This is a genomic window from Streptomyces sp. NPDC101118, from assembly GCF_044759445.1.
In the GTDB taxonomy this organism is placed as follows: Bacteria; Actinomycetota; Actinomycetes; order Streptomycetales; family Streptomycetaceae; genus Streptomyces.
Map to the genome: position 1 here is coordinate 97,023 of NZ_JBIVZG010000001.1, position 226,925 is coordinate 323,947.

At 72.6% G+C, this 226,925-nt stretch carries 205 protein-coding genes, 1 tRNA gene, 1 pseudogene and 1 riboswitch (2 of these 208 cut by a window edge); of the genes and pseudogenes, 127 read left to right on the forward strand and 80 right to left on the reverse strand.

Annotated features, from left to right (window positions below; translation table 11 throughout):
- Positions 1-267, reverse strand: the 5' portion of a protein-coding gene (locus tag ACIQUQ_RS00420; protein WP_399945206.1) for a Fur family transcriptional regulator. Its footprint begins 150 nt before the window's first position; only the first 267 of its 417 coding nucleotides appear in the window; its start codon is at positions 265-267; its stop codon lies beyond the left edge, outside the window.
- Between the two features lie 126 nt (positions 268-393).
- Between ACIQUQ_RS00420 and ACIQUQ_RS00425 the strand changes: the two genes are divergently transcribed.
- Positions 394-1,863, forward strand: a complete 1,470-nt coding sequence (locus ACIQUQ_RS00425) for a catalase (RefSeq protein WP_403969397.1) — start codon at positions 394-396, stop codon at positions 1,861-1,863.
- Between the two features lie 72 nt (positions 1,864-1,935).
- Here the strand turns inward: ACIQUQ_RS00425 and ACIQUQ_RS00430 are convergent, their stop codons facing one another.
- Both ACIQUQ_RS00430 and hisN read right to left on the reverse strand, forming a co-directional pair.
- The gene (locus ACIQUQ_RS00430) at positions 1,936-2,328 is read right to left on the reverse strand and encodes a cyclic nucleotide-binding/CBS domain-containing protein (protein ID WP_403662573.1); all 393 of its coding nucleotides are present in this window, start codon (positions 2,326-2,328) and stop codon (positions 1,936-1,938) included.
- Between the two features lie 159 nt (positions 2,329-2,487).
- On the reverse strand, positions 2,488-3,291 hold the full coding sequence (hisN, locus tag ACIQUQ_RS00435) for a histidinol-phosphatase (protein WP_403969400.1): 804 nt from the start codon (positions 3,289-3,291) through the stop codon (positions 2,488-2,490).
- Positions 3,292-3,434: 143 nt separating this feature from the next.
- Between hisN and ACIQUQ_RS00440 the strand changes: the two genes are divergently transcribed.
- The gene (locus ACIQUQ_RS00440; protein ID WP_403969403.1) at positions 3,435-4,097 is read left to right on the forward strand and encodes a TetR/AcrR family transcriptional regulator; all 663 of its coding nucleotides are present in this window, start codon (positions 3,435-3,437) and stop codon (positions 4,095-4,097) included.
- Here ACIQUQ_RS00440 and ACIQUQ_RS00445 read toward each other — a convergent pair.
- From ACIQUQ_RS00445 to ACIQUQ_RS00460, 4 genes are all read right to left on the reverse strand, one after another.
- Positions 4,063-4,386 carry a DMT family transporter gene (locus ACIQUQ_RS00445; RefSeq protein ID WP_399945219.1) on the reverse strand — a complete coding sequence of 108 codons (324 nt, stop codon included), beginning with the start codon at positions 4,384-4,386 and terminating at the stop codon, positions 4,063-4,065. The genes ACIQUQ_RS00440 and ACIQUQ_RS00445 overlap by 35 nt on opposite strands.
- 155 nt (positions 4,387-4,541) lie before the next feature.
- On the reverse strand, positions 4,542-5,552 hold the full coding sequence (gene rsgA, locus ACIQUQ_RS00450; protein ID WP_403969406.1) for a ribosome small subunit-dependent GTPase A: 1,011 nt from the start codon (positions 5,550-5,552) through the stop codon (positions 4,542-4,544).
- Positions 5,553-5,556: 4 nt separating this feature from the next.
- Positions 5,557-6,897 carry a 3-phosphoshikimate 1-carboxyvinyltransferase gene (gene aroA, locus ACIQUQ_RS00455; RefSeq protein WP_399945225.1) on the reverse strand — a complete coding sequence of 447 codons (1,341 nt, stop codon included), beginning with the start codon at positions 6,895-6,897 and terminating at the stop codon, positions 5,557-5,559.
- Between the two features lie 67 nt (positions 6,898-6,964).
- On the reverse strand, positions 6,965-7,678 hold the full coding sequence (locus ACIQUQ_RS00460; RefSeq protein WP_403969409.1) for a M50 family metallopeptidase: 714 nt from the start codon (positions 7,676-7,678) through the stop codon (positions 6,965-6,967).
- A 53-nt stretch (positions 7,679-7,731) separates the two neighbouring features.
- On the opposite strand from ACIQUQ_RS00460, the gene ACIQUQ_RS00465 reads away from it, so the two are divergent.
- The 8 genes from ACIQUQ_RS00465 (at position 7,732) to def (ending at position 15,390) form a co-directional block, all read left to right on the forward strand.
- Complete coding sequence (locus ACIQUQ_RS00465; RefSeq protein ID WP_403969412.1) at positions 7,732-8,547, forward strand: SOS response-associated peptidase; 816 nt, start codon at positions 7,732-7,734, stop codon at positions 8,545-8,547.
- Positions 8,548-8,563: 16 nt separating this feature from the next.
- Positions 8,564-9,223: an alpha/beta family hydrolase gene (locus ACIQUQ_RS00470; protein WP_403969415.1), complete on the forward strand. Its 660-nt coding sequence runs from the start codon at positions 8,564-8,566 to the stop codon at positions 9,221-9,223.
- Positions 9,224-9,623: 400 nt separating this feature from the next.
- Positions 9,624-10,268: a sigma-70 family RNA polymerase sigma factor gene (locus tag ACIQUQ_RS00475; protein ID WP_403969418.1), complete on the forward strand. Its 645-nt coding sequence runs from the start codon at positions 9,624-9,626 to the stop codon at positions 10,266-10,268.
- A complete protein-coding gene (gene rsrA / locus ACIQUQ_RS00480) occupies positions 10,265-10,582 on the forward strand; it encodes a mycothiol system anti-sigma-R factor (protein WP_399945236.1) in 318 nt (105 codons plus the stop codon). Before ACIQUQ_RS00475 ends, rsrA begins: the two co-directional genes overlap by 4 nt.
- Positions 10,583-10,792: 210 nt before the next feature.
- Positions 10,793-12,211: an HD-GYP domain-containing protein gene (locus tag ACIQUQ_RS00485; RefSeq protein ID WP_403969420.1), complete on the forward strand. Its 1,419-nt coding sequence runs from the start codon at positions 10,793-10,795 to the stop codon at positions 12,209-12,211.
- A complete protein-coding gene (locus ACIQUQ_RS00490) occupies positions 12,208-13,527 on the forward strand; it encodes an HD-GYP domain-containing protein (protein ID WP_403969423.1) in 1,320 nt (439 codons plus the stop codon). Before ACIQUQ_RS00485 ends, ACIQUQ_RS00490 begins: the two co-directional genes overlap by 4 nt.
- 118 nt (positions 13,528-13,645) lie before the next feature.
- Complete coding sequence (locus tag ACIQUQ_RS00495) at positions 13,646-14,641, forward strand: tetratricopeptide repeat protein (protein WP_403662539.1); 996 nt, start codon at positions 13,646-13,648, stop codon at positions 14,639-14,641.
- 110 nt (positions 14,642-14,751) lie between these two features.
- Entirely contained in the window at positions 14,752-15,390 is a 639-nt protein-coding gene (gene def, locus ACIQUQ_RS00500) for a peptide deformylase (protein ID WP_403969426.1), read from the forward strand.
- A gap of 16 nt (positions 15,391-15,406) precedes the next feature.
- Here the strand turns inward: def and ACIQUQ_RS00505 are convergent, their stop codons facing one another.
- Positions 15,407-16,390 (reverse strand): helix-turn-helix domain-containing protein, encoded by a 984-nt coding sequence (locus ACIQUQ_RS00505; RefSeq protein ID WP_403969429.1) that lies wholly within the window; start codon positions 16,388-16,390, stop codon positions 15,407-15,409.
- An 81-nt stretch (positions 16,391-16,471) separates the two neighbouring features.
- On the opposite strand from ACIQUQ_RS00505, the gene ACIQUQ_RS00510 reads away from it, so the two are divergent.
- Positions 16,472-16,675 carry a hypothetical protein gene (locus ACIQUQ_RS00510; protein ID WP_403969432.1) on the forward strand — a complete coding sequence of 68 codons (204 nt, stop codon included), beginning with the start codon at positions 16,472-16,474 and terminating at the stop codon, positions 16,673-16,675.
- Here the strand turns inward: ACIQUQ_RS00510 and ACIQUQ_RS00515 are convergent.
- Together ACIQUQ_RS00515 and ACIQUQ_RS00520 are read right to left on the reverse strand one after the other, a co-directional pair.
- Positions 16,627-17,583 (reverse strand): ribonucleotide-diphosphate reductase subunit beta, encoded by a 957-nt coding sequence (locus tag ACIQUQ_RS00515; protein ID WP_403970510.1) that lies wholly within the window; start codon positions 17,581-17,583, stop codon positions 16,627-16,629. The genes ACIQUQ_RS00510 and ACIQUQ_RS00515 overlap by 49 nt on opposite strands.
- Before the next feature lie 56 nt (positions 17,584-17,639).
- The gene (locus ACIQUQ_RS00520) at positions 17,640-20,030 is read right to left on the reverse strand and encodes a ribonucleoside-diphosphate reductase subunit alpha (RefSeq protein ID WP_403969435.1); all 2,391 of its coding nucleotides are present in this window, start codon (positions 20,028-20,030) and stop codon (positions 17,640-17,642) included.
- 164 nt (positions 20,031-20,194) lie between these two features.
- Positions 20,195-20,271, reverse strand: a riboswitch (cobalamin riboswitch).
- 146 nt (positions 20,272-20,417) lie between these two features.
- On the opposite strand from ACIQUQ_RS00520, the gene ACIQUQ_RS00525 reads away from it, so the two are divergent.
- Positions 20,418-21,002 (forward strand): Uma2 family endonuclease, encoded by a 585-nt coding sequence (locus ACIQUQ_RS00525; RefSeq protein WP_403969438.1) that lies wholly within the window; start codon positions 20,418-20,420, stop codon positions 21,000-21,002.
- A 10-nt stretch (positions 21,003-21,012) separates the two neighbouring features.
- On the opposite strand, the gene ACIQUQ_RS00530 is transcribed toward ACIQUQ_RS00525, so the two are convergent.
- The 4 genes from ACIQUQ_RS00530 to ACIQUQ_RS00545 all read right to left on the reverse strand — a co-directional run bounded on the left by ACIQUQ_RS00530 (position 21,013) and on the right by ACIQUQ_RS00545 (position 25,006).
- Complete coding sequence (locus ACIQUQ_RS00530) at positions 21,013-21,510, reverse strand: GNAT family N-acetyltransferase (RefSeq protein ID WP_403969441.1); 498 nt, start codon at positions 21,508-21,510, stop codon at positions 21,013-21,015.
- A 92-nt stretch (positions 21,511-21,602) separates the two neighbouring features.
- The gene (locus ACIQUQ_RS00535) at positions 21,603-21,797 is read right to left on the reverse strand and encodes a YbdD/YjiX family protein (RefSeq protein WP_399945264.1); all 195 of its coding nucleotides are present in this window, start codon (positions 21,795-21,797) and stop codon (positions 21,603-21,605) included.
- Complete coding sequence (locus ACIQUQ_RS00540; protein WP_403969445.1) at positions 21,794-24,052, reverse strand: carbon starvation CstA family protein; 2,259 nt, start codon at positions 24,050-24,052, stop codon at positions 21,794-21,796. The genes ACIQUQ_RS00535 and ACIQUQ_RS00540 overlap by 4 nt, the downstream gene beginning before the upstream one ends.
- A gap of 180 nt (positions 24,053-24,232) precedes the next feature.
- Entirely contained in the window at positions 24,233-25,006 is a 774-nt protein-coding gene (locus ACIQUQ_RS00545) for a GntR family transcriptional regulator (protein WP_403662515.1), read from the reverse strand.
- 288 nt (positions 25,007-25,294) lie between these two features.
- On the opposite strand from ACIQUQ_RS00545, the gene ACIQUQ_RS00550 reads away from it, so the two are divergent.
- The 4 genes from ACIQUQ_RS00550 to ACIQUQ_RS00565 all read left to right on the forward strand — a co-directional run bounded on the left by ACIQUQ_RS00550 (position 25,295) and on the right by ACIQUQ_RS00565 (position 30,031).
- Positions 25,295-26,581: an extracellular solute-binding protein gene (locus tag ACIQUQ_RS00550; RefSeq protein WP_403969448.1), complete on the forward strand. Its 1,287-nt coding sequence runs from the start codon at positions 25,295-25,297 to the stop codon at positions 26,579-26,581.
- Between the two features lie 77 nt (positions 26,582-26,658).
- Positions 26,659-27,654 carry a carbohydrate ABC transporter permease gene (locus tag ACIQUQ_RS00555; protein WP_403969450.1) on the forward strand — a complete coding sequence of 332 codons (996 nt, stop codon included), beginning with the start codon at positions 26,659-26,661 and terminating at the stop codon, positions 27,652-27,654.
- Positions 27,651-28,514: a carbohydrate ABC transporter permease gene (locus ACIQUQ_RS00560; RefSeq protein ID WP_403662510.1), complete on the forward strand. Its 864-nt coding sequence runs from the start codon at positions 27,651-27,653 to the stop codon at positions 28,512-28,514. The genes ACIQUQ_RS00555 and ACIQUQ_RS00560 overlap by 4 nt, the downstream gene beginning before the upstream one ends.
- An 8-nt stretch (positions 28,515-28,522) precedes the next feature.
- Complete coding sequence (locus tag ACIQUQ_RS00565) at positions 28,523-30,031, forward strand: glycoside hydrolase family 3 protein (RefSeq protein ID WP_403969453.1); 1,509 nt, start codon at positions 28,523-28,525, stop codon at positions 30,029-30,031.
- A gap of 207 nt (positions 30,032-30,238) precedes the next feature.
- Here the strand turns inward: ACIQUQ_RS00565 and nagB are convergent, their stop codons facing one another.
- Positions 30,239-31,024 carry a glucosamine-6-phosphate deaminase gene (gene nagB / locus ACIQUQ_RS00570; RefSeq protein WP_403970513.1) on the reverse strand — a complete coding sequence of 262 codons (786 nt, stop codon included), beginning with the start codon at positions 31,022-31,024 and terminating at the stop codon, positions 30,239-30,241.
- Between the two features lie 197 nt (positions 31,025-31,221).
- Between nagB and ACIQUQ_RS00575 the strand changes: the two genes are divergently transcribed.
- Positions 31,222-32,250, forward strand: a complete 1,029-nt coding sequence (locus tag ACIQUQ_RS00575) for an SIS domain-containing protein (RefSeq protein ID WP_403970516.1) — start codon at positions 31,222-31,224, stop codon at positions 32,248-32,250.
- A 67-nt stretch (positions 32,251-32,317) separates the two neighbouring features.
- Here the strand turns inward: ACIQUQ_RS00575 and ACIQUQ_RS00580 are convergent, their stop codons facing one another.
- Positions 32,318-33,079 (reverse strand): SDR family oxidoreductase, encoded by a 762-nt coding sequence (locus ACIQUQ_RS00580; RefSeq protein WP_403969456.1) that lies wholly within the window; start codon positions 33,077-33,079, stop codon positions 32,318-32,320.
- A gap of 80 nt (positions 33,080-33,159) precedes the next feature.
- Here ACIQUQ_RS00580 and ACIQUQ_RS00585 point away from each other — a divergent pair, with 80 nt between their 5' ends.
- Together ACIQUQ_RS00585 and ACIQUQ_RS00590 are read left to right on the forward strand one after the other, a co-directional pair.
- The gene (locus ACIQUQ_RS00585) at positions 33,160-33,750 is read left to right on the forward strand and encodes a TetR/AcrR family transcriptional regulator (protein WP_403969459.1); all 591 of its coding nucleotides are present in this window, start codon (positions 33,160-33,162) and stop codon (positions 33,748-33,750) included.
- Between the two features lie 410 nt (positions 33,751-34,160).
- On the forward strand, positions 34,161-35,630 hold the full coding sequence (locus ACIQUQ_RS00590; protein ID WP_399945578.1) for a sensor histidine kinase: 1,470 nt from the start codon (positions 34,161-34,163) through the stop codon (positions 35,628-35,630).
- A 220-nt stretch (positions 35,631-35,850) separates the two neighbouring features.
- Here the strand turns inward: ACIQUQ_RS00590 and ACIQUQ_RS00595 are convergent, their stop codons facing one another.
- Entirely contained in the window at positions 35,851-36,108 is a 258-nt protein-coding gene (locus tag ACIQUQ_RS00595; protein WP_003953983.1) for a WhiB family transcriptional regulator, read from the reverse strand.
- Positions 36,109-36,424: 316 nt separating this feature from the next.
- On the reverse strand, positions 36,425-37,393 hold the full coding sequence (locus tag ACIQUQ_RS00600) for a diacylglycerol/lipid kinase family protein (RefSeq protein ID WP_403969462.1): 969 nt from the start codon (positions 37,391-37,393) through the stop codon (positions 36,425-36,427).
- Positions 37,394-37,468: 75 nt separating this feature from the next.
- On the opposite strand from ACIQUQ_RS00600, the gene ACIQUQ_RS00605 reads away from it, so the two are divergent.
- Positions 37,469-37,912 (forward strand): hypothetical protein, encoded by a 444-nt coding sequence (locus tag ACIQUQ_RS00605; RefSeq protein WP_399945291.1) that lies wholly within the window; start codon positions 37,469-37,471, stop codon positions 37,910-37,912.
- Positions 37,913-37,974: 62 nt separating this feature from the next.
- Here the strand turns inward: ACIQUQ_RS00605 and ACIQUQ_RS00610 are convergent, their stop codons facing one another.
- From ACIQUQ_RS00610 to ACIQUQ_RS00620, 3 genes are all read right to left on the reverse strand, one after another.
- Positions 37,975-38,913, reverse strand: a complete 939-nt coding sequence (locus tag ACIQUQ_RS00610; RefSeq protein WP_403969465.1) for an RNA polymerase sigma factor SigF — start codon at positions 38,911-38,913, stop codon at positions 37,975-37,977.
- Between the two features lie 26 nt (positions 38,914-38,939).
- Positions 38,940-39,353 carry an anti-sigma regulatory factor gene (locus tag ACIQUQ_RS00615; protein ID WP_399945296.1) on the reverse strand — a complete coding sequence of 138 codons (414 nt, stop codon included), beginning with the start codon at positions 39,351-39,353 and terminating at the stop codon, positions 38,940-38,942.
- A gap of 189 nt (positions 39,354-39,542) precedes the next feature.
- Positions 39,543-39,803: a UBP-type zinc finger domain-containing protein gene (locus tag ACIQUQ_RS00620; RefSeq protein ID WP_399945298.1), complete on the reverse strand. Its 261-nt coding sequence runs from the start codon at positions 39,801-39,803 to the stop codon at positions 39,543-39,545.
- A gap of 62 nt (positions 39,804-39,865) precedes the next feature.
- Between ACIQUQ_RS00620 and ACIQUQ_RS00625 the strand changes: the two genes are divergently transcribed.
- The gene (locus ACIQUQ_RS00625) at positions 39,866-41,470 is read left to right on the forward strand and encodes a Na+/H+ antiporter (RefSeq protein ID WP_403969468.1); all 1,605 of its coding nucleotides are present in this window, start codon (positions 39,866-39,868) and stop codon (positions 41,468-41,470) included.
- A gap of 292 nt (positions 41,471-41,762) precedes the next feature.
- Here ACIQUQ_RS00625 and ACIQUQ_RS00630 read toward each other — a convergent pair whose 3' ends face one another.
- From ACIQUQ_RS00630 to ACIQUQ_RS00645, 4 genes are all read right to left on the reverse strand, one after another.
- Positions 41,763-42,677 (reverse strand): 1-aminocyclopropane-1-carboxylate deaminase/D-cysteine desulfhydrase, encoded by a 915-nt coding sequence (locus tag ACIQUQ_RS00630; protein ID WP_403969471.1) that lies wholly within the window; start codon positions 42,675-42,677, stop codon positions 41,763-41,765.
- Positions 42,678-42,699: 22 nt separating this feature from the next.
- Positions 42,700-43,290: an N-acetylmuramoyl-L-alanine amidase gene (locus ACIQUQ_RS00635; protein WP_403969474.1), complete on the reverse strand. Its 591-nt coding sequence runs from the start codon at positions 43,288-43,290 to the stop codon at positions 42,700-42,702.
- A gap of 169 nt (positions 43,291-43,459) precedes the next feature.
- Positions 43,460-44,659 (reverse strand): globin domain-containing protein, encoded by a 1,200-nt coding sequence (locus ACIQUQ_RS00640; protein WP_403969477.1) that lies wholly within the window; start codon positions 44,657-44,659, stop codon positions 43,460-43,462.
- A 144-nt stretch (positions 44,660-44,803) separates the two neighbouring features.
- On the reverse strand, positions 44,804-45,265 hold the full coding sequence (locus tag ACIQUQ_RS00645) for an RrF2 family transcriptional regulator (RefSeq protein ID WP_403969480.1): 462 nt from the start codon (positions 45,263-45,265) through the stop codon (positions 44,804-44,806).
- Positions 45,266-45,570: 305 nt separating this feature from the next.
- Between ACIQUQ_RS00645 and ACIQUQ_RS00650 the strand changes: the two genes are divergently transcribed.
- The 5 genes from ACIQUQ_RS00650 to ACIQUQ_RS00670 all read left to right on the forward strand — a co-directional run bounded on the left by ACIQUQ_RS00650 (position 45,571) and on the right by ACIQUQ_RS00670 (position 49,974).
- On the forward strand, positions 45,571-46,983 hold the full coding sequence (locus ACIQUQ_RS00650; RefSeq protein ID WP_403969483.1) for a family 2B encapsulin nanocompartment shell protein: 1,413 nt from the start codon (positions 45,571-45,573) through the stop codon (positions 46,981-46,983).
- Positions 46,980-48,044 (forward strand): family 2 encapsulin nanocompartment cargo protein polyprenyl transferase, encoded by a 1,065-nt coding sequence (locus ACIQUQ_RS00655; protein ID WP_403970521.1) that lies wholly within the window; start codon positions 46,980-46,982, stop codon positions 48,042-48,044. The genes ACIQUQ_RS00650 and ACIQUQ_RS00655 overlap by 4 nt, the downstream gene beginning before the upstream one ends.
- 304 nt (positions 48,045-48,348) lie before the next feature.
- The gene (locus ACIQUQ_RS00660) at positions 48,349-48,942 is read left to right on the forward strand and encodes a GNAT family N-acetyltransferase (protein ID WP_403969486.1); all 594 of its coding nucleotides are present in this window, start codon (positions 48,349-48,351) and stop codon (positions 48,940-48,942) included.
- Between the two features lie 200 nt (positions 48,943-49,142).
- Positions 49,143-49,727 carry a dihydrofolate reductase family protein gene (locus tag ACIQUQ_RS00665; RefSeq protein WP_403969489.1) on the forward strand — a complete coding sequence of 195 codons (585 nt, stop codon included), beginning with the start codon at positions 49,143-49,145 and terminating at the stop codon, positions 49,725-49,727.
- A gap of 40 nt (positions 49,728-49,767) precedes the next feature.
- Positions 49,768-49,974, forward strand: coding sequence for a hypothetical protein (locus ACIQUQ_RS00670; RefSeq protein WP_403969492.1), 207 nt, complete (start codon positions 49,768-49,770; stop codon positions 49,972-49,974).
- A 9-nt stretch (positions 49,975-49,983) separates the two neighbouring features.
- Here ACIQUQ_RS00670 and snpA read toward each other — a convergent pair whose 3' ends face one another.
- Positions 49,984-50,685 (reverse strand): snapalysin, encoded by a 702-nt coding sequence (snpA, locus tag ACIQUQ_RS00675; protein WP_403969495.1) that lies wholly within the window; start codon positions 50,683-50,685, stop codon positions 49,984-49,986.
- A gap of 250 nt (positions 50,686-50,935) precedes the next feature.
- Here snpA and ACIQUQ_RS00680 point away from each other — a divergent pair, with 250 nt between their 5' ends.
- From ACIQUQ_RS00680 to ACIQUQ_RS00690, 3 genes are all read left to right on the forward strand, one after another.
- Positions 50,936-51,871, forward strand: coding sequence for a LysR family transcriptional regulator (locus ACIQUQ_RS00680; RefSeq protein ID WP_403969498.1), 936 nt, complete (start codon positions 50,936-50,938; stop codon positions 51,869-51,871).
- A gap of 566 nt (positions 51,872-52,437) precedes the next feature.
- Positions 52,438-53,325, forward strand: coding sequence for a DUF4097 family beta strand repeat-containing protein (locus ACIQUQ_RS00685; protein ID WP_403969501.1), 888 nt, complete (start codon positions 52,438-52,440; stop codon positions 53,323-53,325).
- A gap of 1 nt (position 53,326) precedes the next feature.
- Positions 53,327-54,289 carry a helix-turn-helix transcriptional regulator gene (locus tag ACIQUQ_RS00690; protein WP_403969504.1) on the forward strand — a complete coding sequence of 321 codons (963 nt, stop codon included), beginning with the start codon at positions 53,327-53,329 and terminating at the stop codon, positions 54,287-54,289.
- 68 nt (positions 54,290-54,357) lie between these two features.
- Here the strand turns inward: ACIQUQ_RS00690 and ACIQUQ_RS00695 are convergent, their stop codons facing one another.
- The 4 genes from ACIQUQ_RS00695 to ACIQUQ_RS00710 all read right to left on the reverse strand — a co-directional run bounded on the left by ACIQUQ_RS00695 (position 54,358) and on the right by ACIQUQ_RS00710 (position 57,501).
- A complete protein-coding gene (locus ACIQUQ_RS00695) occupies positions 54,358-54,888 on the reverse strand; it encodes a Clp protease N-terminal domain-containing protein (RefSeq protein ID WP_403969507.1) in 531 nt (176 codons plus the stop codon).
- On the reverse strand, positions 54,888-55,097 hold the full coding sequence (locus ACIQUQ_RS00700; RefSeq protein WP_037851906.1) for a helix-turn-helix domain-containing protein: 210 nt from the start codon (positions 55,095-55,097) through the stop codon (positions 54,888-54,890). Before ACIQUQ_RS00700 ends, ACIQUQ_RS00695 begins: the two co-directional genes overlap by 1 nt.
- A 68-nt stretch (positions 55,098-55,165) precedes the next feature.
- Positions 55,166-56,128, reverse strand: a complete 963-nt coding sequence (locus tag ACIQUQ_RS00705; RefSeq protein WP_399945338.1) for a zinc-binding dehydrogenase — start codon at positions 56,126-56,128, stop codon at positions 55,166-55,168.
- A gap of 173 nt (positions 56,129-56,301) precedes the next feature.
- A complete protein-coding gene (locus ACIQUQ_RS00710) occupies positions 56,302-57,501 on the reverse strand; it encodes an NADP-dependent malic enzyme (protein ID WP_403969511.1) in 1,200 nt (399 codons plus the stop codon).
- A gap of 528 nt (positions 57,502-58,029) precedes the next feature.
- Between ACIQUQ_RS00710 and ACIQUQ_RS00715 the strand changes: the two genes are divergently transcribed.
- The 3 genes from ACIQUQ_RS00715 to ACIQUQ_RS00725 are packed head-to-tail and all read left to right on the forward strand — an operon-like array spanning position 58,030 to position 60,724.
- Positions 58,030-58,983, forward strand: coding sequence for an ABC transporter substrate-binding protein (locus ACIQUQ_RS00715; RefSeq protein ID WP_403969514.1), 954 nt, complete (start codon positions 58,030-58,032; stop codon positions 58,981-58,983).
- A gap of 29 nt (positions 58,984-59,012) precedes the next feature.
- Positions 59,013-59,960 (forward strand): amino acid ABC transporter permease, encoded by a 948-nt coding sequence (locus ACIQUQ_RS00720; protein WP_403969517.1) that lies wholly within the window; start codon positions 59,013-59,015, stop codon positions 59,958-59,960.
- Entirely contained in the window at positions 59,957-60,724 is a 768-nt protein-coding gene (locus ACIQUQ_RS00725) for an amino acid ABC transporter ATP-binding protein (protein ID WP_403662428.1), read from the forward strand. The genes ACIQUQ_RS00720 and ACIQUQ_RS00725 overlap by 4 nt, the downstream gene beginning before the upstream one ends.
- Positions 60,725-60,920: 196 nt before the next feature.
- Here ACIQUQ_RS00725 and ACIQUQ_RS00730 read toward each other — a convergent pair whose 3' ends face one another.
- Entirely contained in the window at positions 60,921-61,682 is a 762-nt protein-coding gene (locus ACIQUQ_RS00730; RefSeq protein ID WP_403969520.1) for a class I SAM-dependent methyltransferase, read from the reverse strand.
- A gap of 80 nt (positions 61,683-61,762) precedes the next feature.
- On the opposite strand from ACIQUQ_RS00730, the gene ACIQUQ_RS00735 reads away from it, so the two are divergent.
- Positions 61,763-62,392, forward strand: coding sequence for a CGNR zinc finger domain-containing protein (locus ACIQUQ_RS00735; RefSeq protein WP_403969523.1), 630 nt, complete (start codon positions 61,763-61,765; stop codon positions 62,390-62,392).
- On the opposite strand, the gene sodX is transcribed toward ACIQUQ_RS00735, so the two are convergent.
- Entirely contained in the window at positions 62,296-62,700 is a 405-nt protein-coding gene (gene sodX, locus ACIQUQ_RS00740) for a nickel-type superoxide dismutase maturation protease (RefSeq protein ID WP_403970524.1), read from the reverse strand. The two genes, ACIQUQ_RS00735 and sodX, sit on opposite strands and share 97 nt — an antisense overlap.
- A 221-nt stretch (positions 62,701-62,921) precedes the next feature.
- On the opposite strand from sodX, the gene sodN reads away from it, so the two are divergent.
- Positions 62,922-63,317 (forward strand): superoxide dismutase, Ni, encoded by a 396-nt coding sequence (gene sodN / locus ACIQUQ_RS00745; protein WP_030209807.1) that lies wholly within the window; start codon positions 62,922-62,924, stop codon positions 63,315-63,317.
- 118 nt (positions 63,318-63,435) lie between these two features.
- Here sodN and ACIQUQ_RS00750 read toward each other — a convergent pair whose 3' ends face one another.
- A complete protein-coding gene (locus ACIQUQ_RS00750; protein WP_014176503.1) occupies positions 63,436-63,618 on the reverse strand; it encodes a DUF6104 family protein in 183 nt (60 codons plus the stop codon).
- A 150-nt stretch (positions 63,619-63,768) separates the two neighbouring features.
- On the opposite strand from ACIQUQ_RS00750, the gene ACIQUQ_RS00755 reads away from it, so the two are divergent.
- The 8 genes from ACIQUQ_RS00755 (at position 63,769) to fxsT (ending at position 77,769) form a co-directional block, all read left to right on the forward strand.
- On the forward strand, positions 63,769-64,308 hold the full coding sequence (locus ACIQUQ_RS00755; RefSeq protein ID WP_403969526.1) for a CU044_2847 family protein: 540 nt from the start codon (positions 63,769-63,771) through the stop codon (positions 64,306-64,308).
- Entirely contained in the window at positions 64,305-66,575 is a 2,271-nt protein-coding gene (locus ACIQUQ_RS00760) for a trypsin-like peptidase domain-containing protein (RefSeq protein WP_403969529.1), read from the forward strand. The genes ACIQUQ_RS00755 and ACIQUQ_RS00760 overlap by 4 nt, the downstream gene beginning before the upstream one ends.
- A 567-nt stretch (positions 66,576-67,142) precedes the next feature.
- Positions 67,143-68,132 carry an AAA family ATPase gene (locus ACIQUQ_RS00765; RefSeq protein WP_403969532.1) on the forward strand — a complete coding sequence of 330 codons (990 nt, stop codon included), beginning with the start codon at positions 67,143-67,145 and terminating at the stop codon, positions 68,130-68,132.
- A gap of 6 nt (positions 68,133-68,138) precedes the next feature.
- Positions 68,139-71,444: an SAV_2336 N-terminal domain-related protein gene (locus tag ACIQUQ_RS00770; RefSeq protein WP_403969535.1), complete on the forward strand. Its 3,306-nt coding sequence runs from the start codon at positions 68,139-68,141 to the stop codon at positions 71,442-71,444.
- An 83-nt stretch (positions 71,445-71,527) separates the two neighbouring features.
- The gene (gene fxsA, locus ACIQUQ_RS00775) at positions 71,528-71,716 is read left to right on the forward strand and encodes an FxSxx-COOH cyclophane-containing RiPP peptide (protein WP_399945367.1); all 189 of its coding nucleotides are present in this window, start codon (positions 71,528-71,530) and stop codon (positions 71,714-71,716) included.
- Positions 71,717-72,227: 511 nt separating this feature from the next.
- On the forward strand, positions 72,228-73,439 hold the full coding sequence (locus ACIQUQ_RS00780; RefSeq protein WP_403970527.1) for an FxsB family cyclophane-forming radical SAM/SPASM peptide maturase: 1,212 nt from the start codon (positions 72,228-72,230) through the stop codon (positions 73,437-73,439).
- Positions 73,436-74,689, forward strand: a complete 1,254-nt coding sequence (locus ACIQUQ_RS00785) for an HEXXH motif domain-containing protein (protein ID WP_403969539.1) — start codon at positions 73,436-73,438, stop codon at positions 74,687-74,689. Before ACIQUQ_RS00780 ends, ACIQUQ_RS00785 begins: the two co-directional genes overlap by 4 nt.
- Positions 74,690-74,775: 86 nt before the next feature.
- Positions 74,776-77,769 carry an FxSxx-COOH system tetratricopeptide repeat protein gene (fxsT, locus tag ACIQUQ_RS00790; protein ID WP_403969542.1) on the forward strand — a complete coding sequence of 998 codons (2,994 nt, stop codon included), beginning with the start codon at positions 74,776-74,778 and terminating at the stop codon, positions 77,767-77,769.
- A gap of 78 nt (positions 77,770-77,847) precedes the next feature.
- Here the strand turns inward: fxsT and ACIQUQ_RS00795 are convergent, their stop codons facing one another.
- The 5 genes from ACIQUQ_RS00795 to surE all read right to left on the reverse strand — a co-directional run bounded on the left by ACIQUQ_RS00795 (position 77,848) and on the right by surE (position 85,780).
- Positions 77,848-81,693, reverse strand: a complete 3,846-nt coding sequence (locus ACIQUQ_RS00795; protein ID WP_403969545.1) for a multifunctional oxoglutarate decarboxylase/oxoglutarate dehydrogenase thiamine pyrophosphate-binding subunit/dihydrolipoyllysine-residue succinyltransferase subunit — start codon at positions 81,691-81,693, stop codon at positions 77,848-77,850.
- 260 nt (positions 81,694-81,953) lie between these two features.
- On the reverse strand, positions 81,954-83,018 hold the full coding sequence (locus tag ACIQUQ_RS00800; protein WP_403969548.1) for an ATP-binding protein: 1,065 nt from the start codon (positions 83,016-83,018) through the stop codon (positions 81,954-81,956).
- Positions 83,015-83,752: a response regulator transcription factor gene (locus ACIQUQ_RS00805; RefSeq protein ID WP_403969551.1), complete on the reverse strand. Its 738-nt coding sequence runs from the start codon at positions 83,750-83,752 to the stop codon at positions 83,015-83,017. Before ACIQUQ_RS00805 ends, ACIQUQ_RS00800 begins: the two co-directional genes overlap by 4 nt.
- A 76-nt stretch (positions 83,753-83,828) precedes the next feature.
- Positions 83,829-84,497: a spermidine synthase gene (locus tag ACIQUQ_RS00810; protein WP_403969554.1), complete on the reverse strand. Its 669-nt coding sequence runs from the start codon at positions 84,495-84,497 to the stop codon at positions 83,829-83,831.
- A 224-nt stretch (positions 84,498-84,721) separates the two neighbouring features.
- On the reverse strand, positions 84,722-85,780 hold the full coding sequence (gene surE / locus ACIQUQ_RS00815; RefSeq protein WP_403969557.1) for a 5'/3'-nucleotidase SurE: 1,059 nt from the start codon (positions 85,778-85,780) through the stop codon (positions 84,722-84,724).
- A gap of 383 nt (positions 85,781-86,163) precedes the next feature.
- Here surE and ACIQUQ_RS00820 point away from each other — a divergent pair, with 383 nt between their 5' ends.
- Positions 86,164-86,640, forward strand: coding sequence for a hypothetical protein (locus ACIQUQ_RS00820; RefSeq protein ID WP_403969560.1), 477 nt, complete (start codon positions 86,164-86,166; stop codon positions 86,638-86,640).
- A 400-nt stretch (positions 86,641-87,040) separates the two neighbouring features.
- Here the strand turns inward: ACIQUQ_RS00820 and ACIQUQ_RS00825 are convergent, their stop codons facing one another.
- Positions 87,041-88,795 carry a glycoside hydrolase family 3 protein gene (locus ACIQUQ_RS00825; RefSeq protein ID WP_403969563.1) on the reverse strand — a complete coding sequence of 585 codons (1,755 nt, stop codon included), beginning with the start codon at positions 88,793-88,795 and terminating at the stop codon, positions 87,041-87,043.
- 249 nt (positions 88,796-89,044) lie between these two features.
- Between ACIQUQ_RS00825 and ACIQUQ_RS00830 the strand changes: the two genes are divergently transcribed.
- Positions 89,045-89,704 (forward strand): TetR/AcrR family transcriptional regulator, encoded by a 660-nt coding sequence (locus ACIQUQ_RS00830; RefSeq protein ID WP_403969566.1) that lies wholly within the window; start codon positions 89,045-89,047, stop codon positions 89,702-89,704.
- Positions 89,705-90,108: 404 nt separating this feature from the next.
- Here the strand turns inward: ACIQUQ_RS00830 and ACIQUQ_RS00835 are convergent, their stop codons facing one another.
- Positions 90,109-90,681 carry a hypothetical protein gene (locus ACIQUQ_RS00835; RefSeq protein WP_403969569.1) on the reverse strand — a complete coding sequence of 191 codons (573 nt, stop codon included), beginning with the start codon at positions 90,679-90,681 and terminating at the stop codon, positions 90,109-90,111.
- Between the two features lie 40 nt (positions 90,682-90,721).
- On the opposite strand from ACIQUQ_RS00835, the gene ACIQUQ_RS00840 reads away from it, so the two are divergent.
- The 3 genes from ACIQUQ_RS00840 (at position 90,722) to ACIQUQ_RS00850 (ending at position 95,488) form a co-directional block, all read left to right on the forward strand.
- Entirely contained in the window at positions 90,722-92,191 is a 1,470-nt protein-coding gene (locus ACIQUQ_RS00840) for a hypothetical protein (protein ID WP_403969572.1), read from the forward strand.
- 118 nt (positions 92,192-92,309) lie between these two features.
- A complete protein-coding gene (gene lon, locus ACIQUQ_RS00845; protein WP_403969575.1) occupies positions 92,310-94,706 on the forward strand; it encodes an endopeptidase La in 2,397 nt (798 codons plus the stop codon).
- Positions 94,707-95,044: 338 nt separating this feature from the next.
- On the forward strand, positions 95,045-95,488 hold the full coding sequence (locus ACIQUQ_RS00850; RefSeq protein WP_403969578.1) for a MarR family winged helix-turn-helix transcriptional regulator: 444 nt from the start codon (positions 95,045-95,047) through the stop codon (positions 95,486-95,488).
- Between the two features lie 353 nt (positions 95,489-95,841).
- On the opposite strand, the gene ACIQUQ_RS00855 is transcribed toward ACIQUQ_RS00850, so the two are convergent.
- Positions 95,842-96,615: a hypothetical protein gene (locus ACIQUQ_RS00855; RefSeq protein WP_403969581.1), complete on the reverse strand. Its 774-nt coding sequence runs from the start codon at positions 96,613-96,615 to the stop codon at positions 95,842-95,844.
- A gap of 416 nt (positions 96,616-97,031) precedes the next feature.
- Here ACIQUQ_RS00855 and ACIQUQ_RS00860 point away from each other — a divergent pair, with 416 nt between their 5' ends.
- From ACIQUQ_RS00860 to ACIQUQ_RS00880, 5 genes are all read left to right on the forward strand, one after another.
- Positions 97,032-100,898, forward strand: coding sequence for a nitrate- and nitrite sensing domain-containing protein (locus ACIQUQ_RS00860; protein ID WP_403969584.1), 3,867 nt, complete (start codon positions 97,032-97,034; stop codon positions 100,896-100,898).
- Complete coding sequence (locus ACIQUQ_RS00865; protein ID WP_403969586.1) at positions 100,895-101,371, forward strand: roadblock/LC7 domain-containing protein; 477 nt, start codon at positions 100,895-100,897, stop codon at positions 101,369-101,371. The genes ACIQUQ_RS00860 and ACIQUQ_RS00865 overlap by 4 nt, the downstream gene beginning before the upstream one ends.
- A complete protein-coding gene (locus ACIQUQ_RS00870; RefSeq protein ID WP_399945413.1) occupies positions 101,368-101,739 on the forward strand; it encodes a DUF742 domain-containing protein in 372 nt (123 codons plus the stop codon). The genes ACIQUQ_RS00865 and ACIQUQ_RS00870 overlap by 4 nt, the downstream gene beginning before the upstream one ends.
- A complete protein-coding gene (locus ACIQUQ_RS00875; protein WP_403969589.1) occupies positions 101,720-102,352 on the forward strand; it encodes a GTP-binding protein in 633 nt (210 codons plus the stop codon). The genes ACIQUQ_RS00870 and ACIQUQ_RS00875 overlap by 20 nt, the downstream gene beginning before the upstream one ends.
- A gap of 120 nt (positions 102,353-102,472) precedes the next feature.
- Positions 102,473-103,807, forward strand: a complete 1,335-nt coding sequence (locus tag ACIQUQ_RS00880; RefSeq protein WP_403969592.1) for a styrene monooxygenase/indole monooxygenase family protein — start codon at positions 102,473-102,475, stop codon at positions 103,805-103,807.
- On the opposite strand, the pseudogene ACIQUQ_RS00885 reads toward ACIQUQ_RS00880, so the two are convergent.
- From ACIQUQ_RS00885 to ACIQUQ_RS00900, 4 genes and pseudogenes are all read right to left on the reverse strand, one after another.
- A pseudogene (locus ACIQUQ_RS00885) lies at positions 103,786-105,174 on the reverse strand (NlpC/P60 family protein); the annotation flags it as partial. The gene ACIQUQ_RS00880 and the pseudogene ACIQUQ_RS00885 overlap by 22 nt on opposite strands.
- Positions 105,175-105,259: 85 nt before the next feature.
- Entirely contained in the window at positions 105,260-105,541 is a 282-nt protein-coding gene (locus ACIQUQ_RS00890) for a hypothetical protein (RefSeq protein WP_403969595.1), read from the reverse strand.
- 215 nt (positions 105,542-105,756) lie between these two features.
- Positions 105,757-106,473 (reverse strand): TetR/AcrR family transcriptional regulator, encoded by a 717-nt coding sequence (locus ACIQUQ_RS00895; protein WP_403969600.1) that lies wholly within the window; start codon positions 106,471-106,473, stop codon positions 105,757-105,759.
- 49 nt (positions 106,474-106,522) lie between these two features.
- On the reverse strand, positions 106,523-107,452 hold the full coding sequence (locus ACIQUQ_RS00900) for a diiron oxygenase (RefSeq protein WP_403969603.1): 930 nt from the start codon (positions 107,450-107,452) through the stop codon (positions 106,523-106,525).
- A 180-nt stretch (positions 107,453-107,632) separates the two neighbouring features.
- Between ACIQUQ_RS00900 and ACIQUQ_RS00905 the strand changes: the two genes are divergently transcribed.
- Positions 107,633-108,739 carry a ferritin-like domain-containing protein gene (locus ACIQUQ_RS00905; protein WP_403969606.1) on the forward strand — a complete coding sequence of 369 codons (1,107 nt, stop codon included), beginning with the start codon at positions 107,633-107,635 and terminating at the stop codon, positions 108,737-108,739.
- 95 nt (positions 108,740-108,834) lie between these two features.
- Here the strand turns inward: ACIQUQ_RS00905 and ACIQUQ_RS00910 are convergent, their stop codons facing one another.
- From ACIQUQ_RS00910 to ACIQUQ_RS00920, 3 genes are all read right to left on the reverse strand, one after another.
- Positions 108,835-109,293, reverse strand: coding sequence for a DUF3291 domain-containing protein (locus ACIQUQ_RS00910; RefSeq protein WP_403969609.1), 459 nt, complete (start codon positions 109,291-109,293; stop codon positions 108,835-108,837).
- A gap of 149 nt (positions 109,294-109,442) precedes the next feature.
- Positions 109,443-110,921: a penicillin-binding transpeptidase domain-containing protein gene (locus ACIQUQ_RS00915; protein ID WP_403969612.1), complete on the reverse strand. Its 1,479-nt coding sequence runs from the start codon at positions 110,919-110,921 to the stop codon at positions 109,443-109,445.
- A gap of 59 nt (positions 110,922-110,980) precedes the next feature.
- Entirely contained in the window at positions 110,981-112,354 is a 1,374-nt protein-coding gene (locus ACIQUQ_RS00920; protein ID WP_403969615.1) for an FtsW/RodA/SpoVE family cell cycle protein, read from the reverse strand.
- Positions 112,355-112,450: 96 nt separating this feature from the next.
- Here ACIQUQ_RS00920 and ACIQUQ_RS00925 point away from each other — a divergent pair, with 96 nt between their 5' ends.
- Both ACIQUQ_RS00925 and ACIQUQ_RS00930 read left to right on the forward strand, forming a co-directional pair.
- Positions 112,451-112,876, forward strand: a complete 426-nt coding sequence (locus ACIQUQ_RS00925; protein ID WP_403969618.1) for a DUF6325 family protein — start codon at positions 112,451-112,453, stop codon at positions 112,874-112,876.
- Between the two features lie 293 nt (positions 112,877-113,169).
- Entirely contained in the window at positions 113,170-113,400 is a 231-nt protein-coding gene (locus ACIQUQ_RS00930; RefSeq protein ID WP_403969621.1) for a hypothetical protein, read from the forward strand.
- A gap of 168 nt (positions 113,401-113,568) precedes the next feature.
- Here ACIQUQ_RS00930 and ACIQUQ_RS00935 read toward each other — a convergent pair whose 3' ends face one another.
- From ACIQUQ_RS00935 to ACIQUQ_RS00945, 3 genes are all read right to left on the reverse strand, one after another.
- Positions 113,569-114,768, reverse strand: coding sequence for an ATP-binding protein (locus tag ACIQUQ_RS00935; RefSeq protein WP_403969623.1), 1,200 nt, complete (start codon positions 114,766-114,768; stop codon positions 113,569-113,571).
- Between the two features lie 278 nt (positions 114,769-115,046).
- Positions 115,047-115,904 carry a hypothetical protein gene (locus tag ACIQUQ_RS00940; protein ID WP_403969626.1) on the reverse strand — a complete coding sequence of 286 codons (858 nt, stop codon included), beginning with the start codon at positions 115,902-115,904 and terminating at the stop codon, positions 115,047-115,049.
- A gap of 947 nt (positions 115,905-116,851) precedes the next feature.
- Positions 116,852-117,202 (reverse strand): hypothetical protein, encoded by a 351-nt coding sequence (locus ACIQUQ_RS00945; protein ID WP_403969629.1) that lies wholly within the window; start codon positions 117,200-117,202, stop codon positions 116,852-116,854.
- A 997-nt stretch (positions 117,203-118,199) separates the two neighbouring features.
- On the opposite strand from ACIQUQ_RS00945, the gene ACIQUQ_RS00950 reads away from it, so the two are divergent.
- Positions 118,200-118,991, forward strand: coding sequence for a nuclease-related domain-containing protein (locus ACIQUQ_RS00950; RefSeq protein WP_403969632.1), 792 nt, complete (start codon positions 118,200-118,202; stop codon positions 118,989-118,991).
- Between the two features lie 93 nt (positions 118,992-119,084).
- Here ACIQUQ_RS00950 and ACIQUQ_RS00955 read toward each other — a convergent pair whose 3' ends face one another.
- Both ACIQUQ_RS00955 and ligD read right to left on the reverse strand, forming a co-directional pair.
- Positions 119,085-119,966: an ATP-dependent DNA ligase gene (locus tag ACIQUQ_RS00955; RefSeq protein ID WP_403970530.1), complete on the reverse strand. Its 882-nt coding sequence runs from the start codon at positions 119,964-119,966 to the stop codon at positions 119,085-119,087.
- Complete coding sequence (ligD, locus tag ACIQUQ_RS00960; RefSeq protein WP_403969635.1) at positions 119,966-120,871, reverse strand: non-homologous end-joining DNA ligase; 906 nt, start codon at positions 120,869-120,871, stop codon at positions 119,966-119,968. Before ligD ends, ACIQUQ_RS00955 begins: the two co-directional genes overlap by 1 nt.
- A gap of 49 nt (positions 120,872-120,920) precedes the next feature.
- On the opposite strand from ligD, the gene ACIQUQ_RS00965 reads away from it, so the two are divergent.
- Positions 120,921-122,072 carry a Ku protein gene (locus ACIQUQ_RS00965; RefSeq protein WP_403969638.1) on the forward strand — a complete coding sequence of 384 codons (1,152 nt, stop codon included), beginning with the start codon at positions 120,921-120,923 and terminating at the stop codon, positions 122,070-122,072.
- 24 nt (positions 122,073-122,096) lie between these two features.
- Here ACIQUQ_RS00965 and ACIQUQ_RS00970 read toward each other — a convergent pair whose 3' ends face one another.
- The gene (locus tag ACIQUQ_RS00970; RefSeq protein WP_403969641.1) at positions 122,097-122,444 is read right to left on the reverse strand and encodes a DUF6479 family protein; all 348 of its coding nucleotides are present in this window, start codon (positions 122,442-122,444) and stop codon (positions 122,097-122,099) included.
- A 121-nt stretch (positions 122,445-122,565) separates the two neighbouring features.
- Here ACIQUQ_RS00970 and ACIQUQ_RS00975 point away from each other — a divergent pair, with 121 nt between their 5' ends.
- Positions 122,566-122,640, forward strand: a complete 75-nt coding sequence (locus ACIQUQ_RS00975; protein ID WP_373297613.1) for a 50S ribosomal protein bL37 — start codon at positions 122,566-122,568, stop codon at positions 122,638-122,640.
- A 115-nt stretch (positions 122,641-122,755) separates the two neighbouring features.
- Here ACIQUQ_RS00975 and ACIQUQ_RS00980 read toward each other — a convergent pair whose 3' ends face one another.
- The 4 genes from ACIQUQ_RS00980 to ACIQUQ_RS00995 all read right to left on the reverse strand — a co-directional run bounded on the left by ACIQUQ_RS00980 (position 122,756) and on the right by ACIQUQ_RS00995 (position 127,241).
- Positions 122,756-123,742, reverse strand: a complete 987-nt coding sequence (locus tag ACIQUQ_RS00980; RefSeq protein WP_403969644.1) for an aldo/keto reductase — start codon at positions 123,740-123,742, stop codon at positions 122,756-122,758.
- A 17-nt stretch (positions 123,743-123,759) separates the two neighbouring features.
- Positions 123,760-124,575: a thioesterase II family protein gene (locus ACIQUQ_RS00985; protein ID WP_403969647.1), complete on the reverse strand. Its 816-nt coding sequence runs from the start codon at positions 124,573-124,575 to the stop codon at positions 123,760-123,762.
- The gene (locus ACIQUQ_RS00990; protein ID WP_403969650.1) at positions 124,572-125,825 is read right to left on the reverse strand and encodes a cytochrome P450; all 1,254 of its coding nucleotides are present in this window, start codon (positions 125,823-125,825) and stop codon (positions 124,572-124,574) included. Before ACIQUQ_RS00990 ends, ACIQUQ_RS00985 begins: the two co-directional genes overlap by 4 nt.
- Positions 125,826-126,260: 435 nt before the next feature.
- On the reverse strand, positions 126,261-127,241 hold the full coding sequence (locus ACIQUQ_RS00995; protein WP_403969653.1) for a LuxR C-terminal-related transcriptional regulator: 981 nt from the start codon (positions 127,239-127,241) through the stop codon (positions 126,261-126,263).
- A gap of 169 nt (positions 127,242-127,410) precedes the next feature.
- Between ACIQUQ_RS00995 and ACIQUQ_RS01000 the strand changes: the two genes are divergently transcribed.
- The 17 genes from ACIQUQ_RS01000 to ACIQUQ_RS01080 all read left to right on the forward strand — a co-directional run bounded on the left by ACIQUQ_RS01000 (position 127,411) and on the right by ACIQUQ_RS01080 (position 151,608).
- Complete coding sequence (locus ACIQUQ_RS01000; RefSeq protein ID WP_403969656.1) at positions 127,411-127,647, forward strand: hypothetical protein; 237 nt, start codon at positions 127,411-127,413, stop codon at positions 127,645-127,647.
- A gap of 177 nt (positions 127,648-127,824) precedes the next feature.
- Positions 127,825-129,516: a condensation domain-containing protein gene (locus tag ACIQUQ_RS01005; protein ID WP_403969659.1), complete on the forward strand. Its 1,692-nt coding sequence runs from the start codon at positions 127,825-127,827 to the stop codon at positions 129,514-129,516.
- Positions 129,513-132,977 (forward strand): amino acid adenylation domain-containing protein, encoded by a 3,465-nt coding sequence (locus ACIQUQ_RS01010; protein ID WP_403969662.1) that lies wholly within the window; start codon positions 129,513-129,515, stop codon positions 132,975-132,977. The genes ACIQUQ_RS01005 and ACIQUQ_RS01010 overlap by 4 nt, the downstream gene beginning before the upstream one ends.
- Positions 132,977-134,176: a cytochrome P450 gene (locus tag ACIQUQ_RS01015; RefSeq protein WP_403969665.1), complete on the forward strand. Its 1,200-nt coding sequence runs from the start codon at positions 132,977-132,979 to the stop codon at positions 134,174-134,176. Before ACIQUQ_RS01010 ends, ACIQUQ_RS01015 begins: the two co-directional genes overlap by 1 nt.
- Position 134,177: 1 nt before the next feature.
- On the forward strand, positions 134,178-138,137 hold the full coding sequence (locus ACIQUQ_RS01020; protein ID WP_403969668.1) for a type I polyketide synthase: 3,960 nt from the start codon (positions 134,178-134,180) through the stop codon (positions 138,135-138,137).
- On the forward strand, positions 138,134-139,645 hold the full coding sequence (locus ACIQUQ_RS01025) for an MFS transporter (protein WP_403969671.1): 1,512 nt from the start codon (positions 138,134-138,136) through the stop codon (positions 139,643-139,645). Before ACIQUQ_RS01020 ends, ACIQUQ_RS01025 begins: the two co-directional genes overlap by 4 nt.
- Complete coding sequence (locus ACIQUQ_RS01030) at positions 139,642-140,922, forward strand: cytochrome P450 (RefSeq protein ID WP_403969674.1); 1,281 nt, start codon at positions 139,642-139,644, stop codon at positions 140,920-140,922. The genes ACIQUQ_RS01025 and ACIQUQ_RS01030 overlap by 4 nt, the downstream gene beginning before the upstream one ends.
- A gap of 1 nt (position 140,923) precedes the next feature.
- The gene (locus tag ACIQUQ_RS01035; protein ID WP_403969677.1) at positions 140,924-141,661 is read left to right on the forward strand and encodes a thioesterase II family protein; all 738 of its coding nucleotides are present in this window, start codon (positions 140,924-140,926) and stop codon (positions 141,659-141,661) included.
- Positions 141,652-142,476: a mycofactocin-coupled SDR family oxidoreductase gene (locus ACIQUQ_RS01040; protein WP_403969679.1), complete on the forward strand. Its 825-nt coding sequence runs from the start codon at positions 141,652-141,654 to the stop codon at positions 142,474-142,476. The genes ACIQUQ_RS01035 and ACIQUQ_RS01040 overlap by 10 nt, the downstream gene beginning before the upstream one ends.
- Positions 142,477-143,646: 1,170 nt before the next feature.
- Positions 143,647-146,004, forward strand: coding sequence for an amino acid adenylation domain-containing protein (locus ACIQUQ_RS01045; protein WP_403970532.1), 2,358 nt, complete (start codon positions 143,647-143,649; stop codon positions 146,002-146,004).
- A complete protein-coding gene (locus ACIQUQ_RS01050) occupies positions 145,997-146,698 on the forward strand; it encodes a 4'-phosphopantetheinyl transferase family protein (RefSeq protein WP_403969682.1) in 702 nt (233 codons plus the stop codon). Before ACIQUQ_RS01045 ends, ACIQUQ_RS01050 begins: the two co-directional genes overlap by 8 nt.
- Before the next feature lie 218 nt (positions 146,699-146,916).
- The gene (locus tag ACIQUQ_RS01055; RefSeq protein ID WP_403969685.1) at positions 146,917-147,357 is read left to right on the forward strand and encodes a hypothetical protein; all 441 of its coding nucleotides are present in this window, start codon (positions 146,917-146,919) and stop codon (positions 147,355-147,357) included.
- A 15-nt stretch (positions 147,358-147,372) separates the two neighbouring features.
- Positions 147,373-148,146 (forward strand): ATP-binding cassette domain-containing protein, encoded by a 774-nt coding sequence (locus ACIQUQ_RS01060; RefSeq protein WP_403969688.1) that lies wholly within the window; start codon positions 147,373-147,375, stop codon positions 148,144-148,146.
- Positions 148,143-149,429: a hypothetical protein gene (locus ACIQUQ_RS01065; RefSeq protein ID WP_403969691.1), complete on the forward strand. Its 1,287-nt coding sequence runs from the start codon at positions 148,143-148,145 to the stop codon at positions 149,427-149,429. The genes ACIQUQ_RS01060 and ACIQUQ_RS01065 overlap by 4 nt, the downstream gene beginning before the upstream one ends.
- A complete protein-coding gene (locus tag ACIQUQ_RS01070; RefSeq protein WP_403969694.1) occupies positions 149,419-150,009 on the forward strand; it encodes a hypothetical protein in 591 nt (196 codons plus the stop codon). Before ACIQUQ_RS01065 ends, ACIQUQ_RS01070 begins: the two co-directional genes overlap by 11 nt.
- 197 nt (positions 150,010-150,206) lie before the next feature.
- A complete protein-coding gene (locus ACIQUQ_RS01075) occupies positions 150,207-150,422 on the forward strand; it encodes a DUF6243 family protein (RefSeq protein WP_403969697.1) in 216 nt (71 codons plus the stop codon).
- Between the two features lie 571 nt (positions 150,423-150,993).
- Positions 150,994-151,608, forward strand: a complete 615-nt coding sequence (locus tag ACIQUQ_RS01080; RefSeq protein ID WP_403969700.1) for a nuclease-related domain-containing protein — start codon at positions 150,994-150,996, stop codon at positions 151,606-151,608.
- Between the two features lie 370 nt (positions 151,609-151,978).
- Here the strand turns inward: ACIQUQ_RS01080 and ACIQUQ_RS01085 are convergent, their stop codons facing one another.
- The gene (locus tag ACIQUQ_RS01085; RefSeq protein WP_403969704.1) at positions 151,979-152,269 is read right to left on the reverse strand and encodes a hypothetical protein; all 291 of its coding nucleotides are present in this window, start codon (positions 152,267-152,269) and stop codon (positions 151,979-151,981) included.
- Positions 152,270-152,474: 205 nt separating this feature from the next.
- Between ACIQUQ_RS01085 and ACIQUQ_RS01090 the strand changes: the two genes are divergently transcribed.
- Both ACIQUQ_RS01090 and ACIQUQ_RS01095 read left to right on the forward strand, forming a co-directional pair.
- Positions 152,475-154,199 (forward strand): DUF262 domain-containing protein, encoded by a 1,725-nt coding sequence (locus tag ACIQUQ_RS01090; protein WP_403969707.1) that lies wholly within the window; start codon positions 152,475-152,477, stop codon positions 154,197-154,199.
- A 947-nt stretch (positions 154,200-155,146) separates the two neighbouring features.
- Positions 155,147-155,686 carry a nuclease-related domain-containing protein gene (locus ACIQUQ_RS01095; RefSeq protein WP_403969710.1) on the forward strand — a complete coding sequence of 180 codons (540 nt, stop codon included), beginning with the start codon at positions 155,147-155,149 and terminating at the stop codon, positions 155,684-155,686.
- On the opposite strand, the gene ACIQUQ_RS01100 is transcribed toward ACIQUQ_RS01095, so the two are convergent.
- Complete coding sequence (locus ACIQUQ_RS01100; RefSeq protein ID WP_403969713.1) at positions 155,683-156,342, reverse strand: YdcF family protein; 660 nt, start codon at positions 156,340-156,342, stop codon at positions 155,683-155,685. The genes ACIQUQ_RS01095 and ACIQUQ_RS01100 overlap by 4 nt on opposite strands.
- Positions 156,339-157,133, reverse strand: a complete 795-nt coding sequence (locus tag ACIQUQ_RS01105) for a GntR family transcriptional regulator (protein WP_403969716.1) — start codon at positions 157,131-157,133, stop codon at positions 156,339-156,341. The genes ACIQUQ_RS01100 and ACIQUQ_RS01105 overlap by 4 nt, the downstream gene beginning before the upstream one ends.
- Before the next feature lie 155 nt (positions 157,134-157,288).
- On the opposite strand from ACIQUQ_RS01105, the gene ACIQUQ_RS01110 reads away from it, so the two are divergent.
- The 12 genes from ACIQUQ_RS01110 to ACIQUQ_RS01165 all read left to right on the forward strand — a co-directional run bounded on the left by ACIQUQ_RS01110 (position 157,289) and on the right by ACIQUQ_RS01165 (position 164,650).
- Positions 157,289-157,618 (forward strand): hypothetical protein, encoded by a 330-nt coding sequence (locus ACIQUQ_RS01110; RefSeq protein ID WP_385000222.1) that lies wholly within the window; start codon positions 157,289-157,291, stop codon positions 157,616-157,618.
- A 2-nt stretch (positions 157,619-157,620) separates the two neighbouring features.
- Positions 157,621-158,970 carry an FtsK/SpoIIIE domain-containing protein gene (locus ACIQUQ_RS01115; RefSeq protein ID WP_403969719.1) on the forward strand — a complete coding sequence of 450 codons (1,350 nt, stop codon included), beginning with the start codon at positions 157,621-157,623 and terminating at the stop codon, positions 158,968-158,970.
- Positions 158,971-159,266: 296 nt separating this feature from the next.
- A complete protein-coding gene (locus ACIQUQ_RS01120; protein ID WP_403969722.1) occupies positions 159,267-159,944 on the forward strand; it encodes a DUF2637 domain-containing protein in 678 nt (225 codons plus the stop codon).
- Between the two features lie 19 nt (positions 159,945-159,963).
- Entirely contained in the window at positions 159,964-160,152 is a 189-nt protein-coding gene (locus tag ACIQUQ_RS01125) for a mobile element transfer protein (RefSeq protein WP_403969725.1), read from the forward strand.
- 19 nt (positions 160,153-160,171) lie between these two features.
- Positions 160,172-160,327 (forward strand): hypothetical protein, encoded by a 156-nt coding sequence (locus ACIQUQ_RS01130; RefSeq protein WP_403969727.1) that lies wholly within the window; start codon positions 160,172-160,174, stop codon positions 160,325-160,327.
- A gap of 12 nt (positions 160,328-160,339) precedes the next feature.
- On the forward strand, positions 160,340-160,633 hold the full coding sequence (locus ACIQUQ_RS01135) for a SpdD-like protein (RefSeq protein WP_403969730.1): 294 nt from the start codon (positions 160,340-160,342) through the stop codon (positions 160,631-160,633).
- Between the two features lie 5 nt (positions 160,634-160,638).
- Entirely contained in the window at positions 160,639-161,184 is a 546-nt protein-coding gene (locus tag ACIQUQ_RS01140; protein WP_403970534.1) for a GGDEF domain-containing protein, read from the forward strand.
- A 49-nt stretch (positions 161,185-161,233) separates the two neighbouring features.
- Positions 161,234-161,416, forward strand: coding sequence for a hypothetical protein (locus tag ACIQUQ_RS01145; RefSeq protein ID WP_403969733.1), 183 nt, complete (start codon positions 161,234-161,236; stop codon positions 161,414-161,416).
- A 90-nt stretch (positions 161,417-161,506) separates the two neighbouring features.
- Positions 161,507-161,689, forward strand: coding sequence for a hypothetical protein (locus ACIQUQ_RS01150; protein WP_403969736.1), 183 nt, complete (start codon positions 161,507-161,509; stop codon positions 161,687-161,689).
- 5 nt (positions 161,690-161,694) lie between these two features.
- A complete protein-coding gene (repSA, locus tag ACIQUQ_RS01155; protein ID WP_403969738.1) occupies positions 161,695-163,095 on the forward strand; it encodes a replication initiator protein RepSA in 1,401 nt (466 codons plus the stop codon).
- Between the two features lie 11 nt (positions 163,096-163,106).
- On the forward strand, positions 163,107-163,280 hold the full coding sequence (locus tag ACIQUQ_RS01160; protein ID WP_403970537.1) for a helix-turn-helix transcriptional regulator: 174 nt from the start codon (positions 163,107-163,109) through the stop codon (positions 163,278-163,280).
- Positions 163,277-164,650, forward strand: a complete 1,374-nt coding sequence (locus ACIQUQ_RS01165; RefSeq protein WP_403969741.1) for a tyrosine-type recombinase/integrase — start codon at positions 163,277-163,279, stop codon at positions 164,648-164,650. Before ACIQUQ_RS01160 ends, ACIQUQ_RS01165 begins: the two co-directional genes overlap by 4 nt.
- A gap of 239 nt (positions 164,651-164,889) precedes the next feature.
- Here ACIQUQ_RS01165 and ACIQUQ_RS01170 read toward each other — a convergent pair.
- Positions 164,890-164,961, reverse strand: a tRNA-Arg gene (locus tag ACIQUQ_RS01170).
- A gap of 105 nt (positions 164,962-165,066) precedes the next feature.
- Between ACIQUQ_RS01170 and ACIQUQ_RS01175 the strand changes: the two genes are divergently transcribed.
- The 26 genes from ACIQUQ_RS01175 (at position 165,067) to ACIQUQ_RS01300 (ending at position 193,045) form a co-directional block, all read left to right on the forward strand.
- Positions 165,067-165,567 carry a response regulator gene (locus ACIQUQ_RS01175; protein ID WP_403969744.1) on the forward strand — a complete coding sequence of 167 codons (501 nt, stop codon included), beginning with the start codon at positions 165,067-165,069 and terminating at the stop codon, positions 165,565-165,567.
- A 162-nt stretch (positions 165,568-165,729) separates the two neighbouring features.
- The gene (gene nrtL / locus ACIQUQ_RS01180) at positions 165,730-166,701 is read left to right on the forward strand and encodes an ArgS-related anticodon-binding protein NrtL (RefSeq protein WP_403969747.1); all 972 of its coding nucleotides are present in this window, start codon (positions 165,730-165,732) and stop codon (positions 166,699-166,701) included.
- 30 nt (positions 166,702-166,731) lie between these two features.
- Entirely contained in the window at positions 166,732-168,123 is a 1,392-nt protein-coding gene (gene lysA, locus ACIQUQ_RS01185; protein WP_403969750.1) for a diaminopimelate decarboxylase, read from the forward strand.
- 117 nt (positions 168,124-168,240) lie between these two features.
- Positions 168,241-169,533, forward strand: coding sequence for a homoserine dehydrogenase (locus ACIQUQ_RS01190; RefSeq protein ID WP_403969753.1), 1,293 nt, complete (start codon positions 168,241-168,243; stop codon positions 169,531-169,533).
- A 7-nt stretch (positions 169,534-169,540) separates the two neighbouring features.
- Positions 169,541-170,611, forward strand: a complete 1,071-nt coding sequence (gene thrC, locus ACIQUQ_RS01195) for a threonine synthase (protein ID WP_403662225.1) — start codon at positions 169,541-169,543, stop codon at positions 170,609-170,611.
- Positions 170,612-170,950: 339 nt separating this feature from the next.
- Positions 170,951-171,868, forward strand: a complete 918-nt coding sequence (gene thrB / locus ACIQUQ_RS01200) for a homoserine kinase (RefSeq protein ID WP_403969756.1) — start codon at positions 170,951-170,953, stop codon at positions 171,866-171,868.
- 395 nt (positions 171,869-172,263) lie between these two features.
- Positions 172,264-174,294: a transcription termination factor Rho gene (rho, locus tag ACIQUQ_RS01205; protein WP_403969759.1), complete on the forward strand. Its 2,031-nt coding sequence runs from the start codon at positions 172,264-172,266 to the stop codon at positions 174,292-174,294.
- Positions 174,295-174,616: 322 nt separating this feature from the next.
- On the forward strand, positions 174,617-176,428 hold the full coding sequence (locus ACIQUQ_RS01210) for a trypsin-like serine protease (RefSeq protein WP_403969762.1): 1,812 nt from the start codon (positions 174,617-174,619) through the stop codon (positions 176,426-176,428).
- 184 nt (positions 176,429-176,612) lie between these two features.
- On the forward strand, positions 176,613-177,704 hold the full coding sequence (locus ACIQUQ_RS01215; protein ID WP_403969765.1) for an LCP family protein: 1,092 nt from the start codon (positions 176,613-176,615) through the stop codon (positions 177,702-177,704).
- A 166-nt stretch (positions 177,705-177,870) separates the two neighbouring features.
- Positions 177,871-178,092 carry a 50S ribosomal protein L31 gene (rpmE, locus tag ACIQUQ_RS01220; RefSeq protein ID WP_030492616.1) on the forward strand — a complete coding sequence of 74 codons (222 nt, stop codon included), beginning with the start codon at positions 177,871-177,873 and terminating at the stop codon, positions 178,090-178,092.
- A 158-nt stretch (positions 178,093-178,250) separates the two neighbouring features.
- On the forward strand, positions 178,251-179,330 hold the full coding sequence (gene prfA, locus ACIQUQ_RS01225) for a peptide chain release factor 1 (RefSeq protein WP_403969768.1): 1,080 nt from the start codon (positions 178,251-178,253) through the stop codon (positions 179,328-179,330).
- 60 nt (positions 179,331-179,390) lie between these two features.
- Complete coding sequence (prmC, locus tag ACIQUQ_RS01230; RefSeq protein ID WP_399948604.1) at positions 179,391-180,236, forward strand: peptide chain release factor N(5)-glutamine methyltransferase; 846 nt, start codon at positions 179,391-179,393, stop codon at positions 180,234-180,236.
- Between the two features lie 46 nt (positions 180,237-180,282).
- Entirely contained in the window at positions 180,283-180,930 is a 648-nt protein-coding gene (locus ACIQUQ_RS01235) for an L-threonylcarbamoyladenylate synthase (protein ID WP_403969771.1), read from the forward strand.
- On the forward strand, positions 180,927-181,589 hold the full coding sequence (locus ACIQUQ_RS01240; RefSeq protein ID WP_399948609.1) for a protein-tyrosine-phosphatase: 663 nt from the start codon (positions 180,927-180,929) through the stop codon (positions 181,587-181,589). The genes ACIQUQ_RS01235 and ACIQUQ_RS01240 overlap by 4 nt, the downstream gene beginning before the upstream one ends.
- Before the next feature lie 110 nt (positions 181,590-181,699).
- Complete coding sequence (gene glyA, locus ACIQUQ_RS01245) at positions 181,700-182,956, forward strand: serine hydroxymethyltransferase (protein ID WP_403969774.1); 1,257 nt, start codon at positions 181,700-181,702, stop codon at positions 182,954-182,956.
- 90 nt (positions 182,957-183,046) lie between these two features.
- Positions 183,047-184,390 carry an MraY family glycosyltransferase gene (locus tag ACIQUQ_RS01250; RefSeq protein ID WP_399948980.1) on the forward strand — a complete coding sequence of 448 codons (1,344 nt, stop codon included), beginning with the start codon at positions 183,047-183,049 and terminating at the stop codon, positions 184,388-184,390.
- 272 nt (positions 184,391-184,662) lie between these two features.
- On the forward strand, positions 184,663-185,097 hold the full coding sequence (locus tag ACIQUQ_RS01255) for a hypothetical protein (RefSeq protein WP_403969777.1): 435 nt from the start codon (positions 184,663-184,665) through the stop codon (positions 185,095-185,097).
- Positions 185,098-185,307: 210 nt separating this feature from the next.
- Positions 185,308-186,147 (forward strand): F0F1 ATP synthase subunit A, encoded by an 840-nt coding sequence (atpB, locus tag ACIQUQ_RS01260; protein WP_403970540.1) that lies wholly within the window; start codon positions 185,308-185,310, stop codon positions 186,145-186,147.
- Between the two features lie 80 nt (positions 186,148-186,227).
- Positions 186,228-186,455 (forward strand): ATP synthase F0 subunit C, encoded by a 228-nt coding sequence (gene atpE / locus ACIQUQ_RS01265; RefSeq protein WP_030386954.1) that lies wholly within the window; start codon positions 186,228-186,230, stop codon positions 186,453-186,455.
- A 41-nt stretch (positions 186,456-186,496) separates the two neighbouring features.
- On the forward strand, positions 186,497-187,039 hold the full coding sequence (locus ACIQUQ_RS01270; RefSeq protein ID WP_399948619.1) for a F0F1 ATP synthase subunit B: 543 nt from the start codon (positions 186,497-186,499) through the stop codon (positions 187,037-187,039).
- The gene (locus tag ACIQUQ_RS01275) at positions 187,036-187,851 is read left to right on the forward strand and encodes a F0F1 ATP synthase subunit delta (RefSeq protein WP_403969780.1); all 816 of its coding nucleotides are present in this window, start codon (positions 187,036-187,038) and stop codon (positions 187,849-187,851) included. Before ACIQUQ_RS01270 ends, ACIQUQ_RS01275 begins: the two co-directional genes overlap by 4 nt.
- Before the next feature lie 129 nt (positions 187,852-187,980).
- Entirely contained in the window at positions 187,981-189,579 is a 1,599-nt protein-coding gene (gene atpA, locus ACIQUQ_RS01280) for a F0F1 ATP synthase subunit alpha (RefSeq protein WP_403969783.1), read from the forward strand.
- A 20-nt stretch (positions 189,580-189,599) separates the two neighbouring features.
- Positions 189,600-190,517, forward strand: coding sequence for a F0F1 ATP synthase subunit gamma (locus ACIQUQ_RS01285; RefSeq protein WP_399948625.1), 918 nt, complete (start codon positions 189,600-189,602; stop codon positions 190,515-190,517).
- On the forward strand, positions 190,517-191,959 hold the full coding sequence (gene atpD, locus ACIQUQ_RS01290; protein WP_403969786.1) for a F0F1 ATP synthase subunit beta: 1,443 nt from the start codon (positions 190,517-190,519) through the stop codon (positions 191,957-191,959). Before ACIQUQ_RS01285 ends, atpD begins: the two co-directional genes overlap by 1 nt.
- Positions 191,960-192,088: 129 nt before the next feature.
- On the forward strand, positions 192,089-192,463 hold the full coding sequence (locus ACIQUQ_RS01295; RefSeq protein ID WP_399948629.1) for a F0F1 ATP synthase subunit epsilon: 375 nt from the start codon (positions 192,089-192,091) through the stop codon (positions 192,461-192,463).
- 135 nt (positions 192,464-192,598) lie between these two features.
- Positions 192,599-193,045, forward strand: coding sequence for a DUF2550 domain-containing protein (locus ACIQUQ_RS01300; RefSeq protein ID WP_403969789.1), 447 nt, complete (start codon positions 192,599-192,601; stop codon positions 193,043-193,045).
- Between the two features lie 87 nt (positions 193,046-193,132).
- Here ACIQUQ_RS01300 and ACIQUQ_RS01305 read toward each other — a convergent pair whose 3' ends face one another.
- From ACIQUQ_RS01305 to ACIQUQ_RS01315, 3 genes are all read right to left on the reverse strand, one after another.
- On the reverse strand, positions 193,133-194,941 hold the full coding sequence (locus ACIQUQ_RS01305; protein ID WP_403970543.1) for a glycosyl hydrolase family 18 protein: 1,809 nt from the start codon (positions 194,939-194,941) through the stop codon (positions 193,133-193,135).
- A 199-nt stretch (positions 194,942-195,140) separates the two neighbouring features.
- Positions 195,141-195,794, reverse strand: coding sequence for a response regulator (locus tag ACIQUQ_RS01310; protein ID WP_403969792.1), 654 nt, complete (start codon positions 195,792-195,794; stop codon positions 195,141-195,143).
- Entirely contained in the window at positions 195,791-196,999 is a 1,209-nt protein-coding gene (locus ACIQUQ_RS01315; protein WP_403969795.1) for a sensor histidine kinase, read from the reverse strand. The genes ACIQUQ_RS01310 and ACIQUQ_RS01315 overlap by 4 nt, the downstream gene beginning before the upstream one ends.
- Positions 197,000-197,149: 150 nt before the next feature.
- Between ACIQUQ_RS01315 and ACIQUQ_RS01320 the strand changes: the two genes are divergently transcribed.
- Positions 197,150-197,791: a hypothetical protein gene (locus ACIQUQ_RS01320; RefSeq protein ID WP_403969798.1), complete on the forward strand. Its 642-nt coding sequence runs from the start codon at positions 197,150-197,152 to the stop codon at positions 197,789-197,791.
- A 30-nt stretch (positions 197,792-197,821) separates the two neighbouring features.
- On the opposite strand, the gene ACIQUQ_RS01325 is transcribed toward ACIQUQ_RS01320, so the two are convergent.
- A complete protein-coding gene (locus ACIQUQ_RS01325) occupies positions 197,822-198,394 on the reverse strand; it encodes a cob(I)yrinic acid a,c-diamide adenosyltransferase (protein ID WP_399948639.1) in 573 nt (190 codons plus the stop codon).
- Between the two features lie 213 nt (positions 198,395-198,607).
- Between ACIQUQ_RS01325 and ACIQUQ_RS01330 the strand changes: the two genes are divergently transcribed.
- From ACIQUQ_RS01330 to ACIQUQ_RS01340, 3 genes are all read left to right on the forward strand, one after another.
- Positions 198,608-199,456: a 3-hydroxyacyl-CoA dehydrogenase family protein gene (locus ACIQUQ_RS01330; RefSeq protein ID WP_399948641.1), complete on the forward strand. Its 849-nt coding sequence runs from the start codon at positions 198,608-198,610 to the stop codon at positions 199,454-199,456.
- A 202-nt stretch (positions 199,457-199,658) separates the two neighbouring features.
- Positions 199,659-199,982, forward strand: a complete 324-nt coding sequence (locus ACIQUQ_RS01335; protein ID WP_399948643.1) for an STAS domain-containing protein — start codon at positions 199,659-199,661, stop codon at positions 199,980-199,982.
- Between the two features lie 285 nt (positions 199,983-200,267).
- Entirely contained in the window at positions 200,268-202,772 is a 2,505-nt protein-coding gene (locus tag ACIQUQ_RS01340; protein ID WP_403969800.1) for an ATP-binding protein, read from the forward strand.
- A 103-nt stretch (positions 202,773-202,875) separates the two neighbouring features.
- On the opposite strand, the gene nucS is transcribed toward ACIQUQ_RS01340, so the two are convergent.
- Positions 202,876-203,547, reverse strand: a complete 672-nt coding sequence (nucS, locus tag ACIQUQ_RS01345; RefSeq protein WP_403969803.1) for an endonuclease NucS — start codon at positions 203,545-203,547, stop codon at positions 202,876-202,878.
- Positions 203,548-203,758: 211 nt separating this feature from the next.
- On the opposite strand from nucS, the gene ACIQUQ_RS01350 reads away from it, so the two are divergent.
- Positions 203,759-204,151 (forward strand): SCO5389 family protein, encoded by a 393-nt coding sequence (locus ACIQUQ_RS01350; RefSeq protein WP_114038192.1) that lies wholly within the window; start codon positions 203,759-203,761, stop codon positions 204,149-204,151.
- Between the two features lie 87 nt (positions 204,152-204,238).
- Here ACIQUQ_RS01350 and ACIQUQ_RS01355 read toward each other — a convergent pair whose 3' ends face one another.
- Positions 204,239-205,270, reverse strand: a complete 1,032-nt coding sequence (locus ACIQUQ_RS01355; protein WP_403969806.1) for an LLM class flavin-dependent oxidoreductase — start codon at positions 205,268-205,270, stop codon at positions 204,239-204,241.
- A gap of 223 nt (positions 205,271-205,493) precedes the next feature.
- Between ACIQUQ_RS01355 and ACIQUQ_RS01360 the strand changes: the two genes are divergently transcribed.
- Complete coding sequence (locus ACIQUQ_RS01360) at positions 205,494-205,820, forward strand: ATP/GTP-binding protein (RefSeq protein WP_403969809.1); 327 nt, start codon at positions 205,494-205,496, stop codon at positions 205,818-205,820.
- A gap of 59 nt (positions 205,821-205,879) precedes the next feature.
- Here the strand turns inward: ACIQUQ_RS01360 and ACIQUQ_RS01365 are convergent, their stop codons facing one another.
- The 7 genes from ACIQUQ_RS01365 to mce all read right to left on the reverse strand — a co-directional run bounded on the left by ACIQUQ_RS01365 (position 205,880) and on the right by mce (position 215,955).
- The gene (locus ACIQUQ_RS01365; protein ID WP_403969812.1) at positions 205,880-206,698 is read right to left on the reverse strand and encodes an ABC transporter permease; all 819 of its coding nucleotides are present in this window, start codon (positions 206,696-206,698) and stop codon (positions 205,880-205,882) included.
- Positions 206,695-207,846: an ABC transporter ATP-binding protein gene (locus ACIQUQ_RS01370; RefSeq protein WP_403969815.1), complete on the reverse strand. Its 1,152-nt coding sequence runs from the start codon at positions 207,844-207,846 to the stop codon at positions 206,695-206,697. The genes ACIQUQ_RS01365 and ACIQUQ_RS01370 overlap by 4 nt, the downstream gene beginning before the upstream one ends.
- Before the next feature lie 185 nt (positions 207,847-208,031).
- A complete protein-coding gene (locus tag ACIQUQ_RS01375) occupies positions 208,032-208,811 on the reverse strand; it encodes an ABC transporter permease (RefSeq protein WP_403969818.1) in 780 nt (259 codons plus the stop codon).
- A 3-nt stretch (positions 208,812-208,814) separates the two neighbouring features.
- The gene (locus ACIQUQ_RS01380) at positions 208,815-209,843 is read right to left on the reverse strand and encodes an ABC transporter ATP-binding protein (RefSeq protein ID WP_403969821.1); all 1,029 of its coding nucleotides are present in this window, start codon (positions 209,841-209,843) and stop codon (positions 208,815-208,817) included.
- Between the two features lie 137 nt (positions 209,844-209,980).
- Positions 209,981-210,919 carry a cellulose-binding protein gene (locus ACIQUQ_RS01385; RefSeq protein WP_399948661.1) on the reverse strand — a complete coding sequence of 313 codons (939 nt, stop codon included), beginning with the start codon at positions 210,917-210,919 and terminating at the stop codon, positions 209,981-209,983.
- 182 nt (positions 210,920-211,101) lie between these two features.
- Positions 211,102-215,331, reverse strand: coding sequence for a polarized growth protein Scy (gene scy, locus ACIQUQ_RS01390; RefSeq protein ID WP_403970546.1), 4,230 nt, complete (start codon positions 215,329-215,331; stop codon positions 211,102-211,104).
- 183 nt (positions 215,332-215,514) lie between these two features.
- Positions 215,515-215,955, reverse strand: a complete 441-nt coding sequence (gene mce / locus ACIQUQ_RS01395; protein ID WP_403969824.1) for a methylmalonyl-CoA epimerase — start codon at positions 215,953-215,955, stop codon at positions 215,515-215,517.
- A 136-nt stretch (positions 215,956-216,091) separates the two neighbouring features.
- On the opposite strand from mce, the gene ACIQUQ_RS01400 reads away from it, so the two are divergent.
- Entirely contained in the window at positions 216,092-217,294 is a 1,203-nt protein-coding gene (locus ACIQUQ_RS01400) for an acetyl-CoA C-acetyltransferase (RefSeq protein WP_403969827.1), read from the forward strand.
- A gap of 69 nt (positions 217,295-217,363) precedes the next feature.
- Positions 217,364-218,323: a methylmalonyl Co-A mutase-associated GTPase MeaB gene (gene meaB, locus ACIQUQ_RS01405; RefSeq protein WP_403969830.1), complete on the forward strand. Its 960-nt coding sequence runs from the start codon at positions 217,364-217,366 to the stop codon at positions 218,321-218,323.
- Positions 218,324-218,455: 132 nt separating this feature from the next.
- On the opposite strand, the gene ACIQUQ_RS01410 is transcribed toward meaB, so the two are convergent.
- From ACIQUQ_RS01410 to ACIQUQ_RS01425, 4 genes are all read right to left on the reverse strand, one after another.
- Complete coding sequence (locus ACIQUQ_RS01410; protein WP_399948669.1) at positions 218,456-218,932, reverse strand: MarR family winged helix-turn-helix transcriptional regulator; 477 nt, start codon at positions 218,930-218,932, stop codon at positions 218,456-218,458.
- Between the two features lie 83 nt (positions 218,933-219,015).
- Positions 219,016-219,798 carry an AIM24 family protein gene (locus ACIQUQ_RS01415; protein WP_403969833.1) on the reverse strand — a complete coding sequence of 261 codons (783 nt, stop codon included), beginning with the start codon at positions 219,796-219,798 and terminating at the stop codon, positions 219,016-219,018.
- Complete coding sequence (locus tag ACIQUQ_RS01420) at positions 219,798-220,448, reverse strand: AIM24 family protein (RefSeq protein WP_399948673.1); 651 nt, start codon at positions 220,446-220,448, stop codon at positions 219,798-219,800. Before ACIQUQ_RS01420 ends, ACIQUQ_RS01415 begins: the two co-directional genes overlap by 1 nt.
- Entirely contained in the window at positions 220,448-221,086 is a 639-nt protein-coding gene (locus tag ACIQUQ_RS01425) for an AIM24 family protein (RefSeq protein ID WP_399948675.1), read from the reverse strand. The genes ACIQUQ_RS01420 and ACIQUQ_RS01425 overlap by 1 nt, the downstream gene beginning before the upstream one ends.
- A gap of 198 nt (positions 221,087-221,284) precedes the next feature.
- Between ACIQUQ_RS01425 and ACIQUQ_RS01430 the strand changes: the two genes are divergently transcribed.
- From ACIQUQ_RS01430 to ACIQUQ_RS01445, 4 genes are all read left to right on the forward strand, one after another.
- Positions 221,285-221,629: a DUF3817 domain-containing protein gene (locus tag ACIQUQ_RS01430; RefSeq protein ID WP_403969837.1), complete on the forward strand. Its 345-nt coding sequence runs from the start codon at positions 221,285-221,287 to the stop codon at positions 221,627-221,629.
- Complete coding sequence (locus tag ACIQUQ_RS01435) at positions 221,626-221,919, forward strand: MTH1187 family thiamine-binding protein (protein WP_403662120.1); 294 nt, start codon at positions 221,626-221,628, stop codon at positions 221,917-221,919. The genes ACIQUQ_RS01430 and ACIQUQ_RS01435 overlap by 4 nt, the downstream gene beginning before the upstream one ends.
- Positions 221,920-222,145: 226 nt before the next feature.
- Positions 222,146-223,912 carry a glycosyltransferase family 2 protein gene (locus ACIQUQ_RS01440; protein ID WP_403969840.1) on the forward strand — a complete coding sequence of 589 codons (1,767 nt, stop codon included), beginning with the start codon at positions 222,146-222,148 and terminating at the stop codon, positions 223,910-223,912.
- Positions 223,913-223,915: 3 nt separating this feature from the next.
- The gene (locus tag ACIQUQ_RS01445) at positions 223,916-225,904 is read left to right on the forward strand and encodes a galactose oxidase-like domain-containing protein (protein ID WP_403969843.1); all 1,989 of its coding nucleotides are present in this window, start codon (positions 223,916-223,918) and stop codon (positions 225,902-225,904) included.
- 48 nt (positions 225,905-225,952) lie between these two features.
- Here ACIQUQ_RS01445 and ACIQUQ_RS01450 read toward each other — a convergent pair whose 3' ends face one another.
- A protein-coding gene (locus tag ACIQUQ_RS01450; RefSeq protein ID WP_403969846.1) for a glycoside hydrolase family 6 protein crosses the window boundary here: on the reverse strand, positions 225,953-226,925 show its 3' portion. It continues 59 nt past the right edge of the window; 973 of the gene's 1,032 nt are visible here — the last part of the coding sequence; the start codon falls outside the window, past its right edge — the gene reads right to left on this strand; it ends in the stop codon at positions 225,953-225,955.

Genomic DNA, 226,925 nt, shown 5'->3' on the forward strand with positions numbered 1-226,925 from the left:
GTGCTGGTGCGGCCGGTGGGCGTTGGGGTCGTACCGCTTGGCGCGCCGGTCGGTCGAGACCTCCAGCACCTCACCGAGCGAAACGAGCTCGCCCAGCGTGTTGTACACGGTCGCGCGGGAGATTTCAGGCAGTTTGACCACTGCGCGCGCGTGGACCTCGTCGGCCGTGAGGTGGACGTGGTCGCCGTCCAGGACCTCGGCCACGACGCGCCGCTGGGCCGTCATGCGCCAGCCGCGTCCGCGAAGTCGTTCGAGCAGGTCACTCATGAGCGCCAGCGTAACAGCGAGCGGACCTTGATCCCGAATCAGTGCGGACTTGGACCCTTGCTTGACTTGGACAATGTCTATCGTAGGATCAATTCCGACGTAGTCGAGGACAGGACAAGTCAGGACATGACGCAGGAGGCGCACGTGACGCAGGGACCGCTCACCACGGAGGCCGGTGCCCCGGTCGCCGACAACCAGAACAGCGAGACGGCCGGCGTCGGTGGTCCGGTGCTGGTCCAGGACCAGCTGCTGCTGGAGAAGCTCGCCCACTTCAACCGCGAGCGGATCCCGGAGCGCGTCGTGCACGCCCGCGGCGCCGGCGCGTACGGCACCTTCACCGTGACGGCCGACGTCACGCGCTACACCCGGGCGAAGTTCCTGTCCGAGGTCGGCAAGCAGACGGAGACGTTCCTGCGCTTCTCGACGGTGGCGGACAGCCTCGGCGGCGCCGACGCGCGCCGCGACCCGCGTGGCTGGGCGCTGAAGTTCTACACCGAGGAGGGCAACTACGACCTCGTCGGCAACAACACGCCGGTCTTCTTCATCCGGGACGCCATCAAGTTCCCCGACTTCATCCACACCCAGAAGCGCGACCCGTACACCGGCTCCCAGGAGGCGGACAACGTCTGGGACTTCTGGGGCCTCTCGCCCGAGTCCACCCACCAGGTGACCTGGCTGTTCGGCGACCGGGGCATCCCCGCCTCGTACCGCCACATGAACGGCTACGGCTCGCACACCTTCCAGTGGAACAACGAGGCGGGCGAGGTCTTCTGGGTCAAGTACCACTTCAAGACCGACCAGGGGATCAAGAACCTCACCCAGGCCGAGGCCAACCGGCTCGCCGGCGAGGACCCCGACTCGCACCAGCGCGACCTGCGCGAGTCCATCGAGCGCGGCGACTTCCCGACCTGGACCGTGCAGGTCCAGATCATGCCCGCGGCGGACGCGGCGACGTACCGCTTCAACCCGTTCGACCTGACCAAGGTCTGGCCGCACGAGGACTACCCGCCGATCGAGATCGGCAGGCTGGAGCTCAACCGCAACCCGGAGAACATCTTCGCGGAGGTCGAGCAGTCGATCTTCAGCCCGGCGCACTTCGTGCCCGGCATCGGCCCCTCGCCGGACAAGATGCTCCAGGGCCGGCTCTTCGCGTACGGCGACGCGCACCGCTACCGGGTCGGCATCAACGCCGACCACCTGCCGGTGAACCGCCCGCACGCCACCGAGGCGCGCACCCACTCCCGCGACGGCTTCCTCTACGACGGCCGCCACGGGGGCGCGAAGAACTACGAGCCGAACTCCTTCGGCGGCCCGCACCAGACCGACCGGGCGCTGTGGGCCGGCACGCCGGTCACCGGCGTCACCGGTGACCACGCCGCCCCGCTGCACGCCGAGGACGACGACTTCGTGCAGGCCGGCAACCTCTACCGGCTGATGTCCGAGGACGAGAAGGGCCGGCTCGTCGAGAACCTGTCCGGCTTCATCGCCAAGGTCTCCCGCGACGACATCGCCGAGCGGGCGGTCGAGAACTTCCGCAAGGCGGACGGCGACTTCGGCAAGCGGCTGCAGGCCGCCGTCCAGGCCCTGCGCGGCTGACGCGGCCGCACGCCGGTGCGAACGGCGGGCCGGCACCCTCCAGGGGGTGCCGGCCCGCCGTCGTGCTCGCCCCTACGCGGGGACCGTACGCCGGGCCGGGACCCAGCAGCGGATGATGTCGCGGACGGACACGATGCCCACCGCGCCGCCGTCCTCCAGGACGATCAGGTGCCGGAAGCCCCCGTGCGCCATGGCCTCGGCAGCCTCCTGGAGGGTGGCGTCCGGGGTGCAGAAGACGACGTTGTTGGTGGTGTGGGCGGAGACGGTCTCGCGGTCGGGGTCGTGCCCCGCGCCCACGGAGTTGAGGATGTCGCGCTCGGTCAGGATGCCGATGCCGCTGGTCTCGGGGTCGAGGACGACGGCCGCCCCGACCCTGCGGCCGGACATCAGGCAGGCCGCCTGCCTGAGGGTGTGGGCGGGGCCGAGGGTCAGGATCAGTGTGCTCATGGCGTCGCGGACGAGCATGAAGAGAGCCACCTCCTAGGGTGAGACCCCCGCTCGGGCGGAGCGCCGGATCCGCCGTTCCTAGAGAACGGATTCACAAGCGCACAAGCGGAGGATTCTCAGATTCCCACGGCGGCCCGGGGCCATCAAGGGGGCACGCTCGGTGAGCGGGGGCGGCCGTCAGTCGCGGGGGCGCAGGTGCCGGAGCATCTCGTCGTGCAGCAGACCGTTCGACGCGGCGGCGTTGCCGCCGTCCACCCCGTCCACGCCGTCGATGCTGGTGAACCTGCCGCCGGCCTCCTGGACGACCACCGCGATGGCGGCCATGTCCCACAGGTTCAGCTCCGGCTCCGCGCACAGGTCCAGCGAGCCCTCGGCCACCATCATGTACGGCCAGAAGTCCCCGTAGCCGCGGGTCCGCCAGCAGGCCCTGGTCAGGTCCAGGAAGCCCGGCAGCCGGCCCTGCTCCTCCCAGCCGGTGAGCGAGGAGTACGCGAAGGACGCGTCGCCCAGCGAGGCCACCTTGGAGACGCCGATCGGGCCCTCCGCCGCCAGGCTCCCGCCGCCGAACGCGCCCGCGCCCTCGGCGGCCCACCAGCGGCGGCCCAGCGCCGGCGCGGAGACCACACCGACCACCGGCCGGAACCGGCCGTTCTCGTCCGCCGCCATCAGGGAGATCAGGGTCGCCCAGACCGGCACCCCGCGGACGTAGTTCTTCGTGCCGTCGATGGGGTCGATGACCCAGCGCCGGGGACCGTCGCCGACCAGGCCGTACTCCTCGCCGAGGATCGCGTCCGAGGGCCGGGCCTCCTCGATCAGCCGGCGCACCACGCCCTCCGTGGCCGTGTCCGCCTCGCTCACCGGAGTCATGTCCGGCTTGGTCTCCACCTTCAGGTCCAGGGCCTTGAAGCGGGCCATCGTGACCTGGTCGGCGGCGTCCGCCAGGGCATGGGCAAGGCGCAGATCATCGTCATACTCGGGCATGGCCGAACAGTATCGGCCCCGAAGGGGGCCGACCACACGGCCCCGCGCTCACCCACGCGGCACTCCTTGACAGCTTCACCGGGCCCGTCAACGCTGGCGAGGACGTGAGGTACCCCGGCCTTGCCGGGGAGGGAGGCGCGGGGATGCCGACAGCGCGGGAAGCCTTGCTGGAAGCCGCACGGGCGGCGCTCACGGCCCGGCCCTGGCCGGTCGTGCGGATGGTGGACGTGGCGGCTGCCGCCGGTGTGTCGCGGCAGACCCTCTACAACGAGTTCGGCGGCAAGGACGGCCTCGCCCGCGCCCTGCTGCGGCGCGAGACCGACTGGTACCTCGACGGGGTGGACCGCGCCCTGGGCTCGCACGCGGCCGGCCGCGAACGCCTGCTGGCCGTGGCGGAGTGGACCGTACGCGCAGCCCGCGCCCACCCGCTCGTACGGGCCCTGCTCACCGGCTGCTGGGACGAGCGGCTCCCGGCGCCGCGCCCGGGCCCCGCGCGGGCCCCCTCGGCCGTGCCGGCCCAGCGGCGGGCCGACGCCGGGGTGCCCGGGCCGGCCGAACTGGCCAGAGCGGTGCGGGACCGGGCCGCCGCCGCCCTGGAGCCGGGGGAGGGCACCAGACGCCGCTGCGAACTGGCCGTACGCGTGGCCCTGTCCTGTGTGGTCGCGCCGCCCGAGGAGCCCGGCGAGGTGGCCCTGCGCGAACTCCTCGGCATCGCCGAACGGCCGGGCGAGCCCCGTGCGGCCGAGCTCAGACCGGGCCCGCCCGGCGGGTTCAGTGCGAGGAGCCGGAGAGCTGGAGGCCGATGACCCCGACGATCACCAGCGTGATCGAGACGATCTTGAGGGTGGACACCAGGTCCCCCAGGAAGACCATTCCGTAGATGGCGGTGCCGGCCGCCCCGATGCCCGTCCACACCGCGTACGCCGGGCCCACGTCCAGCTTCCTCAGGGCCAGCGTCAGCAGTCCGAAGCTCCCCAGCGCGAAGCACGCGAAGGCGATCGTCGGCCACAGGCGGGTGAAGCCGTGCGAGAGCTTGAGGCAGACCGCGAAACCGGTTTCCAGGATCCCCGCGACCACGACCAGCAGCCACGCCATGATGCATGCCTCCCCGCATTCGGTGACCGCTTCGCGTCACTTGGTGCGATTATGCATTTACCAGACCCCCCGCCCGGCAAACGTCGGCCTGCCACGCGCCGGGCCCGGGGCCGGGCGGATCCGGGAGATCCGAGAGAACCGGGAGATCCGGGGGATCAGTCGCCCTCGCGCCGCTCGCGCGTCGCCAGCAGCCGCCGCAGCGAGTACAGCCGCGCCGGGTCCGCGTGCCCCTCGGCCACCCACTCGTCCAGCGCGCAGTCCTGCTCGTCGTGGCTGCACGCACGCGGGCAGCCCTCCGTCCCCTCCACCAGGTCGGGGAAGGCCAGGATCACGCGCGACGGGTCGACGTGGTGCAGGCCGAAGGACCGGACGCCGGGCGTGTCGATGACCCAGCCGTCACCCGAGGGCAGCGGCAGCGCCAGCGCGGAGGTGGTGGTGTGCCGGCCGCGGCCCGTCACCGCGTTCACGTGGCCGGTCGCGCGCCGCCGGTCCTCCGTGACCAGCGAGTTGACCAGGGTGGTCTTGCCGACGCCGGAGTGGCCGACGAAGGCCGTGATCCGGCCCGTCAGGTGCTCGCGCACCCGGTCCGCCGCGTCCCCGTTGTGCAGCTCGTCGCGGTTGACCACCACGTGCGCCAGGCCCAGCGTCGCGTAGGTCTCCAGGATCTTCTCCGCGGGCGCCAGGTCCGACTTGGTCAGCACCAGCAGCGGCTCCAGGCCCGCGTCGTACGCCGCGACCAGGCAGCGGTCGATGAGCCGGGGCCGCGGCTCCGGGTCCGCCAGCGCCGTCACGATCGCGAGCTGGTCGGCGTTGGCGACGACCACCCGCTCGAACGGGTCGTCGTCGTCCGCGGTGCGGCGCAGCACCGACTTGCGCGTCTCGATGCGCACGATCCGCGCCAGCGTGTCCTTCTTGCCGGACAGGTCACCGACGAGCCCCACCCGGTCGCCCACCACCGCGGCCTTCCGGCCCAGTTCGCGGGCCTTCATCGCGGTGACGGTGCGGTCCTCGACCAGGCAGGTCAGCCTGCCGCGGTCGACCGTCAGGACGAACCCCTCGGACGCGTCCTCGTGCTTGGGCCGGATGTTCGTCCGGGGCCGGTTGCCCTTCGGGTTGGGGCGGGCCCGGATGTCGTCCTCGTCGGTGTGCTTGCCGTACCGGCGCATCGCGTCAGGCTCCCGAACCCTTGAGCATGCCCGTCCACATGGCCGGGAAGTCGGGGAGGGTCTTGGCGGTCGTCGCCACGTTCTCGATCTCCACGCCCTCGACGGCCAGGCCGATGATCGCGCCGGCGGTGGCCATCCGGTGGTCGTCGTACGTGTGGAAGATCCCGCCGTGCAGGCGGCGCGGGCGGATGTGCAGGCCGTCGGCCGTCTCCGTGACGTCGCCGCCCAGCTCGTTGATCTCCTTGGTCAGGGCGGCCAGCCGGTCCGTCTCGTGCAGCCGCAGGTGCGCCACGCCGCGGAGGGTCGACGGGGAGTCCGCCAGGGCCGCCACCGCCGCGATGCCGGGGGTCAGCTCGCCGACCTCGCCGAGGTCCACGTCGATGCCGTGGATCCGGCCCGAGCCGGTGAAGACCAGGCCGTCGTCGGTCAGCTCGCAGGAGCCGCCCATCTCCGTGAAGATGCGGCGCAGCTCGTCACCCGGCTGGGTGGTGCGGCGCGGCCAGTCGGGAACGGTCACCGTGCCGCCGGTGATCAGCGCGGCGGCCAGGAACGGCTGCGCGTTCGACAGGTCCGGCTCCACGACCAGGTCCCGGCCGAGCAGGGCGCTGGGGGAGACCCGCCAGACGTTCTTCTCGCCGCCCGCCTCGGGGGTGTCGACCTGGGCGCCGGCCGCGCGCAGCATCTCCACCGTCATCCGGATGTGCGGCAGCGACGGCAGGGTCTCGCCCACGTGCCGCACCTCGACGCCCTGGTTGAAGCGGGGGGCGGAGAGCAGCAGCGCCGAGACGAACTGGGACGAGGAGGAGGCGTCGATCTCGACGGTGCCGCCGTCCAGGGCCCCGCCGCCGTGCACGGTCATCGGGAGGGCGCCGCGGCCCTCGTCGTCGATCCGGGCGCCCAGCGCGCGCAGCGCGGAGATGACCTGGCCGAGGGGGCGCTCGTACGAACGGGGGTCGCCGTCGAAGCGGATGGGGCCGTCGGCGAGGGCCGCGACCGGCGGGAGGAAGCGCATGACCGTACCCGCGTTGCCCACGTCCACCGTCGCCGGGCCGTGCAGTCCGGCCGGGATGACCCGCCAGGCCTCGCCGCTCTCGCCGGCCCCCGCGGAGCTGGAGGAGACGGTCTCCTCGATGCCCACGCCCATGGCGCGCAGCGCGTCGGACATCAGCTGGGAGTCCCGGGAGCGCAGCGGGCGCCGGACCCAGCCCGGCTCCGAGGCCAGCGCGGCCAGCACCAGGGCGCGGTTCGTGACCGATTTGGACCCCGGCACGGTCACGGTGGCACGGACGGGCCCGTCCGCGAGCGGGGCGGGCCAGAGGGCGGGAAGCGCGGGGGTCTGGGTCATGCCCCTCACTTTAGTTGCTCGGCACCGCGCCCCCTTGCCCGGAAGCGGGTCGTCTCACGCCCTGAACTCACAGGCCGAGCAGCCAGCGCCCGCCCCCGGTCAGCGAACAGAGGGAAACGGCGTGGAAGAAGAGGAGCCACACCACCGGGTGCACGTGGGTGAGCCGGCCCAGCTGGTCGGCGTCCGAGTCGGGCGCGCCCCCGTGCCGCCGCTGGGCGCCCAGCTCGAAGACCGGGCGCACGCCGCCGAGCAGCAGGAACCACACCACCCCGTACGCGAACAGCGCCTGGACGTCCGTCGGCGCGAGCCACGACACCAGCAGGAAGGCGCCTCCGGTCAGGACGACCGTCAGCACCCCGTACGCGTTCCTGATCATCACCAGCATCGCGGCGAGCAGGGCCGTCGCCGCCCACAGGAGCAGCGTGATCCGGTGCCCGGACAACAGCCAGGCGCCGCCGAGACCCAGCAGCGGGGGAGCGGTGTACCCGGCGGCGGCCGTGAGGATCATGCCGGGACCGGTCGGGCGGCCGCGGCTGACGGTCAGGCCGCTGGTGTCCGAGTGCAGCCGGATCCCGGACAGCCGGCGGTTGGTGAGCACGGCGACCAGGCCGTGGCCGCCCTCGTGGGCGATGGTGATCGCGTTGCGCGACAGGCGCCACACGGGCCGCGGCGCGACGACGGCCAGGGCGGCCAGGGCGGTGGCCACGACCAGCCACGTGTCGGGTGCGGGCTGGAGCCCGGTGAGCCGGTCCCAGAGGCTGCCTATCGCGTTGCTGTCCATCTGGTGGCTGACTCCTTGCGTTCGGGGTCCGGGGACATGGCAGTGTGACAGGCATGTGCGGACGCTATGCAGCCAGTCGCGGACCGGAGGACCTGGCCGAGGTCTTCGGGATCGAGAAGTGGGAGCCCACGGAGGCCCTGGAGCCCGACTACAACGTGGCGCCCACCAAGGAGGTGTACGTCGTCCTCGACCGTCCTCTGAAGGACGCGCAGGACCCGCGCCCGGTTCGCCAGCTCCGCACGCTCAAGTGGGGACTGGTCCCCTCCTGGGCCAGGAACCCCGACGGCGCCGCCCGGATGATCAACGCACGGGCCGAGTCCCTGCACGAGAAGCCCTCCTTCCGGCGCCCCTTCGCCCAGCGCCGCTGCATCGTCCCGGCCGACGGCTACTACGAGTGGGTCACCGGCACGGACGAGCGGCAGCTGGAGGTCGAGGGGAAGCGGAAGCGCCCGCGCAAGCAGCCGTACTTCGTGCTGCCGGCCGACGGGTCGGTCTTCGCGATGGCGGGGATATACGAGTTCTGGCGCGACCGGACCCTGCCCGACGACCACCCGGCGGCCTGGTGGGTCACCTGCTCGGTGATCACCACGGAGGCGGAGACCGCCCCGCTGGGCGTCGCCCCGGCCGACGGCCCCGCGTCCCTGGCCGAGATACACCCGCGGATGCCCCTGATGCTCACCCCGGACCGCTGGGACGCCTGGCTCGACCCCCGGCAGGCCGACCTGGACCGGCTGCGCGGCCTGCTGGCCCCGCCCGCCGAGGGCCTGATGCGGGCCTACCCGGTCGCCACGGCCGTGAGCAACGTCCGCAACAACGGCCCCGAACTGCTGCACGAGCTCGCCGCGCCTGAGCTGGGCACCCTCTGGTGACGGGCAGGATGGGCCCGTGACGCCCTCCGCACCCCGCACCGCACCCCGCACCGAAACCGTCGACACCCCCGCGGGCGAGGCCAGGATCACCTGGCACCCGGCCCGCTCCGCCCGCCTCGTCCTGGCCCTCGGCCACGGCGCCGGCGGCGGCATCGAGGCCCGCGACCTCCAGGCCCTGGCGGCGGCCCTGCCCGCCCGCGGGATCACCGTGGCCCTGGTCGAACAGCCCTGGAGGGTGGCCGGCAAGAAGGTGGCCGCCGCGCCGAAGGTCCTCGACGAGGGCTGGCGGTCGCTCTGGCCCGCGCTCGCGGATCCCGGCCCGCCCGTCGTCGCAGGCGGCCGCAGCGCCGGCGCCCGGGTGGCCTGCCGCACCGGGGCGGAACTGGGCGCGCACGCCGTCCTGGCGCTGAGCTTCCCGCTGCACCCGCCCGGCAAGCCGGAGAAGTCCCGGGCCGACGAGCTCACCGGCGCGGGCCAGCCCACCCTGGTGGTCCAGGGCGCCCGGGACCCCTTCGGACGGCCGGAGGAGTTCCCGGAGGGCACGTACGAGCTGGTCGAGGTGCCCTTCGGCGACCACGGCTTCGCGGTGCCGAAGAAGGCGGAGCCGGGCCAGGAAGCGGCCCTGGGACTGATCGCCGGGGCGGTCGGGGACTGGCTGGAGCGGCTGGCGCCCTGACCCGGGCGCGTACGGCCCGTACGCACCGCGGTGGCGTCCCGTCGCGGTCCCGGCGGGCCGGGAGTGTTCCGGAAGGAGCCGGTCCATTCCCGGCCGGCGTGTGGTGACCGACACCTGACACACCCATGGGCCCGGGGGAATGTGCCGAAGGACCCCTCTGTTGTCCCAGACGTCGGTACGTACACGAAGTTCGCCAGAGGAGAGGGACCGCATGGGTTCGACCATCTGCCCCGACCGCCCGCAGGCCGCTGACCTGGGGGCATCCTCCAGCGATGGCTGGGCTCGCACGGTACTCCCGGCGCCCAGGCAGGCCCCTGTCCGGGCGGCGGACGGCCGGGAGGGTCGACTATTCTCCGATTCGAGCGGGTCCGCATACGGCCCCGCCACGGCGTTGGAGGAGGTGGGTCCTGTCACTGGCACCGACGACGGCCACGTGGAGGAGACGACCGCCGAGCGCAATGCGCGCTTCGAGCGGGACGCCCTCGGTTACCTCGACCAGATGTACTCGGCCGCGCTGCGCATGACGCGCAACCCCGCCGACGCGGAAGACCTCGTACAGGAGACGTACGCGAAGGCGTACGCGTCCTTCCACCAGTTCCGCGAGGGCACCAACCTCAAGGCGTGGCTGTACCGCATCCTGACGAACACCTTCATCAACTCCTACCGCAAGAAGCAGCGCGAGCCGCAGCGCAGTGCGGCGGAGGAGATCGAGGACTGGCAGCTGGCGCGCGCCGAGTCGCACATGTCGACCGGTCTGCGCTCCGCCGAATCGCAGGCACTCGACCACCTGCCCGATTCGGACGTGAAGGAAGCCCTCCAGGCCATTCCCGAGGAGTTCCGCATCGCCGTCTATCTCGCCGACGTAGAGGGCTTTGCGTACAAGGAGATCGCGGACATCATGGGTACACCCATCGGTACGGTCATGTCGCGACTGCACCGTGGCCGCCGCCAACTCCGCGGAATGCTCGAGGACTACGCCCGTGACCGCGGGCTGGTCCCGGCCGGCGCGGGAGAGTCGAACGATCGGAAAGGCTCGGGCTCATGAGCTGCGGAGAGCCGCACGAGACGGACTGCTCTGAGGTCCTGGACCACCTCTACGAGTTCCTTGACCACGAGATGCCGGACAGCGACTGCACGAAGTTCGAAACGCACTTCGGCGAATGCTCGCCCTGCCTGGAGAAGTACGGCCTCGAACAGGCCGTGAAGAAGCTGGTGAAGCGCTGCTGCGGGTCGGACGACGTCCCCAGTGACCTGCGCTCCAAGGTGATGGGCCGGATCGAGCTGATCCGCTCCGGCCAGGTCGTTCCCGACCAGGACATCACCGCGGGACCCGCCGCCGCGGGCCCCGCCACGACCTGAGCGCCCACTCGGGTTCCACCCGGGTGTTCACCCCGACGGACCCTCCTGGAACGTAACTTCGTTCACCCGAAGGTGCTAATCAGGGGGCACCCGGACGGCGCAATGTGAAAATGCGGCCCGACAGGTGGTCGGGCCCCATATTCTCCCCATTCGGTACTGCTGTTTCGATTCGGTACCGGGCTTGCCCAGGCACACGGGGAGGAGAGCGCCATGCGGGCACTTCCGCCGGGGGCGCGCGTCTATATCCTGTGCGCCGTTCTCGGCGCATTCGGCTGTTCCGCCCCCGCACTGTTCGATGCCGGCACCCCGTGGGTGACCGTCGGACTGCTCGCCGCGCTCTACCTCGCGGTGGAGCTGGTGCGGGTCTGCCCGGTCCTCGGGAGCCGGGTACCGGAGGGCATGGGCGCTTTCTTCCCCGTCGTCCTGGCCGCCGTCTTCCTCCTGCCGCCCGCCGCCGCGGCCCTCGTCGCCGCGCCGGGAGCCTTCGCCGGGAAGGTCGAGCAGCGGCCCGCGAAGGTCCGCCGGGTCTGGCACGCCGCCCAGCAGGCCGTCGCCGCCTGGGCCGCCGGACAGGCGTACGGACTCCTGCGCGGGCCCGCGGCCCTCGGCGCCGAAGGTCCGGCGCGCGTCCCCGACTTCCCGTACCTGCTGTTGCCGGCCGCGGCCGCCGCGGCCGGCTTCTGCCTCGTGCTCACCGCCCTGGACGGCGGCGTCCTGGCCCTGGCCGAGCGCCGGCCGGTCCGCGCAGCCCGGCACGGGCTGCTCCTGCGCTCCCTCGCCCCGTTCTGCGTACACGGCCTCGCCGGGCTGATGATGGCCGTCCTCTGGCACAGCCCCTACGGGGCGCCCGCGGCGCTGCTCGTGCTGCTGCCGATGTACATCTCCTGCTGGGTCTTCGCCCAGTACCACCGCGAGCGCGCCGCCCACCAGGCCACCATCCGAGCCCTCGTCCAGGCCGTCGACATCAAGGACCGCTACACCCGGGGACACAGCGAACGGGTCGGCCAGGCCTCCGCGATGATCGCCCGCGAGCTGGGCATGCCGGAGGACCGGCTGGAGGTCGTGCGCTTCGCCGGCATCCTGCACGACGTCGGAAAGCTCGGCGTCCCCACCCGGCTGCTGCGCAAGGACGGCCCCCTGACCCCGGAGGAGCGCCGCGTCATCGAGCTCCACCCCGAGTACGGGCACGAGATGGTGCGCGGCATCGGCTTCCTCGGCGAGGCCCGCGCCGCGATCCTGCACCACCACGAGCGGGTCGACGGCTCCGGCTACCCCTACGGGCTGACCGGGGAACAGATCCCCGAGCTGGCCCGCGTGGTGGCCGTGGCCGACGCCTTCGACGCGATGACCTCCACCCGGTCCTACAGCAGGGCCCGGCCCGTGGAGACCGCGCTCGCCGAACTGCTGCGGTGCGCGGGCGCCCAGTTCGACCCCGCGATGGTGGGCGCGCTGCTGCGGGCCGTCGAGCGGGAGGGCTGGCACCCCGCGGTCACCTCGGACGAGGACACCGTGGCCGTGGCCGCCCCGCGCGGGCACGTGCCGGTGCCCCGCCCCGGCGGGCCCGCGGTGCCGCCCGCGGGCCGGGGGGCCGGGCGCGGAGCCGGGAGCCCCGGGGGAGGGGGCCGGTGAGGGCCCGGGGCGCGCGTACCGTCCGGTCCCGCGGGGCCACCGTGGCCCTGGTGCGGGGCGCGGCCGGCGCGCTGACCGTGGCCGGACTCGGGTGGACGCTCTGGCACGGCGTCGTGGAACCGGGCACCGCCCTCGCCTTCGGCGTCCTGATCACCATCGGCGAGCTGGCCCGCCGCGACTCCGCCGACGGCGCCGGGCACGCCCTGGCCGGCGGCCGCCAGCCCGCGCCGCTCGGCTCCGCCGGGGCCCTCGCGTACGCCCTGCTCGGCCAGAACGCCGGGCAGCCCACCCACCACGGGGTGCTCCAGATCGTCGCCGTGGTCGTGGCCGCCGCGCTGGTCGGGGTGGTCCCGCACGTGGCCCTGGGGCGCGGACCCGCCCTCGACCACGTGGCCCGCCGGGTGCTGACCGTCGCCTTCGCCGCCGTCTGCTTCCAGCCCCTCTACAACTCCGGCCGGCTGGAGGACCTGGTCGGCCAGGGCCCGTCGCTCGCGGTGTACCTGGTCCTGCTGCTCGGGCTGACCGCCCTGTGCGACGCGGTGCTGGCCGCCGCGCTGGCCGGGGCGCGCACGGGCTGGCCGTACGGGCCGCTGCTCCGCGACGAGCTGCGGGCCCTGCTGGGCATCGGCTCGGCGATCTGCGCCAGCGGAGTGGTGATGGCCCTCGGCGTGGCGGTGGCGGGCCTGTGGGCGCTGCCCGTGTTCAGCGTGCCGCTGCTGCTCACCCAGCTGTCCTTCCGGCGGATCTCCGCCATCCGCACGACGTACCGCCAGACCATCACCTCCCTGGCCCGCGCCACCGAGATCGCCGGCTACACGCGGCCGGGCCACTCCCGCCGGGTCGCCGCCCTCAGCTGCGCCGTCGGCCGCGAACTGGGTCTGTCGGAGCGCGAGCTGACGGTGCTGGAGTACGCGGCGCTGATGCACGACATCGGCCAGCTCTCCCTGGTCGACCCGGTGCCGAGCGGCGCCACCGCCGTGCTGCCCGCCGTCGAGCGGGAGCGGATCGCCCGGCTCGGCGGCGAGGTCGCCCGCCAGACCGGGGTGCCCGCGGAGGTGGCCGTCGTCGTGGAGCGGCAGGCCGAGCCGTACCGCGAGCAGCCGGTCGCGGCCAGGATCGTCCGGGCGGTCAACGCGTACGACGACCTCGTGGGCCCGGGCCGCCACCCGGGCGGCTCGCTGGCCGCCCTGGAGCACCTCAGACTGGGCACCGCCCACGACTACCAGCCGGAGGTCGTCGAGTGCCTGGCGCGGGTGCTGCAGCGCGGCGGGGGCCCGTCCGGGAGGGCCGGAGTCAGCGCCTTCCCGTACGGGTAACCCATGGGTAATGAGCGGCCGTCCGAGTGGGCATGGTTGGATGCGAAGTGAGAGAGTCCGCAAGGCTGCACCGTAGGTCCCCCAGGTAGCACTGGGGGTGCCCCCATAGGCGGGAATTGTGAGGATCTTCGGGAAGGTACGGCATCGGCCCTCCGCCTCGTGGCGGCAGGCGACCGACCGCGCGTTCACGCTGATCGGCGACGGCCGGTACGACGACGCCGGGGCGCTGCTGACGCGTGCCGCGGACCTCGAGCCCTGGCTCTCCGAGTCCTGGTTCAACCTGGCCCTGCTGCACAAGTTCCGGCACGACTGGGAACAGGCCAGGGCCGCAGGGCTGCGGGCCGTGGCTCTGCTCGACCGCGAGACCGGCGCCCCCGACTGGTGGAACGTGGGGATCGCGGCCACCGCGCTCCAGGACTGGCCGCTGGCGCGGCGCGCCTGGCAGGCGTACGGCCTGAAGGTGCCCGGCGACCCCCGAGGCGGGGCGTCCACGGGCGAGCCCGTGGGCATGGAGCTGGGCAGCGCGGCGGTGCGCCTGTCGCCCGAAGGCGAGGCGGAGGTCGTGTGGGGCCGGAGGCTCGATCCGGCCCGGATGGAGGTCCTCTCGATCCCGCTGCCGTCCTCCGGGCGCCGCTGGGGCGAGGTGGTCCTGCACGACGGCGTCCCGCACGGCGAGCGCGTGACGGCGGCCGGGCCCTCGTACCCGGTCTTCGACGAGATCGAGCTCTGGGCGCCCTCGCCGGTGCCCACCTGGGTGGTGCTGCTGGAGGCGGCCACCGAGGCGGACCGCGACGCCCTGGAGCAGCTGGCCTCGGACGCCGGCTTCGCCGCGGAGGACTGGTCCTCGTCCGTGCGGCTGCTCTGCCGGACCTGCTCGGAGAGCGCCATGCCCAGCGGCGAGGGCGACGGCGAGCACGTGGACCCGCACGACCACAGCGAACCGGGCCATCCCGGCCCCCTGGGGCACCGTACGGCCGGTTCCGGCTCCCTGTGGGTGCCGGAGCGCGAATGCGGCATCGCGGCCCCCGCGGGGCTGGTACGCGGCCTCCTGGACGGCTGGGTGGCCGACAGCCCCGACACCCGGGAGTGGCGGGACCTCGAAGAGGTCTGCTGACCTCGCAGGACCCCGTCCCGGAGGGGTTCCCGGCAGGTGCCCCGGCGCGGGCGCCTGCCCGTAGGCTGTACGGGTACAGACGGTGACTTGAGGGAAGGCGTAGCGCGGACATGGCCCAGCAGGAGACGGAGCAGCAGGTCGACGAGGTCAACGACGGATACGTCGTGGACACCGAGGACTGCGAGGCGCGCGAGCTCGCCCACCGCGAGCGCGGCACCGCCCGCCCGATCACCGTGGTCGGCAACCCCGTCCTGCACCGCGAGTGCAAGGACGTCACCGAGTTCGGCGACGAGCTCGCCTCGCTGATCGACGACATGTTCGCCAGCCAGAAGGCCGCCGAGGGCGTGGGCCTGGCCGCCAACCAGATCGGCGTGGACCTGAAGGTCTTCGTGTACGACTGCCCGGACGACGAGGGCGTGCGGCACACCGGCGTGGTGGTCAACCCGAAGCTCGTCGAGCTGCCGGCCTCGGCGCGGGTCCTGGACGACTCGAACGAGGGCTGCCTCTCCGTCCCCACCGCCTACGCCTCGCTGGCCCGCCCGGACTACGCCGAGGTGACCGGCCAGGACGCCCAGGGCAACCCGATCAAGGTCCGCGGCACCGGCTACTTCGCCCGCTGCCTCCAGCACGAGACGGACCACCTGTACGGCTACCTCTACATCGACCGCCTGTCGAAGCGCGACCGCAAGGACGCCCTGCGCCAGATGGAAGAGGGCACGCCGCGCTACGAGACCGTCCCGAACGCGTAGTCGCCGCCGCGCGGTCTCAGGCGGCCCGCGGGCCGCGGAACGTCCTGCGGAAGGCGTTGGGCGTGGTGCCCAGCGCCCGCAGGAAGTGGTGGCGCAGTGCCGCCGCGCTCCCGAAGCCGCAGCGGCCGGCGATGGCGTCGACCGTGTCGTCCGTCGACTCCAGCAACTCCTGCGCCAGCAGCACCCGCTGGCGCAGGACCCACTGGTACGGCGTGGTCCCGGTCTCCTGGAGGAAGCGCCGGGCGAAGGTGCGCGGGGACATGTGCGCGCGCTCGGCGAGCTGCTCGACGGTGATCTCCTCGTCGAGGTGCCGGACCATCCAGTCCAGGGTGTCCCCGACCATGTCGCAGGCGGTGCGGGGCAGCGGCCGCTGGATGTACTGGGCCTGGCCGCCGTCCCGGTGCGGCGGTACGACCATGCGCCGCGCGATGGTGTTGGCGACCTCCGCCCCGTGGGCCTGCCGCACCAGGTGCAGGCAGGCGTCGATGCCCGAGGCCGTGCCGGCCGCCGTGACGACCGGGCCCTCGTCGACGTACAGCACGTCCGGGTCCACCCGGGCCAGCGGGTACTTCTCCCGGAGCGCGGCGGCGTGCATCCAGTGCGTGGTGCACCGGCGCCCGTCGAGCAGCCCGGCGGCCCCCAGTACGAACGCCCCGCTGCACACGCTGAGTACGCGCGCCCCGCGGTCCACGGCGGCGCGCAGCGCGGCCAGCAGGGGCTCGGGGTAGTCCCGTGCGGGAGCCTGCCGGTCGGCGGGCAGGCAGATCAGGTCGGCCTCGGCGAGCCGATCCGTCCCGTACCGGGTGCCGATGGTGAACAGCTGGTCGCCGCCGACCACCTGGGGCTCCTCGACCCCGCAGACGGCGAAGTCGTAGACGGGCAGCCCCATCTCGCTGCGGTCGATCCCGAAGACCTCGCAGAAGATGCCGAGTTCGAAGGGGGCGACTCCGTTGACCAGGGCGACGGCGACGTTCTTGAGTTCGGGAGCAGCCTTCAGCATGCGCCCAGTGTGGCAGTAATTCGATGTCTTGCGACAGTCCTGCCACTGTCCGGATCTTCGCCGGCGCCGGAGAGTGGGCACATGAACACGTTCCTGGACTACCTCACCGTGCTGACCGTCCTCACCCTCCTGTCGGCCCCCGCCCTCCACGGCCTGCTCCGTGAACGCCGGACCGACCGGCAGCTGCGCGGGGCAGCCGCCGGCCGGTCCGGGGCGGATACGGTCCGGGCTCGGACTCAGAAGTCCTCGTCCAGGTCGACCGTGCCCTCCACGGCGACCTGGTAGGCCGACGGGCGGCGCTCGAAGAAGTTGGTCAGCTCCTGGACGCCCTGGAGCTCCATGAAGGAGAAGGGGTTCTCGGAGCCGTAGACCGGGGCGAAGCCCAGGCGGACCAGGCGCTGGTCGGCCACGCACTGGAGGTACTCGCGCATGGACTCGGTGTTCATGCCCGGCAGGCCGTCGCCGCACAGGTCACGGCCGAACTGCAGCTCGGCCTCGACGGCCTCCTTGAGCATGTCGGTGACCTGCTGTCGCAGCGTGTCGTCGAAGAGCTCCGGCTCCTCCTTGCGGACGGTGTCGATGACCGCGAAGGCGAAGTCCATGTGGCAGCTCTCGTCCCGGAACACCCAGTTGGTGCCGGTGGCCAGGCCGTGCAGCAGGCCGCGGCTGCGGAACCAGTACACGTAGGCGAAGGCGCCGTAGAAGAACAGGCCCTCGATGCACGCCGCGAAGCAGATCAGGTTCAGCAGGAAGCGGCGGCGGTCGGCGGCCGTCTCCAGCTGGTCGATCTTCTCGACGGAGTCCATCCACTTGAAGCAGAACTGCGCCTTCTCGCGGATCGAGGGGATGTTCTCGACCGCCGCGAAGGCCGCCGAGCGGTCCTCCGGGTCGGGCAGGTAGGTGTCCAGCAGCGTCAGGTAGAACTGGACGTGCACGGCCTCCTCGAAGAGCTGGCGCGACAGGTACAGGCGCGCCTCCGGGGAGTTGATGTGCTTGTACAGCGTCAGGACCAGGTTGTTCGCCACGATCGAGTCGCCGGTCGCGAAGAACGCGACCAGGCGGCCGATCATGTGCTGCTCGGCCGGGGTGAGCTTGGCCAGGTCCGCCACGTCGGAGTGGAGGTCGACCTCCTCCACCGTCCAGGTGTTCTTGATCGCGTCCCGGTAGCGCTCGTAGAAGTCCGGGTAGCGCATCGGGCGCAGCGTCAGCTCGAAGCCCGGGTCGAGGAGGTTCTGGGATCGGGTGGTGCTCACTGGCAGGCCTCGCAGGACTCGGGGTTCTCAAGGGAGCAGGCCAGCGCGTCGGCGTCGACGGCCTGCGGGAGGGGAGTGGCGGCGGCGGGGACGGCCGTGCCGGAGGCCGCGCGGGCGATCTTCGTCGCCGGGCGCGAGCGCAGGTAGTACGTGGTCTTCAGGCCCTGCTTCCAGGCGTACGCGTACATCGAGCTGAGCTTGCCGATGGTGGGCGTCTCCAGGAACAGGTTCAGCGACTGGCTCTGGTCGAGGAACGGCGTACGGGCCGCCGCCATGTCGATCAGGCCGCGCTGCGGGATCTCCCAGGCGGTGCGGTACAGCTCGCGCACCTCGGCCGGGATCCAGTTGAAGCCCTGCACCGAGCCGGAGGCGTCGCGCAGCGCCTCGCGGGTCTGCGCGTCCCACACGCCGAGCTTCTTCAGCTCCTCCACCAGGTAGCCGTTGACCTGGAGGAACTCGCCGCTGAGGGTCTCGCGCTTGAAGAGGTTGGAGACCTGCGGCTCGATGCACTCGTAGACGCCGGCGATGGACGCGATGGTCGCGGTCGGGGCGATGGCGAGGAGCAGCGAGTTGCGCATGCCGGTCTTCGCCACGCGGGCGCGCAGAGCGTCCCAGCGCTCGGGCCAGTTCAGCTCGACGCCGTAGTGGTCGGGGTGCAGCACGCCCTGGGCGGTACGGGTCTCGGCCCAGGCAGGCAGCGGGCCGCTGCGCTCGGCCAGGTCGCAGGAGGCCTCGTACGCGGCGAGCATGATCCGCTCGGCGATCTTCGTGGAGAGCGCCTTGGCCTCGGGGGAGTCGAAGGGCAGCCGCAGCTTGAAGAAGACGTCCTGGAGGCCCATCGCGCCCAGGCCGACCGGGCGCCACTTGGAGTTGGAGCGGCCGGCCTGCTCGGTCGGGTAGAAGTTGATGTCCACGACCCGGTCGAGGAAGGTCACCGCGGTGCGGACGGTCTCGTCCAGGCGGGCCCAGTCGATGTCCTGGATCTCCGGGTGGACGAAGGCGCCCAGGTTGACCGAGCCGAGGTTGCAGACCGCGGTCTCGTCGTCGTTGGTGACCTCGATGATCTCGGTGCAGAGGTTCGAGGAGTGCACGACGCGGCCGGGCAGCGCGGTCTGGTTCGCGGTGCGGTTGGAGGCGTCCTTGAAGGTCATCCAGCCGTTGCCGGTCTGCGCGAGGGTGCGCATCATCCGGCCGTACAGGTCGCGGGCCGGCATGGTCTTGCGGGCCAGGCCGGCCGCCTCGGCCTTGCGGTAGGCGGCGTCGAACTCGTCGCCGTACAGGTCGACCAGCTCGGGGACGTCGGCCGGGGAGAACAGCGACCACTCGGCGTCGGCGTTCACGCGGCGCATGAACTCGTCCGGGATCCAGTGGGCCAGGTTGAGGTTGTGGGTGCGGCGCGCGTCCTCGCCGGTGTTGTCGCGGAGCTCCAGGAACTCCTCGATGTCCGCGTGCCAGGTCTCCAGGTAGACCGCGGCGGCGCCCTTGCGGCGGCCGCCCTGGTTCACGGCGGCGACGGAGGCGTCGAGGGTCTTCAGGAACGGGACGATGCCGTTGGAGTGCCCGTTGGTGCCGCGGATCAGCGAACCGCGGGCGCGGATGCGGGAGTACGAGAGACCGATGCCGCCCGCGTGCTTCGAGAGGCGCGCGACCTGGTGGTAGCGGCCGTAGATCGAGTCCAGCTCGTCCAGCGGGGAGTCCAGCAGGTAGCAGGAGGACATCTGCGGGTGGCGGGTGCCGGAGTTGAAGAGCGTCGGGGAGGACGGGAGGTAGTCCAGGCGGCTCATCAGGCGGTACAGCGAGGCGACTTCCTCGACGGCCTCGATGCTGTCGTCCGCGGCGAGGCCGCAGGCCACGCGCAGCATGAAGTGCTGGGGGGTCTCGACGACCTGGCGGGTGATCGGGTGACGCAGCAGGTAGCGGCTGTGCAGGGTGCGCAGGCCGAAGAAGCCGAAGCGGTCGTCGGCGCCCTCGGCGGTGGCGGCCTCGACGAGGTGGTCGAGGCGGGCCGCGTGGAGGCTGACGAACTCGGCGGTGCGGTCGGCGATCAGGCCCTCGCGGTGGCCCACGGCGACGGAGGCGGAGAAGGACGTCGCGCCCTGGCCGGTGGCTTCGTCGGCGATGGCGAGCGTCAGGAGCCGGGCGGCGAGCCGGGAGTAGGCCGGGTCCTCGGAGATGAGCCCCGCGGCCGCCTCGGTGGCGAGCCCCCGCAGTTCGGCCTCGTCCGCGTCGGCGCTCCGGCCGCGGAGCGCGGCGGCGGCGACCCGGCCGGGGTCCGTGTCGGGGAGGTCGGCGGTGAGGTCGGTGAGGGTGCGCAGCAGCGCGGTGCCGGGGCCTTCGGCCTCGGACGGGTCGGACTCGGCGCGCGGTGCGGCAGGCGCGATGGTCACGGTGGGGGGCTCTCCCTCGCTCGGCTCCGGCCTTCGGGGCGGGGCGTGCGGGGGCGCATGCGGGCGTGGCAGGTGCGCGTGCTCCGCATGGCGTCCACCGGCCCAACCGCGAGGCCCGGACGTGGTCGGCGCCCGGTTCGGTCGACCCGGGCGCGCCGTCGGCAGGTCTTCGGACTGGGAGTGCGCGTATACGTGCACTTCATACCGTTGCGGGACAGTTCCGGATTCGCACCGGATTCCCCTGCGGCGACAGCGAGGATGAGCATACATGTGGGGGCGGTGGTCTGTGTGACCCCCTAGATGTTGTGTCGGCCGCGACGGGGAGTCCCTGTGTCGTGCCTCTCCGCTATCGTCGGAGACAGCACCGTCGAGGAAGGCGAGCGAGGCATGACCGCCATGACTGACCGTCCCCACATGCTGACCGAAGAGTTCGAGCACCTGGCGCGCGTAGCGGAGCGCGAGACGGAGGGGCTGCGACTGGAATTCATCGGTGGGGTACTGAGGAGCAAGGCCATGCCGGACGGGGACCACGGACGGATCATCCAGTGGCTCACGCGCATCTGCATTCAGCATCACCCCGAGCTCTGGCTGCACGTGGGGCAGGGGATCAAGGCGGAGCAGTACCGCGAGGGCCGGGCCATCCCGGACGGGGTTCTGGCGCACCAGGATGCGTTCGTGGGGCAAGGGGACTGGGCGGACCCCGGCCCGATCCTCATGGCCGTGGAAGTGACCTCCTGGGACTCGGACACCGAGCGGCGTGACCGGATCGAGAAGCCGCGCGCCTATGCGGAGACCGGCATCCCTGTCTACCTGCTGATCGATCGCCTCAAGTGTCAGGTGCTCGTCCACAGCGACCCGGATGGCGAGGGCTACGAGACGGTGCGCACCGTTCCCTTCGGCAAGGACGTCATGCTCCCCGACCCCGTCAACATCACCCTCCAGACCGAACCCCTCAAGGACTGGGTGCGCTGACCGGCGGGGCCTACAGGTCCAGTCCGTACGTCAGCAGTTCCAGCTGAGGGATCGGCGACCAGTCGCGTTCCGGGGTGCGGGTGAAGCCCAGGCGTTCGTAGAGGCGCTGGGCGCCCCGCATCGCCGGCTGGGTGGACATCACGATGCGGGTGACGCCCTCGGTGGCGCGGGCGCGGTCGATGCAGGCGCGTACGAGGGCCTCGCCGGCGCCCCGGCCGCGGCCCTCGCGGGCCACGGCCAGCATCCGGAACTCCGCCTCGCCGGCGCCGGCGATGTCGCACAGCTCGCTGCCCGGGGGCGCGTAGGCGACGCCGCCCAGCAGGCGGTCGTCCGCGACGGCGACCAGGATCTCGCCGTGGGAGGCCCGGCCGGCCACGTCCCGCAGGGTGTTCGCGTAGTCGTCCGTCTCGTTCTGGTCGAGCAGGCCGTCCTTCAGGTAGGCCTGGGCGGTGATCTCGCCCAGTTCCGCGTACTCGTCCGGCCGGGCTTCCCTGATCACGATGTCCATGGCGTCCAGTGTGCAGCAGCCGTACGGCGGAGGGCCGCCACCGCGTGGTGCGGTGACGGCCCTCCGGTGGCACCCCGGGCCCGGGGTGCGGCTCAGCAGCAGCGGAAGCCCTCGCGCGGGTCGCCCTCGCGGGCGTCCGTGCGGGCCCGCTCGAACTCCCGGCGGGTCGGGACGGGAGCGTCCGGGTCGTGGCCGCGGGCGTGGGCGACGTGGCGCTCGTACGCCGCCTCGCCGGTGAACTCGCGGACGTAGAACCGGATCCGGCCCAGCAGGCCTGCCGCGGTCATGAGGAGACCGGCTCCTTCACGCGGCCGCCGCCCGAGTCGAGGCCCGCGGCGGCGAGCTCGGCCTTCTCCTCGGCCGTGGCGATCAGACCGGCGGGGGCGATGATCTTCGACTCGACGTACGGCGTCTCGTGCAGCACCACCGACTCCGGCTTGCGGACGGCCTTCAGGCACACCCACAGTGCGTCGAACAGCACCACCAGGATCAGGATCGCGAACAATGCGCACAGCACGCCGTCGACCGTGGAGTTGGTGACCACCGTGTGCATGTCGTCCATGGACTTGGCGGGCGGCAGCACCTTGTCCGCGTCGATGCCGGCCAGGTACTTGTCGCGCTGGGCGAAGAAGCCGACCCGCGGGTCCTCGGAGAAGACCTTCTGGTAGCTCGCGGTGAGCGTCACGGCCGTGTCCCAGGCCAGCGGGACGCCCGTCACCCAGGCCCACTTCAGGCGGCCGGACTTCACCAGCAGCGTGGTGCAGACGGCCAGGGCGACGGCGGCCAGCAGCTGGTTGGCGATGCCGAAGAGCGGGAAGAGCTGGTTGATGCCGCCCAGGGGGTCGTTCACGCCGACCCACAGGAAGTAGCCCCATGCGCCGCAGACGAGCGCGCTCGCGATCCAGACGCCGGGCTTCCAGCTGACCTGCCGGAACGGCTTGTAGACGTTGCCGAGGGTGTCCTGGAGCATGAACCGGCCCACGCGGGTGCCCGCGTCCAGGGTGGTGAGGATGAACAGCGCCTCGAACATGATCGCGAAGTGGTACCAGAAGGCCTTCATCCCGGCACCGCCGACCACGGCCGAGAAGATCTCGGACATGCCCAGGGCGAAGGTCGGCGCACCACCCGTGCGCGAGAGCAGGGTGGCCTCCTCCACGTCCTTGGCGGCCTGCGCCAGGGCCTCGGGGGAGATGGTGAAGCCCAGGCCCGCGATGGCCTCCGAGGCGGACTGCACGGTGGTGCCGACCACGCCCGCGGGGGAGTTGACCGCGAAGAAGAGGCCGGGCTCGATGATGCAGGCGGCGATCATGGCCATCACGGCCACGAAGGACTCGGTCAGCATCGCGCCGTAGCCGATCATCCGGACCTGGGTCTCCTTCTGGACCATCTTCGGGGTGGTGCCCGAGGAGACCAGGGAGTGGAAGCCGGAGAGGGCGCCGCACGCGATGGTGATGAAGACGAACGGGAACATCGACCCGGCGAAGACCGGCCCGTCGCCGCGCGACGCGAACGACGTGACGGCGTCCATCTTCAGCGTCGGCATCGCGATGACCACGCCCAGCGCCAGCAGCGCGATGGTGCCGACCTTCATGAAGGTGGACAGGTAGTCGCGCGGGGCGAGCAGCAGCCACACCGGCAGCACCGAGGCCAGGAAGCCGTACCCGACCATCCAGAGCACCAGCGTGGTCGGCTTCAGGGTGAAGAACTCGGCCCAGGAGGACTCCGCGACCCAGCCGCCGGCGACGAGCGCGAGCAGCAGCAGGGCGACGCCGATGAGCGAGACCTCGGTGACCCGGCCCGGCCGCAGCACGCGCAGGTAGACGCCCATGAAGAGGGCGATCGGGATGGTCATGCCGATGGAGAAGACGCCCCACGGGGAGTGCGAGAGCGCGTTGACGATGACCAGCGCCAGCACGGCCAGCAGGATGATCATGATGGCGAAGACCGCGATCAGGGCGGCGGCTCCGCCCACCGGGCCGATCTCCTCGCGCGCCATCTGGCCGAGCGAGCGGCCGTCGCGGCGGGTGGAGAAGAACAGGGTCACCATGTCCTGCACGGCGCCGGCGAAGATCACGCCGACGACGATCCAGATGGTGCCTGGCAGGTAGCCCATCTGGGCCGCCAGCACCGGGCCGACCAGCGGGCCGGCGCCCGCGACGGCGGCGAAGTGGTGGCCGAAGAGCACCCGGCGGTCCGTCGGGTGGAAGTCGACACCGTTGTCAAGGCGTTCGGCGGGGGTGGCCCGCGTCTTGTCGACGCCGAGTACGCGGTGGGCGATGAAGCGGGAGTAGAAGCGGTACCCGATGGCGTACGAGCCCAGGGCCGCGGCGAGCATCCACGCGGCCGAGACCTCCTCGCCCCGGGAGAGCGCGAGTACGGTCCAGCCCACCGCGCCGACCAGCGCCACCAGCGCCCAGACGGCGACGGACTTCGGCGTCAGGCGGCCGGACGGACCCGGCCGCGGAGACGGAGAAGGCGAGCCCGCCGTACCGGCCGAGCCCGCCGTGTTCCCTTGTGTACCTGTTGATTCCGGTTCCGGCATGACCCTCGTCCCCTCGTGATCATCTGCGCAATCGCAGGGAATCTACGGGGAGCGGACCGCCGGGCGTAAGACCCCGTCCGCAATCCGGTACGGGGTCCCCGGTGTCCGGGCAGGTCAGGCCGCCGGAGGCGGCGGGCCGCCCGGAGCGGCGCCGGCGGATGTGTCAGGTCGCCGGAGGCGTCAGGCCGACGGGGGCGCCGGCCGCTTCAGCCGCGCGACGAACTTGTACCGGTCGCCGCGGTAGACCGACCGCACCCACTCCACCGGCTCGCCGTCGGCGTCGAGGGAGTGCCGGGACAGCATCAGCATGGGCAGGCCGACGTCGGTGCCGAGCAGGCCGGCCTCGCGCGGGGTGGCCAGGGAGGTCTCGATCGTCTCCTCGGCCTCCGCCAGGTGGACGTCGTACACCTCGGCGAGGGCGGTGTAGAGCGACGTGTACTTGACGAGCGAGCGGCGCAGGGCCGGGAAGCGCTTGGCCGAGAGGTGCGTGGTCTCGATGGCCATGGGCTCGCCGCTGGCCAGGCGCAGGCGCTCGATGCGCAGGACCCGGCCGCCGGGGGCGATCTTGAGCAGCCCGGCGAGGGTGTCGTCCGCGGTCACGTAGCCGATGTCGAGCAGCTGGGACGTCGGCTCCAGGCCCTGGGCGCGCATGTCCTCGGTGTAGGAGGTCAGTTGGAGCGCCTGGGAGACCTTGGGCTTGGCGACGAACGTGCCCTTGCCCTGGATCCGCTCCAGGCGCCCCTCGACCACCAGCTCCTGGAGCGCCTGCCGGACGGTGGTCCGGGAGGTGTCGAATTCGGCCGCGAGGGTGCGCTCCGGGGGCACCGGGGTGCCCGGAGGGAGCGTTTCGGTCATATCGAGCAAATGCCGCTTGAGTCGGTAGTACTTGGGCACGCGGGCGGTACGTGTGGCCGCCCCGCCCTCGGGCTCGGTAAGCGCCCCTTCGGTGGCCATCGCCGCCGTCCTTCCCGACTCCAGTTTCACAGCCGTCACCGGCTCCTCCGTCTCTTGCGGTCACATCGTGACACGGGCCGGAGCACGGACGTCGCCCCTCCCTGAGGTGTCGGTCCGGTAACGGACTGGCACCTCGTTTATTAGACCCTTGACACCCCCAAAGGTCTAGGCCAAGCTCCAGGCTACTGGTCTAAACCAATATGGATCAGATCCCGGCCCCACGGCAGTACTTGGCGTATTTCACGTACGGCGGGCAGGGGGAGTGCAGGCATCCCTGAGGAGGGTGGCGTGAAGCGCAAGCTCATCGCGGCGGTTGGTGTCGCGGGCATGGTCATCGGTCTGGCGGCGTGCGGTGGCACCGACGGCAAGAAGGAGGGCGGCGACAAGGCCTCCGGCGCCAAGGAGCTGACTGTCTGGCTGACCGTCGACGCGCAGAACAACTGGCCGGACCTGGTCAAGGCCGCCGACGACGCGATCATCGCGAAGCACCCGGGCCTGAAGGTCAAGCACGAGTACTACGGCTGGCCGGACAAGAACGCCAAGCTCGATGCCGTGCTCGCCACGGACAAGGCTCCGGACGTTGTCGAGATGGGCAACTCCGAGATGATCGGCTACATGTCGACCGGTGCCTTCGCCGAGGTCGACCCGTCCAAGTTCGACAACTCCGCGCAGTGGCTCGACGCCCTGAAGGAGTCCGTCACGTACGACGGCAAGACCTACGGCGTCCCCTACTACGCCGGTGGCCGCGTCGGCACCTGGCGCAAGGACATAGCCGCCGAGGCGGGCGTCAAGGCCGCCCCGAAGACCTGGGCCGAGCTGTCCGCCGCGCTCGACGCGATCCAGAAGAAGAAGGGCGCCAAGTTCAGCGCCTGGTACCAGCCCTCGCCGGACTGGTACGCGGCCATGTCCTTCGTCTACGACGCGGGCGGCGCCATCGCCAAGAACGAGGGCGGCCAGTGGAAGTCCTCCCTGTCCTCCCCCGAGTCGCTCAAGGGTCTCAAGCAGTACAAGGAGATCCTCGACAAGTACATGCACGCCGACAAGACCAAGGACGAGGCCGACCGCCCGGTCGTCTTCGGCCAGGGCAACTCCGCCGCGATCTTCGCCGCGGCGTGGGAGGGCGGCACCGCGGCCACCCCGGAGAACGACAAGGTCGGCAAGCTCGCCGACAAGCTCGAGAACTTCGTGATGCCCGGCCCGAACGGCAAGAACCTCCCCGTCTTCCTCGGCGGCTCCGACCTGGCGATCCCGTCCAAGTCCGACGCCCAGGACATCGCGGCCGAGTGGATCAACGCCTTCACCGGCGCCAAGGGCCAGGCCGGCCTCATCGCCAAGGGCAACCTGCCGAACAACAAGACGGACCTCGGCCCGCTGAAGGCCGACCCGAAGACCCAGGTCGCCGCCACCGCGGCCGAGTCCTCCTGGTTCGTCCCCACCGCTCCGGGCTGGGGCCAGGTCGAGAAGGCCAAGGTCCTGCAGACCATGCTCCAGGAGATCGGCACCGGCAAGAAGTCGGTCGAGGACGCGGCCAAGGCCGCCGACGCCGCGATCGACAAGGTCATCAACACCAAGTGACCTGACCGGGCAGGGCCCCGCCGCTCCGGCGGGGCCCTGCTGCCCGTACCAAGAGAGGGACCCCTGAGGAGCGCGCGATGAGTGCCGCACAGACCACCACCGCCGATCTGCCACCGGCGAAGGAAACGCCTTCATCCAAAGCCGCGACCGGGAGTACGGGCACGCCGCGCAGCGGGGACCGCCGCGGGGGCTCCGTGACCCCCTGGCTGCTGCTGGCCCCCTGCCTGCTGGTCATCGTGCTGGTCATGGGATACCCGCTGCTGCGCCTGGTCTCCCTCTCCTTCCAGAGCTTCGGCAAGTCCGAGCTGTGGGGCTTCAAGGACGCCGAGTGGGTCGGCTTCCAGAACTTCACCGCCATCCTCGGCGACGGAGAGTTCTGGGCCGTGGTCCTGCGCACCGCCCTCTTCGCCGGCGGCGCGGTCGTCCTGACCATGGTCCTCGGCATGCTGATCGCCCTGCTGCTCCAGCGGGTCTCCGGCTGGGTCAAGGCCCTCATCAGCATCGCCCTCGTGGCGAGCTGGGGCATGCCCATCATCGTGGCCACCGCCGTCTTCAAGTGGCTCTTCGACGCCGACTACGGGGTGCTCAACTACCTGCTGAGCAAGCTGCCGGGCGTCGAGATGATCGGCCACAACTGGTTCGCCAGCGGCCCCCAGGGCCTCGCGGTGATCATGCTCCTGGTGGTCTGGGGCGCGGTCCCGTTCGTGGTCATCACCCTCAGCGCCGGCCTCACCCAGGTGCCCAAGGAGCTGGAGGAGGCCGCGCGCCTCGACGGCGCCGGTGCGTGGGGCGTGTTCCGCCACGTCACCCTCCCGATCCTCAAGCCGATCATCGTCATGCTGACGACCCTCTCGGTGATCTGGGACATGGGTGTCTTCCCGCAGGTCTTCGTCATGCGCAACGGCAATCCCGAGGCCGAGTTCCAGCTGCTGACGACGTACTCGTACCAGAAGGCCTTCGTCGTCAACGACTACTCCGGCGGCTCCGCGATCGCCCTCGTGACCGTCCTGCTCCTGCTGGGCGTCGTCGCCGTCTACATGCGCCAGATGCTCAAGATCGGAGAGGTGGAGTGACCTCGACCGCCGCGACCCCGCGCCTCGCCCGCCGCAAGGGCTTCAGGAAGTCCAAGCTCGGCTGGAACCTCCTCGGCCTCCTGGTCTTCGTCACCGCCGGCTTCCCCGTCTACTGGATGCTCAACACGGCGTTCAAGCCCGCCAAGGACGCCATCGACCCGGACCCGCACTTCTTCCCCCACACCTGGACCCTGGACAACTTCCGGCGCGCGCTCGACATCGCCGACTTCTGGGGCCCGGTCGGGCGCTCCATGCTGGTCTCGTCCGTCGTGGTCGTCATCGGCATCCTGGTCGGCATGCTGGCCGCCCTCGCCATCTCCCGGTTCGCCTTCCGCGGCCGGAAGATCGTGATCGTCGGCATCCTCGCCGTCCAGATGGTCCCGCTCGTCGCGATGATCATCCCAGTCTTCCTGCTCCTGAACGACCTCGGTCAGTACGACAAGCTGACCGGCCTGATCATCACGTACCTGACCTTCATCCTCCCGTTCACGGTGTGGACCCTCCGCGGCTTCATCGTCAACATCCCCAAGGAGCTGGAGGAGGCCGCGATGGTCGACGGCTGCACGCCGACCGGCGCCTTCCTCCGCGTGGTCTTCCCGCTGCTCGCCCCCGGCATGGTCGCCACCTCCGTCTACGGCTTCATCCAGGCGTGGAACGAGTACCTGTACGCCCTGATGCTGATGAGCCAGCAGAACCAGACGGCCACCGTCTGGCTCGGCAACTTCACCACGAAGAACGGCACCGAGTTCGCCCCGATGATGGCCGGCTCCACCATGATGGCCGTGCCGATCGTCGTGCTGTTCCTCATCGTCCAGCGCAAGATGGCCGCGGGCCTCACCGCGGGCGCAGTGAAGGGATGACCCTCCCGATGACGATCACCGCCCACCACACGGACACCGTGACCCGCGACGCCCTGGCCGTGCTCCAGCCCGGCTTCCTGGGCACCACCGCCCCCGACTGGCTGCTCCGCCGGGTCGGCGAAGGGCTCACCGCGGTCGGCCTGTTCGGCCGCAACATCACCTCGCCGGGCCAGCTGGCCGCGCTCACCGCGCAGCTGCGGGCCGAGCGGGACGACGTACTGGTCGCCATCGACGAGGAGGGGGGCGACGTCACGCGCCTGGAGGTGCGCGACGGTTCCTCCTTCCCCGGCAACCTCGCCCTCGGCGCGGTCGACGACACCGGCCTGACCCACGAGGTGGCCCGCGAGCTCGGCCGCCGCCTCGCGGCCTGCGGGGTCAACCTCAACTGGGCCCCCTCCGCGGACGTCAACTCCAACCCGGACAACCCGGTCATCGGCGTACGGTCCTTCGGCGCCGACACCCGCCTCGCCGCCCGGCACACCGCCGCCTACGTCGAGGGCCTCCAGGCCGCCGGCGTCGCCGCGTGCACCAAGCACTTCCCGGGCCACGGCGACACCAGCGTGGACTCCCACCACGCCCTGCCGCGCATCGACGCGGACCTGGACACCCTGTACGCCCGCGAACTCGTGCCCTTCAAGGCCGCGATGGCCGCCGGCACCAAGGCCGTCATGAGCGCGCACATCCTGCTGCCCGCGCTCGACCCCACCCGCCCGGCGACCCTCAGCCCGCAGATCCTCACCGGCCTGCTCCGCGAGGAGCTGGGCTACCAGGGCCTGATCGTCACCGACGGCATGGAGATGAACGCCATCGCCGGCACGTACGGCATCGAGCGGGGCTCCGTCCTCGCCATCGCCGCCGGCGCCGACGCGATCTGCGTCGGCGGCGGGCTCGCCGACGAGGAGACCGTGCTGCGACTGCGCGACGCGCTGGTCGCGGCCGTGCGCGAGGGAAGCCTGCCCGAGGAGCGGCTCGCCGATGCCGCTGCGCGGGTGCGCGCCCTCGCGGACTGGACCCGGCGGGCCCGGGTGGCCGACGGGCCGGGCGCGTCCGGCAAGGAGGGGAACGCGCCCGGCACGGCGGACATCGGCCTCGTCGCCGCCCGCCGCGCGGTACGGGTCACCCGCACCGCCGAGGTGACGGTGAAGGCCCCGTACGTCGCCACGCTCAGCCCGGTCGCGAACATCGCGGTCGGCGACGAGACCCCCTGGGGCCTCGCCGGACCGCTGGCCGCCCTGCTGCCGGACACCACCGCGGGGACGTACGCCGAGGGCCCGGACGTGGCCGGCGCGATCCTGGCCGCCTCGGGCGACCGTACGGTCGTGCTCGTCGTGCGCGACGCGCACCGGCACCCATGGATGACCGCCGCCCTCGACGCCGTGCTCGCCGCCCGGCCCGGGACGGTCGTGGTCGAGATGGGTCTGCCGCGTGCCGAGCCCCGCGGGGCGGTGCACATCGCCACGCACGGCGCCGCCCGCGTCTGCGGCACGGCCGCGGCCGAGGTGATCGCGGGGCTCTGACCCCGCCCGTACCCCGGCGGGGGCCGGGCGCCCGAGGAGGGGCGCCCCGTCCCCGCCGTTCCAGGCACGTACGGCGACCAGGCGCCGTACGGAAGGGCACCGGGACCGCCCCCGGGCAGCGGCGCGTCCCGGACACGCGGAAGGGCCCGGCTCCCCCAGGAGCCGGGCCCTTCCGTCGTGCGGAGCGGGGCCGTGGGGCCCTCGCGCCTACAGGCCCTGCCAGGCGGGCTTGTTGGCGAAGGTGTGCCGGAAGTAGTCCGCCAGCTTCAGCTTCGAGGCGGCCGCCTCGTCGACCACGACGGTGGCGTGCCGGTGCAGCTGCAGCGCGGAGGCCGGGACGAGCGAGGACACCGGGCCCTCGACCGTCTGGGCCACGGCCTCGGCCTTGCCCTCGCCGGTGGCCAGCAGCACCAGGTGGCGCGCGTCGAGGATGGTGCCTATGCCCTGGGTGATGACGTGGTGGGGCACCTGGTCGATGTCGTCGTCGAAGAAGCGCGCGTTGTCCACGCGGGTCTGCTCGGTGAGCGTCTTGATGCGGGTGCGCGAGGCGAGCGAGGAGCAGGGCTCGTTGAAGCCGATGTGTCCGTCGGTGCCGATGCCGAGCAGCTGGAGGTCGACGCCGCCGGCCTCGGCCAGCGCCGCGTCGTACGCCTCGCAGGCGCCCACGATGTCCTCGGCGGTGCCGTCGGGGCCCATGAAGGAGGCCTCGGACAGGCCCAGGGGCTCGACGACCTCGCGCAGGACCACGGAACGGTAGGACTCCGGGTGCCCGGCCGGCAGGCCGACGTACTCGTCGAGCTGGCAGATGCGGGCACGGGTGACGTCGACCTCGCCGCCGCGGACCTTGGCGGCGAGGGCCTCGTAGATGGGCAGCGGGGTCGAGCCGGTCGCCACGCCGAGCAGGGCGTCGGGCTTGCGGCGTACCAGGGAGGCCATGGCCTCCGCGATGAGCTCTCCGCCCGCCTTCGCGTCCGGGACGATGACAACTTCCACGCTGGGCCTGCCGATCTGGGAGAAGGAAGTCTTGGTGGTATAGACCAATCTAGCAGAGCTTGGCCCTTCGCACCCGGGTCTGCGCAGCTTCCATCGTCGGCCGGATCGGGCGCTCCCGCGCGCCCGCCGGGGGTGCCGCCGGGCCGCCGCCGCGACAGACTGGACGGGTGAGCGCCGTGGAGCGTCCCGGGCGGCTGATGTCCGCCGAGATGGACGAGCAGCCCGCCGTACTGCGCCGCCTGCTGACCGAGGGCGCGGAGGCGATCCGCGCCACCGCCGAAGCCATCTCCCAGAAGCGCCCGCGCTTCGTGCTGCTCGCCGCCCGCGGCAGCTCCGACCACGCCGCCCTTTACGCCAAGTACCTGCTGGAGGTGCGGCTGGGCATGCCCTGCGGCCTCAGCTCCATGTCCACCACGACGGCCTACGGGGCCACCCCCCGGCTCCAGGACGTGCTGGTGATCACCGTGAGCCAGTCCGGCGGCTCCCCGGACCTGGTGGCCTCCACCCAGGCCGCCCGCGCCGCCGGGGCCGTCACCCTGGCCGTGACCAACAACCCCGACTCCGCCCTGGCGGCCGTCTCCGAGCACCACGTCGACGTGCTGGCCGGCCCGGAGCGGGCCCTGCCCGCCACCAAGACGTACACCGCCTCGCTGCTGGCCCTGTACCTCCTCGCCGAGGGGCTGCGGGGCGGCGACGGGGCCGCGGAGACCGCCGCGCCCGTGCCGGAGCTGGCGGAGCGGATCCTGGCCCGGCGCGAGGAGGTCCGTACGCTCGCCGCCAGGTACCGGTTCGCCGGGCGGATGGTGATCACCTCGCGGGGGTTCGGCTACCCCACCGCCCGCGAGGCCGCGCTCAAGCTCATGGAGACCAGCTACATCCCCGCCCTCGCCTACTCGGGCGCGGACCTGCTGCACGGCCCGCTGGCGATGGTCGACAACGTCTCCCCGGTGATCGCCGTGGTCACCGAGGGCCGGGGCGGCGAGGCGCTGCGGCCCGTCCTCGACCGGCTGCGGGGGAGGGGCGCCGACCTCGTCGTGGTGGGCCCCCGGCCCCAGGTCGAGGCCGCCTCGGCCGGGTTCGTGCTGCCCGTGGACGGGCTGCCCGAGGAGCTCCAGCCGGTCCTGGAGATCCTGCCGCTGCAGCTCCTGGCGTACGAGGTGACCCTCGCCCGGGGCCAGGACCCGGACGCCCCGCGCGCCCTGGCGAAGGTCACCGAGACGCACTGACCCGCACGCCCGGGCCGCCCTGCGCCCCCGGGGCGGCCCCTGGTGCGGGCCGCCCCGGGCGCGCGGGTCAGAGCAGGCTCATCTGGAGCCCGCCCGTGGCGTCGAGGTGCTGGCCGGTGACCCAGCGGGAGTCGGGCGAGGCCAGGAAGGCGGCCACGTCCGCCACCTCCTGGACCGTGCCGATCCGGTGGAAGACCGAGCGGGACGCGGCGTGCGCACGGGCGGCCGGATCGGCCAGCCAGGCGGCGTTGAGGTCGGTCTCGGTGATGCCGGGGCCCACCGAGTTCACCGTGATGCCGCGCGGCGCCAGCTCCGCCGCGAGCGAGCGGGTCAGCGCGTTCACCGCGCCCTTGGCCATGACCGTGGCGAGGATCGCGGGCAGGGCGATGTCCGGCGTGCCGGTGACGTTCACGATCCGGCCGTCGTCGCGCAGTCGCGGCAGCGCGGCCCGGGTGACCAGGAAGTGCGCCTTCGCGTTCACCGCGTGGACCCGGTCGTACGTCTCCTCGTCGGTGTCCGCGAGCGTCGCGAAGGTCGCCGAGCCCGCGTTGTTCACCAGGACGTCCACGCCCTCGGTGGCCTCGGGGTGGGCGTCGTACGCGGCCCAGAGGGCCTCCGCCGCTCCGGGCGTGCCGAACTCGGCGCGCACGGCGAAGGCCCGCCCGCCGGCCCCCCTGATCGCGGCCACCGTCTCCTCGGCCGCCTCCTTGTTGCTGCCGTAGTGGACGGCCACCAGCGCCCCGTCCCGCGCCAGCCGCTCGGAGACGGCCCGCCCGATGCCCCGGCTGCCGCCCGTCACCACTGCAGTCTTGCCGCTGAGCACGCCCATGACGCGCCCCCCTTTTCTCTAGTGGTCGCTACAGAAAGGGACCGTACCAGATTCACTAGTGCCCGCTATAGAATTCGCGCATGGCGACCGGACAGCGCGGCAGACCCCGCTCCTTCGACCGCGGCGCGGCCCTGAACGAGGCCATGCGCGCCTTCTGGATCCACGGGTACGAAGCCACCTCGATCGCGGACCTGACCCGGGCCATGGGGATCGGCGCGCCCAGCCTGTACGCGGCCTTCGGCGACAAGCGGAAGCTGTTCGACGAGGTGGTCGAGGCGTACGCGGGCACGTACGGGGCCTTCGGCGCCCGCGCCCTCACCGAGGAGCCCACGGCCCGCGCGGGGATGGAGCGCACGCTGCGGGAGGCCGCCGTCTCGTACACGAGCCCCGACCACCCGCCCGGCTGCCTGGTCATCAGTGCGGCGACCAACTGCGCCACGCCCGAGGTGGAGGAGGCGCTGCGGGACCGGCGCAACGCCAACATCGCGCTCTTCGAGAGCCGGATCCGGGCCGACGTGGCGGCGGGACTGCTGCCGGCCGGCACGGACGCGGCCGCGCTGGCCCGCTTCGGCGGGGCGGTGCTGCAGGGCATGTCCCAGCAGGCGCGGGACGGTGCGACGCGGGAGGAGCTGGAGGCGGTGGCGGAGCGGGCGCTGCTGGCCTGGCCGTAGGGGGCGGCGTCGGGGGCATCGGGGGAAACCCCCGGACGGCCCCCGAGAACCACCCGGAAGGCCCCGGAAAAACCCCAGGGCCACGGTGTCGGACGGGACCCTCAACCCGTCCGGCACCATGGCCCGGAGTTGCTTCGGCCGAAGGGTGTGCGGTCCCTGCGGCCGGTGGGGAGGTGCCTGCGCGGTCAGGGCAGAACGCGCGGCTTACCTCGCTCCGTCCTCCTGTGCGGGGAGGGCGGAAGTCTCTTCTTACCTCAGCATTGTGGACTAGACCATTCTGTTCTGTCCATCCAATGACAGGGCCCAAAGACCCGTCACTTCCTCCAAGATACGCGGCCCGGCGGCCGTCTGGGTATTCCCGCTGCGAAACTCCTGCCCAGAGCCCGGGTACCCTCGGCTGCGTGCCCTCCATGAACGACCTCGTACGCCAGCACACCGCGCTCAGTGAGACGGAGCTGGAGTGGCTCCACATGCTGGTCTCGGAGTGGCAGCTGCTCTCCGACCTGTCCTTCGCGGACCTGGTCCTGTGGGTCCCCACCCTCGACGGCACGCGCTACGTCTCGGTCGCCCAGATGCGCCCGAACACCGGCCCGACCTCCTACCAGGACGACATGGTCGGTCACCTGGTGCCGCGCGGCCGGCGCCCGCTGCTCGACGCGGCCCTGGACGAGGGCCGGATCGTGCGCGAGGGCGACCCGGAGTGGCGCGAGGAGGTGCCCGTACGGGTCGAGTCGATCCCCGTGCGGCGCGAGGGCCGGGTCTTGGGCGTCATCGCCCGCAACACCAACCTGCTCACGGTGCGCACCCCGAGCCGGCTGGAGCTCACCTACCTCCAGTCGGCCTCCGACCTGGCCCAGATGATCGCCGCCGGAACGTTCCCGTTCCCCGGCCAGCAGGTCGACATGGACGCCTCTCCGCGCGTCGGCGACGGGCTGATCCGCCTCGACGCGGAGGGCGTCGTCACGTACGCCTCGCCGAACGCGCTCTCGGCGTACCACCGCCTGGGACTCGCCTCGGACCTGGTCGGCCAGCACCTCGGCAGCATCACCGCCGAGCTGGCGCCCTCGCGCGGGCCGGTGGACGAGGCCCTGGTCAAACTGGCCAGCGGGTGGGCCCCGCGGGAGACCGAGATCGAGGCCAACGGCGGGGTGATCCAGCTCCGGGCGATTCCGCTCAAGCCCAAGGGGACCCGGATCGGTTCTCTGGTGCTGTGCCGCGACGTCACCGAACTCCGGCGCCGTGAACGCGAGTTGATCACCAAGGACGCCACCATCCGGGAGATCCACCACCGGGTGAAGAACAACCTCCAGACGGTCGCGGCCCTGCTGCGCCTGCAGGCCCGGCGGATGGACTCCGATCAGGGCCGGGAGGCGCTCAACGAGGCGGTGCGGCGGGTCGGTTCGATCGCCATCGTCCATGAGACGCTGTCCCAGAACCTGGACGAGCGGGTGGAGTTCGACGAGATCGCCGACCGCGTGATCGCGATGGTCGCCGAGATCTCGCCGGGGAAGGTCGACTGCCGGCGCACCGGACGCTTCGGCATCCTCGACGCCGAGGTCGCCACCCCGCTGTCGATGGTGCTGACCGAGGTGCTGCAGAACGCGCTGGAGCACGCCTTCGCACCGGGGGAGCGGGGCACGGTCGAGGTCGGCGCGGTGCGCAGCGGCACGGGCCGGGACGACGCACGGCTGCTGATCACGGTGCTGGACGACGGCCGGGGCCTGCCCGAGGGCTTCGACCCGCAGCGCGCCGGGAACCTCGGCCTGCAGATCGTGCGGACCCTCGTCGAGGGCGAACTCGGCGGCAGCTTCGACATGCGGCCGCGCCCCGAGGGCGGCACGAAGGTCGTGCTCGACGTCCCCGCGGTCTCCCAGAAGTAGCCCGTCGGAAACCGAGCAAATGCCCCGTCACGCAGAGTGATCATGCTGAGGGGCGGCTCCGTTCGCCGGAAGTCCGGCGGAAGTCCGGCGGAAGTCCGGCGGCACGTTCCGGAAAAGCACTGAGCCCCGGACCGATTTCCCGGTCCGGGGCTCAAGAGCACGTTGCTGAGCGCTATATGGGTGGTGCTACGCGCTGCGGCTCGAGGCTCGAAAGTCGATGTCAGGCGCTGGCGTTGCGCGCCCGGTTGCGAGCGGCGCGGCGCTTCATCGCGCGGCGCTCGTCCTCGCTGAGGCCGCCCCAGACGCCGGAGTCCTGGCCGGACTCGAGCGCCCACTGCAGGCACTGCTCCATCACGGGGCAGCGGCGGCAGACGGCCTTGGCTTCCTCGATCTGCAGCAGCGCAGGACCGGTGTTGCCGATGGGGAAGAACAGCTCGGGGTCTTCCTCACGACAAACGGCGTTGTGACGCCAGTCCATGGCTGCTACCTCTCTTGTGTGACTTGCACGTTGCTTGTGAATGTGAACGCTTTCACGAATCCCTTCGCGAGGGAAGGGCCGACGCCCAGGGGTTTTCCTGGTGCGGTCCGATTCGTGGAGGGGTTCTGGCGGTCATGGGAGCCGGTTCTGCGGGCTGTCCCGATCGCCATGTAGAGATTCGCAAACCTCGGACGGGGATACAACCCCTTCCGGAAAGTTTTTTTTGATTCGTCGGTGTCGACTAGGTCACAGCCGTACTTCTATGGGGTGGACCCGCGCCTAAACGTTCGAGTGCAAGGACTTTGGGGTCTTCTACTCACACAATCACACGCAGTGCACGGCGTACGCCTGTGAACCGCACGCTCGTACGCAGTCCGAGGTGGTCGCCGTCCATCTGGAAGGGAAGCGGCACCTTCGAATGCAAGGTGAAGTCGGTCAGATCGTGCAGAGTGACCGCATGCTTGCCCTGCGGGCCGCGCTCAGGAGTCGAGGTCAGGAGCTGTGTCGCGTAGCGCGCGATCGCCGGAGTTGACAAACGGTCCAGGCCCAGCACGTCAAGCGCGGTGTCGAAGGAGGCCTCGGGGGAGGCGTAGAGCGGCCGGTTGCCCAGGAACGTCCACGGTGACGTGTTGCACACTATCGACAGCACCAGGTCACGGACCGGCTCCGCGTCCGGCCGCTCCAGCGTGATCGTCCCGCTCCGGCGGTTCGGCTCCTCCAGGAACTGGCGTACGAGCTGGCGGACGTAGAGGGCGTGCGTCGAACGCTTGCCCCGTTCCCGCTGCTGTTCGACCCGCCCCACGACGCCCGCGTCGAAGCCGAAGCCCGCGCAGAACGTGAACCAGCGGGACGGCACCGCCTCGTCCTCCGTGCCCGGCGTACCCGAGGCCAGGCCCAGGCCCACGGTCCGCTCCCGGCGCTCGCGCAGCGCGTCGAGGATCGCGCCGGTCGCCTCCACGGGGTCGTTCGGCAGGCCCAGGGCCCGGGCGAACACGTTGGTCGAGCCGCCGGGCACCACGGCCAGGCCGGGCAGCCGATCCGGGTCGGGCCCGTCGTGCAGCAGACCGTTGACCACCTCGTTGACGGTGCCGTCGCCACCCAGGGCGACCACCAGGTCGATGTCGTCGCTGCCCGCCGCCTTGCGGCCGAGGTCCCGCGCGTGCCCCCGGTACTCGGTGGTCACCGCCTCCAGCTTCATCTCGCTGGCCAGGGCGTGGATCAGCACGTCGCGCACGCGTGCACTGGTGGTGGTAGCCGCCGGATTGACCACGAGGAGTGCACGCATGAGCGCCAGATTACCCACCCGTTCCGGGGCCGCCCATACGGGTCACCCCGGAAGGGCCGCGGCTACCCTGCTGGGGTGAGTACGAAGCAGACCCCCGCCCCCGCCGGACCGGCCGCCTCCGGTCCCGTGCCCGCCCGGCTGACCGCCGCCGCCGCGCTCACCGCGCTGGAGGGCCTGGCCCTGGCCGGCCTCGGCGTCTACATGCTGCTGGTGGGCGTCCTGGGCGACCCGGACTCCCCGCAGCAGGCCGAGACCGGCGGCATCACGCTGCTCGCGCTCGCCGCCCTGCCGCTGGTCGCCGCCCGCGGGCTGCGGCTGCGCCGCCGCTGGAGCCGGGGCCCCGCCCTGATGACCCAGCTGATGGCGATGCCGGTCGCCTGGACCCTGTACAACACGGGCGGCGCCATGATCGCCGCCGCGGCGGCGCTGGCCCTGGCCGCCGTCGCCGTCGTCGTCCTCGTGGTGAACCCCACGGCGACCGAGGCCCTGGGCGCGGGCCCCCGAACCGCCGGCGAATAGCCCCGGCAACGGCGGAGGGGCGCGGTGTCCGTACGGACCACCGCGCCCCTCCGCTTACCGTCCTACTCCTCCACGAGGAGCTTCTCCCGCAGCTGCGCCAGGGTCCTGGCCAGCAGCCGGGACACGTGCATCTGCGAGATGCCGACCTCCTGCGCGATCTGCGACTGGGTCATGTTCCCGAAGAACCGCAGCAGCAGGATCCGCTTCTCCCGCGGCGGCAGTCCCTCCAGCAGCGGCTTGAGGGACTCGCGGTACTCGACGCCCTCCAGCGCCTCGTCCTCCGCGCCCAGGGTGTCCGCGACGGCCGGGGACTCGTCGTCCGTGTCCGGCACGTCCAGGGAGAGCGTGCTGTAGGCATTGGCCGATTCCAGCCCCTCCAGCACCTCCTCCTCGGAGATCCCCAGCCGCTCGGCCAGCTCGTGCACCGTGGGGGAGCGGCCGTGCTGCTGCGACAGCTCGGCCGTCGCCGTGGTCAGCGCCAGGCGCAGCTCCTGGAGGCGCCGGGGGACGCGTACCGCCCACCCCTTGTCACGGAAGTGGCGCTTGATCTCGCCGACCACCGTGGGGGTCGCGTACGTCGAGAACTCGACGCCCCGGTCCGGATCGAACCGGTCCACCGACTTGATCAGGCCGATGGTCGCGACCTGCGTGAGGTCGTCCAGCGGCTCGCCGCGGTTGCGGAACCGGCGGGCCAGGTGCTCGACGAGGGGCAGGTGCATGCGCACCAGCCGGTTGCGCAGTTCCGCCCGCTCCGGGGAGCCCTCGGGGAGCCCCCGCAGCTGGACGAAGAGGGCCCGCGCGCCGCTGCGGTCGCGGGGGTCCTGCTCTTCCGCCGTGTGGTTGTCCTGCCGCTCGTTCTCGCTCATAGGGCCCGCCCGTCGCTCCGCCGAGTCCAGAAAGCCGTCTTCCGCCGGGTGTGGCCGGGCGTGCTGCTCCGGGATGCCACCGCCGGCGTGCGCCGCCCCGGACACCCCCCGGACCTCCTCCGGGGGGACACCCATGCCCCGCACCGGGACGTCCTCGCCGCTCACGCCGGACCGGGTCCCGCGCCGCGTTGTTTGTAGAGGCTGATGCTGACCGTACGGTCCTCCGCGACCGTGGACTCGACCTTGCCCGCCAGCGCGGACAGCACCGTCCACGCGAACGTGTCGCGCTCCGGCGCCCGCCCGTCCGTGGTCGGGGCCGACACGGTCACCTCAAGCGAATCGTCCACCAGCCGGAACACACAGCTGAGGACGGAGCCTGGGACGGCCTGCTGCAGCAGGATCGCGCACGCCTCGTCGACCGCGATGCGCAGGTCCTCGATCTCGTCGAGGGTGAAGTCCAAACGTGCCGCGAGGCCGGCCGTGGCCGTGCGCAGCACCGACAGGTAGGCACCCGCGGCCGGCAGCCGGACTTCCACGAAGTCCTGCGTCCCGGGCTCGCCTGCGATCTGGGACACCCTCACCTCCAAGGTGGTACGAGCTCTGTTCGCCGGTGACGCTATCGCGATCCGAGCGGTCGTGTCGCGGCGCCCCCATCCCGCGGCCGTGACTGATGGTAAGCCCACGGGTACGCACAGTGGCTAGGGGTCTGCGGGCCCAATTCAGGGGAACCGGCGGAGGGTTGACCTACCCTGCCGCACGGGACCTCACACGATCGAGGAGTCGACGAAACACCACCGCCACGTCTCGCCCGGTTCGTAGCTGCGCATCACCGGATGGCCCGTCTCCTGGTAGTGCGCGGTGGCGTGCCGGTGGGGGGAGGAGTCGCAGCACGCGACGTGGCCGCACCAGAGGCACATGCGGAGCTGCACCGGGTGGCTGCCCAGCGACAGACAATCCGGGCAGGTCATCCCACGCGGTACCGGCTCGGGGCGCGGCAGTTCTGGAACGTGCGTGCACTCGCTCATGATTGCCAGGTTACGTCGGCGCCGGCCCGGTCACGGCCGGTGAAGAGCGAGGGAAGGCCACGATGGAGGTAGTGCCGCTGGTGGCACTGGTGGCGGTGAGCGCCGCCGTCGCGGGGATCGCACGCAGGACGCCGGTGCCGGCACCGCTGCTGCTGGTCGCGGCCGGGCTGGCCGCCGCGTACCTGCCCGGCGTCCCCGAGTACGCGCTGGACCCGCACATCGTGCTCCCGCTGGTGCTGCCGCCGCTGCTGTACACCGCCGCCGTCGACAGCTCGTACCTGGACCTGCGGGCCAACATCCGGCCGGTGGCCCTGCTGTCGGTCGGGTACGTGCTCTTCGCGACGCTCGCGGTGGGGTACGCGGCGTACCTGGTGGTGCCGGGGCTGCCGCTGACCGCGGCCCTGGTGCTGGGGGCGGTGATCGCGCCGCCGGACGCGGTGGCGGCCACCGCGATCGCCCGGCGGCTCGGGCTGCCGCCCCGCATCACCACCATCCTCCAGGGCGAGTCGCTGGTGAACGACGCCACCGCGATCACCGCCTACAAGGTGGCGCTGGCCGCCGTGGTCGGCGCGGGCGCGGGCTGGGCGGGCGGCATCGCGGAGTTCCTGCTGGCCTCGGTGGGAGGGGTGGGCGTCGGCCTGCTGCTGATGGTGCCGATCCACTGGCTGCGCACGCACCTGCGGGAGCCGCTGCTGCAGAACACGCTCTCGCTGCTGATCCCCTTCGTGGCGTACGCGGCGGCGGAGCGGGTGCACGCCTCGGGCGTGCTGGCCGTGGTGGTGGTGGCGCTGTACCTCGGGCACCGGAACTGGCAGGTCGACTTCGCCACCCGGCTCCAGGAGGAGGCGGTCTGGAAGATGATCGCCTTCGTGCTGGAGTCGGTGGTCTTCATGCTGATCGGCCTGCAGCTGCCGGTGGTCCTGGAGGGGCTGGGCGAGTACGAGGGGATGCACGCCGCCTGGTACGCGGTGGCGGTGTTCCTCGCGGTGGTGGCGGCGCGCTTCGTCTGGGTCTTCCCGGCGACGTTCCTGCCGCGGATCTCGGCGCGGGTGCGGGAGCGGGAGCCGGAGACCAACTGGAAGGCGCCGGTGATCGTCGGCTGGGCCGGCATGCGGGGCGTGGTCTCGCTGGCCATCGCCTTCTCGATTCCGATGACGGTGGACGAGGGGGGAGGCGGAGAGGGCTTCCCGGCGCGGAACCTGATCCTGTTCCTCACCTTCACCACGGTGATCGGCACGCTGGTGGTCCAGGGGCTGACGCTGCCCCCGCTGATCCGGCTGCTCAGGCTGCCGCCGCGGGACGTGCAGGCGGAGACGCTGGCGGAGGCGCAGGCCCAGAACGCCGCCTCGGCGGCGGCGGAGGCCCGGCTGGAGGAACTGCTGGAGGACCGGCGCAACGCGCTGCCGGCGCCGCTGGCCGACCGGCTGCGGACCGTGATGGAGCGGCGGCGGAACTCGGTGTGGGAGCGGCTGGGGGCGGTCAACGAGGAGACCGGCGAGTCGGCGGACGACACGTACCGGAGGCTGTCGCGGGAGATGATCTCGGCGGAGCGGGAGGTCTTCGTCGCCCTGCGGGACGAGCGGCGGATCGACGACGAGATGCTGCGGACGCTGTTGCGGCGGCTGGACCTGGAGGAAGCGGCCGCGTTTCGCGAGTCCGCGGACTGAGTCCTCCCCTGGTGCCGGTCCCGTGCCGGGTGCGGCGCGTTGCCGGGGGTGCGGGTCCGTGCCGGGTGCGGCGTGGTGGGGGTGCGGGCCGTTGCCGCTGCGCGGAGCCTGTTCCCCACCCCGCCCTTTCCCGGACCGGGGGCTCCGCCCCCGGACCCCCGCGCCTCAAACGCCGGCGAGGCTGGACATGCGGCACGATCCAGCCCCTCCGGCGTTTGAGGAGCGGGGTCCCGGGCGGAGCCCCTGGGGGCACCTCCCAGCGGTAGCTGGGGGAGGGACCGGCCCCGCCGGGTTACGGGGCGCCCGTCACGACGGCGGCCAGGACCGTGCCCCGGGGGAACGCGCCGGATTCCGTCAGGGCCAGCGCCGCGTACAGCAGTTTCGCCACGTACACCCGCTCCACGGCGAGGCCGTGCCGCCTCTCGAAGTCCGCCGCGAACGCCTCCAGGTGCGGGGGGACGCGCGCGTAGCCGCCGCCGTCGAAGCCCTCCGCCAGGGTCCACGTACCCCGCGGCCCCCCGAACGCGGCCGTCTGGAGCGCCCGGACCTCCTCCCCCAGGAAGCCCCCCTTCAGCACCGGCACCCCCACCGCCCGCTGCCCCGGTGCCAGCCCCGCCGCCAGGCCGGCCAGCGTGCCGCCCGTCCCGCACGCCACCGCCACCACGTCCGCCGCGCCCCGCAGCTCGCGGCCCAGCTCCACGCAGCCGTGCACCGCGAGCGCGTTGCTGCCGCCCTCCGGGACGACGTACGCGTCCTCCGCGCCCGCCCCGGCCAGCAGCCGGGCCAGACCCTCCGGGGAGCCCTTCTCCCGGTACGGCCCGCGGCCCACGAAGTGCAGCCGCATGCCGTCGGCCGCGCAGCGGGCCAGCGAGGGGTTGAGGGGGCGGCCGGCCAGCTCGTCGCCCCGTACGATCCCGACCGTCCGGAAGCCGAGCAGCCGGCCCGCGGCGGCGGTGGCCCGGAGGTGGTTGGAGTACGCGCCCCCGAAGGTCACCAGCGTCCCGTACCCCTGCTCGCGCGCGGCCGCCAGGTTCAGCGAAAGCTTTCGCCACTTGTTGCCCGGCAGCTCCGGGTGGATCAGGTCGTCCCGCTTGAGCAGCAGCGTGACCCCGTGGCGGGCGAAGCGCTCGTCCTCGGTCGGGAGCGCGGACAGCGGCGAGGGGAGCCGCGGCCGCAGGGCCGTCAGGTCGAGCGCTTGCCTGGTCATGCCCCCATTGTCGGGGCGGCGCTCACTTCAGCCGCTCGTGCACCCGGTCGCGCAGCGAGGCCATGGTGAAGCCCACCGGGTCGACCTTGCCGGGCTGCCACTCGCGGTGGCCGATCACCGAGCGCGCCGTCCAGCCGTGGTGCCGGCAGACGGCCGCGGCGGCGCGCACGATCGCGTCCAGCTGGACGGGCGGCCAGGGGTCCTTGCCGTCGCCGAGGTTCTCGCACTCGAAGCCGTAGAAGTGGCGGTTGCCGTCGGTGCCCCGCTCGTTGTCCGGCGGCAGGGCCTTCTCCGCGATCACCGCGGCGAGTACGTCGGGGTCGCCGGAGCCCGCGTGGTTGGTGCGCCCGTACCCGACGAGGTGGACGTGGCCGTCCTTGGCGATCACGCCGTGGCAGAGCGGGCCGGGGAGGTCGCTGTGGCCGTCGCGGCAGATACGGACGGTGGCCGCGGTGCCGCGGGTGACGGTGTGGTGGATCATGACGCCGTGCACGGGCCCCCAGGGCCCCCGGTGGTTCCGGTTGTGGGTACGCCAGTTGCCGACCCCGACTACGGTCAGGCCCTCGCCGACCAGGGCGGTCCTGAACTCTTCCGCGGACATCGGACGGGCCATCGCGGCCTCCTTCGACGACGCGACGGGCGCCGGTCGCGCTCCGCCTCGTACCCGGGATGTACCGGAACACCCTCTTCCGGCAAACCCCGTTCGGTCCGTGTGCGAGCCGATTCGGACACGGACCGTGACGGGGTCGACGAGGGGCGCGGGGCCCGCGGACCCTGGTGCGTCAGGCCGAGGCGAGCCAGAGGTCGGGGCCGAACACCTCGTAGTGGATGTCGGAGGCCGGGACCCCGCGAGCGAGCAGCTGCTCGCGCACGGCCCGCATGAACGGGAGCGGGCCGCAGAGGTACGCGTGGGTGCCCGGGGCCGGGTCCGGCAGCGCGGTCAGGTCGACGAGCCCGGTGCGGTCGCCCTCGGACTCCTCGGCGTCGTCCTCGTACCAGAAGTGCGCGGCGGCGTCGGCAAGTTTGCCGGTGAGCCGGCGGTGGTCGGCGCGCAGGGCGTGGTCGGCGGGGGAGCGGTCGGCGTGCACGACGGTGACCGGTGCGGTGTGACCGGTCTCGGCGAGGTGCTCCAGCATCGCGACCATCGGGGTGCAGCCGATGCCCGCGGAGGCGAGCAGCACGGGGGCGGCCGCGTCGTGGAGGACCAGGTCGCCGTACGGGGCGGAGACGCGGAGGGTGTCGCCGGCGCGCACGTGGGCGTGCAGGTGGTTCGAGACCTCCCCGTCGGGGGTGGGGCCGCCGTGGATCCGCTTGACGGTGATGGCGCGCACGGCCGAGCCGGGGGCGGTGGAGAGGCTGTACTGGCGGATCTGGCGGGCGCCGTCGGCCAGGGTGACCTGCACCGACACGTACTGGCCGGGCAGGTGGGCCGGGGCGGGGGAGTCGTCGGCGGGGACCAGCTGGAAGGTGGTGCAGTCGGCGGTCTCCTCGATGCGGGCGGACACGGTCCAGTCCCGCCAGACGTCGCCGGCGGCGATCCGGTGCCCCGCGTAGAGGCGCTCCTCGATGGCGGTCAGGGCGTTGGCCATCAGCCAGTAGACCTCGTCCCAGGCCTCGGCGACCTCGGGGGTGACCGCGTCGCCGAGCACCTCGGCGATGGCCGCGAACAGGTGCCGGTGCACGATCGGGTACTGCTCGCGGGTGACGCCGAGGGACGCGTGCTTGTGCGCGATGCGCTCCAGCATCACGTCGGGGCGGGTGTCGGGGTGCTCGACGAGGTACGTGGCGAAGGCGGCGATGGAGCCGGCGAGGGCCTGCTTCTGGAGCCCGGCCGCCTGGTTGCCGCGGTTGAACAGGTCGCGCAGCAGCTCCGGGTGGGCCTCGAAGAGCTTGCTGTAGAAGAGCTCCGTGATGTCGCCGATGGCCGCCCCGACGGCGGGGAGGGTGGCTCGTACGGTCGCGGTCGACTTCTCGGAAAGCATGGCGGGCTCCTCGCGATAATTGGAATTTCAGATGCGGATTTAACGGCGGACGCCGGTGCGCCGCGGTGCGCACATGTGTCCGAGCAGGTGGGTCAGTGGATGGTAGGCAGGGCGTCCGGCGGATCGATATCGGCCATTGGGCCCTCAGGGGCCGGGCCGTTCGGGCACCCCTCCCGACGTGCCCGTGATCCCCAGGAGCAGCGGTCCCGTGGGGGCGCCCACCAGGTCGTCGACGGTGAGCGGGTCCAGGGTGGTGAAGAAGGCCTCCTGGGCCCGGCGGAGCGCCCCGCGCAGCAGGCAGGCGGAGCGCAGCGGGCAGGGCTCGGTGCCCTCGCACTCGACGACGTCGCCCGCGCCCTCCAGCTCGCGGACCACCCTGCCGACCGAGGCGGCCCGGCCGGCGGCGGTGAGGGTGAGTCCTCCGCCGCGCCCGCGCCGCGCCTCGACCAGGCCGAGGTGCTGCAGCCTGGCGACGACCTTGGCCGTGTGCGTGTACGGGACCCGCATGGTCGCCGCCACGTCCCGGGTGGTGGGGAGCTCGTCCCCCTCGACCGCCAGGCGCATCAGTACGCGCAGGGCGAGGTCGGTGAATCGGGTCAGCCGCATGGCGTCACCCTAGTGAAACTTGCATCTTGGAATCAAATTAAGTGCGCGCCCGGTGGTGGGGCCGGGATGGCGGGGCGGGCGTGGGCGCGCGGGGCGGGCAGAGGCGGGTTTGGGCGGGCGGGCCTGGGCGGGCGGGGTCGTCAACGGTGGCCGAAACGGATGGGGTCCTTGTGGGTGACTCCCGAACTCCACAGGTTGCCCACGCCCTGACGGAGTAGTCCCACCCTTTTGTGTAATGGTCGCATCACGCAGCGCGCTGAAAGGCTTCTGCTCGCAGGCCGTTTGCGTGATCGAAAGGGAATGAGATGTCGGTCCAGGCAGGTTCCGAAAACCGTGACGCCCAGGCTCAGCCGCAGCGCAGCCTCGGCACCGCGGCAGCGCGGAACTTGGCAACCACCACCAAGTCCGCTCCGCAGATGCAGGAGATCACCTCACGGTGGCTGCTGAAGAAACTGCCGTGGGTCTCGGTACAGGGCGGCACGTACCGGGTGAACCGCAGGCTGAGCTACTCGGTCGGCGACGGACGCGTGACGTTCATCAAGACCGGTGACCGGGTCCAAGTGATCCCCGCCGAGCTCGGCGAACTCCCGCTGCTGCGCGACTACGAGGACCTCGACGTCCTCGGGGAGCTCGCCCAGCGCTGCCGCCAGCTCGACTTCGCCGCCGGCGACGAGCTCACCTCCTTCGGCAGCCGTGCCGAGGAGGTCTACCTCCTGGCCCACGGCCGCATCGAGCAGATCGGCCCCGGCCCGTACGGCGAGGACGCCGTCCTCGAAACGGTCGCCGACGGCGCCTACTTCGGCGAGCAGAGCCTGCTCGACGACGAGGCCATCTGGGAGTACACCGCCCGCGCCGCCACCTCGGGCACCGCCCTGGTCCTCACCCGTCAGGACTTCCTGCTCCTCGCAGACCGCGTGGACTCCCTGCGCGAGCACGTGGCGCACGTGCGCAGCCTGCCGGCCCAGCGCACCAACAAGTACGGCGAGGCCGCGATCGACCTCTCCGCGGGCCACGTCGGCGAGGCCGTCCTGCCGGGCACCTTCGTCGACTACGACGCACACCCCCGCGAGTACGAGCTGAGCATCGCCCAGACGGTGCTGCGCGTGCACACCCGCGTCGCGGACCTCTACAACCAGCCCATGAACCAGACCGAGCAGCAGCTGCGGCTCACGGTCGAGGCGCTCCGCGAGCGCCAGGAGCACGAGATGCTCAACAACCGCAGCTTCGGCCTGCTGCACAACGCCGACTACGACCAGCGGATCCAGCCGCACGACGGCGCGCCCAGCCCCGACGACATGGACCAGCTGCTCAGCATGCGGCGCGGCTCCAAGTTCTTCCTCGCCCACCCCAAGGCCATCGCCGCCTTCGGCCGCGAGTGCAACAAGCGCGGCATCTACCCCACGCCCGTGGAGATCGACGGCCACCACGTGCCGGCCTGGCGGGGCGTGCCCATCTTCCCGTCCAGCAAGATCCCGGTCAGCGACGCGCGCACCACCTCCATCCTGTGCATGCGCACCGGCGAGGACGAGCAGGGTGTCATCGGCCTCCACCAGCCGGGCATCCCGGACGAGATCGAGCCCAGCCTCTCGGTCCGCTTCATGGGCATCAGCGAGCAGGCGATCATCTCCTACCTGGTCACCGCGTACTTCTCCGCCGCGGTCCTGGTACCGGACGCGCTCGGCATCCTGGAGAACGTCGAGATCGGCCGGTGGCGCTGAGCGCGGCGGCGGGCGGGCGTCCCGTGGCGACGGCCGGGACCGGCACCGTGGACGGGCAGGAGGCCGCACTCCTCCTGGACCGGACCAGGGAGGCGGTTGACCCCGAACTGCGCAGGACCGTCGAGCAGCTGCCGGGCTCGATGCGGCGGGTGGCGATGTACCACTTCGGCTGGGAGCGCGCGGACGGCACGCCGTCCGCCGGCCCGGCGGGCAAGGCCATCAGGCCCGCCCTGGTCCTGGCCGCCGCCCAGGCGGTGGGCGGCCACGCCGGCGACGCGGTACGGGCCGCCGCGGCCGTGGAGCTGGCGCACAACTTCACCCTGCTCCACGACGACATCATCGACGAGGACGCGCGGCGCCGCGGCAGGCCCACGGCCTGGACGGTGTTCGGGATCCCGGACGCCCTGCTGACCGGGGACGCCATGCTCTCCCTCGCGCTGAAACGGCTGGCCGAGGACCCGCACCCGGCGGCGCCCGCGGCCGCGGCGCGGCTCACCGCCTGCGTGGTCGAGCTGTGTGCCGGCCAGCAGGCGGACTGTGCCTTCGAGGAGCGGGCGGAGGTGTCCCTCGACGAGTGCCTGGCCATGGCCATGGCCAAGACGGGGGCGCTGCTCGGGTGCTCCTGCGCGCTCGGGGCGCTGTACGCGGGGGCCGGCCCCGAGGAGGTCGAGGCCATGGACGCCTTCGGGCGCGAAGCGGGCCTCGCCTTCCAGCTGATCGACGACCTGATCGGCATCTGGGGCGACCCGGAGCACACGGGCAAACCGGCCGGTGCCGACCTGGTCGCGCGGAAGAAGTCCCTGCCCGTGGTGGCGGCGCTCACCTCGGGCACCACGGCGGGCGAGGAGCTGGCCGCCCTGTACGCGGGACCGCTCGCCCCGGACGACGTGGGCAGGGCCGCGCTGGCCGTGGAACGTGCGGGCGGCCGGGACTGGGCCCAGGTCCACGCGGCGGACCGGATGGCCCGGGCGGTGCAGCAGCTCTCGCGGGCCGTGCCGGACCTCGGGGCGGCCGGGGGACTCCTGGCGCTGGCCGAGTTCGTGACGCGGCGGACGCGGTGACGGGGGTGCGGTGATTCGGGTTCGGGTCCGGGTCCGGGTTCGGTGATTCGGGTCGGGGGTTCGGGTCGGGGGTCCGGGTTCGGGTTCGGTGGTTCGGGTCCGGGTTCGGGGTCGGGTTCGGGTTCGGGTTCGGTGATTCGGGTCGGTGGTTCGGGTCTGGTGAAGCGGGTCCGGTGACGTCCGAGGACGCGGAGGCCCGTGCGTGCGACCGTTTTCGGTCACGCGTGCGGGCCTTCTTCGCTTCCCCAACTCTAGGATCGGCGGGCGATGTTGACCGTGATCGTGGAGTGAAGGGGCAAGTGCTGTGGGAGTTGAGATACGCCAGGCGGGGCCGGCGGACCGGGACGCGGTGGCGAAGCTGCTCGACGAGGCGTTCCAGAACGACCCGGTGAGCAGCTGGGTCTTCCCGGACCCCGTGCACCGCCGGGCCGTGCACGGCAGGTTCCTGGGCGTGTTCGTCGACGTCACGCTGGAGGGCGGGCGGATCGACATGCTGGCGGACGGCTCCGCCGCCGCCCTGTGGCTGCGGGTCCCCGCGGGCGTGCACGAGGAGGAGGTCGACGTACCCGCCCTGATGCGGGAGACGGCCGACCCGGACAACGAGCGCTGCGAGCTCGTGGGCCGTCTGATGGGCGAGATCCACCCCACCCACGAGGAGCACGAGTACCTGCTGATGATCGCCGTCGACCCGGCCCGGCAGGGCGAGGGGCTGGGCACGGCCCTGATCCAGCCGGTGCTCGACCGCTGCGACCGGGAGGGCGTAGCGGCGTACCTGGAGGCGAGCAGCGAGCGCAGCCGGCCGCTGTACGAGCGCCTCGGGTTCGAGTTCACCGGCACGCCCGTGCAGCTGCCGGACGGGCCGCTGATGTGGCCGATGTGGCGGAGGGTGCGGGACTGACGGGGTGGTGGGGCGGGGGCGTGGCGCGGGTCGTGGCGCGGTGCGTTGCGCGGGGGCGTCGCGCGGGTCGTGGCGCGGTGCGTCGTGCGGGGTCGCGCGCGACGCGCCGGTGATCAATCCCCTTGCGTAACCACTGCACCCATACTACTTTGAACGCAGTGGTCGCCAGGGGGGCGGTCGCCGAACTGCAAAGGATCCGTATGCGCACGCTGACCTACTACATCGGCACGACGATCGACGGGTTCATCGCGGACCCGGACGGCGGCGTCGAGTTCTTCGACCCGTACGTGCTCCCCGAGCTGGTGGAGCACTTCAAGGCCGAGCACCCCGAGGTGCTCCCGACCCACCTGCACGAGCCGCTGGGGCTGGGCGAGTTCGAGCCCAAGCGCTTCGACACGATCATCCAGGGCCGCACCACGTACGACGCCGCGTACCGGTTCGGCATCACCAGCCCCTTCGCCCACCTGCGGCAGTACGTGGTCACCCGCTCCCTGGAGGCCTCGCCCGACCCCGCGGTCGAGCTGGTCGCCGGCGACGTCGTCGCCAAGGTCAGGGAGCTGAAGGCCGAGGAGGGCGGCCTGGGGATCTACCTCGCGGGCGGCGCCGACCTGGCCGGGCAGCTCGCGGACGAGATCGACGAGTTCGTCGTGAAGACCTACCCGATCTTCGCGGGCGACGGCGTCCCCATGTCGCGGGCCGGGTTCGCGCCCCGCGGGCTGGAGCTGACGGGAGTCAAGGTGCTCGACATGGGTGCCGTGATCAGCTCGTACGCCCGGAAGCGGTGACGGAGGGGCCGCCCGGCCTCCGCGGGCCTACCGTGGAGGTATGCGCGGCGAAGAACACAGGGCGGCCGAACCGCGGACCGCGCCGGGGCAGGAGCGCCACTGCCCGGTCTGCGGCCGGCCCGTCGAGGAGATCGTCCACCGGCGGAAGGTGCTGGGCGCCTTCGTGCCGGAGTGGGGCCCGGGCCCCTGCCGGAACCCGGACTGCCCCGCGTACGCACCGGGGGGCGAGGCCGGGCACCGGCGTTGAGGGGCCTGGTCAGCCCTTGGTGGCCGTGGCGGCGAGGCCGTTCCGCCACAGGTAGTCGACGCGCGAGCGCTCGGCCGAGTTCGGGTACGCGTTCGTGCAGGACGTGCCCGGCCCGCCGCCCGACATCAGCTCGCTGCACGGACCCGAGTAGTGGTCCGGCAGCCCGAGCACGTGGCCCGTCTCGTGGGCGGTCACGCGGGTGGAGTTGTACTGCTGGTTCTGGCGGTAGTCCAGGAAGATGTAGCCCCTGCCGTGCCCGTCGGTGCTCGCGTACGAGCCGCGGGAGTCGTTGCCCTCGTAGTACGCGAAGTCGTAGCCGCTGCTCGACTCGGCGAGCTTCACGTTCGCGACCGAGCCGTTCCAGATCTGGGTGCTGCGGGCTATCTGGGTGCGGAAGGACGGGGCGTTGCGGGTGCTGTAGTACACGGTGACCGAGGCGGCCGTGGGGTTGGCGGCTCGCTTGGCGGCGACGGACTTCATCACGGCCTTGAAGAACGCCTGGTTGGCGGTCGCGTTCTCCTGGGAGCGTTCGTAGGCGGTGTACGAGGCCGTGTTCGAGGCCGCGGCGGCCGTGCTGGTGGCGGTGGTGCTGCTGGTGCTGCTGCTGCTGGTGGTCGTGCTGGTGGCGGCGGTGGCCGGGACGGCGCCGAGGGTGAGTGCCAGGCCGAGGCCTAACGCGGAGGCGAGTGCGGTCCTTCGGGGGTGGCGCATGGGGGGCTCCTACTCGTTCCGGTGCGGGGGGTGGTCGTTCCGGTACCGGAGTGTGGGGGAGTCCCGGGCGCGCGCGGATGATGCCGGCTGCCGATAGTGCGGGGTTATCGCCGTGGCGCGGGTGGTCGGTGGGCCGCTGCCGGTGTGCTTTTCGCGCCGTATGCCTGGTCGTCAACTTCCGTGAATTTGGCGGAAAGTGACGGTTCACCGGTGGCTGGTGCGGCTCAGGGGGCAGCCTTACGCTCGGTGCATGGAGCTCGAGGTGAGGCATCTGCGCGCCCTGTGCGCCATCGCGGAGACGGGCAGCCTGCACAAGGCGGCCCGTCAGCTCGGCGTGACACAGCCCTCCCTGACGGCGCAACTCCGGCGCATCGAACGCGCCTTGGACGGCGAGCTGTTCCTGCGTGACCGGACCGGATGTCGCCCGACGCCTTTCGGCCGCGAGGTGCTGGGCCGCGCGCGGCCGCTGCTGGACGGCATGGCCTCACTGCTCGCCGAGGCGCGGGCGGCCGCCGGTGGGCCCCGGCTGCGGGTCGGCTCCACCGCGAGCCGCGCCCTGCCGGGGTGGCTGCGCAGGCTGCGCCGGCGGCTGCCGGACACCGAGACCTCGCTGCTGGTGGACGTCTCGGCCAACGCCCTGCTGCGGATGGTCGCGGCGGGCCGCCTGGACGTGGCCTTCGTGCACGAGGTGGAGGGTTCCCCGCTGCGGATCCCGCCGGGGCTGGACGTACGGGTGCTGGTCGAGCGGGAGCCGCAGTTCGTGTCCCTGGCCCGTGACCATCCCGCCGCGCGGCACGAGGTGGTGGACCTGGCCGACCTCGCGGGGGACCGGTGGATGGTCGACCCGTCCGTGGACGGCGAGTGGGCGGGGCTGCGCCGGGTGCTGGCCGCTGCCGGGATCGATCCGCGGTACCTGCACGCGGATTACCACACCGCGGCCGCGCTCATCGTGACGGGCGACGCGGTGGCGCCGTGCCAGCCGACGTCCGGGCCGCGGGAGGACATGGCCATCCGGCCGCTGCGGGGCGACCCCCTGGCCGTACGGCTGCTGCTGGCCCAGCCGCCCGGTGCCGACCCCGCGGTCTACGCCGACCTGCTGGCCGCTTACCGCGAGGCGGCCCTCACGTCTGCGGGGTACCGGTCGTGGTTGCTGCGGGTGGGGAGTCCGTTGTTGGGGGTGGCCTGAGGCGGGCCGCCGGGGCCTGCTTGGGGGTGGGGGCGGGCGCGGTGTGAGCCGGTGCTGCCGGTTGTTCTGGCTCGCCGGGCCGCCGGAGCTCGCTTCGGGGGTGGGTCGTGTGGTGTGTGGGTCCCCTCGGTGCTTGACCCATCGTGGCCTGCAGGCCCTGCGGCAGGCCCACCCCTGGGGCAAGGGGCTTCGCCCTGGCCTTCGGCCACCCCAGGCCCGGGCCTGCCTCCGGACCAGCCTGCCACGACGCGTCAAGCACCTTCCCCACACACCACACGACCCACCAGGGCGGCCAAGGAAGCGGAGGCGGTGGGGGTTGAACTGAGGGCGCGGGGTCGGGGGTCGCGGACCCGGGGGGCGTGCTCCAGCGGGTCCAGCCGGACAGCACGTCGTCCAGTGGCTCGTCGGTGGCCCGCCACGGCTTTCCCTCCGGTGCCGGCCGCGGTCCAGTCCTGGGCCGCGCAGGAGGTCGGTTCGGGCTTGCTTGACTTCTGTCGGGCGCGATATATCGTGTTTGGCGAGAGACGCGATATGTTGCGTCGACCCGACGGAGGAGGATCAGCACGATGACACAGTCGACGTGGACGGTCGCCGAAGCCCAGAAGCTCACCTTCGACGTGCCCGTGACCCAGGTCCGCGTGCGCGTCGTCAACGGCGCGGTGAACGTCGTCGGCACCGACGACGGCACCCCCGCCCGGCTGGAGATCGCCGGGGTCGAGGGCCCGCCGCTGCTGGTCACGCAGGACGGCGGCACCCTGACCGTCGGGTACGAGGACCTCACCCGCCAGGGCCTGCGCAAGTGGCTCGACCCCAAGGAATGGCGCAACGCGCGCACGGAGCTGCGCCGCAGCGCCGTCGTCACGCTCACCGTGCCGGCCGGTGCCCGGGTCGAGCTGGCCGCCGTCGGCGCGGCGACCGTGGTCTCCGGCATCCGCGGCGGCACCGTCCTGCACGGCGTCAGTGGCGACAGCACGCTGGTCGGCCTGGCCGGCGAGGTGCGTGCGGACACCGTCTCGGGCGACGTCGAGGCCCAGTCCCTCGCCGGCGAGCTGCGCTTCCATTCGGTCTCCGGCGACCTCACCGTGGTGGACGGCACCGGCTCCTCCGTACGCGGCGAGTCGGTCAGCGGCGACATGGTGCTCGACCTCCCCTCCGGAGGCCCCGCCGACATCGCGCTGACCTCCGTCTCCGGTCAGGTCGCCATCCGCCTGCCGCACCCCGCCGACACCCGCGTGGAGGCGAACACCGCCACCGGCAGCGTCTCCACCTCCTTCGACGACCTGCGCGTCTCCGGCCAGTGGGGTGCCAAGCGCATCACGGGTACCCTCGGCGCGGGCACCGGCACCCTCAAGGCCTCCACCGTCTCGGGCTCCATCGCGCTGCTGCGCCGCCCGCGCTCCCCCGAGGAGGGCCCCGACGCCACGCCCCTCGCTCTCGACAAGAAGGTGCTCTGACATGCCGCCCGTCTTCGCCCACGGCCGTCTGCGCCTGTACCTCCTCAAGCTGCTCGACGAGGCCCCCCGGCACGGGTACGAGGTGATCCGCCTCCTGGAGGAGCGCTTCCAGGGCCTGTACGCCCCGTCCGCGGGCACCGTCTACCCCCGGCTGGCCAAGCTGGAGGCCGAGGGACTCGTCACGCACGCCACCGAGGGCGGCCGGAAGGTCTACTCGATCACCGATGCCGGCCGCGAGGAGCTGGCCGGCCGCGGCGGCGAGCTGGCCGACCTGGAGGTGGAGATCCGCGAGTCGGTCTCCGAGCTGGCCGCGGAGATCCGCGACGACGTCCGCGGTGCCGCGGGTGACCTGCGCCGCGAGATGAAGGCGGCGGCCGCGGCTTCGGAGCACCGCCGCGAGGAGGGCTTCGCCGAGAGCGAGGCCTGGCTGAAGGCGAAGGACGAGCTGCGCCGCGCCAAGCAGGAGTGGAAGGAGCAGGCCCGCCGCGCCAAGGACGAGAGCCGCCGGGCCCGCGAGGAGGCGCAGACGGCGCGCCGCCAGGCCAGGGAGGCCCAGGAGAAGGCCCGCGAGGACGTCCAGCGGATCGCCCGCCAGTTGCAGGAGCAGTTCGCGCGCTCCGGGGTCCGTGGCGGCTTCTCCGAGTTCACCACCCAGCTCGGCGACCTGGCCCGGGAGGCGACCAGCGCCTTCCTGAAGACGGACCCGGCGGACGGGTCCGCCAAGGGCGCACCGGGCTGGACCGTCGACGTCGAGCGGGCTCCCCAGGGCTCCCCCGACTGGGCCGCCGACCTGGCGCCGAGCGGCGACCAGGCCCGCGACCTCGACCGCCTGCTGGACCGCTTCCGCGACGACGTGCGGGATGCGGCCCGGGACCACGGGGTCACCGACGAGCAGCTCCGCGAGGCCCGGGCGCACCTCTCCACCGCGGCCGCCCGGCTCGGGGCGCTCCTCCGCGAGCGTTGAGCTCAGAGCACAGGGCCCGGCCCCCGTCACCATCGGTGACGGGGGCCGGGCCCTGTGCGGTCGTGTCCTCAGCCGGCCTCCGGCGCGGCCAGCACGTGCTCCACGCGCTCGTACGTCACCCCGTGGTCGGCCAGTACGTCGCCCACGGCGCCCGGCCGGGCGATCAGGGCCAGCAGCAGGTGCTCGGTGCCGATGCGCCGGTCGCGCCGGCCCAGCGCGACCAGCAGCGACTGCTCCAGCACCGACTTGGCCCCGGCCGTGAACCTGCGGTGGTTCGACCAGCGCCGGGTCCGGGGCGCGGTGCCGGCCAGCGCCCCGGCGCCGTGCGTCGCCTCGACGCGGGAGACGATCTCGGTGAGGTCGATGCCGAGGCCCGCGAGGGCCTCCTCGTCGGCCTTGCTGAGCCCTCCGCGCCGCCGGTTCTCGGCGAGGGCGGCGGCGAGCGCCCCGGCGTCCACCCCCAGGGAGGTGAAGGGCGCCCGCTCGGCCAGGGCCAGCAGCACGTGCTCCTCGGAGACCACCGCCGAGCCGGTGCGCTCGGCGTGCCCGACCGCCCCCTCGACGGCTTCCCTGGCCTCCCGCGTGAACCTCTCGAACATCACTGCCTCCCGTACTTCTTGTGCACGGCCTGCCTGCTGACGCCCAGCTCCGCCGCGATCTCCTGCCAGGACCAGCCCTGGTTCCTGGCGCTGCGGACCTGTACGGCCTCCAGCTGCTCCAGCAGTCGCCGCAGCGCGGCCACCGCCCGGAGCCCGACACGCGGGTCACGGTCACCGGCCCGCTCGGCGAGATCGGTCGCATCCGTCATGGTGTCAACTTTGGTTGACGCCATGACGGATGTCAACCCTGGTTGACGGCCGGGTGTGGGAGGGGAGGTCAGACGGTGAGCACGACCTTGCCGAACAGGTCGCCGGAAGCCATCCGCTCGAAGCCCTCGCGGGCCCGGTCCAGCGGCAGCACCTGGTCGATGACCGGCCGGACCCCGGTGGCGGCGCAGAAGGAGAGCAGGTCCTCCAGCTCGTCCTTGGAGCCCATCGTGGAGCCGACCACCTTCAGCTCCAGGAAGAAGATCCGGGTCAGCTCGGCGTGGGAGGGGCGGTCGCCGCTGGTCGCGCCGGAGATCACGATCGTCCCGCCGGGCCGCAGGGACTTCACCGAGTGCGACCAGGTGGCCGCGCCGACCGTCTCGATCACGGCGTCCACGCGCTGGGGCAGCCGCGCGCCGGGCTCGTACGCCTCCAGCGCGCCCAGCTCCACGGCGCGCTTGCGCTTGGCCTCGTCCCGGCTGGTCGCGAAGACGCGCAGCCCCGCGGCCTTCGCCAGGACGATGGCCGCGGTTGCGACGCCGCCGCCGGCGCCCTGGACGAGCACGGAGTCGCCGGGACGCACCCCTGCGTTGGTGAACAGCATCCGGTAGGCGGTCAGCCAGGCCGTCGGGAGGCAGGCGGCCTCCTCGAAGGACAGCTCGGCGGGCTTGGGGAGGACGTTCCAGGCGGGGACGGTGACCTGCTCGGCGAAGGTGCCCTGGTAGCGCTCGGTCAGGATGGAGCGGGGCTCGTCCGGGCCGACGCCGTGGCCGCTCTGGCCGATCACGGAGTGCAGGACGACCTCGTTGCCGTCCTGGTCGATCCCGGCGGCGTCGCAGCCGAGGATCATGGGGAGCTTGTCCTCGCCGAGGCCCACCCCGCGCAGCGACCACAGGTCGTGGTGGTTCAGCGAGGCGGCCTTGACGTTCACGGTCACCCAGCCGGGACGGGCCTCGGGGGCCGGGCGCTCGCCCAGCTCAAGGCCGCTCAGCGGCTGGTCACGGTCGATGCGGGCGGCATAGGCGGCGAACATGCCCCGGACGCTACCGCCCGGTAGTCGCCCGCTTCCAGACCTTCCGGCGGACGGAGGGTGAGTTGTTCGTCGCACTGCGGCGGGTCGCGCGGCACGCCCCCGGCATGCGAAAAGGGCCGCGTCCGGTCCCCTGGGGGACCCGGCGCGGCCCTTTCGCGAGCGGTGTCCGCGGATCAGATCCGGGCCACGCCCTCCTCGCGGGCGGCGGCGGCCACGGCGGCGGTGACCGCCTCGGCGACGCGCTCGTCGAAGGGCGAGGGGATCACGTAGTCGGCGGCGAGCTCGTCACCCACGACGCCGGCGATGGCGTCGGCGGCGGCGATCTTCATGCCCTCGGTGATCCGGGAGGCGCGGACCTTGAGCGCACCGGCGAAGATGCCGGGGAAGGCCAGCACGTTGTTGATCTGGTTCGGGAAGTCGCTGCGGCCCGTGGCCACGACGGCCGCGTACTTGTGCGCGACGTCCGGGTGGACCTCCGGGTTCGGGTTGGCCATGGCGAAGACGAAGGCGTCCTTGGCCATGGTGGCCACCGCCTCCTCCGCCACGGTGCCGCCCGACACGCCGATGAAGACGTCGGCGCCGGCGAGGGCCGACTCCAGCGAGCCGGTGAGGCCGGTCTTGTTGGTCAGCCCGGCGATCTCGGCCTTGACGTCCGTCAGGTCGGCACGGTCGGCGGAGACCACGCCCTTGCGGTCGGTGACGCACACGTCGCCGATGCCCGCGTCGACGAGGATCTTGGCGATGGCGATGCCCGCGGCGCCGGCGCCGGAGATGACCGCGCGCAGGTCGCCCAGGGTGCGGCCGGTCAGCTTGGCCGCGTTCCGCAGGGCGGCCAGCGTCACGATGGCCGTGCCGTGCTGGTCGTCGTGGAAGATCGGGATGTCCAGCTGCTCCTGGAGGCGGCGCTCGATCTCGAAGCACCGCGGCGCCGAGATGTCCTCCAGGTTCACGCCGCCGAAGGAGGGCGCGAGGCGGACCACGGTCTCGATGATCTCTTCGGTGTCCTTGGTCGCGAGCGCGATCGGAACCGCGTCGACGCCGCCGAACTGCTTGAAGAGGATGGCCTTGCCCTCCATCACGGGGAGGGAGGCCTCGGGCCCGATGTCACCGAGTCCGAGCACCGCGGTGCCGTCGGTCACCACGGCGACCACGTTGGACTTCCAGGTGTACTCGTGAACGAGTTCGGGCTGCTCGGCGATGGCGGTGCACACCTTGGCCACGCCGGGCGTGTAAGCGAGGGACAGGTCGTCCTTGTCACGGACCGGCACGGTGGCCTGCACGGCCATCTTCCCGCCGCGGTGCAGCGCGAAGGCCGCATCCGGATTGTTGTCCGTAACGCTGTCGCTGCGAGGATTGACGATCTCCGCTGCCACTTGTTGACCCCTTAAGTCTTTATCGGTTGAGGGTGGCCACTCCTGGTTGCGGAGTGGGCGGGCACCGCGTTCGAGCTCCGGTTCCGCCGACGGGTGAGCCGGCTTCCCACGGAGGGGAGGTTCGTACGCGCGGGCGCGCCGCACACGCGCCCTGAGCCCCCGGATGAGGGGTGTAAGGATCTGTTCTACCCGAAGAAGGCTCGCCCAGACGAGTCGATTCCGCCTTGATCCTACGGGCATTGTCCGGTTTACCCGGAAAGTTCGGCAGACCCGGTCCAGCACCCGAGACGAACCGCAAAAACCGCGGTGTCCCGGGGGTTACGCGCCAGAAACTTCTGTGGCGATCACCCTTGTCCGCAGTCCTGTTGCCTCTACCCCGCCTCTCGTTATCCGATTTTGACCTGGCTGGCCGTCTGATTCCCGCAGTCCGAATGGCAAGATGCGGAATCACACGAGGTCGCGACACTCGAAGGTGCGTGCCCGACTCTCATTTCGGCCGCTTTCCATCCCTGCCGGAGGAACAAGCTCATGACCGCAAGCACCACCCGTCGTACGACCGCCGCCCGGTCCCGGATCGCCGCGGTCGGCGCCATCGCGGTCGCAGGCAGCCTCCTGCTGACCGCCTGTGGCGACCAGACCGACAGCGGCTCCGGCAGCACCAAGGAGTCCCCGAACTCCAGCAGCGCGCCGCTGTTCGCCAAGCTCCCCAAGAAGATCCAGGACGCGGGCGTCATCAAGGTCGGCACCGACGCCGCGTACGCCCCGATGGAGTTCGTCGAGAACGGCAAGATCGTCGGCGTCGACCCCGACCTCGGCGAGGCCCTGGCCAAGCAGCTCGGCGTCAAGTTCGAGTTCGTGTCCGGCACCTTCGACGGCCTGATCACCTCGATCTACACCGGTCGCCAGGACCTGATCATGTCCTCGATGACGGACAACAAGAAGCGTCAGGAGGGCCTGGACGACGCCGGCAAGAAGATCGGCAAGGGCATCGACTTCGTCGACTACTTCAGCTCCGGCGTCTCGCTCCTCGTGAAGAAGGGCAACCCGCAGAACATCAAGTCCCTGGACGACCTCTGCGGCAAGACCGTCGCCGTCCAGCGCGGCACGATCTACGAGGACACCTTCAAGGCCCAGGCCGCCAAATGCGGTGACAAGAAGCTCACCATCCAGGCCTTCGACACCGACGCCGAGGCGCAGACCCGCGTCAAGGCCGGCGGCGCCGTGGCCGACCTGAACGACTACCCGGTCGCCGCGTACATCGCGAAGACCTCCGGCGGCGGCAACGACTTCGAGGTCGCCGGCAGCCAGAGCGACGTCGGCCTCTTCGGCATCGGCGTCTCCAAGGACAACCCCCAGCTCCGTGACGCCGTCAAGGAAGCCCTCGACGCCATCATCAAGGACGGCTCCTACGCCAAGGTCCTGGAGAAGTGGGACGTCAAGGACAGCGCCGTCCAGTCGGCCACCATCAACGCCGGCAAGTGATCTCAGCGCTCCACTGAAGGGCAGTCATTGTGACTGACAAGATCGACAAGGGTCCGGCCGCCGCACCGGCCGGGCCCGGCGCCTCGGGTACTCCGTACGAGGCGATCAAGGCCATCCCCGTGAGGCACTACGGGCGCTGGATCAGCGCCGTCGTGGTCGTCGTCCTGCTCGGCTGGCTCGTCTACGCCTTCTCCCAGGGCAACATCATCTGGGACACGGTGTGGGACAAGCTGTTCGACCCCGCGGTCCTGAACGGACTGTGGAACACCGTGCTGATCAGCGTCGCCGCCATGGCCCTCGGCCTGGCGCTCGGCATCCTCTTCGCGGTGATGCGCCTCTCGAAGAACCCGGTCACCGGAGCCGTCGCCTGGCTCTACATCTGGTTCTTCCGCGGCACCCCGGTGTACGTGCAGCTGCTCGTCTGGTTCAACCTCTCGCTGATCTTCGAGTACCTCAACCTCGGGCCGATCTACAAGAACGAGATGGTCGAGGTCATGACCCCGTTCATGGTCGCGCTCCTGGGCCTCGGCCTGAACGAGGGCGCGTACATGGCGGAGATCGTCCGCGCGGGCATCCAGTCCGTCGACGAGGGCCAGACCGAGGCGGCGCACGCGCTCGGCATGTCGCAGACCAAGACCATGCGGCGGATCATCCTGCCGCAGGCCATGCGCGTGATCGTGCCCCCGACGGGCAACGAGTTCATCAACATGCTCAAGACCTCGTCGCTGGTCTCGGCCGTCCAGTACACCGAACTGCTGCGCGCCTCGTCCAACATCGGCAACACGGCCGGCGCCGTCATGGAGATGCTCTTCGTGGCCTCCATCTGGTACCTCGCCCTCACGAGCGTGTTCAGCGTCGGCCAGTACTACCTGGAGCGCCGGTTCGCCCGCGGCTCGACGCGCAACCTGCCGCCCACCCCGTGGCAGCGCATCAAGGCCAACCTGAACATGTTCCGCCGTACGGAGGTGGCCCGATGACCGGCGAGCCCATGGTCAAGGCCGAAGGCGTCCACAAGTCCTACGGCGCCGCCCACATCCTGCGCGGCATCGATCTGGAAGTCGCCCCGCGCGAGGTCTTCTGCCTGGTCGGCCCTTCCGGCTCGGGCAAGTCCACCTTCCTGCGCTGCATCAACCACCTGGAGCGGATCAACGGCGGCCGCCTGTCGGTCGACGGCCAGCTGGTGGGCTACAAGCAGAAGGGCGACAAGATCTACGAGCTGAAGGACAGCGAGGTCGCGGCCCAGCGCCGGGACATCGGCATGGTCTTCCAGCGCTTCAACCTCTTCCCGCACATGACGGCGATCGAGAACGTCATGGAAGCCCCGGTCATGGTCAAGGGCGAGAGCAAGGCCACGGCGCGTGAGCGCGCCGTGCGCCTCCTCGACCGCGTCGGCCTGGGCGACAAGGGCGGGAACTACCCCTCGCAGCTCTCCGGCGGCCAGCAGCAGCGCGTGGCCATCGCCCGCGCGCTGGCCATGGAGCCGAAGCTGATGCTCTTCGACGAGCCCACCTCGGCGCTCGACCCGGAGCTGGTGGGCGACGTCCTCGACGTCATGCGGGACCTCGCCGAGTCGGGCATGACCATGATCGTGGTCACCCACGAGATGGGCTTCGCCCGCGAGGTCGGCGACTCCCTCGTCTTCATGGACGGCGGCGTCGTGGTCGAGTCCGGCCACCCGCGCGACGTGCTGGGCAACCCGCAGCACGACCGCACCAAGGCCTTCCTGTCCAAGGTGCTGTAAGCAGGATCGTTTGCGCCGCAGGGGCGGTACGGGGCCTCCGTACCGCCCCTGCGGCGTTCCCGCGGGCGGTACGGGCCTCCGTGCCTGCGGGGGCACGGGCCTCCGGGCGGTACGGGCCTCCGGGCGGTACGGGCCTCCGGGCGGTACGGGCCTCCGTGCCTCCTGCGGCGTTCCCGCGGAACCTTTTTCCGGTCTCCTACTTCAGACCGAGGACCAGCGCGTCCGACGGCGAGCGCCAGACCGTACGGGCCTCCGCGAAGCCGGCCTCGCGGAGCGTCCGCACGTGCCATTCCGCGGACGGGGTGTCGCCGTCCGCGTGCTCGCCGTAGATCTCGAACCGGCGCGCGGTCGGCCCGGCCAGCACTGGGTCCTTAGCGGCCAGCGCCCACCAGTCCGCCCAGTCCAGCGCCCCCGCCGCCCGGGCCCGCTCCATGCCGGCGTGCCGGTGCGCCCGCTCGGCGGCGTTGATCCGCGGGGTGCCCTCGTCCTTCATGTGGTCGGCGTTCATGAAGACGCCGCCCTCGCGTACGAGCGGGGCCAGCTGCCGGTACAGCACCGCGAGGGGCTCGCTGTGCAGCCAGTGCAGGGCGGTGGCGGTCAGCACCGCGTCGTAGGAGTCGTACGGAAGCCGCGCCGCCCACTCGGGGTCCTTGAGGTCCGCGGTGACGACGGTGACCCGGGGGTCCCCCGCGAAGTGCCCCTCGGCGATGGCCAGCAGGGCCGGGTCCAGATCCACTCCGGTGCTCACGGCATCCGGGAACCGCTTGAGGGCCCGATCCGTGATACTTCCCGTACCGCACGCCAGATCGAGGATGCGCGGTGCGGGGCCCACCAGGGCCTCGACCATGTCCAGCATGACCCGGAAGCGCTCCTCGCGGTCCGGCATGTACCACTCCTGCTGGCGGTCCCAGCTCTCCTGCCAGGCCTGCCAGTCGGTACCGGTCGTCGTCTCGGCCATTCCGAACCCCTCTGAACGTAATACCCTCGAAGCACTGTCAGTCGTTACTGAACCTAGACTGCCGCCGTTAAGGACTACAAGTGGAACTGGCCTATTACTCGGACTACGCCGTGCGCCTGGTCAACAGCGAGGAGCCGGCCCGCAACAAGGACACGCTCACCTCCGTGGAGGCGGTCCGCGCCCTCTTCGGTGACAGCTCCCCGGCGGCCCGGCGGGCCACCGACGCCGACGTCACCCGCTTCCGGTCGGTCCGCGCCCGGCTCCGCGCGATCTTCGAGGCCGCCGACACCGGCGACCAGACCCTCGCGGTCGACCTGCTCAACTCGCTGCTGCTGGAGTTCCCCGTCAGCCCGCAGATCTCCGGGCACGACTACCTGGACGAGGAGGGCCGGCCCCGCTGGCACATGCACCTCGCCGACCACCCCTCCAACGCCACCGCGGGGTACGCCGCCATCGCCTCGATGGGGCTGGCCTTCCACCTCACCGAGTACGGCGCCGACCGCCTCGGCCTCTGCCAGGCCGCGCCCTGCCGCAACGCCTACCTCGACACCTCGACCAACCGGTCGCGCCGCTACTGCTCAGACCGCTGCGCCACCCGCGCGAACGTCGCCGCCTACCGCGCCCGCAAGCGCCTGGAGGCCGAGCGGTCGGAGAGCACCGGCCGCAGCGCCGACAGCGCCCAGGAGATCCGCGCCGAGAGCGAGGTCTGATCGGGCCGCCGCGGGCGGAAGCGCAGCCGCACGGTCGCCAGGACCAGCTCCTCGGGGACCGTGCCGTAGTCCGTGCTGTCACCGCCCGCGAACGCGTTGTCGCCCAGCACCCACCAGCCGCCGTCCCGCCGCTCGGCCGCCCGCTTGACCACCAGCAGGTCCTGCTGGAAGGGGTGGCGCAGGATCACGACCTGGCCGGGGCGCACGGCCGCCCCGTACCGCACGAGCAGCCAGTCCCCGTCGTACAGGGTCGGCACCATCGAGGGCCCCGTCACCTCCACGGTCTGGAACGGCACCCGCAGGGGCATCCGCAACGGCACCCTCGACACCCACTCCCTCGGCCACCCCTTCGGCCACTCCATCGGCACGTGACACCTCCCGGCACGCCCACGGCGAATACGTACGTTCGCTCACCGGTCCCATCCTGACCCTGGACTTTTGTCCTAAGCCCATGGGGGCGGCCGCGAAATCGGCTTTCTCACGGAGTAATCTCCCACCTGAGAAGACGATCACGAGGAGGACAAGCTCAATGCTTTCCCGCCTGTTTGCCCCCAAGGTGAAGGTCAGCGCCCACTGCGACCTGCCCTGCGGTGTCTACGACCCGGCCCAGGCCCGCATCGAGGCCGAGTCGGTCAAGGCCGTCCAGGAGAAGTACCAGGCCAACGAGGACGCCGACTTCCGCGCCCGCGCCATTGTCATCAAGGAGCAGCGCGCGGAGCTCGCGAAGCACCACGTCTCGGTGCTGTGGAGCGACTACTTCAAGCCCCCGCACTTCGAGAAGTACCCGCAGCTGCACACGCTGGTCAACGACACCCTGAAGGCCCTCTCGGCCGCCAAGGCGTCGAACGACCCGAAGACCGGTGAGAAGGCGCTCGAGCTCATCGCCGAGATCGACCGCATCTTCTGGGAGACCAAGCAGGCCTGACCAGGCCCGCGGCTGCCCAGCCACGCGAAGGCCCGGCCGGAGTACGCTCCGGCCGGGCCTCTCGTGTGTCTGCGGGGGGAGGGGGGAGGGGCGGGGGGCTGTTCGGGTCGGGGGTGCGCTACTCGTCCTCGTCCTCGTCGTCCAGGCGGGCCAGCCAGGTCGCCAGGCGCTCCACCGGCACCTCGAAGTCCGGGTTGAGGTCGACGAAGGTGCGGAGCTGTTCGGCGAGCCACTCGAAGGTGATCTCCTCCTCGCCGCGCCGCTTCTCCAGCTCCTCGATGCCGCGATCGGTGAAGTACACAACAGGCTCCGTGTCGAGTGGGGGTCATTCCCGGCCAGGATAATCCGCATTTCCCGGGAGCCTCGCGCGCGCCCCCGGGCAGCGCTAGCCTGAACTGCTTCAACACGCTTGGGCCGGAGGCAGGTTGGCCCACGGGGGGCGGGGGCGGGAATGGGAACGTCCGACGGGCTGACCAGCATCGAACTGGACGGCCGGACCGTGTTCGTGCGCGTCGACGGCGCCGACGGGCTGCCCGCGGTGCCGGGCCAGGGCAAGTACACCGACACCGGCAGGCTCTCCGAGCGGGTGGCCCTCCAGGTCGCCGGGCTTGACGACCTCATCCGCGGCGTCGCCGGCAGTGTGCGCAGCGCCACCGACGGCCTCGAACCCCAGGAAGTCAGCGTCGCCTTCGGCATCGAGCTGACCGTCAAGAGCGGGAAGGTCGTCTCCCTGCTGGCCGACGGCGAGGGCAAGGCCGCCCTCACGATCACCCTCACCTGGCGCCCCGACGAGCCTGCGGACGGGCGTGCGGGGCGTGCGGTGGAGGGGCGTGCTGTGGACGGGCGCGCGGTGGATGGGCGTGCGGTGGACGGGCGTGCGGCGGATGGGCGCGCGGCGGAGGGGCGCGCTGTGGACGGGCGTGCGGCGGACGGGCGTGCGGCGGAGGGGCGTGGGACGGGCGGGGAGCGGGGCGAGGGGGCACGCGCGTGACGTACGGGCGCACGGGCGACTCCGGGCGCGCCGCCTTCGAGATCCTCGATCCCCTGGTCCTGGCCGCGACCGTACGCGTCCACGCCCCGCCCGACGGGTATGGGGAACCCAGGACCGACGACACCTGGGGGAGCGGCTTCTTCATCGCCCCCGGCTGGGTTCTGACGTGCGCGCACGTCGTCGGGGAGGGAGGGGGTGGCGCGGTGCGGATCGTCGGCCGGGAGATCGGCATCACCTTCTCCTCCGGCGACGGCGGGGCCACCGGCACCGTGGCCGGCCGCGTCGAGTGCGTCCTGCCCGAGACGGCCGGCGAGCGGCGGCCGGCCGGGATGTGGCCCGCGCCCGACCTCGCGCTCGTCCGCGTCCTCGACCCCGTCGACCACGCCTGCGTCTGGCTCACCGACCGGCCCCGGGTCAACCGCTTCGCCGAGGTCGCCTACTTCGGATGCACGGACGACACCGGCGTCCCCGACATCACCGGCCGCCCCACCCGGCTGCGCGGCGAGGCCGGGCGCGGGACCCTGCTCCGGCTCGGCGCCGAGGACGAGATCGAACCGGGGATGTCCGGCGGCCCGGTGGTCGACCTGGAGCGCGGCGAGGTCATCGGCGTGGTCAAGGCCCGCCGCAACGACCTCGGCGGCGGGCTGGCCGTCGCCGTCACCCAGCTCCGTACCCTCCCGATGTCCGCCAAGAGCCAGGTGGGCCTCTACCGCCGGGTCATGCGGGCCCACGACCGGCACCACTCCGACCAGCACCAGAGCGACCAGAACACCCGCCCCACGTGGACCGATGCCCAGCTCAGGCTCCAGATGGAGGGCGGCGGGGCGGGAGGCGGCGGGTTGGGCGGAGGCGGCATGGGCGGTGGGGCGGGCGGTGGCGGGATGGGTGGTGGAGGGCTGGGCGGAGGCACGGGCGGAGGCCTCCGGCTGACCGCCGCCGAACGCGTCACGCTGACCGGCCTGCTGGCCGAACTCCCGCCGCCCGCTTCCTCCGAGGCCGTCCAGAGCCTGGTGGACACCGTGCGCGGCGAGGAGTGGACCGGCCTCACCCCGGCCCCGCTGAGCTGGCGGGACGGCCTGGGGATGCTCTACGACCCGCCCGGCGCGGACGGCGAGGCCGTGGCCATGCTCCGCTACGCCACCGAGGTGTCCCTCGCCGAGCACCGCGAGCCGGTCGCGCCCGGCGCCGACGAGGACCTGTGGGACTGGGTGTACGAGACCGCCGGCGGCCGCTTCTGGCGTGGGCTGCGCAAGGAGCTCGGCGACCGCCACGAGGCCGGGCTGCGCACCCGGCCGGCCCGCGGCCACGTCCTGGCCGTCGGTGCCGCCCCGCCGTCCCCGTACGGCACCGGCCTGCCCGCCGGCCCCAGTGTGCTGCTGGAGGCCTGGGCGCACGGCTGGGAGGACGTGTACGACTGGCGGGTCTCGGTGCTGCTGGGGCCGGAGCACGTGGCGCCGGTCGACTCGGGCGTACGGGCCACCCTGCGCGGTCTGCCGGACGTGCTGCGGGCGCCGCTGGCCGAGGGGTTCCGGCGGTGCGACACCGCCGACGCGGCCGCGCTCCTGGAAGTGGCCGTGGCGCCTGAGCTGTTCACCCTCGACGTCGACGAGTGGGCGGGGGCCGGCGGGGTGCCGCTCGGCGTGCAGCGGCCGGTGGTCTTCCGGTACCCGGGTGGGGGTGGGGGTGGGGTGGGCGTTGGAGTGGGTGGTGGGCTGGGAACTGGGGTGGGTGGTGGGCTGGGGGTTGGAGTAGGGGTTGGGGTGGGGGCTGGAGTGGGGGGTGCGTCGGGGGCTGGAGTGGGGGGTGCGTCGGGGGCTGGGATGGGTGAGGCCGGCGACGAGTTCCGGCGGCGGGCGGAGCGGTGGGCACGGGTGATGGCCGGCCCGGTGCAGGAGGGCCGCGCGGACTGCCGGGGCGGGCGGCCCCGTACGCCGCCGCTCGGCTGGCTGACCGCCCTGCCCGAGCACACGGTGGCCGTGCACTGCCGGATGGGCTCCCTCCACGCCGTGCAGCGCGCCGGGTACGGGGTGCTGCTGTGCCGGCGCCCGCCGCTCGGCGGAGCCTCGTGCGCGCCCTTTCACCGCGGGGTGCGCGAGGAGCTGGCCGAGGCGGTGCGCGGCGACACGCTGCCGCTGCGGATGCAGGCGCTGCGGATACGGGCGCACGGGCGGGACCCGGATGCGTACTGGGCCGCGGGGATGGGACTGGTCTGGGACGACCCGGCCCGCCCGCTGCCGGATGACGAACCGCTGCAGGGGGACTTGTGAGCGGCCGGGCTGAGCGGCCGGGCTGGTTTTGGGTTCGGGGCGGCGTGGGTTCCGTAGGCTCCGTGGCGGGATCAGCTGATGTGCCGGGGGCGGCGCCTGCCGGAGCTTCGGTGGTGGGTCGTGTGGTGTGTGGGTCCCCTCGGTGCTTGACCCGTCGTGGCCTGCAGGCCCTGCGGCAGGCCCACCCCGGGGGCAAGGGGGCTTCGCCCCTGGCCTTCGGCCACCCCCGGCCCGGGCCTGCCTCCGGTCCAGCCTGCCACGACGCGTCAAGCACCTTCCCCACACACCACACGACCCACCAGGGCAGCCAAGGGGGAGTGGCCGGTGGTGTGGGTGGACCGGTTTGTGGCTGCGGTGCGGGTGCGGGTGTCAGGGGACCGGCCGGTGGGTGCGTGGGTGTTCAGGGGCCCGGCGGGGGCAGATGCGCGTCAGGTCGCGTGGGCCGGTTGGGTGCGGGCGGTGCGGGGGCAGGCGGGGCCGGGGCGCGGGCAGGTGCGGGCTTACCGGCCCGGTACGGGGTCGGCGGTGGGACGGGGGCGACGATGGCGACGGCGTCAGGAGGCGCACGTGAGTGAGGAATGGCTCATCTACCGCGGAGTCGGCGAGCCGCACGACCGGATTGACGAGTTGCCGCCCCCGCCGCCCTGGCGGGACTTCGACGGGGGGCCGCCCGTCGAGGCGGGGCCCGGTGCCGAGGAGTCCGCGACGGCCGCCACGCGGCGGCTCGGGGCGCACCGGCACGCCGCCGAGTTGCACCGGCCCGAGCCGGAGGAGCTGGAGGCCATCAACGCCGCCCTCTACCTGCGGCGGCCGTTGCTCGTCACCGGGCACCCCGGCACCGGCAAGTCGACCCTCGCCCACGCGGTCGCCCACGAGTTGAAGCTCGGCCGGGTGCTGCGCTGGCCCGTGGTGTCTCGGACGGTGCTCCAGGAGGGGCTCTACCGGTACGACGCCATCGCGCGGCTCCAGGACGTGCAGCTCGGCGGCGCGCCGGGGATCGGCAGGTACATCCGGCTCGGGCCCCTCGGGACCGCCCTGCTGCCCACCGAGCGGCCGCGCGTGCTGCTCATCGACGAGCTGGACAAGAGCGACATCGACCTGCCGAACGACCTCCTCAACGTCCTGGAGGAAGGGGAGTTCGCGATACCCGAGCTGGAGCGGGTGGCCGACATCGAGCCCGAGGTGCAGGTGCTGACCGACGACGGTGCCAAGGTCACCGTGCGGGACGGCCGGATCCGCTGCCGGGCCTTCCCGTTCATCATCCTGACCAGCAACGGCGAGCGGGAGTTCCCCGCCGCCCTGCTCCGCCGCTGCATCCAGCTCAAGCTGGGCCCGCCCGGCGAGAAGCGGCTGGCCACCATGGTCACGGCCCACCTCGGTGAGGAGGCCGCCCGGCTCGGCGCCGACCTGATCCGGGAGTTCCTCGGCCGGGCCCAGACCGAACTGGTCGCCGCCGACCAGCTGTTGAACGCGATCTACCTCACCCACCACGCCGCCCCGCCCACCCGGGAGGACCTCGCCGACCTGCTCATCCAGCGCCTCGACCGTTCGAGGTGACCCCCCGTGACCGCGTCCGCCGACCCGGCGCCCGAACTGCGCAGGCTCGCCCGGCTGCTGCGTGCCGCCGGGCTCGACCCGTCGGCCGAGGAACTCGCCGACGCCCTCTGGCTGGCGGCCCGGCGGACCGGCCGGCCCGCCGGGGACGCCCCGCCGGCCGGTGAGGGCGGCCCCGGAGCCGAGCCGGGGGAGCCCGGGCGGGAGGACGCCGTCCCGGTGCCCGGCAGGCCGCCCGTACCGCCGCCGGTGCCCGAGGCGGACGGCGTCGTCACCCTGTATCCGGAGGACCGCTCCGTCCCCGTCCCGGTCCCGTCCGCGGCACCCGTCGTGCCGCGGACGGCCGTGCCCGTACGGGTTCCCGCGGCCGGCGCCCTGCCCCGTATCCAGGACATCCAGCGGGCCCTGCGCGCCCTGCAGCGCCGCAGGCCCCCCGCCCCGCCCGTCCGCCTGGTGCTCGACGAGGAGGCCACCGCCGAGGCCAGCGCACGCGCCCTGGGCCTGGCCATTCCCGTGATGCGGCCCGAGACCCGCCGGGAGACCACGCTCCGGCTGGTGATGGACGCCTCCCCGTCCATGGCCGTCTGGCGGGACATGTTCGACGACCTGCGGGCGGTCTGCGAGCGGCTGGGCGCCTTCCGCGACGTACAGGTCCACTACCTCCACCGGCTGCCGGAGGGCACCGCGGCCGTCGGCCGCGCACCCGGCCCCGGTACCCGGGTCTGGTCCGGGGACCGGCTGCGCGACCCCACCGGGCGCGGCCTCACCATGCTGGTCAGCGACTGCGCGGGGCCCGTGTGGCGGGAGGGGGAGGCGCAGCGCCTGCTGCACCGGTGGACCGAGTGCACGCCGTCCGTCATCGTCCAGCCGCTGCCCCAGCGCCTGTGGAGCCGCACCTGGCTGCCGACCGAGCGGGGCCGGCTCGCCCGTACCGAGGACCCGGCCGGCCCGCTGTCCTTCGTGCCCGACCGGCCCACCCCGCACGGCCGGCCCACGGGCGGCCTCGCCGTGCCGGTGCTGCCGCCCAGCGCGCCCGCGCTCGGCGCCTGGGCGCGGCTCGTCGCGGGGCTCGGCGGGGGCGAGGTGCCGGCCGAGGTGGGGCGCGTCCTGGCCGACCACCCCGGCGTGCCGCTGCCGCCGCCCCGGGCCGCCCGGCCGCCCCGCGAACTGGTCCGCCGGTTCCGCTCCTCGGCCGCGCCCCGGGCCGTGCAGCTCGCCGTCTACCTGTCCGCCGCGCCCCTGAACCTGCCGGTCATGCGGCTGGTCCAGCGCACGATGCTGCCGGACTCCGAGCCCTCCGACCTGGCCGAGGTGCTGCTCAGCGGACTGCTGCGGCGCAGCGGTCCGGTGCCGGGGGAGTGGTACGAGTTCGTCGAGGGCGTCCAGGACGTGCTGCTGGGCCCGCTGGGCCGGGACGAGGCCGCCCTCGTCCTCAAGCACTGCTCCGAGTACGTGCTCCAGCACTTCGGCCGGGGCGTCCGCAACTTCCCCGCGCTGGCCGTCGCCGAGCTGACCGGGGTGCCGGTGCCCGCCGGAGGTCCGGACGGCGGGACCGACGCGCCCCGGCCCCCCGCCGCCCGGCTCCCGCAGGCCTTCGCCCAGGTGTCCGCGAAGGTGGTGCGCCGGTACGTGCCGCAGCCGCCTCCCGTGGCCGACGGAGCCGAGGAGCGGCACACGCCGGCCCCGACCCGCGAGGAGGCGCTGGCCATCGCCCGGGACCGGCTTGCCGTGTTCCACCGGGACGGCAGCCGCAACGCCCTGCACCAGGCCGTCACGGTGCTGCGGCGGGCCACCGCCGTGCCGCCCGGGCCCGGGAACACCGCGGGGGAGGCCGAGACCGAGCTGGCCGGCGCGCTGCTGACCCTCTGGGGCGCCCAGCGCGACCCCGAACTCCTCGCCGAGGCCGAGCGGGTCACCCGCACCGTGGCCCACCTGCCGGGCATGGTCCGGGCACGGGCGGTGCTGGGCCGGGTGCTGTACGAGTGGGCCACCGACCCCGCCGTCGGGGCGGCCGGGGACCCCGGGGCCGCGGCGGAGCTGCTGGCCGCCGCCGACCGGGAGTTCGCCGCCGTCGGTGCGGTGCCGGGCGTCGAGCGGGAGCTGCGGCGGGACTGCGTGCTGCGGCGGGCCGAGGCGCTGGGCCGGCTGGGCGGGCTGCGGGACGACCCGGAGGCGCTGCGGGAGGCGCAGGCCGCGCTGGAGGAGTTCGAGCGGGCGGAGCGGGCCCTGGGCGGTGCGCCCGACGCGGGGCTCGACCTGGTGCTGGGGCGGGTCCTGCTCGGGCTCGCGGACCGTGCCGGGGACGACGCGGAGCGGGTGGAGCTGGCCGGCCGGGCCGCGGTGCGGCTGGAGGCGGGGCTCGCCGGGCTGCCCGGAGCCGGTCCCGGTGGTGACCTCGGGGGCGGCCGCGACGCGGGTCAGGGGGTCGCGGAGCGGCTGGAGCGGGCGCGGGCCCGGCTCGACCTGGCCACCGCCCTGAGGCACCTGCCCGGGCGGCTCGACGAAGCCCCGGGCCTGCTGGCCGACGCGCTGGACGAGGCGGAGGGCGACCCGGAGCTGCGGCTGGCCGGCCTGGTCTGCCTGGCGCGGGTGCACCGGGCCCGGTACGCGCGGGACGGGGTGCCCGGGGCGCTGGAGGAGGCGGCCGACGCGTACGCCAGGGCCCGCAGGCTGATCCCGCGGGACGCCGAGGCGTACGGCGAGCTGCTGCCCGAATGGGGCGACGTGCTGCTGGAACGGGCCCGGGCCGCGGACGGGCGCCGGTTCGTCTCCGCCGCCGTCCGCGTGCTGCGCGAGAGCCGCGCCGCCGTGCCCCGGTCCGACGCCCGCGCCGCCCGGCGGCTGTCGCGGCTGGCCGCGGGACTGCGGCTGCGCCACGCGTACGAGGGGGACCTGGTGGACCTGCGGGAGGCCGAGTACCTGCTGGAGCTGGCCGTACGGCAGAGCCGGAGCCCCCTGGAGGAGGCGGGGGCCTGGCGCGAGCACGGCGACCTCCAGCAGGAGATCCACGCCCACACCCGGTCCGCGGACCGCCTGGAGCGGGCCGCCGACTCGTACCGCCGGGCCTGGCGCGCCGCCCTGGAGACCGGTCAGGGCGAGCGCCGCGGCACCGCCCAGGCCCTCGCGGCGCGCGTCCAGGAGCTGCGCGGCGAGGTGCTGGAGCGGCTCGGCCGCCCCCGGGCCGCACTCGACGCGTACCGCGCGGCGCTGGAGCTCTGGCAGCGGCTCGACCCCGGGGGCACCGCGACGGGTCCGGACGCGGAGCGCCGCGCGGCCGTCCGTGCGCGGGTCCGTGCGCTGGGAACCGCCTCCTGAGCGCCGCTGTTTCCGGGGGCCGGAGCTTGGGAAAGTGGACTGGACCGTACAGGCGGTCGATTCAACAGGGGGAGAAGGAGCTGATGGTGACAACCCGTCATGAACCGGCCGGGCGAGCGTGCCGCGGGCTGCTGCCCGATCTCTCCGGGCTGGATCTGGCCACGCTGCGCGGCATCGACCACGCGGTCCTGGCGGAGGTGATCGAGGGCATGGTGGAGCGGGTCAGCCACCCCGCCGAGGTGCTCTGCGACTACGACCAGAAGGCCTCCTGACCCGAGGGCAGTTGACCGCTTTCCGCCGTTAGGGGGCCGGGGGCGCAGGGCAGGGATGGAACGTCCGCGGGGGGAGGGACAGCCGATGAGGACCAGCGCGGGAGCGGGCTGCGGCGCGCGGGCGGGCGCCGGGGCGGCGACGCCCGCGGCCGACGGGCCCACCGGCAGGTCCCTGGACGCCCCCTCGCAAGCAGGCCCGGACGAGGACGCCCGGACTGGGTCCCCTCCCGCCGGCCCGTCCGTGGGCGCGCAGGCGCACGCCCGCACAGCGGGCGAGCCGGGCGGCACTTCCGGGCGGGTCGGCGTCGGGGCGGGTGGGCGCGCGCCTGTGGAACCGGCCGCCGAAGACCTCGACGCCTCTCTACGGTCCGGCACCGGCGTGGTGACGCGGTCGCCGGCGGGGGCGGAACCTGGCGGTGGGGTGCCCGGCGCGGTCCCGGAGGGCGCGGCAGCGCCCGAGCAGGCGGTAGCCGCGGCGGGCCCCGTCACCCGTCCGCCCGGGGTCGACGCCGTGCACCGGCGGCAGGCGGCGTGGCCCTACGCCCGGCTCGACGTCTCCGCCCTCCGCGCGGCCGGCCACCGGCCACACCCGCTGCGCCAGTTCGTCCTCAAGACCCACAGCCGGTGCAACCTCGCCTGCACCTACTGCTACGTCTACACGATGGCCGACCAGTCCTGGCGCGCCCGGCCCGCCGTGATGACCCACGCCACCCAGGACCTCGCCGCCCGCCGGATCGCCGAGCACGCCCGCGCCCACCGCCTGACCCGCGTGGACCTCGTCCTGCACGGGGGCGAACCCCTGCTCGCCCCCGCCGCCGAACTCACCGGGCCCGTCGACCGGGTCCGCGCGGCCCTGGACCCCGGCACCCGGCTCACCGCCACCGTGCAGACCAACGCCACCCTCCTCACCCCCCGCCGGCTCGACGCCCTCGCCGCCGCCGGGATCCGGGTCGGCGTCAGCGTCGACGGCGGCCTGCCCGGCCACAACGCCCGCCGCGTCGACCACTCCGGCCGGCCCGCCTTCGCCGCCATCGGCCGGGGCCTGCGCCTGCTGGCCCGGCACCCCGAGAGCTACGCCGGGCTGCTCTGCGTCGTCGACCTGCGCCAGGACCCCGTGGAGACGTACCGCTCCCTGCTCGCCTTCGGCCCGCCCACCATCGGCCTGCTGCTGCCCCTGGCCAACTGGAGCACCCCGCCCCCGGGCGCAGCCCCCGGCCGGACCCCCTACGGCGACTGGCTCACGGCCGTCTTCGACCAGTGGTGGCAGGGCGAGGTACGGCGCACCCGCGTCCGGCTCTTCGAGGAGGTCATCGCCCTGCTGCTCGGCCTGCCCAGCGCCAGCGAGGCCCTCGGTCTCGCACCCGCCGCCACCGCGGTCATCGAGACCGACGGCAGCCTCGAACAGGCAGACACCCTCAAATCGGCCTACGAGGGCGCCGCCGACACCGGCATGCGGCTCGACACCCACAGCTTCGACGACCTCCTCGACCACCCCGGCCTCGCCGCCCGCCAGCTCGGCAGCGCCGCACTCGCCCCCGAATGCCACGGCTGCGAACTCCTCGCCGTCTGCGGCGGCGGCCTCTACCCGCACCGCTACCGCGCCCGCTCCGGCTTCCGGCACCCCTCGGTGTACTGCGCCGACCTCCAGGTCCTCATCCGGCACATCGCCGCCGCCCTCCACGCGGCCGCCACCGCGGAACCCGCCCAGGAGCTCGCCTCGTGACCGGCACGTCCCTGCCCGCACCGCTCAGCGCCGACGGCCCCGTCCTGCGCGAGCTGGCCAGCACCGAACCCTCCGCCGAGGGCGCCCGGCTGCTGCGCCACGCCCGCCACAGCAAGCGCCTCCTGCTGCTGCGCGCCGTGCTCGACGCCGCTCCCGGACCCGAGGCGGCCGACCACTGGGCCCTCCTGGAAGAGGCCGAACGCCACGACCCCACGGCCGTCCACGACGTCCTGCACTACCCCTCCACCGGCGTCTGGGCCGAGGAGACCCTGCGCCGCCTGCACGCCCCCGACGGCGACGCGCTCCCGCCCGACCTCGGCCACCTCGGCGCCCTCGCCGTGGCCGCCGCCCTGCGCGCCGGCGTCTCCTTCAAGACCGCCCTGCGCCCCGTCCAGGGCCGCCTCGCCCTGCCCACCCTCGGCCTCCTGCGCCCGCCCCGCCCCGGCGCCTTCGCCCTCACCGAACGCTCCTGGGACCCGCAGGACCCCGCCGCCCTGCCCCTGCACGCACTGCCGGGCGGCCGGACCGTCCTGGACGACCTCGACCCGTACCGCGCGCCCGCCGGGCACCACGCCACCCAGCCCGCCCGCCGGCTCACCCCCCGCGGCCACCGCCGCTGGGACACGCAGTGGTCCGCCGCCCTCACCCTCCTCGACCGCTACGACCCCGCCCGCGCCGCCGAGGCCGCCGGACTGCTCCGCTCGATCGTGCCGCTCGCCGGCGCCTCCCGCTCCAGCGGCGCCACCCTGCCCGCCGCGCCCGGCACCGTCCTCGTCCGGGTCCAGTCGCCGCCCGCCCTCGCCGCCACCCTGGTCCACGAGCTCCAGCACGGGAAGCTCGCCGCCCTCGGCGACCTGGTCACCCTGCACACCGCCGACCGCACGCCCCGCCACTGGGCCCCCTGGCGCAGCGACCCCCGCCCGTTCGAGGGACTTCTCCACGGCACGTACGCCCACCTGGCCCTGGCCCGCTACTGGCAGCGCGCCGCCCTCTACGGCGCCCGCGGCGCCTGGGCCGCCCACGCCCGCCACCGCGCCCAGGTGGCCGCCGTCCTCCCCGGACTCCAGCGCTCCCCGCAACTCACCACCGCCGGACGCGAGTTCACCCGCGCCATGGCCGAGGCCGAGACCGCCATGGACGAGCTGCCGCCCCCCGGCGACCAGTACGCCACCGCCCGCGCCGCCCTCGCCCGCGAGCGACGGGGCTGGGCCGACGCCCACCCCAAACTCGCCGCCGTCACACCGGGTTGACCTCCCGTGACCTGCGGTATCTTTCCCCCCGTCCAGGCCCCTCCCCCGCACCACCGTCCGGGGGAACCCCACTTGGAGACGGTCGCATGACTGGTAGTCGGCAGGACCGCGAAGGCGCACCCCAGCACTTCGTCATCAGCTTCGCGGGCTTCAACCGCCCCTGGGCCGCGTGGATCGCCCACCGGCTGGAGGAACACGGCCACCGCGCGACCCTCCAGCGCTGGGACCCGCAGCGCAGCCCCGGACTCACCGAGGCCCTCGAAGACCTGGCCCGGGCCAGCGGCCGCGTCCTGATCGTGCTCAGCGAGCGCTACTTCTCCGTCGGCACCCACACCGTGGAGGAGTGGAACGCCGCCCTGCGCACCGTCACCGGCAACCACCCCGACCGCTTCGCCGCCGTCAGCCTCACCGACGCCCAGCTCCCCGCCGCCACCGCCGCCCTCGAACACGTCGAACTCTGGGGCATCGACGCCTACGAGGCCGAGTACCGCGTCCTGCGCCGCCTCGACCTGCCGACCGACCGCATCGGCACCGAGTCCGGCCGCCGCGGCCCCCGCTTCCCCAACGACCCGCCCGAGGTCTGGGGCCGCGTCCCGCGCCGCAACCCCCGCTTCACCGGCCGCAACGACGTCATCGGCAACCTCCGCAACGCCCTCGTCCAGGCCCCGTCCGGCGCCGCAGCCGTCACCCTCCTCGGCCTCTCCGGCGTCGGCAAGACCCAAGTCGCCACCGAGTACGCCTACCGCTTCGCCTCCGAGTACGACATCGTCTGGTGGGTCCCCGCCGAGGACCGCCCCACCCTCCGCGAACGCCTCGCCGACCTCGCCCCCGCCCTCGACCTGCCCCTCGGCACCGGCAGCTACGGCGAGCAGATCCGCGCCACCCTCGAAGCACTCCGCCGCGGCAGCCCGTACGGCCGCTGGCTCATCGTCTTCGACGGCTGCGACAACCCCGACGACCTCACCGACCTGCTGCCCAGCGGCCCCGGCCACGTCATCATCACCTCGCGCAACCGCGACTGGGCCGCCCGCCACACCAACCTCGTCGAGGTCCCCCTCTACGCCCGGCCCGAGTCCATCACCTTCATCCGCCGCCGCGCCCAGCGCCTCAGCCCCGACGAGGCCGACCAGCTCGCCGAGGCCCTGGAGGACTACCCCCTCGCCCTCGACCAGACCGCAGGCTGGCTCGCCGCCTCACCGCTCACCGTCGGCGACTACCTCACCCTCCTCCAGCGGCGCCTGGACTCGCCCGAGGCCGTCACCCTCTCCGAGGACTACCCGCTGCCGTTCCCCACGGCGCTGGCCATACTCCTCAACAACGTCCGCGAGAACTACCCGGACGCCCTCGCCCTGCTCCGGCTCTTCGTCTTCTTCGCCCCCGGCCCGGTACCCCTGCGCCTGCTGCGCGAGTTCACCGCCGACGAGGTCCCCGAAGAGCTCTCCGGCCTCATCAACGACCAGATCCGCTGGAACGCCGCGCTCAACAAGCTCGTGCAGTTCTCCGTGGTCCGCCTCGAATACTCCGACCTCGCCGTCGACGAGGGCGGCGGCGGCCTGGAGAGCGTCCAGCTGCACCGCATGGTCCACACGATCGTCCGCGAGAACCTCGGCGAGGAGGAGGCCGTACCCCTCGCCCGCGCCGTGCGCCAGGTGCTGGCCGCCGCCGACCCCGGCCGCCCCTCCGACTCCCGCCGCTGGCCCCGGTACGCCGAACTCATCCCGCACCTCGAACCCTCCGGCGTCATCAGCAGCACCAACCCGCGGATCCAGACCTTCTTCCTGCACTGCCTGCGCTACCTGCTCCTCGCCGGCGAGTACCGCACCTGCCTGCGGCTGTCCGAACTGGCCGACGGCGTCTGGCGCGCGATGCTCGGCGACGAGCACGACCAGGTACGCGAACTCAGCTACCACTACGGCGGCGCCCTGCGCATGCTCGGCCACGTCAAGCGGGCCGAGGCCCTCAGCCGCGCCCGCGTCGAGCACCTCACCGCCGAACGCGGCGACCGCGACCTGGAGACCCTGCGCGCCCTCAGCTCCCACGGCGCCGTCATGCTCCGCATGGCCCGGTACGAGAAGGCCCGCGAGCTCTTCGCCGGCATTCTCGACACCTACCGCGAACTCCTCGGCGAGGACGACTCCACCACCCTCAACGAACAGAGCAACCTGGCCTCCGCCCTGCGCCTCCTCGGCCGCTACCAGGAGGCCTACGACCTCGACCTGGACACCCTGCGCCGCCGCGAACGCGTCCTGAAGCCACGGCACATCGCCACCCTCAGCTCCGGCATCGCCTGCGCCATGAACCTGCGCCTCACCGGGCGCTACCGCGAGGCCCTCAGCCGCCTCGAACAAGGCCTGCGCCTCAACGTCCAGGTCCTCGGCACCAACCACCCGCAGACCCTGCGCGCCGAGCACAACCTCGGCCTGTGCCTGCGCCGTTCCGGCGACATCGCCGGGGCCGGGGCCCGCCTCAGGAGCGTCCTCGAACGCTCCACCCGGGTGTTCGGCTCCGACTACCCGTGGACCCTCATGGTCGCCTCCGACTACGCCACCTACCTGCGCGAGTACGGGGACATCGAGGAGGCCCGGCGGATCTCCGAGGACGTCGTACGCGGCTACCAGACCCAGCTCGGCCTCGCCCACCCGTTCAGCATCGGCACCGTCGGCAACCTCGGGCTCGTCCTGCGCGCCCAGGGCGAACGCGAAGAGGCCCTCAGCCTCAGCGAACAGGCCCTCGTCGGCATGCGGGGCGCCCTCGGCGACCGCCACCCGTGGACCCTGGGCTGCGCCATCAACGCCGCCGGCTGCCGCAACATCACCGGCCGCCTGGAGGACGCCCTCGACCTCAGCCGCGACACCCTGCGCACCGCCGAGTCCGTACTCGGCGGCGAACACCCCATGGTGCTCAGCGCCCAGATCGCCCTCGCTGCCGACCTGCGCCTGCTCGGCCGCATGGAGGAGGCCGGCAAGCACGAGGACGACGCGCTGCGGATGCTGACGCGGACGCTGGGCACCCAGCACGTCCACACCGTGTCCGCCCGCCAGCGGGTGCGGCCGTACTGGGACTTCGAGCCGCAGCCGTAGGCCGGCCCCCTCCGGCCCGGTCCGGAAACGCCGGAAGGCCCGGCCCCCTCGGGGGACCGGGCCTTCCGCACGTACTGCCTAGGCCTCGAAGACCTCGGCGACCAGCTGCGCCTGCTCCGCCTGGTGACGCTTGGCGGAACCGACGGCCGGGGACGAGGAGTGCGGACGCGACACGCGCCGCAGCCGCTCGCCGGCCGGGATGTCCGCGCCGACCGCCAGGTCGAGGTGGTCGATCAGGTTCAGCGCGATGAACGGCCACGCACCCTGGTTCGCCGGCTCCTCCTGCGCCCAGATGTACTTCTCGGCGTTCGGGTACTTCGCGATCTCGGCCTGGAGCTCCGCACCCGGCAGCGGGTACAGGCGCTCGAGGCGGATGATCGCGGTGTCCGTGACGCCGCGCTTCTGCCGCTCGGCCTCCAGGTCGTAGTAGACCTTGCCGGAGGTGAAGACGACCTTGCGGACCGCGTTCGGGTCCACCGAGGAGTCGCCGATGACCGGACGGAACGAGCCCGAGGTGAACTCCTCCGCCTTCGACGCCGCGGCCTTCAGGCGCAGCATCGACTTCGGGGTGAAGACGATGAGCGGCTTGTGGTGCGGGTTGTGGACCTGCCAGCGCAGCAGGTGGAAGTAGTTCGACGGCAGCGTCGGCATGGCGACCGTCATGTTGTCCTGCGCGCACATCTGGAGGAAGCGCTCCGGGCGGGCGGACGAGTGGTCCGGGCCCTGGCCCTCGTAGCCGTGCGGCAGCAGCAGCGTGACGCCGGAGGTCTGGCCCCACTTCTGCTCGGCCGAGGAGATGAACTCGTCGACGACGGTCTGCGCGCCGTTGACGAAGTCACCGAACTGCGCCTCCCAGAGCACCAGCGCGTCCGGGCGGGCCAGCGAGTAGCCGTACTCGAAGCCCATGGCCGCGTACTCGGAGAGCAGCGAGTCGTAGACGTTGTAGCGCGCCTGGTCCTCGGAGAGGTAGAGCAGCGGGGTGTAGTCCTCGCCGGTCTCGCGGTCCACCAGCACCGCGTGGCGCTGGCCGAAGGTGCCGCGGCGCGAGTCCTGGCCGGACAGGCGCACCGGCGTGCCCTCGAGCAGCAGCGAGCCGAACGCGAGGGTCTCGCCCATCGCCCAGTCGATCGTGCCCTCGTCGATCATCGCGGCGCGGCGCTCGATCTGCGGGCGCAGGCGCGGGTGGACGGTGATCCGCTCGGGGACGTTGACCTGGGACTCGGCGATCCGCTTGACGACCTCCTGGGAGATCGCCGTCGGCACCGACACCGGGAACTGCGGCTGGACGGCCGGCGCCGGGGCGGCGACCGCCGGGTTGGCCGCGGCCTCGCGGACCTCCGCGAACACCTTCTCCAGCTGGCCCTGGAAGTCCTGCAGCGCCTGCTCGGCCTCTTCCAGCGTGATGTCGCCGCGACCGATGAGGGACTCGGTGTAGAGCTTGCGCACCGAGCGCTTCTTGTCGATCAGGTCGTACATCAGCGGCTGCGTGAAGGACGGGTTGTCGGCCTCGTTGTGACCGCGGCGGCGGTAGCAGATGAGGTCGATGACGACGTCCTTGTTGAACGCCTGGCGGAACTCGAAGGCGAGCCGCGCGACGCGGACCACGGCCTCCGGGTCGTCGCCGTTGACGTGGAAGATCGGCGCCTCGATCATGCGGGCCACGTCGGTGGCGTACATGGAGGAGCGCGAGGACGTCGGGGCGGCGGTGAAGCCGACCTGGTTGTTGATGACGATGTGGACCGTGCCGCCGGTGCGGTAGCCGCGCAGCTGCGACATGTTCAGCGTCTCGGCGACCACGCCCTGGCCCGCGAACGCGGCGTCGCCGTGCAGGGCGACGGGCAGGACGGTGAAGTCCGTGCCGGCCTTGCCGATGACGTCCTGCTTGGCGCGGACGACACCCTCCAGGACCGGGTCGACCGCCTCCAGGTGGGAGGGGTTGGCGACCAGCGAGACCTTGATCTGCTCGCCGTCGAGGCCCGTGAAGGTGCCCTCGGCGCCCAGGTGGTACTTCACGTCGCCGGAGCCGTGCATCGACTTCGGGTCGAGGTTGCCCTCGAACTCGCGGAAGATCTGCGCGTACGACTTGCCGACGATGTTCGCCAGCACGTTCAGGCGGCCGCGGTGGGCCATGCCGATGGCGACCTCGTCGAGGCGGGCCTCGGCCGCGGAGTCGATGACCGCGTCCAGCAGCGGGATGACGGACTCGCCGCCCTCCAGGGAGAAGCGCTTCTGGCCGACGTACTTCGTCTGCAGGAAGGTCTCGAACGCCTCGGCGGCGTTCAGGCGGCGCAGGATGCGCAGCTGCTCCTCGCGCTCAGGCTTGCTGTGCGCGCGCTCGATGCGGTCCTGGATCCACTTGCGCTGCTTGGGGTCCTGGATGTGCATGAACTCGACGCCGGTGGTGCGGCAGTACGAGTCGCGCAGCACGCCGAGGATGTCGCGCAGCTTCATCATCGACTTGCCGGCGAAGCCGCCGACCGCGAACTCGCGCTCCAGGTCCCACAGGGTGAGGCCGTGCTCGGTGATGTCCAGGTCGGGGTGCTTGCGCTGCTTGTACTCCAGCGGGTCGGTGTCGGCCATGACGTGGCCGCGGACCCGGTAGGAGTGGATCAGCTCGAAGACGCGGGCGGCCTTCGTGACGTCGTCGTCGTGCGAGGCGTCGATGTCCCGGAGCCAGCGGACCGGCTCGTACGGGATGCGCAGCGACTCGAAGACGTCGTCGTAGAAGCCGTTCTCGCCGAGCAGCAGGTTGGCGACGATGCGGAGGAACTCGCCGGAGGCCGCGCCCTGGATGACCCGGTGGTCGTAGGTCGAGGTCAGGGTCATGACCTTGGAGATGCCCAGCTTGTTCAGGGTGTCCTGGGAGGTGCCCTGGAACTCGGCGGGGTAGTCCATGGAGCCGACGCCCATGATGACCGACTGACCGGGCATCAGGCGGGGCACGGAGTGGACGGTGCCGAGGCCGCCGGGGTTGGTCAGGGAGACCGTCACGCCGGTGAAGTCGTCCATCGTCAGCTTGCCGACGCGGGCGCGGCGGACGATGTCCTCGTAGGCCTGCCAGAACTCGAAGAAGTTCAGCGTCTCGGCCTTCTTGATGCCGGCGACGACGAGCTGGCGGTCGCCGTTCGGCTTCACCAGGTCGATCGCGAGGCCGAAGTTCACGTGCTCCGGCTTGACCAGGGTCGGCTTGCCGTCCTTCTCCGCGAAGGAGTAGTTCATCGACGGCATGGCCTTGATCGCCTGCACCATCGCGTAGCCGATCAGGTGCGTGAAGGAGATCTTCCCGCCCCGGGCGCGCTTGAGGTGGTTGTTGATGACGATCCGGTTGTCGAACAGCAGCTTCACCGGGACGGCGCGGACGGACGTGGCCGTCGGGACGTCGAGGGAGGCGTTCATGTTCTTCGCCACGGCCGCGGCCGGGCCGCGGAGCGTCACCAGTTCGGGGCCGGCAGGGGCCTCGGTGGCGGGCGCGGCCTTCGGGGCGGCGGCGGGGGCAGGGGTGGCCTGAGCAGGCGCGGCCGGTGCGGCGGCCGGGGCCTGAGACGTGACAGTCACAGCGGGAGCACCAGAGGGGGTGGCAGGAGCAGAGGCAGGAGCTGAAACAGAAGCAGGGGCCGGCGCGGGCGCGGGCTCCGGGGAGGTCACCGTCGTGGTCACGGCGCCGGCCGCCCCCGTGGCGGTGGCGTCGGCGTCGGCGGCGGCGGGTGCAGCCTGCGCGGGAGCGGCCTGTGCGGAGGCGCCCCCACCGGGCTTGTAATCGGCGAAGAAGTCCCACCAGGCACGGTCGACCGAATTCGGGTCCTGGAGGTACTGCTGGTAGATCTCGTCGACGAGCCACTCATTCGCGCCGAAGCCCGAGGCGGGGTTCTTCCCGCCCTCTGGTTCGGACGTGGTGCTCGGGTTACTCGGGGACTGTGGCGACACGGCGGCAACCGCCCTCTTCCGCTTCACAAGGTGGTGGACAGCGGGAATAAAGGCTACGCCTCCCCCGCGGGGTGATGCAGGCCGGGCGGGACTTACGTCGTGCAAGTCACATCGAACGGCGGGTTTCACCGCTGGAAATGGCGGGAAACAAGCCTGGTTTGCGTACGCGCGATCGAGGTTGCGGCCATCTGGCCGCACCCTTGACCTGATCCCCGGCACGGTGTGGCCGAGATCATGAGCTTCCCTGTTCGAACCCTACGTCAACCTGCTGCTTTGGGTACTCCCGGAAGGGTGACCCGGATCCGGCAACCGCGCGAGCTTTCGGCCACGCCTATGTCACCACCGTGCAGCCCGACCGCCCAGCGGGCGATCGCCAGACCCAGCCCGGTGCCCCCGTCGCCGCCCGTGGCGCTGCCCCGGTTGAACCTCTCGAAGACCCGGTACCGCTCGGACTCGGGGATGCCGGGGCCCTCGTCCAGGACCTCCAGCGTCAGGCTGCCGGGCCGCTCGCCCCGCCGGGCCCGGACCGTGACCCGGCCGTGCGGGGGGCTGTGCTTGATCGCGTTGTCGACCAGGTTGGCCACCACCTGGTGCAGCCGCTCGGCGTCCGCGTGCGCGGTCAGCTCGGGCGGGAACACGTCCAGGTGCAGGTGTACGTCGGCCCGCGCGTGGTTCCCCGAGCCCGAGGCCAGCCCGCGCCGCCCGGCGGCCAGGCCGGCCTCCTTCAGCACGCCGGACAGGTAGGGCCACACCTCGAAGCGGCGGGCCCGCAGCGGGACGACCCCGTTGTCCAGCCGGGACAGGTCCAGCAGGGTCTCGACCAGGCCGCCCAGCCGCTCGGTCTGCTTCAGTGCCGTCCGCATGGTCTCGGGATCGGCCGCCGAGACGCCGTCCACCACGTTCTCCAGCACCGCCCGCAGGGCGGCGATCGGGGTGCGCAGCTCGTGGGAGACGTTGGCGACCAGCTCCTTGCGGTGCCGGTCCACCGCCTCCAGGTCGTCGGCCATGCTGTTGATCGTCACGGCCAGGTCGCCCAGCTCGTCGCGGCGGCCCGCACCGCTGACCCGGCGCGTGTAGTCGCCGTGGGAGATGGCCCGGGCGACGGTGTTCATCTCGTCCAGGGGCGCGGTGAGGCCGTGCGCCACGAACTGGGTGATCAGCATCGAGGCGATCACCGAGAACACGGTGATGAACCGCAGCTCGGTCTCCGTGCGCAGGGCCACCATCAGCAGGCCCGTGGTGATGAAGACCGAGACGACCACGAGGGTGCCGAGCTTGGTCTTGATCGAGAAGGGGCGGAGCCCCGCCCCGGGCCGGGGCGTCATGACGCCGGGGTCTCCAGCGCGTAGCCCACGCCGTGCACCGTGCGGATCCGCTCGGCGCCGATCTTCCGGCGCAGGGCCTTGATGTGGCTGTCCACGGTCCGGGTGCCGGAGGCGTCGGCCCAGTCCCACACCTCGGCGAGCAGCTGCTCGCGCGACAGGACCGCCCGCGGGGTGCCGGCCAGGCAGACCAGCAGGTCGAACTCGGTCGGGGTGAGGTGGACGTCCTCGGCGGAGACCCGCACCCGGCGCTGGGCGTGGTCGATCTCCAGGTCGCCCAGGCGGAGCGTGCCGCCTCTCGGCGTGTGGGCGGCCAGCGCCGCCCGCTCGACGCGGCGCAGCAGGACGTGCACCCGGGCGGCCAGCTCGCGCATGGAGAACGGCTTGGTCATGTAGTCGTCGGCGCCGACGCCGAGGCCCACCAGCATGTCGGTCTCGTCGTCGCGCGCAGTGAGCATGAGGACCGGCAGCGGGCGCTGGGCCTGCACGCGGCGGCAGACCTCCAGCCCGTCGAAGCCGGGCAGCATCACGTCGAGGACCAGCAGGTCGGGCTGCCAGCTCTCGGCGGCCGCCACGGCCGCCGGGCCGTCACCGGCCGTCTGCACCTGGAAGCCCTCGGCCCGCAGCCGGGCCGCGATCGCGTCGGCGATCGTCTGGTCGTCCTCGACGACCAGGACGCGCCGCTGGGCGCCGGGAGTCGCCGCAACGCCGTTCTGGGTGGTCTGTGTGTGTTCCATCGCCCCGCCCCTGGGAGTTGCCTAGCAATGATCCGGCGTGTTCGGTGAGCAGCGTAGAGGACCCGTCGGCCTGCGGCTATGCGGGGTTGCGACCGAGATGCACCACGTCCGGGACGCCTCGGGCAACCGGCACCTCTTCGGTCCGTACCTGCTGGAATCCGGCATTCCGCAGGGCCTCCTCGAATGCGGCGGACGGCTGGGCCGACCACACGGCCAGTACCCCCCCGGGGTTCAGCCGGGCCCGGCAGTCCGCCAGTCCCGCCGGGCCGTAGAGCCCCTGGTTGTCGTCGGTGACCGTCCAGTCCGGGCCGTTGTCGATGTCCAGGCAGAGGGCGTCGTACCGGTCGGCCGAGGTGTGCAGGTGGGCCACCAGGTCCGTGTGCAGGATCACGACGCGGGGGTCGGCGAGCGCCCCGGCCGTCAGCTCGGCGAGGGGGCCCGCGCGGTGCCAGTCGATGATCGCGCCCTCACGCTCGGCGACGGCGATCCGCCCCCAGCGCCCCTGGCCGGCGGCGTGGACCAGGGAGAAGCCGACGCCCAGCCCCCCGATCAGCACCGCCGGGTCGGTCACGGACGGGTCGAGGCCGGCCAGGGCGGCGTCCACCAGCAGGCGCTCGGAGCGGCCGTCGGAGGTGTCCATGAGGAAGCAGCCGTTCGCGATGATCTCGTACCGGCCGTCGTGCCTGCGCAGGACGACCTCTCCGTACGGGCCCTCGCGCCGGTCCAGCGTCACCGCCGTCGTCATGCCTGCTCCTCCCTGTGGCCCGGGTCGCGCCGGGCCGGCCCAGTCGGCCCCGTCGGCCCCGTCGGCCCAGTCGGCCTGGGCCGGCACCAGGCACAACGCGGCCCCGGCGCCGGGGGTTCCGGCGGCGGGGGTGCCGGTGCGGGGCCGGGGTTGAGGGTGCGCGGCCGGGTTGCGGGTTGACGGGCGCCGGCGCCGGCGGCGGCCGGCGCCCGTGCCGGCCGGGGTCAGGAGCGCGGGGCGTCCCGTTCGACGTACCGCTCCAGCTGCTTCAGTTCCCTGCGGCCCTCGACGGAGGTGCCGTAGGTGCGGTCCCAGGTGAGCGGAGCGACGGTGATGTGGCCGCGCTGCACCCAGGTGGAGTCCGCGTCGGGCCGGGTCTCGGCACACTCGCCGGTGCCGTCGCACAGCCCGAGCACGATCCGGAAGGCGTCGCCGGTGCCCTGCCGCTCGTACGCGTGGAAGGCGACCGCACCGTCGCCGACGCGGGTCCACACCGGGGGCTTGGCCCGCTGTCCCTCGCTGACGTCGGGGTAGTCGACCTTGACCGCGAACTCGTCGGTGAGCAGGCCCTCCTCCTTCAGGCCCGCCACGAAGCGGGCGCCGAACTCGGCGTGCGCGCGGTAGTTGACCAGCGGGAAGGAGGTGAAGTCCCGGTCGCCCGAGGAGCTGAAGGCCACGGCGGGGACGCCCGCGTCGATGGCGGCCACGGCTGCTCCGACGGTGCCGGAGTCGTTGACCGACGCGCTGACGTTCCAGCCCGAGTTGATGCCCGTCAGGACCAGGTCCGGGCCGTCGGCCCAGCCGGCCCTGGCCGCCAGGCCACCGCGCAGCGCCAGCTTGACGGTGTCGGCGGGCGTGGCGCTCGGGGTGTCCGGCCCGCAGGGGCCGTCGGCCAGACAGACGCCGAAGACCTTGCCGCCCGACGGAGCGCCCGAGCAGTCGCCACGGTAGGCGGCGGGCAGCTCGGTGCGCTGCTGGACGTTGAGCACGCCGCCGTTGGTGACGGCGGTGCCGCGGCCGCTCTGCACCTGCCAGGGCGCCATCACGACCACGTCTGCGCCTGCGGCGCAGACGGCGCGGCGGAGCTCGTACAGGCCGAGGCCGTCGGAGTTCGAGGCCTTGGCTGCCTGCATGGAGTCGTCGTTCGAGATCAGGATCCGCATGCCGGCGAGGGGGCGGGCGGGGGGCGTCGTCGTGGGGGTGGGCGGGGTGGCGTAGGCGGTGGTGCCGAGGCCTGCGATCAGTGCGGTGGCGGCGGTGAGGGCGGTGGTTCTGGTGCGCATGGGATCCCTTTCGGGGGTGCGGGTGGGTGGGGTGGGGTGGGTGCGGGGCGCCCGGTGCCGGGTGCCGCGTGCGGGGTTCCGGGTGTGGGTGCGGGGTGCCGGGTGCGGCGCCCTGTGGGGGGTCGTGCGGTGCGGCGTTGTGCGGTGCGGTGCCGTGCCGTGCGGTGCGTGCGGTGCCGTGTCGTGCGGTGCGCTGCCGTGCCGTGCGCTGCCGTGCGGTTCGGGGCGGCGTCGTGCCGGGTGCGGTGCGGTTGGGGTGCGGGTGGTTGCCCTGCGGGGCTGGTCCCCTACCCGCCCTTTCTCCGTTTCCCGGGCTGCGCCCGGACCCCTTTCGGGGGCTCCGCCCCCGGACCCCCGCTCCTCAAACGCCGGAGGGGCTGGGTATGCCTGCGGAGCGGGAAGCGCCCGACGCGCGAGACGCGCCCGCGGCGCTGGGCCGGCCGAGGCCCGCGGATGTGCTCGCGGTGCTCGGTTTGCTGGTGTTTGTGGATGTGCTGGTGGTGCTGGGCTGGCCGAGGCCCGCGGATGTGCTCGCGGTGCTCGGTTTGCTGGTGTTTGTGGATGTGCTGGTGGTGCTGGGCTGGCCGAGGCCCGCGGATGTGCTCGCGGTGCTCGGTTTGCCGGTGCTTGCGGATGTGCTGGTGGTGCTGGGCCGGCCGGTGCCCCTCGGATATGCCCGGGATGCTGGGCTGGCCGGTGCCCGTGGGTGCGCTCGTGGTGCAGGGCGTGCCGGCGGCCCGGGATGTCGCCGGACACGGGAGGCGCCGGCGGGGCCGGGTTCGCGTAGCGAGTTCCAGCCTCGCCGCCGTTCCGTGAGCGGCTTGGGTCGTGCAGCGCATGTCAGCCTCGCCGGCGTTTGAGGCGCGGGGTCCGGGGCGGAGCCCCGCGGCCTCAGCCGGCCCGGCGCTTGAGGGCGGAGGGGGTCCGGGGCATGCCCCGGTGAACGGGAGAAGGGCGGGGTGGGGCTGCCCGCGCAGCGGCCGGCGTCCGCGCGGGTGGTGCGCGGGTGCCCGTCGGCGTGGACGGGCACCCGCGCGGCGAGGCCGTCAGGTGCCTCGCGGTCTGGGGCGGGCCGGCCGGTACACGGCGAGCGGTGCCGTGCGTCCGGCCGGCCCGCGGCGGGGTGCGGCGGATGGTGCCGTGCGTCCGGCCGGCTTCCGGTGGGGGCCGGGCGGGATGCGGTGGCCGGGCGGCAGGTCGGGGCCGGGCGGTGCCGGGCGGCAGGTCGGTGCGGGGCGGGAGCCCGGCGGCTCGCGCCGGTCAGAGGAGGAGGCCGTGGCCGTGGGGGAAGACCGGGTCCGCCGTGTCGTTCGGGACGTCCGGCCGGGAGGCCTCCACGGCGGCCATCGAGCGCGGCAGCTCGAACGGGAGGCGGCCCTCGGCCCGCGCCCGCCCGAAGGCCACGTCGAACAGGGCCTCGTCCGCGGCCCCGTAGTCGGCGACCAGGGCGGCCGCGCGCTCGGCGATCTCCGGGATGACCGCGGCCCGTTCCAGGTTGATGCAGACCAGCGTCGGCACGGTGTCGAGCAGCCGCAGGATCCCCGCCAGCTCCTCCTCGGGGAAGTCCAGCCGGCCCGAGTGGAAGAAGGACTCGAAGAGGTTCTCCCGCGGCTCGTACGGCGTGCGCAGCCTCAGCACCGCCAGGTCCGCTTCCTCGGGCCGGTCCACGACCTCGCCGTACCGGCCCGCGACCGCAGGGTCGACGTTCTCGGTGTACAGGCGCGGCCGCCCGGCCACCGGCAGGGTGCCCCCGCGGTTGGTCAGCACGGTCAGCGAGCGGCGCTGGGCGGTGGCGCCGAGCGCCGCGAAGTCGGCGCGGCCCACCGTCTCCTCGGCCAGGTCCGGGTCGACGTACGGGTCCTCGAAGAGCCCGAGCGTGAACTTCTCGCGCAGCAGGCGGCGTACGGACGTGTCGATCCGGGACCCGGCGATCCGGCCCGAGCGCACCAGCTCGACGATCACCTCGGGGCACTGCTCGCCGCCGAACTGGTCGGCACCGGCGTCCAGCGCCCGGGCCGCCCGCTCGGCGACCGGGAGGTGCTCCAGGCCCCAGGCGCGGGCCTCGTGCACCTCGCCGAAGATGGTGGAGTCGGTCAGCAGGCCCCAGTCGGTGCAGACGATCCCCCCGAAGCCCAGCTCCTCGCGGAGCAGCCCGGTGATCACGCCCTTGCTGAAGCCGAAGCCGACCTCCTCCCAGTCGGTGCCGACGGGCTGGCCGTAGTACGGCATCATCTGCGAGCACCCGGCGGCCACGGCCTCCCGGAACGGCGCCAGGTGGTGGTCGCGCAGCCCGCCCGGGTAGACCTGCTCCTTGCCGTGCGGGAAGTGCGGGTCCTCGCCGTCCTTCTGCGGGCCACCGCCCGGGAAGTGCTTGACCATCGCCGCCACGGAGCGGGTGCCGAGCTCCTCGCCCTGCAGGCCGCGGACGTACGCCCGTACCAGCTCGCCGGTCAGCTTCGCGTCGGAGCCGAAGGTGCCGGTCTGGCGGGCCCAGCGCGGCTCGGTGGCCAGGTCGATCTGCGGGTGGAGAGCCACCCGGAACCCGACGGACAGGTACTCGCGGCGCACCGTGTCCGCGAACCGGAAGACCAGCTCGGGGTCGCCGATCGCGGCCAGCCCCAGTGCCTCGGGCCAGGCAGAGAAGGCGCCGGAGTTGAAGGACGCGCCGACGTTGTCGGTGAAGGCGTGGCGCGGGTCCGTGGACAGGGTGACGGGGATGCCCAGACGGGTCTGGGCGGCCATCTCCTGCACGGCGTTCTGCCAGCGGGCCATCTCACGGGCGCCGTAGGTGCCGAGCAGGTTGAAGTGGGTGAGCAGCCGCTCGCCGACCAGCTCCGGGGTGCTGTACGGGAGCAGCGAGCCGTCGGTCTCGGTGACCGGGGTGCCGTCCGGGTTCATCGTCAGCATGGAGTGGAAGAGCTGGCCGGCCTTCTCCTCCAGCGTCATGCGGGAGAGCAGGTCCTCGACGCGCCGGTCGACGGGGAGGGCGGCGTCCCGGTAGGCGGGGGTGGTCATGGGCGTACTCCTGGGCTGGCGGGGCGGCGGGCGCTGCAGGGGCGGGAGGGGTAGGAGGGGCGGGAGGGGCGGTGAGGGGGCCGCTGGGGCCGGGGCGGCGGGGCGGCGGGGCGGACCGGGCCGGGGCCACAGGCTAAGTGTGAAAACCGAGTGGGTGCTAGGTTTTGGAAAAGTGATCCAGGTCACGCCCGGAAGGGGGCGAACCAGTGTGCTCAGGGGTCATTTCCGGCACCGCTTAAGGTGTCGCGCATGGCACAGGACAAGGGGCGGACGGCCCGGACGGGCGCGGGCCGGGGGACCTACGCGGTGGGCGACGCCCGTCGGCAGAAGATCCTCGACACCGCGGTGGAGCACTTCGCGCGCTTCGGGTTCCACGCCTCGTCGCTGGCGCGCATCGCGACCGACTGCGGGATCACCCAGGGCGGCCTGCTGCACCACTTCCGCAGCAAGGAGGACCTGCTGCTGTCCGTGCTGGAGCTGAGCGAACAGCACGACATCGAGCGGCTGTTCACGGAGCCGCCGGCCTCCGTCGCCGAGCACTTCCTCCGGGTGGTCGAGCTGGCCGGGGACAACACCCGGCGCCCCGGCATCGTCCGGATGTTCAACAACCTCGTGGGGGAGTCCGGCGACCCCGGCCACCCCGCCCACGACTACTTCAGGGAGCGGTACGCGCGGGTGCTCGGCGACACCGTCGAGCTGCTGGAATCCGGGATCGCGAGCGGTGAGCTGCGCCCCGGCACGGACTGCGAGGGCGTCGGCCGCGAGCTGCTCGCGATGATGGACGGGCTCCAGATCCAGTGGATCCTGGACCCGGCCGCGCTGCCGGACATGCCGCAGCGCCTGCGTGCGTACCTCGACCTCCGGCTGCGGTCGGTCTCCGCGGACGGCACGGGGCTCCCGGCGGCCTGAGGCGCCCCTCCGCGGCGGGAGGCTGGGCCGTGGCGTGGGGCCGCGGTGGTGCGGGGCGGCGGTGGTGCGGGGCCGCGGCGCGGGAGGCCGGGCAGGGGCCGGGTCTGCCGCGAGCCGCGTGTGCGGCGGGCAGGCGGCGGGGCCTCCTCCCGGAAGCCCGCCTGGGCGACCGCGTCCGGGGTGCCCCGTCCGGGAGTCCTCGCCCGGGGGCGTCGCCGGGCCCCGCCGCGCCGACGCCGGGCAACCGCGTTCGGGAGGCCCCGTCGGGCGGCTGCGGCCGGGCCGCCTCGCCCGGGGGCGCCTCCGGGGCGACCGCGTCCGGGCGACCCGTCGGGCGACCGCGTTCGGGAGGCTCCGTTCGCGCGGCGCCGCCGGGCCCCGGCGCGCCCGGTGCCTCCGGACCGTCAGGAGAACGGGGGCAGGGCGTCGATCACCCGGGCCAGGGACGGCGACAGCGGGTCGGCCGCTCCGATCTCGTACCCGCCGTGCACGATCTGGTACGTGAACCCGTCCCGCACCGGCTCCTCCGGGAACTGGACGCGCTCCTGGCGCGGGAAGTCGGCCGCCGCGAGGGCGGCCCGCAGCCGGGCGAGCCCGGCGGGCGTCATCCGGCCGCCGTCGGTGGGCCTGGCGCTCGCGAGCCGCTGGTAGGACCCGTCCTCCTTGACGAGGACGCTCTCGTGCACGCCCGCGAAACCCCCGGTACGGGTGACGGACACCAGCCGCTCGGCGGCCTTGGAGGGGGAGGCGGACGGGGCACCGGACGGTTCGGTGGACGGCACGGCGGACGGTGCCGCGGACGACGGCCGGGAGCCGTCCGGGGAGGGCGAACCGTCCGAAGTGGCCGACGGGGAAGGGGACATGGCGGCGTCCCGGTCCCCGGGCCCGCACCCGCCCATCCCCGCGACCGCCGCGGCGACGACGGCCGCGACCGCCAGCGAACGCCGAACGAGGGACACCGACCGGAACGCGCTCACGCCCCACCTCCGCACCGTGGATCCTGGCCGACCACCGAGTATGGAGCCACCGCCCGCGTACGGAAACCTCCCGGAGGCCGTCATCAGCCGGACAGCAGACGCCCCAGCCCCGCGGCGGGAGTTCGGGGGGCGGGCCGCCGCGTGGCGCGGCACCGTGCGCCGCGGCATGGTGTGGCGCGGCACCGTCTGGCGGCGCACCCGGCCCCTGCTGCCCGGGCTCGTCGCGCTCTGCCTCGGCCTCTGGGGCCTTGAGCGGGGGCCCGCCATGTGGCGGGACGAGTCCGTCACCCACCAGGTGGCCCACCGCACCGCCGGGGAGCTGTGGGCGCTGCTCGGCCACGTCGACGCCGTGCACGGCCTCTACTACTTCCTCATGCACGCTGTCTTCGGCGTCTGGGACGGCGGCCTGTGGGCGCTGCGCCTGCCCTCCGTGCTGGCCACGGCCGCGGCCGCGTACGCGGTGGCGGCGATCGCGGGGACCCGCGCCGGACCGAGGGCGGCCGCGGCGGCGGGGACCGCGTACGCGGTGCTGCCGCCGGTGCAGCAGTACGCGCAGGAGGGGCGTTCGTACGCGCTGGTCGCCGCGGCCGTGGTGTGGGCGACGTACGCGCTGCTGCGCGGCCGGTGGGTCGCTTACGCCGGCCTGCTCCTCCTCGCCTGCTGGCTGCACCAGTTCGCGCTGCTCGCCCTGGCCGCGCACGCCGTGGTGGCGTGGCGGACGCGGGCCTGGCGGTGGTGCGCGCTCGCCGTCGCGGCCGGCGTGCTGCCGCTCGCCCTGGTGGCCGCGGGCCAGGCCGGGGCGCAGCTGGGGTGGCTGGGGCGGCCGGCCTGGCAGGACTGGCTCGCGTACGCCGTGGCGGCCGGCGCGGGCCTGCTCCTGGCGCGGGGCGCGGAGCGGGAACGCGTGCGCGTGGCACTGCCGTTGCTGCTGCTGCCGCCCGGTGTGCTGCTGGCGGTCTCGCTGGTCCACCCCTGGTACGTCGACCGGTACGTCCTCTACGCCCTCGCGGGCCTCGCCCTGCTGGTGTCGCGGTGGCGGGTGGTGCTGCTGGTGGCGGTGCTCGGCCTGCCGTGGTCGCTGTGGCTCCGGACGCCGGAGAGCCGCAAGGACGACGCCGTGGCGGTGGCCGCCGCCGTCCGCGAGCTGTCCCGGCCGGGAGACGGGGTCCTCTTCCTGCCGGCCCGACGCCGCGAGTGGCTGCTCTCCTCGCCCGAGGTGTACGGAGGCCTGCGCGACCTGGCGCTGGCCCGCTCCCCGGCCGCGTCGGGCACCCTCCAGGGCACCGAACTGCCCTCGACGGAGCTGCGCGCGGCCCTGCTGGACAGCCCCCGCGTGATCGCCCTCTCGGACCCGCCGGACCAGCCGCGCGACCGCCTCCCGAGGGAGGCCGTCAAACGCCAGATCCTGGTCGCCCACTTCGACCTCTGCACCCACCGCCACGCCCACGGCGCCGCCGTCGCGCTGTACGCCCGCCCGGGCGAATGCCCCCACCCGCCCCGGGGCCGCTGACCGGCAAGGACGGCACCCTCACGCTGTGTTCGCCGACGGCGAACGGGGGGTGGGGAACATACGGGGGCTCACGTGCATTGAGTCGGCATAGCTCAACTTCACTGCCGGAGGGAAGATCATGGCTTCGACGTCCGCAACGCTCACGCTGCCCGTTCTGCCGCTCGACGACGAGGTCGTGCTGCCCGGCATGGTCGTGCCGCTCGATCTGACGGACGGTGAGGTGCGGGCCGCGGTCGAGGCGGCACAGGCCGCCTCCGGGAGCGGGAAACCCCGGGTGCTGCTCGTGCCGCGGGTCGACGGGACGTACGCCGGGACCGGAGTGCTCGGCACCGTCGAGCAGGTGGGCCGGCTCTCCGACGGCGACCCCGGCGCCCTGATCCGCGGCCGCGGCCGCGTCCGCATCGGCGCCGGCACCACCGGGCCCGGAGCCGCGCTCTGGGTGGAGGGCGAGACCGTCGCCGAGCACGTGCCCGATCCGCTGCCCGGCTCGGTCGCCGAGCTGGTCAAGGAGTACAAGGCCCTCGCCACCAGCTGGCTGAAGAAGCGCGGCGCCTGGCAGGTCGTCGACCGGGTGCAGCAGATCGAAGGCGTCGGCGCGCTCGCCGACAACTCCGGCTACTCGCCCTTCCTGACGGTCGCCCAGAAGGTCGAGCTGCTGGAGACCGCCGACCCGGTCGCCCGCCTCCGGCTCGCCATCACCTGGCTGCGCGAGCACCTCGCCGAGCAGGACGTGGCGGAGTCCATCGCCAAGGACGTGCAGGAAGGCGTGGAGAAGCAGCAGCGCGAGTTCCTGCTCCGCCGTCAGCTGGAGGCGGTGCGCAAGGAGCTGCGCGAGCTGAACGACGACGCCGAGGGCGAGGAGTCCGACGACTACCGTGCCCGCGTGGAGGCCGCCGACCTGCCCGAGAAGGTCCGCGAGGCCGCCCTCAAGGAGGTCGACAAGCTGGAGCGGTCCAGCGACCAGTCGCCCGAGGGCTCCTGGATCAGGACCTGGCTCGACACCGTCCTCGAACTGCCGTGGAACGAGCGGACCGAGGACGCGTACGACATCCAGGGCGCCCGCGCCGTCCTCGACGCCGAGCACGCCGGCCTGGACGACGTGAAGGAGCGCATCACCGAGTACCTCGCCGTGCGCAAGCGGCGCGGCGACCGCGGCATGGGCCTGGTCGGCGGCCGCCGCGGCGGCGCCGTGCTGGCGCTCGTCGGTCCGCCCGGGGTGGGCAAGACCTCCCTCGGCGAATCCGTGGCGCACGCCATGGGGCGCAAGTTCGTACGGGTCGCGCTGGGCGGCGTACGCGACGAGGCCGAGGTCCGCGGCCACCGGCGCACCTACGTCGGCGCGCTCCCCGGCCGGATCGTCCGCGCGATCAAGGAGGCCGGGTCGATGAACCCGGTGGTGCTCCTGGACGAGATCGACAAGGTGGGCTCCGACTTCCGGGGCGACCCGGCCGCCGCCCTGCTGGAGGTCCTGGACCCCGCGCAGAACCACACCTTCCGGGACCACTACCTGGAGGTGGAGCTGGACCTCAGCGACGTCGTGTTCCTGGCGACGGCGAACGTACTGGAGGCCATCCCCGAGGCCCTCGCCGACCGCATGGAGCTGGTCAGGCTCGACGGCTACACCGAGGACGAGAAGGTCGTCATCGCCCGCGACCACCTGCTCCCGCGCCAGCTGGAGCGGGCCGGGCTCGGTGCCGACGAGGTGACCCTGGGCGAGGACGCGCTGCGCAGGCTCGCCGGCGAGTACACCCGCGAGGCGGGCGTCCGCACCCTGGAGCGGTCCGTCGCCCGGCTGCTCCGCAAGGTGGCCGCGCAGCACGAACTGGGCGAGCGGGAGCTGCCGTTCCACATCGGCGCCGGCGACCTGCGTGAGCTGATCGGGCGGCCGCACCACGTGCCGGAGTCCGCGCAGGACCCCGCCGAGCGGCGCACGGCGGTGCCGGGCGTGGCGACCGGACTGGCCGTCACCGGCGCGGGCGGTGACGTGCTGTTCGTCGAGGCCTCGCTCGCCGACCCGGAGACCGGGGCGGCCGGGCTGACCCTCACCGGCCAGCTGGGCGACGTCATGAAGGAGTCGGCGCAGATCGCGCTGAGCTTCCTGCGCTCGCACGGCGCCGAGCTGGAGCTGCCGGTGGCCGACCTCAAGGACCGGGGCGTGCACATCCACTTCCCGGCGGGCGCGGTCCCCAAGGACGGGCCGAGCGCGGGCATCACGATGACCACGGCACTGGCCTCGCTGCTCTCCGGGCGGCAGGTCCGCACGGACGTGGCGATGACCGGCGAGGTCTCGCTGACCGGCCGGGTGCTGCCGATCGGCGGGGTCAAGCAGAAGCTGCTGGCCGCGCACCGGGCCGGGCTGACCACGGTGATCATCCCGAAGCGGAACGAGCCGGACCTGGACGACGTGCCGGCGGAGGTACTGGACACCCTCGACGTGCACCCGGTCACCGACGTGCGGCAGGTGCTGGAGCTGGCGCTGGCGGAGGCGGAGGTGGTGGTCGCGGCGGCGGCCTGAGGGCCTGGCGGCCTGGCGCAGCCGGGCCGTCCGGCGGGGTGGCCGGGCGTCGGCCCGGCCTCGGCCCGGCCTGACGCGGGTGCCCCGGCCGACGGGGCGGGCCTGACGGCCTCGCGGCGGCAGCCTGACCGTCGCCGGGTGGGCCGGCCTTGACGCGGTCGGCGTGGCGGGGGCTGGTCCTGGCCGGTCCGGTCGGCCGGGGCAGCGTACGCCGTCCGTTCTGGGCCGTGCGGCCGATGACGGTCCCAGGGGGGCGCGGGTGTACGGACCCCCGCGCCCCCCTGACTGATACTGGTGTTCCCCCGCGGCGGGGGGACACCACGTGAGGGGAGCGGGACGTGCAGGGCAGCGGAGACCAGGAGTTCCTCGCGCTGGAGCGGGAGCTTTCCGTCTTCCTCCGGCGCGCCCGCGCGTCGTCGGGCGAGATGGCCCGGGAGCTGCATCCCGAGCTGGAGCCCGCCGCGTACGGACTGCTCGTCCGCCTGGAGGACGCGGGCCGGCAGCGCGCCACCGACCTGGCGGCGTACTTCGGGGTCGGCAAGGCCACCATGAGCCGGCAGCTGAGGGCCTTGGAAGACCTGGGGCTGGTGGCCCGCGAGCCGGACCCGGCCGACGGCCGCGCCTTCCTGGTGGGGCTGACCCCGTCCGGCCGGGAGCGCTTCCTGCGGGTGCGGGACGCTCGCCGCGAGCAGTACCGCCGGAAGCTGGCCGGCTGGGACCGGGGCGAGGTCGCGGAGCTGGCCCGCCTGCTGAACCAGCTGAACGAGGGCAGCGACACCTGACGCTCCGGTTCCCGGCCCGTACCGCTCCCGTGCCGGTCCCGTGCCGGGTGCGGCGCCGTGGTGGTGCGGGTCGTTGCCGCTGCGCGGAGCCGGTTCCCCACCCCGCCCCTTCCCGAAACCGGGGCTCCGCCCCAGACCCCGCGCCTCAAACGCCGGCGAGGCTTGATTTCAGCCCCTCCGGCGTTTGAGGAGCGGGTCCGGGCAGAGCCCGGGGAACGGAGGAAGGGCGGGGCGGGGAGAAGCCCCGCAGGGCAACCACCCGCACCCCGGCACGGGATCCGGAACCGGAGCAATCTGGACCCGGCAGGGGAGCGCCCCCGGAACGGGACCGGTGTCGGGCCCGGCCCGCAGGGTCAGAGTTCGGCGTAGGCCACCGACGCGTCGTCGTGGCGTTTGCCGCGGGCCGCGCCTGCGGGACCGCGCTCCAGGGCACGGACCCGGTCGATCACCGCGGCGGCCCCCTCCTTCTGCAGGAGGCGGAGAAGGTCCGCCCAGTCCCCCGAACCAAAGACGTCCACCCACCGCGTCGCCCCGTCCGTCAGGGCGGCCAGCGCCGACACGGCCTCCCGCGGCGTCGTGCCGGTGACCGCCCGCGCCGCCACCGACGGGTCCGCCGCGGCGGTGAAGAAGCCGCCCTCCGCGTTGCGCAGCGCATCGGTGGCCGCCACCGAGCGCAGCACCTCCCGCGGCACCCGGTCCAGCCGGTCGTCCCGCACCGCGGTGACCTCCCCGAGCGGATCCCGCAGCAGCAGCACCGAGTCCGACAGCACCAGGTGCTCCACGGACCGCTCGTCCCAGCGCGCCATGACCACCGTCGCCTGCGGCGTGCGGACGTGAGAAAGGTCACAGGTTTCACGGTGGGCGTCGGCCGTGGCCGCGATCGCCTCCGCCAGAACCTGCGAAAGCGTCATGTCCCGCCTCGATCCGGACAGTTCGGTCAGCCGTCCGCCCAGCCGCGCCGTGAACCACGGGACCCCGTGCACGCACCCGTCGTCCCCGCGCGGCGGGGTGACCCCGTCCAGCGCCACCATGACCCCGCCCTGCCCCGACGCGGGCAGGACGGCCGACAGCCAGTCCTCGTTGGGGTGTTGCGGATCCCCGGGGGTGGAGGCGAGGTCGATGCGCATATGGACAGTCTGCCCGGGATGTCCCCACCGGGTCGGAGTTTCGCACCAGGGCCGCGAACTGGTCCGTACCAGGGCCGGGTGCGCCTTCACGGACCCTCCCCTCACGGAGGCGCCGGGTCCGGTGTGATGTGGGCGGGCATACTGCCAAAGCCCCCATGCGGTTTCAACCACCCGCCCGACACCACCCCCCGGCGGCGGGCCCCCCGAGTTGATCGCCAACTCTTCCCTGATGTTCACTCGTTCGAGTGGCCGGGCAGGCGATGCGTGCCCCTCTCCCAAACACACTTGGAATGGTCTGAAGCGGTACGAGGGGGCGGAGGCGTTTACTTGTTGACCGGCCGTCACCTCGGCCACGGGTCCCCCCGGACGAAGCCGGGGGCGAGTAGACGAGCACACGTACAGGATTGCGAGCACCGGTGCAGAAGAAGCGGTCTCGGAAGAACGGCAGCGCCCCAGCGGGAGCGGAGCGCACCGGAGACGCGACGGGCACCGGCGGCAGCGCCGGCCGCCCCGTGCGCGTACGCAGCCGGCTGGTCCTCGGCGTCGCCGTAGTCGCCCTCGCGGTCGCCGGCGCGGGAACCCCCGCTCTGATCGCCGCCTCGGCCGAACTCAACGACTCCCAGCGGCTGGTCACCCTCGCCGAGCACACCCGCGCCACGGTCACCCTGGCGCACGCCCTCGCCGACGAGCGCGACGCGGTGGTCGCGTACGTCGCCGCCGGCCGCGCGGGCAAGGCCCAGGCGCAGGTCAAGCAGCGCGCCGAGCGCGTCGACGGACAGATCGAGGAGGCCCGCGACGGCGCGGACGCCGACCTCGCCCGCACCCTCGACCGCGTCGCCGCCGTCCGCAAGGCCGCCGTCTCCGGCAAGGGCTCCGCCACCGCCGCCGGGACCGCGTACTCCGAACTCCTCGGGGAGCTCCTCGCCCCCGCCGGCGCACTCGCCGAGCGCACCCCGCCGCGCGCCTCGGCCGCCCTCGCCACCAGCCGCGCCCTCGACCCGCTCAGCCGGGCCGTCGAGCAGGCCTCCGCCACGCGCGGCCTGCTCCTCGCCGCCCTCGCCGTGCCGGAGGGCGAGGAGCCGGGCACCGTCTACAACCCGGTCACCGGCCGGTACGAGGACGCGCCGCCCAGCGGCGAGGAGAAGACCCGCGACGAGCTGACCGCAGCCGCCCAGCGCGCCCGCGTCCGGGAGCAGGCGGCCCTGGAGGACTTCGACCGCGCCGCCCGGCCCGACGTGCGCGAGACCCTCGCCGCCACCGTCAGCGGCCCCGAGGTCAAGGCCGCCGAGGCCTTCCTCGCCAAGCTCACCGACGGGCCGCGGCTGTCCGCCGCCGAGCGCAAGCTGGACGCGGAGGCGGTCTCCGCCGCGCTGAGCGCCCGTATCGACCGCATGCGCTCGGTCGAGTCGACCCTCACCGCCGAGCGCGCCACCGCCCTCGCCGCCCTCCGCGACGACGACGTGACCTCCGGAGAGGTGCTGCTCGGCCTGGTCGGCCTGCTGGTACTGGTCTCCGTCGGCGTCTCCACCGCGGTGGCCCGCACCCTCACCCAGCCCCTGTCCGTGCTCAGGCGCGGTGCGGAGCGGCTGGCGTCGCCGGACCACGAGGGCGGCTCCGACCCGGTCCGCTTCACCGGCCGCAACGACGAGTTCGCCGCCGTGGTCCGGTCCCTCAACGAGATCCACGCGCGGGCCGAGGCACAGTCCACCGCGCTGCACACCCGGATCGCGGGCCTCGACGCCGACCGCCGCCGCCTGATCGGCCGCAACGACGCGCTCAGCGCCGCCAAGACGGCCCTCGACAAGGAGCTCGCCGAACTCAAGGCGAACCTGGAGGAGCACCGCAAGATCCTGCTCACCACCTCGGTGTCGCTGTCCCTGCGCACCCTCGGCCTGGTCGAGCGGCAGCTGACGGTCATCGAGCAGCTGGAGGCCAAGGAGCAGGACCCGGACCGGCTCGCCACCCTCTTCAAGCTCGACCACCTGGCGACGGTGATGCGCCGCCACAACGAGAACCTGCTGGTCCTCGCCGGCCAGGAGCACGGCCCCGGCCAGTCGGGCCCGGTGCCGCTGGTGGACGTGATGCGGGCCGCGATCAGCGAGATCGAGCGGTACGACCGGGTGGACCTCCAGGCCCTTCCCGCCTACACGCAGGTCGCCGGGCACGCCGCCGACGACGTCTCGCACGTGGTCGCGGAGCTGCTGGAGAACGCCACGACCTTCTCGCCGCCGGACGCCAAGGTGAAGGTGTCGGGCTGGACGACGGACGCCGGCTCTGTCGTCGTGTCCGTGCAGGACGGCGGCATCGGCGTCACCGAGGACCGGCTGGCGCTGCTGAACGCCCGGCTGGCCGACCCCGAGGCCTTCGAGCAGGAGGACGAGGCGGAGCACGGCCTGGGTCTGGGCCTGTACGTCGCCGGCCGGCTGGCCGCGCGGCACGGCGTCACCGCCGAGCTGCGGGCGCAGCGGGGCGGTGGCACCGAGGCGCTGGTCGTCGTACCGGAGGCCCTGCTGCCTACCGCGCCGCCGGCCCAGCCGGAGTACCGCCTGGGCGTGCCGGGGGCCCCGGAGCTCCAGCTGCCGGGGATCGTGGCCGAGGCCAACTCGAACGTGCTGCCGCCGAGGTTCCGGTCCGTGGCCGAGCCGGCGGGCTCCGGGTCCGCGGGCTCCGTCCCCGGCGCCCGGGAGGCCGAGCACGCGGCGGCCCCGGAGGCCGGTGCCGTGCCGGAGCCCGTACGGGAGGACCGCCCCGACCCCGAGGAGCCGGAGCCCGTCCCGGGCACGGCCGACGTCTTCGTGGTGCCGGGCACCGCGACCGGGCAGGCTGCGGCCGCCGAGCCCTCGTCCGTACCCGAGCCGGTACGGGAGGACCGCCCCGAGCCGTCGGCCGTCCCCGGCACGGCCGACGTGTTCGTCGTACCCGGCAGCCGACCCGAGCCCGAGCCCGAGGCTGCGGCGCAGGTGGACGACTGGCCCCTGGCCGACGCCGAGCCGCCGGCCGACGCGGAGCCCGTGGCCGACGTGGCCGAGCCCGAGGCCGACGACCGGCCGTCGGCCGACGTGGAGCCCGTGGCCCACACCCGGCCGGAGGCCGACGACTGGCCGCTGGCCGAGCCCGAGCCCGTTGCCGAGGCCACGGCCCCCACAAGCTCCGAGTCCCTGGCCGGTGGCCGGCGTTCGCGCCGCGCCGGTGGTGACGACTGGCCCATCGACGACGCCGGGTCCGTCGCCGAGGCCGGGTCCCGGCCCGAGGCGCACGCCGAGCCCGAGGCCGACGACTGGCCGCTGGCCCAGCCTGGTGCCGAGTCCGAGTCCGAGTCCGAGTCCGAGTCCGAGTCCGAGCCCGCCTCCGAGGCCCACGCCAAGTCCCTGGCCGGTGGCCGGCGTTCGCGCCGCGCCGGTGGTGACGACTGGCCGGTGGCCGGTGCCGAGCCGGCCGTCGACGCGGAGCCCGTCGCCGAAGCAGAGCCCGAGGCGCACGCCGCGGGCGGGGCCGACGTGGAGTCCGACGCCCGCTCCGGGTCCGAGGCCGTGGCCCGTGGCCGGCGTTCGCGCCGTGCCGGTGGTGACGACTGGCCCCTCGGCGACGCCGGGCGCGTCGTCGAGGCCGAGTCCGGGGGCGACGACTGGCCGCTGGCCGAGCCCGAGCCCGTTGCCGAGACCACGGCCCACGTGGGGTCCGAGCCCGCGGCCCCTGGCCGGCGTTCGCGCCGCGCCGGTGGCGACGACTGGCCGCTCGCCGACGCGGAGCCCGAGGTGCAGCCCGAGTCCGAGCCCGAGGCGGACGACTGGCCGCTGGCCCAGCCCGGGGCCGAGACCGTGCCCGAGCCCGAGGCGCACGCCGCGTCCGGGGTCGACGCCGAGACCGAGGAACGCGCCGCGGACGGGGCCGCGCCCGCGGCCGGCGGCGGGGCCGAGCCCGACGCGTGGGTGCTCGCGGCGCCACTGCCGCGCCAGGCGGCCGCCGGTGACGACGACCCCCACCGGCACGACAGGACCGCCGGCCCCGAGCAGGAGTCCGACGAGGACACCGAGGAGCTGGAGCGCCCGCTCGTCACCGACAAGGGGCTGCCCAAGCGCACCCCGCGTGTCGTCGAGCACGGCGCGCAGGACGTACGGAAGCCTGCCGCGAGGGTCGACGCCGAGGAACTGCGGCGCCGGCTCGGGGGGTTTTACCAGGGGGCCCGTGACGGGCGCCGCGTCGTGGACGCGGAGCTCGCCGAAGAAAGGCAGCGGCAGCGGGCCGAGGACGAGGGGGACACCGTCGAGGAGGCACGCACGTGACCGCGCCCAGTACGTACGGACTGAGCACCCAGGCCCGCAACCTGCAGTGGCTGTTGACCGACCTGGTCGAGGAGGTGCCAGGGCTGCTCTCGGTGGCCGTGGTCTCCTCGGACGGGCTGCTGCTGCTGTCCTCCGACCCAGGACAGGCGGACGCGGAACGACCCGGGACCAAGGGGCCGCGGGGGGCCTCCGCCGATCTCGCCACCATCGTGTCCGGGCTGGGCAGCCTGACCGTCGGTGCCGCCCACCTGATGGACGGCGGCGGCGTCAAGCAGACCATGGTCTCCATGGAGCACGGCAGCGTGTTCGTCATGGCGATCAGCGACGGTTCGCTGCTCGGGGTGCACGCCACGCCCGACTGCGACATGAGCGTCGTCGCGTACCACATGGCCCTGTTCGTCGGCCGCGCCGGACACGTCCTGACCCCCGAAGTCCGCAGCGAGCTGCGCCAGTCCATGGAGAGAAACCCGTGACCTCCGACCGGCTGCCGATACGCGGGGCGGACCGCCGCCCCGCCCGCGTCCGGCCGTACTCCCTGACCGGCGGGCGCACCCGCTTCGGTCACGTCCTGCTCGTCGAGACCTTCGTCGCGACCCTGGACGCCAAGGAGGGCCCCACGGCCCGCACACCCGAGATGCGCGCCATCGTCGAGGTGTGCCGCCGCATGCGTACGGTCGCCGAGATCGCAGCGCTGCTCAAGCTGCCGCTCGGCGTCGTGCGCGTGCTGCTGAGCGACCTCGCCGACCAGGGAAGGATCCGCGTCTACGGCACCGGACACGGCACCGGCCGCCCCGAACGCGCACTGCTGGAAAGGGTGCTCGATGGGCTCCGCCGTCTCTGAACCGATGCTCCCCGTCCCCGCCGAGGCCGACGAGGGCGTACAGCCCTGGCAGTACGACCGCTCGCGCGCGCCCATCGCCGTCAAGGTGCTGGTCGCGGGCGGCTTCGGCGTGGGCAAGACCACCTTCGTCGGCTCGATCTCCGAGATCACCCCGCTGCGCACCGAAGCACTGATGACCGAGGCGAGCGTCCCCACCGACGACCTCACCTCGACGCCGGCGAAGAACACCACCACGGTCGCGATGGACTTCGGCCGGGTCACCCTCGACGACGACCTCGTGCTCTACGTGTACGGCACCCCGGGCCAGGAGCGCTTCTGGTTCATGTGGGACGACCTGGTGCGCGGCGCCATCGGCGGCATCGTGATGGCCGACACCCGCCGGCTGCCCGACTGCTTCCCCGCCCTCGACTACTTCGAGAGCTGCGGACTGCCGTACGCGGTGGCCGTCAACCACTTCGAGGGCAGCCGGTCCTTCGAGCCCGAGGACGTCCGCGAGGCCCTCACCATCCCGCCCCACGTGCCGGTGGTGATCATGGACGCGCGGAGCCGGGTGACCGTACTCGAGTCGCTGCTCACGCTCGTCTCCCACGCGCTCGACAACACCCCCGAATAGCCCGCGGCCCAGACCCAGGCCCAGGCCTCGGCCTCGGCCCGGGTCCAGGCCCGGCCGAGCTCAGCCCAGCCCAGCCAGACCAGCCCAGCGCCCTGCCCCCACAGCCGGAGAGACATCGCCATGCGGAAGATCCTCATCGTCGGAGCCGGACAGTCCGGCCTGCAGCTCGCCCTCGGCCTCCAGGCCAAGGGGTACGAGGTCACCCTGATGTCGAACCGCACGGCCGACGAGATCCGCTCCGGCAGGGTCATGTCGACGCAGTGCATGTTCGACACCGCCCTCCAGCACGAGCGCGACCTGCAGGTCAACTTCTGGGAGACCCAGGCCCCGAAGATCGAGGGCCTGGGCGTCTCGGTCGCCGCTCCCGACGGCAGCCGCCCGGTCGACTGGCTCGGCCGCCTCAAGGGCTACGCGCAGTCCGTGGACCAGCGCGTGAAGATGGCCGGCTGGCTCGACACCTTCGCCCAGCGCGGCGGTCAGCTCGTGATCCACGGCGCCGCCGTCTCCGACCTGGACTACTTCGCGCGGACCTACGACCTGGTGCTGGTCGCCGCCGGCAAGGGCGAGCTGGTCTCGATGTTCGGCCGCAACGCGGCGCGCTCCCCGTACGACGCCCCGCAGCGCGCGCTGGCCGTCTCGTACGTGCACGGGCTGGGCCCCCGGGCCGAGCACCCCGAGACCGAGGCCGTCCGCTGCAACCTGGTCCCCGGCGTCGGCGAGCTCTTCGTGATGCCGACCCTGACCACCTCCGGCCGCGCGGACATACTCTTCTGGGAGGGCCTGCCGGGCGGCCCGGTGGACGCCTTCCAGGGCGTCAAGGACCCGGCCGAGCACCTGGCGCTCACCCTGGAGCTGATGGAGAAGTTCGTGCCCTGGGAGTACGCCCGTGCCACCCGGGTCGAGCTGACCGACGCCGGCGGCACGCTGGCCGGCCGCTACGCCCCGGTGGTCCGCGACCCGATCGGGCGGCTGCCCGGCGGCGGCCTGGTGCTGGGCGTCGCCGACGTCGTCGTCGCCAACGACCCGATAACCGGCCAGGGCTCCAACTCGGCCGCCAAGTGCGCCGCCTCGTACCTCTCGTCGATCCTGATGCACGGGGACAAGGAGTTCGACGAGGCCTGGATGAGGGCCACCTTCGACAAGTACTGGTTCACCACCGGCAAGCCGGTCACCCAGTGGACCAACGCCATGCTGGGCGTGCCGCCGGAGCACGTGCTGGGCCTCATCGGCGCGGCCGGGCAGCTCCAGCCGGTGGCCGACCGGTTCGCCAACGGCTTCGACAACCCGGCCGACTTCGACCACTACTTCTACGACCCGGAGGACGCGGCCGACTACCTGGCCGAGGTGTCCGCCTCCGTGGCCCCGGCCGCCTCCGCGGCGGGCGCCTCCTCGGACGACGGCCTCACGGCGGACGAGGGCCTCACCTCGGACGAGGGCGCCTCCTCCGACGAGTAGCCCGCGTCGCCGTCCGCCCCTTCGCCGGACCCCGCCTCCGCCGCCCCCTGGGCGGGCAGCGGCGGCGGGGAGAACTCGGCGAGCGGCTCGCCCAGCGGGTCCGGGCGCACGGCGCCCAGCAGCGGGTTCGCGGCGATGGGGGAGACCTTGACCCTCGCGCCGGGCCGCGGGGCCTGGATCACCTTCCCGCCGCCGATGTAGAGCGCCACGTGCGTGGCCTTGGGGAAGTACAGCACCAGGTCGCCGGGGCGCAGCCGGTCCAGTGGCACCCGCGGCAGCTGTGCCCACTGCTCCTGGCTGGTCCGGGGGATGGACCGACCGGCGTGCGCCCACGCCTGCGAGGTGAGCCCGGAGCAGTCGAAGGACGCCGGGCCCTCGGCGCCCCAGACGTACGGCTTGCCGATCTGCTCGACCGCGTAGGCCAGGGCCCGGCCGCCCTCCGGGGTCGGGTTGCGGGTCGACTTCCCCTCGCCCAGGCGCCCGGAATCCTCCAGCTCCTTCTGGGCCTTGTCGTCGCCCGCCTTCTCCAGGGCGGTCAGCGCCGCGATCTGCTCGGCGCTCAGGGAGGCCAGCAGCCGTTGTACCTCGGCGAGCTGCCGGTTCACCTCGTCGCGCTGCTTCTTCCGCTGCGCGGCCAGGGTCTGCTGGGCGTCCAGTGCCTTGCGGGCCTGGGCGGCGAGCGCCCCGGCCTGCTTCTCGGCGCCGGTGAGCCGGGCCAGCAGGCGGGCCTGGTGGACCGCCTCGCGCCGGGCCAGCCGCCGTTCGTCCACGGCCTGCTGGGGACTGCCGGAGAGGAGCATGCGGACGTACGGGGAGAACGCCGCCGATCCCTGGTACTGGCTGCGCGCCAGCTGTCCGGCGGCGGCCCGGGTGGCGCCGAGGGCGTTGCGGGCCTTCCCCAGCTCCCCGCTCAGGCGGCGTTCCTCCGCCTGGCTCGCCTTCAGGGTGACCTCGGTGGCGTTGTACGCCTCGCTGGCCTCCTCCGCCTTCTGGTACAGGCCCCGGAGGCGGGTCAGCAGCCCGGCCACGGAGCCGTCGGCAGCCGCCGGGGTGCCGGCCGGGGCGGTGCCGTCGGGCTCCGGGGCGCCGGCCGGGGTGGCGTCGGCCGCCGGAGCGTCGGCCGGCGTGATGTCGTCATCGTCCTCCGCCGAGCCGCCGCCGGCCGTGTCCCCTGCGTGGGGTGCGGCGCCCGGGCCCGGCTCGCCGGGGGTCCCGTACGCGTCCTCGGCCCCCGGCCCGGCCGGCCCGGGTGCCCGGAGCGCGGCCCGGGCGTCCGGACCGGCCGCCACCGGGCTCGGGGTGGCGAGGGCCAGCGCCACGCTCGTGGTCGCGGCCGCGCAGACGAGCCGCAGGAGCCGTCCCGGCATGTGATCACCTCTCCGTGTCTCGGGAGGGGATCGTGGCACGCGAAGTAGTACGAATCGGCCAACCGGGTCGGCGGTGCCGGGGTCATCACCCTTCTGGCGCAGGCGGGGTGGGCTTGGACCAGGGCCACTTGAGGCGCCGCCGCTCGCCCGTCGGGTCCCACTCGTACTTCCAGCCGGTCTGCAGGCCAAGGCGCTTGGAGTAGCCCGCCGGGACCCGGCGGTAGACCAGGACCGTCGGGGGGCCGCCGTCCGGGTCCGGGACGGGGATCTCGTACGTCTTCGGGGGGTGGCCGGTGGGGCCGACCAGCACCGGCAGCACCCGGCCGTCCATCGGGCCGCCCTCGAAGGGGGTGTTCTCGCTCTTCACGTCACCAGTCTCACAGCCCCGGCGGGCCGGTGGCTCCGGCGGTTCCGGTGGTCCGGCGGCCCCGGCTGTCCGGAGGGTCCGTCTGCTCTGGTCGCCCCGGTTGCCCCGTTGCCCGGTTGCCGGGTTGCCCGGTTGCCCGGTTGCCGGGTTGCCCCGGCAGTCCGGGCCGCCCGGGCAGTCCGGGCCGCTCGTGCGGTCCGGCCGCCCCCTGCGGCTCACAGCAGGTGCGCCGCCTCCGAGACCACCGGGATCACCCGCCGGGCCAGCACGCCCACCGGGCCGTCGCCCTCCTCCAGGGCCAGTGCCACGCGGGCCACCTCGGCGGTCTCCGGGTCGGTCGCGGCGGTCACCGTCAGCAGGGCGACGAACTGGTCCACCAGCCAGTCCCGCAGCTCCTCCACCGGCGGCTGCTTGCCCTCGTCCAGCCAGATCAGCGAGGCCGCCTCGACGGCCGTGATCCAGGTGCGGACCATCATCCGCAGCCTGGAGCCCGGCCGCTCCACGGCGAGGTGCACGAGTATCTGCTCGGCGGCCGCCCGCCGCACCCCGTCCACGGTGGCCGTGGTCCGGGAGGTCTCGGCGACGCTGCCGCCCTGCAGGAGGGCGGCGAAGCCGGTGGCGTGCTCGTCGACGAAGGCGAGGTAGCGGTCCAGCGCCTCGGCCAGCCGGCGGCTCAGCGGGCCGGTCTGCGGCTGCGCGAAGCAGTGCTCCAGGGCGTCGGCCGCCGTGCGCAGCGCGGCCTCGTACAACTGCTGCTTCCCGCCCGGGAAGTACCGGTACACCAGCGGCCGCGAGACCCCGGCCGCCTCGGCCACGTCGTCCAGCGACACGTCCTCGGGCGCGCGGTGGGCGAAGAGCGACAGGGCCGCCTCCAGCAGCTGGCCCCGCCGCTCCTCCACGCTCAGCCTGCGGTACGTCGTCCGGGTCGTCATGCCCGGCAGCGTAGCCGCCGGGGGCCGGTGCGCGGGGGGTGTCCCGCCGTCAGGCGAGCAGCCCCGAGCTCTTCCACAGCCGCCGGCCGACGCCGCGCAGCACGCCGATGTCGTCCAGGAAGTCGGTGAGCCGCTTCGCGCCGGTCTGCATGACCTCCCGGCGGTGGCCGCTGGCCTTGACCTGCGCGACGGCCTCGCGGCGGTCCAGGCCGACGTTGTCGTAGACGGCCGGGTTGACGAAGGCGAGGGAGAAGACGCGGGCCGCCTCGCCGCAGCTGATCCGGGTCAGCTCCTGCTCCCAGCGCGGGGCGGTGAGCATCTGCCGGCGCAGCTCCTCGCGGGCGTACCGGACGTGCCGGGCCTCCTCGACCACGTGGATCCGGGTGACCCCGCGCACCAGCGGCTGGATGCGCTCGTCCGGGAAGGTGAGCCGCTGCATCCAGTCGAGGATCTCCTCGCCCAGCAGGGTGCAGGCGAAGGAGCCGGGGGTGGTCGAGATCGTCTTCAGCACGCGGGCGAGGTTGTGGTTGACCCTGGACACCGGGTACGCGGGCGCCCCGCCCGCCTTGATCATGCGGGCGAACATCATCGAGTGGCGGCACTCGTCGGCTATCTCGGTGAGGGCGTAGCGGACGTGATTGCTGGTCAGGGACTTGTCGTAGATGTGCCGGACCAGCAGCTGCATCAGGATGATCTCGAACCAGATGCCGAGGGAGGCGAGGGCGGCCGCCTCGTGGCGGGCCAGCTCCATCCGCTGCTCCTCGGACATCTTCTTCCAGAGCGGGGTGTCGTACAGCGACACGAGCTCCGGCGGCCAGTACCACTTGCCCTCGACGGGCGGCGCCTCCCAGTCGAGTTCCTTGTCGGGGTCGAAGGAGTGCTTGGCGGAGGACTCCAGCAGCCGCTCGGCGATCTGCTCACGGTCCTTCAGCAGGCCGAGGGCGTCGCGCAGGACGGTGCGGTCGGTCACGGTCGTCATGGGGTCGGACACCTCGTGAGTGGGTTACCAGCGGTCACCCACTTATGAGACTCCCTGTCAGCAAGGTCGTCAATCCCCTGCGCGCGAGTTGTTGACCCCGCGTCTACCAACGTGTGAACCTGCCAACGATCCACTCCTGTACGGCAGTCCGCGACCGCAACGCGAGACAAGGGGGCGTCAGTGTCGACGCACGAGCTCTACACCACCCGCCCGGACGAGGGGATCTGGCAGATCCCGTCCTCCGGTTCCGCCCGCTTCACCTGGGAGTACGCCGACGGCCGCGAGCGCCTCCTCGCCCTCTACCAGAAGGGCAAGGACAAGCAGTGGGACGGGGCCAAGCGCATCGACTGGGACATCGAGGTCGACCCGTACGACCCCCTCGGCACCCCGGACGAGGTGCAGACCCTCTACGGCACCCGGCACTGGGCGAAGCTGACCGACCGGGACAAGGGCGAGCTCCGCCGGCACTACGCGGCCTGGAACTTCAGCCAGTTCCTGCACGGCGAGCAGGGCGCGATGGTCTGCGCGGCCCGCATCGTGGAGTCCGTGCCCGACCTGGACGCGAAGTTCTACTCCGCCACCCAGACCATGGACGAGGCCCGGCACGCCGAGATCTTCTCCCGCTTCCTGCACGAGAAGGTCGGGATGCTCTACCCCGTCAACGACAGCCTCCAGGGCCTGCTCGGCGACACCCTGCGCGACTCCCGCTGGGACATGCCCTACCTCGGCATGCAGGTGCTGATCGAGGGGCTCGCCCTGGCCGCCTTCGGGATGATCCGCGACACCACCGACAAGCCGCTGCCCAAGCAGATCCTCGCGTACGTCATGCAGGACGAGGCCCGGCACGTGGCCTTCGGCCGGATGGCCCTGCGCGACTACTACCGCCAGCTCTCCGACGCCGAACTGCGCGAGCGCGAGGAGTTCGTCATCGAGGGCTGCCACCTCATGCGTGACCGGCTGCGCGGCGTGGAGGTGCTGGAGAACTTCGGCATCCCCCGGAAGGAGGCCGAGGAGTACTCCGAGCAGTCCGAGTTCCTGCACCTCTTCCGCAAGCTGCTGTTCAGCCGGATCGTGCCGTGCGTGAAGGACATCGGCCTGTGGGGCGAGCGGCTCCAGAAGGCCTACCTCGACATGGGCGTCTTCGAGATGGGCGACTCCAACCTGGACCTGCTGATGGCCCAGGACGAGGAGCTGGCCGAGGCCCTGGACCGCGAGCGCTTCGCCGCCGAGGAGGCCGCCCGCGTTGCGGAGGTCCGGGACGCCATCGAGGAGGGCGCCCGGCCGTAGACGACGCTCGGGCGTGGACGGGCTCGGGCGCGGACGGCGCTCGGGCGTGGACGGGCTCGGGCGCGGACGGCGCTCGGGCGTGGACGGCGTCCGGGCTACGCCGGCGGCGGGAAGGGCGTACGGAGCGAGAAGGCGTACGGGCCCGGGCCGTGCTCGCGGAGGTGGCGCAGGCGCTCCTCCGCGTCCCGCACGGTCGGGCGTACGCCGGCCTCCACCCACCACAGGGCCGTGACCGTCTCGGTGAGGTGCTCGAACCACTCGCGGCGGCGGGCCAGGAACTCGCGGTGCAGCCCCTGGTACATGAACGCGTGCAGCGCCTCGGCGTCCCGCCAGACCGACATGTTCACGATGAGCGAGTCGTCGCCGAGCACGGACACGGCGGTGGCGTTCCCGGAGTCGTCCTGGAGCCGCCAGACGAAGCCGTCGGCCGCGTCGGCCACTGCGTTGACGGGTTCGAGCCCGTCCATGAACTCCTTGAACTCCGCGGAGTCCAGCGGGTACTTGGGTCGTCCTATGTTCACCTGGGCCAGTTCGTGACGGGCGGATTCAGTCATGCCCGCACCCTAGGCACGGACCCGGGCGTTCCGGCAGCGGCTGATCAAGGAGTGGGACGCCGGGGGGCGGTGGCGGCTGATCAAGGTGTGGGGCGCCGCGGGTGGGTGGCGGGATCAGGGAGTGGGGTGCCGGGGGTCGGCGGCGGCTGTCAGGGAGTGGGACGCCGGGGGTCTGTGGCGAGCGCGGCCTCCATCACGGCCCGCGCGATCGGCGCCGCGCTGCTGTTCCCGCTGATGTCCCCCCGGTCCGCCTCCGCGTCCTCGACCACCACGGCCACGGCCACCGCCGGCAGCGGGGACCCTTCCGGCTTGGCCCAGGCGATGAACCAGGCGTACGGGGTGCCGGCGTTCCCGACGCCGTGCTGCGCGGTGCCGGTCTTGCCGCCGACCTCCGCGCCGGGGATGGCCGCGTTCCGTCCGGTGCCCTCCTCGACCACCCGCCGCATCAGCTCCTGGAGCCGCAGCGCGGTGGCCGGGTTCATGGCGCGGCCGAGGGTGCGCTGGCCGCCCTGGCGGACGACGTCCCCGTCGTCCTGGGTGGTCCGGTCCACCAGGTACGGCTGCTTCAGCTCGCCGCCGTTGGCCACGGCCGCCGCCACCATCGCCATCTGGAGCGGGGTGGCCTTGGTGTTGAACTGCCCGATCGAGGACAGCGCCAGCTGGTCCCGGCTCATGTCGGTGTCGAAGTTGGAGCGGGACACCCAGGACGGCACGCGCAGCCCGGCGTCGTTGAAGCCGAATCGTTCCGCCGCCTCGACCATCCCGCGCAGTCCCACCTGGACGCCGATCCTGGCCATCACCGTGTTGCAGGACCACTGGATCGCCTCGCCCATCGAGGCGTCCTCGCACCCCGTGGACGCGTTGGGCAGCACGGTGGTGGTGCCCGGCAGGACGTACGGGTCGGGGGTGCCGGTCGGCGCGTCCACGTCCGTGACCACCCCCGCGTCCAGCGCCGCCGCCGCGGTGACGACCTTGAAGGTGGAGCCCGGCGGGTAGGTTTCGCGCAGTGCCCGGTTGAGCATCGGCCGCGTGGGGTCCGCGTTCAGCCGCGACCAGGCCTCCCGCACCGACGCCCCGGTGCCGGAGAGCACCGCGGGGTCGTACGAGGGGCTGCTGACCAGCGCGAGGATCCGGCCCGTCGTCGGCTCCAGCGCCGCCACCGCCCCGCGCCGTCCGGCCAGCCCGGTGAACGCCGCCAGCTGGGCCTGGGCCCGGATCGTGGTGACCGCGTCCCCGCCGGCCGGGCGGCCGCGGGTGAACTCGTACCAGAGCGGGAAGGCCGTGAGGCCCGGGTCGGTGCCGGAGAGCAGCCGGTCCTCGGCGCGCTCGACGAAGCTGGTGCCGTAGGTCTGCGAGGAGAAGCCGGTGACCGGCGCGTACAGCGGCCCGTTCCGGTACGTCCGCTCGTACCTCAGCTGCTGGCCGCTGTCCCGGGAGCCGGTCACCGGGCGGCCGTCGACCAGGATGTCGCCGCGCGGCTCGGCGTACCGGGCGATGCTGCCCCGCTTGTTGGCCGGGTTGTCGGTCAGGGAGCCGGCCCGCCAGATCTGCAGCCGGGTCGCGTTGACCAGCAGTGCGACGAGCAGGACGAGGCAGAAGACGGCCGACCAGCGGATGTAGCGGATCATGCGGCCTCTTCGTTCGGGGTGCGGCGGATCATGTGGCTGCCCGTGCCGGGTGCGGCGGATCATGCGGCCTCCTCGTCCCAGGGGACGGGTCTGCGGGCGCAGTCGCTGATCCTGACCAGCAGCGCCACGATGAGCCAGTTCGTCACCACCGACGAGCCGCCCTGGGCCAGGAACGGCATCGCCATGCCGGTGAGCGGGATCAGGCCGGTGACCCCACCGGCGATCACGAACACCTGCAGGGCCACGATGGCGCCGAGGCCGGTGGCGAGCAGCCGGCCGAAGGGGTCCCGCAGCGCCAGCCCGGCCCGGAAGGCCCGGGCGACGAGCAGCGCGTACAGCAGCAGGATCGCGGTGAGCCCGACCAGCCCCAGCTCCTCGCCCGCCGTGGCCAGGATGAAGTCGGACTTGGCGGCGAAGCCGATCAGCGTGGAGTGGCCCTCGCCGAGGCCGGTGCCGAGGGCGCCGCCCTCGGCGAAGGCGAAGAGCGACTGGGCGAGCTGGCCGGGTCCCTGGCCCGCCTCGATGGAGGCGAATGGATTCAGCCAGTCGTCCACCCGGCTGTTCACGTGCGGTTCCAGGGTGCCGACCGCGAAGGCGCCGAGGCCGGCCAGCAGCAGTCCGATGGCGATCCAGCCGATGCGGCCGGTGGCCACGAACAGCATGATCACGAAGAGGCCGAAGAACAGCAGCGAGGTCCCCAGGTCCCGTTCCAGGACCAGGACGCCCACGCTGAGCAGCCAGATCGTCAGGATCGGCGCGAGCACCCGGCCGGGCAGCAGCCGGAACTTCCAGATCCGGCGGCCGGTGAGCGCGAGCGCGGTGCGGTTCGCGGCGAGGTACGAGGCGAAGAAGACGGCCAGCAGCACCTTGGCGAACTCGCCCGGCTGGAAGGAGAGGCCGCCGACCCGGATCCAGATGTGGGCGCCGTTGATCGGCGGGAAGAGCACCGGCACCAGCATCAGCAGCAGCGCGGCGGCCACCGACAGGTAGGCGTACCGCTGGAGCACCCGGTGGTCGCGCAGCAGGCAGACCGCGGCGACGAACAGCGCGAGACCGAGGCCCGACCAGACGAGCTGGTCGTGGGCGGCGGCGCGGCCGGGCGTGGCGAGGTCCAGGCGCTGGATCAGGACCAGGCCGAGGCCGTTGAGGAGCAGCGCGATGGGGAGGAGGAGCGGGTCGGCGTACGGCGCGAAGATGCGTACGGCCAGATGGGCGACCAGGGCCGCGGCGGCCAGTCCGGCGGCGAAGCGGCCGGCGTCCTCGGGGACCGTGCCGCGGAGGGTGAGGCCGACGCTCGCGTGGCCGAACCAGACGATCAGGACGGCGCCCGCGAGCAGGGCGAGCTCGACGCCCCTGCGCTTGGGGTGGCGTACCCCGGGCGGGGGCGGCGGCGGGGGGTTGTCCGCGGCCACCTTTGCCGTCAATGCGGTCATATCGGCAAGGTAGCAAGCAGCCGAAGCTTATGTCCCTTTATGTCATAGTGTGCTGAAGAAACGTCAGGAGTGGTTGCCGGATAGGCCGGAGTGGACATGGGCCCTGTGGAGTTCATCGTGCTCGCGTTTCCCGAGGAACAGCTGCGGGTGCAGGCGGTGGCCGCCGTGCTGGGGCTGCGCAAGACCGGGAACGTCCGGCTGATCGACGCACTGGTCGCCACGAAGACGGCGGCGGGTGAGGTGCTGGCCGCCGAACTCGACGAGTTCCAGGAGCTCCAGGGTGTGCTGGCGGGCCGCGAGGTCGCCCGGCTGATCGGCCCGGAGGACGTCAGGGAGGCCGCCGGCCTGCTGGAGCGCGGCAGCTGTGCGCTGCTGGTGCTGGTCGAGCACGTGTGGGCCGAGGACGCGGCGATCGCGGTACGGGCGGCGGGCGGCCGCATCGCGGGCTCGGTCCGCATCCCTCCGGAACGCATCGCGGAGGTGCGGGCGGCGCTGACGCTCGGGGGGAGCGTGCAGCCGTGAGCGGGGTGGCGGGGCGATGGTGGGGCGGGGCTGCGGGGGTGGGTCCGGTGGAGGGGGTGGGTCCGGTGGATTGCCGGTGGAGCGGGGTTGCCGGGGTGGGGCCGGTGGATTGCCGGTGGGGCGGGGTGCCGGCCGGTGGGCGGCCGGGTGGAGAGGAGTGCTGATGTTCATCCGGCCCGTACACACCACGGTCCGACCGGCCGAGCGCCCGGCGGGAGCGCCGCTGCTGCGAGGGAGCCTCGCGCGGGGTGCGTACGTCTGGGACGTGACGCCGGAGGAGGGGGAGGACGCGGGTGGCGTCGCAGGCGGTGGGCTGCCTGGTGAAGGTGACGCTGCTGGTGGTGGGCTGCGTGGCGTGGGTGGCGCTGTTGGTGCAGGGCTGCCTGGCGTTGCTGGTGCTGGTGCTGGTGCTGGTGCTGGTGCTGGTGCTGGTGGGGTGGGTGGTGGCAGTGGTGCTGCGGTGGGTGGTGGTCTGGCCGGTCAGCTCGCGCAGCTGGCCGCGCTGTCCCGTGAGGGGCTCCTGACCCCGGAGGAGTTCGCGGCCGCCAAGTCCCGCCTCCTGGCCCGCGAATAGACGGGCGGGGGCGCCCTCCGGTGCGCAAGGGGCGCCCCCGCCGTACTGCTTGTGCGGGGCGGCCTTGGGCTGCGTGGCCCGGGTCGGGTCGGGCCGGGTTGGGTCGGCTCGGCTCGCGTCAGGGTTCCGGTGTTGCCGGGGGCGGCGTCGGGAGGGTCAGGACTGCCTCTGCTCCGCCGTCGGGCGCGTTGCGGAACTCCAGGCGTGCGCCGATCACCTCCGCCTGGCCGGCCGCGATGGTGAGGCCCAGGCCGTGACCCTTGCCGCCGGCCTGCGGTTCCGTACGGAAGCGCTGCGGGCCGTGCGCCACCAGGTAGTCCGGGTAGCCGTCGCCGTGGTCCCGTACCGTCACGACCGGTCCGTGGACCGTCAGGACCACCGGTGCGCGCCCGTGCTTGTGGGCGTTCGCGACCAGGTTGCCCAGCACCCGCTCCAGCCGCCGCCGGTCCGTCTCGACGCACAGGTCCTCGACGATCACGACCTCGGTGTTCGTGCCCGACGCGCGTACGACCCGCTCCGCCAGCGGTGCGAGCCGGTGCACGTCGTTCTCGACCTGCTCGCTGCCCGAGTCCAGCCGGGAGATCTCCAGCAGGTCCTCGGTCAGCTGACGCATCGTCCGCACCCGCTCCTGCACCATCTGCGTCGGCCGGCCCTCCGGCAGCAGTTCGGCCGCCGCCGACAGCCCCGTCAGCGGGGTGCGCAGCTCGTGCGCCACGTCCGCGGTGAAGCGCTGCTCGCTCGTCAGCTTCGCCTGGAGCGTGGACGCCATGGTGTCCAGCGCCCCGGCGACCGTGGCCACCTCGTCCTGGTGCCGCGAGGGGTCCTCGGTACGGGGGTCCGCGACCCGTGCGTCGAGGTCGCCCTGGCTGATCCGCCGGGCCACGGTGGCGGTCTGGTGCAGCCGCCGAGTGACCCGGGTGACAGCGAAGGCGCCGATCAGCAGGGTGCCGCCGATGGCGAGCACCGAAGAGCCGATGATCGCGTTGTCGAGGCCGCTGATGGTCCTGGCGCTCTGGGTGTAGTCGATGGTGGTGGCCAGGGCCCGGCCGTCGGCCGGAGCCGCCGCCCACATGGTGGAGCTGCCCCGGAAGTCGGCCACCATCGTGCCGCGCGACCCGGCGACGGCCAGGGCGCGCAGCGAGGCCGGCAGCTCCGGCGGGTCGATGCCCGAGCCGGGCGGCAGGGCCTCGCCGGCCTCGTACGCGCGGGAGGCGTCGGTGAGCTTGGCGAGGGCCTTGTCCCGGGCGGTCTGCACGGTCTGGCGGGTGACCTCCACGTGCACGAGTACGCCGAGCACGGCCGCGAGTGCGCAGCACATCACGACGATGAAGCAGGCCGACTTCCAGGTGAGCGTGGCCGTCCAGGCGGGCAGGCGGGGGCGACGGGGGAGACGGGGGTGGCGGGGGCGACTTGGGTGGCGGGGGTGGCGGGGGTGGCGGGGGTGCCCGGACCTCGACCGTGTGGCGTGCTTCCGGCGGGGGGTGGGTGTGGGGGAGGAGGCGGAGGTGGAGGCGGAGGCGGAGGTGGGGGGCTGGGGGCCGGATGCCGCCGGGTCCCCGTCGCCCGTTGTTCCAGCAGCGGTCGTGTCGTCGGCGGTCACGGTGCGGTCCCGGGGGAGGTTGCCGGAGAGGCGGCGGGCCGCTTCGGGCCGCGCGGCTGCGCCACACGCACGATCTGGTCGCGGGTGGGCAGCATCGTGCGCTGCTTCTCGTCCCAGGACCAGGCGATGATCCACTCGTAGCCGGGGTTGCCGCCGGGCACGCGGAGGATGACGTCCCGGCCGGCCAGCTCCACGCCGATCACGGACTCGATGGTGCCCATGATGCGGTTGAGCCGGCCGTCCGGGTCGGCGGTGAAGGCGCGGACCGCGAGCTGCCGGTCGGGCAGCTCGATGCCGATGATCAGCTCGTCGCGGCCGTTACCGGTCAGGTCGCGGTAGTACGGGGCGAGCACGGGGCACTTCGGGGCGCCGGCCCGCGTACAGGTGCCGATCGCGGCGATGGTCTCGGGCGGCATCGCGTCGGGTCCCGTGACGGTGCTCGCGGCCTCCTCGATTTCAGCCTTGACCAGCGCCACGGGGTCGACCTGGTGGACGTTCTGGCCGGTGACGGGCGGGATGCCGGTGACGTACTCGGGCGGGGCGCCGGCCGGGTCGGCGGGCAGCACGGAGGCGCCCTGGCGCTGCGGCCACAGGTGCACCGGGCCGCTGGCGATGGGGGTGGGCCCCGCGCTCTCCAGCCGCCCGGAGCCGCCGCAGCCGGTGGCGAGCAGGGCCAGGGGGAGGGCGAGGGTGAGGGTGATGAGCGTGGTGAGGGTGGGGTGGCGGGTGCGGGCGGTGCGGGAGGGGGTGCGGGCAGTCCCGGCCGGGGTGCGGGCCGCTTTCGAGGTGCGGGCCGCGGTCGGGGTGCGGTCGGGGGGCTGGGGCGCCCCGGACGGCGTACGACGCGGCTTCACGGGCCTCCTGTGTGCGGCTCGGGGCCTCCGCGTGAGGGCGGTGGTCGCCTCGGCGACGGCCGGGCGACCAGGTCGCGTCCGCGTGGAGGACGGTGTGTTCCTGGTCCGGGTCCTGGTCCGGGTCTTGGTCCGGGTCCGGGTCCGGGTCCTGGTCCTGGTCTTGGTCCGGGTCTTGGTCCGGGTCCGGGTCCTGGTCCGGGCGGTGGTCGCCGGTGGGCGAGCCGCCGCGGGTGATCGGCCGGAGCTCCGGCCTCTCGGTGGCACCGTAAACCTTATTCGGCGTGAAGTCCCTTTTGTCCAACTGGGGATCCTGGGCTGCGTGGGGCGGCTGTCCGCGCAGAGTGTTGGGCTGCTGGGCTGGTGTGCGACGCCGAGACGCTGCCAGACCTTCTGCCTACGCCCCGCGCACGCCACTGCCGAATCCGAGACAGCAGGAGCCACAGGAGCCACAAGAAGCCACAGGAGCCACAGGAGGACGCAGCGACCGCGACACGCACAGCCGCTGCGCGGCTGGCCCTCGCTTCGGTGGTGGGTCGTGTGGTGTGTGGGTCCCCTCGGTGCTTGACCCGTCGTGGCCTGCAGGCCCTGCGGCAGGCCCACCCCTGGGGCTTTGGGGCTTCGCCCTGGCCTTCGGCCACCCCAGGCCCGGGCCTGCCTCCGGACCAGCCTGCCACGACGCCTCAAGCACCTCCCCCACACACCACACGACCCACCAGGCCCTGCCAAGGAACCGGCGGCCGGGAGTCCAGGTGAGGCGAGCGCGAGGAGCCAGCGGCAATTGCGTGATCATGACGCGGCGAGCCCAGGGGACATCGTCCTGGCCTGTACGACCTGGCTCGCCGGTGCCGTACGCAGGCCGTCTGCGTCCGAGGCGGAATGACCACGGCTCGGCGTGCCCGGCGCCTGGGGCGGGGAACACCCGGCATCCGGATGGTGGGCCGGACTGGTCAGGAGGTCGTGCGGCCTCGGCGGAGCATCGCGAAGCCCAGGCCGGCGGCGCCGGCTGCGGCCATGCCTGCGCCTGCGCCGATCAGTACCAGGCCGTCGCCCGAGCCGTCCGCGGCGCCGGCCGGGCGCAGCGCCTCGACGCCGGCCCGGACCCCGGTGCGCGGGGCCGCTGCGGTGGTGACCTCGTGGCGGTCGGGGGTGGCCGTGGACACCAGGGCCACGCTCTGGACCGGCGTGTCGGTGCTCGGTGTGTCGGCGAGGGCGGCCGCGGCCGGCAGCGACAGCAGTCCGCCCGCCACGGCGGCGACGGCGGCGGCCCGGGCGGTGGTGCGGCGGCAGGTGCTGTTCACGGGAGAGTCCTCGGCGGTAGGAGTTCGGGCTGGTGAACCCACGCTAGGACTCGGGCGTTGCAGCGCCGCCCCGGCCGTGTAACGGCCACCCGACGCCGACCGCGCGAAGCCGTTACACAACCGCGCGCTTGCGGATCGCCGGGTGGGCTGCGGCCCTGCCCGACGCCGCGAGTCCCGGCCGGGCCCCACGCCGGCGGGCGGGCCCGGGCGCGGCAGACGGTGGCGGAGTCTGCCGAGGAGGAGCGAGGCGCGCCTGAGCCCGCCGCGTTCAGTGCTGTCGGCTGCCTGCCCCGGCACTCCCGGCCGACACGTCCCGGGCCGCTGGTACGCCCGGACTGTCGACCGCCCGGGCTGCGTATGCCCGCGCCGCGGGCCCGCCCGTCCCGTGCCGTGGTCTGTCCCGCACCGTGAGTACGCCCGTGGCGTCGGTGCGTCTCGCGCCGTCGGTACGCCCGCGTCGCCAGCCCGTCCCGTGTCGTCGGTGCGTCCCGCGTCGGGAGTGCGCCAGTGCCGTAGGTGCGCTTGCCCCGCTGGTACGCCGGTGCTGTCGGCACGTCCCGTGCCTTGGCGCATCCTGGGCCCCGGCACAATCCAGCCCCTCTGGCGTTTGAGGAGCGGGGGTCCGGGGGCGGAGCCCCCGAAAGGGGTCCGGGCGCAGCCCGGGAAACGGAGAAAGGGCGGGTAGGGGACCAGCCCCGCAGGGCAACGACCCGCACCCGACAGCTACCCGCACCCGGCACGGGGACCCGCACCCGGCACGGGAAGCGCACCCGGCAACGACGCCGCACCCCGCAGGGGCCCGGCACCCGGCACGGGAAGCGCACCCGGCAACGACGCCGCACCCGGCACGGGACCGGCACCCGGGACGGGCCCGCACCCCGCAGGGGACCGGCACGGGACCCGCACCCGGGACGGGAAGGGTCGGGGTCTTGCCCCGGGGGCGGTGGGCTGCTCACATGGCGGGAGCGGGACGTCGAGGGGGTCGGGGATGCGCGGAATGACGGTCACACCGGCACGCGGCAACGGGCTGGACCGCCTGTACGTCAGCCTGCCCGACGGCAGGAGCGTGGCCTGGTACGACCGGGACACCGGCCGCGTCAGCCTGCTCGGCCGGGAGCACGAGGAGGCGGTGCTGGCCGTGCTCGGCCCGTACCTCACCCGCTCGTACACGGTCGGCCCGCCGCCCGTGCCCGGCCGCGCCGAGCTGTTACGGCTGGCCCTTCCGCCGGACGACGACCTCGCGCCCAACCGGCCGGGCGAGAGTCTGCTCGGCGAGTTCGCGTACGGCACTCCCGGCCGCCGCGCCCGCGGCCTGCGGCACGACCTGCTGGCCCAGCAGCGCTTCGGGGCCGAGCTGGACACGCTGGAGGGGCTGGGCTGGCGGGTGCTGCATGCGGTGCCGCTGCCGGGCGCCGGCCCGGCCGGGATCGACCACCTGCTGATCGGGCCCGGCGGCGTACTGGTCGTCCGTACCGCCGCCGGCCGCCGCCAGCGGGCCTCCGTCGGGGACCTGCTGCTCACGGTGGGCCGCGCCGAACCGTCCCCCGGCCCCCGCTGGGTACGCCGCGCCGCGGCCCGAGCCGGGCACGCGCTGACGGCCGCGGTGCGCCCGGTGCTGGCCGTGATCGACGCGTCCCGGGTGGACGTGGCCCCCTCGCTGCGGGACGTCGAGGTGGTGCGGGAGGGCGGTGCGGCGGGCTTGGGCCGCCTTGCCGGTGTCCTGAAACCGGCCGACGTCGAAGCGCTGTACGGGCTGGCCCGCGACCGCCGCACCTGGCTCCGCGCCTGAGAGTGGCCCGGTTGCGCGCGCAGGCCCGCGGCCGCGGGATCGGGCCCGAGGCGGCTCGACCGGAGGTGCCGGCCGCCCGAGCCGGGTACCCCCTCACCCGTCCGCGCGGATCCGCAGCACCTCCGGCGGCGGGTGGCGGGTCGTGGCGTGGCGGACCTCCACCGTCAGCGGGGGGTCCAGGAGGCGGTACGGGAGTTCGCCGAGGCCCACCGCCGTGACCGTGCCCGCCGCCTCGGCCGGATGCTCCCGGCCTGCCAGCGCCTCGGCGGCCGCGGTGCGCAGGGCGCCCGTCAGGGGGCTGGAGACCACCGGGGTGTCGTCGTCGGGGAGGACCAGCACGAGGGCGCTGGGCCGGTGCGCCGTGCCGGTCCAGCCGACCGCCGCCGCGTCCGTCGTGTCGGTGTGGCGCAGCTTGCGCCAGGCCCGCCGCCCCGCCGGGTACGGCTGGTCGAGGCGCTTGATGACCAGGCCCTCGATCCCGCTGGCGGGCAGGGTCTCGTACCAGGTGGCGGCCAGGTCCGGGTCGGTGGTCATCGGCACCGGCTGGAGCGGCGGCCCCAGCGGCAGCAGCAGGTCCACCAGGAGCGCGCGGCGCTGCTCGTACGCGCGGGGCCGCAGGTCCAGGCCCGCCAGGTCGAGCACGTCGAAGGCGGCGTACGAGGCCGGGAGCGTCCGGGCGAGGGCGGCGGCCCGCGCCGAGGTGGCCGCCGCCCGGCGCTGCACCAGCGCGAAGTCGGTGCGCCCGTCGTGCCAGACCACCACCTCGCCGTCGAGGGTGGTCTCGGGCGGCAACTGCCGTGCCGCGGCCGCGAGATCGGGGAACGCCGCGGTGATGACGCGCCCCGAGCGGGCCTGCAGCACGACGTCGTCGGCGGTGCGCAGGACCACGACCCGGTGCCCGTCGAACTTCGGCTCGTACGCCAGACCGGCGCCGCGCGGCAGCGCGCGCACGGGGGCGGCGAGCGCGACGCGGATCACGGCGCGGCGTCCGGGTGCCGGGGGAGCGGCCGGGCCAGGCCGGGGTCGGACAGGGACGCGAAGAGGTCCCCGTCCCGGCCCAGCCGGGCGGTCACGTCGTCGGCCAGGAAGACCAGCTCGGCCGGGTGCCGGCAGGCCTCCACCTCCGCCCAGTCCACCGGTGCGGAGACGGTGGGCAGCGGCCGGGCGCGCAGGGTGTAGGGGGCCGCGGTGGTCTTGGCGGCGGCGTTCTGGCTGTGGTCGACGAAGACCTTCCCCGGCCGCAGGGCCTTGGCCATCTTGTGCACGACCAGCCCGGGCAGCTCGCGCTCGGCCTCCCGGGCGAGTGCCTTGGCGTACGCGGAGACCTCGGCGGACGGCGTGGGCTCCAGCGGGACCGAGAGGTGCAGGCCCTTGGAGCCGGAGGTCTTGGCGTACACGTGGAGGCCCTCGGCGGTGAGCCGCTCGCGCAGCCACAGGGCGGCTGCGCAGCACTCCACGACCGTGGCGGGCGGGCCGGGGTCCAGGTCGAGGAGCAGCCGGTCGGCGACGCCGGGGTTCCCGGCCCGCCACTGGTGGACGTGGAGCTCGACCACGAGGTTGGCGGCCCAGACGAGGGTGGGCAGGTCCTGTACGAGCACCTGTTCCGCCCGCTCGTCCTCGGAGCGGGGGACCAGGGCCGTCTTCACCCAGGCGGGCGTGCCCGGCGGCGGGTTCTTGCTGAAGAACCGCTGGCCCTCCACCCCGTCGGGGTAGCGCAGGAAGGAGACCGGCCGGTCGCGCAGGTGGGGGAGCAGGGCGTCCGCGACCACGGCGTAGTAGTGGACGACCTCGCCCTTCGTGAAGCCGCTCTCGGGATAGAGGACCTTGTCCAGGTTGCTGAGCGCGAGGCGACGCCCCTCCACCTCTGTGATCGGCGTCATACGATGAGACTGCCACGAACCCGGCATACAGGCACGAAAGGGAATCATCGTGCGATCCATCTGGAACGGGGCGATCTCCTTCGGGCTTGTCAGCATTCCGATCAAGCTCGTCAACGCCACCGAGAGCCACTCGATCTCCTTCCGCCAGATCCACACCGCCGACGGCGGCCGGATCCGCTACCGCAAGGTCTGCGAACTGGACGGCGAGGAGCTCACCGCCGACCAGATCGGCAAGGGGTACGAGGAGGCGGACGGCTCGATCATCCCGATCACGGACCAGGACCTGGCGTCCCTGCCGCTGCCCACCGCCAAGACCATCGAGATCGTCGCCTTCGTGCCCGCCACGGACATCGACCCCCTCCAGATGGACGCGGCCTACTACCTCGCGGCCAACGGCGTGCCGGCCGCCAAGCCCTACACCCTGCTGCGCGAGGCCCTGAAGCGGAGCCGGCGGGTGGCCATCGCGAAGTTCGCGCTGCGGGGGCGCGAGCGGCTCGGGATGCTGCGCGTGGTGGACGACGTGATCGCCATGCACGGGCTGCTCTGGCCGGACGAGATCCGGGCGCCGGAAGGCGTGGCCCCCGAGACGCAGGTGACGGTGCGGGAGGCCGAGCTGGACCTCGCGGACGCCCTGATGGCCACCCTTGGCGAGGTCGATCTGGAGAGCATGCACGACGACTACCGGACGGCGGTGGAGTCGCTGATCGCCGCCAAGTCCTCGGGCGAGGCGCCGGAATCCCCGGCGGCGGAGCCCCGCGGCCAGGTGATCGACCTGATGGCGGCACTGGAGAAGAGCGTCCGGGCGGCCCGGGAGTCCCGTGGTGAGGCCGGCGCCGACGGCGGAGCGGAGGAAGCGGAGGCGGAGCCGGCCGCGGTCACCCCGATCCGGCGGACGGCTGCCGCCCCCAAGGCGGTGGGCGGCAAGAAGTCGACGGCGGCGGGGACGAAGCGGACCGCCGCGGCCGCGAAGGACGGGACGGCCAAGAAGACGGCCGCCAGGTCGACGGCCAAGAGCACGGCGAAGAGTGCGGCCAAGAGCACGGCGAAGAGTACGGCGAGGGCCACGAAGAGCACCGCCAAGAGCACTGCCAAGACGGCCTCGAAGGCCGCCGCCGGCAAGACCGCCGCCAAGAGCACCGCCAAGAAGACCGCCGCCAAGAAGACCGCAGCAGGCACCCCCCGCAGGCGTTCGTCCGCCTGAGGGGGGTGCCGGTGGGGCCGGGGTTCAGACCCCGGTGGCGCCGAAGCCGCCACTGCCGTTGGCGCCTCCGCTCGCGTTGGCTTCCCTCCGCTTGCGCACCTCTTCCGGGTGCTCCGACGTGCGGGACCCGAAGTTCCCGTAACCCTGCATCTCGTGTGGCCGCAGCCCACCGGTGGGGATCTCCACGGGATCCCGCTCTTCGCGCACCTCGTACACGGCTCCCCCGTCGGGCAGGCGCGGCTGCGTCTCGGGCTCCGGCGGCTCCGGCTCCCGGTCGCGCACCTTCCTTCCGAACCAGAAGGCGAGCAGGAGGAATGCAGCGATCGCGATCCCCACGAACAGGAACGGCACAATCTCACCGAATGTGTCCATATCTGAGTATTACCCCAGATAGCCGATTACTACCTCGGATGGTCATCGATGGCGCTTTCGTCCGGGGCGCGCAAGACTGGCAGCGCACGCCCGCCCCCCACCCGCGAGGGAGATGACGAGCATGTCGAAGCGAGGCAACAAGCGGCGCGCCCGCAAGAAGAAGGGCGCGAACCACGGCAAGCGGCCCAACGCCTGAGCCGTCGGACCCGCGTACGAGGGACCCCGCGCCCGGCACGAGCCGGGCGCGGGGTCCGTCATGTGGGGGGGTCCGTTCACCGGCGCACGGGTCCGCGCACCGGTGGGTCTGCAGGTCAGTTCACCGAGTCGAGCTTCGCCCGCTGCTCCGGCGTGAGGTCGAGCTCGACCGCGCCGAGGTTCTCCTCCAGCTGGGCCACCGAGGAGGCGCCGACCAGCGGCAGCACCGGGATGTCCCCGCCCATCAGCCAGGACAGCACCACCTGGTTGACGGTGGCGCCCGTCTCGGCCGCCACCTCGCGCACCGCGCGCAGCCGGGGCTCGGTGCCGGCGTGGTCGAAGCCCGGGCCGAGCGGCTTGTCGTCCCGTACGTACGCGCCGGAGATCAGCGGCGAGTACGAGACCTGGGTGAGCGAGGGGTTGGCGCGCAGGTAGCTCAGCAGGTCGCCGCTGACCAGACCCTGGTTGCCGTCGGGCGAGCGCAGGCTCGGGACGTCGGTGCGCTGGCGGAGGTAGCTGTGGTGGTGCTGCAGCACCTCGTAGCCGGGTACGCCCGCCGCGGCGGCCAGGGCCCGGGCGCGCTCGATCCGCCAGGCCCAGTGGTTGCTGGCGCCGAGCAGGCCCGCGACGCCGTCCGCCACCACGTCGGCGAAGCCCTGGACGGTCTCCTCCAGCGGGGTGTTCTCGTCCATGATGTGCGCGTAGAGCAGGTGGATCTTCTCGATGCCGAGGCGCTCGCGGCTGGCCTCCGAGGACTCCCGGATGACCTTGGCGGACAGGCCCTCGACGTCCAGGCTGAAGCCGCTGGTGGGCTGGTTGGGGCGGGCGCCCAGCTTGGTGGCGATGGTGATCTCGTCGCCGATGCCGCGGCTCTTGATCCAGCGGCCGACCAGCTCCTCGCTCTCGCCGCCCTGCGTGCCGTGCACCCAGAAGGCGTAGTTGTTGGAGGTGTCGATGAAGGTGCCGCCCGCCTCCACGAAGCGGTCGAGGATGGCGTACGAGGTGGCCTCGTCGACGGTGGTGCCGAAGGTCATGGCGCCCAGGGACAGGACGCTCACCTCGCGGCGGGTCTCGGGGGAGCTGCCGATGACGCGGTACTTCACGATGGGGACCTTTCGGTTCAGGGGTGGGACGGGAGCGGAGCGCGCCCGGCGGGCTGCGGCAGGTCGGCCAGCAGTTCCGTCACGACGGCGTCCAGGTGGGGTACGAGGTAGAAGTGGCCGCCCGGGTAGGAGCGGAGCCGGAAGGGGCCGGTGGTGTGGTTCCGCCAGGCGAGCGCGATCGGCTCGTCGACGCGGGGGTCGGCGTCCCCGATGAGGGCGGTGACCGGGCAGTCCAGCGGGTCCGCCCCGCGGAAGCGGTACGTCTCGGTGGCCACGTAGTCGCTGCGGACCGCCGGCAGGATCGCGGCGAGCAGCTCCGGGTGGTCCAGCATCCGTTCGTCGGTGCCGCCGAGCAGCTTCATGTCGGCGATCAGCGTCTCGTCGTCCGCGAGGTGGACGGACCCGGGTGCCGGCACCGAGGGCGCGCGGCGGCCCGAGACGGCCAGGGCGGCGGGCGGGAAGCCCGCGTCCCGCAGCCGGCACGCGACCTCGAAGGCGAGCGAAGAGCCCATGCTGTGCCCGAAGACGCTGTACGGGCGGTCCGTGAAGCCGCCGCCGAGCAGCTCGGCCGCGACCAGGTCGGCCAGCTCGTGCAGCGACTCCACGCAGGGCTCGCCGAAGCGTTCCTGCCGGCCGGGGTACTGGACGACCAGCACGTCGGCGTACCGCGCCAGGCGGGCGGAGAACGGGAAGAAGTACGAGGCGTTGCCGCCCGCGTGGGGGAAGACGAGCAGCCGCGGCGCGCCGGCCGGCGCGGTGTGGAACCGGCGCAGCCAGGGGGTTCCGGTCGGCTCGGCCGCGGCGGCGGCCTGTGCCGGGCTCGGGGCCGTCATCCCGTCCTCCTCGTGCGGCCGTTGCCGCCGCGCGCCGGGCGGGCGGTGATCGGGATGTGCTTGTAGCCGGAGACGAAGTTGGACCGCAGCCGCTCGGGCCGCCCGGCCGGCCGGAAGTCCTCGAAGCGGGTGAACAGCTCGTGGTACAGCGTCTTCAGCGTGACGCGGGCGACGCTGTGCCCGATGCAGTAGTGCGGCCCGATGCCGAAGGCCAGGTGCTTGTTCGGCTTGCGCCGGATGTCGAACTCGCCGCCCCGGGCGAAGACGGTGTCGTCGCGGTTGGCGGAGCCCAGCCAGACGACCACGGCGTCACCGGCCTTGACGGGCGTGTTGCGGATCTCCACGTCGCGGGTCGCGTACCGCAGGAAGTGGTTGACCGGCGAGGCCCAGCGCAGGGACTCCTCCAGGCCGGTGCCGTCGGCCTCCGGGTGCGCGGCCCAGTCCTGGAGCACGCCCGAGTCGATGAACTCGGCCATCACGAAGTTCGGCGCGTGCGGGGTGGTGACGTTGGCACCGAGCAGCAGGCTGTAGCAGTTGGCGACGATCTCGTCGGGGGCCATGTGGCGGCCCTCGAACTCGGTGGAGATCAGTACGCTCAGCAGGTCGTCACCGAGGTTGTTGCGGCGGAACCGCACCAGGTCCTGGAAGTAGGCGAACAGGTCGCGGTGCGCGGCCTTGAGCGTGGCGTCCCGGCCGCCCGCGTCCTGGTACTCGGCGTCGTCCGCCGCGATGCACACGGTGGTGAGGCGGTTCAGCCAGGCCCAGTCCGCCGTCGGCAGGCCCATCATGGTGCCGGTGACCGACATCGGCATGGCGAGCATGGCCTGCGCGAAGTCGAAGGTGCCGCCGTCGCCGAGCGGTTCGATGAGCGGGACCACCAGGTCGCGGATCATCTCCCGCTGCCGGTCGACCGACTTGATGGCCAGGGCCTTCTTCAGGCGGCCCTGCATCTCGGTGTGCCGGGGCGGGTCGGTGGCCGCGAGCTGCTTGCCGCTGGCCGGGTCGTCCAGTCCCAACAGGTCGAGCATCGTGCCGCGTTCGGAGGTGAAGGTCGCGGTGTCGCGCAGTACCCGGTCGGAGTCCTCGAAGCGCACGACGTTCCAGAACCAGCGCTCGTCGTCGACCTGGTGGCGGGTCAGCGTGTCCAGCGCGCGCATGCGGCGCCAGACGGGGTGCGGGTCGCCGTCGCTGTAGAGGCCCGGGTCGACGAGGTCGTGGGCGGCGGCGGGACTGGTGGCGGCCGCGTGCATCGGGCACCCCGGCGGGGGTGCGAGCGACGGTACGGCAGGGGCGGATGTGGCGTGGACGGTCAAGGCCCGTCTTCCTTTCGCCTGGGCTCGGAGCCGGGGCGGGCGTGGGACGGCGCCGGTACCGCGTGCTTCCGGGCGTACGGGAAGGAGGGCGCGGGGCACACGGGGGAGGACGGGACGCGGACATCCGGTGAGGATCGGGTGCGCGGCCCGTCGCGGCGCGACGGGGAACCAGCCGGTCTGCGCGGTGCTGCGGCCTGGGGACGGCCGGGCAGGGGGAAAGCGCTGCCCGCACAACGTACATGACGCCGCCGGGTACGTGAAGCACCCGCCGGCCGCCCCGGCCGGAACCCGCTCACCCCCGGCCGGTACCTGCCCACGCCCGGCCGGAACCGCGGCGGTGCCCCGCCCGGCAGGTCCTGCCCGGGCGCGGCCTCACTCCGGTGCGTCGTCCAGGAAGCCGCTGCGCGCGATCAGGTACGCCAGCTGCGCCCGGCTGCGGCTGCCGAACAACTCGGCCGCCCAGCGCATGTGGTTGGCCACGCTGCGGGTGCTCATGCCCAGCCGGGCGGCGATCGCCTCGTCCGTGTAGCCGTTGACCATGTGCCGCAGGATCGCCCGCCGCACCTCGTCGGTGAGCAGCGGGGGGAGCCTGCTGCTGGGGAAGTTGCGCAGGGGTGCCGCCCGCTGCCAGGCGTGGTCGAAGATGCCCACCAGGTACCGGACCACGCCCGGGTGCTCGACGGCCAGCGCGACCTCGCTCCGCTCCGAGCCCGGGTCCGGGATGAACGCGATCTTCCGGTCGCACACGATCAGCCGGTCGAAGACCTCGTCCAGGGTGCGCACTTCGCCGCCGGCCTGCGAGATGTGCTCCACGTAGGCGAGCGTGGGCTGGTGCGAGCGGATGGTGTGCTGGTAGATGGTGCGCTGGCGCACACCGCGGCCGATCGCCTCCAGGTCGCTCGCGAGGGCCTTGTCCAGCATCGCCTGCGGCCGCCCCCCGCCGGGCTGTGCGGTGAGCAGTTCCTCCTGGCAGGCGTGCACGGCGGCGGAGAGCGTGGCGCTGATGGCATTCGCGCCCTGCACCACCCGGATCAGGTGCGAGTCGCCCTTCCCGTAGCTGTCCAAATAGATCTCCTGCGCCTGGGAGATCGAGGTGCGCATGGCAGCGAGGGCGGTCTTCTTCTCTTCGATGGCGCGTTCCAGGCGGTCCATCTGCGCTCCCGCGGCAAGCCGCGGCGGGATGGGGGCCAGGCTGCCGTCGGGCACGCGCTGGACGAGGCCGAGGTCAAGCAGGCAGCGGGGACAGTCGCCCGAGGTGGGGCGCCCGTGGAGGGCGTCCGCGTACCACTGGAGGCCGTTTGCGCAGATCTCGACGGTGCGATCTTCAGCGCTTATATCCGATCTCGTGCACATTTCCCCACCCTGCTGGTTCCCGCATTGCAGGATCATCCTCTCCGATCTCCGGTGACCGGGGCTGTCCGGGGCCGCATGCTTTCGGTCGGGGAACCACTCAAGGTCTGAACCAGAACCGCTACAGGTCTAAGCCATGCCGATCCGTCACAGGCAGAAAGCAAGGTAAGAGATGAGCACCAACGTTCTCGGCAAGATCCTCAGCACGCTCGCCCTGGCCGGATTGGCCGTCGCCGGTCTCGCGGCCGCCTCGACCACGGGCTCCGAGGCCCCCGTGCACCGCACCCTCCTCGCCGACTCGCAGTGGGGCCGCACCACCCCCCAGCTGCCCACCGGCGCCGAAGACTCCCAGTGGGGCCCGATCGCCCCCACCCAGCCCGTCGTCTCCGACGACTCGCAGTGGGGCTGAGCCCCGCCCGGCCGCTCCGGCCGCTCCTCCCGGGTCCCCGGCGCACGCCGCCGGCCGGCCCGCCCCAGCCTGACGCCCCCTGACACGCCCTGACGGGCCCTCGGGGCCACCGAGTCGCGGGGCGGGCCGGGTCACCCGGCTCCTCCCACCCACCCCGCAGATTTCGGAGGTCCATTCGTGCTGCCCGCAGCGCCGTACGGAACGTCACCCGCCGGACACACCTGGTACCCGGCGACCCGGGTGCAGCAGGGCATCTGGGTCCTGGACCGGGACGAGCTCCTGCGGCCCACCCAACTCGTGCCCACGGTCGTGGAGTTCACCGGCACCGTGGACCACGCGGCACTGGTCGGCGCGGTCGGGCGCTCGCTGGCGCGGCACCCCTCGCTGCGGGCCCGCTTCCGGCTCGACGTGAAGCGCCGCCGGGTCGAGTACCACACCGACGGCCCCCCGGCCGAGCCCGGCTTCCTCGACGCCGAGGCGGAGGGCTGGACCGAGGAGGAGGTCGACCGGCTGGTCCGCGCCCTGTGCGCGACCCCCTTCGACCTGGCACAGGACGCACCCGCCCGTGCCGAGGTCATCCGGCTCGGCGCGGACCGCACCCTGCTGGTCCTCAACGTCCACCACATCATCTTCGACGGGGTCTCCCGCGGCATGCTGCTGGAGGACGTCTGCGCCCTCTACCGGGCCGCCGTCGAAGGCGCCGAACCGGAGCTGACCGACCCGCCGCACCCGGCCGCCGTCGTCGCCGAGCGCACCCCCGAGGAGATCGCCGAACAGGTCGCCGAGGTCGTCGACCGGCTCCGCGGCGCCCCCGCCGAGGTGCTGCTGCCCTTCACCCGCACCCCCCACGACGGCGGGGAGGAGTCCCTGCTCGGCGCCACCCTCGCGACCCGCCTCGACGACGGGACGACCGCGAAGGTGATGGCCGTCGCCGCCCAGGAGGGCTGCACGCCGTTCATGCTCGGCGTGGCCCTGCTCGCCGGCACCCTCGCCCGCACCGGACCCCAGCGCGACTTCCTCATCGCCTTCGCCTGGCCCGGCCGTGACGACCCGGCCACCGCCGACGTGATCGGGATGTTCATGACCACCGTCGTGCTCCGGGTCACCCTCGAACCCGGGGACACCTGGCGCGACCTGCTCGGCGGCGTACGGATCGGCGGCATGGAGGCGTTCGTCGACAGCGACGTACCCCTCGACGCCGTGTCCGCCGCCCTCAACCCCGACCGCAACGCCCTGTGGCCGCCGCTGTCGCCGGTCCTGGTCAACCTCGACGAGGCACCGCGGTCCCTGGAGCCCGTACCCGGCCTCACGGGCACGCTCCGGCCCCTCGACCCGATGTTCATCAAGTACGACCTGGCCATGTTCGTCCGACTGGAGGACACCCCCGGGGGACGGAGCCTCGCGCTCTCCCTCGACTACCCGGTCAACGTCTTCGGCCACGACGACCTCTCGCGCTTCCTCAACGCTCTGCGGCACAGCGCCGCGGACCTCGCCACCTTCCCGGAGAACCCCGTGCTCGAAGAGTCCGTACGCCCCACCGCCGCCGCCGACCTCGACGACCCGGCCGCCCGCCTCGAACTCGTGCGCTCCATCTGGCGCGAGGTCCTCGACACCGACGACATCGCCGACGACGTCAGCTTCTTCGAGTCCGGCGGCGACTCCCTGCTCCTGGTCCTGCTCGTCGAGCGCCTCGGCCAGGTCTCCGGCCGCGAGGTCCGCACCATGGACCTGTTCCGCCAGCCGACCGTCATCGGCCAGGCCGACCTGATCGCCGGCGCCGCCGAGCCCGCCGCGGCCCCCGCCGCCGGCGGCGACCGCGCCGCGCTGCTGAACGCCGCCCGCGCCCAGGGTGCCGGGGCCGCCCGATGACGGCCCGTGCGCTGGCCGCCGGGATCCTGGAGGTCCCGGACGGCCCCGACGCCTTCGGCGACGAGAGCTTCATCGCGCTCGGCGGCGACTCGCTGCGCGCCATGCGGCTGGCCGCCCTGCTCCAGGAGCGCCTCGGGCTCAAGGTCCCGATCATGGAGCTGCTGGGCGGCTCCCCGCTGACCGAGGTACTGGCCGCCGCCGTGCCCGTCGCCGAGGCCGAGCCCGTACCCGCCCCCGTACTCGGCGCCGAGCAGGCCCTCACCCCCGCCCAGCGCGGCATGTGGCTGATCGAGCGGGTGGCCGGCGGCTCCCCGTACAACCTGGTCTTCCGCTGCTTCACCGAGGGCCGGCGCCTCGACCGCGACCTGCTCGCCAAGGCGATCGCCGCGACCGCCGCCCGCCACGAGGGCCTGCGGACCGTCTTCCGCGAGGCCGCCGACGACGTGGTCCAGGAGATCCTGCCCGCCCACGTGCCGGAGCTCGCCGAGTTCGTCCACGACGGCACGGCCGAGGCCTTCGAGGGCCGGGTGCGCCGCCACGCCGCCGAACTGGGCCGCGAGCCCTTCGACCTGGCCGCCGCCCCCGCCTACCGCTTCGCGTACTGGACCTCCGCCGCGGACGGCGACGAGCGCTGCGCCCTCGTCCTCGTCGCGCACCACATGGTGCTCGACGGGTTCGCCGTCGGCTACCTGCTGCGCGAGCTCTTCGACCAGTACGCCGAGCTCAGCGCCGCCGCCGAGCAGGCCGCGGCGCCCCGCGACCTCGGCACCCCCCTGTCGGCCCTGCGCCGGCACCAGGAGGAGGCGAAGGCCCGCGGCGCCTGGGACGAGCAGGCCGAGTTCTGGCAGGCGCACCTCGACGGCGTCCCCTCCATCCTCGAACTCCCCGCCGACCGGCAGCGCCCGGCCGTCCAGGACGGCGCCGGCGACCGCCTCGGCCTCGACCTCGGCCCGGCCGTCACCGAGCGGGTGACCAGCCAGGCCCGCGCCCTCGGCATCACCCCGTATTCCTTCCTGCTCGGCGCGTTCGGCCTCACCCTCGCCCGGCGCACCGGCAGCCGCCGGCTGCTGGTCGGCGTGCCGCTGCTGGGCCGCGGCTCCTCCGAGCTGCGCCGCCTGATCGCCGTCGCCGGCAACCTGGTCCCCGTACTCGTGGACGTCGACGACGACCTGGACGCCGCCGGCTACCTGCGCGGCGTGCACCGCTCCCTCGGCGCCGCCATCGACCACGGCGACCTGCCCTTCGAGGAGCTGGTGGCCCGCCTCGGCGTCGAGCGCAGCCTCGGCTGCCACCCGCTGGTCCAGGTCTGCTTCGGCATGCACGACCAGCTGGTGCCCGCGGAGCTGACCGCGGGCCCGGTGCGGGTGCGCGTCGAGGAAGGCCACGGCGGCGGCTCGCAGTTCGACCTCACCATGCTCATCGGCCACGCCGACCCCTCCCTCGCGGGCCACGTCGAGTACGCGACCGGCGTGTGGAACGAGGCGGAGGCCCAGTCCTTCGTCTCCGACTTCCGGACCGCCGTCGAGCAGCTCACGGCCGCCCCGGAGGCCCGGCTGGAAGACGTGCGCTGCATCTCCGCCGAGGGCCGCGCGCTGCTCGACGAGATCAACGAGAGCGGCCGGGACTTCCCCGCCACCTCCCTCGACGCGCTGTTCCGCGAGACCGCCCGGCGCCGCCCGGGCGCGGTCGCGGTCCGCGACGCCGAGCACACCCTCACCTACGCCCAGCTCGCCGACGCCGCCGCCGAGCAGGCCCGGCTGCTGCTGGCCGCGGGGGTCCGGCCCGGGGACCGCGTCCTGGTGGGCGTCGACCGGTCGGCCGCCGAGGCCGTCGCCGTCCTCGGCGTCCAGTGGGCCGGCGCCGCGTACGTCGGCATCGACCCCGCGCAGCCCGACAGCCACCTGGAGAAGGTCATCGCCCGCGCCGAGCCGGCCGCCGCGCTGACCGGCCCGGCCGACGGACCGGTCGCCCGGCGCTTCGCCGGCCTCGGCGTACCCGCCGTCGCCACCTGGGACGCCGACTGGCGGCCCGCGTCCGCCGACACGGTCCCGGTACCGCCCGCGGACCCGGCCCGCCTCGCCTACGTCGCCTTCACCTCCGGCTCCACCGGACAGCCCAAGGGCGTCTGCGTGCCCCACCGCGCGGTCATCCGGCTGGTCCACGAGGCCGGTTACGTACGCCTCGGCGACGGCGAGCGGATGCTGCGGCTCTCCCCGCTCTCGTTCGACGCCTCCACCCTGGAGCTGTGGGGTGCGCTGCTCACCGGCGCCACCCTGGAGGTCCACCCGGCCGGCCTGGCCTCGCCGACCGAGCTGGGCGCCTTCCTCCAGGAGCGCGGGATCACCGTGGCCTGGCTGACCGCCGGACTCTTCCGGCTGGTCGAGGAGTTCGCGCCGGACTCGCTCAGCGGCCTGCGCCAGCTGCTGACCGGCGGCGACGTCGTCCCGCACGAGCACACCGCCCGCGTGCTCGCCCGGCACCCCGGGATCGTCATCACCAACGGCTACGGACCCACCGAGAACACCACCTTCACCACCACCCACTCGGTGGCCCGGTCGGAGGACGTCGACGGCCCGCTGCCCATCGGCCGCCCGGTGCCCGGCACCCGCGTGTACGTGCTCGACCAGCGGCGCCGCCAGGTCCCGCCCGGTGCCGTCGGCGAGCTGTACACCAGCGGCGAGGGCCTGGCCGACGGCTACCTCGGCGACCGGGCCGAGACCGACCGGTCCTTCGGGCACCTCTCGCCGGACGTGCCCGAGCGCCTCTACCGCACCGGCGACCTGGTCCGCATCGACACCAGCGGCCGCGTCAGGTTCCTCGGCCGCGCCGACGACCAGGTCAAGCTGCGCGGCTACCGCGTCGAGCTGAGCGCGATCAGCGACGTGCTGGCCGAACACCCCGAGGTCCAGGACGCGGTGGTGCTCGTCACCGACGGCGACAGCGCCGAGAAGCGCCTGGTCGCGGCCGTGGTCCTGGCCGAGGGCGCGGGCGTGGACGCGGTCGGACTGCGCGACCTGCTCAAGGAGCGCCTGCCGTCGTACATGGTGCCGACCCTGTGGGCCGTCGTGGACCGGCTGCCGGTCACCGCCAACGGCAAGGTGGACCGGCGCGCGCTGGCCGCCGTCGCCGGCCCGGCCCGCAGGTCCGCCCCGGCGGGCGGCTCTCCGGAGGCCGCGGCCGGAACGCAGGCCGCTCCGGAGGCTCCGGCCGCCGAGGCGCCCGCATCCCTCCCGCTGGAGCGGATCGCCGAGCTCTTCGCCGCCGTCATCGAGGGCCCCGAGCCCGCCGGCGGCGTCACCGAGGAGACCGACTTCTTCATGATCGGCGGCAACTCCCTCGGCGCCGTACGCCTGATGCGCAAGGTCAAGCAGGAGCTCGGCGCCGCCGTCCGGCTGCGGGACTTCCTGCTCTCGCCCACCCCCGCCGGGCTGCGCACGCTCATCGAGAAGGCCGCGGTCTGATGGCCCGTACCGCGGCACCGGTCCCGCCGCCGTCCCTCGCGGACGGCGTGCGGGCCCCGGAGTGGGACGACGGACTGGACTGCTGGGTCGTGGCCGACCAGCGCCTGGCCCAGCAGGTCCTGAACCACCCCGGCTTCGCCTCCGGGACCTTCGAGCGCTCCTTCCAGCTCTACATGACGGACGAAGCCCGCGCCGAGTACCGGGAGCTCACCGAGTTCCTGCGGCTCTGGTTCGTCCAGGCCGACGCCCCCGAGCACACGGCGCTGCGCCGCCCCGTCCAGCGGATGCTCTCCGCCTCGTACGTACGGTCCCTCGCCCCCCGCATCGAGGAGATCACCGACGAGTGCCTCACCGGCCTTGCGGCCGCGTCCCCCCAGGACGTGATGCCGCACGTCGCCGACGGCATCTCGGGCAGGGTGATGGCCCACGTGGTCGGACTCGACGTGCCCCCGCCCGTCCTGCACCGCTGGTCCCGGACCCTGTCGCTGTTCATCGGCGCCATGTACCGGCGCGACTACGCGCGGGCCGCCCACGAGGTCATGGTCGAGATGGGCGAGGCGCTCACCGGGGCCAAGGCCCTGGAGGGCTTCCCCACCGACACCCCGGAGGACCGGGCGCGGACCACCGCGACCTGGGCCATGTGCCTGTTCGGCGGCCTGGAGACCACGGCCTCGCTGCTCGGCTCCACCCTGCTCACCGCGCTCGGCGACCGGGAGCTGTGGGCGCGGATCCGCGCCGACGAACCGGGCGCCGTGACGGACCTGGTGGAGTCGGTGCTGGTGACCCGGCCGCCGCTGCGCCACCTGGGCCGGGTCGTCGCGTACGACCAGGAGATCGCGGGGGAGCGGCTGCGCGAGGGCGACCTGGTGCTCGTCAGCCTCACCGGCCAGGGCCCCCTCGACGACGCGGACCCCGCGGACGCCCCCGCCCCCGCCGTCCCGGCCGCGGCCGTCTGCCCGGTCACCGGCGCCACCGCGGCGGCGGAACCGGCCGGCCCCGAGCGGAACCTGGTCTTCGGCCACGGCCCGCACTACTGCGTGGGCGCGCCGCTGGCCCGGCTGGAGGCGGCCCTCCTGCTGCGCCGCCTGGCCGCCCGCTTCCCGCACGCCCGGCTGACCGACGAGGCCGCGGTGTGGGGTCCCAACCTCAGCTACGTCGGACTCGACCACCTGTACGTCGACCTGGGCGGAGAAAACTGACATGTCTCCTTCTCCCGTGGGCGCCACCGCGGTCCCTCCCGGGCCGCAGGGCGTCGCCGTCATCGGGATGGCCTGCCGGCTGCCCGGCGCGCCCGACCTCCGCGCCTTCCACGCGCTGCTCCGCGAGGGCCGCGACGGCATCAGCCGCCCCGCCCGCGAGGAACTGCTCGCCCAGGGCGTGGACCCCGCCTACGCGGGCCGGGAGAACTTCGTGGCGGCCATGGGCGTGATCGAGGACTCCCGCCGCTTCGACTGGTCCTTCTTCCGGTACAGCCGGGCGGAGGCGGCGGCGATGGACCCGCAGCAGCGGGTCTTCCTGGAGTGCGCGGCCACGGCCGTCGACGACGCCGGGATCGACCCCGGCCGGTTCCGCGGCCGGATCGGCGTCTACGCGGGCGCCGACCGGTCGGGGCCGGGCCGGGACGACGCCGCCCTCGGCGAACTGGCCCGCTACATCGGGCGGGAGAAGGACTTCGTCGCCACGCGCGTGGCGTACAAGCTGGGCCTGCGCGGCCCGGCGATCACTGTGCAGACCGCCTGCTCGACCTCCCTGACGGCTGTGCACCTCGCGGTGCGCGCGCTGCTGGGCGGCGAGTGCGACGCCGCCCTCGCGGGCGGGGTCACCGTGATGCCGCACGGCGAGTGGGGCTACCTCTTCGAGCCCGGCGGGATCCTCGCGCCGGACGGGTACTGCCGCCCGTTCGACGCGGACGCGGCCGGGACCGTACCCAGCGAGGGCGTCGGCGTGGTGGTCCTCAAGCGGCTCACCGACGCGCTGCGCGACGGCGACCGGATCGCCGCCGTCATCGCCGGCACGGCCGTGAACAACGACGGCGCCGAGAAGATGGCGTACACCGCGCCCTCGGCCGCCGGGCAGAGCGAGGTCATCCGCGCCGCGCTCGACGCGGCCGGTCTCACCCCCGCCGACATCGGCCACGTCGAGGCCCACGGCACCGCCACGAAGCTGGGCGACCCCATCGAGGTGCAGGCGCTCACCGACGTGTACGGGGAAAGCGGCGCCGGCACCGGCTGGTGCGCGCTCGGCGCGGTCAAGGGCAACATCGGGCACACCGGCGCCGCCGCCGGGGTGACCGGTCTGATCAAGACGGCGCTGATGCTGGAGCACCGCGAGATCCCGCCCACCGCGCACTACGGCGGGCCCAACCCGCTGCTGGAGCTGGAGCGTTCGCCGTTCCGGGTGGCCGAGGAGCTGGGTCCCTGGGAGCTGCGCGAGGGCCAGGAGGTGCGGGCCGGCGCGGTCAGCTCCTTCGGGGTGGGCGGCACCAACGCCCACGCGGTGCTGACCGAGGCCCCGCCGCACCGGCCCGCCCGGGCCCGTACCGGCACGGCCGCCGCCGCCAGGCCGCACCTGCTGCCGCTGTCGGCGCACGGGCCGGAGGCGCTGGAGCGGCTGGACCTGGCGTTGGCGGAACGTTTCAGCGTGGGTGCCGCCGGCGGGTCCGGCGACTCCGGCGCGCAGGACGGCGTACCCGACCTCGCCGCGGCCGCCTGGACGCTGGCCGGCCGCCGTGTCCACCGGCACCGCCAGGCCGTGGTCGTCCGCGACCCCGCACGGGCCGCCGACGTACTCCGCGCGGCCGCCGGTGCGGCCGTCCGGCGCGGCGCCCCGGCCCGCCTGGGCAGGGTCGCCTTCCTCTTCCCGGGGCAGGGCACCCTCAAGCACGCCGCGGGCGAGGCCGCGCACCGGATGCTGCCCGGCTTCCGGGCGGCCTTCGAGGAGATCCGCAAGATCGCGTACGACGACTGCGGCGTCGACCTCAGCCCCGTGGTCGTCCCGGCCGACCCCGACGCGCAGGGCGGTCCCGACGCGCAGGGCGGTCCCGCGGGGCACGGCGACGACTGGTTCGCCGACACCGTCCACCAGCAACTCGGCCTGTTCGGCCTGGGCTTCGCCTTCGGCCGCCAGCTCGCCGAGTGGGGCATCACCCCGCACGCCATGCTCGGCAACAGCATCGGCGAGTACGCCGCCGCGGCCCTCGCCGACGTCTGGACCCTGCCCGACGCCGTCGGCCTGGTCCACCGGCGGGCCCGCGCGATGCGCGACGCCGCCCCCGGCCGGATGGCCGTGGTCGAGGCCCCCGCCGACGAGGTCGAGGCCCGGCTGCCCGCGGGCTGCGGCGTCACCGTCGCCGTACGTGGCAACGGCTCGGCCGTGCTCTCCGGCGACGAGGCCGCGGTGGAACTCCTCCTCGCGGGCGACGCGTTCGACGGACTGCGCGTCACCCCCGTCCACACCCGGCGGGCCTTCCACTCGCCGGCCATGAACCAGGCAGCCGAGGCGGTGCGGGACCATCTGTCGTCGATGCCCGCCCGCCCGCCACGGCTGCCGTACATCTCCAACACCACCGGCGGCCCGGTCGACCCGGAGGCCGCGGTCACACCGGACCACTGGGCCGCGCACCTGCGCGAGCCGGTCCTGCTCGACGCCGGCACCGCCACGCTGCTCGCCTCCGGCTGCACCACCTTCCTGGAGCTGGGCCCCGGCGGGTCCATGACCGGCTCGCTGCGGGCCGCCCCCGGCTGGGACTCCGGCCACCGGACCGTACGGCTCGCCCCCGCCGGCGGGCGGGCCGACGCGGAGGCCGGACTGCTCGACGCCATCGGCGCGCTGTGGGAACTCGGCGCGGACCGGGCCCTGGAGACCGTACTGGAGACCCGGTACGCGGACCCCGGCGACCGGCCCGAGCGCTGCTCCCTGCCCGCACATCCGTACCTGGGCGAAGACCCGTACCAGGTAGGGCGGCCGGCCCCTGCACCGGCCGCCGCCGCGCCCGCACCCGTCCGGCCGGACAACCCGGCCGGCGGGCGGGCGCGGTCCGACAGCCCGGCGGACCCGGCGCGCGGGACCGCGCCGGCCGGGTCCGCCGCACCGCCCGGGCCCCCGGCGCGCACCGCGCGTTCCGTGCAGTCCGTGCGCTCCGTACTGGAGGAGGTGTGGTGCCAGACCCTCGGCGTCGCCGCGGTCTCCGACGGGGACGACTTCTTCGCCCTCGGCGGCGAGTCGCTGCTCGCCCTGGCCCTCACCACCGCCGTACGGGAGCGCGCCGGGGCCCGCGTGTCCGTCACCGACTTCACCCTGAAGGGCACCTTCGGGGGGCTGGCCGAACTGGTCGCGGCGCAGCTCCCGCCCGGCGGCGGGGCCGCGGGCGACGCCGCGGGCACGGGCACCCCCCGGGCGCTCCCGGCGGGCGTGGCCACGCTGGCCGCGGGCACCGGGAGGCCGTTCTTCCTGGTCGCGGACGCGGTCGGGACCGCCCTGCCCTACCGGGACCTGGCCGCCCGGCTCGCCCTCCCGGGCGACCGGCCGGTGCTGGCCCTGGAGGCACCCGCGGGCCCCGGTGCCCGCACCGTCGGAGCGCTGGCCGCCGCCCACGTACGCACCCTGCTGCGGGCCCAGCCAGCGGGCCCGTACACCCTCGGCGGCTGGTCCTTCGGCGCCGTCGTGGCCCACGAGGCCGCCCGGCTGCTCGCGCTGCGCGGCCGCGAGGTGGACCTGCTGGTCTCCCTCGACGGCTACGTGCCGGACACCGGGCCGCTACCCGTGGCCTCCGACCCCGCGTTCCTGCTCGGCGGGGTACGGGCCGGCCTCGACGCCCTCCTCGGCGTCGGACCGCTCGCCGCCGCACACCGCCGGAGCCCCGAGCTGCGCCGCCGGTTCCTCGCCGGGCAGGCGGCCGTGCTGGGCCACCGGGCGCGCCCCGTGGTCTGCCCGGCCGTGCTCTTCAAGGCCGACGCGGGCCCGGTGGAAGCCGCCCGGCTGGCCCGGCGGCTGACCGGGCTGCACCCCGGGGGGCTGCGGGTGGTGCCGGTGGGCGGCGACCACTGGTCGATGCTCCGGCCCCCGTACGCCGATGACCTGGCCGCGCGCGTGCGCGAGGCGCTGGCAGCCGCCGACCCGGCGGACGGCGCCGCAACCCACAAGGAGAGGAAGCACTCATGACGGTCTCGCACACGTCGCCCGGCACCGAAGCCGGTGACGCGGCACCGGCGGACGGCACGGTGCTGCCGGACGGCGCGGCGGAGGTGCCCGGCACCCGGGCGGCCGCGGACCCGTCGGCAGCGGCCGCCGGGGAGAAGAAGGAGAAGGAGAAGGACGGAGCCGAAGGCGCGGACCAGGCGGAGAAGCCGCTGCTGCGCAACCTCGACTTCCAGGCGCTGTGGACCAGCGAGGCGTTCGCCGCGCTGGCCAAGGAGACCGCCGAGGTCGCGTACCCCCTGCTGATCCTCTCCAGCACCGGCTCGGCCTTCTACGCCGGCGCCGTCGGCTCCGCGCAGCTGATCACCGCCAGCCTGATGTCCATCCCCGGCGGCACCCTCGCCGACCGGATGGACCGCCGGCTGCTGATGATCGTCTGCAACCTGGTGCGCGTCGTCCTGCTGGGCCTGTTCAGCCTGCTGGTCTTCACGGACCACACCCACCCGGCGCTCATCTTCACCGTCGCCGTCGGCTCGGCCGTCTGCCTCGGCATCTCCAACCCGACCGGCCTCGCCGCCATCAAGCAGCTCGTGCCGGCCTCCCAGCTCACCCAGGCCACCGCCCAGAACCAGATCCGCTACTTCGCGGCCACCATGGGCGGCCCGCCGGTCGGCGGCACCCTCTTCGGCGTGGCCCGCGCCTTCCCCTTCCTCAGCGCCGCGATCGGATTCCTGATCTCGACCGTGCTGCTGCTCTTCATCCGCAAGCCGATGAAGGTGGAGCAGGCCGCCCCCGGCGAGAAGCGGAACACCGCCGAGGGCTTCCGGATCCTGGGGCGCCAGCCCGTACTGCGCCTGCTGATCGTCTGGATCATGGGCTCGAACATGGCGTTCACGCACTCCGGCGTGTTCCTCGCGCTCATCGCCACCGCCGAGAGCCGCGGCGCCTCCGCCGGGTTCACCGGCATGCTGCTGTCCATCGCCGGCATCGGCGGCCTGGTCGGCTCCCTCATCGCCGGCCCGGTCATCAAGAAGGTCGCCCCCTCGACCCTCTTCCTGGCCGCCGCCTGGATCGGCCCGGTCGCGGCGGTCCTGCTCGCCAACGTCTCCGGCCTGATCCCGCTCGGCATCATCGTCGCCTGCGTGTTCCTGCGCGGCCCGATCACCAGCGCGCTCTTCCTCGCCTACCTCGCGGCGATGGTGCCCGACAAGGCGCAGGGCCGCGTCCTCGGTGCCGTGATGTTCATGTCGATGATCGCCGCCCCGGTCGGCGTCTTCGCCATCGGCACCGTCTTCGACACGGCGGGTCCGGTCTGGGTGTTCACCGTGATGGCCGTCGTCTCCGGCCTCGCCGCCCTGCCGACCCTCAGCCCCCGCATCCGCAAGCTCGCACCCCCGGAGGCGTACGCGGACACCGCGACCGTCGCGGACACCGCCGCCCCCGCGCCCGGCGGGTCCGCGCCCGCGACCCCCGGGTCCGCCGCGGCCGCGCCCGCCTCCGACGACCAGCCCCAGCAAGGAGACCCCCGATGACGACCCAGCTGCCGCCCGAGTTCTTCACCGCCCCCGAGGGCGACGACCTGCACGCCGGCAACGAGAAGCTGCGCGCCACCGGATGCCCCGTACACGCCATCAACTACCCGGTGGGCGGCGAGGGTTACGTGGTCGCCGACTACGAGACCACCCTCAAGGCCTTCAGCGACCCCCGGCTCTCCAAGCAGGTCGACAACGCCCCCGCCTGGTTCCGCGACCTGGTCAAGGACGCCAGCCCGGTCCTGGTGCGCAACATGCTCACCGCCGACCCGCCGGAGCACACCCGGCTGCGCAAGCTCGTCAGCCGCGCCTTCGTGCCGCGCCGGATGGAGCTGCTGCGGCCCCGCGTCCAGGAGATCACCGACGAGCTGATCGACGCCTTCCCGGAGGACGGCGAGGTCAACCTGATGGAGTTCGCGTTCTCGCTGCCGATGCGGGTCATCTGCGAGTTCCTCGGCGTACGGGTCGAGGACCGGCCGCAGCTGCACTCCTGGGGCAACTGGCTCAGCGGCGCCCCGTACCCGGACGCCGAGTCCAACCAGAAGCTCAAGGAGGCCAGCGAGAACATCGAGGCCTACCTCCTCGACCTGCTCGCCGACCGCCGCGCCAACCTCGGCGACGACCTGGTCAGCATCCTGCTCCGGGCCGCCGACGAGGAGGGCCGCTTCACCAACGACGAGCTGGTCTCCACCCTCGTCCTGCTGATCATCGCCGGGCACAAGACCACCGCCAACCTGATCGGCAACGGCACCCAGGCCCTGCTCACCCACCCCGACCAGTTCGAACTCCTGCTGAACCGGCCCGAGCTGGCCGAGTCGGCCGTCGAGGAGTTCCTCCGCTTCGAGTCCCCGGTCTACCGCGGCACCCTGCGCGTCGCCGCCGAGGACATGGAGCTGGCCGGCTGCCCCATCCCCAAGGAGGCCTTCGTCCACCTCCTCATGGGCTCCGCCAACCGCGACCCCGAGGCCTTCGAGAACCCGGACGAGCTGGACATCACCCGCACCCACAACCGCCACCTCGCCTTCGGCCAGGGCCCGCACTTCTGCGTGGGCGCCCCGCTCTCCCGGGTGGAGGGCCAGATCGCCTTCACCACCCTGCTGCGCCGCCTGCCCGGCCTGCGCCTGGCCGTGCCGGCCGAGGAGCTGGAGTGGCTCTTCGACAACTCCACCAGCCGCGGACTGGTCTCGCTGCCGGTCCGCTACGACCGCCGGCTGGCCGCCGACGCGACCCTGCCCGGCAGCGACGCCACCCTTCCCGGCACCTCCGAGGAGCACTGAGATGACCGACCGCACCACCCTGGTCTGCCTGCCCTTCGCCGGCGCCGGCGCCTCCTTCTACCGCCCCTGGCAGCGCCTCGCCGAGCCGTACGGCTTCGACGTGCTGCCCCTCCAGCTCCCCGGCCGCGAGCGGCTGATCGACGAGGAGCCGTACCGAGACGCCGCCACCGCCGCCGACGGACTGCTCGCCGACCTCCTCGCCGCCCTCGGCGACTCCCCGGAGCCGCGCCGGATCGCGCTGTTCGGCCACAGCCTGGGCGCGGTGCTCGCGTACGAGCTGGGCCGCCGGCTCGTCGACACCCCCGGCGTGACCCTCGTACGGCTCTTCGCCAGCGGCTCCCCGCACCCCGCCGAGCAGCGCGCCCGCCGCGCCACCGGCCTCGACGACGACGCCTTCCTGGAGCGGGTCAACGAGTTCGCCGGCTACACCCACGAGGCCCTCCAGGACCCCGAGATGCGGGAGCTGATCCTCCCGACGCTGCGCGCGGACGTCGAGATGCACGAGTCGTACGTGCCCGACGCCGAGCAGGTGCTGCCGGTGCCCGTCACCAGCCTCCGCGGCACCGCGGACACGCTGGTCAGCCGGGAGGAGGCGGCCGCGTGGGCCCGTACCACCACCGCCGGGTACCACGAGGCGGAGCTGGCCGGCGGCCACATGTACCTGACCGACTCGGCGCCGGAACTGATCCGGACCGTGGCCGTCGACCTGGCCCTCTCGGCGGAGGAACTGTGCGTCTGACCGGGAAGACCGTCCTGATCACCGGCGCCGCCCGCGGCCTGGGCCGCGCCACCGCGCTGGCCTGCGCCGCCGAAGGCGCCGACCTGGTGCTGCTCGACCTGTGCGGGGACCTCGCCGGGGTCCCGTACCCGCTGGGCACGCAGGGGCAGCTCGAACACACCGCGGCCCTGTGCCGCAAGGCGGGGGCCGCGGTGCTCACCGCCCCCTGCGACGTGCGCGAGCTGGCCTCGGTGGAGGCCGCCGTCGCCCAGGCCGAGGACCGCTTCGGCCGGATCGACGCGGTGGTCAACAACGCGGGCATCGCGGCCCCTTCCGGCAAGCCGGCGCACGAGATCGGCGAGGAGGAGTGGGCGCTGATGATCGACGTCGACCTGTCGGGGGCGTGGCGGGTGATCCGTACCGTCGGCAAGGCGATGAGCGCCCGCCGCTCGGGCTCGATCGTCAACATCGCCTCGACCGCCGGCCTGGTCGGCTACCGGCACTTCGCCGGGTACGTCGCCGCCAAGCACGGCCTGATCGGCCTCACCAAGGCCGCCGCCCTCGACTACGCCCCGACCAAGGTCCGGGTCAACGCCGTGTGCCCCGGCTCGGTGCGCGACGACCCGACCGCCGAGGGGCGGATGCTCGCCGAGATCGCCCGCGCCCTGGAGGTGCAGGTGGGCGAGCACGAGCAGACCTTCACCGAGGCCCAGCCGATGAACGCGCTGATCGAGCCGGAGGACGTGGCCGCGGCCGTCGTCTACCTCGTCTCCGACGACGCGCGCCAGGTGACCGGCTCGGTGCTGACCGTCGACGGCGGCTTCACGGCCCGCTGAGGCCGTTCCTGTGATCGGTACTTGAGTAAGGGAGGACACCCAGTGGTGGGTGAGCAGTGCCACGCCGTACAGGTCCGTCTGGAGACCCCGACCACCGAAGCGCCCCTGACCGCCCGCCTCGCGGCGGCGCTTCCCGTCGCCGGGGCAGGGCCCTGGCGGGTGTGGGTGGAGGACGTGCCGGGGGACTCGCACGGGCCGGTCGCCCTCCGCCGCCGCACCGCGGAGCTGACCCGCCCCACCGAGTCGCTCCGCTGCGTCCTCCTGCGGCACGCCGACGGCGTGTCCCACCTGATCCTGGTGGCCCACCGAAGCCTCCTGGGCCCGGCGGAACTCCGCGAACTGGCGGAGCTGCTGGCAGGCCGGGCCGGTACGGGCCACGGCACGGCCGTACCGGGGAGCGCGGCGCTGCTCGCGGGGACCGGAGCGGCCCCCCTCCCGGCAACCGGACTGCCGGCCGGGGGCGCCGGTACGGGCCCGGGCGCCGCGGCGTCCGGCAGCGCGCCCCTGCTCGCGGCGTCCGGGGCACCCGGCTGCGCGGTCCCGCTCACGGCAACCGGCTCGCCGGCCGGGGAAGCCGGTGTGGGCTCGGGCGTCGCGGCGTCCGGCAGCGCGATCCCGTTCGCGGGGGCCGGAGGCGCCGCCGCCGCGAACACGGCTGACGCGGCAGGGGTTGGCGCGGGCGCCGTACCGGCGGCCCACGCCGGCGCGGCCCCGTACGGTCACGCAGCCGGCCTGCGGGCCGGCGCGGCGGCCGCGCCGCCCGCCACCGGGGCCCCGCTCGCCGCGGTCACCGCCGCGCCCGCACCCGACTGGGGCGGGGGAGTGCGCGGTGACGCCTCCTGGGCGAGCACGGCCCTCGACCTCCCCGAGGCCCTCGCTGAGGCGGCCACCACGGACCCGGCCGGTCTGCTGGCCGCCCTCGCCCTCACCCTCGACCGGTACGAGGGCCACGGCGCGACCGGCAGCGTGGCGCTGGCCACCGGGGCCCGGGGCGCGGTGGAGTTCCCCGTACCGGACGGAGCCACCCTCGCGGACCTCCGTACCGGGACGCCGGCCCGTACCGACCGCCCGGTCGTCGCGGGCCTCCTGGACACGCAGGCGCCCGCCCTCACCGGGACCGGAGCGGCACCCGTCTCCTCGTACCTCCCGTGCCTGGCACCCCCGTACCCGCTGACCCTCGCGGTCCTGCCGGGCACGGACCCGGAGGCGAACGCAGTCGCCACGCCCCACGAGGCCGCCACCGGCACGGCCGCGACGAGGCGCGGCACCGTCGACGAGGCGGGCACCGGCGCCGGCAGCGGGCCCGGCCCTCTCCACGAGGCCGCCACCGGCACCGGTGCTGGCATCGGCATCGGCATCGGCATCGGGCCCGGCCCCCTCCACGCGCCCGGCACCGCCGCGACCACGCCCGGCACGCCCCAGGCAGCCGCCCCCGGCACCCCCCACCAGACCGCCCCCACCCCCACCGGCAGCACCCGGACCGGCACCACCCCCACCGAAGGACCCACCCCCACCGGCAGCACCCGGACCGGCACCACCCCCACCGAAGGACCCACCCCCACCGGCACCACCAACACCCCCACAACCGGCGGACGCCTATGGGCCGCGTACCGCCGCAGCCACTTCTCCGACGCCACCGTCACCGCCTTCCTCCGCCACCTCGCCCACGTCTACGCCCAGTTCGCGGCCACCCCCGGCCTCCCCGCCGCCGACGCCGAGCTCCTCGACCTCGCCGAGCGCACCCGCATCGCCGCCCTCGGCCGCCCCGCCACCCCCCTCACCACCACCCCCACCCGCCTCACCGAAGCCTTCGCCCGGATCGTCGCGGCCACCCCCGACGCCCCGGCCGTCGGCGACGGCACGGCACCGCCCCTCACGTACCGCGAGCTCGACGACCGCGCCACCCGCCTCGCCCGCGGCCTCGCCGCACGCGGCGTCGCCCCCGGCGACCGCGTCGGCATCTGCCTCGACCGCACCACCGAACTCGTCGTCGCGATGCTCGGCGTGCTCAAGGCCGGCGCGGCCTACGTGCCCACCGACCCCGCCTACCCGGCCGACCGCCTGGCCAACACCGCCCGCGACGCCGGCCTGGACCTGGTCGTCACCCGCCTCGCCGAGTACCCCTCCGAGGCCGGCACCCCGGTCACCCCGGACGACCTCCTCACCGGCCCGGCGGCGGACCTCCCCTCCCAAGGCACCGCGGACGACCCGGCGTACGTCATCTACACCTCCGGCTCGACCGGCCGCCCCAAGGGCGTCGTCGTACCCCACCGCAACGTCGTCGCCCTGATCGACGCCACCCGCGACGAGTACGCGCTCTCCTCCTCCGACGTCTGGAGCTTCTTCCACTCCGGCGCCTTCGACTTCTCCGTCTGGGAGATCTGGGGCTGCCTCCTCACCGGCGGCCGCCTCGTCGTCGTCCCGTACCTCGTCTCGCGCGAGCCGGACGACTTCCGCGACCTCCTGGTCCGGGAGCGGGTGACCGTACTCAGCCAGACCCCCTCCGCCTTCTCCCAGCTGCTGGAGACGGACCACACCGCCGTCCCCGTGCGCCTCGTCGTCTTCGGCGGCGAGCCGCTCGACGCCCGGATGCTGCTCCGCTGGTTCGACCGGCACCCCGAGCACGCGTGCCGCATGGTCAACATGTTCGGCATCACCGAGACGACGGTGCACGTCACCCACCAGACCCTCACCCGCGAACTGGCCCTCGCCGGCTCGCGGTCCGTGGGCCCCGCCCTGCCCGGCTGGCACCTGTACGTGGCCGACGCACGCGGCCGCCTCGTACCGCCCGGCGTCACCGGCGAGATCCGCGTCGGCGGCGCGGGGGTGGCGCTCGGCTACCTCGGCCAACCGGACCTCACGGCCCAGCGCTTCACCGAGGACCCGCACACCCCGTACGCCCCGCACGGCATCCAGTACCACAGCGGCGACCTCGGCCGCCTCCGCCCGGACGGCGCCCTGGAACACCTCGGCCGCATCGACAGCCAGGTCAAGATCCGCGGCTTCCGCATCGAACTGGACGAGATCCGCGCCGTTCTCCTGGAGGACCCGGACGTACGCGCCGCCGCCGTGATCGTCCGCCGCGAGGACCCGGACGACCCGGCCTCGGCGCGCCTGGACGCGTACGTCGTCCCCGCCGACCTGGACACGACCGGCGTCCGCAAGCGCGCGGCGACCGTCCTCCCGGCCTACATGCTCCCGGCCACCGTCACGGCCCTGGACACCCTCCCGCTCACGACGAACGGCAAGCTGGACGCGACCCGCCTCCCGCTCCCGACGCGCGCCGAGCCCGCCCCGGCCGTCGCCGCCGCGGGGGACCGTACGGCCGTACTCCAGGAGATCTGGACGAACATCCTCGGCACCCCGGTGGGCCCGGACGACGACTTCTTCGAACTGGGCGGCAACAGCCTCCTGGCGGTCCGCATCAGCGCCGCCCTGAAGGCCCGCGGCCTCCCGCCGGTCCCGCTCCGCGAACTCTTCCGCACCCCCACGATCCGCGAACTGGCCGGGACGGACGCCCATGCGTGAGTACGAGATCACAGCCGCCCCGCTCCACACGGGCCCGCCCCCGCAGGGCGACGACGTGGCGCTCTGGTGGCTGAACACCAGCTCCGACGTCGTCGGCGGCCACCCGGTGGACGATGACGACGCGGTCCTCTCACCCGAGGAACGCACCCGCGCCTCCCGCCTCCGCCGCCCCGGCGACGGCCACCGCCACCGGGCCGCCCACATCGCCCTGCGCCTGGTCCTGGGCGGCTACACCGACCAGGCGCCCGAGGACGTGACGCTCTCCCGCGAACCCTGCCCCTGCTGCGGCGACCCCCACGGCCGCCCAGCCCTGGCCGGCCCCACCGACCTCCACTTCTCCCTCTCGCACAGCGACGACCTGGCCCTGATCGCCGTATCCGGGGTCCGCATCGGCGCCGACGTGGAGGGCATCCGCAAACAGGCCATCGTCAACGAACTCCTCCCCTCCCTCCACCCGGACGAACACACGGCCCTCCGCGCCCTCCCGGACGCCGGCCGCCCCCAGGCCCTCGCCCGCCTCTGGACCCGCAAGGAGGCCTACCTCAAGGCCACCGGCCAGGGCCTCGCCTACGGCTTCACGGACCCGTACGTGGGCATCGCCGAAACCCCGGCGCGCATAAGGAACTTCACGGTCGTGGACCTCAAGGCCCCGAGCCCGTACGCGGCCGCGATAGCCCTCAGCACGGCCGCCTGACCAGAGGGGGAGATCTCCGGAACAGCCGTGGCAGCCGGGGTTGACGGATCCACACGTGCGACGGCCGGAGCGGCACCGGCGCACCGCGCCCCCGCATCACCCGTTCAGGCGGTGATCACCCGTCAACCCCGTCTCGCGGACCCGGGCGGCCACGGAGCGTGACATTCTCGATGCCCCGCGTAAACGCCAGCCCGGCGCAAGCGAGTTGAGAGGTCCCCATGTCGCGCACCGTATCCCGCAAGCACCTCGTCACGGCCCTCGGCGGAGTTCTCCTCTTCACCGCCGTAGCGGAGACCGCCTCCGCCGTGAACTGGGGGCGTGTCACGGCCATGTACGACGGGAGGCAGCGGGCGACGGCCTACGGGACCTTCTTCAACGACCGCGACGTGAACGCCAAGAACAAGGTGCTGTCCAAGGACCTGGCACCGGACGGCAATACGGTCTACACGGCGGGGCACTGGTACTACGAGGGGGCCGGCGAGGTGTTCCCCCTGAACACCCCCGAGCACAACCACACGTACTTCGTCGCCCACTACCGGACGCACCCCCTGGACCCGAAGGCCAAGTCCGTCCGCGGCGGCACGCGCGCCTGTGTCCAACTCGGCTGGCCCGTGCCGGACACCTGCTCCGCCGAAGCGCTTCCCACGTTCGCCTACTGAGCCGGGAGCACTGACGTGATCACCACCTTCCCGAGCGCAGAGGCGCGCGTGCGCATCCGCGCGCTCCTCGTCCGGTACGGCTCCAGGGTCGTCCTCGACGTACCCGACCTGGTCCTCGGCACCGGCGTCACCGCCCTCACCGGTGCCAACGGATCCGGCAAGACCACCCTGCTGAAAGCCCTGGCCCTGCTCATCCGCCCCTCGGCCGGCACAGTCGAACTGGAGCAGGACGGCTCCGGCACCGGTCCGCGGACCGCATCGGGCCGCCACCGCGCCGCCGTCGGCTTCCTCCCCCAGGCCCCGGAGTTCCCAGGCCACTTCACGGTGCGCGACGCGATCACGTACTCGGCCTGGCTCCGCGGCATCCCGCGAGCCCGCCGCGGCGAAGCGGTGGACCGAGCCGTAGAGGACCTGAACCTCACCCCAGCCGCCGACACCCCCCTCCGCAACCTCTCGGGCGGCAACCGCCAACGAGTCCACATCGCGCAGGCCCTCGTCCACGAGCCGGCAGTCGTCCTCCTCGACGAGCCGACCACCGGCATCGACATCGAGCACCGCATCGCGCTGCGGGAGTACCTCGCCCGCTGCGGAAGCACGCGCTGCGTTGTGATGAGCACGCACCACACGGAGGACGTCGAACTGCTCGCGGACCGCGTCGTCTCACTGCGCGAGGGATCGGTCGTCTTCGACGGCACCCCGGAGCGGCTCATGGCAAGGGCCTCGAACGGCACGCCCGCGGCCCGTTCCATCGAACGCGCGCTCCATGACCTGGGAGGGGCGAACGCGTGACCACGACCCGCGCAGACGAGACGCACCCGCCGACCTCGGCGGAACAAACGCACCCACCCCGACCGGTCGCCCGTACGACGGCTCTCCTTCTCCGCCGCTCCGCGGGCCGGACGGCAGCCCCGTTCTTCCTCCTCCTGGTCGTCCTCAACACGGTCCTGCGCTCGATGGCCTGGAAGCACGAACCCATGTGGGCCGTGTACCAGTACAACTTCACCGTGATGCTCCTCGGCCCACTCCTCGCCGGCGTCGCCGGCTGGGAGGGCTACCGCCTCTCCCGCGCGGAGACCTTCCTCGCCGCGCACCACCGCCCGTTCACCGTCCTGGCCAGCGCCTGGGCAGCCCTCTTCGCCTGGTGCGCGGCCGCGTTCCTGACCGGCCTCGCCGTGGTGATCGGCATCGTCGTCTGGGCAGGCACCCCCCTCACCTTCGGCGTGCCCGAACTCCTCACCCCCTTCCCGGCCCTTGCCCTCCTCGGCCTCGCCTGCGCCGCAGGCCTTGCCGCCGGCTGGCTCGGCCGGGGCAAGCTCGCCGCGCCTATGGCAGCGGTCAGCGTCTTCCTCGCCTTCCTGCTCCTCTACGCGGGGGACCTGTCGGAGTTCGTCATGGTCGGCGGCGCCACCAGTTCCCTCGTGGGCCTCCGCCCCAAGGCCGACACCCAGCTCGCCCAGCTCGCCTTCTACCTCGCCGCCACCCTCCTCACCCTGTGCGCAACGGCGTGGAGCGCCGCGTGGCACTACCCACGCCGCCTGGGCACCGCCGTGGCATGCGCACTCCTCAGCGTCACGACCGCCCTGAACCTGACCTCCGTCGACCCCCTCTATCTTGAGGCCCGTCCAGGCGACGTCAGGTGCTACGGCAGCCGGCCGGAAATCTGCCTCGGCCACGGCTACACGCAATACGAACCCCGTCTGCGAGCAGCCCTCGCCCCCATGGTCCGAGCGGTCTCATCCCTCCCCCTCCCCACCCCCAAAGCCTTCCGCCAGGACGCGCTCTCGACCTCGACCGACCTCGGCCAGCTGTCGACGGACACGGTCACCGGCGATCCGGACCTCCTCCTGGACATGTTCCTGGGCACGTACTACGGATCGACCTGCGACATCGAGCCCGGCAGCGCAATGGACCGGAACTTCACCAACGCCCGCTTCTGGCTGGCCGGCGCAGCCGGGGCAACCCCCTTCGAGGACCCGGCCCTCGACCCCCGCCTCCGCACCGGCACGCCGTCGGAACGCGCCGCCATCGCCCGCACCGCCCTCCAGGGCCTGAAGGCCTGCCGTGCCCACTGACGCCGCCGCCCTCTCGGTCTACGCCAGGCGCTGGCACCTCCGCCGCCAGGCCCTCGTCACCCTGGCCTGCGCCTTCCTCTGGGTCGCGACACCGCTGCGCCTGTACGACGTACCCGCGAGGGACGGCGTACAGGGCGCCCTCTGGCCCCTGATCCCGGCCCTCTTCGCGGCCACCCTCCCGGCAGTCCTGGCCACGGCCGCCGACACCCAGGAACGCATCACCCCCACCGCCACCCGCGTCCGCGCCCTCACCACCGCCCTCGTCGCCGCCCTGGCCCTCGCCCTGGCCCTCACGGGCACCCTCAACGACCCGGCGGTCGCCTTCCGCAACACCCTCCTCCTCACCGGCCTGGCCTTCGCCGGAGCCTGCTTCCTCCCACCCCCCGCCGCCTGGACCCCACCCGTCGTCACCCCGATCGTCATGTGGCTGCTCGGCACCAAACCCCAGGCCCAGGTGGAACCCTGGGCCGTACTCCTCCTCCCGGCCGACACCCCCCACCCCTGGCCCATCGCCGCAGCGCTCACGGCAACAACACTCGCGACCTACGTCCTCAGGGGCCCCCGCCCCCACACCGCATAGCCGGCACGGGCGCCCCTCAGGCGGCGAAAAGGCCGGTGCACGCGGCCGAAGGAACGAGGTAGCCTCGTCGGCATGTTCTTCCACACACCGGTTTACGAGTGAGAGCGTGACGGGCACCCACGGACGTCCTCCGACGATTCGGCCCCTCACCCACCACTGAATCCACAGATCACTCCACACCACCGCCGGGAGAACCCGTGACCAAGAGCAAGAACATCAACAACCCCGTGGGCCAGGGCGGCGGCCAGCGCAAGCGGCTGTCCCGCGCCGAACGCGCGAACAACGGTCCGCACCGCAACCTCGACCGCCAGGGCGCCGCCGACAAGAAGGCGGAGCTGCTGCGCAAGATGCGCGAGAAGACGGGCACGACCGCGCCGGCCGACCAGCCGGACGACGACACCACCCAGGACTGACCCACCACCGCCACAGGGCGGCACCGCACAGAGCAGGGCCCGGACCGCGACAGCGGCCCGGGCCCTGCTGCCGTCGCCACATAGGGAAGGCAGCCGATGGCGCCCGCGATCGCCGCCCGCCTGACGGCCGGCGGGGGGCACCCATCCCGCACGGTCGGCCGGCAGGAGTGGGGACGTCTCACCGCAAGGCCCTCTTGCCCGGGTCGGTGGTCGCTGGTCCCATATCTGTGGGGATGGCACACAATCGGGGGGCGGGCCTTTGAGTGAGCTGACCGTGAAGTCGTGGAAGCGGCACGGGCGGGATCGCCTGTACGTGAACCTGCCGGACGGGACCGCGGTCGCGTGGGCGGAGCGGGATACGAAGGTCGTCACGATCAAGGTTCCGGAGCGCCGGGACCAGGCACTGGCATTGCTGCGGGAGCATCTGGGGGACGGGCTTTCCGTGCGCGGTGAACCGGCGCCCTCGACGGGCACGCCTGGTGTGCCGCCGGGCCGGCCGCACCCACCCCGACCTGCGGCTCAGGACGCCCCACCCCGGCCGGGGCGGCCGCCCAAGCTGCCGGCGCTGACCGTGGCGGACGACCTTGAGCGCAACCCTCCTGGTGCGGGCCTGATCGAGACCGTCGCGACGCGCGGGCCCTCGTTCTGGCAGCGGGCTGTGGACAAGGTGCTGAGGCGGCCCTCGGAGTGGGACACCTGGTACGCCGGCCTGGAGGGGGAACGACGCGTCGGGCGGGAGCTGGCGCGGCTCCGTGCTCACGGCTGGCGGGTGCTGCACGGGATCCCCAAGGGCAACGGCGGGGACATCGACCATCTGCTGATCGGGGCCGGCGGGGTCTTCGCCGTCAACACCAAGCGGCACCCCGGCGCCTCCGTGTGGGTCGGCGACGACATGGCCAAGGTCAACGGCGGTCCACCGGTGCCGTATCCGGCAGCCGCCAGGGCGGAGGCCGCACACGTCCGACGGGTCCTCGAGCGCCACTGCGGCTTCGCCGTACCCGTGGACCCCGTACTCGTCTTCGTCGGCGTCGAATCGCTGAGGTCGTCGGTCACCCAGCACGCCGTACGGGTCTTCCGCGAACGGGAGGTGGCAGCGCTCGGGCCCCTCTCCGGCAAGCTCACCCCGGACCAGGTCGAGCGGATCTACGCCGTGGCCCGGCACCGCCGAGCCTGGCTGCGCGACTGACCAACCTGCCGCACATGCAAGAAGACCCCGTCCTCAGCATCTCTGCTGGTGGCGGGGTCTTTAGGCACTTCGTGCGAAGTGCCCCCGGCAGGATTCGAACCTGCGCACACGGCTCCGGAGGGCGCGTGAGGCCCTGCCGTATCGGCAGGTCAAGAGCGTAGAGGTGGGCTGGCGTCTTCCGCTGGTCCACAAATGGGCCGCGCCCCTACCGTCATCTCCCGCGGCCGGCGACACCTGCTTTGTAAGCTCGCCCGGCGCCCGCCTCTCGCCCCAGGACCCGACGCCTCTGCGCGACCGCCCGGGACCGTGAGGGTTCACCGACGTTGATGTCACATGTGGATGTCAGATCCAGGTGCGGCGGGGTGGCGCTTCACTCATCGTCGCAGCGCTCCAGGACCAGGCCTACGGACCCGTCTTCCAGCCCGTTGCTGTCTTCGAGGTGCAGATGGGCACCATCGTGCACCCCGTCGCCGGCCAACACGAGCAGATGCCCAGCAAGCGTCCTGAGACCCGCGGCATTGGCCTCGATGACGACCTCTCCCCCAAGGTTCCGCACCTCGATCCTCGCGTCCGCGTCCCACGTGAAGACAAGGGCGGCACCATCAGCCGCGGCCGTGACGTGGGTGCTCTCGACCGGGGCATAGCTGGGCTCAGAAGTCATGCAGACCATGATGCCGCTCATGGCACACGGCAAGCATTGCTTCCGAGACGCCAAGGCCTGCCACGGTGCCCCCGTCGACGTCATCGCCGAACGCCTTAAGGACCCCACGCGACCCTGGTTTGGGTGCGCCTCCACGACAGGCTGGTAGTAGCTGGCCTTACCATCACCTCGACGGTGGACACCGAGCGAACCAGGAGCCGCGCGGATGACGAGCGCATACGAGTCAGATCCGATTTTCGAAGCTACGCCTAAGCAGCTCTCCAATCTGATCACGCGAATTCGCTCTGGTGAAATCGCCCTTCCAGATTTTCAGCGCGATTTCGTATGGGATTCCTCCAAAACGGAGGAGCTAATCAGGTCCATCATCTCTAAATTTCCTGTAGGCACTCTCTTGTTCTGGAAGCAAGGAACCGAGGAAGTTTTTGCAAGTCGAAGCTTCCAAGGATCGCCGCCCCTGGCCGGCAAGAAGCCGATGGAGCTCGTGTTGGACGGGCAGCAGCGTCTTACTGCCCTGTATCAAGCGCTCACTGGAACGGGTGACGATCGCTTCTACCTAAAGGTAGACGAATTCGTCGATGCTGGAAGCGACCGGATCCTCGACTTCCATGAAGTGAACTTCGATAAGGCAATTATCTCGCTTCCTGCGGCGACCACTTCGGCCCAGCAGGCGAAGAACAGTGAAATCCTCAAAGCTGCACACTTCCCCGTGGCTGAAGTGAGTAAGTTTGACGACTGGCTCGACGACTATGTAGACGATCTGCGAACCTCGGATCCAGGAATCGATCCTAAGCTCACCAAATCCCTATACCGTCGCATGCGCGACAAGTACATCATCCCCCTTCGGGCTTACGGACTCCCAGTCGTCACTCTTCCCGAATCCACGCCGATCGAAGCGGTTTGCACGATCTTCGAGACGCTGAACAGGACGGGAAAGCCGCTGGGGCCGTTTGAGCTCCTCACGGCCCGCTATTACCCCCAGGGTGTGAACCTGCGGGACTATTGGGTAGAAGCCCAGTCGAGCTATAAGACTCTCGTTGACTTCAACATTGATCCGTACAGCGTGCTTCAGGCGGTGTGCCTGCGGGCTCACAACTCGGCTCAGCGGTCTGACGTGCTGAAGAAGCTTGTTGCGGGCGACATCAAGGAGCATTGGAATCCTGTAATCAAGGGGATCGCCGGCGTCATAGACATGCTTCAGGCCGACTGCGGCCTCGTGGCACCAAAGTGGCTTCCATACGGGATGCTGCTAATTCCGATGGCATCAGTCTGGCCTGAGATCACCGAACTGGATCCCCTCGATCGCGCATCGGCATTCGAGCGTCTGCAAAAATTCTTCTGGTGCAGCGTCTTTACCACCAACTATGATCAGGGGGCAAATAGTCAAGTCGGCGCAGACTATTCCTTGCTTAAAACCTGGGCTGTTTCCGGCACGGGAGAGCCGCCCGAAGCGGTGGAGGCTCTACCGCTCAATGCCGCAACATTTCGAACCGCTTCCGTGCGGCGAAAGGCCCTATACTCTGGCCTAATGTGCCTGTTGGTGACGAGCCGCGCAGAAGATTTCCACACCGGACAGGCAATGACCCCTCACCGGGTGAGCGAGTCTCAGATCGACTCGCACCACATCTTCCCGAAGGCGTATCTGAAAAGAGAGGATGCTTCGGAAAGTTCTGAACTCCTACTGAACCGCAGCCTGATTGACGCAGAGACTAATCGCATCATCAGAGACAAGGCTCCCACGGTCTACCTCAAGGAAATGTCCGACACTTACGGCTCGGACAAATTGAAATCCGTTCTAGCGTCTCACGCCATCAAATTTGAACCTGATAGCGGAATTGCCGAAGATGACTACGCACAGTTCCTTGATGAAAGGCTGGGAATCGTAGTGAAGATGGTTGAAAGGGTAACTGGCCGTACGCTCGCAGACGAATAATCCTGACCGCTTACCCCCCTGGAACTCGGCTAGCCAGCCCCCAAGAGAAGCTACGCCCCCGCTGTCATCCCGTCTGCCGTCGACCCACACGGAGTGATAGCAGACCAGGCTTCTGGGGCCCAGGTGGAGCGCCCTGCTGGACGAACGACCTGGGCCCCAGAAGCCTGGTCTGCTATGGCTTGCCTGGGTCGACGGCAGACGGGATGACAGCTCCCCACCCCCACCACGAACCGGCCGGCAGACGCAGTGCGGGCCCGGTCATCCCGGTGCTTGTTGCGCCCCCGCCGGAGGCATCCATCTGTGACGGGGAGCCGACGGGTCAGGCCGGGTTCACCCTCATCAAGCCCTCAGCCCATTGGCGCGCGGCCGGCGGGCCGGGCGGGAGCGGGGCGGAGACAGGAGCGCAGGCCCGGGGCGACGGGCGCGCGACGCCGCCTTGGCGGCGGAAGCGCCCTTGATGAGGTAGAGAAACCTGTAACAACTCGGGCTGCTCCCGGCGGTCTTGCCGATCTGGCCACCTGCTGTTCGCATATACGTGGGGACGGCACGCAGGGGGGCGGCTGATGAGTGATCTGACAGTCCATCCGTGGAAGAAGCACGGCAAGGATCGGCTCTACGTGAACTTGCCGGACGGAACGGCTGTCGCCTGGGCGGATCGAGCGACAAAGGCTGTGACCATCAAGGTTCGGCAGTATCAAGACGAGGCTCTAGCACTCCTTCGACGTCACCTTGGCGAGGGCCTCGTTGTCAGCTCCGCTCCTGCACCCAATCGTGAGCCCCGTCCAGCTGCTTCTTTCACCCAGCCAGAGCAACCCACCCCTGCAACCCCCCAACGCCGATCCGAACGGCCGGCGCCGGTTCCGCCCCTCAGCCCGAGCGAGGACCTGGCCAGGAACCGGCCCGGCTCCCGAGTCGTCGGGATGATCGCTGAGCGAGGTCCATCGACGGTGGAGCGCCTGAAGGCGAAGTTATTTCGGCAGTCCTCGGTGTGGGACAGCTGGTACGCGGGCCTGGAAGGCGAGCGTCGGGTAGGTCGCGAGCTGGAACGCCTCGCCCCGCTCGGCTGGCGGGTGCTCCACGGCATCGAGAAGGGCAACGGCGGCGACATCGATCACGTGCTGATCGGTCCTGGAGGGGTCTTCAGCATCAACACCAAGCATCACCGGGGCGCCTCGGTCTGGGTGGGCGACTCGATGGCCAAGATCAATGGAGGGAAGCCGCGTCCCTACGCTGCTGCGAGTCAATCTGAGGCGGACTTCGTACGACGGGTTCTCGGGCGGTACTGCGCCTTTGAGGTGCCCGTCGAGCCGGTCCTGGTCTTCGTCGGTATTGCGTCTCTGGACCGGGCGGCGACGCAGTACACGGTCCGCGTCTACCAGGAACGGGAGGTTGCAGCTCTGGGGCCGCTCGCTGGGAAGCTCACGCCCGAGCAAGTCGAGCATGTGTACAGCGTCGCTCGCCACCGGCGCATCTGGCTCGGCTCCTAAGCGGTCGCGTCCCGCAGGAGGCGGCTCGTGAAGCCCCGCCGGCACAGTCGTTCGTAGGCCTCGATCACGTCCTCCGGGACCTGCTGGCTGATCATGAAGCCCTGCTCGGGGTAGACCAGCAGTCGCTGCAACGCGCCGACGAGCATGTCGATGACCAGTCGCGCATCGCCGATCGAGTCGACGTATTCGTCCAGCGTCATCGGGCTGGAAGCGCTGACGATCCTCACGCCGGGCCAGAGCTTTCGTGCCGTGGCGTACGCACGTCGCTCTTCGTACGGCTTGCTGATCAGCAGAACTGAGGTCACGTCGATGCCTGCCTCTCGCAGCAGTTCTCGACAGAAGGTGATGTTCTCGCCTGTGTTCCGGGCTCGCGGCTCGACGAGCACGGCAGAGCTGGGAACCCCGAGCTCCAACGCCCGCTCGCGGTAGTGAACGGCCTCACCGCGGGGCATCCGTTCGCGTGTCGTCGGGCTGGTGGCGCCGGTGAACACGAGCAGGGGGGCCATGCCCCGGTCGTACAGGTCGACCGCTGTCTCGGCCACGCCCAGGTCGTGGCTGCCGAGCCCGATCGCCACCGAGCACGGCTGCGGAGTGTGTCCCATCTGGTGGTAGCCCCAGATGAGTCGGGTGTCTGCCCAGTCCTGGGTCGAAATCACTCCTGGCCTTCCCTGTCGTTCGCCGAGTCCGGTACCGGGAAGTCGTACTCCCAGGCGAAGCGCGAAGCAGCGTGCACCCCGAGAGCGAATTCCACCACGGTGCCGTCAGCCGTGTACGTCGTGCGGTGCAGCTCGACCACCGGTTCGCCCTGCGGAAGCTGCAAGAGCCTCACCTCGTCAGCTGTGGGCGTCCGGGCGAAGATCCGCTCCTTCATGTGGTCGATCTCGTAGCCGGCGTCGTACAGGACGCGGAATCCACCACCGCGGCCGGCCGGACCGGGTGTCGGATCCACCAGTCGGGTTCCTTCGACATGCTCCGGCCGGTAGTAGCTGGTCAGGGTGTGGGTCGGCTGGTCGCCCTCCTTCACCAGCCGTGCACGGGCGTAGACCGGTGCGCCTACTGGTAGGCCGTGTGCGGCAGCTGCCTCGGGTGGCGCTTCAACGAGGCTGACCGACTGGGTCTGTTCGTTGCGGCGGTACGCGCGCCCTGAGGCCACGCGGTCCGCGATGAACGCCACCTCGTCCCCGTCGCGCCACTTGGCCTTGTCGTATCGGCTGATGCCAAGTCGCTTCAGCGGAACCTGCTGACGGACAACGGTTCCGTGGCCCCGGGATGACGTGACCAAGCCTTCCGCTTCCAGCGCCTTGTAGGCCGTGTGGACGGTCGCCTTCGACCCCTCGCCGGCGTCTACCAGTTCCCTGATGTGCGGCAATTGCTGGCCCGGGGCGTAGTCGCCTCTTCTGATCTGGTCAGCCAGCTTGTCTGCCAGCGCTCTCCACTTTGCCGCCATCACGCATCCCTTTCGTCGCCCTCAAGTCAAACACAGTCCTAGGACTGTTGACAGTCCTAGGACTGCGCTGCACTATCTACTCAAGTGCTCGCAGTCCTAGGACAGCGAGAGTTCGTGGCCCTCTTTGGGCTGCTCCGACAACGTTGGAGGTACTGATGCCGTCGTTCAAGGTGGACACGTCGACCGCCGTGGTGTTCGTGGCCACGGCCCCCGTCCCCAAGCTCGTGAGCAAGCAGACCGGTGAGCGTGCCATGGACCGGGAGACCGGCGCCGGGCTGTCCACGGTGGGCCTGCTGATCTCGGACGAGGGGGAGGGCAACCTCTACCAGGTGACAGTTCCGGAGACCGGGCTCCCCGAGGGGCTGATGCCGGGCATGCCGGTCTCGGTGATCGGTCTGAAGGCGCGGGACTGGGAGAATACGTTCAACGGCCAGACCCGGCACGGCATCTCGTTCCGCGCCGTCGCCCTCACGGCCGGGGCCTGACCGTGGCCGATCTGACGGCGTTATGGGAGATCGGCCTTCCACTGGCCGGTCTGGGAGGCGGCCTCGGCTACGCGAAGGCCCGCGCACCCCGCGTCTACTGGTCGCTGGTCGGCCTGCCGGCCGCGCAGGTGCGTTTCGCGACGACGTACCGCTCAACGATGGACGTGTGCGGGCTGACGGTGCAGCCGTCCCGCCTGCGGGCGTTCATGGCGCGCAACATCGCCCGCCGCAGCGACGTTCAGCCCGTTCCGCCGAAGGTCCGCTGGGTACGCGGCACCTCGACAGGGCTGCGGGTCACGCTTCGCCTCCCCGCCGGCCTGGAACCCGCCGACGTGGCCGCGGCCTCGGAGCGGCTGCGGCACGCCTGGGGCGTGCACTCGGTCAACGTGGTGGAGATCAAGCCGGGGTTCGTCGAGCTGCGCATGACCGGCTACGACGTGCTGCGGAAGGTGCGGATGCCGCGCCGGGTACCTGCAAAGCCGCTGGCGGTTCCGGTCGCGCTTCGGGAAGACGGCACCGCGTTCGTCCGGGACTACCTGAAGGTCCCGCACGCGCTGACGCTCGGTGCCAACCAGTCGGGCAAGTCCATGTACCAGCGCAACCTGGTGGCCGGGCTCGCCCGCCTGCCGGTGGCGCTCGTCGGGATCGACTGCAAGCGGGGTGTCGAGCAAACGGGATACGCACCCCGCCTGTCGGCCCTCGCCATCACGCCGGATGAGGCGTCCGGGCTCCTGGACGCGCTCGTGGCGGAGATGGAAGACCGCTTCGACCTGCTCAGCGCGCACGGCGCCGCCGACGTCTGGGCGCTGCCCGAAAACGTTCGCCCGGTGCCGATCGTCTTGCTGGTGGATGAGGTTGCCGAGCTGTTCCTCGTTGCTGTGAAGAAGGACGAAGAGCGTCGGGACCGGATGGTCACGCAGATGGTCCGCCTGGGGCAGATGGCCCGCGCCGCCGGCATCTTCCTGGAGGTCTGTGGGCAGCGGTTCGGCTCCGACCTCGGCAAGGGCGCCACCGCGCTCCGAGCCCAGCTCACGGGCCGGACCGTTCACCGCGTCAACGACAAGCAGACCGCTGACATGGGCTTGGGTGACGTTGCCCCGGACGCGGTGGTCGCCGTGATGGTCCTCCGGGCCGACATGCCCGGCGTCGCCGTGGCCGGTGATTCCTCCGGCGGCTGGTCGAGGATCCGTACGCCCGAACTGAGCGCGGCCAAGGCCGCCGCCATCTGCGCCGAGTACGCGCACCTGACGCCGGTCCTTCCGCTCCTCGCCCCGTATCGGCCGGCGGCCCCCGCCAAGCCCGCGCTGGGTGAGTCCATCCCGCTCGTGCAGCCGGTTCCGGCGACGGACTAGCCCTTCCCTCCCTCCGGCCGGCGTGACCGTCTCGCGCCAGGTCCCTACCCGGCCCATGTCCAAAACGAAGGGAACGGCCATGAGTACCGCGAAGAGGCCTCAGACCTCGCGCCGTCGGTCGACCAAGCCCGTGCCCGCTCCGCTGCCCTGCGAGACCTGCGACGGGACCGGGGAGACCGGGACGGCTGTCCGTGTCGGCCGTCGGCTCCGGCAGATCACCGCCACTCAGACCGGTCTGTGCCCGACCTGCTTCGGCACCGGCCTCGCCTGATTCGACCCTGAAAGGAGGTAGCTCTGTGTTCCGCACCCTCCGCCTCGACCTCGTACTCGTCCAGGCGGTCATCGCCGGGGCCCTGTCCTTCGCTCATTTGCACGATCTCGCCGTGGCCGCCGGGCAGGACGGCTGGAAGGCGTGGGCCTACCCGGTGAGCGTCGACCTGCTGCTGGTCGCCGCCTGGCGCCGGATCCGTACCGGCGCAGACAATCGCGACGCCTGGCTCTGGTTCGCCATCGCCCTGATCGCATCCCTCGGCGCCAATGTCGCCACCGCCGGACTGCTCGACATGCAGCATGTGCCGCCCTGGCTGCGAATCCTCGTCGCTGGATGGCCCGCGCTGTCTTTCCTCGGCGGAACGCTCCTCGCTCACGCCCCCACGACAGCGACGGTGCCGGAGCCGATGCCGAAGCCCGGGGAGGATCCCGACGCCGAATCCGCTCTGAGTCTGAGGGTGGAGCGCGAACCGGCCCCGGCTCCCGAACTACCGCCAGCCGAGACCGTCGTAGAAGACGTGCCGCCGGAGGCCGCCCCCTCGACGCCCGCTGTCCCCGTTCCGCCCGCGCTGCTCGACCACGCCCGGAAGATCGCGGCCGTCCACCAAGCCCAGACCGGCACCCCGATCGACGGAGCGACGCTCCGCAACCGACTCGGCGTACCCGCCGCACTGGCGGACTCGATCGCCCTTCAGCTCACCTGACACGAAAGGAGACCACCCCATGCGCCCAAACCGCTTCTACAAGATCATCCGCATCGGACCGTTGCGCGTCGGCAGCCACAGCGACGGCCGGGGCCGCACGCTCCACACCGCCGTGTGTACCGCCCCCGGCTGCGACTTCTCCGCCGACTACTCCAGCCGTGCCGGCGCCGAACTCGCCGCCCGCACCCACCGCTGCAACCCGAGCTGACCTCGAAGGAGACCACCTCATGGACGTCCCGCTCTGGCTCGTCCTGATCGTCGTCGGCGCCCTCGGCATCAAGCTGATCCGCCCGCCCTGGTGGCTCGTCGCCGTGATCCTCCTCGGCGGCTACCTCCTCGCCGACAGCCTGTTCGCCCCGCTCATCGACCCGATCACCAAGTAGGGAGACCCCGTCGTGTTCCGACCGCACGTTCCGATCAACCCGCTCCCGACCGGCATCGTTTCTCTGCCCACCCCGTCCGCCTCCGACGTCGAGACCCGTCACGAGTCCGCGCCGACGGTACGCACCACCGTCCAGATCACCCCCGGTAGCGCGCTGGCCCTCGCCGCCGGTGGTGGTGCCGTGGTCCTGGTCGTCGGGACCGTCCTCGTCTCGCTGCTCCTCGCACTCGCCATCACCGGCGTCTCCGTCGCTGTGATCGCGGTGGTCCTGCGCCTGCTCGTCAAGGACCTCCAGAAGGGGCGGTGACGCTCATGGACGCCCTCGTCATCGCTGCGGGCTTACCGGCCCTGGGATGGGCCCTGCACGGCGGGCTGCTCCTGCACCGGCTGGCCACCGCCCGCCGCGACCCCCTGACCCGTCTGCACACCCGCCTTGGCTGGACCACCCGCGCCGAACGCCTGATGGCCAAGCATCCCAGCGCTCTCGTGATTCTGGTCGACCTGGACGACTTCAAGGCCATCAACGACACACACGGCCACGCCGCCGGCGACGTGGTCCTCACCGCAACCGCCCACCGCCTGGCCACCTGGTGCGGACGCCACGGCATCGCCGCGCGGCTCGGCGGGGACGAGTTCGCCGCCATCGTCACAGATCCCGCCCGCACTCCCGGCCTCCCCGCCCTCCGCGCCGCGCTGGACGAACCCGTCACGCACCGCGCCCACACCCTGCGGGTCTCGGCCTCGGTCGGGCACTGCCACCGCGAACGCCTGCTGGTACCGGCCCTCACCGACGCGCTGTCCGCCGCCGACGCCTCCATGTACGCGCACAAGGGTCACGGCAGACGCGCCACACGCTGACCGAATCCGGTCTCCAAGTCCCCGATCAACCAAGAGAAAGGCCACTGCCATGGGCTTCTTCCGTAAGCGCCCCGAGATCGACCACGTCGAGCAGGACCGCAAGCTCCAGCAGGCCAAGCGCGAGGGATCGCAGCGCCTGAACGCGATCCGCGACCGCATCGGCGACGGCACCGCCACCCGCGAGGACATGCGGGTCTTCAACGCCGTGGTCAGGCGCGGCCGCCGCAAGTAACGCCCTCCGGGGCGGCCTCGGTCGCCAAACTTCCGCCGCCCCGGACGGCTCCGCCCATTCCAAATCCACCGGATCCGAAAGGGACAACTCATGATGCCCCAGCCCCCGAGTGCCCGTGTCTGCTCCCACTGCGACGGCTTCCCCGTCGTCCACATCACCACCGGGACGACCACGCCGGACGGACGCCGCCGCACCCTTCCCGCCCGCTGCCCGGCCTGCAAGGGCACCGGCACCCGCACCCTTCCGGCCGCCCTCGTCCGGGTCGGGAAGTGACCGCCTTGACCGACTCCGCCACCGCGGCGGGCTTGGACCCGGCCACCCTGAGCGATCTGCTCCGGGTGACCGGGTCCCCCGGCTTCGACCGCCTCACCGAGCAGATCCGCCGCACCGGGGGATGCGCCGCCCCCATCCGCCTGACCGGCGGCACCAAGCTCCTCGACCTGGCCACCCGGACCGTGATCCACGCCTACACCACCGACGCCGAACCCGGCGGGGTCCTCCGCGTCGCCTGCGGCAACCGCCGTGCCTCCCGCTGCCCCGCCTGCGCTTGGACCTACGCCGGCGACACCTACCACCTGATCCGGGCCGGACTCGTCGGTGCCGCTGACAAGGGCACCCCCGAGACGATCCGCGACCACCCCCGCGTCTTCGCCACCCTGACCGCACCGTCCTTCGGGCCGGTCCACAACCGCCCCGGTACCCGGCCCTGCCGCTGCGGCTCCCAGCACCCGGAAGACGCTGCAGAGCTGGGCACTCCGCTCGACCCGGACACCTACGACTACGCCGGCGCCGTGCTGTGGAACAACCACGCCTCCGAGCTGTGGCGCTACTTCACGATCTACCTCCGCCGGGAGATCGCCCGCCGTGCCGGCCTGACCCAGAAGGCCGCCCGCGAGCAGTCCCGCGTCTCCTTCGGCAAGGTGGCCGAGTACCAAAAACGCGGAGCCGTGCACTTCCACGCGGTCGTCCGCTTCGACGGCCCTGACGGGCCCGACACCCCGCCCCCGGACTGGGCCACCCTCGACCTGCTCACCGACGCGATCCGGGCCGCCGCCGCCCGCGTAGGCGTCGTCGTGCCGGGCGCCCCCGAGCACGGCTTCGACGAGGGCTGGGTCCTGAGGTGGGGCGATCAGATCGACGTCCAGCCCATCGGGGCCTTCGGGGACGGGGAAGAGGTGACGGAACAGGCGGTCGCCGCCTACGTCGCGAAGTACGCCACCAAGGCGGCCGAGACGACCGGCACCGTTGACCACCCGGTGGGCAACAAGGAAGCCCTCGTCCTCCTCGGTGTGCCCGACCATCCCCGCCGCCTGATGGAAGCCTGCATGGACCTCGACCGCGCCTACCCGGATCGGCGCCTTCGGGCTTGGGCCCACATGCTCGGCTTCCGCGGCCACTTCTCCACCAAGTCCCGCCGCTACTCCACGACCCTCGGCGCCTTACGCCAGGTCCGCGCCGACTACCGCGCAGCCCAGCAACGAGCCGCCCTCGGCCTGCCCGACCCCGACGACCACCCCGAGTCCACGCTCCTGGTCGTTGCCCACTGGGCCTACGCCGGCCACGGCCACACTCCCGGAGAGTCCTGGCTCGCCGCCAACATCCGCCGCGACATCCAGCACAACCGCGACCACGCCCGAGAACTCCGGGCCGAACTTGCCCTGGAAGGAGACGTGACGTGAATGACGAGCTGATGACCACGGCGGAGATCCTCGCCGAGCTGAAGGGGATCTCACGGCGGACCTTCTACCGGTGGCGCGAGCTCGGCAAGGCACCCAAAGCGTTCACGCTGCCCAACGGCGAGCTGCGGGTTTGGCGCTCCGACTTCCACGCCTGGCTTCGGTCGCGGGAGAGGGCTGCCGCGTGAAGTCGCTGGACGTCAAGATCTGGAGTGTCCGGAAGCGAGACACCAAGCGCCCGTCCTACGACGTTCGCTGGTCCGTGGCCGGGCAGGCCTTCTCCGAGTCCTTCCGGACGAAGGGGCTCGCGGACAACTACCGGTCCAAGCTCATGCGGGCTGCCCGCGACGGGGAGGAGTTCGACACGGCGTCCGGGCTCCCCGGCTCGATGGCAGAGCAGACGGCGACGCTGACCTGGTACGCCTTCGCGCTCAAGTACCTCGCCATGAAGTGGCCCCACGCGGCGCCGAACACCCGGGACGGGATCAACGAGTCCCTGACCTCGGTGACGATGGCGCTCCTCGGAGACCGCCCGGGCCGCCCTGCGGACGCCGAGTTACGAAAGGCCCTGAGGAACTGGGCGTTCGTCCTCCCCGGTCCGGACGACCGGGAGCTGCCGGCCGACGTCGGCAACGTCCTGCACTGGGTTGCCAAGGCATCCCGGCCGCTGTCCGACCTCTCCGACCCGGCCTTGGGGCGGGCGGTCCTCGACTCGCTGAGGATCAAGCTGGACGGGACCGCCGCGGCTGCCGAGACCGTACGACGGAAGCGGCGCACGCTGGTGAACGCTCTGCTGTACGCCGTGGACCTCGGAGAGTTCCGCGAGAGCCCTCTCGCGGCCGTCCGGTGGCAGAAGCCTAAGGTCTCCAACGAGGTGGACCCCCGGGTGGTGGCCAACCCGGAGCAGGCCCGTTCGCTGCTGCATGCGGTCTCGTACGTCGGCGGCTACCGTCGGGCCCGCGGCCGGCGCCTGGTGGGTCTCTTCGCCGGGATGTACTTCGGGGGCTTCCGGCCTGCCGAAGCCGTCGGGCTGTCCGAGCCTGACCTCACCCTCCCGGACTCGGGCTGGGGCACGGCACTGCTGCACCGGACCCGGCCCAGCGTCGGGAAGCAGTGGACCGACTCGGGGCAGAGCCACGACGACCGGGGCCTGAAGAACCGGCCCACGGAAGACGTCCGCCGGGTGCCGATCCCGCCCCAGCTCGTGTCCATCCTCCGCGAGCACCTGGACACCTTCGGCACGGCCGCGGACGGCCGGCTGTTCGCCAGTGCGGGCGGGGGAGTGGTGTCCTCCTCCACGTACTACCGGGCCTGGCAGGAAGCACGGGTCCTGGCGCTGCCACCCGCCGTCGCGGCGACGCCGCTCGCCCACCGGCCGTACGACCTCCGGCACTCGGCGCTCTCCACCTGGCTCAATGCGGGCGTCGACCCGACCGAAGTCGCCGAGCGCGCCGGCAACAGTGTGGAGGTGCTGCTGAGTCGGTACGCGAAGTGCCTGGACGGTCGGCAGGAGGTGGCGAACCGCCGGATCGAGGACCTGTTGCGCGAGTACGAGTGATCGCCGAGTGAGCGGCAAGTGATCTTGCGACGGTGGCGCCGCCAAGGCCCCTGGGACGTGTCCTGGGGGCCTTCTCATTTTCCCGGGCTGACCTGCGCCGATGGACCAAGATCCTGTCCACGAATAGTCCACGGACCCTGACATACGGCTGCTTGCGGCGGCAGTTGGCTGCGCATGCAAGAAGACCCCGTCCTCAGCATCTCTGCTGGTGGCGGGGTCTTTAGGCACTTCGTGCGAAGTGCCCCCGGCAGGATTCGAACCTGCGCACACGGCTCCGGAGGCCGTTGCTCTATCCCCTGAGCTACGGGGGCGGGGTGTTGCCTTGCGGCGACGGAAGGAACACTACCAGCTCCGGAGGGGTGATCAGGAACGGGTTTCGCAGGTCTGTGGGGGCGGGTCGCCCGCAGGGGGTGGAAGTGGGGAAAACCCGGACGCGGGACCCGGAGCGGACCTACTCTCAAGTTGTGCCAGGCGCGTCGGGCCGGGTGCTTGTTGTCGACGACAACAAGGTCATCCGGCAGCTGATCAAGGTCAACCTCGAGCTGGAGGGCTTCGAGGTCGTGACCGCGAGCGATGGTGCCGAATGTCTGGACGTGGTCCATGAGGTGCGGCCCGATGTCGTGACCATGGACGTCGTGATGCCGCGGCTGGACGGGATCAACGCCGCGGCCCGGCTGCGGTCGGACCCGCGGACGCGCCACCTGCCCGTCGCCATCGTCAGTGCGTGCACCCAGTACGACGCCGAGACCGGGGTCGCGGCCGGGGTGGACGCCTTCCTCGCCAAACCCTTCGAGCCCGCGGAGCTGGTGCGGCTCGTGCGGCGGCTGATCGACACCCGGCCGGCTGCGGACGAGCGCCCGGAGGGTGAGGACGGGAGTGGTGAGGGGCGGATGGGGGCCGGGTCCGTCATTCGTTGATCCGGTGATCCGGTGATCCGTTGATCCATGAGCAGTCCGTGCCGGCGTTCGCGTGTGTGGCGGGTCCCTGGGGGCTCGGCCGTGGGTGGATTCCGGCGGCTCGGCGTTCACATGCCGGAATCGGTTCGCGGGGAGGGGGGGCCTCTCCCATACGCTTGTCCCGTGACCCCCGCCGACCTCTCCCGCACCGTGGCGCGTGCCGTGCGCAGCGCCGTCGCGCGGGGTGAGCTGTGCGGTGTGACCGTGCCCGAGCGGGTGGTCGTCGAGCGCACCCGGCCGGGCGGGGTGGGAGAGTACGCCACTCCCGTCGCCTTCCGGGTCGGCAAGGGTGCCGAGGGCGGGCCCCGGCGGGTCGCCGAGGTGCTGGCGAGTTCCCTGTCCCGCGAGCCCGGGATCCGGAGCGTCGTCGTCACCGGCGGCGGGTTCCTCAATTTCGAGCTGCGGCCGGCGGCCGCAGGCGAGCTGGTGCGCGAGGTGGCTGAGAAGGGGAGCGAGTACGGGTTCGTGGACGGGGGCCTTCCCGTCGAGCCCCTCCGCACCAATGCCGGCACCGACGTCCGGCGCCAGGCCGTGTGCGAGGCCGTCGTCCGCCTGCTCCGGGCCCGAGGGGTCGCCGACCCCTACGACGGGCTGGACGTCGCCCCCCTCGCCCGCCGTGACGCCGACGCCGTCGCGCGGTACGGCGACCAGGCCGCCCGGTGGGCCATGCTCAGCGTGCCGCCCGCCGAGGCGCCCGCGTTCCCCGCGTCCCTGCTGGTGCAGACCGAGGACAACCCCTTCTTCCTCGTCCGGTACGCCCACTCCCGCGCCCGCGCCCTGCTCCGCAACGCCGCCCAGCTCGGGTTCGCGCCCGAGACCGGAGCCACCCCCGACCACCACCCCGTACTCCGCGCCCTCGCCGAGTACCCCCTCGTACTGGAAGCGGCCGCCCACCACCGCGCGCCCGACCGGCTGGCCAGGCATCTCGTCACCCTCGGGGATGCCCTGCTCGACCTCCAGCACACGGTGCTGCCCCTCGGCGACGAGAAACCCTCGGCCGCCCACCGTTCCCGCCTGGCCCTCGTCGAGGCCGCCGGGACGGTGCTTGCGGGCGGCCTGTCCCTGCTCGGCATCGACGCACCCGAGACTTCGTAGACGCAGACCGCAGAAAAGAGCCACGCCGTCATGAGCCGTTCCGCACACCCCGCAGGCCCCCGCCACGGTGACGTGCTGCCCGAGAGCCACTACACCGCGCCGCCGGCCGACCTCAACGCCCTTGACGAGAAGGTCTGGTCGCGGACCGTGCGCCGCAACGACGACGGCGTCGTCTCCGTCGGCGGCCTCGAAGTGACGCGCCTCGCCGAGGAGTTCGGCACCCCGGCCTACTTCCTCGACGAGACCGACTTCCGCGCCCGCTGCCGCGCGTGGGCCCACGCCTTCGGCACCGAAGCCGACGTCTTCTACGCCGGAAAGGCCTTCCTCTCCAAGGCCGTTGTGCGCTGGCTCAAGGAAGAGGGGCTCAACCTCGACGTGTGCTCCGCCGGCGAGCTGAGCACCGCGCTCGCCGCCGAGATGCCCGCCGAGCGGATCGCGTACCACGGCAACAACAAGTCCGTCGCCGAGATCCGCCGCGCCATCGAGGCCGGCGTCGGCCGGATCGTGCTCGACTCCTTCCAGGAGATCGCCCGCGTCGCCCACGTCGCCGCCGAGCTGGGCCGGCGCCAGCGCGTCCAGATCCGCGTCACCGTCGGCGTCGAGGCGCACACGCACGAGTTCATCGCCACCGCCCACGAGGACCAGAAGTTCGGCATCGCCGTGGCCGGCGGCCAGGCCGCCGAGGCCGTGCGCCGCGCCCTGGGCCACGAGAGCCTGGAGCTCATCGGCATCCACTCGCACATCGGCTCGCAGATCTTCGACATGGCCGGCTTCGAGGTCTCGGCGCGCCGCGTCGTCCAGCTGCTCGCGGCCGTCCGCGACGAGCACGGCGTGGAGCTGCCCGAGATCGACCTCGGCGGCGGCCTCGGCATCGCCTACACCCCCGAGGACGACCCCCGCGAGCCGCACGAGATCGCCAAGGCCCTCGGCGAGATCGTCACCCGCGAGTGCGAGTCCGCGGGCCTGCGCACCCCCCGCATCTCCGTCGAGCCCGGCCGCGCGATCGTCGGCCCCACCGCCTTCACGCTGTACGAGGTGGGCACGGTCAAGCCGCTGGAGGGCCTGCGGACGTACGTGAGCGTCGACGGCGGCATGTCGGACAACATCCGCACCGCCCTGTACGACGCCGAGTACAGCGTGGCGCTCGTCTCGCGCCGCTCCGACGCGGAACCCATGCTGTCCCGTGTGGTCGGCAAGCACTGCGAGAGCGGTGACATCGTGGTCAGGGACGCGTTCCTGCCCGCCGACCTGGCGCCGGGCGACCTGATCGCCGTACCGGCGACCGGGGCCTACTGCCGCTCCATGGCGAGCAACTACAACCACGCGCTGCGCCCGCCCGTCGTCGCGGTCCGCGACGGGGAGGCGCGCGTGATCGTCCGGCGCGAGACGGAGGAGGATCTCCTGCGTCTCGACCTCGGATAAATGAAATAGACATCTCGCGATCTGGACAGGGGATGGAAAGTCCTGTCCAGTGCGTGAGACTGGTTCACACCGTGCTTGCACGAGCAAGCCGGGTCATGACGAAAGGCGTAGGTCGAGATGATGCGTACGCGTCCGCTGAAGGTGGCGCTGCTGGGCTGTGGAGTGGTCGGCTCAGAGGTGGCGCGCATCATGACGACGCACGCCGACGACCTCACAGCCAGGATCGGCGCGCCCGTGGAACTCGCGGGCGTCGCCGTGCGCCGTCCCTCCAAGGTGCGCGAGGGCATCGACCCCGCGCTGATCACCACCGACGCCACCGCGCTGCTCAAACGCGGTGACATCGACGTGGCCATCGAGGTCATCGGCGGGATCGAGCCCGCCCGCACCCTGATCACCACCGCCTTCGAGCACGGCATCTCCGTCGTCTCGGCCAACAAGGCGCTGCTGGCCCAGGACGGCGCCGCGCTGCACGAGGCCGCCGAGCAGGCGGGGCTCGACCTGTACTACGAGGCCGCCGTGGCCGGCGCCATCCCGCTGGTCCGCCCGATGCGCGAGTCCCTCGCCGGCGACAAGATCAACCGCGTGATGGGCATCGTCAACGGCACGACGAACTTCATCCTCGACAAGATGGACTCCACCGGCGCCGGGTACCAGGAGGCCCTCGACGAGGCCACCGCCCTCGGTTATGCCGAGGCCGACCCGACCGCCGACGTCGAGGGGTACGACGCCGCCGCCAAGGCCGCGATCCTCGCCGGCATCGCCTTCCACACCCGCGTCCGCCTCGACGACGTGTACCGCGAGGGCATGACCGAGGTCAGCGCCGCGGACTTCGCATCCGCCAAGCGGATGGGCTGCACCATCAAGCTCCTCGCCATCCTGGAGCGCGCGGCGGACGGCCAGTCCGTCACCGCCCGTGTCCACCCGGCGATGATCCCGCTCAGCCACCCGCTCGCCTCCGTCCGCGAGGCGTACAACGCCGTCTTCGTCGAGGCGGAGGCGGCCGGCCGGCTGATGTTCTACGGGCCCGGCGCGGGCGGCTCGCCGACCGCCTCCGCGGTCCTGGGCGACCTGGTCGCCGTCTGCCGGAACAAGCTCGCCGAGGCAACGGGGCCCGGCGAGTCGGCGTACACCCAGCTGCCGGTCAGCCCGATGGGCGAGGTCGTCACCCGCTACCACATCAGCCTCGATGTGGCGGACAAGCCGGGTGTCCTCGCGCAGGTGGCCACGGTGTTCTCTGAGCACGGCGTGTCCATCGACACCGTCCGCCAGCAGGGCAAGGACGGCGAGGCGAGCCTCGTCGTCGTCACCCACCGCGCGGCCGACGCGGCCCTCTCGGGGACCGTCGAGGCGCTGCGCAAGCTCGACACCGTGCGCGGTGTCGCCAGCATCATGCGTGTTGAAGGGGAGTAAAGGACCCATGAGCAGCAATCGCACCCATCAGTGGCGAGGGATCATCGAGGAGTACCGGGACCGGCTTCCGGTCACGGAGACGACTCCCGTGGTCACCCTCCGCGAGGGTGGCACCCCGCTCGTCCCGGCCCAGGTCCTCTCCGAGCGCACGGGCTGTGAGGTCCACCTCAAGGTCGAGGGCGCGAACCCGACGGGTTCCTTCAAGGACCGCGGCATGACCATGGCGATCACGAAGGCGAAGGAGGAGGGCGCCAAGGCGGTCATCTGCGCCTCCACCGGCAACACCTCCGCCTCCGCCGCCGCGTACGCGGTGCGCGCCGGCATGGTCAGCGCCGTGCTCGTGCCGCAGGGCAAGATCGCGCTGGGCAAGATGGGCCAGGCGCTGGTGCACGGCGCCAAGATCCTTCAGGTGGACGGCAACTTCGACGACTGCCTCACCCTCGCCCGCCGGCTCTCCGACAACTACCCGGTGGCGCTGGTCAATTCGGTGAACCCGGTGCGCATCGAGGGCCAGAAGACGGCCGCGTTCGAGATCGTCGACGCGCTCGGCGACGCCCCCGACATCCACGTCCTGCCGGTCGGCAACGCGGGCAACATCACCGCGTACTGGAAGGGCTTCAAGGAGTACGCGGCCGACGGCCTCGCCACCCGCACCCCGCGGGTCTGGGGCTTCCAGGCCTCCGGCTCCGCGCCCATCGTGCGCGGCGAGCCGGTGAAGGAGCCGCACACCATCGCCACCGCGATCCGCATCGGCAACCCGGCCTCCTGGGACTACGCCCTCGCGGCCCGCGACGAGTCGGGCGGCTTCATCGACGAGGTGACCGACCGTCAGATCCTGGCCGCCTACCGCCTGTTGGCCTCGCAGGAGGGCGTGTTCGTGGAGCCCGCCTCCGCCGCCTCCGTGGCCGGCCTGCTGAAGGCCGCCGAGCAGGGCAAGGTCGACCCGGGCCAGAAGATCGTGTGCACCGTCACCGGCAACGGCCTGAAGGACCCCGACTGGGCGATCGCCGGCGCTCCGCAGCCGGTCACCGTCCCGGTGGACGCCGAGGCCGCCGCCGTGCGGCTGGGCCTGGTCTAGGACGCCCGAGGGGCCTCCCGTACGCCCGTACGGGAGGCCTCCGCGTAACCGGACCCCCGGTTCGGCCGTTGGCCAGAACCGTGAACGGGTCGCCGCGCCGGACAGCGCAAACCGGCAAGACGGGCCGTACGCAGACAAACGGGCAAGGGTCGCCGCGACACGCATCGTGCGCCTCCTGTGCGCCCTATGTCGCGACAGAACCTTCCTTCGATAGGCTGTACTTACATCCGACCCGCCGCATATGCCCATGGTGCTGCCCCCGGGGCCTTCGGATGCCGTACGAAGTCAAGTACATTCACCGCGAACATCTCGCACAGTCACAAGGAGTGTCATCGAGCGATGGCCGGTCCAGCGTTCCGCGCCGCCGCCGTACGGGTGCGCGTCCCCGCTTCCAGTGCCAACCTCGGCCCGGGCTTCGACGCCCTCGGCCTGGCCCTGGGGCTCTACGACGACGTGGTCGTCCGCGTGGCCGACTCCGGCCTGAACATCGACATCGCGGGAGAGGGCGCCGACAGCCTGCCCCGCGACGAGAGCCACCTGCTCGTACGCTCCATGCGCACCGCCTTCGACCTGCTGGGCGGCCAGCCGCGCGGCCTCGAGGTCGTCTGCGCCAACCGCATCCCGCACGGCCGGGGCCTCGGCTCGTCCTCGGCGGCCATCTGCGCCGGCATCGTCGCCGCCCGCGCCGTGACCATAGGCGGGGAGAACAAGCTCGACGACGCCGCGCTGCTGGAACTGGCCACCGAGATCGAGGGTCACCCCGACAACGTCGCGGCCTGCCTCCTCGGCGGGTTCACCCTGGCCTGGATGGACGGGGGCGCCGCCAGGGCCATCAGGATGGAGCCCTCGGATTCCATCGTTCCGGTGGTCTTCGTACCTTCCAAGCCCGTGCTGACGGAGACCGCCCGCGGCCTGCTGCCGCGCACCGTCCCGCACGTCGACGCCGCCGTCAACGCAGGCCGTGCCGCGCTGCTCGTCGAGGCCCTGACCCGGCGCCCCGAGCTGCTGCTGCCCGCCACCGAGGACCGGCTGCACCAGGAATACCGGGCCCCTGCGATGCCGGAGAGCGTCGCACTGGTCAACCGGCTGCGCGCGGACGGAGTCCCCGCGGTCATCTCCGGCGCGGGACCCACGGTCCTCGCGCTGGCCGAGAACGGCACGGCCGACAAGGTCGCGCTTCTCGCGGGCGAGGGATGGGCGGCCAACCGGCTCGCCCTCGACGCCGCGGGTGCGAGCGTGCTGCCGCTCGCTGGCTAGGTCCTGCTGGTACCGCCCTTGTCGGAAGGGCGCGATTGCCGGTGAGTGAGAGGGGGAATGTCTGTTGGATCCGGTAGTGTTAACCTCAAGTACGCATCCGAAGCCGTCGTGGCTCGGTGCTCAGTGTCCCCTTCAGGGACCACCCTTCTTCCGGGAGCCTCCCCAACTGCTTTGATCACTGCCAGGCAGTTTCGAGCACGCTCCGGAATCGGCGTGACATTCCCACGCTTCCAGCTGGGGGGCTTCTCGCCGGAACCCATGCACGTATTCCTCCGCCGTACCTCTACCGGCGGACCACCGCCCCGACTCGGACCGCACACCAGGGACCGAGGTCGGACAGCACAACCGGTCGCCGAGCCAGACAGGCCGACGTCCGCTCCAGGGAAGGACCCTTCGTGAGCGACACCACCGATCTGATGGGCGCTGCCGACACCAGTGTCGACACCAGCGCGCCCGCGGGTGCTGCTACCCCCAAGCGCCGCCGCGCCGGCACCGGCCTCGAGGGCATGGTCCTGGCCGAGCTCCAGCAGGTCGCCTCGGGCCTCGGGATCAGGGGCACCGCGCGCATGCGCAAGAGCCAGCTGATCGAGGTCATCAAGGAGGCGCAGGCCGGAGGCGGCAGCGCCGCCCCCGCCAAGAGCGCCGGCGAGACCGCCGAGACCAAGCCCAAGCGCCGCGCCACCTCCAAGGCCCGCACCGGCGAGACCGCCGAGGCGCCGGCCGAGGCCCCCGCCGCCGCGCGTGCCGAGAAGCCGGCCGCCCAGCAGCAGATCGACATCCCGGGCCAGCCGGCCGGGGGCACCGCCCGTGCGGGCGACGCCGAGCGCGGGGCGGACGACGCCCCGGCCGGCGAGCGCCGCCGCCGCCGCGCCACCGCCGCCGCCGGCAGCCCCGCCGGTGCCGAGGCCCCGGCGCAGGCCGAGGCCAAGGCCGAGGCCCAGACCGACGCCAAGGCCGAGGCGGCCACCGCCGTCTCCGCCCCGCAGGACGGTGCCGAGGGCCGCGGCCGCCGGGACCGCCGTGACCGCGGCGAGCGCAGCGAGCGTGGCGAGCGCGGTCAGCGCGACCGCCGCGAGCGCGGCAAGGGCGACGAGCAGGGCGGCCAGCAGGGCCAGGGCGGCCAGCGCCAGCAGCAGGCCGGCCGTGGCCAGCAGAACACCGGGCCGCAGGACGACTTCGACGACGAGGGCGGCCGCCGTGGCCGTCGGGGCCGCTACCGCGACCGCCGTGGCCGTCGTGGCCGCGACGAGTTCGGTACGAGCGAGCCGCAGGTCGCCGACGACGACGTGCTGATCCCCGTCGCGGGCATCCTCGACATCCTCGACAACTACGCGTTCATCCGGACCTCCGGCTACCTGCCCGGCCCGAACGACGTGTACGTCTCCCTCGCCCAGGTCCGCAAGAGCGGCCTGCGCAAGGGCGACCACGTCACCGGTGCCGTGCGCCAGCCGAAGGAGGGCGAGCGCCGCGAGAAGTTCAACGCGCTGGTGCGCCTCGACTCGGTCAACGGCATGGCGCCGGAGTCCGGCCGCGGCCGCCCCGAGTTCAACAAGCTCACCCCGCTGTACCCGCAGGACCGGCTCCGCCTGGAGACCGACCCGGGCGTGCTGACCACCCGCATCATCGACCTCGTGTCGCCGATCGGTAAGGGCCAGCGCGGTCTGATCGTGGCCCCGCCGAAGACCGGCAAGACCATGATCATGCAGGCGATCGCCAACGCGATCACGCACAACAACCCCGAGTGCCACCTGATGGTCGTCCTGGTCGACGAGCGTCCGGAAGAGGTCACCGACATGCAGCGGTCGGTCAAGGGCGAGGTCATCTCCTCGACCTTCGACCGCCCGGCCGAGGACCACACCACGGTCGCCGAGCTGGCCATCGAGCGCGCGAAGCGCCTCGTCGAGCTGGGTCACGACGTGGTCGTCCTGCTGGACTCGATCACCCGCCTGGGCCGCGCGTACAACCTCGCGGCGCCCGCCTCCGGCCGCATCCTGTCCGGTGGTGTCGACTCGACCGCGCTCTACCCGCCGAAGCGCTTCTTCGGTGCCGCGCGCAACATCGAGGACGGCGGCTCGCTGACCATCCTGGCCACCGCGCTGGTCGAGACCGGCTCGCGCATGGACGAGGTGATCTTCGAGGAGTTCAAGGGCACCGGCAACATGGAGCTCAAGCTCGACCGGAAGCTCGCCGACAAGCGCATCTTCCCGGCCGTCGACGTCGACCCGTCGGGCACCCGCAAGGAGGAGATCCTCCTCAACAGCGAGGAGCTCAGCATCGTCTGGAAGCTGCGCCGGGTGCTGCACGCGCTCGACTCGCAGCAGGCGATCGAGCTGCTCCTCGACAAGATGAAGCAGACGAAGTCGAACGCCGAGTTCCTGATGCAGATCGCCAAGACGACCCCGTCGTCCGGCAAGAACGACGACTGACGCGGAACGAGCGGCCCGGCCGGAACCGGAACGGGCTTCTCCGGCGTCTAGGACACCGCCCTCGTCACTTCGGTGACGGGGGCGGTGTTCTGCGTCTGCGGGGGAGTGTTCCCCCGCGGCGTGCTCGGGCCGAACTGCCGCACACCGCTGAGGAGTTCGGTGACGGCGCGGTCCCGCGGCCGCGCCGCCCGCCCCGTCGCGGACGCCGGGGTTCCACCCGGTGTACGCGGCGCACGGCCCGTACGCGAACATCGTTGCGCGGCAGCTGCCCACCAGCTGCTCCTGCCCTGCGGCGGCCCCCGCCGCCGCCCGAACCGAAGGAATGCGCGTGCAGATACGCACTCGTGCCGCCCGGCCGTGGCGCAGGCCCGGAACAGTGGTCTCCGTGGCCCTGGCCGTCACCGCCCTGCTCGGTACGGGACTGACCGCCACCGCAGCCCAGGCTGCGGCGCCCGCGGCCGCGGAGTCCCCGCTCCTCGCCGAGGTGGACGCGGCCGGCACCACGGCGGCCGGCACCGGAACGGACGACCGGGACATCGCCGAGCGCGTCGCCGGCTCCATCGACGCGCGCCAGCGCAAGGCCGCCGAGTCGGGGGCGAAGCCCTCGGCGCCGATGATCATCGGCGGTGGCGCGGAGAGCATCGCCAACGCCCCGTGGATGGCGCAGCTCCACTTCTTCGACGACCAGGACACCGAGGACCCCGAGGACGACCTCGGCTTCTTCTGCGGCGGCACCGTCGTCACCCCGACGAAGATCGTCACCGCCGCCCACTGCGTCGACGGCCTCGACTGGACCCGCGACAGCTTCGTCGTCGTCGGCACCAGCCAGCTGCCGACCGTCAACGACGACGACTCGGTCGACTGGCACGGCGGCACGTACCGTTTCGTGAAGCGCCAGTGGAAGCACCCCTCGTACGACGTCGCCACCACCGACAACGACGTGGCCGTCCTCACGCTCAGCTCGCCGGTGACCGTCAAGAACCTGCCGATCGCCCGCTCCACGGACACCTCGCTGTACCAGACGGGCGCCACGGCCAGCGTGTACGGCTGGGGCCGCTACAGCTCGACGAGCGAGGACATCTCCCCGTACCTCAAGCGCGCGGACCTCCCGCTGGTCGCCGACACCACCTGCGACGACTACTGGGGCGACCAGCTGATCAAGGGCCACATGCTCTGCGCCGGCACGCCGGCCTCCGGCAAGGACGCCGGTACCACCTCGTCCTGCATGGGCGACTCCGGCGGCCCGCTGGTGCGCAGCGGCCGGCTGATCGGCATCGTCTCCTGGGGCTCCGTGACCTGCGTGAACGAGGGCTCGTACGGGGTCTACGCCAAGGTCACCGCGTACGCCGGCCCGATCCGCGCCCGCGTGTACGACGCCAACTGGAGCGGCGACTCCACGGCCGACCTGCTCGCCCGCGGCAGCTCCAGCAAGTCGGTGTACCCCTTCCACTCCCGGGTCTCCAGCTACAGCCGGCAGAGCGCCTGGACCACGCTGAGCTCGGCCAACCTGATCACCCAGACCGACCTCGACCGCGACGGCCGCCAGGACGTCATCCGCCGTGACACCGGCGGAGCGGTCTACTGGTCGCACTACGTCTCCGGCACCGGCTGGGTGCACACCAAGACCGTCAGCGACTGGAGCACCCGCCGCCAGATCGTCGCCCCCGGCGACGTGACCGGCGACGACGTGCCGGACCTGCTCAGCGTCACCGAGTCGGGCAACCTCTACATCCACCCGGGCAAGGGCGACGGCACCTTCGCCGCCTCGGTCCTGGTCGGCCCCGGCTGGCAGGCGTACGGCATGGTCCGCGGCCACGGCGACTTCACCGGCGACGGCAAGGCCGACCTGGTGGCCCGCGACTCCTCCGGGTACCTGTGGCTGTACAAGGGCACCGGCACCGCCGGGACCTCGGCCTTCGCCGCCCGCGTCAAGATCGGCGGCGGCTGGAACACGTACAACCGGGTCGTCGCCGTGGGCGACGTGAACACCGACGGCCGCGCGGACCTGCTGGCCCGCGACTCCGCCGGCGCCCTGTGGCTCTACAAGGGCACCGGTTCGGCCACCGCGAGTGCGACGTTCGCCACACGTGTCGCATTCGGAACCGGTTTCGGCGGTTACGACCTGCTCGGTTAAAGCCCAGGTGGGCGCCGGACGACAGCCCGGCGCCACCTCCTCCGCACCGTCACGCTGTGCCCACCGTCTCCACACGGTGGGCACAGCGCGTCGTGCAACCCTTCGGCGGGATCCCCCGTCTCTCCTGGCGGAACGCGGGAGGGGTAGCAGCAGACCCGGGGACGATCGCGGAGACGAGGAGAGCATGACCGAGCAGAGCACGCGCGCGGGGAACGGCAAGGGCCGACGGCGCAAGCGCCCGCCGACGCGACGCAGGGCGCTCACCGTCGCCGCGTGGACCGCCGCCGGCGTGGTGGCGCTCGGCGGCGTGGGCCTCGGCTACGTGTACGTGAAGTTCAACGGCAACCTCAAGAGCGTCGACATCGACGCGGCCCTCGGCGACGACCGCCCGGCCGACGTCGACAACGGTTCGATGGACATCCTGGTCCTGGGATCCGACTCCCGCTCCGGGGCCAACGGGGAGTACGGCGCCGACGACGGCGGCTCCGCCCGCTCGGACACGGCGATGATCGTCCACCTCTACGAGGGCCACAAGAAGGCCGCGGTCATATCCATACCCCGGGACACCCTGGTCACGAGGCCCTCCTGCAGCACCGACGGCGGCGGCACGGACCCGGGCGGCCGGCGGCAGATGTTCAACGAGTCCTTCACCGTGGGCGGCCCCGCCTGCGCCGTGAAGACCGTCGAGAAGATGTCCGGCATCCGCATGGACCACTACCTCGAGGTCGACTTCACCGGCTTCAAGAAGATCATCGACAAGCTCGGCGGCGTCGAGGTCACCACCACGAAGGCGATCAAGGACGGGGCCAGTCACCTCAACCTCGCCGCCGGCACCCACAAGCTCAACGGCGAGCAGTCCCTGGGCCTGGTGCGCACCCGCAAGACCGTCGGCGACGGCAGCGACCTCGGCCGCATCCAGCTCCAGCAGGCCTTCATCAAGGCACTGATCAAGCAGGTCAAGAGCATCGGGGTGTTCGACGACCCCAAGCGCCTGCTCGACGTGGCGGACACCGCCACCAAGGCCATCACCACCGACCGCAAGCTCGGGGACGTGAAGTCCCTTATGGGCTTCGCGGCCGGGCTGGAGGGCATCGAGCCCTCCGGGATGCAGATGGTCACCCTCCCGGTGGGCGCCGACGCCGCCGACCCCAACCGCGTCGTCCCGCTGGAGAAGGAGACCGGGCTCATCTGGGCCGCGCTCCTGCAGGACCGGCCGCTGCCGGCCGCGGCGCTGGAGACGGGTGCGAAGGGCCAGGCCGAGGGCATCCTGAAGTAGCACCCGGAGGCCCCCGGAATACCCGGGCACCCGGGTCGGTTGACGACAGCGTCCCGGAATTTTGACAGGCGTCCCGGTCCTGGCAGACTGGTACGTCGGCCCCGGTTCACGCAGCGCGCAATTCGGCCCCTGCGACCCGGAGCCCTCCCGAAACTAGGAGACACCCTTGAAGCGCGAGATCCACCCCGAGTACGTCGAGACCCAGGTCAGCTGCACCTGTGGCGCGTCGTTCACCACCCGCAGCACCCTGACCGAGGGCACCATCCGTGCCGAGGTCTGCTCCGAGTGCCACCCGTTCTACACGGGCAAGCAGAAGATCCTCGACACCGGCGGCCGCGTGGCCCGCTTCGAGGCCCGCTTCGGCAAGGCTGCCGGCTCCAAGAAGTAGCGAGCCACGGCGCCGGTCGCCGGCCGCCCCCGTTCTCCCGGGGGCGGCGCGACCGGCGCCTTTGTCGTCCCGCGGGCGTGGCCCCGTACGCCGCCCCCGCGGCCGGCGGCCCCCGCACCCCCGCAGCCCTTTCGCTCATTCACTCCAGGAGTCCCCCGATGTTCGAGGCGGTCGAGGAACTGGTCGGCGAGCACGCCGACCTCGAGAAGCAGCTCGCCGACCCGTCGGTCCACTCCGACCAGGCCAACGCGCGCAGGCTGAACAAGCGCTACGCGGAGCTGACCCCCATCGTGGGCACCTTCCGCGCCTGGAAGCAGACCGGCGACGACATCGACACCGCCAAGGAGTTCGCGGCCGACGACCCGGACTTCGCGGCCGAGGTCAAGGAGCTCACCGCGCAGCGCGAGGAGCTCACCGAGAAGCTCCGCCTGCTGCTGGTGCCGCGCGACCCGAGCGACGACAAGGACGTCCTCCTGGAGATCAAGGCGGGCGCGGGCGGCGACGAGTCCGCCCTGTTCGCCGGCGACCTGCTGCGCATGTACCTGCGGTACGCCGAGCGCGTGGGCTGGAAGACCGAGATCATCGACTCCACCGAGTCCGAGCTCGGCGGCTACAAGGACGTCCAGGTCGCCGTGAAGACCAAGGGCGGCCAGGGCGCGACCGAGCCCGGCCAGGGCGTCTGGGCCCGCCTGAAGTACGAGGGCGGCGTGCACCGCGTGCAGCGCGTGCCGGCCACCGAGTCCCAGGGCCGGATCCACACCTCCGCCGCCGGCGTCCTCGTGACCCCGGAGGCCGAGGAGGTCGACGTCGAGATCAACATGAACGACCTCCGCATCGACGTGTACCGCTCGTCCGGTCCCGGCGGCCAGTCCGTCAACACCACCGACTCCGCCGTGCGCATCACGCACCTCCCGACCGGCGTCGTGGCGTCCTGCCAGAACGAGAAGAGCCAGCTCCAGAACAAGGAGCAGGCCATGCGCATCCTCCGCTCGCGGCTGCTGGCCGCCGCGCAGGAGGCCGCCGAGCAGGAGGCCGCCGACGCCCGCCGCAGCCAGGTGCGCACCGTCGATCGGTCCGAGAAGATCCGTACGTACAACTTCCCGGAGAACCGGATCTCGGACCACCGGGTCGGGTTCAAGGCGTACAACCTGGACCAGGTCCTCGACGGCGACCTCGATGCGGTCATCCAGGCCTGCGTCGACGCCGACTCCGCCGCGAAGCTCGCGGCCGCGCAGTAAGACGCAAGACGCGCCGTAACACCGCGCGGTAACACCTCGTACGGACTCGCTGGAGGAAGCGTGAACCTGCTGCTCGCGGAGGTGGCCCAGGCCACCCAGCGGCTGGCCGCCGCGGGCGTGCCCTCACCGCGCTTCGACGCGGAGGAGCTCGCCGCCTTCGTCCACGGCGTCAAACGGGGAGAGCTGCACACCGTCAAGGACGCCGACTTCGACGCGCGCTACTGGGAAGCGGTGGCGCGCCGCGAGGCCCGCGAACCGCTGCAGCACATCACCGGACGCGCCTTCTTCCGCTACCTGGAGCTCCAGGTGGGCCCGGGCGTCTTCGTGCCCCGGCCCGAGACCGAGTCGGTCGTGGACTGGGCCATACACGCCGTACGGGCGATGGACGTGGTCGAGCCGCTGATCGTGGACCTGTGCACCGGCTCCGGCGCGATCGCGCTGGCCATGGCGCAGGAGGTGCCGCGGTCCCGGGTGCACGCCGTCGAGCTGTCCGAGGACGCGCTGGTCTGGACGCGCAAGAACGCGGACGGCTCGCGGGTCACCGTCCACCAGGGCGACGCGCTCACCGCGCTCCCCGAGCTGGACGGCCAGGTGGACCTGGTGATCTCCAACCCGCCGTACATCCCGCTCACCGAGTGGGAGTACGTCGCCCCGGAGGCCCGGGACCACGACCCCGAGATGGCGCTGTTCTCGGGCGAGGACGGCCTCGACACCATCCGCGGCCTGGAGCGCACCGCGCACCGGCTGCTGCGCCCCGGCGGCGTCGTCGTGATCGAGCACGCCGACACCCAGGGCGGCCAGGTCCCGTGGATCTTCGCCGAGGAGCGGGGCTGGGCCGACGCGGCCGACCACCCCGACCTGAACAACCGGCCGCGCTTCGCCACCGCCCGCAAGGCGCTGCCGTGATGACCCCCGACACCGTTCCGACCACGCTCCACGAGGAGGCCCGCTGATGGCCCGGCGATACGACTGCAACGACGCGACGGACCGCAAGACGGGCCTGCGCGAAGCCGCGTCCGCCGTGCGCCGCGGCGAGCTCGTGGTGCTCCCCACGGACACCCTGTACGGCATCGGCGCCGACGCCTTCAGCTCCGAGGCCGTCGCCGACCTGCTGCGCGCCAAGGGCCGGGGCCGCAACATGCCCACGCCCGTGCTGATCGGCTCCCCGAACACCCTCCACGGCCTCGTCACGGACTTCTCCGAGCAGGCCTGGGAACTGGTCGACGCCTTCTGGCCGGGTGCCCTCACGCTCGTCGCGCGCCACCAGCCCTCCCTCCAGTGGGACCTCGGCGAGACCGGCGGCACCGTGGCCGTCCGCATGCCGCTGCACCCGGTGGCGATCGAGCTGCTGACCGAGGTCGGCCCGATGGCCGTCTCCTCGGCCAACCTGTCCGGCCACCCGGCGCCGGAGGACTGCGACGCGGCCCGCGAGATGCTCGGCGACTCCGTCTCCGTCTACCTCGACGGCGGCCCGACCCCCGGCATCGAGCCGTCCTCCATCGTCGACGTCACCGGCAAGGTGCCCGTCCTGCTGCGGGAAGGTGCCCTGACGGCGCAGCAGCTGCGGGAGGTCGTACCCGACCTCGAGGTGGCGCCGTGAGCCCTGAGGGCCGTGGCATAGATGGGACCGCCTTCCGCATCCTCCATGTCAGCACCGGCAACGTCTGCCGGTCCCCGATCACCGAGCGGCTGACCCGGCACGCCCTGGTGGAGCGGCTCGGCGAGCCGCTCCCGGGCGCCGACGGCACCCACCGCATCGGGGGCCTCATCGTCGAGAGCGCGGGCACCTGGGGGCACGAGGGTGCCCCCATGGAGGCCAACGCCGCCGAGGTCCTCGCCGACTTCGGCGCCGACGCCTCCGGGTTCACCGGGCGCGAGCTGCTGGACGAGCACGTCATCCGGGCGGACCTGGTGCTGACCGCCACCCGGGACCACCGGGCGCAGGTCATCTCCATGGGCCACTCGGCGGGCCTGCGCACCTTCACGCTGAAGGAGTTCACCCGCCTGGTGCGGGCCATAGACCCCGCCACGCTGCCGCCCCTGGACGAGGGCACCGACGGCATGGTGGAGCGCGCCAGGGCCCTCGTACGGGCCGCCGCGGCCCTGCGCGGGTGGCTGCTGGCCCCCAGCGCCGAGGCGGACGAGGTGTACGACCCGTACGGCGCACCCATCTCCTTCTTCCGCTCCATCGGCGACGAGATCCAGCAGGCCCTGGATCCGGTGGTCACCGCCCTGACCGGGGTCGGCGCCCGCCACTGAGGCGTCGGCCGGACGGCACGGCACGGGGGTAATCCGTCCGTTTCCGGTGCGTTTGGGAGGGGTGCGGCCTACAGTGGCCGTACTGCACCCCCACGCGCCGGAGCCGCGCCATGACCGTCACACAGGTTCACCGCCCCTGGGCAGCCGACTTCGACGCCCTGCGCCGGCAGGACCCCGAGCTGGCCGACGTCCTGCTGGGGGAGACCCGCCGGCAGGCGCGCGGGCTGCAGCTGATCGCCGCGGAGAACTTCAACTCCCCGGCCGTACTGGCCGCCCTGGGCTCGCCGCTGGCGAACAAGTACGCCGAGGGCTACCCGGGCAAGCGCCACCACGGCGGCTGCGAGTACGTCGACGTGGCCGAGCGCATCGCCTGTGACCGGGCCACCGCCCTGTTCGGCGCCGAACACGCGAACGTCCAGCCGCACTCCGGGTCCGCGGCCGTGCTGGCCGTGTACGCCGCGCTGCTGCGGCCGGGGGACACCGTGCTGGCGATGGGGCTCCCGTTCGGCGGACACCTCACCCACGGCTCGCCCGCGAACTTCTCCGGCCGCTGGTTCTCCTTCGTCCCGTACGGCGTCGACGCCGAGACCGGGCTGATCGACTACGAGCAGGTGTGGGCGCTGGCCGACAAGCACCGCCCCAAGGCCATCGTGGTCGGCTCGATCTCGTATCCGCGGCACCCGGACTACCTCGCCTTCCGCGAGATCGCCGACGAGTTGGGCGCGTACCTGGTCGCCGACGCCGCGCACCCGATCGGCCTGGTGGCCGGCGGAGCGGCCCCGAGCCCCGTCCCGTACGCCGACGTCGTCTGCGCCACGACGCACAAGGTGCTGCGCGGCCCCCGCGGCGGGATGATCCTGTGCGGCGCGAACCTGGCGGAGCGGGTCGACCGCGCGGTGTTCCCCTTCACGCAGGGCGGCGCGCAGATGCACACGATCGCGGCCAAGGCGGTGGCGTTCGGGGAGGCCGAGGCGCCCGCGTTCACCACGTACGCCCATCAGGTGGTCACCAATGCGAGGGTTCTCGCGGCGGCCCTGGAGCGGGAGGGCCTGTCGGTCGTCACCGGCGGCACCGACACCCACCTGATCACCGCGGATCCCGCGCCGCTGGGCGTCGACGGGCCGACCGCCCGGGGCCGGCTGGCCGCCGCGGGGATGGTCCTCGACACCTGCGCCCTGCCGTACGGGAACCAGCGGGGCCTCCGGCTCGGCACGGCGGCGGTCACCACCCAGGGGATGGAGGAGGCGGAGATGGAGCGGATCGCGGGCTTCTTCGGCGCGGCCGTGCGGGGCGAGAGCACGGGGCCCGAGGAGGCCGCGGAGCTGGCCGGTGCGTTCCCCCCGTATCCCGTCCCGGAGGGGCACTGAGCCGTCCGCAACCGGGCAGGGGTGAACGTGTGTCCTCACCTCTGGGGACATCGCAGCTAATGTGTGGGGCTGAGATGGCCGGCGATACATCTGGGGCAGCCCGTGCGTGAATACCTGCTGACGCTGTGCGTCACGGTCGCGGTGACCTACCTGCTGACCGGACCCGTGCGGAAGTTCGCGATCGCGGCCGGGGCGATGCCGGAGATCCGGGCGCGTGACGTGCACCGCGAACCGACTCCGCGCCTCGGCGGCATCGCCATGTTCGGCGGGCTGTGCGCGGGTCTGCTGGTGGCGGACCACCTGGAGAACCTCAACGGCGTCTTCGAGCTGTCGAACGAGCCACGGGCGCTGCTCTCGGGAGCGGCGCTGATCTGGCTGGTGGGCGTCCTCGACGACAAGTTCGAGATCGACGCGCTGATCAAGCTCGGCGCGCAGATGATCTCGGCGGGCGTGATGGTCATGCAGGGCCTGACCATCCTGTGGCTGCCCATCCCGTTCGTCGGCACGGTCTCGCTCACCCAGTGGCAGGGCAACCTGCTGACGGTGGCGCTGGTGGTCATCACCATCAACGCGGTGAACTTCGTGGACGGCCTGGACGGACTCGCGGCCGGCATGGTGTGCATCGCCTCGGCCGCGTTCTTCCTGTACGCGTACCGCATCTGGTTCGGCTACGGCATCGAGGCGGCGGCCCCCGCGACCCTCTTCGCGGCCATCCTGATGGGCATGTGCCTGGGCTTCCTGCCGCACAACATGCACCCGGCCCGGATCTTCATGGGCGACTCCGGGTCGATGCTGATCGGCCTGGTGCTGGCGGCGGCGGCCATCTCCATCACCGGCCAGGTCGACCCCGACGCGATGGCCCTGTGGGCCGGCGGCGAGCGGAACGCGACCCACGCGATGCTGCCCGTCTTCATCCCGCTGGTGCTGCCGCTGACGATCATCGCGATCCCGATGGCCGACCTGATCCTGGCCATCGTGCGGCGGACCTGGAACGGCCAGTCGCCCTTCGCGGCCGACCGCGGGCACCTGCACCACCGGCTGCTGGAAATCGGACATTCGCACAGCCGCGCGGTGCTGATCATGTACTTCTGGTCGGCGCTGATCGCCTTCGGCGCGGTGGCGTACTCGGTGCACTCCGCCTCGATGTGGATCGTGCTGCTGATCGTCGCGCTGAGTGCCGTCGGGCTGGTCCTGCTCCTCCTGCCGCGCTTCACGCCGCGTGCTCCGCGCTGGGCCGAGAGCCTGGTCCCGCCGCGCTACCGGCACTCCGCGAGGGCGGCCGAGGCGGCCGCGGAGGCGGCCGCGCTGGACGCCACGGGCGAGGAGCCGGTCCGTACGCCCGTCGTCGCCGGCGTCTCGGGCGTCAACGGAGCGACCGCCGTGGGCCCCCGTTCGCGCTTCCCCGACCGGCGGAAGGCCGGATCGGCGCGCTGACGTAAGGGACATCCGCGCCCTATACCAGACAAACCAAAGGCTCGTCTTGCACAGACGCGCGGATTAACTCTCATGTGTGACAGTCGGCACACCCAGCAGGTAAAGACCTCATCAAATAGTTTGTGATACCGTTCACTAAACCCGGCGACAGAGCCGAAGGACCGTAGTGCGACGGTCCGTCGGCCCGAGGCTCGACCTCGGTCCGGGCTTACGCTCGTGCCTGTACGAGACCCCCTGTGCACCACCCCCACCACCACGCGGAGTAACCCGTCATGCGGTCGAATGACGCCCGATCTCTCCTGCACGCCGCCGTACCCACCGCTGTCGCCGGCGCCATCGCCGCAGTCGTCAGCGGCGTGGTCGCCGGCGGCAAGGGTGCGGTCGGCGCCGTCGTCGCCACCCTGGTGGTGATCCTGTTCATGGGTCTCGGGCTGGTCGTACTCCAGCGCACGGCACGTTCTCTGCCGCACCTTTTCCAGGCCATGGGGCTCATGCTCTATACGGCCCAGATTCTGCTGCTGTTCATCTTCGTCGCCGTGTTCAAGAACACCACGCTGTTCCATCCCAAGGCCTTCGCGATCACGCTGGTGGTCACGACCCTGGTGTGGATCGGCGCGCAGACCCGGGCGCACATGAAGGCCAAGATCCTTTACGTCGAACCCGATTCCGACGCTGACAAGCCCGGAAACTCGGGGTCGAAGCCGTGAAAGGTAGGGCCGGGATAAGTGCGCGTTCGGGATCCTGCTATCGTCCGGTGCCAACTGCGGCACTGCGGGCGCGGGCATCTGAGCTGACGCCTGCTCATTCGCGAGGCTCAATGCCTGACAGCCGCCCCCACATCCGTAACACCAGTCCAGTGCCGAACCGCGGCTGCGCGCCGCGCCGACACAACGAGGTTGCCGTACCTATGCGCCACGCTGAAGGAGCCCGCGGTGAGTGCTGACCTGACGCAGGTGCTCGCTTTCGAGACCGACTGTCACATCTTCGACGGATGTGGCTTCCCCGGTCCGGGCCTGCACTCGTTCCTCTTCGAGCCGCTGTGGGGAAACGCCGACGGTAACGGCGCGTACTTCAACAAGCCGATGCTGCTGGCGCTGCTGGGCTCGCTCATCATCGTGGGCTTCTTCTGGGCCGCCTTCCGCAAGCCGAAGGTCGTCCCCGGCAAGGTCCAGATGGTCGCCGAAGCCGGCTACGACTTCGTCCGCCGCGGCATCGTCTACGAGACGCTGGGCAAGAAGGAGGGCGAGAAGTACGTCCCCTTCATGGTCGCGACGTTCTTCTTCGTCTGGATGCTGAACCTCTGGTCGATCATTCCGGTCGCCCAGTTCCCGGTGACCTCGATCATCGCGTACCCCGCGGTCCTCGCCCTGATCGTCTACGCCATCTGGATGTCGGTCACCTTCAAGCGCCACGGCTTCGTCGGCGGCCTGAAGAACCTCACCGGCTACGACAAGTCGCTCGGTGGCGTCCTTCCGCTGGTCATGGTCATCGAGTTCTTCTCGAACGTCCTGGTCCGCCCCTTCACCCACGCGGTCCGACTCTTCGCCAACATGTTCGCGGGTCACACCCTGCTGCTGCTCTTCACGATCGCCAGCTGGTACCTGCTGAACGGCATCGGCATCGCCTACGCGGGCGTCTCGTTCGTGATGGTCATCGTGATGACCGCCTTCGAGCTCTTCATCCAGGCTGTCCAGGCGTACGTCTTCGTCCTCCTGGCCTGCAGCTTCATCCAGGGCGCGCTCGCCGAGCACCACTGAGCCAGGCCCGCTCCGCTCAGCCCCCCGATTCGTCCGGTGGCCAACCCCCACCGGTCCGTGAAAGAGAAGGAAGAACTGGCATGTCCCAGACCCTTGCCGCCGTCACCGGCTCCCTCAGCTCCGTTGGCTACGGTCTCGCGGCCATCGGCCCCGGCGTCGGCGTCGGCATCATCTTCGGCAACGGCACCCAGGCCCTGGCCCGCCAGCCCGAGGCCGCCGGTCTGATCCGCGCCAACCAGATCCTCGGCTTCGCCTTCTGTGAGGCGCTCGCCCTCATCGGTCTGGTTATGCCGTTCGTCTACAGCTGACGAACCGCGACCACTAGTCCGATTCGACGAAAGGCACTGATGTGAACCTCCTGGTTCTCGCATCCGAGGGTAAGGAAAACCCCCTCATTCCGCCGTGGCCCGAGCTGGTCATCGGCCTGATCGCCTTCGTCATCGTCTTCGGTTTCCTCGCGAAGAAGCTCCTCCCGAACATCAACAAGGTTCTGGACGAGCGTCGCGCGGCCATCGAGGGCGGTATCGAGAAGGCTGAGGCCGCTCAGACCGAGGCCCAGAGCGTGCTGGAGCAGTACAAGGCCCAGCTCGCCGAGGCCCGTCACGAGGCCGCGCGCCTGCGCCAGGAAGCGCTCGAGCAGGGCACTGCGCTCAAGGAAGAGCTGCGCGCAGAGGGCCAGCGGCAGCGTGAGGAGATCATCGCTGCCGGTCACGCCCAGATCGAGGCCGACCGCCGCGCTGCGTCCCAGGCGCTGCGCCAGGACGTCGGCAAGCTGGCCACCGACCTGGCCGGCAAGCTCGTCGGTGAGTCCCTCGAGGACCACGCCCGGCAGAGCCGGACCATCGACCGCTTCCTCGACGAGCTCGAGGAGAAGGCCGAGGCCGCGCGATGAACGGAGCGAGCCGCGAGGCGCTGGCCGCCGCACGTGAGCGTCTCGACGCGCTGACGGACAACACGTCCGTCGACGCGGCGAAGCTCGCCGGTGAGCTGGCCGCCGTCACCGCTCTGCTCGACCGCGAGGTGTCGCTGCGTCGGGTCATCACCGACCCGGCGCAGGCCGGCGAGGCCAAGGCCGAGCTGGCCGGGCGCCTGCTGGGCGGCCAGGTGGGCGGCGAGACCGTCGACCTGGTGTCCGGCATGGTGCGCTCCCGCTGGTCGCAGTCGCGTGACCTGGTGGACGCGCTGGAGGAGCTGGCGGACACCGCCGACCTCACCGCCGCCCAGCAGGCTGACGCGCTCGACAACGTCGAGGACGAGCTGTTCCGGTTCGGCCGGATCGTCGCCTCGAACACCGAGCTGCGAGCCGCGCTGACCGACCGCACGGCCGCCGTCTCCGCCAAGGGCGAGCTGCTCCGCAGCCTGCTCGGCGGCAAGGCGAACGCCGCCACCGAGCGTCTGGTGACGCGTCTGGTGACGGCCCCGCGTGGACGTAGCCTGGAAGCGGGACTCGAGTCCCTCTCCAAGCTCGCCGCCGAGCGCCGTGACCGCATGGTCGCCACCGTGACCACCGCGGTTCCGCTCAGCGACGTGCAGAAGCAGCGCCTCGGTGCGGTCCTGGCCAAGCTGTACGGCCGCCAGATGCACCTGAACCTCGACGTGGACCCCGCGGTCCTCGGCGGGATCTCGGTGCGGGTCGGTGACGAGCTCATCGACGGCAGCATCGCGGAGCGCCTGGCAGAGGCGTCCCGCCGCATGGCCGGCTGACCAAGCCACCAACTCAAGAAGCATTTCCAGCGGCCCGGTTGGGCCGTGCAGAACTTGCAGAAGATTCCTGGGGGTCGCCCCCAGACCCCTAAGAAACTTCGGGCCCAACAAGGAGAGCAGGGAACCCAGATGGCGGAGCTCACGATCCGGCCGGAGGAGATCCGGGACGCGCTGGAGAACTTTGTCCAGTCGTACAAGCCGGACGCGGCCTCGCGCGAGGAGGTCGGAACGGTCAGCGTTGCCGGCGACGGCATCGCGAAGGTGGAGGGCCTGCCCTCCACCATGGCGAACGAGCTGCTGAAGTTCGAGGACGGCACCCTCGGTCTCGCCCTCAACCTCGAGGAGCGCGAGATCGGTGCGATCGTCCTCGGCGAGTTCAGCGGCATCGAGGAGGGCCAGCCGGTGCAGCGCACCGGAGAGGTCCTGTCCGTCGCCGTCGGCGAGGGCTACCTCGGCCGCGTTGTCGACCCGCTCGGCAACCCGATCGACGGTCTCGGCGAGATCGCGACCGAGGGCCGCCGCGCCCTCGAGCTGCAGGCCCCGGGCGTCATGGTCCGTAAGTCGGTGCACGAGCCCATGCAGACCGGCTACAAGGCCGTCGACGCCATGGTGCCGATCGGCCGCGGCCAGCGTCAGCTGATCATTGGTGACCGTCAGACCGGCAAGACCGCTCTGGCCGTCGACACGATCATCAACCAGCGCGACAACTGGCGCTCCGGCGACGTGAACAAGCAGGTCCGCTGCATCTACGTCGCCATCGGCCAGAAGGGCTCCACCATCGCGTCCGTGCGCGGCGCCCTGGAGGAGGCCGGCGCGCTCGAGTACACGACGATCGTCGCCGCCCCGGCGTCCGACCCGGCCGGCTTCAAGTACCTGGCGCCCTACACCGGCTCCGCCATCGGCCAGCACTGGATGTACCAGGGCAAGCACGTCCTGATCATCTTCGACGACCTGTCGAAGCAGGCCGACGCCTACCGCGCCGTGTCGCTGCTGCTGCGCCGCCCGCCGGGCCGTGAGGCCTACCCGGGTGACGTCTTCTACCTGCACTCGCGTCTGCTGGAGCGCTGCGCCAAGCTCTCCGACGACATGGGTGCCGGCTCGATGACCGGTCTGCCGATCGTCGAGACCAAGGCCAACGACGTCTCGGCGTTCATCCCGACCAACGTCATCTCCATCACCGACGGCCAGTGCTTCCTGGAGTCCGACCTGTTCAACGCCGGTCAGCGCCCGGCCCTGAACGTCGGTATCTCGGTCTCCCGCGTCGGTGGTTCGGCCCAGCACAAGGCCATGAAGCAGGTCTCCGGCCGTCTTCGTGTCGACCTGGCCCAGTACCGCGAGCTCGAGGCGTTCGCCGCCTTCGGTTCCGACCTGGACGCCGCGTCGAAGTCCTCGCTGGAGCGCGGCAAGCGCATGGTCGAGCTGCTGAAGCAGGGCCAGTACCAGCCGATGCCCGTCGAGGAGCAGGTCGTCTCCGTCTGGGCCGGCACCACCGGCAAGATGGACGACGTCCCGGTCGCCGACATCCGTCGCTTCGAGTCCGAGCTGCTGGAGCACCTGCGCCGCGAGCGCAAGGACCTCCTCACCTCGATCCGCGAGGGCGGCAAGATGTCCGACGACACCCTGCAGTCCGTGGCCGACGCCATCGCCGGCTTCAAGAAGCAGTTCGAGACCTCGGACGGCAAGCTCCTGGGCGAGGACGCTCCGGCGGCCGTCAACGTCTCGAAGTGACGACGGAAGGGACCTGACTCATGGGAGCTCAGCTCCGGGTCTACAAGCGTCGCATCCGATCCGTCACCGCGACCAAGAAGATCACCAAGGCGATGGAGATGATCGCCGCCTCGCGCATCGTCAAGGCGCAGCGCCAGGTGGCCGCCTCCACGCCGTACGCGACCGAGCTCACCCGCGCGGTGACCGCGGTGGCGACCGGCTCCAACACCAAGCACCCGCTGACCACCGAGGCTGACGCCCCGGCCCGCGCCGCGATCCTGCTCGTCACGAGCGACCGCGGTCTGGCCGGCGGTTACTCCTCCAACGCCATCAAGGCGGCGGAGCGTCTCACCGAGCGGCTGCGTGGCGAGGGCAAGGAGGTCGACACCTACATCGTCGGCCGCAAGGGTGTGTCCTACTACGGCTTCCGCGAGCGCAAGGTCGCGGACAGCTGGACCGGGTTCACCGACAGCCCCGCCTACGCGAACGCCAAGGCGGTCGCGGCGCCCCTGATCGAGGCCGTCTCCAAGGAGACGTCCGAGGGGGGGGTCGACGAGCTGCACATCGTCTACACGGAGTTCGTGTCGATGATGACGCAGAACCCGGTGGACGACCGGATGCTGCCGCTCAGCCTCGACAAGGCTGTGGAGGAGGCGGGGACGAAGGGCGAGATCCTTCCCCTGTTCGACTTCGAGCCGTCGGCGGAGGACGTCCTCGACGCCCTGCTGCCGCGCTACGTCGAGAGCCGCATCTACAACGCGCTGCTGCAGGCCGCTGCTTCCGAGCACGCCGCCCGCCGCCGCGCGATGAAGTCGGCGACCGACAATGCCGGTGAGCTCATCAAGAGCCTCTCCCGGCTTGCCAACGCGGCCCGCCAGGCCGAAATCACCCAGGAAATCAGCGAGATCGTCGGTGGCGCCAGCGCCCTGGCCGACGCGACCGCGGGGAGTGACAAGTAATGACGACCTCTGTTGAGACGGCCGCCGCCACGGGCCGCGTCGCCCGGGTCATCGGCCCGGTCGTCGACGTGGAGTTCCCCGTCGACGCGATGCCCGACATCTACAACGCGCTGACCGTGCAGGTCGCCGACCCGGCCGAGGACGGCGCGCTGAAGACGCTGACCCTCGAGGTCGCGCAGCACCTCGGTGACGGCATGGTCCGCACCATCTCCATGCAGCCCACCGACGGTCTGGTCCGCCAGGCCCCGGTGACCGACACGGGCACGGGCATCACCGTCCCGGTCGGCGACTTCACCAAGGGCAAGGTCTTCAACACCCTGGGTGAGGTGCTCAACTACCCGGAGGCCAACTCCGAGGTGACCGAGCGCTGGGCGATCCACCGCAAGGCCCCGAACTTCGACGAGCTCGAGTCCAAGACCGAGATGTTCGAGACGGGCGTCAAGGTCATCGACCTCCTCACCCCGTACGTCAAGGGTGGAAAGATCGGTCTGTTCGGTGGTGCCGGTGTCGGCAAGACCGTTCTGATCCAGGAGATGATCTACCGCGTCGCCAACAACCACGACGGTGTGTCGGTGTTCGCGGGCGTCGGTGAGCGTACCCGTGAGGGCAACGACCTCATCGAGGAGATGACGGACTCCGGCGTCATCGACAAGACCGCGCTGGTCTTCGGCCAGATGGACGAGCCCCCGGGCACCCGTCTGCGCGTCGCCCTGGCCGGTCTGACCATGGCGGAGTACTTCCGCGATGTTCAGAAGCAGGACGTGCTCTTCTTCATCGACAACATCTTCCGTTACACCCAGGCCGGTTCGGAGGTGTCGACCCTTCTGGGCCGCATGCCGTCCGCCGTGGGTTACCAGCCGAACCTGGCTGACGAGATGGGTCTGCTGCAGGAGCGCATCACCTCGACGCGTGGCCACTCGATCACCTCGATGCAGGCGATCTACGTCCCCGCGGACGACCTGACCGACCCGGCGCCGGCCACCACCTTCGCCCACCTCGACGCGACGACGGTTCTCTCCCGTCCGATCTCCGAGAAGGGCATCTACCCGGCCGTGGACCCGCTGGACTCCACGTCCCGGATCCTGGACCCGCGCTACATCGCGCAGGACCACTACAACGCCGCGATGCGCGTCAAGGGAATCCTGCAGAAGTACAAGGACCTCCAGGACATCATCGCGATCCTCGGTATCGACGAGCTGGGCGAGGAGGACAAGCTCGTTGTCCACCGTGCCCGTCGCGTCGAGCGCTTCCTGTCGCAGAACACGCACGTCGCCAAGCAGTTCACCGGCGTCGACGGTTCGGACGTCCCGCTCGACGAGTCGATCGCCGCGTTCAACCAGATCTGCGACGGTGAGTACGACCACTTCCCCGAGCAGGCGTTCTTCATGTGCGGTGGCCTCGAGGACCTGAAGGCCAACGCCAAGGAGCTGGGCGTCTCCTGAAGCCGGGCTCTTCACTGAGCACAGCTGCTTGACGGAGGGGGACGGGCGCGTCCCGTCCCCCTCCCCACGCCCATTAGAATTTGACCCAACACCCGGCCGACCCGCCGGGTGGAGACCCGAGGAGCCACCTTGGCTGCTGAGCTGCACGTCGAGCTGGTCGCCGCGGACCGCAGTGTCTGGTCCGGCGAGGCCACTCTCGTTGTCGCGCGCACCACGTCCGGCGACATCGGCGTCATGCCCGGTCACCAGCCGCTGCTCGGTGTGCTGGAGTCGGGCCCGGTGACCATCCGTACCAGCGAGGGTGGAACCGTCGTCGCCGCGGTGCACGGCGGATTCATCTCCTTCGCGGACAACAAGCTCTCCCTGCTCGCCGAGATCGCCGAGCTCGCGGACGAGATCGATGTCCAGCGTGCGGAGCGGGCACTGGAGCGCGCCAAGACGGAGGCCGACGCGGCCGCCGAGCGGCGTGCCGATGTCCGGCTGCGCGCGGTCGCGGGACACTGAGTCCCGCGCCGACAGAGCTTTACCCCTCAGCCGCGGCCCGACCGGAATTTTCCGGAGCGGGTCGCGGCTGAGGCGATGCAGGTGCGTTGTGCTGTATTCGTTGCTTCACGTGGATGAGCGAGGAGGTCGGTGAACATGCTCCTCGCTCTGCTTGTGAGCGGCCTGGTAGTCGCCCTGGTGGTGATCGGGCTCTTCGTCTTCGGCCTGCGCCGCCGCCTCATCCAGCGTTCCGGCGGCACCTTCGACTGCAGCCTGCGCTGGGACGTGCCCGAAGGGGGCGACGCGTCCGGCAAGGGCTGGGTGTACGGCGTCGCCCGCTACAGCGGTGACCGCGTGGAGTGGTTCCGCGTCTTCTCGTACTCGCCCAGGCCGCGCCGGCTGCTGGAGCGGGCCTCCATCGAGGTGCTGGCCCGCCGCGCCCCCGAGGGCGAGGAGGAGCTGGCGCTGCTGTCCGACGCCGTCGTGCTCGGCTGTCTCCACCAGAAGACGCGCCTTGAGCTGGCGATGAGCGAGGACGCGCTGACGGGCTTCCTGGCCTGGCTGGAGGCCGCACCGCCCGGGCAGCGGGTGAACGTGGCCTGAGGCCGCTCCCACGACGTGGAGAAGCCGGGGAGAGGAGGGCGGACCCCTCTCCCCGGCTTCCGTCTGTCCGGGACCCCGTGCGTGGGGTTACTGGAGCCCGGTGTGGATCGCGTTGGCGAGCTCGCCGTTGGCGGTGTCGCCGCTGAACTCCCAGAAGAAGGCGCCCTTGAGGCCCTGCTGCTTGGCCCAGGTCATCTTCCCGGCGATGGTGGACGGGGTGTCGTAGCTCCACCAGTTGCTGCCGCACTTGGCGTAGGCGGTGCCGGCCACCGTGCCGGTGACCGGGCAGCTGCCCTTGAGGACCTTGTAGTCCTCGATGCCCTGCTCGTACGTGCCGGGGGCCGGGCCGGTGGCCGTGCCGCCCGGGGCGGCCTGGGTGACGCCGGTCCAGCCGCGGCCGTAGAAGCCGATGCCGAGGTTGAGCTTGGAGCCGGGGACGCCCTTGCCCTTGAGCTTGGTGATCGCGGCCTCGGAGTTGAAGCCCTCCTGGGGGATGCCGGCGTACGCGGTGAGCGGGGAGTGCGGCGCGGTCGGGCCCTGGGCGGCCCAGGCGCCGAAGAAGTCGTACGTCATCACGTTGTAGAAGTCGACGTACTGGGCGGCGCCCGCGTAGTCGGCCTTGTCGATCTTGCCGCCGTTGGACGCGTCGGCGGTGATGGCGGCGGTGACGAGGTTGTTCGAGCCGAACCTGGCCCGTACGGCCTGCATCAGGTTCTTGAACGCGGCGGGACCCGAGGTGTCGCAGGACAGGCCGCAGGCGTTCGGGTACTCCCAGTCCAGGTCGATGCCGTCGAAGACGTCCGCCCAGCGGGGGTCCTCGACCAGGGCGTAGCAGGAGTCCGCGAAGGCCGCGGGGCTCGCGGCGGCCTGGCCGAAGCCGCCGGACCAGGTCCAGCCGCCGAAGGACCACAGGACCTTGATGTTCGGGTACTGCTTCTTCAGCTTGCGGAGCTGGTTGAAGCTGCCGCGCAGGGGCTGGTCCCAGGTGTCGGCGACGCCGTCGACGCTCTGGTCGGCGGTGTAGGCCTTCTCGTAGTCGGCGTACGAGTCACCGACGGTGCACCGGCCGCCCTGGACGTTGCCGAAGGCGAAGTTGATGTGCGTGATCTTGGCCGCCGTACCGGAGGTGACCAGGTTCTTCACGTGGTAGTTGCGCTGGTAGACGCCCCAGTCGGTGAAGTAGCCCAGCTTGACCTTGCCGCCGGGGTCGGGCGGGATCGTGCCGCCGGGGGTGGTGACGGACAGCTCGCCGGAGGAGGGGCCGGTCTGGTCGGCGGTGTCGCGCGCGGTGACGCTGTAGGTGTACGTGGTGCCCTTGGTCAGGCCGGTGTCGGGGTGGCTCGTCCCGGTGACCGTCGCGATCTTCGACCCGTTGCGGTAGACGTCGTAGTTCTTGACGCCCTTGTCGTCCGTGGCCGCGCCCCAGGAGAGGGTGAGGGAGGTCTCCTGGACGTTGCTCGCGGTGGGGGCGCCGGGGGCCGAGGGCGGGGTGTCGCCGGGCTGGCTGCCGTCACAGGAGGCGCCGTTGACCTTGCAGCCGCTCGGGGCGCCGCTGCCGGTGCCGTTGAAGCCGAAGCTGACGCTGGCGCCGGGGGAGAGGGTGCCGTTCCAGCCGACGTTCTTGCCGGTCCAGTGGTTGCCGGAGCTGGTGACGGTGGCGTCCCAGGCGGAGGTGACGCGGGTGCCCGTGGGGTAGTCCCACTCCACGGTCCAGCTGGTGATGGTGGTGGTGCCGGTGTTCTTGACCGTCCACTTGCCCTCGAAGCCGGTGCCCCAGTCCGAGACCTTCTGGTACGTCGCGGTCGCCGAGGTGGCGGCCTGCGCGGGGGAGGCGAGGCCGACGAGGCCGGCGAGGGGGAGGGCGAACGCGGCGACCGTGGCCGCGATTCTCGACATCAGGCGCTTGCGTGGGGGTGCTGTGCTCAAGGGTGCTCCTCCGTAGGTCCGTCGGGGCCGGGGCACGGCATCGACATGGGGGTGGGACCTGCGCCGCCCGTGAGCACGCTTTGTCATGGCACGCTCACCACAGTTGCGGCGAGCGTAGAAAGGTCTGGACCAAGCGTCAAGAGGTCCAGACCTTCCTGCGAGCGGTGTTCTAGAGGCCCCGCTCCTGGGCCAGCACGGCCGCCTGCACCCGGCTCCGCAGCCCGAGCTTCCCGAGCAGTCGGCTGACGTGCGTCTTCACCGTGGCCTCCGCCATGTCCAGGCGTACGGCGATCTCCGCGTTGGACAGCCCCTCGCCGAGGCAGCCCAGCACCTCGCGCTCCCGGCGGGTGAGCGTGTCCAGGCCGGCCGGCTCGGGGCCGGTCACACTGCGTACGGGCTGGGCCGGCGAGGCGAACTCCGCGATGAGGCGGCGGGTGACGGCCGGCGAGATCAGCCCCTCGCCGCGCGCGACGGTGCGCACCGCCTCGATCAGCTCGGCCGCTTCCGCGTTCTTGAGCAGGAAGCCCGCGGCGCCCGCGCGCAGGGCCCCGAACACGTACTCGTCGAGGTCGAAGGTGGTCAGCACGAGGACGTCGGCCAGGCCCTCGGACACGACCTGGCGGGTGGCCGACACCCCGTCCAGCTTCGGCATCTGGACGTCCATGAGGACCAGGTCGGGCCGCAGCTCACGGGCCAGCCGCACCGCCTCCTCCCCGTCGGCGGCCTCGCCGGCCACCTCGATGTCGCCCGCGCTGCGCAGGATCAGCACCAGCCCCGCGCGCACGGCGGACTGGTCCTCCGCCACCAGGACCCGGATCGTCATGCCCGTACCGCCTTCTCGTCGGCGGGCAGCAGCGCCCGCACCCGCCATCGGGGGCCCTCCCGGCCCGCCGTCCCGTCCGTCTCCGCGCCCGCCGAGAACTCCCCGCCGAGCAGGGCGACCCGCTCCCGCATGCCGACCAGACCCGCTCCCGAGCCCGGTGCTCTCGGACCGGAGCGCTGCTCACCGTACGGACTGTCGATCTCGACCGTGAGCACCCCTCCGTCCAGTGACAGGCGCACGCGCACCCGGCCCGGCGCGGCGTGCTTCACCGCATTGGTCAGGGACTCCTGGACGATCCGGTAAGCGGCCAGCCCGACCGGGGCGGGCAGCCGCGGCCCCGCCCCCGGCCGCACGTCCTCCAGTACGACCTCCAGCCCGCTCGCCGCGCCGTTCACCCGCGCCTGCTCGACCAGCGTCCCCAGGCCGTCCAGCGTGGGTGCCGCCACCGGGGCCGCTTCCCCCGTGGTCGCCCGCAGCAGCCCGATCAGCCGCCGCATCTCGGCCAGCCCCTGCACGCTGTTCTCCCGGATCACGGTCAGCGCCTCGCGGCTGGTGTCCGCCGAACCGATCGACAGGGCGGCGGTGGAGTGGATCGCGATGGCCGACAGGTGGTTGGCCACCATGTCGTGCAGCTCCCTGGCCATCCGGGCGCGCTCGGCCGTGACGGCCTGCACCCGGTCCATCTCCGCCAGCAGTGCCGTCTGCTCGGCCCGCAGCCGGGCCGTCTCGGCGGCCTCGCGGTGGTTGCGCACCGCGGCTCCGGTGACCGCCGGGCCGAAGCAGACGATGCCGACCAGCACGCCCGCCATCAGTGCCTCTGCGTCCCGCCACCAGAGCACGGCGGCCACGGTCGCCGCGATCGTGAGCGCTCCGGTGACGAACGGCAGCCGCCGGGCCATCGCCGGCTTGCCGTACACCACGGCCGCGTACATCAGGTCGGTGAACATCACGATGGTGACCAGGCTGCCGACCGTGAACTCGTTCGCGACGACGGCCACCGTGCCGGCGATCAGCGCCGGCCGCGGCGCGGTCCGCCGCAGCAGTTCCAGGCCGGCGGTCACGACGAGGGGGACCAGCACCGCCCACTCGGGCAGCAGGTCGCGGCGCGCGTTGACGTGCAGGTCCAGGCCGTAGAGGCCGAGGCCGCACAGCAGTCCGGCGACGGCGATCACGACGTCGTGGCGGTGGGGGCGCGGGATTCTCACCCCGCCATCCAACAGGGTCGGGGGCCGGGCGTCCTCGGCGCCATGGCGGAGACCGAGTACATCGAAGGATGCAGTCGGGATTCACCTGCTGCGATGACGATCCGGGCCGGAACGTGCCGCAGATTGGAAGGGAGTTGAGAGGGGACAACCGTGATCGTCACGCTGATCGTCGTCTGCGAGGTCGCGTTCTGGCTGCTGCTGGCCGGCGGGCTCGCCCTGCGCTACCTCGCGAAGATGCCGAGGGCCGGGGCCGCCGTACTGCTGTGTGAGCCGGTGCTGGAACTGGTGCTGCTGGTGGCCACCGCCGTCGACCTGAAGAACGGCGCCGAGCCCGACTGGAGGCACGGGCTGGCGGCCGTCTACATCGGCTACACGGTCGGCCTGGGCCGCGCCACCATCCGCTGGGTCGACGCCCACGTCGCCCACCGCTTCGCCGGCGGCCCGAAGCCGCCGAAGCCCCCGGCCGGCGCCCGCGAGCGCGCCGTGCACGAGTGGCGGACGGCCGGCCGCTGGATCCTCGCCGCGGGCGTCGCCATCGCCCTGCTCCAGGCCGCCGTCTGGTACGTCGGCGGGGACGCGGCGACCGGGACGCTGCGCATGTGGCAGCAGAAGATGCTCTGGGTGATCGGCATCAACCTGGTGATCGCCCTGTCGTACACGCTCTTCCCCAAGAAGCCGGCGGAGCCGCGGTCGGTGGCGGCCGACGGGTCTGCGGCCGATCTGGGGCGGGACGACGCGGTGCGGGACGACGCGGTGCAGGCCGACGCGGCCGGGCCCCGGGCGCGGCACTGAGCCCGCGCCCGCCCCGGCCGGACCGGGTGCCTAGCGCTCGCCGCCCGGCACCCACAGCACGTCGCCGACCTCCTTGTTGGCCGTCCTGGCCAGGATGAAGAGCAGGTCGGACAGCCGGTTCAGGTAGGTGGCGGTGAGCGGGTTCATCGTCTCGCCGTGCACCTCCATCGCGGCCCAGGTGGACCGCTCGGCGCGGCGGACCACCGTGCAGGCCTGGTGCAGCAGGGCGGCGCCGGGGGTGCCGCCGGGGAGGATGAAGCTGCGCAGCTTCTCCAGCTCCTCGTTGAAGCGGTCGCAGTCCGCCTCCAGCTTGTCGACGTAGAACTGCTCGACCCGCAGCGGCGGGTACTCCGGATCCGGCACGACCGGGGTGGCGAGGTCGGCGCCGACGTCGAAGAGGTCGTTCTGGACGCGGACCAGGACGCCGACCACCTCCTCGGGCAGCTGCCCCAGGGCGATCGCGGTGCCGATGACGGCGTTCGCCTCGTTGGCGTCCGCGTACGCCGAGATCCTCAGGTCCGTCTTGGCGGTGCGGCTCATGTCGCCGAGGGCGGTGGTGCCCTTGTCGCCGGTACGGGTGTAGATGCGCGTCAGATTCACCATGCGGCCAGCGTAGACGCGCCCGGACCGCGCGGGACGGCCGACGGGCCCCAACTGCGGGGCCTCCGGCGCGCGCTGGGGCATCCCGGTGTGATGTCCGTCATTTGAGACGTGACGCGTATTACTTCCGGGTCACACGGCCCCTCACGGGCGCTAATCTCCGCCGGAGAGCAGTTGTGGAACGCGTGCCTGCGTCAAGAGAACAAGGGGTGTGCAGTGGCTGGGAAGCTCGCCGTCATCGGTGCCGGACTCATGGGTTCCGGTATCGCGCAGGTGTCCGCTCAGGCGGGCTGGGACGTCGTACTGCGCGACGTCACCGACGCGGCCCTGACCCGTGGCACCGACGGCATCAAGGCCTCGTACGACAAGTTCGTCTCGAAGGGCAAGCTGTCCGCGGAGGACGCGGAGGCGGCCCTCGGCCGCATCACCACGACCACCGACCTCGGCGACGTGGCCGACGCCGACATCGTCGTCGAGGCCGTCTTCGAGAAGCTCGAGGTCAAGCACGAGATCTTCCGGAGCCTCGACGAGATCGTGCGCGAGGACACCGTCCTCGCCTCCAACACCTCCGCCATCCCGATCACCAAGATCGCCGCGGTGACGAAGCGCCCCGAGCGCGTCGTCGGCGCCCACTTCTTCTCGCCCGTCCCGATGATGCAGCTCTGCGAGCTGGTCCGCGGCTACAAGACGAGCGACGAGACCCTGGCCGCGACCCGCGCGTTCGCCGAGTCGGTCGGCAAGACCTGCATCGTCGTCAACCGCGACGTGGCCGGTTTCGTGACGACCCGTCTGATCTCCGCGCTCGTCGTCGAGGCGGCGAAGCTGTACGAATCGGGCGTGGCGTCCGCCGAGGACATCGACATCGCCTGCAAGCTGGGATTCGGGCACGCGATGGGACCGCTGGCGACCGCCGACCTGACGGGCGTCGACATCCTGCTGCACGCCACCAGCAACATCTACACCGAGTGCCAGGACGAGAAGTTCGCGCCGCCGGAGCTCATGCGCCGCATGGTCGACGCGGGCGACATCGGCCGCAAGAGCGGACAGGGCTTCTACAAGCACTGAGCGGTCCGCGGACCCGCGGCCGGCGTCCGCCGCACCGGGCACGACCGGCGCACGCCGGTCCGTTCGACCGACCGGACTCACCCCTGAGGGTGAATTCGGTATCGGTTCGCTCACGGTCGGCAACTTCACCCCGCCTGAGGCAGTCAGTAGCGGTGAGAGTTGCCGACCATACGCACGCACGCAGTTCTGCCGGGGAGCACACATGCACATCAGGGGCGACCACACCGAACTCGCAGTCGGCGGCCGCCTCGACGTGCGCAGCGCGGCGGACGCCCGCACCGCCCTGCACAGCGCGCTCGACGACGGCGCCGGCGACCTCGTCCTCGACCTCACCGGGCTGGACTCCTGGGACGCCACCGGACTCGGCGTGATCATGGGTGCCCACCGGCGGGCCGGCCGCACCGGCCGGCGGCTCGTCCTGCGCGGGGTGCCGCCGCAGATGCAGCGGCTGCTCGTCGCGACCCGGCTGCACCGGATCCTGGCCATCGAGGGCGGCCTCGCCGCCGAGTCGCTGCCGCGGGTCTGACGCCCCCCGGCCGCCCGCCACCCGTCACCTGCGCCACTGCGGCCCCACCGGCGCCCGCCCCCGCCGTTCACCCGCCCCCCGTGGTCCGTGCCCCGTGTTGAGGCCGGAACGTGATGAACCGGTGGGGAAAGCACCCCGGCTGTTCCTGGATACTGGCCCAACGTCTAGGGTTTCGGCCGTCGGCCACCGTCAATCCGCGGGGCGGACGCCGGACCAGAAGCTACAGCGAAGTGCGCGAAGGCCGGGAGGGACGACGGCGCACGCCGCGATCGGGGGGTCAGGCCAATGGACCGGATACACGGCGGACCGGAGGAGACCGGCGACGCCGCCCAGGACACGGGCGCGGACGCCACCGGCGCGGTGCGCCACTCGCTGGTCAAGGGATCCACCAAGTCGGGCCCGGCCCGCATCACCCGGCTGGTCACCGGCGACTTCCTGCTCACCGTCAACCCCGTCGACGGCAGCGAGATAGAGGCCCGCCGACCCGACGCCGAGGCCCCGGCCCGCAGGAAGCGGGACGCCAGGTCCCGCGCCGCGATACGCACGGCGGCCCAGCCGCCCGCCCCCTCGGGTCCGCCCGCCCCCATCCTGCCGCTCCTGGAGCGCGAGGAAGAGCGCGACCGCCTCGTCCGGCTGCTCAGCCGCGGTCGCTCCGTACGCCTCACCGGCCCCGCCGGCTCCGGCCGGTCCGCCCTCCTCGACGCCGTCGCCGACGCCTGCGCCGACCTCGCCCCCGACGGCGTGGTCCGCCTCTCCGGCCACCGCCAGAGCCCCACCGACCTGCTGTACGCGCTGCACGCCGCGGTGTACGACACCGCCGGCCACCGGCCCGACCGCACCGAACTCCTCGCCCGGGTCCGCGAGATCGGCGCCGTCGTCCTCCTCGACGACCTGGAGTTCGGCGGCACCGCGCTCGACGAGCTGCTCGGCGCCACCCCCGAGTGCGCCTTCCTGCTCGCCGCAGTCCCCGACGCCCCCGCCCCGGCCGAGGAGTCCCACCTCGAAGAGGTCACCCTCGGCGGACTCGGCCGCACCGCCTGCGCCATGCTGCTCGCCGCAGCCGTCGGACGCAGCCTCAGCGACGAGGAGACCGCCTGGGCCGGCGACCTCTGGTTCGCCTCCGAGGGCCTGCCCCTGCGCTTCGTCCAGGCCGGCGCCCTGCTGCGCCAGCGGGACGAGCTGAGCGGCGCCGCCGCACCCGCCCCCGAGGACACCGAGGAGTCCGACGAGGAGCCCGGGGTCTTCGAGGAGCGGACCCGGAAGATCGCGCTGCCCGGCCTGGCCGAGAGCGCCGCCCCCGCCGAACTGCTGGCCTCCCGCCTCGGCGAGTCCGCCCGCGCAGCCCTCCGTTTCGCGGTGGCCCTCGGCGGCGAGATGCCCCACCAGGCCCACCTCCCGGCCCTCGTCGGCGACACCCACGCCGACACCGCCGTCGGGGAGCTGCTCGCCTGCGGCCTGCTCAGCGTCACCGGAGCCCGCTACCGGCTGGCCCCCGGCGTCCAGCGCCAGCTGGAGGAGGCCGGTTACGCGGACGAGGCCGCCACGTACGCCCTGACGGCCGCCCAGCACTACGCCTGGTGGACCGGGCACCCCTCGGTCAGCCCCGAGCGCGCCGCCGCCGAGGCGGACGCCGTGCTGGCCGCCCTGGCCGCGCTGGTGTCCTCCGGGGCGCGGGACGGCCAGCAGAGCGCCGCCGTGCTGCTCGCCCGTACCGCCGCCCCCGCCTTCGCCGGCGGGATGCACTGGAGCGCCTGGGAGCGGGTGCTGCGGGCCGGCCAGGAGGCCGCCCGGATCGCCGGGGAGGTCGCCGAGGAGGCGTACTTCCACCACGAGCTCGGCATCCTCGCGCTCTGCCGCGGCCACCTCGACCGGGCCCGCGCCGAGCTGGAGGCCTCGATCGGGCTGCGCGGCGCCCTCGCCGACAAGCGGGGCACCGTGGCCGGCCGCCGTTCCCTGGCGCTGGTCGCCGACCGCGACGGCGGGCCCGTCTCGCCGCCGCTGGTCCTGGAGGCCCCGGCACCCACGGCCGCCGCCACCCCCGCCTCGGAGGCGCTCACCCAGGTGCTCCGCCCGACGGCGGACCCGGAACCCGAGCCGGACGTGGTCAAGTCCGCCTTCCCGACCCTCGCCCCGCCCCGCGGCGACGTCGCGGCGACCCCGCCGGTGCCGCTGGCCACGGTGAGCCCGTCGGGCGCCCCCGCCCCGCACCAGGCCCGGCGCCCGGCCGTCCGGGACGCCCGGCGCGCCGTACTGACCGGCGCCCGGCGCAACGTCGTGGCCGCCGCGGCCGGCGCCGTGCTCGTCGCCGTGCTCGGCACGGTCGTCACCCTCGGCCTGACCTCGAACACCGAGGACGACCCTGCGAAGCGGACGCGCACGGAGCAGTCGATCACCGGCGACGACGCCGAGCCCGGCGGCCCCACCGAGGGAGGGGACCCGGACGCGTCCGCGGACCCCCAGGACCCCGGAACCACCCCCGGGGCGCGCACCCCCGGGACCACCGGGGAGCCCACGCCCGGCCGCACCCGCAGCACGGACCCCACGGTCTCGCCGTCGGCCCCCGCGCCCACCGCCACCCGCAAGCCGACCGCCTCGCGCCCGCCGGCCTCCTCGCCGGCACCCACCGGGCCCACCCGCTCGCCGGGCCCGACGGGCGAGCCCGAGCCGACCAAGACCGTGCCGACCGGACCCACGGCCACCGCGCCCACCGGCACCACGCCCACGGGCGGGGCCACCAACGGCACGAACAACGCGAGTTCCACCGGCACCACCCCCGAGGACGTGGGATAGATCACGCGGGACATCCGGACACACCGGACCGGTCCCGGACATGACGGAGGGGCTGGAGAAATCCAGCCCCTCCGTCATGCCCGGCCCGGATGTCCCGGCCGGCTCAGAACAGCCGCAGCTTGTCGTCCTCGATGCCGCGCATCGCGTCGTAGTCCAGCACCACGCACTCCATGCCGCGGTCCGTCGCGAGCACGCGGGCCTGGGGCTTGATCTCCTGGGCGGCGAACACGCCCTTCACCGGCGCCAGGTGCGGGTCGCGGTTGAGCAGCTCCAGGTAGCGGGTCAGCTGCTCGACGCCGTCGATCTCACCGCGCCGCTTGATCTCCACCGCCACGGTGGCGCCGTCGGCGTCCCGGCACAGGATGTCCACGGGCCCGATCGCGGTCATGTACTCGCGGCGGATCAGGCTGTAGCCCTCGCCGAGCGTCTCGATCCGGTCGGCGAGCAGCTCCTGGAGGTGGGCCTCCACGCCGTCCTTGATGAGACCGGGGTCGACGCCGAGCTCGTGCGAGGAGTCGTGCAGGACTTCTTCCATGGTGATGATGAGCTTCTCGCCCGCCTTGTTGACGACGGTCCAGACGCCCGCCTCATCACCGCTCCCCTCCTTGAGGGTGCACGGAGGAGACATCCAGTTGAGGGGTTTGTACGCCCGGTCGTCCGCGTGGATCGAGACACTGCCGTCGGCCTTCACGAGGATCAGACGGGGTGCGGAGGGCAGGTGGGCGGTGAGCCGGCCCGCGTAGTCGACGGAGCAGCGGGCGATGACGAGACGCATGGTCCGCAACGCTACTCGACCGGGGCGCCCGTACGCGATTCGCCCCCGAAAGCCCCCTTCGTTAGTGGCTCGTTGTATGCGCATTCTCCTGGTGCGCTACCCAGTGGGCGCCTAACGTGTTAGCGGGAGGTTGCGGAACGTGCACGCTGCGTCGCGGCCTCCTTCCCTGCCCGTAAGACCTCGGTCACCCGGGGTCGCGAGAGGAGAACCCATGTCGCTCGACGTCTCACCGGCCCTACTGGAACAGGCCGAGCGAGGCGAGGTCGACGAAGCCGCTTTCGTCGACTGCGTCCGGACCTCCCTGCCCTACGCATGGGAGATGATCAGCTCTCTGGTGGCCCAGCTGAAGGTGGACGGCGGGGAGTTCGCCGACAACCAGACGCCGCCGCCGGACGAGCAGGCGCGTGGCCAGCTGCTCCGCGCTCTCGCGAGCGACGCGATACGGGGTGCGCTCCAGCGGCACTTCGGCGTCCGCCTCGCGTTCCAGAACTGCCACCGAGTGGCGGTCTTCCCGCTCGACTCCTCGTCCGATGAGCGCCTGGCCCGCTTCACCTCCATCAGGGGGCAGCTGCTCAACCAGTCGCCGGAGCTGCGGGACTGCTAGTGCTCCGCTGCCGCTCCGTATCGCGGGAGGTGCAACTGATACCGGAGCGGCAGCCCCACGCGTCGTCCACGGCGCACGCGCGCACGGTCACCCGAGGTGGGGCAGGACCTCGGCACCGAGCCTGCGGACGTTCTCCTCGGTCGCCGCGAGATCCCCGGAGCCCTCGACGAGCAGCGCGAAACGCCTGATGCCCGTGCGCTCGGCCGTCGCCGCCAGCCGGTCCGCGGCCAGCCTGGGAGTTCCCACCGGGTGCAGGGAGCACAGCAGCTCCGTGTACGCGACGGGGTCCCGCATGGTCCGCGTCCGCCCGTCCACCGTCACATGGGCGTCCAGCCCCTGCTTCAGCCAGCCGGGCATCGCCTTCACCAGCGTCTCGGCCGCGTCCTCCGTACGGTCCGCCAGCTGCACCACCCCGGCCGACACGTGGCCGGCCGCCGCCACCGCGTCCGGGTCGTGCCCGGCGTCCAGGGCCGTGCGCCGCCACAGCTCCACCATCGCGGCCTTGTCCTCGTCCCCGCAGTGCATGCCCAGCAGCATCGGCAGCCCCCGCTCCGCGGCCAGCCGCACCGAGTCGGGCGAGGTGCACGCCACGATCACCTCCGGCCCGCCGGGATCGCCCTCCAGGGTCTCCGCCGGCCGCGGTACGACGGCCACCTCGCGGAAGGCGTACCGCTCCCCGGCGGCTCCGACCCGCGGTTCCCGCAGCCAGCGCCGCAGCAGGTCGAGTGCCTCCGGGAAGCCCTGTTCGTACGCCTCCAGACCGGAGCCGAACACCTCCAGGTCCACCCAGGGGCCGCCCCTGCCCACGCCGAGCGAGAACCGCCCGCCCGAGGTCAGGTGCAGCAGGGCGGCCTGTTCCCCGAGGGCCACCGGGTGGGTGCTCGGCAGCACGCTCACCGCCGTCCCCACCCTGATCCGCCGGGTGCGCCCCAGCAGCACGGCCGCCAGGGTCACTGCCGACGGGCAGACCCCGTACGGCACGAAGTGGTGCTCGGCGAGCCAGACGGCATCGAGCCCCGCCTCCTCCGACACCTCGGCGGTCCGCACCGCCCGGTGCAGTGCCTCCCCCTGCCCCTGGCCCGGGAACTGGGCCGCCAGTACAAACGCTCCAACACGCATCGCCCTCTGCCTCCTTGCGGCTGACGCGGCTTCCCCCATGGCAACAACGTCTGACACGTGCCAAAGGCACGGGCAGGGACAGAAGTTATTGAGATTGTCGGGGAATCACTCCCGTGGAAGCCGGGTTCGCCGCCGGTCCCTGTCCGCAACCATGCGGGTACCCTCAGGCGCGGCGCGTAGGCTGGGGGAAAGTCCCTTCCGCCCGCCGCTTCGTGAGGTATACGTGTCACCGCGCCACAACCGCCCCAGGGGCGGCGAGAGTCCGGCCGAGCGCCCCAGCGCCGGGTACGACCGCTACGGCCTGGAGCGCACGGAGGAATGGCAGGGCGAGGAGTGGCGGGTCCGCCACGTCTCGGGCGCGAGCGCGCAGGGCAAGCGGTACCGCTGCCCCGGCTGCGACCAGGAGATCCCGTCCGGCGTCCCGCACGTGGTCGCCTGGCCCGACTACGGCGGCGTGGACGACCGGCGCCACTGGCACAAGGCCTGCTGGAACGCGAAGGACCGCCGCACCTCGCGGGTGCAGCGGTCCCGTAACGCTCCCCGGCACTGAGCCGGGCGGGCCCCCGGAGCCGGCAGCGCCGGGGCACCGCCTCAGGTGCCGGTCCGGCCTCAGACGTCCCGGCTGCGGACCGTACGGTACGAGGCGACCACCGCGGCCGCGGTCACGACCGCCAGCACCAGCAGCTGCCACGGACCCGAGGCGCTCAACTCGTCGGCCGGCAGGCCGTACAGCGTGGAGATGGCGACCGGCGCGCTGTACCCGATCAGCCAGCGCCCGAGGCCCGTGGTGGTCTCCCAGTACAGCAGGACGGTCGGCATGATCGTGGGGATGGTGACCACGCCCAGCATCGCCGTGACGGCGCCCACCGAGTGCCGCAGCAGCGCTCCGGCCGCCAGCGCCAGGATGCCGAGCAGCGTGACGTACAGGCTGCCGCCGAGCAGCCCCCGCGCGGAGACGCCGAGCGAGTGCGGCCCCGCCCCCGGGCCGCCGTGCAGCACCATCGTCAGCAGGGTCACCAGCGTCACGGAGCCGAAGGTCACGGTGAACGCCAGCGCCGAGAAGACCAGGTACTTCGCGGTGAGCACGCGGTACCGCTCGGGAGCGGCGGTGAAGGTGGTGCGGATCAGCCCGGTGCCGTGCTCCGAGGCCACCATCAGGACGCCCAGCGTGATCACGCCGACCTGGCCGAGCATGATCCCGAACAGCGACGGCAGCGTGAACGGGTTCATCGAGTAGTCGGTGTCGTCCGTGTTCGCCGCCATCAGCAGGCCGATGCCGACCGTCACGCCGACCGTGGCGATCAGCGACCAGACCGTCGAGCGGACCGTCTTGACCTTGGTCCACTCCGACTGGAGCGCGTGGACCAGCGTCGGCCGGACGATCGGGATGTCGGAGACGTACCCCTGCCGGGCCTGGATCCCGCTCATCGCGCCTCCTCCGTCTTCTGTGGCTGCGGGCCTGACCGGGGGCCGGACTCCCGGCCCTGCGCGGACCCCGTCGCGAGGTCCCCGGGCTGGGCCGGCATCAGGAAGGGCGCGCCTCCCGCGTCCGGCGGCGGGGGAGCGTACCAGCCCTCGGAGGGGATCCGCTCCGGCTCCGCCTCCGCCCACGGGTCCGCGGGGTGCGGGTCAGGGGTGCGCAGCTCCGCCTTGGGGTCGTCGGAGGAGGTGAACTCCACCGAGCTCTGGGTCATCCGCATGTACGCCTCCTCCAGCGAGGCCCGGTGCGGCGAGAGCTCCCACAGGCGTACGCCGGCCTCGTGCGCCAGGTCGCTGATCCGGGGCAGCGGCAGACCGGTGACGCGCAGGGCGCCGTCCGGCTCGTGCAGGACGCGGGCGCCGGCGCGGGAGAGCGTCGCGGCGAGGGTGTCGTCGGCGCCGGGCTCGGTGTCGGCCGTGCGGACCCGGGCGAATCCGGACGAGTTGTGCGAGATGAAGTCCTGGACGCCCATGTCCGCCAGCAGCCGGCCCCGGCCGATCACGATCAGGTGGTCGGCGGTCAGTGCCATCTCGCTCATCAGGTGCGAGGAGACGAAGACCGTACGCCCCTCCGCGGCCAGCTGTTTCATGAGATTGCGCACCCAGAGAATGCCCTCGGGGTCGAGGCCGTTGACCGGCTCGTCGAAGAGCAGCACCTGGGGGTCGCCGAGCAGGGCGGCGGCGATGCCGAGCCGCTGGCCCATGCCCAGCGAGAAGCCCTTCGTGCGCTGCTCGGCCACGTCCTGGAGGCCGACCACGCCGAGCACCTCGTCGACGCGGCGCTCGGGGATGCCGGAGAGCTGGGCGAGGGCGAGCAGGTGGTTCCGGGCGCGGCGGCCGCCGTGCAGTGCCTTGGCGTCGAGGAGGGCGCCGACGATCCGCTGGGCGTTGGGCAGCGCGCCGTACGGCAGGCCGTTGATCGTCACGCGGCCCGCGGTGGGGCGGTCCAGGCCGACGATCATGCGCATGGTGGTGGACTTGCCGGAGCCGTTGGGGCCCAGGAACCCGGTCACGGCACCGGGCCTGACCTGGAAGGAGAGCTCGTCGACGGCGGTCTTGGCGCCGTAGCGCTTGGTCAGTCCGACTGCCTCGATCATGCTCTCTCGCCCTCGTCCGCCGGGACGGCTCTCGCCCGCCGCAGGAAGTAAGAGGATATCGGCGCCTTGACGGTTCCCGGGGCCCCCGGTGCTCCGGAGGCCCCGGTTCAGGGACGAATCAGGGACAACCCCTAGGCCGGGTCCCGTGTCACGCCTGGCCGCCGGCCCCCGGGATCCGCCCGCGGCTAGGCGTCCCGGCGCTTGAGCACGAGGTAGCCGCCGACGAGGGAGGCGGCGACCCAGATCAGCATGATGCCGAGCCCGCCCCAGGGCCCGTACGGCGCCTCGTCGCCGCCCATGGCGTTGGGCACGACCTGCATGATCTTGGCGCCGGCCTGGTCGGGGAAGTACCGGGCCACCTCCTTGGCCTTCGGCACGGCCGACAGGATCTGCGAGATCAGGAAGAAGAACGGCACCAGGATGCCCAGCGAGAGCATCGAGCTGCGCAGCATCGCGGTCACGCCCATCGAGAAGACCGCGATCAGCGCCATGTAGAGCCCGGCGCCGATCACCGCGCGCAGCACGTTGGGCTCGCCGATCGATGTGTGGTGCGTGCCGAGCAGCGCCTGGCCGAGGAAGAAGGACAGGAAGCTGGTGGCAAGGCCCACCCCCAGGGCCAGCAGCCCGGCCACCGCGATCTTGCTGAAGAGGAAGGCGGCGCGCTGCGGCACGGCGGCGAGCGAGGTGCGGATCATGCCGGAGCTGTACTCGGTGCCGACGACCATCACGCCGAAGACGACCATGGCGAGCTGGCCGAGCACCATGCCGGAGAAGCTGATCAGGGTCGGGTCGAAGGTGGCCCGCTCCAGGTCGGAGAGGTTCTCGAACTGCGATTTCATCAGCGCCGACAGCGCAGCGCTGAGCGCGACGGTCACGACGAGGGCGCTGATCAGGGTCCAGGTGGTCGAGGAGACCGTACGGATCTTGGTCCACTCGGACTTCAGCACGGCGGGTGCGGCGGCCACGGTTCAGGCCCCCTTCTTCTTGGAGGGCGTCCAGTCGCCGCCCCAGCCGGCTCCGCCGGCCGCGTCCGGTGCCCCGCCGGGCGGCAGGGGCGGCACGGGTCCCGGCAGGCCCGAGGCGTCCTCGCCGGGCGAGTGGGCGTGGTACTCGACCGTGCCCGCCGTCATCCGCATGAAGGCCTCCTCCAGGGAAGCGCGCTGCGGGCTCAGTTCGTGCAGCACGATCTGGTGTTTCGCCGCAAGTTCTCCCAGATCCTCGGCCGAAACCGCGTCGATCTCCAGAGCTCCCGAACCCGTGCTCACGGCGGGAATTCCGTTACCCGCCAGTACGTCCCGGAGTCGTTCCTGCTGGGGAGAGCGGACCCGGACATAACTGCGCGAGTTCTGCTGGATGAAATCGGCCATGCTGGTGTCCGCGAGCAGCCGGCCCTGTCCGATCACGATCAAATGGTCGGCCGTGAGTGCCATTTCGCTCATCAGATGGCTGGAAACGAAGATCGTCCTTCCTTCGGCCGCCAGACCTTTCATCAGATTTCGGATCCAGTGAATTCCCTCGGGGTCCAGACCATTGACGGGTTCGTCGAACATGAGGATCTCCGGATCTCCCAGCAGCGCCGAGGCGATGCCCAGCCGCTGGCCCATGCCCAGGGAGAACCCCTTCGACTTCTTTCCGGCCACGGCCGTCAGCCCCACCGTGTCCAGCACCTCGTCCACCCTGCTCGCCGGGATCCGGTTCGACTGCGCGAGGCAGAGCAGGTTGTTGTACGCGCTGCGGCCGCCGTGCATCGCCTTGGCGTCCAGCAGCGCCCCGATGTACTTCAGCGGCTCGTCGAGGTCCCGGTAGTGCTTCCCGTCGATCCGAACCGTCCCGCTGGTGGGGTTGTCGAGATCGAGCATCATCCGCATCGTGGTCGACTTGCCCGCCCCGTTGGGCCCGAGAAAGCCCGTCACCACTCCCGGTCTGACCTGGAAGCTGAGGTCGTCGACGGCGATCTTGGCGCCGAAGCGCTTCGTCAGGCCCTCAAGCTCGATCATGCGGTTCACGCTAGAACGGCCCAGGGCCCCCCGCCACCGGAGTGACGGAGGGCCCTGGGGCACGGGGTACTGCTGCGCTGCGCGGGGTGCGTCGCGGAGCCGCCCGGGGGAGCGGGCCGCGCGGCCGCCCGGGGGGACTAGCGGCTCTGCTGCGCGGGGACGCCGCGGGTGACGGGCTCGTCGTCCATCGGGGAGCCGGCCGCGGCCACGGCGGCACCCGTCAGCGTCGCCAGCATCTCGCGGACGTTGGTCAGCTGCGCGTTGATGGAGTCGCGGCGGTTCGTCAGCGCCGCCAGCTCGCGCTCGGATTCGCTGCGGATGCGGTCCGCCTTGGCGTTGGCGTCGGCCACGATGTCCTCGGCCTGGCGCTGCGCGGTCTCCACCGTCTGGCGGGCCCGGCGCTCGGCGTCCGTACGGAGCTTCTCGGCCTCCAGGCGCAGCTGCTCGGCGCGGTGCTCGATCTCGGCGAGACGCTTCTCCGCCTTGGCCTGACGGGAGGCCAGGTCGCGCTCGGACTGCTCGCGGCGCTTGGCCAGGTTGGTCTCGAAGTCCGCGGCGGCCTGCGCGGCCTTGGCGCGGGTCTCCTCGAACAGCGCGTCGGCCTCCTCGCGCTTCGACTGCGCGTCCTTCTGCGCCTCGGCGCGCAGGGTCGAGGCGTCGCCCTTGGCCTTCTCGACGATGCGGACGCCCTCGTCCTCGGCCTTCGCCTTGCGCTCGGCGGCGAACGACTCGGCGTCGTTGCGGACCTGCTGGGCGGCCGACTCGGCGAGCTCGCGGTGCTGCTCCGCGGCCCGGCGGGCCTCCTCGCGCAGGTCCTTCGCCTCCTCCTCGGCGAGCCGCAGGATCTTCTCGACCCGGGCGCCGAGACCGGCGTACGACGGCTCCGCGTCGTTGACCTGGGCCTGGGCGTTCTGCGTCTCGAGGTGGAGTTCCTCGATGCGCTTCTCCAGGGAGTTGATGCGGGACAGGGCGCTGTCACGGTCGGCGACGAGCTTGGTAATGCGGTCGTCCACCTGACCGCGGTCGTAACCACGCCGCACGAGCTCGAAGCCGAAGGGGGAGGAAGTGTCGCTCATGGGGTTCCTGTCGAATGAGACCGGTGAGGTGTTAGGGGAATCCTAGGCGCCCGAGCGGCGTGTCATCGAGTCAATCCGCGTTTGATCTGGACAATGACACCCCTTTTGAGTGGCAAGGCGCCAGAACGCTTGTCACCCGTTCGCCTGAACCTCCATCAGGAGCACAGAATCAAGTGAACTTTCTAGCCCTCTGACGTCTTGCCACCCGAACGAGTGGATCCCGCGGCCGCTCCGGCCTTCACACCGCCACCGGCCGGACCGCCGGACGGCGACTTTCCGCCACCCGAGGGCGCCTCGAATGATTCCAACGCCTCAAGCACGTCCTGGACACGGGAGATCTCGGCCTGAATGTCCTCCCGGCGGCGGACGAGTACCTCCAGCTCACGGCGGCCCTCTTCGACCAGCCGGGCCGCCTCGGCCTCCGCCTCGGTGCGCATGCGCTCGGACTCGCGGACCGCCTCGGCCTTCTTCTGCTCGGCCTCCTTGAGCAGCTGCTCGGCCTTCTTGACCGCGGCGATGCGGACCTTGCTCGCCTCGCTGCTCGCCTCCGACACCAGGTTCTTGGCCTTCGTCTCGGCCTGGGCGCTCTGCTCGGTGGCGGCCTTGACCAGCTTGTCCACCCGCTCGCCGGCGGACTTCATCTGCTCCGCCGACTCGCGGCGGGCCCGCTCGTGCAGCTCCTCGATCTCGGACTCGACCCGGGTGCGCAGCTCGTCGGCCCGCTCCCTTATGGCCGTCGCGTCCCGGCGGGCGCCGACGAGCAGCTCGTCCGCGTCCGTGCGGGCCTTCTCGACCAGGGTGTTCCCCTCGACCGTCGCCTCGGAGGTGATGCGCGCCGCCTCCTTGCGGGCCGCGTCCACCATCGAGTCGGCCTGCTCCTCGGCGGCCGTGGTCGTCGCCAGGGCCTGCTGCTGCGCCTCCGCCGTGAGGTTCTCGACCTCGGCGGCGGTCTCCGAGATCAGCCGGTCGACCTGCTCGGCCGCCTCGGTGCGCCGCTTGTTCGCCGCCTCGCGGGCCTCGTCCAGCAGCCGCTCGGTCTCCTCGCGGGCCTCCGTGCGCAGCCGCTCGGCCTCCGCCGCCGCCTCCGCCTTGACCCGCTCGGCCTCCTCGCGGGTACGGGTGGCGTGCTCCTGGGCGGACGACAGGTTCTCGGCCGCCTCCGCGCGCAGCAGTTCGGCCTCGTCGGCGGCCTCGCCGACGGTCCGCTCGTTCTCCGCGCGGGTGCGCTCGGTGAGCCGCTCCGCCTCCGCGGTGGCCTCGCCGATGAGCTGGTCGGCCTGCTCGGCCGCCTCGGTGCGCAGCCGGTTGGCCTCGGCGCGCGCCTCGTCCATCGTCTGCTCGGCCTCGCGCTCGGCCGTGGCCAGCGTCTCGCCGGCGGCGACGGTGACCCGCTCCGCCTCGGCGGTGGCTTCGCCGACGATCCGGCCGCCCTCGCCGCGCGCGTCCTCCAGGAGCTGCGCGGCCTCGGCGCGCAGCCGCTCGGCCTCCTCGGCCGCCTCGCCGACGGTACGGTCGTTCGCGGCCCGCGTCTCGACCGTCATCCGCTCGGTCTCGGCGGTGGCCTCGCCGATCAGGCGGGCCCCCTCCGCGCGGGCGTCCTCCAGGACCGTCGCCGCCTCGGCGCGCGTCGCCTCCGCGGCCTCCTCGGCCTCGGCCACCACCTGGCCGGCCTTCTCGGCGGCCTCGGAACGGATCCGGTTGGCGTCCTCGCGGGCGTCGGCGCGGGTGCGCGCGGCCGTCTGCTCGGCCTCGGCCAGCGCGTCGGTGGCCTCGGTACGGATCCGCTGGGCGTACTCGGCGGTGTCCGAGCGCAGCTGCTCGGCCTCCGCGATCGCGTCCGTGACCGTGCGCTCGGCGAGCGCCTTGGCGGCGTCCGTCTCGGTGCGCGCCTCGGTGCGGATCCGGTTGGCGTCCTCGGTGGCCCGCTCCCGCTCGGCGTAGGCGTCGGAGCGGACCCGGTCCGCCTCCTCCTCGGCCTCGGCGCGGGTGCGCTCGGCCGCGTGCTCGGCGGCGCTGCGCAGCCCGGCGACCTCCTCCTCGGCCTGCTCGTGCAGGCCGGCCACGGACTCGCGCACCTCGCGGGCGGTCTGCTCGGCGGCCGAGACCAGCTCGGTCGCGCGGGCGTCCGCCTCCTCGACCAGGCGGGTCGCCTCGGCCTGGGCCTCCTCCACCCGCTTGCGGGCGGCGGCCAGCAGCTCCTCGCTCTGCTCGCGGGCCTGGGCGCGCTCGCGCTCGGCCTCCTCGCGGGCGGAGCCCAGCGTCTCCTCGGCCTCGCGGCGGCGCCGCGTGGCCTCCTCCTGGGCGGCGGCCAGTGCCTCGGCGGCCTCCTCGGCCACCCGCTCGGCGGCAGCCTTGGCCTCGGCACGCACCCGGTCGGCGGTCTCCTGGGCCTCGGTGCGCACCCGCTCGGCCTCGGCCTCGGCCTCGCCGGTCAGCCGCGCGGCGGTCTGCTCGGCCTCGGCACGCATCCGGCCGGCGTCCTCCGCGGCCTCCGTGCGCTGCCGGCCGGCCTCGGCCTCGGCCTGCGTCCGGAGCGTACGGATCCGCTCGGCGGACTCGGTGCGCAGCCGGTCGGTCTCCTCCGCGGCCTCGCGGCGGATGCCCTCGGCCGCCTGGCGGGCGTCGCGCAGGGTCTGCTCGGCGGTGGTCAGCCGGGTCTCGGCCTCCTCGTGGAGCCGGGACAGCTCGGTGTCGGCCTCGGTCCGCTTGGCCGCCAGGGCGCGGTCGGTCTCCTCGTGGCGCTGCCGGGCCGTGGCGTCGGCCTCGGCCCGTACGGTCTCGGCCCGCTCCTCGGCCTCCGCGCGCAGCCGGTCGGCCTCGGCGCGGGTGCGCTCCAGGGTCTCCTCGGCCTGCTTGCGCAGGGTGGTGGCGCGCTCGATGGCCTCGGCCCGGACGCGCTCGCTCTCGGCGGTGGCACCGCCGCGCAGCTCGTCCGCGTCCGCCTTGGCCTTGGTCAGCAGCTCCTCGGCGGTCTTGGCCGCCTCCTCGATCTGCTGGACGGCCTCGCGGCGGGCCTCGCCGCGGATCCGCTCGCCCTCGGCGACGGCCTCGGCGCGCAGCTGCTCCGCCTCGCCGCGCAGCCGCCGGGCCTCCTCCTGGAGCTCGACGGTCTTGGCGCGGTACTCCTCGGTGTCGTCCTTGGCCGCGCCCTTGAGCTGCTCGGCCGTGGCCGCGGCCTGCGCGCGCAGCCGGTCGGACTCGGCCTCCGCCTCGCGGCGGATCCGGTCGGCCTCGTCCGCCGCGGCCTTGCGGGTGGCCCGGGCGTCCTCGGAGGCCTTGTTCAGCACGTCCTCGGCGGTACGGGCGGCCTTCGCCAGCTGTGCCGCGGTGTCCTCGGCGGCGGCGGTACGGCCCTTCTCCCCGGCCTCGGCGATCAGCCGCTCGGCCTCGGCACGGGCGTCGGCCAGCGCCTGCTCGGCCTCGGCCTTGAGGTCCTCGGCCTCCTTGGTGGCCTCGCCGACCAGCCGCGCCACCTGCTCCTTCGCGGTGCGGGTGCGCTGCTCGTTCACGGACTCGGCGGAGGCGAGCTGCCGGGCGGCGCTCTCCTTGGCCTCGGCGAGCACCTTCTCGGCCTCGGCGCGGGCCTCGCGCAGCGCGCCGTCGGCCTCCTGCACCCGCTGCTCGGCGACCCGGCCCAGGTCCATGGTCTGCTGGCGGGTCTGCTCGGACTCCGCGCTCGCGGTGGAGCGCAGCCGCTCGGCGTGCTCGGTGGCCTCCTGGGCCTGCGCGGAGGCGGCGGTCAGCAGCCGCTCGGCCTCCTTGCGGGCGCGCAGCAGGGTGGCTTCGGCCTCGGTACGGGCGGCCTCCGCCTCGGAGGACATCCGGCGCCGGGTCTCCTCGGCGACCCGGGCGGCCTCGGCGCGGGCGGCGTTCAGGGCCTGCTCGGCCTCGGCGCGCGACTCCTCCATCAGGCGGCGGGCCTGGGACTCCGTACGGGCCCGCAGCTGCTCGGCCCACGCGACGTTCTCGTTGACGTGCGCCTCGACGGTCTGGCGGCGCTCGTTCAGCTCCTGGTCCAGCCGCTGCCGGCGGTTGACGGCCTCGGTGTGCAGCTCCGCCTGGAGGCGGGCCTGGTGCTCCGCGTGCTCCTGGAGGATGCGCTGGGTCTGGGCACGGGCCTCGCGCAGCTCGCGCTCCGCGTCGGAGCGCATCTGGTCGGCCTGGACCTGGGCGTTCCGCAGCAGCTGCTCGGCCTGGTAGCCGATGTCCGCGGAGTCGTAGGCGGGGCGGGACGCCAGGGCGCGGCGCGCCTCGTGGAGCTTGGCCCGCAGCACCTCGACCTGGTAGCCGAGGTCGTCGGCGTGCTGGACGGCCTTCTCGCGTTCCTTCTTCAGCCGCTCCATCTCGGCCTCGAAGCGCGAGAGATGGTCGGCCTCAGCCTGAATACTCTCCTGGCGTTCGTAGCCCCGCACGGCGCGGTCCCATCCGTCCCCTGGTCGCAAGCTCTCTCCCAAGAGCACCGTCCGCCCGCTGAACGGCGCCCCCGGGGAATGGTGTCAGACTTCTTGCCGCGTGTCAGAAGGCCCCGACCCCTCGGCAAACACACCAAACCCCGGCCGAGCCACCGCCACTCTACCGGCCGGGGAATCCGGCGGTCAGTGCTCCGTGTGGGAGGAGGGGTTGGAAGTGACCAGTTCGGTGAGGACGCCGTGGCAGTCCTTGGGGTGCAGGAACGTGATCCGGGACCCCATCGACCCGATCCGCGGCTCGTCGTAGAGGACCCGTACGCCCTTGCCGCGGATGGCCTCCGCGTCGCCGTCGACGTCCGCGGTGCCGAAGGCGATGTGGTGCACGCCCTCGCCGTTCTTGGCCAGCCACTTGCCCACCGCGGAGTCCTCGCGGGTGGGTTCCAGCAGCTGGAGGTAGGAGGCGCCGCCGTCGGACGTCTCGTTGATCTTGAGCATGGCCTCGCGCACGCCCTGCTCTTCGTTGACCTCGGTGTGGAACACCTCGAATCCGTACGTGGCACGGTAGAACTCGACAGTCTTGTCGAGGTCGAAACAGGCGATCCCGATGTGGTCGATTCGCGTCAGCATGCCTCCAGTGGAGCGGTCGACAGGGTGGTTACGCAACGTGCGCGCGATCACACCGGATGCCCGGTGACGGCACCGAGTGCCTCTCAGTACATTCAGGTAAACCCTCGTTCACTCCTCATCCAAGGGGCTGTGCCTCATGTCCGGAACGAACAGCACTACTTCGGTGATCGTCGCTGGGGCCCGCACGCCCATGGGGCGGCTGCTGGGCTCGCTCAAGTCCTTCTCGGGCGCCGACCTCGGCGGCTTCGCCATCAAGTCCGCCCTGGAGCGGGCCGGCATCTCCGGCGACCAGGTCCAGTACGTGATCATGGGCCAGGTCCTCCAGGCCGGCGCGGGCCAGATCCCGGCCCGCCAGGCCGCGGTCAAGGCCGGCATCCCGATGAACGTGCCCGCCCTGACGATCAACAAGGTCTGCCTCTCGGGCCTCGACGCCATCGCCCTGGCCGACCAGCTGATCCGCGCCGGCGAGTTCGACATCGTGGTCGCGGGCGGCCAGGAGTCCATGACGAACGCCCCCCACCTGCTCCCGAAGTCCCGCGAGGGCTACAAGTACGGCGCGATCGAGATGCTCGACGCGATGGCGTACGACGGCCTGACCGACGCCTTCGAGAACATCGCGATGGGCGAGTCCACCGAGAAGCACAACACCCGCCTGGGCATCGAGCGCGCCGCGCAGGACGAGATCGCCGCCGCCTCGCACCAGCGCGCGGCCGCCGCCCAGAAGAACGGCATCTTCGAGGCCGAGATCACCCCGGTCGAGATCCCGCAGCGCAAGGGCGAGCCGGTGGTCTTCTCCGTGGACGAGGGCGTCCGCCCCGAGACCACCGTGGAGTCCCTGGGCAAGCTGCGCCCGGCCTTCGCCAAGGACGGCACGATCACGGCCGGCACCTCCTCGCAGATCTCCGACGGCGCCGCCGCGGTGGTCGTGATGAGCAAGGCCAAGGCCGAGGAGCTGGGCCTGGAGTGGCTGGCCGAGATCGGCGCCCACGGCAACGTGGCGGGCCCGGACAACTCGCTCCAGTCGCAGCCGTCCAACGCCATCCAGCACGCCCTGAAGAAGGAGGGCCTGGGGGTCGAGGACCTCGACCTGATCGAGATCAACGAGGCCTTCGCCGCGGTCGCCGTCCAGTCAATGAAGGACCTGGGCGTGACCCCGGAAAAGGTGAACGTCAACGGCGGTGCCATCGCCCTGGGCCACCCCATCGGCATGTCCGGCGCCCGCGTGGTGCTGCACCTGGCCCTGGAGCTCAAGCGCCGCGGCGGCGGTGTCGGCGCGGCCGCGCTGTGCGGCGGCGGCGGCCAGGGCGACGCGCTGATCGTCCGCGTTCCCAAGGCGTAGTCCCGCAACCCACGGGCCGCCCGTAACCCCACGGGCGGTCCCGTAACCCACGGCAGGAGGCAGACAGGCATGGCGGTGGACGTCCCCCAGCTGGTGGACCAGGCCCGCGAGGGCAGGCCACGGGCGGTGGCCCGGCTGATCTCACTGGTCGAGGGGGCGTCCCCGCAGCTGCGCGAGGTGATGGCGGCGCTGGCGCCGCTGACCGGCAACGCGTACGTGGTGGGCCTGACCGGCTCGCCCGGCGTGGGCAAGTCCACCTCGACCTCGGCGCTCGTGACGGCGTACCGCAAGGCGGGCAAGCGGGTCGGCGTGCTCGCCGTCGACCCGTCCTCGCCGTTCTCCGGCGGTGCGCTGCTCGGCGACCGGGTGCGCATGTCGGACCACGCCTCCGACCCGGGGGTGTACATCCGCTCCATGGCCACCCGCGGGCACCTGGGCGGCCTGGCCTGGGCCGCGCCGCAGGCCATCCGCGTCCTGGACGCGGCCGGCTGCGACGTGGTCCTGGTCGAGACCGTGGGCGTGGGCCAGTCGGAGGTGGAGATCGCCTCCCAGGCCGACACCTCCGTGGTGCTGCTCGCCCCGGGCATGGGCGACGGCATCCAGGCGGCCAAGGCCGGCATCCTGGAGATCGGCGACCTGTACGTGGTGAACAAGGCGGACCGGGACGGCGCCGACGCCACCGCCCGCGAGCTGAACCACATGCTCGGTCTCGGGGAGGCCCGCGGTCCCGGCGACTGGCGCCCGCCGATCGTCAAGACGGTGGCCGCCCGCTCCGAGGGCGTCGACGAGGTCGTGGAGGCCCTGGAGAAGCACCGGGCGTGGATGGAGGAGCACGGGGTGCTGGCCCGCCGCCGGATCGCCCGTGCCGCCCGCGAGGTCGAGACGATCACCGTCACGGCCCTGCGCTCCCGGATCGGGGACCTGCACGGCGACCGCCACCTGGACGCGCTGGCCGAGCGGGTCGTGGCGGGCGAGCTGGACCCGTACGCCGCCTCGGACGCGCTGCTGGCGAGCCTGACGGAGGGCTGAGCCCGCCCCGGGCACCCGTACGGACGCGAAGGGCCCGCCTCCCGAAGAGGGGGAGGCGGGCCCTTCGCGCGTTCCGGTACGGGGTCTACCCGCGTCACACGGCGGCGTCAGGGGAGGGCCGCCGGGCCCGGGTCAGAGCTTGCCGCGCTGGTCGCGCAGGTGCTCCGCGATCGGCTTGAGCGACTCGTGCAGGTCCGCGAGGGCCTCGGGCGGAAGCAGGTCGATGAAGTGCTTCCGCACGGAGGCCACGTGGTGCGGGGCGACCTTGCGCATGGTCTCCATGCCCAGGTCGGTCAGCACGGCGTACAGCCCGCGCCGGTCGGACTCGCAGTTCGCCCGGACCACCAGGCCCGCACTCTCCATGCGGGTGATCTGGTGGGACAGGCGGCTCTTGGACTGCAGGGTGGCGGTCGCGAGATCGCTCATCCGCATCCGGTGGTCCTCGGACTCCGAGAGGTTCACGAGGATCTCGTAGTCGTTGTTGGTCAGTCCGAATGGCTGGAGATCCTTCTCCATCCGGTGCGTCAGAAGTCTGTTGACGTCCAGATAGGTGCGCCAAGTGCACTGCTCGGCATCGTTCAGCCAGCGGGTGGCAGTCTCAGTCTCCATACAAGGACTCTACCTAAGAAGTTGAATTATGTACAAAAATTCCTACATCCGGACACGGTCCGTGACCGAAAGAAGCGTATCGGTCACAGTCCGAAGCGGCGCTGCAGGTCGCCGAGCTGCCCGGGCATCCGCGGCACGCCCAGCTGGCCCCCGAGCTGACCCAGCGGCCCGTGCTGCTGCGGCACCCCGGGCTCGTGCGCGACCGCGCCGACCGCCTGCTCCGCCATCAGCATCTCGGTGGACTGGAGCAGCACCGTGCCGGCCCCGACGAACTCGAACTGGTGCTCCTCGCCCGAGGTGCCCCCGATGCCCGCCAGCTGCCGCAGGCCGCCCATCACGCCCTGCATGTAGCCGTGGTCGTAGTGGTGGCACGGCGAGGGGCAGTCCGCCCAGCCCACCAGCGCCTGCGGGTCGACCTTGAGCGGCGGCTCCATGAAGACCACCGGGCCGTTCGACGCGGCCACGAACTTGCCGGTCCCGATCAGCGTCAGGAAGCCCGGCACGATCGACTGCTTCAGGGCCAGCGAGGGCTGGTACGCGAGCAGGTTGCCCGAGCGGATCGTCAGGTTGCCGTTGTCCAGGTCGTACGAGTTCACGTCGAAGGCGCGGTCGGCGAGGAGCATCTTGCCCGACCCCTCCGCGACCACCCAGTCGCTCGCGTGCAGCGGGGAGTGGAAGCTCGTGCGCAGCAGCCGCTCGAAGCGGCCGTGGCCGATGCCGTTGAACTCGATCTGCCCGTAGTAGGAGATCATCTTGCCCTTCTGCAGGAACCACTGGCTCCCCTTGAGTTCCACGCAGAAGGTGTACGGGTTGACGTTGTCGTCGGACGGCAGGGAGTACGGGTCGAGGACCACGGGTCCGGTCATTACAGCTTCTCCTCCGAGGCCTGCACGTACACGACTCCGTGGCCCGAGAGCTCCAGCTGGAACGCCTCGCCCGAGCCACGCCCCACCATGTCGCGCCAGCCGAGCGCGGTGGAGAGCTTGTTCCGTACGTCGCCCCGGTGGGCCACGTACGCCTGCGGGTCCACGTGGATCGGCCGCTGGGGGGTGATCGGCAGCTCGATCACGCCGCCGTGGGCCATCACCGCGACCGAGCCGTGTCCGGCCAGCGTGGTGGTGAACAGGCCCTGCCCGGTCACCTGGCCGCGCACCATGCCCATGACGCCGCCCTGCGAGCCCATGAACATGGTGCCCTGCTGGAGGGTGCCGTCGAAGGCGAGCAGCCGGTCCGCCTCGACGTACATGGTGTCGCCGGTGAGCTGCACCACGTGGATGTGGTGCCCGCCGTGGCCGAACATCACGGTGCCCTGGCCCTCGACGGTCATCAGCGGGGTCTGCTCGTTGGCCACCCGGCGGCCGATCATCCCCATGACGCCGCCCTGACCGCCGGTCAGGTTCGGGGTGAAGCTGACGTCGCCGCGGTAGGCGAGCATCGCGCCGCGCTGGCTGAACAGCCGCTGGCCCGGGATCACCTGGGCCTCGATCATCTTCGAGTTGATCTGGGTGAACGGCATCAGACGTCGCCCCCGATCGTGTTGCGCTCGCTGGGCTGGACGTAGACCAGCCCCTCGCCCTCGAAGCGGATCTGGAAGGCCTCGCCGCCGCCCTCGCCCATGAACGTGCGGAACGTCACACCGGACTGGAAGTGCTGCTGGAGGTTGCCGGTGTGCGCGATGTACGCGCCCGGGTCCACGGAAAGGGGGTACTGGGCGCTGACGCGGAGCACGACCGCCGGCCCGTCGGACATGATGGCCGCCTGGCCGGTGCCCTCGACGGTGGTCGTGAACAGGCCGTTGCCCGTCGCGCCGCCGCGCAGACCGGTGAAGGTCGTGCCGGTGCGCAGCCCGCCGTCGGTGCACAGCAGGTTGCTGGACTCGACGTAGAGCTTCTCACCGTGGAGATTGACCAGATTGATCTCACTCGCGCGGTCGGCGAAGTAGCAGGTGCCGTGCCCCTGCACTTCCATCACGGTCATCTGTTCGCCGGTCAGGCGCCGGGTCACCATGCCGCGGATGCCCTCACCGCCGCCGGTCATCTTCTTGAAGGCCATCTGGCCGTCGTACGCGACCATCGAGCCGTTCTTCGCTTTGACGGCGTCGCCGGACAGGTCGACGGCGAGCACCTTGCTGCCTTGGAGTCGGAACTGAGCCACGGGGATGACGTTAACGGCAGCGCGCGCACCCGAACAGGGCCCGATGGCCGATAAGGGCCCCGGTGGGACGGGGATGGGACGCGGCCGAGACCTGGCGGAGACATCCGGGTGCCCGCCGGCCCGACCCCGGGTCAAGATCGGGTAAACCGCCTTGGGAGAATGGGCCGGACATTTCGCCCTCCGCCCCGAAGGTTGACCGTGGACATCAAGACCGCTTCCGCCCTGCACAGGCTGCGCCTCGTCTCCATCCCCGAGGCCCTCTCGTTCCCGGCGCTGCTGATCTTCGGCTCGCTGCTGAGCCGGATCTCGGACGTCAACCTGGTGATGCCGCTGGGCATGCTGCACGGCGTGCTGTTCGTGCTCTACTCGCTCTTCCTGCTGGACGTGTGGAACAAGGCGAAGTGGCCGCTGAAGAAGGTCGCCCTGTTCTTCCTGCTCGCAGTCATCCCCTTCGGCGGCCTGTACGGCGACAAGCTGCTCAAGCGCGACGAGGCGGACAGCGTCGTCGCCGCCCGCGCGCGCAAGGAAGAGGCCGCCGCGTGATCGTCGCCTTCTCGGTCACCCCGCTGGGCGTGGGGGAAGAGGTCGGCGAGTACGTCGCCGACGCGGTCCGCGTGGTCCGCGAGTCCGGGCTGCCCCACCGCACCGACGCCATGTTCACCTCCGTCGAGGGCGAGTGGGACGAAGTGATGGACGTCGTCAGGCGTGCGGTGGCGGCCGTGGAGGAGCGGGCGCCGCGCGTCTCGGTGGTCATGAAGGCCGACATCCGTCCCGGCGTCACGGACGGCCTCACCTCCAAGGTCGCCACGGTGGAGCGCCACCTGGCCTCCTGACCCCCCGAAGGGCCTCCCGCGAAGCCCCCGCCCCCGGTCGCACAGCTGCCGGGAGCGGGGGCTCCGTACGTCTCCGGACGGCCGCCGCGGGCCGCCCGCCCCCCGAACGGCGGTGCGGACGCAAACGTTCAGGAGAACCCCTCGCACGGCCGAATCCGGTTCGACACGCCCGAGTTTGTCCACTTTTGTTGGATTATCAACCTCGGCTCCAAGCTCTGGAGGCACCGTGCGGCCGGAAGGCATTGACTACGAGGCCCACAGCCGTCTCGCCGGTCCGCTGACGAAGGCGGACCCCAACGCCTACCGCGTGCAGTACCGCTCCCTGCTCTCGAAGGAGCCGCACCGAATACGCGCGGTCGCCCTCATGACGCTCGCGCCGCTGCTCTCCGCCGCGCTGCTGCTCTACCTGGTCTGGCCGACCCACTGGACGGTCCGCGAGGGAGGCGACCGCTGGCTGGTGCGGTTCGACACCGTGATGCTCGTCTCCATCGCGCTGATCATGTTCTTCATGCTGGTCAACGTGGTGTCGATCGCCCACGCCACGATGGTCGCCAGGGACCCGGTGCCGGTGGAGGCCGAGCCCGGCACGCGGGTCGCCTTCCTCACCACGTACGTCCCCGGCAAGGAACCGCTCACCATGGTGCGCGCCACCCTCGAAGGCGCCGTCCGGGTCCGCCACGACGGCCCGCTGGACGTCTGGCTCCTCGACGAGGGCGACGACCCCGAGGCCAAGGCCCTCTGCGCCGAACTGGGCGTGCGGCATTTCACCCGCAAAGACGTACCCGAGTGGAACCGCAGGAAGGGCCCCCACCGGGCGAAGACCAAGCACGGCAACTACAACGCCTGGCTGGCGATGCACGGGGACGACTACGACTACTTCGCCTCCGTCGACACCGACCACGTGCCGCTGCCGAACTTCCTGGAGCGGATGCTCGGCTACTTCCGCGACCCGGACGTCGCCTTCGTCGTCGGCCCCCAGGTGTACGGGAACTACACCGAGCACGTCACCAAGGCCGCCGAGTCCCAGCAGTACCTCTTCCACGCCCTGATCCAGCGGGCCGGCAACCGGTACGGCGCCCCGATGTTCGTCGGCACCAACAACGCGGTGCGGGTGAGCGCGCTCAAGAGCGTCGGCGGCCTCTACGACTCCATCACCGAGGACATGGCCACCGGCTTCGAACTGCACCGCAGGAAGAACCCGCGCACCGGCCGGTTCTGGCGCTCCGTCTACACCCCCGACGTGCTCGCGGTCGGCGAGGGCCCCGCCTCCTGGACGGACTTCTTCACCCAGCAGCTCCGCTGGTCCAGGGGGACCTACGAGACCCTCTTCAGGCAGTACTGGAAGGCGCTGTTCCGGGTGCCGCCCGGCCGGCTCCTCAACTACACGCTGATGCTCGTCTACTACCCGATGACCGCGGTCAACTGGCTGCTGGGCGTGCTGAGCTGCGTTCTCTTCCTCTGGCTCGGCGCCTCCGGCACCCAGGTCTCGTCCTCGGTGTGGCTGATGCTCTACAGCGACGCCGCCGCCCTCCAGATCGGCCTCTACCTCTGGAACCGGCGCCACAACGTCTCGCCCCACGAGCCCGAGGGCTCCGGCGGCCTGGCGGGCATGGCGATGTCCGCGATCTGCGCGCCGGTCTACCTCAGGTCGCTCGGCTCGGCCCTGATCCGCACCAGGGGCCGCTTCGTCGTCACCCCGAAGGGCGGCACCGCCTCGCCCGACCGGCTGCTGACCTTCCGCATCCACCTCTTCTGGGTGGCGGTCCTCGCCGCCTCCCTCGTCGCCTCGGTCCGGTACGGCCACACGCACGCGGCCATGCGGACCTGGGCCGTCCTCGCCCTGCTCATCGCCCTCTCACCGGTCGTGGTGTGGACCGTGACCCTGTTCCGCGACCGCGGGACCAGGACCGCGACCGCCCCCGTCGCCGCTCCCGGCGGCGGACCGGGCGACGAGCCGGAGCCCGCGCTCGCCACGACCACAGGAGGGAACTGAGCCATGGCCTACCGGCCGTCGAAGAAGTTCAAGAAGACCGTCCTCGGAGTGGGCGCGGTGGTCCTGCTGGCCGGGCTCAACGCACCCGCGGCCTTCTCCTTCGCCGAGGACAGGTACCACGCGTACAAGATCGCCCAGCCCGGCTACAAGGCGCAGTACGGCTCCTGGGGCCTGGTCGCCCTGCCCGAGGACCAGCGCATCAACGCCATGCACGCGGCGCTGCTGCACACCGGCAAGGTGCTGCTCATCGCCGGCTCCGGCAACGACCAGAAGAAGTTCGACAAGGGGACCTTCGACACCGTCCTGTGGGACCCCGCGAAGAACACCTTCAAGCGGATCCCCACCCCCGAGGACTTCTTCTGCGCCGGGCACAGCCAGCTCCCCGACGGCCGGCTGCTGGTGGCCGGCGGCACCGCCCGCTACGAGGTCCTCGACGGCAAGGTCACCCGGGCCGGCGGCGGCATGCGGGTCAAGAACGAGAGCCCCGACAAGACCGTCACGCTCAGGAAGGGCACCCGCTTCCGCTCGCCGTCCGGGGTCGAGTACGTGTCGAAGTTCGACGTCACCGTGCCCAAGGCCAAGCGCGAGTTCCTCATCTCGTACGCCAAGAGCGGCCGGATGCTGCCCTGGAAGACGAAGGTGACGGCGGCCGAGGCGCGGGTCTTCGTCGAGGCGGTCCAGGAGGGCCCCCAGGGACTGACCACCGAGGCCGCCCAGTACGAGGTCATCGGCCTCAAGGGCAAGGACGCCGACAACGTCTACGGCCTCGCCGAACGCCTGAGCACCGCGAAGCAGGACTTCCAGGGCATCAAGGCCGCCTACGAGTTCGACCCGAAGGCGGAGAAGTACGTCCCGGTCGCCCCCATGAAGGACGCCCGCTGGTACCCGACCCTGGTCACCCTCCAGGACGGCCGGGTGCTCGCCGTCTCGGGGCTCAACGACGTCGGCGACGTCGTGCCCGGCGACAACGAGATCTACGACCCGCGGACCAAGAAGTGGACCAAGGGGCCGTTCCGCTACTTCCCGACCTACCCCGCGCTGTTCCTCACCCAGGGCGGCAAGCTGCTCTACACCGGCTCCAACGCGGGCTACGGACCGGCCGAGAAGGGCCGCGCACCGGGCCTGTGGGACCCGCGCACCAACACCTTCGAGCCGGTCAAGGGCCTGACGGACCCGGACCAGCTGGAGACCTCCGCCTCCCTGCTGCTGCCCCCGGCACAGGACCAGAAGGTGATGGTGCTCGGCGGCGGCGGCGTCGGCGAGTCCCCCAAGTCCACCGCCCGCACGGCCATCGTCGACCTGAAGACCGCCACCCCCGCCTGGCGCGACGGACCCCGGCTCCCGCAGGGCACCCGCTACCTCAGCAGCGTGATCCTGCCCGACGACTCGGTGTTCACCACCGGCGGTGCCCGCGACTACCGGGGCCGCGGCGCCAGCGACATCCACAAGGCGCAGTTCTACTGGCCGCGCGACGGCAGGTTCACCGCGGCCGCCGACCCGGCCGTCGGCCGCAACTACCACTCCGAGGCCCTGCTGCTGCCCGACGGGCGCGTCGCCACCTTCGGCTCCGACCCGCTCTTCGCGGACAAGGACAACACCAAGCTCGGCAGGTTCGAGCACCGGCTGGAGGTCTACTCGCCGCCCTACCTGCACCGGAACCCCGCCCTCCGGCCGGCCCTCGGCGCGGGACCGGACGAGGTCGACCAGAACGGCCGGGCCACCTTCCGGGCCGAGGACACCGACCGGATCGTGCGGGCCCGGCTGATGCGGCCCAGCGCCGTCACGCACACCACCGACGTGGAGCAGCGGTCCATCGCGCTGGGGCTCAGCAAGACGGCGGACTCGGTGACCGTGGACGTGCCGTCCGACCCCACGCTCGTACCGCCCGGCTGGTACATGCTGTTCGTCACGGACGCGGACGGGACCCCGTCCGAGGCCAAGTGGATCCAGGTGCGGGCGCCGAAGAAGCCGGCCGCGGAGGACGAGGACTGACGGGTCGAGTGCACGCACCCGGCCGCGGGTCCGGCGCTCGGGCCGTGCCTACTGCCGGGCCCGTCTGGCCAGCCCGAGGGCGTAGTCGGGCCACCAGCGGCCGGCCTGCGGGCCGCCGCGGCAGGTGCCGTCCGACTCGCCGGGGCGCTTGATCCACAGGTACGCGTCCAGGAGCGCGTCGCCCGTCCGGTCGGTGGGCGGCGCGCCGAGCGCCCGCCCCGGCGGGTTGCACCAGGCCTGGTCCCGGTTGCCCGGGAGCGGGCCGTCGCCGTTCCTGCTGGTGTCGATGACGAAGTGCTTGCCGCCCGTGCCCCGCGAGATGCGTTCCCCGTACGCGCGTCCGGCCGCGTCCGGCTGGAAGTTGGAGACGTTGAGCGAGAAGCCGTCGGCCCGGTCGATGCCCGCCCGCTTCAGCGGCTCGACGAGCTTCTCCGGGTCCGGGATCCACGCCGGGTTCCCGGCGTCCAGGTAGACCCGGGTGTTGGGCTGGGCCTTGAGCCGGCCGATGGCCTCCGAGAGGAGCCGGTAGCGCTCGTCGTGGTGCTCGGCGGGCGTGCAGCCGTCGACGATGTGGGGGACCGCGTCGGGTTCGAGCACCACGATGGCCCGGGCGTCGCCGATGGCGTCCGCGAAGGCGCCGATCCAGCGGCGGTAGGCGTCCGCGTTCCAGGCGCCGCCCGCCGAGTGCTGGCCGCAGTCGCGGTGCGGGATGTTGTACGCGACGAGGACCAGGGTGCGGCCCTCCGCGGCCGCCCCGGCGCGCGCCCGCCGGATCTCCGGCCCGGGGTCGTCGCCCGGGCCCCACAGGGCCATCGGCCGCTCGGAGATGCGGCGCAGCACCTCCGCGTCGCCCTTCCGGCCCTGCTGCTCCCACCGGGCGACCTGGCGGGCGGCGTCGCTCTGCGGGTCCACCCAGAAGGGCGACCCGGTGGAGGGGCCGCCGGTGGCGGCCGGCGGGGCGGGCGTCCGGCCGGTGGCGGTGTCCGAGGGCCCGGACCCGGGGGAGCAGGCGGCGGTGAGG

Coding starts and splice junctions, on each gene's coding strand:
- ACIQUQ_RS00425 (WP_403969397.1), top strand. CDS start 394: ATGACGCAGGAGGCGCACGTGACGCAGGGACCGCTCACCACGGAGGCC.
- ACIQUQ_RS00430 (WP_403662573.1), bottom strand. CDS start 2,328: ATGCTCGTCCGCGACGCCATGAGCACACTGATCCTGACCCTCGGCCCC.
- hisN (WP_403969400.1), bottom strand. CDS start 3,291: ATGCCCGAGTATGACGATGATCTGCGCCTTGCCCATGCCCTGGCGGAC.
- ACIQUQ_RS00440 (WP_403969403.1), top strand. CDS start 3,435: ATGCCGACAGCGCGGGAAGCCTTGCTGGAAGCCGCACGGGCGGCGCTC.
- ACIQUQ_RS00445 (WP_399945219.1), bottom strand. CDS start 4,386: ATGGCGTGGCTGCTGGTCGTGGTCGCGGGGATCCTGGAAACCGGTTTC.
- rsgA (WP_403969406.1), bottom strand. CDS start 5,552: ATGCGCCGGTACGGCAAGCACACCGACGAGGACGACATCCGGGCCCGC.
- aroA (WP_399945225.1), bottom strand. CDS start 6,897: ATGACCCAGACCCCCGCGCTTCCCGCCCTCTGGCCCGCCCCGCTCGCG.
- ACIQUQ_RS00460 (WP_403969409.1), bottom strand. CDS start 7,678: ATGGACAGCAACGCGATAGGCAGCCTCTGGGACCGGCTCACCGGGCTC.
- ACIQUQ_RS00465 (WP_403969412.1), top strand. CDS start 7,732: ATGTGCGGACGCTATGCAGCCAGTCGCGGACCGGAGGACCTGGCCGAG.
- rsrA (WP_399945236.1), top strand. CDS start 10,265: ATGAGCTGCGGAGAGCCGCACGAGACGGACTGCTCTGAGGTCCTGGAC.
- ACIQUQ_RS00485 (WP_403969420.1), top strand. CDS start 10,793: ATGCGGGCACTTCCGCCGGGGGCGCGCGTCTATATCCTGTGCGCCGTT.
- def (WP_403969426.1), top strand. CDS start 14,752: ATGGCCCAGCAGGAGACGGAGCAGCAGGTCGACGAGGTCAACGACGGA.
- ACIQUQ_RS00505 (WP_403969429.1), bottom strand. CDS start 16,390: ATGCTGAAGGCTGCTCCCGAACTCAAGAACGTCGCCGTCGCCCTGGTC.
- ACIQUQ_RS00510 (WP_403969432.1), top strand. CDS start 16,472: ATGAACACGTTCCTGGACTACCTCACCGTGCTGACCGTCCTCACCCTC.
- ACIQUQ_RS00515 (WP_403970510.1), bottom strand. CDS start 17,583: ATGCGCTACCCGGACTTCTACGAGCGCTACCGGGACGCGATCAAGAAC.
- ACIQUQ_RS00525 (WP_403969438.1), top strand. CDS start 20,418: ATGACCGCCATGACTGACCGTCCCCACATGCTGACCGAAGAGTTCGAG.
- ACIQUQ_RS00530 (WP_403969441.1), bottom strand. CDS start 21,510: ATGGACATCGTGATCAGGGAAGCCCGGCCGGACGAGTACGCGGAACTG.
- ACIQUQ_RS00535 (WP_399945264.1), bottom strand. CDS start 21,797: ATGACCGCGGCAGGCCTGCTGGGCCGGATCCGGTTCTACGTCCGCGAG.
- ACIQUQ_RS00540 (WP_403969445.1), bottom strand. CDS start 24,052: ATGCCGGAACCGGAATCAACAGGTACACAAGGGAACACGGCGGGCTCG.
- ACIQUQ_RS00545 (WP_403662515.1), bottom strand. CDS start 25,006: ATGGCCACCGAAGGGGCGCTTACCGAGCCCGAGGGCGGGGCGGCCACA.
- ACIQUQ_RS00555 (WP_403969450.1), top strand. CDS start 26,659: ATGAGTGCCGCACAGACCACCACCGCCGATCTGCCACCGGCGAAGGAA.
- ACIQUQ_RS00565 (WP_403969453.1), top strand. CDS start 28,523: ATGACGATCACCGCCCACCACACGGACACCGTGACCCGCGACGCCCTG.
- ACIQUQ_RS00575 (WP_403970516.1), top strand. CDS start 31,222: ATGTCCGCCGAGATGGACGAGCAGCCCGCCGTACTGCGCCGCCTGCTG.
- ACIQUQ_RS00580 (WP_403969456.1), bottom strand. CDS start 33,079: ATGGGCGTGCTCAGCGGCAAGACTGCAGTGGTGACGGGCGGCAGCCGG.
- ACIQUQ_RS00585 (WP_403969459.1), top strand. CDS start 33,160: ATGGCGACCGGACAGCGCGGCAGACCCCGCTCCTTCGACCGCGGCGCG.
- ACIQUQ_RS00590 (WP_399945578.1), top strand. CDS start 34,161: ATGAACGACCTCGTACGCCAGCACACCGCGCTCAGTGAGACGGAGCTG.
- ACIQUQ_RS00595 (WP_003953983.1), bottom strand. CDS start 36,108: ATGGACTGGCGTCACAACGCCGTTTGTCGTGAGGAAGACCCCGAGCTG.
- ACIQUQ_RS00600 (WP_403969462.1), bottom strand. CDS start 37,393: ATGCGTGCACTCCTCGTGGTCAATCCGGCGGCTACCACCACCAGTGCA.
- ACIQUQ_RS00610 (WP_403969465.1), bottom strand. CDS start 38,913: ATGGGTGTCCCCCCGGAGGAGGTCCGGGGGGTGTCCGGGGCGGCGCAC.
- ACIQUQ_RS00620 (WP_399945298.1), bottom strand. CDS start 39,803: ATGAGCGAGTGCACGCACGTTCCAGAACTGCCGCGCCCCGAGCCGGTA.
- ACIQUQ_RS00625 (WP_403969468.1), top strand. CDS start 39,866: ATGGAGGTAGTGCCGCTGGTGGCACTGGTGGCGGTGAGCGCCGCCGTC.
- ACIQUQ_RS00630 (WP_403969471.1), bottom strand. CDS start 42,677: ATGACCAGGCAAGCGCTCGACCTGACGGCCCTGCGGCCGCGGCTCCCC.
- ACIQUQ_RS00635 (WP_403969474.1), bottom strand. CDS start 43,290: ATGGCCCGTCCGATGTCCGCGGAAGAGTTCAGGACCGCCCTGGTCGGC.
- ACIQUQ_RS00640 (WP_403969477.1), bottom strand. CDS start 44,659: ATGCTTTCCGAGAAGTCGACCGCGACCGTACGAGCCACCCTCCCCGCC.
- ACIQUQ_RS00645 (WP_403969480.1), bottom strand. CDS start 45,265: ATGCGGCTGACCCGATTCACCGACCTCGCCCTGCGCGTACTGATGCGC.
- ACIQUQ_RS00650 (WP_403969483.1), top strand. CDS start 45,571: ATGTCGGTCCAGGCAGGTTCCGAAAACCGTGACGCCCAGGCTCAGCCG.
- ACIQUQ_RS00665 (WP_403969489.1), top strand. CDS start 49,143: ATGCGCACGCTGACCTACTACATCGGCACGACGATCGACGGGTTCATC.
- ACIQUQ_RS00670 (WP_403969492.1), top strand. CDS start 49,768: ATGCGCGGCGAAGAACACAGGGCGGCCGAACCGCGGACCGCGCCGGGG.
- snpA (WP_403969495.1), bottom strand. CDS start 50,685: ATGCGCCACCCCCGAAGGACCGCACTCGCCTCCGCGTTAGGCCTCGGC.
- ACIQUQ_RS00680 (WP_403969498.1), top strand. CDS start 50,936: ATGGAGCTCGAGGTGAGGCATCTGCGCGCCCTGTGCGCCATCGCGGAG.
- ACIQUQ_RS00685 (WP_403969501.1), top strand. CDS start 52,438: ATGACACAGTCGACGTGGACGGTCGCCGAAGCCCAGAAGCTCACCTTC.
- ACIQUQ_RS00690 (WP_403969504.1), top strand. CDS start 53,327: ATGCCGCCCGTCTTCGCCCACGGCCGTCTGCGCCTGTACCTCCTCAAG.
- ACIQUQ_RS00695 (WP_403969507.1), bottom strand. CDS start 54,888: ATGTTCGAGAGGTTCACGCGGGAGGCCAGGGAAGCCGTCGAGGGGGCG.
- ACIQUQ_RS00700 (WP_037851906.1), bottom strand. CDS start 55,097: ATGACGGATGCGACCGATCTCGCCGAGCGGGCCGGTGACCGTGACCCG.
- ACIQUQ_RS00705 (WP_399945338.1), bottom strand. CDS start 56,128: ATGTTCGCCGCCTATGCCGCCCGCATCGACCGTGACCAGCCGCTGAGC.
- ACIQUQ_RS00715 (WP_403969514.1), top strand. CDS start 58,030: ATGACCGCAAGCACCACCCGTCGTACGACCGCCGCCCGGTCCCGGATC.
- ACIQUQ_RS00725 (WP_403662428.1), top strand. CDS start 59,957: ATGACCGGCGAGCCCATGGTCAAGGCCGAAGGCGTCCACAAGTCCTAC.
- ACIQUQ_RS00730 (WP_403969520.1), bottom strand. CDS start 61,682: ATGGCCGAGACGACGACCGGTACCGACTGGCAGGCCTGGCAGGAGAGC.
- sodX (WP_403970524.1), bottom strand. CDS start 62,700: ATGCCCCTGCGGGTGCCGTTCCAGACCGTGGAGGTGACGGGGCCCTCG.
- sodN (WP_030209807.1), top strand. CDS start 62,922: ATGCTTTCCCGCCTGTTTGCCCCCAAGGTGAAGGTCAGCGCCCACTGC.
- ACIQUQ_RS00755 (WP_403969526.1), top strand. CDS start 63,769: ATGGGAACGTCCGACGGGCTGACCAGCATCGAACTGGACGGCCGGACC.
- fxsA (WP_399945367.1), top strand. CDS start 71,528: ATGGTGACAACCCGTCATGAACCGGCCGGGCGAGCGTGCCGCGGGCTG.
- fxsT (WP_403969542.1), top strand. CDS start 74,776: ATGACTGGTAGTCGGCAGGACCGCGAAGGCGCACCCCAGCACTTCGTC.
- ACIQUQ_RS00800 (WP_403969548.1), bottom strand. CDS start 83,018: ATGACGCCCCGGCCCGGGGCGGGGCTCCGCCCCTTCTCGATCAAGACC.
- ACIQUQ_RS00805 (WP_403969551.1), bottom strand. CDS start 83,752: ATGGAACACACACAGACCACCCAGAACGGCGTTGCGGCGACTCCCGGC.
- ACIQUQ_RS00810 (WP_403969554.1), bottom strand. CDS start 84,497: ATGACGACGGCGGTGACGCTGGACCGGCGCGAGGGCCCGTACGGAGAG.
- surE (WP_403969557.1), bottom strand. CDS start 85,780: ATGCGCACCAGAACCACCGCCCTCACCGCCGCCACCGCACTGATCGCA.
- ACIQUQ_RS00820 (WP_403969560.1), top strand. CDS start 86,164: ATGCCTGCGGAGCGGGAAGCGCCCGACGCGCGAGACGCGCCCGCGGCG.
- ACIQUQ_RS00825 (WP_403969563.1), bottom strand. CDS start 88,795: ATGACCACCCCCGCCTACCGGGACGCCGCCCTCCCCGTCGACCGGCGC.
- ACIQUQ_RS00830 (WP_403969566.1), top strand. CDS start 89,045: ATGGCACAGGACAAGGGGCGGACGGCCCGGACGGGCGCGGGCCGGGGG.
- ACIQUQ_RS00840 (WP_403969572.1), top strand. CDS start 90,722: ATGGAGCCACCGCCCGCGTACGGAAACCTCCCGGAGGCCGTCATCAGC.
- lon (WP_403969575.1), top strand. CDS start 92,310: ATGGCTTCGACGTCCGCAACGCTCACGCTGCCCGTTCTGCCGCTCGAC.
- ACIQUQ_RS00855 (WP_403969581.1), bottom strand. CDS start 96,615: ATGCGCATCGACCTCGCCTCCACCCCCGGGGATCCGCAACACCCCAAC.
- ACIQUQ_RS00875 (WP_403969589.1), top strand. CDS start 101,720: ATGGGCTCCGCCGTCTCTGAACCGATGCTCCCCGTCCCCGCCGAGGCC.
- ACIQUQ_RS00880 (WP_403969592.1), top strand. CDS start 102,473: ATGCGGAAGATCCTCATCGTCGGAGCCGGACAGTCCGGCCTGCAGCTC.
- ACIQUQ_RS00895 (WP_403969600.1), bottom strand. CDS start 106,473: ATGACGACCCGGACGACGTACCGCAGGCTGAGCGTGGAGGAGCGGCGG.
- ACIQUQ_RS00900 (WP_403969603.1), bottom strand. CDS start 107,452: ATGACGACCGTGACCGACCGCACCGTCCTGCGCGACGCCCTCGGCCTG.
- ACIQUQ_RS00910 (WP_403969609.1), bottom strand. CDS start 109,293: ATGACTGAATCCGCCCGTCACGAACTGGCCCAGGTGAACATAGGACGA.
- ACIQUQ_RS00915 (WP_403969612.1), bottom strand. CDS start 110,921: ATGATCCGCTACATCCGCTGGTCGGCCGTCTTCTGCCTCGTCCTGCTC.
- ACIQUQ_RS00920 (WP_403969615.1), bottom strand. CDS start 112,354: ATGACCGCATTGACGGCAAAGGTGGCCGCGGACAACCCCCCGCCGCCG.
- ACIQUQ_RS00925 (WP_403969618.1), top strand. CDS start 112,451: ATGGGCCCTGTGGAGTTCATCGTGCTCGCGTTTCCCGAGGAACAGCTG.
- ACIQUQ_RS00935 (WP_403969623.1), bottom strand. CDS start 114,768: ATGTGCTGCGCACTCGCGGCCGTGCTCGGCGTACTCGTGCACGTGGAG.
- ACIQUQ_RS00950 (WP_403969632.1), top strand. CDS start 118,200: ATGACGGTCACACCGGCACGCGGCAACGGGCTGGACCGCCTGTACGTC.
- ligD (WP_403969635.1), bottom strand. CDS start 120,871: ATGACGCCGATCACAGAGGTGGAGGGGCGTCGCCTCGCGCTCAGCAAC.
- ACIQUQ_RS00970 (WP_403969641.1), bottom strand. CDS start 122,444: ATGGACACATTCGGTGAGATTGTGCCGTTCCTGTTCGTGGGGATCGCG.
- ACIQUQ_RS00985 (WP_403969647.1), bottom strand. CDS start 124,575: ATGACGGCCCCGAGCCCGGCACAGGCCGCCGCCGCGGCCGAGCCGACC.
- ACIQUQ_RS00990 (WP_403969650.1), bottom strand. CDS start 125,825: ATGCACGCGGCCGCCACCAGTCCCGCCGCCGCCCACGACCTCGTCGAC.
- ACIQUQ_RS00995 (WP_403969653.1), bottom strand. CDS start 127,241: ATGTGCACGAGATCGGATATAAGCGCTGAAGATCGCACCGTCGAGATC.
- ACIQUQ_RS01000 (WP_403969656.1), top strand. CDS start 127,411: ATGAGCACCAACGTTCTCGGCAAGATCCTCAGCACGCTCGCCCTGGCC.
- ACIQUQ_RS01010 (WP_403969662.1), top strand. CDS start 129,513: ATGACGGCCCGTGCGCTGGCCGCCGGGATCCTGGAGGTCCCGGACGGC.
- ACIQUQ_RS01015 (WP_403969665.1), top strand. CDS start 132,977: ATGGCCCGTACCGCGGCACCGGTCCCGCCGCCGTCCCTCGCGGACGGC.
- ACIQUQ_RS01020 (WP_403969668.1), top strand. CDS start 134,178: ATGTCTCCTTCTCCCGTGGGCGCCACCGCGGTCCCTCCCGGGCCGCAG.
- ACIQUQ_RS01025 (WP_403969671.1), top strand. CDS start 138,134: ATGACGGTCTCGCACACGTCGCCCGGCACCGAAGCCGGTGACGCGGCA.
- ACIQUQ_RS01030 (WP_403969674.1), top strand. CDS start 139,642: ATGACGACCCAGCTGCCGCCCGAGTTCTTCACCGCCCCCGAGGGCGAC.
- ACIQUQ_RS01035 (WP_403969677.1), top strand. CDS start 140,924: ATGACCGACCGCACCACCCTGGTCTGCCTGCCCTTCGCCGGCGCCGGC.
- ACIQUQ_RS01050 (WP_403969682.1), top strand. CDS start 145,997: ATGCGTGAGTACGAGATCACAGCCGCCCCGCTCCACACGGGCCCGCCC.
- ACIQUQ_RS01055 (WP_403969685.1), top strand. CDS start 146,917: ATGTCGCGCACCGTATCCCGCAAGCACCTCGTCACGGCCCTCGGCGGA.
- ACIQUQ_RS01085 (WP_403969704.1), bottom strand. CDS start 152,269: ATGACTTCTGAGCCCAGCTATGCCCCGGTCGAGAGCACCCACGTCACG.
- ACIQUQ_RS01090 (WP_403969707.1), top strand. CDS start 152,475: ATGACGAGCGCATACGAGTCAGATCCGATTTTCGAAGCTACGCCTAAG.
- ACIQUQ_RS01105 (WP_403969716.1), bottom strand. CDS start 157,133: ATGGCGGCAAAGTGGAGAGCGCTGGCAGACAAGCTGGCTGACCAGATC.
- ACIQUQ_RS01110 (WP_385000222.1), top strand. CDS start 157,289: ATGCCGTCGTTCAAGGTGGACACGTCGACCGCCGTGGTGTTCGTGGCC.
- ACIQUQ_RS01125 (WP_403969725.1), top strand. CDS start 159,964: ATGCGCCCAAACCGCTTCTACAAGATCATCCGCATCGGACCGTTGCGC.
- ACIQUQ_RS01130 (WP_403969727.1), top strand. CDS start 160,172: ATGGACGTCCCGCTCTGGCTCGTCCTGATCGTCGTCGGCGCCCTCGGC.
- ACIQUQ_RS01140 (WP_403970534.1), top strand. CDS start 160,639: ATGGACGCCCTCGTCATCGCTGCGGGCTTACCGGCCCTGGGATGGGCC.
- ACIQUQ_RS01145 (WP_403969733.1), top strand. CDS start 161,234: ATGGGCTTCTTCCGTAAGCGCCCCGAGATCGACCACGTCGAGCAGGAC.
- ACIQUQ_RS01150 (WP_403969736.1), top strand. CDS start 161,507: ATGATGCCCCAGCCCCCGAGTGCCCGTGTCTGCTCCCACTGCGACGGC.
- ACIQUQ_RS01160 (WP_403970537.1), top strand. CDS start 163,107: ATGACCACGGCGGAGATCCTCGCCGAGCTGAAGGGGATCTCACGGCGG.
- lysA (WP_403969750.1), top strand. CDS start 166,732: ATGAGCCGTTCCGCACACCCCGCAGGCCCCCGCCACGGTGACGTGCTG.
- ACIQUQ_RS01190 (WP_403969753.1), top strand. CDS start 168,241: ATGATGCGTACGCGTCCGCTGAAGGTGGCGCTGCTGGGCTGTGGAGTG.
- thrC (WP_403662225.1), top strand. CDS start 169,541: ATGAGCAGCAATCGCACCCATCAGTGGCGAGGGATCATCGAGGAGTAC.
- thrB (WP_403969756.1), top strand. CDS start 170,951: ATGGCCGGTCCAGCGTTCCGCGCCGCCGCCGTACGGGTGCGCGTCCCC.
- ACIQUQ_RS01210 (WP_403969762.1), top strand. CDS start 174,617: ATGCGCGTGCAGATACGCACTCGTGCCGCCCGGCCGTGGCGCAGGCCC.
- ACIQUQ_RS01215 (WP_403969765.1), top strand. CDS start 176,613: ATGACCGAGCAGAGCACGCGCGCGGGGAACGGCAAGGGCCGACGGCGC.
- prfA (WP_403969768.1), top strand. CDS start 178,251: ATGTTCGAGGCGGTCGAGGAACTGGTCGGCGAGCACGCCGACCTCGAG.
- ACIQUQ_RS01235 (WP_403969771.1), top strand. CDS start 180,283: ATGGCCCGGCGATACGACTGCAACGACGCGACGGACCGCAAGACGGGC.
- glyA (WP_403969774.1), top strand. CDS start 181,700: ATGACCGTCACACAGGTTCACCGCCCCTGGGCAGCCGACTTCGACGCC.
- ACIQUQ_RS01255 (WP_403969777.1), top strand. CDS start 184,663: ATGCGGTCGAATGACGCCCGATCTCTCCTGCACGCCGCCGTACCCACC.
- atpE (WP_030386954.1), top strand. CDS start 186,228: ATGTCCCAGACCCTTGCCGCCGTCACCGGCTCCCTCAGCTCCGTTGGC.
- ACIQUQ_RS01275 (WP_403969780.1), top strand. CDS start 187,036: ATGAACGGAGCGAGCCGCGAGGCGCTGGCCGCCGCACGTGAGCGTCTC.
- atpA (WP_403969783.1), top strand. CDS start 187,981: ATGGCGGAGCTCACGATCCGGCCGGAGGAGATCCGGGACGCGCTGGAG.
- ACIQUQ_RS01285 (WP_399948625.1), top strand. CDS start 189,600: ATGGGAGCTCAGCTCCGGGTCTACAAGCGTCGCATCCGATCCGTCACC.
- atpD (WP_403969786.1), top strand. CDS start 190,517: ATGACGACCTCTGTTGAGACGGCCGCCGCCACGGGCCGCGTCGCCCGG.
- ACIQUQ_RS01300 (WP_403969789.1), top strand. CDS start 192,599: ATGCTCCTCGCTCTGCTTGTGAGCGGCCTGGTAGTCGCCCTGGTGGTG.
- ACIQUQ_RS01305 (WP_403970543.1), bottom strand. CDS start 194,941: ATGTCGAGAATCGCGGCCACGGTCGCCGCGTTCGCCCTCCCCCTCGCC.
- ACIQUQ_RS01310 (WP_403969792.1), bottom strand. CDS start 195,794: ATGACGATCCGGGTCCTGGTGGCGGAGGACCAGTCCGCCGTGCGCGCG.
- ACIQUQ_RS01325 (WP_399948639.1), bottom strand. CDS start 198,394: ATGGTGAATCTGACGCGCATCTACACCCGTACCGGCGACAAGGGCACC.
- ACIQUQ_RS01335 (WP_399948643.1), top strand. CDS start 199,659: ATGCACATCAGGGGCGACCACACCGAACTCGCAGTCGGCGGCCGCCTC.
- ACIQUQ_RS01340 (WP_403969800.1), top strand. CDS start 200,268: ATGGACCGGATACACGGCGGACCGGAGGAGACCGGCGACGCCGCCCAG.
- nucS (WP_403969803.1), bottom strand. CDS start 203,547: ATGCGTCTCGTCATCGCCCGCTGCTCCGTCGACTACGCGGGCCGGCTC.
- ACIQUQ_RS01350 (WP_114038192.1), top strand. CDS start 203,759: ATGTCGCTCGACGTCTCACCGGCCCTACTGGAACAGGCCGAGCGAGGC.
- ACIQUQ_RS01355 (WP_403969806.1), bottom strand. CDS start 205,270: ATGCGTGTTGGAGCGTTTGTACTGGCGGCCCAGTTCCCGGGCCAGGGG.
- ACIQUQ_RS01365 (WP_403969812.1), bottom strand. CDS start 206,698: ATGAGCGGGATCCAGGCCCGGCAGGGGTACGTCTCCGACATCCCGATC.
- ACIQUQ_RS01370 (WP_403969815.1), bottom strand. CDS start 207,846: ATGATCGAGGCAGTCGGACTGACCAAGCGCTACGGCGCCAAGACCGCC.
- ACIQUQ_RS01380 (WP_403969821.1), bottom strand. CDS start 209,843: ATGATCGAGCTTGAGGGCCTGACGAAGCGCTTCGGCGCCAAGATCGCC.
- ACIQUQ_RS01385 (WP_399948661.1), bottom strand. CDS start 210,919: ATGAGCGACACTTCCTCCCCCTTCGGCTTCGAGCTCGTGCGGCGTGGT.
- mce (WP_403969824.1), bottom strand. CDS start 215,955: ATGCTGACGCGAATCGACCACATCGGGATCGCCTGTTTCGACCTCGAC.
- ACIQUQ_RS01400 (WP_403969827.1), top strand. CDS start 216,092: ATGTCCGGAACGAACAGCACTACTTCGGTGATCGTCGCTGGGGCCCGC.
- meaB (WP_403969830.1), top strand. CDS start 217,364: ATGGCGGTGGACGTCCCCCAGCTGGTGGACCAGGCCCGCGAGGGCAGG.
- ACIQUQ_RS01410 (WP_399948669.1), bottom strand. CDS start 218,932: ATGGAGACTGAGACTGCCACCCGCTGGCTGAACGATGCCGAGCAGTGC.
- ACIQUQ_RS01415 (WP_403969833.1), bottom strand. CDS start 219,798: ATGACCGGACCCGTGGTCCTCGACCCGTACTCCCTGCCGTCCGACGAC.
- ACIQUQ_RS01420 (WP_399948673.1), bottom strand. CDS start 220,448: ATGCCGTTCACCCAGATCAACTCGAAGATGATCGAGGCCCAGGTGATC.
- ACIQUQ_RS01445 (WP_403969843.1), top strand. CDS start 223,916: ATGGCCTACCGGCCGTCGAAGAAGTTCAAGAAGACCGTCCTCGGAGTG.